The organism is Quadrisphaera sp. INWT6 (genome assembly GCF_015390235.1).
In the GTDB taxonomy this organism is placed as follows: domain Bacteria; phylum Actinomycetota; class Actinomycetes; order Actinomycetales; family Quadrisphaeraceae; genus Quadrisphaera.
This window is the reverse complement of record NZ_VUOH01000005.1, coordinates 1-230686: the sequence shown is the minus strand read 5'-3', so window position 1 is coordinate 230686 and position 230686 is coordinate 1. Positions and strand designations below refer to the sequence as shown.

The following is a 230686-nucleotide window of genomic DNA, read 5'->3' as shown; positions in this document are numbered from 1 at the left end:
CCCGCGGCCTCATGCAGATCATGCCGGGCACCGCGCGCGAGCTGGGCGTGGACCCGAGCGACCCGGCGCAGGCCGTCGACGGCGCCGCGCGCCTGCTGTCCAAGCACCTCGACAGGTTCGGGTCGCTGCCGCTGGCGCTCGCCGCGTACAACGCGGGCCCGGGCAACGTGTCGAAGTACGGCGGCGTGCCGCCCTTCACCGAGACCCAGAACTACGTGCGCCGCGTCTCGGCTGCGATGTCGTAGCCCGAAGGGCTCCAGCACTGGGCCGTTCGTGTCGATCACCACCCCAGGAGGCGTCCCGCTACCGCCTCGGGCCCGCAGGTCTTGGCGATCAGTGGCCCGTGGGGGTCTCCAGACCCACTGATCGCCAAGATCCGTACCGCGCAACACCCCTGCACCGACCGCGCACGTCCGTCCAGACCAGGAGCAGACCCGTCATGGCGCTCAGCAACGTCACTGCCGCCACCACCCTCACCGCCGCGCCCGCGGCGCCGGCTGCTGCTCCGGCGCCCGCGCAGGAGGGCGACGGCGGCTTCGCCGACGTGCTCGCGCGGCAGACCGCTGCTGACGACCAGGGCGCCACGAGCCAGCGCGACGCGGTGCGCGCCCCTCGTGACGCGGCGGGGGAGCGCCCCGCAGGCCGCGCCGACGGCGCGCGCGTCGAGGCTGCGGCCTCCGGCACCACGGACGGCTCCGCCGTCGACGGCTCGGCTCCTCCCACCGGCTCGACGGACGCCGCCGAGCCCGCCGAGGGCGAGGACGCCGCCGCTCCTGGGACGCAGGTCGCCACCTCGTCACCGCTGCTCGCCGTGCCGGTGCCGTTCACCCAGCCCGTGGTCCCCGTCGCGGCTCCCGCTGCGGTGCCGGCCGAGGTGACCGGGGCCCCCGCCGTCGACGGCGTGGGGGCCGCTGGCGGCCCGACCTCAGCGGCAGCGCTGGCGACCGTCCCCACGGCGCCGGTCAGCGCCGAGACCTCGCTCGCCGGCGCCCCCAGCGCCAGCGCGGACGGGACTGGCGCTGCGCAGCCGCCGGTGCCCGCTGCGCAGCTCCCCACGACCAGCACGAGCGCCACCGACACCACGTCCGCGGTGACCGCCACCCCGGTCCTCGGCGCGCCCGGCACCACGCCTGCCACTGACGCCCCGGCGGACACCACGACCGACGCCGTGCCCGCTCCCATGACCGCGGGGGACCAGACCGCCGCCACCACCACCACCGGCGCCCCTGCGGCAGCCGCGGGTGGTAGCGCCAACGGCGGGTCGTCCGCGCAGCAGGGCCCGCCCCAGGACGGCGGCCGGCCCTCGACCGGGGCCGCCCCCGAGCGCGCCACCACTGACGCCACCGCCGACGCCTCCGCGGTCGTTCCGGCACCTGTCGACCCGGGTGCGGCTTCGGCGCAGTCCGCCGCCTCGTCCGCCGCTGCGGTGGCGCAGCCCTCCGACCCGTCGTCGTCCAGCGGCGCCGGAACGCCCCAGGTCAGTGCCGTGAGCGCCCAGAACCCGAGCGCACCGGCTGCCGCGCAGGCGCCCACACCGGCGGCTCCCGCCGCGCCGCCGGTGCTGGTGGCGCAGCCCGCGCACGTCGCCGCGCAGCTGTCACCGCAGCTGGTCGCGCTGACGGGGCGCTCCGAGGGCACCCACCGGCTCTCCCTCGTCGTCGAGCCCGAGGCCATCGGCCAGGTGACCGTCGTCGCGCACATCCGCCCCGAGGGCACCCGCATCGAGCTCGTGGGGGCCACCCCCGCGGCCCGCGACGCCCTGCAGGCGTCCCTGGACGACCTGCGCCGCGACCTGACCGCCACCGGCTCCGGCGCCACGCTCGACGTCAGCACCTCCAGTGGCGGCAGCGGCGCTGCCGCGCGCCAGGAGCGCCCGACCGCCCGCAGCCTCTTCGCGGGTGGCGAGGACGAGCAGGTGGTCGACGTGACCGCGCCCGGGCTCAAGGTCGGGCCCGGACGTGTCGATGTCCTTGCATGAGGGGCGCGTCCGCGCTCCTCGTGGCTGAGGGACCTCGAGAGGGTCTCTGACTCACCAGGAGGTCGGATGGCAGACGTCACCGGCACCACGGCCACCAGCGCTGCGCTGGGAACCCGCTACGCGATGAACTCGGGCGGCAAGGTCTCCGAGGACAAGACGAGCCTGAAGAACCAGGACTTCCTGCAGCTGCTCATCAAGCAGCTCCAGAACCAGGACCCGTCCTCTCCGATGGACTCCAACGCGATCATGCAGCAGACGGCGACCCTGTCGTCGACGCAGACCATGCAGCAGATGATCTCGGTCCAGCAGGAGCAGTTCTCGCTCATGTCGCGCATGAGCGCGTCGAGCTTCGTCGGGCAGACCGTCAACTACACCGACGTCGCCGGCAAGACCCAGACCGGGCTCGTCTCCGCCGCCGCCTTCAGCGGCACCGGCACCCCGACGCTGACCATCGGCAACGCGTCGGTGTCGCTCAGCAACGTCAGCGGCATCACCGCTCACACGGGCACCTCGTCCAGCTGACGAGCCCCACCACCCACAACCGAACACCAACTGAAGACGCGGCCCCGACGGCCGCACCCCGACGGAACGCCCCATGGCCACGGACGGCACACGGCACCGCGCCAGCACTCCGCTGCGCGCCCCTTCCCAGGAGGCCCCTGTGCTCCGTTCCCTCTACACCGGCATCAGCGGCATGCGCTCGATGCAGACCATGATGGACGTCACCGGCAACAACATCGCCAACGTCAACACCACCGGCTACAAGTCGGCCAACACCATCTTCGAGGACACGCTCTCGCAGACCCTGGGCAACGCCGCGGCGGCCCAGGGCGCCAAGGGCGGCCAGAACCCCGCGCAGGTGGGCCTCGGCGTCCGCGTCTCGGGCATCACCACCAACTTCACCCAGGGCGCCACGCAGACCACCGGCCGCAACAGCGACATGCTGATCGACGGCGACGGCTTCTTCGTGGTCAACAACAACGGCGCGATGCAGTACACCCGCAACGGCGCCTTCAACGTCGACGGCTCGGGCACGCTGGTCAGCCTCGCCGGTGCGAAGGTCCAGGGCTGGATGGCGGACGCCAAGGGCGTCACCAACTCGGCCGGCACGCCCGGCAACATCTCGATCCCGACGACGCAGTCGATCCCGGCGTCCGCGACGGCGAGCGTCACGATGTCGGGTCGCCTGGACAACACCGTCGACGTCGTCAACACCACGACGCCGCCGGCGACCCCCATCTACAACGCCACCGGGGCGAGCACCCAGACCTTCAGCTACAACCTCGTCGACAAGAACGGCGTCAGCGTCCCCGTCAACGTGAAGATCGAGCCGAAGAACCCGGTGACGAGCACCGACGGCAAGACCGGCCTGGTCTCCGGCTGGTCGATGACCGTCAGCCAGAAGCAGGGCGGCGCCGACGTCGTCGTCGGCAAGGTCGACTTCGACGGTTCCGGCGCCGTGGCGGTGGCCGCCACCACGCCCACGGGCACGGTCGACGCCGCCAACGAGAAGCTGACGCTCGTCGGCCTGAAGGACGCGGGCGGCACCAACAACTTCACCACCCAGCCCACGTTCGACCTGTCGAAGATCGCCGTCGCGAACCGCTCGGACATCTCCATGTCCGACGTCACGGTCTCGGCGCAGGACGGCTACGCCGCCGGCAGCCTCACCAGCTGGAAGGTCAGCCCCGACGGCTCCATCGTCGGCTCCTTCGACAACGGCCGCTCCCAGGAGCTGGGCCGCATCGCGGTCGCCACCTTCGACAACCCGGCCGGTCTCGACAAGCAGGGCGGCTCGACGTACATGGCGACGTCGAACTCCGGCCTGCCGAACGTCGGCGTCGCCGGCGACGGCGCGCACGGCTCCCTGGTCTCCGGGGCGCTGGAGATGTCCAACGTCGACCTGGCGCAGGAGTTCACCAACCTGATCGTCAGCCAGCGCGGCTTCCAGGCCTCCAGCCGCGTCATCACCACCTCGGACTCCATGCTCGAGGAGCTCGTGAACCTCAAGCGCTGATGCGCTGACCGGGGGCCTCCTGGCCCCCAGGGCCATCCGGGTGGCGGTGCTCGGCACCACCGACACCGCCACCCGGACCCCTCACCCCGGGGCCGCCAGCGCCGATGGAACAGGTGGCGGCGCCCACGGAAGGGTGCTGCGGCAGAGCTTCAAGGACGGTCGCCATGATCCTCGTCACCCGCTTGACCGGGACTGCGTTCGCGGTGAACCCGGACCTGCTGGAGCGCGTCGAGTCGACGCCCGACACCGTGCTCACCCTCATCGACGGCACCAAGTACTTGGTCAGCGAGTCGGTCACCGAGGTCATCGGCCTGGTCCGCGACTACCGCTCCAGCATCGTGGCCGGCGCCCGCGCCCTGCGCGAGCCCGTGCCCGCCCCCGAGCCGCCGGCCCCGCTGCCGCTCGACGAGAGCGGGCGCCCCGGTCTGCACGTCGTCCCCGACCCGCACGTGGTCACCCCGCTGCGCCGCACCGACCACCCCGTGCTGGCCAAGACCCCCGAGGAGGTGTGATGGATCCCGCGACCCTCATCGGGCTGGGCCTCGCGATCGGCGGCATCCTGCTGGCGATCATCCTCGAGGGCTCCAGCCCCATGTCCGTCATCCTGATCCCCGCGATGACCCTGGTCATCGTCGGCACGATCGGCGCGACCCTGGCCGGCTCCCGCATGGCCGACATCCCCTTCATCATCCAGGGCACCGTCAAGGCGCTCACGGGCAAGGCGACCAACCCCACCAAGACCATCGAGACGCTGGTCAAGCTGGCCGAGACCGCGCGCCGCGAGGGCCTGCTGGCCCTGGAGGACGCCGCGAAGGACGTCGACGACCCCTTCCTCAAGGACGGGCTGCAGTCGGCGATCGACGGCGCCGACCCCGAGGACCTCCGGGAGATGCTCGAGGCGAAGATCGCCACGAAGAAGTCGACCGACAAGATCGCCGCCGGCTTCTGGGCCACCGCGGGCGGCTTCGCGCCGACCGTCGGCATCATCGGCACGGTCGTGTCGCTGGTGCACGTGCTCGAGAACCTGGCCGACCCGACCAAGCTCGGCCACATGATCGCTGCGGCGCTGGTCGCGACCTTCTGGGGCCTGCTCTCCGCCAACATCATCGCGCTGCCCCTGGCCGCCCGGCTCAAGCGCCTCTCCGAGACCGAGTGCGCGCAGATGGAGCTGATCGTCGAGGGCCTCATGGCCGTGCAGGCCGGGGCCAACCCGCGCCTGGTGGCGCAGCGCCTGCGCAGCCTCGTCCCCGAGACGAAGGCCAAGGAGAAGGAAGCCGCCTGATGTCAGGACACGGAGGCAAGCGCGGCAAGAAGCACGAGGAGCACGAGGAGCACGAGAACCACGAGCGCTGGGCCGTGTCCTACGCCGACATGATGACCGTGCTCATGGCGCTCTTCCTGGTGCTGTTCGCCATGAGCAACGTCGACCAGAAGAAGTACCTCGAGCTGAAGACGTCGCTCGCGGAGGGGTTCGGCAAGGAGACGATGCCGAGCGACGGCGGCAGCGGCATCGTCGACGGCTCCACGAACTCCGTGGTCGACGTGGGCAACGGACCGAACTCCGGTACCGGGACGACCCCCAGCACCACCACGAAGGCGACCGCCCAGCAGGCGGCCTCCCAGGAGGTCAGCTCGCTGCAGGAGCTGCAGCAGCGCGTCGAGGAGAAGCTCGAGGCGCAGGGCCTGCAGGACCAGGTCACCACCACCATCACCGAGCGCGGCCTGGTGATCAGCGTGGCCGCCAACAACATCTTCTTCGCCAACGGCAGCGCGAGGATCGAGGCCGGCGGGCTGTCGGTGCTCGACACCATCGCGCCGCTGCTGCTCTCTGAGGCCGAGCCGATCGCCGTCGAGGGGCACGCCAACAACCTCGCGATGTCGAGCGGGAGCCAGTACGCCAACAACTGGGACCTGTCGTCGGCGCGCGCCTCGTCGGTGCTCCTGCGCCTGCTGGACGACGGCGTGGACAAGAGCCGCCTGAAGGCCGTCGGCTACGGCGACGCCCACCCGCTCTTCCCCGACGGCGACCCGCGCGCCGTCGAGGGCAACCGGCGCGTCGACATCGTGCTGGAGTCCAGCTCGCCCGAGGACGTCAAGGCCCTCCTCCCGGAGACCGCCGAGGCCGCGAAGGGCGGCGCGGCACCGGCCGCGCCGAGCATCGAGACCGGCGCCGTGCCCGAGATCGGCGCCGACGCGGCGCCCACCACGCACTGACCCGCACCCCGCACCGCACCCCGACCCGCACCTGAGCCCGAGAGAGGACGACGACCATGGCCACCGCCACCGCGACCCCCGCCGAGACCGACGCCAAGAAGAAGAAGGGGCCGAGCAAGATCGTCCTCGCCCTCGTGGCGATCATCGTGCTCCTCGCCGGAGGCGGCGGCGCGTACTTCTTCCTGCTGGCGCCGAAGCCGGCGCCCTCCGCCGAGGAGGTCGCCAAGGAGAAGGAGGCGGCGGAGAAGGCCAAGCTCGGTGCCGTCACCACGATCGACCCGATCAGCGTGAACCTCGCCGACGGCCACTTCCTCAAGATCGGCATCGCTCTGCAGCAGTCGGCCGAGGTGGCCGAGGCCGTCGACGGCAGCAAGGCCCTCGACACGGTCATCGAGCTGTACAGCGGCAAGACCATGGAGGAGATCGGCTCCGCCGAGGGCCGCGACGCCACCAAGGCCGAGCTGGTGAAGGAGATCGAGGAGGCCTACCCCGACGAGGTCCTCGACGTGTACTTCACCCAGTACGTCATGCAGTGACGCCCGCCGTGCGACCGTGATCGCGGGCGTCCGCCGCCTCGGGGTGGCGGAGGTCCATGATCACGGAAGTCGGGGAGAACTCGTTCCCCCGAAAGGCTCAACCCGTTCACCCGTCCTGCCGACAACCTGTCTGTGACCGTCGAGAGCCCCACCGCAGCGCCGGGGCGCCGCAAGAGGCGCCGCGGCGTGGTGACCGAGTACGACTTCACCCGCCCCACCGCGCTCGCCCGCGAGCACTCCCGCGCGCTGGAGGTCTCCTTCGAGGCCTTCGCCCGCCAGTTCTCCACCACGCTGCTCACCCGGCTGCGCCAGACCTGCACCGTGGTCAGCACCGGCGTCGGCGCCCGCAGCTTCGAGGACCACCTCGCCCTGCAGCCGCCGCTGGGCGTCTTCCTGACCTTCCGCACCGAGGCCGGCGGCGCCACCGGGCTGGTCGCGCTGACCACCACCACGGTGATGACGGCGCTGGACTTCCTGCTCGGCGGGCACGGCGACGTCGAGGGCGTCGTCGTGGAGGGCGTCGAGCGCGAGCTGTCCGACATCGACAGCCGTCTCGTGGAGAGCCTGTCGGCCCGCCTGCTCGCCGACCTCGCGTCGGCGTTCGCCGGCGTCGTGCCGATGGCTCCCGTGCTGGCCGACGTCGACCAGTCCTCCCAGTTCCTCACGATGGCGGCCCCGGCCGACGTCGTCCTGGTCGCCGACTTCACGGTGGCCCTCGGCGAGGAGGCCGAGGCGCTCCCGTTCTCGGTCATGCTGCCCCTGAACCCCGTGCTCGCCCGGCTCGTGGAGACCCGCGGCACGGCCGAGAGCAGCGAGGAGCAGCGCCGCACGGCCGAGTCGGCCGCCGACGTGCTCTCGCGCACCGTCCCCGAGCTGCCCGTCGACGTGTGCGCCCGCATGACGCCGATGGCCCTCTCGGTCCAGGCGGTCACCGCCCTGTCCGTGGGCGACGTGCTGCACCTGCCGCACCCCACCGCCCGCCCCCTGGACGTCGTCACCAACGACGTCGTCCTGACCCGCGCCGTCCCCGGCACCAGCGGGACCCGCCTTGCCTGCCTCGTGGTGAACCCTGATGAGGAGACGCGATGACCACGCCGACCACCCAGAGCGCGGCCCACGCCGCCCTCCTCGCCGCCGCCGCTGCCGCCGCTGCGCAGCTGCCCGCCGGAGCCACGCTCGCCGTGGGCCCCTCCGACGGCTCCCTGGCCCCCACCGCCGACGGCTCCGGCGTGGCCGCCGCCTTCACCGGCGCGGTGTCGGGCAGCCTGGTCGTCATCGTCGACCCCTCCCTGGAGGAGGCGCTCGCCGGTGCCGAGGGCGGTCCGCTGCCGATCGTCGACGCCGTGGCCCCCGCGCTGCGCGCCGCCGTCGCCGCGATGGGCCCCTCGGTGCCCGGCGCCGTCACCGCCACCGACGTGGCCGCCGCGGTCGCCGACCCCGACGCCCTGTGGGTGCCGCTGGTCGACGCCAACTCCGAGGCGCAGGAGGTGGTCGTCTGGATGGGTCTGCTCATCGCGCAGGCCTCCGTGCCCTCCGGCACCCCCAGCGGCCCGGCCATCCCCACCCAGGCCACCGCCGGCCGCGCCGGCATGGCGCTGCTGCGCGGCGTCGAGATGGTCGTCACCGTCGAGCTCGGCCGCACCCGGATGTCGGTGAAGGACCTGCTGGCCCTGACCCCCGGCTCCGTGGTCGAGCTGGACCGCGCCGCCGGCGCCCCCGCCGACCTGCTGGTCAACGGACGCCTCCTCGCCCGCGGCGAGGTCGTCGTGGTCGACGAGGACTACGGGCTGCGCATCACCGAGATCGTCGAGCCCGGCACGGAAGACTGAGCGGCCGAGCCGTGGAGATCCTGCCCCTGGTCGCCCGCGTGGCGGTGGCCCTGGCCGCCGTCGTCGGCCTGATCCTGCTCATGCAGCGCGCGGCCCGCCGCCGCGGCGCCGGCCGCACGGTCGACGCCTCCCGCTTCACCGTGGTGGCCCGCCAGGCGCTGTCGCGCTCCTCGGGCGTCACCGTCCTGCGGGTCGGCGACGAGGCCCTGGTCCTCGGCGTCACCGACACCCAGGTGCAGCTGCTGGCCCGCATGCCGCTCGACGCCATCACCGGGGAGGCCCCCGCCGACGTCGTCCTCGACGTCGACGCCGCCCCGGCGGTGGAGGTCCGCTCCGAGGTCCAGCTCCCGAGCTTCACCCCGGCCGCCGCGCCCCGCCGCGCCGTCGCCACGGTGCTGTCGACCACCAGCCCCACCCCCCAGCGCACGGCCCTCGCGGGCTCCGCGCTCTCCCCGGCCACCTGGACCTCCGCCCTCGAGGTCCTGCGCGAGAGGACCACCCGCCGATGATCACCGCCCTGCTGACGGCAGGGGCCGCAGCAGGGCCGACCGGTCCCGCTGGCCCCGCCGCGCCCGCCGGTCCCGGCGGCAGCCTGTCCCTGGCCGTCAACGGCCTCGACGGGACGCCGAGCACCTCGATCGTCCTGATCCTCGCGATCACCGCGCTGTCCGTCGCCCCGGCCCTGCTGCTGATGATGACGGCGTTCACCAAGATCATGGTCGTCCTGAGCATCACCCGGAACGCCCTCGGGCTGCAGGGCGTGCCGCCCAACCAGGTGCTCGCCGGCCTCTCGCTCTTCCTGACGCTCTTCGTGATGGCCCCGGTCATCCACGAGATCAACGAGACCGCGATCCAGCCCTTCCTCGCGGGGGGCATCAGCCAGACCGACATGTTCACCCTCGCCAGCGAGCCGCTGAAGCACTTCATGCTGGCTCAGACCCGCGACGAGGACCTGGCGCTGATCACCCGCGCCGCCGACCGCGCCAACCCCGCCAGCCCCGACGCCGTGCCGATGATGACGCTCATCCCGGCGTTCCTGCTCTCCGAGCTGCGCGCGGCCTTCATCATCGGCTTCGTCATCTACGTACCGTTCCTGGTGATCGACATCGTCGTCTCCTCCGGTCTGATGGCGCTCGGCATGATGATGCTGCCGCCGGTGACCGTGTCGCTCCCGTTCAAGCTGCTGCTGTTCGTCCTGGTCAACGGATGGGGCCTGATCATCACGGCCCTGGTGGGGAGCTACGCGTAGCCATGGACGACGCCGCCGTCATCGACATCGCCGTGCAGGCCATGCTCGTCGCCGCCAAGCTCTCCGCGCCGATGCTGCTCGTGGCCCTCTGCATCGGGTTCATCGTCTCGCTGTTCCAGTCGGTCACCCAGATCCAGGAGCCGACCCTGAGCTTCGTCCCCAAGGCCCTCGGCGTGGCGGTGGTGCTCGTGCTCTCCGGCAGCTGGATGCTGGCCGAGATGACCGAGTTCACCACCGGGCTCTTCGACCGGATCCCCGACCTCCTCGCGATGGGCTGAGGACGACGTCGTGGAGCTCCCCTCGATCGCCCTGACCACCGTGGTCGGCCACCTCCTGGTCCTGGTGCGCGTCACCACCTGGATGGCCGTCGCCCCGCCCTTCTCGCACAAGGCGATCCCCGGCAAGGTCAAGACGCTGCTCGCGCTCGGCATCACGCTCGCGATCGGCTCGACGATGGACTTCTCCGCGCTGTCGCTCTCCACGCCGCAGCTGGTCTCCGCCGCGGTGCAGCAGGCGCTGGTCGGCGCCGCGCTGGGCTTCCTCTGCTACCTCGTCTTCGCCGCCGTCCAGGCCGCGGGCAACCTGATCGACATGTTCGGCGGCTTCCAGGCGGCCACCACGTACGACCCGCAGATGGAGGCCGGCGCCGCGGTCTTCGGCCGGCTGTACCAGATGACGACCGTGGTGCTGCTGTTCGCCTCCGACGGCTACCTCGTGGTCTTCCACGGCCTGGTCAAGACCTTCGACGTGCTCGGCCTGCAGGAGGACGTCAGCTCCGCCCTCGTGGCCCGCGTGGTGACCGAGGGCGCGCAGACGCTGATGGTGTCCGCGCTGCAGATCGCCGGCCCGCTGCTCGCCGTCCTGTTCCTGACCGACGTCGGCCTGGGCCTGCTGACCCGCGCCGCCCCCGCCCTGCAGGCGTTCTCCCTCGGCTTCCCGCTGAAGATCATGATCACCCTGTCGGTGGCCGCGATGACGGTGGCGGCGCTGCCGTCCGTCGTCGACGCGATGGCCGACGAGGCCGGCTCCCAGGTGGTCGCCACCGCGACCGCCGGTGACGACGCCGACACGGCCGCCGCGGCGTCCGCCTTCCTGCTGCCCGCCGCGGACGACGCGCCCGGCGACGGCGTGCTCCTCCCGTGAGCGCCGGGGGAGGCGGGGGGGAGAAGACCGAGAAGCCGACACCGAAACGGCTCTCAGAGGCCCGCAAGAAGGGCCAGGTCGCCAAGACCCCCGATCTCGGGGCGTGGCTGGGGCTCGGCGCGGTCGTCGCCGTCATCCCGATGGTCATCGGGCCCACGCGTGTGCGCCTCGAGGTGCTCCTCGGGTCGCTGAGCGACGTCGCTGCCGACCCGGAGCCGGCCCGGATGCTGGCCGCGCTGGCCCAGGGCGGGGCCGCGATCCTGCCCGCCATCGCCCCGCTGCTGGCGGTGTCGGTGGTCGTGGCCGTCGTCAGCTCCGTGGCGCAGGGCGGCTTCGTGCTCGCCACCAAGGCCCTGAAGCCCAACTGGCAGCGCCTCGACGTGCTCAAGGGCGTCAAGCAGCTGTTCAGCGCGGTCAACCTGTGGCAGCTCGTGAAGTCGCTGATGAAGACCGCACTGATCGGCGGGGTCCTGTGGATGACGGTGCAGGGCCTCGTGCCGGCGCTGCTCAGCGGCGGTGGCCTCACCCTCGCCGGCGTGCTGGCGGCCACCACCGACGGCACCGCCTCGCTCGTCAAGATCGCCGTCGCCGCCGGCGTCGTGCTCGCCGCGGTCGACTTCGCCGTCCAGAAGGCGAAGACGGCCAAGGACCTGCGGATGACCAAGCAGGAGATCAAGGACGAGCACAAGAACAGCGAGGGCAACCCCGAGGTCAAGGCGGCGATCAAGGGCAAGCAGCGCGCGATGAGCCGCAACCGGATGATGGCCGCCGTCGGCGAGGCCGACGTCGTGCTCGTCAACCCGACGCACGTCGCCGTCGCCCTGAAGTACGAGGCCGGCCGCGGCGCCCCCCGGGTGGTCGCCAAGGGCTCCGGCCACGTCGCCGCCCGCATCCGCGAGCGCGCCACCGAGACCGGCGTCCCGATGGTCAGCGACGTGCCGCTCGCCCGCGCCCTGTTCGCGGCCTGCGAGGTGGAGCAGGAGGTGCCGATGCACCTCTACGTGGCCGTCGCCCAGGTCCTCGCGTTCGTCATGGCCCTGAAGAAGCGCGGCGCGGTCCTCGGCCTGCACGCCAACCCCGCCCCGACCGCCGTCGAGGTCCCCGACCACCCCGCCCTGCGCGGCCTGCCCCCGGTGTCCTCCGCCAGCTGAGCTCCTGGCCGCCCCCGTCGTCATCGCTGCAGGTCTTGGCGATCGGTGGGTCGGCAGGGCCTCTGCGACCCACCGATCGCCAAGATCCGCAGGTGATGGCGCGTCGCCCACAGGCGTCCGGCCGCGCGCCGTCGTCCACAGGCCGGCTCGTGCCGGGTCGGGACGGCTCGCAGCGGCGGCAGCCTGCCGGGCGTGCACCTCCTGCTCGACGCGTCGCTCCCGAAGCAGCTCACCGCACAGGCCCTGGCCCAGCGCGGCGTGCTGACGACCCACCAGCTCGTGGACGCCGGCCTCAGCCGCTCCCGCATCCACGACATCGGGCGCCGCGACGGCTGGCGCGAGCTGCTGCAGGGCACCCGGCAGGTCGCGGTCCACGACGGCGAGGGCGCGGCCGAGGAGGCCATGCGCGGCTGGAACCAGGCTGCCGTGCTCGTGCTGCCGCACGCGGTCCTGGCCTTCGACAGCGCAGCGGTCGAGCTCCGCCTCGCCGGGGTCCCGCGCCGAGACGGGGTGAGCGTCATCGTCCCGCCCGGTCGCGAGCTGCGAGGGCGCCCGGGCCTGTCGCCGCACGTCCGGGTGCTCGGGCCGGACGAGGTCAGCACCGACCGCGGCCTGCGCCGCACCACGCTGGCGCGCACCCTCGCCGACCTGGTGCCCCGGCTCGACCGTCCGACGGCGCTGTCGGTGCTCGACTCCGCGCGCCGCCGCGGCTCTCCGCAGTCGGTCCTGGACGAGGCTCAGCGGCTGGCGACCGGGAAGGCCGGCGCCGGCGCCGTCGTCGACCTCTGGACGCTCGCCGACCCCGATGCCGAGTCACCGCTGGAGAGCCGGGTCCGGCTGCGGATGATCGACGGTCGCCTGGCGCCCGACCGCCTGCACCAGCGGCTCCGCGACGCCTCGGGGCGGGTCTGCGCCCGGCCGGACATGACCATCGACGCCGAGCGCCGGCGGCGCCGGCACCGCGGTCCGCTCTGCGTCGAGGCGGACGGGCGCAAGCCCCACAGCAGCCCGACGGCGGCGTTCCGGGACCGGGAGAGGTCGAGCGAGATCCTGGGGGACGACGGTGACGTGGAGCGCTTCACCTGGGACGACACCTTCGACCCGATGAAGATCCCCTGGCGCCTGCGACGGGCGCTGTGAGGGCTGGGGTCGCGCGCCGTCACCTGCGGATCTTGGCGATCGGTGGGTCGCAGAGGCCCTGCCGACCCACCGATCGCCAAGATCTGCGACGAGGTGGCAGGTGGGCGTCCGGCGGTGTCCGACGCGCCGGCCAGCCTCGCCGCTGGGCCGGACGGGGGTCACCCGATCGGCTCAAGGCGGGGGCGCGGTCTGCCGATGCAGCACCCGTGGACCTCCGCCGGCTGAGCACCCTCGCCCTCCCGCTGGGCGTCATCGGCATCATCCTGCTGCTGGTCGTGCCGCTGCCCCCGCTGCTGCTCGACTTCCTCATCGCGCTGAACATCGCGATCGGGCTGCTGGTGCTGATGACGGCGATGTACGTGAAGCGGCCGCTGGACTTCGCCATCTTCCCGAGCGTGCTGCTCGTGGCGACGCTGTTCCGCCTGGGCCTCAACGTGGCCAGCACCCGCCTGATCCTGCGCGACGGCCACGCCGGTGACGTGATCCACGGCTTCGGCACGTTCGTGGTCGGCGGGTCGCTCGTCATCGGGCTCGTGATCTTCACGATCCTCGTGGTCATCCAGTTCATGGTCATCACCAAGGGCGCCGAGCGCGTCGCCGAGGTCGGGGCCCGGTTCACCCTCGAGGCGATGCCCGGCAAGCAGATGGCGATCGACGCCGACCTGGCCGCCGGCCTCATCGACGAGGACACCGCGCGCACCCGCCGCGCCGACGTCACCGCCGAGGCCGACTTCTACGGAGCCATGGACGGTGGTGCGAAGTTCGTCAAGGGCGACGCGATCGCCGGCATCATCATCGTCATCATCAACCTGGTCGGCGGCTTCGCCATCGGCATGCTGCAGGACGGCCTCAGCGCCTCCGAGGCCCTGCAGAAGTACTCGACCCTGAGCGTGGGTGACGGCCTGGTCACCCAGGTCCCGGCGCTGCTCATGTCCATCGCCACCGGCCTCATCGTGACCCGGGCGACCTCGACGTCCGACCTGGGCACCGACGCCGCCGCCCAGCTGCTCCGCAACAAGACCGCGCTGCGCATCGCCGGCGGTGGCGCGCTCACCCTCGCCGTCATCCCGGGTCTGCCCAAGCTGCCCTTCCTCGTGGTCGGTGGCGGCCTGCTGCTCCTGGCCCAGCGCATCAAGCCCGAGGTCGAGGAGGCCGACGCCGCGGACCTCGACGGCGCCGTCGTCGACCCCGCGACGGCCGAGACCCCCGAGCAGCTCATGCAGCAGATGCGGGTCGACCCGCTCGAGATCGTGCTGGCCCCCGACCTGGTGGACATGGTCGACACCGCCTCCGGCGGCGACCTGCTCGACAGGGTCCGCGCGCTGCGCCGCAAGATCGCCCTGGAGCTCGGCATCGTCCTGCCCCCGGTGCGCACCCGCGACTCCCTCGACCTGCCGATGTCGACGTACGCCGTCCGCATCTCCGGGGTGGAGGTCGGCGTAGGCCAGGCGCCCCCCGGCAAGGTGCTCGCCCTCGGTGACGACCTCGACGCCCTGCCCGGCGCCGTCACGGTGGAGCCCGTCTTCGGCCTCCAGGGCAAGTGGGTCCCGGCGGAGATGCGCCACCAGGCCGAGCTCACCGGCGCCACCGTGGTCGACCGCGCCTCCGTGCTCGTCACCCACCTCGCCGAGATCGTCCGCAAGAACGCCCCGCGCCTGATCTCCCGCGAGGACGTCAAGACCCTGACGACGTCGCTGAAGAGCACCGACGCCGCCGTCGTCGACGAGCTGGTGCCCAACCTGCTCTCGCTGGGCGAGGTGCAGCGCGTGCTGCAGTCGCTGCTGGAGGAGGGCGTCGCCGTCCGCGACCTCGGCCGCATCTACGAGGGCCTGTCGCTGCGGGCGAAGGGCGGCGCCAGCCACACCGACCTCGTCGAGGCCGCCCGCGCGGCGCTCGGCCCGGCGGTGGCCTCGCCCCACGCCCAGGACGGCGTCCTGCGCGTGCTCACCCTCGACCCGCTGCTGGAGCACCAGTTCGTCGAGACCCTGCGCCCGACGGAGTCCGGGCCGCAGCTCGCGATGGACCCTGCGCGTGTCGAGCGCGTCGTGGACGAGGTGAGCCGTAAGGTCCGTGCTGTCGAGGACGCCGGGTGGTCTCCCGTCCTGGTGTGCGCCCCGGCGCTGCGGGCTCCGCTGCGCCGCGTCGTGTCGCTGACCACCCCGGGCGTCGCGGTCCTGTCCTACTCCGAGGTGTCGGGCCCCGGGTTGGTCGTCGAGACGGTGGGAGTGGTGAGTGGCGCCGAAGCGGTTGCTGCTTGAGGGCCCTGCCATCGAGCCGCTCCTCGAGAAGGTCTGGGCCGAGCACGGCCCGGACGTGACGATCGTCAAGGCCGAGCGCGTCCGCGTCGGCGGTGTCGCGGGCTTCTTCGCCCGCGAGCAGTTCGAGGTGACCGTCGAGGTCCCCGACACCGCCGTCGCCGCGACGCCGGCGCCGCCCACGGCTCGCGCGGCGGCCGGACCCGCGGCCCGCACCGCGGCGCCCCGCGGCCCCGCCGCCGCCCCGGCCGCACCGCCGGCCGCTCCGGCACCGACCGGGATCGAGGCGCTCCTCGCCGCCGCCGAGCGGGAGGACGCCGACCGCGCCCCCCGCGGCGCGGGAGCCCCCGGTGCGGACCGGCACGCCGAGTTCGACGCGATCTTCGGCCGCGCGGCCGCGCTGGCCACGACCGCCACGACCACCCCCGTGACGACCGCACCGCCGGCAGCGCTCCCGGCTCGCGCCGCCCGCCCGGCGGTGGTCGACCTCACCGACGACGCGGACGACCCCTGGGTCGACGCCCCCGTCCCCGCCCCCTCGCGCCAGCCGGCGCCGCCCTCGGACCTCGCCGAGCGCCTGGCCGCGGCCTGGGCCGCGCAGGCGGCCCAGGCCGCGCAGGCCGAGCAGGCGCTGGAGCCGCACCACGAGCCCGCGGCCCCGGCGGCCCCGGCGGCCCACGCCTACGACGACGACGGCTACGACCACGCGTTCGAGCTGCCGCTGGCGGCGCCGTCCGCCCCGGCGTCGTCGGCCTCGTGGGCCCCTGACCTCGACGACGCCTTCGAGCCCCTCGACGCGGCCCCCGAGCTCCAGCTGCCGCTGCCCCAGCCGGTGGCGTGGAGCGCCCCGCCGTCGCCGTCGCCGGAGGCCGCCGCGGCGGACGTCGACGACCTGCTCGCCGGGCTCGCCCACGGCCTCCTGGCGGACGGTGGGGCTCCCCAGCCCTACCAGCCGCAGCACCTGCCTCCGCCCCGCGCCGCCCTCGGCGAGCCGGCCCTCGGTGACCCCGCCACCCACGACCCCGCCCTCGCCGGCCTCGCGGACCCGTCGCTGCTGGCCCCGCCACCCGCGCCCCTCCCGGCGCGGCGCGCGGGGAGGTCCTTCGCGCCGCTGCCCGACGCCCGGGGGAGCGCGCAGGGCTACGCGCTGCAGCGCAGCGCCGTGCTGGGCGCCCCCGAGGCCCCCCACGCGCCGGACCAGCCCGTCGGCCACTTCGCCGACCACCGCCTGCCCGACCGCCTGGCCGCCCTCGGGGTGCCCGTCGCCTGGCTGTGGGAGCTGCCCCTGGAGCGCTCCGCCGCGCTGCGCGAGCTGTCGGTGCGCCTGGCGTCGGCTGCGGCGGCCCGGCCCTCGCGGCGCGCGCACCTGGCGGTGGCGGCCGAGCCCGTCGTCGTCGTGCTGGCCGACCTCGAGGACGCCCTGCCCGTGGCCGACCAGCTCGCCACCGGGATGGGCCTGGACGCCGACGACGTCGTCGTCATGGGCCGCCGCCTGCGCGGCACGGGCTCCCAGCGGTGCCTCCCCTCCCGCCAGGAGCTGCACGACGCCGTCGCCGGGGCCCGCGCCGCCCGCCGCTCGCTGGTCGTGGTGCTGCCGGCACCGGTGGGTGCTGCCCCGCCGGTGCGCGCCGCCGTGGCCGACACCCTCGACCAGCTCGCCCCCGACGAGGTGTGGGCCGTGGTCGACGCCACCCGCCGCCTCGACGACAGCGCCGCCTGGCTCACCGCCGTCGGCGGCGACCGCGGCGTCGACGCCCTCGCCGTGGTGAACACCGAGGTGACCTCGGCGCCCGCCGCCGCGCTCGCCCTGCAGGCCCCCGTGGTGCTCGTCGGCGACCGGCACGCCACCCCCGAGGCGTGGGTCTCCCTGCTGGCCGCCCGGCTGGCCGAGCAGGACCTGCGGTGACGCGCCGCCCCCGCCACGACGGCACCTGGCCGGCCCTCGGCGCGCGGGCGCTGGTCGGCGCCCCCGGCGAGGCCCCCCGCGCGACGCGCGTGGAGGACGTGGACGACGACGGCGGCGCGGTCGCCGTCGCGGTGCCCCGCGCGCTGGCGGGCGAGCTGGAGCCGCCCCAGCCCGGCGACGCCTTCGAGCTCAGCTGGCCCGGTCCCCGGGGCCTGGTGGTGGTGCCCGTGGTGCTGCGGGAGCGCGTGCGCGACGGCATCCCCCTGTGGTGGCTGGAGCCGAGCGGCCCCACCGCCGTCGACCAGCGCCGCAGCTACGTCCGCGCCGAGGTCAGCGCCCCGTTCCCGGTGCGCGTGGCCCTGGACTGGGAGCTGCCCGAGCGCGGTGCGGCCGCCGGTGAGCTGCAGGACCTGTCCGAGGGCGGCCTGCGGGTGCACCTGCGCGGCGCCGGCGCCGACGACTGCCCCGAGGGCGCGGGCGTCGGCGTCCGCCTGACGGTCGTCGACGTGGTCGCGGGCGACGGCACCTCGGCGAGCGCGGCCGGTGCGGACTCGCCCGGCGCCGCGGTCGACGTCGACGAGCACGAGCTCTTCGGCACGGTGCTGCGCTCCGGACGGCTCGCGGACTCCCCCGACGTCGTCGAGGCCGTCGTGCAGCTGCACGAGGGCCCTGCCGGGTCCCGCCAGGGAGACGCGCTGCGGCGCCTCGTCTTCGCCTGGCAGCGGCGCGCCCGCCAGCGCTGACGCGTCCGAGGTCCCTGCTGCTCGTTCCGGCGTTTCCCCCCGTGCGGGACGTACCGGACGGCTAGCCTGGGCCGATGCTGGTCCTCACGCGACGCGCCGGTGAGAGCGTCATGATCGGCTCCGACGTCACCGTCAGGGTCCTGGAGATCCGGGGCGACGTGGTCAGGGTCGGTGTCGACGCCCCTCGTGACGTGCAGGTGCACCGCGAGGAGGTCTTCCACGCGGTCCGCGCTGCGAACCTGGAGGCCGCCTCCGCGGCGGCGCCCTCCCCGTCGGTGCTGGCGGGCCTGCGGCGCCGTCCGGTGCCGGCGCCGAGCCAGCCCAGCGACCCGGCAGCCGCCGAGACCGGCCCCGGGGTCAGCCCTCCCGCAGCTCGCTGACCAGCGAGGCCACCACGGCCCGCAGGTCACCGCCGGTCGCGGCCGCCACCTCGCGCTGGCGCTGGTAGCTGGCGCCCCGCGCCGGGATCTGCGCCACCGCCGCCAGCTCGTCGCTGCAGCCGAGCCGCCGGGCCACGGGCTCCAGGCGCGTGAGCAGGTCGTCGAGGTCCTCGGTGACCAGGCGCTCGTCACCGGCGGCGCTGGTGATGACGATGGCGTCGAGCCCGTAGCGGGCAGCCCGCCACTTGTTCTCCTGCACGTGCCACGGCGGCAGGACGGGCAGCTGCTCGCCGTCCTCCAGCCGGGTGTCGAGGTCGACCACCAGGCAGTGCACCAGCGCCGTCAGCGCGGCCAGCTCCTCGACCGACGGCACGCCGTCGCAGACGCGCACCTCCAGCGTGCCGATGGAGGGGGAGGGGCGGATGTCCCAGCGGACGTCCTTGAAGGAGTCGATGACACCGGTGTGCAGCTGGTCGCCGACGAAGGCCTCGAGCTCCTCCCAGCGGGCGAACTGGAACGGCAGCCCCGCGGTGGGCAGCTGCTGGAACATCAGCGCGCGGTTGCTGGCGTAGCCGGTGTCGACCCCGCCCCAGAACGGCGACGACGCCGAGAGGGCCTGCAGGTGCGGCGCGTGCACCAGCATCGCGTCGAGCACGGGGAGCACCTTGTGCACGCTCGACATGCCCACGTGCACGTGCACGCCCCAGATGAGCATCTGGCGGCCCCAGTACTGCGTGCGCTCGATCAGCTCGGCGTACCGCGGGCCCTCGGTGAGCTGCTGCGACGACCACTGCGCGAAGGGGTGGGTGCCGCTGCACAGGAGGTCCAGGCCCATCGGGTCGGTGATGCCCCGCACGCGGTCGAGCGTCGTGCGCAGGTCGTCCATGGCGCTGCCGACGGTCTCGTGGACACCGGAGATAATCTCGACGGTGTTGGCGAGGAGCTCGTGCGCGGTGCGCTGGTAGCCGTCGGGGTGGGGCGGCTGCCGCTCCAGCTGCTCCAGCACCTCGTCGGCGCGGCAGGCGAGGTCACCCGTCTCGGCGTCGACCAGCGCGACCTCCCACTCGACCCCGAGGGTCGGCCGGGGGGAGGGGCGGAACGGGAGCGCTCCGCGGCCGGCGTGCGGCCCGAGGGACGGCGTGGTCACGCCGCAACCCCACCACACCGCGCCCGCCCCTGTCACAGCGCTGGGGAGATCGGTGCGCCCGGGGAGGTCGCAGCCGGCGCACCGGGCCGGACCTCCCCTGAGCGGCCCCCGGACTAGAGGCGAGCCGCGAAGAACGCCAGCGCCGCCGCCACGACGAGGACCACCAGCACGATCGGGATCACGAGGTTCAGGCGCCGCCCAGGCACCTTCGGCTCCGGGGCCGACAGGCCCGACGTCCCGGCCTCCGAGGGCGGGGTGTCGCCGGGAGCGACGCCGCCGCCCGGCTCCAGGCCGGGGGTGGTCGCCGGGTCCGGGTCGGGGACCTCGCTGGCGCTGCCCGGGCGCTCGCGGTCGGCTCCCCGGTCGCCGCGGGCGCCGTCGGGCCCCTCGCCCATCGGCGCGCCGGGGCCGCCCCCCAGGGGGGTGCTCACGCGCTCGTCCGGGCGGTCGCCGCGGCGAACTGCTCGACCACGGCCGCGCAGAACGCGGGGATGTCGTCGGGGTTGCGGCTGGAGACGATGCCGCCGTCGACCACGACCTCCTGGTCGACCCAGGTGGCCCCGGCGTTCTCCAGGTCGGTGCGCAGGCTCGGCCACGACGTGAGGGTGCGCCCGCGGACGACGCCGGCGGTCACCAGCGTCCAGGGGCCGTGGCAGATGACGCCCACGGGCTTGCCGGCGTCGACGAACGCCTTCGCGAAGGCGACGGCCCCCTCGTCCACCCTCAGGGCGTCGGGGTTGGTGGTGCCGCCGGGCAGGATCAGCCCGTCGAAGTCGGCGGGGTCGACGTCGCCGACCACCGCGTCGACGTCGAAGGTGTCCTTCGGCTCGACGTCGTTCTCGTAGGCCTGGATGGTGCCGGCCTCCAGGGACACGAGGACGACCTCGGCCCCCGCCTCCTTGACGGCCTTCACGGGCTCGGTGAGCTCGACCTGCTCGACGCCGTCGGTGGCGAGCACGGCGATCTTCCGTCCCTGCAGCTGCGTGGTCATGATCCACCCGTACCCCGGCGGGTCAGGAACATGCGGCCGGACGCCGCGAGGCCCGCACCCCGTGGTGGGGTGCGGGCCTCGCGCGGGCGGTGGCGGTCAGCAGGTGGTGGTCGGGTCGACCGCCTGGTCGGCGCTGGCCGTGGCGCTGGGGCTCGGCGCGGGCGCCGGGGTCACCGAGGTGGTCGCGGTGACCGCCGCGGTGGCGGCCGGCGCCGGGGCGATGGCGTCGGCCACGAGCTGGCGCAGCGCCGCGTAGTCCGGGTTCCCGGTGGAGATGTTGTCCTTGGTGAAGGACAGCGCCCGCAGGTCGCCGCCCTTGACGCGCTGGCCCAGGTCCACGAAGGCGCTGAGCTCGCCGTAGGGGATGTCCGTCTGGATGTTCTGCTCGGCAGCGCTCGCCAGGGCGGGGAACTTCGCGGCGAGCTGGGCGACGTCGTACTGCTGCACCGCGGCCGAGATCACGCACTGCTGGCGGCGCATGCGGTCGTCGTTGTCGGAGCCCTCGCGCGAGCGGGCGAACCACAGCGCGTGGTACCCGTCCAGCTTCTGGTCCGGGCCCTCCTCGATCCACCCGGTGATCTTGTACTTGCCGCCGGTCTCGAGGTTGGTGCCGCCGCCGATGGGGATGTCGCGGGGCACGTTGAGGGTGATGCCGCCCATCGCGTCGACCAGCTGCTGGAAGCCCTCGAGGTCGACCTTGACCTCGTAGGAGATCGGCAGCCCGGTGGCCTCGGCCACGGCCTGCTTGGTGGCCTCGATGCCGGGGTCGTTGCCGTTCGCGGTGCCGCCGAACAGGTCCGGGTGGAGGCTGCCGAAGAGGTAGACGGCGTTGAGCATGCAGCCGCCGGTGCCGTCCTCCTTGCACGCCGTCGGCCACAGGGCCTGGGCCTTGCTGCCCTCGGGGAAGGGCACGTCCTCGAGCTGGCGGGGCAGGCTCAGCAGGGTGCTGCTGCCGGTCTTCGTGTCGATGCTCGCCACGATGATCGTGTCGGGGCGGGTGCCCACGCGGTCGGAGCCGGTGTCGGCGCCCAGCAGCAGCACGTTGACGCGGGGCACGTCCGCCCACGGGTCCGCGGCGGCGGTGTTGGGGCCGGTCCCGCCGTCGGAGTCGTGGCCGAAGACGTTCATCAGCAGGGAGCGGTTGGCCATCGCGTAGCGGGCGGCCGTGGCCGAGGGCGCGGCGACGACGGCCACCAGCGCGGTCACCAGCAGCAGGGACGCCAGGCGCTGGGCGCGGGTCAGGCCGCCGCGGGTCACCTCCGAGCGCAGGCTCGCGTGGCTCGTGACGATGACGAGCGCCCACACCGCCGCGAGCGCCAGCGCGCCGACGGCGACCACGAGCATCGCCTGGGGGTCGAAGACCACCCGCTGCGCCAGCGGCACGAGCCGGCCGGTGCCGACGACGGCGAGCAGCGCCCCGACCGCGGCCAGCACGGGCAGCAGCACGAGCCAGCCCGACACGCGCCGTCCTGCCGCGATGAGGCCGGTGCCGGGCACGGCTGCGCCGAGGACGGTCAGCAGCACCAGGCGGGTGAAGCCCTCGCCCGCGCCGCTGGCGTGGCGGCCGCGCGGGTCGTCACCGGCGTGGATCAGGCTCACGTCTCCTGCGCCCTCCGTCGGACCGGCGGCCGGGCCCCGGGTGGTGCCGGTGCCCTCGGCGCCGTCGACGGGCCGGCGGGGCGCGGGCGTGCGCACGGCGGTGGCGGTCGCGCCCCGGGGGGCGTCAGCGGCGGCGGGGCGCGCGGGGCGCCCGCCCGGCGAGGTGCGGGCGTCGCGCACGTCGCGCCGACGCGGGTAGCTCCCCGGTTCCGTCACGGTCACAGCACCCCTTCGAGCCCGTGCGACTCGGACGCGCACGGCGGAGTGCCATCACACCACCGGAGATCCCCGGCCACGCCGGTTTCGGCACCTGACGCGCCGGGGGAGACCCGTGTGGTAGTGCGGGCGGTGGTGGAGGGGCCTCAAGGGCAGACGCTGTCGGCGGCGACGGCCTCGCCGCTCGGCACCGACTCCGTGGGCGACGGGGTCGCCCCACCGGTCGGCTCGTCGGTCGGGCTCGGCGACGGCGTCGCCGTCGCCGGGCTCGGGCTGGGGGAGGACGGCGCGGGGGCGGGCGGCACCAGGGCCGCCTGCACGAGGGCGTGGATCTGGTCGTAGTCGGGCGAGCCCGTGCTGATGAGCGGCTCGTTGAAGGACAGGGTGCGCAGCGGCGCCTCCTTGACCTTCTGCCCCAGCTCGACGAAGGCGCTGAGCCTGCCGGCCGGGATGTCGGTGCTGACGTCCTGCTCGGCGGAGGCGGCCAGCTGCGGGAAGGCCCGCGCCAGGTCGAAGACGCTGTACTGCTTGACCGCGGCGTTCACCAGGCAGCGCTGCCGGTTCATGCGGTCGTTGTTGTCGGACTGCCAGCGCGACCGGGCGTACCACTCCGCGTGGTAGCCGTCGAGCAGCTGGTCGACGCCGGGCTCGACGTACCCCGTCACCGGGTAGGTGCCGACGACCCGGCCGGTGCTGCTGAGGCGCTCACCGCCGCCGATCGGGATCCGCCGCTCGACCGTCAGGCGGATGCCGCCCATCGCGTCGATGAGGTCCTCGAACCCGTCGAGGTTGACCATCGCCGTGTACTGGATCGGCAGGTCGACGACGGCGCTCGCGGCCTGGCGGGTGGCGGCCAGGCCCGGGTCCTTGGCGCCGGGGAACAGCTCGGGGTGCTGCACGCCGAACAGGTAGGTGGCGTTCAGCCAGCAGCCGCCGGTGCCGTTGGCCGCGCAGGCCTCCGGCCACAGCTCCGCTGCCGCCGTGCCCTCGGGGAAGGGGACGTCGGACAGCTGGCGCGGCAGCCCGAAGACGACGGTGTCTCCGGTGCTCGTGTTGATGCTGGCGACCATCATCGTGTCGGGCCGGGTGCCGATGTGGCCCTGGCTCGAGTCCGCTCCCACGAGCAGCACGTTGACCCGGGGGACACCCTTCCAGGGGTCCTCGTCGTCGTCCGCGGCGGTGAGGTCGGCGTTGGTGGTCGCGTCGCCGCCGAAGACGTTGACCAGCAGGGAGTGCTGCGCGAGGGCGTAGCGCACGCCCGTGGCCGCGGGGGCCACCACCAGGGCCGCCAGCACGACCACCAGGAGCGAGGACGCCAGCCGGTGCCCGCGCACCCCGCGGTGGCGGCGCTGCGCCAGGTGCGTGGTGACCACGACGGCGCACCAGGCCAGGCCGACGGCCCCGACGGCGACGGCGGCGCCGAGCACCACCGACGGGTCGACGGCCCACTGCAGGGCCGTCTCGACCGCGCGCCCGGAGGCCCACAGCACGACAGCGGCCCCCAGCGCCGCGAGGAAGACGAGCAGCACCAGCAGCCCCGACCAGCGCCGGCCGGCGTTGAGCAGGCCGCTGCCGGGCACGGCGGTGCCGAGCACCGTCCAGCCGGCAGCGCGGCCGAAGCCGCCCCGCCCGTCTCCGGTGCCGCCGTCGTGGCGCTCGCGGCCCTCCGCCGCGTGCGCGCCCGTGGTCCCGTCCAGCTCGTCGACCTCCGTCTGCGGTGTGGCAGGTCGGTCGACCCGCGCGGCCCGTCGCCGCTCCCGGCGGCCAGTGGAACACGTCGACCTGGGGATCGGCGCACGCGAGCGACGCAGACAGCGTAGGGTGGCTCCGCGCTCACGGGTGCGCTGCGCCGGCGGAAGCCGGCTCCGCGCCGCTGTGCAGCGAGGAGGTGTCGCCTAGTCCGGTCTATGGCGCCCGCCTGCTAAGCGGGTTTGGGTGTTAAAGCCCATCGCGGGTTCAAATCCCGCCACCTCCGCCCTCGAGGGCCCCGGTCACCAGACCGGGGCCCTCAGCGCGTCACTGGTAGCTGACGAACACCGGCACCGGCTGCTCCGCCACCGTCTCCGCGGGGGTGGACGTCGGGGAGTCCTCGTCGTAGAAGTTCTTCCAGCCCCACTGGACGCCCGCCGGCGCGTCCGCGGTCAGCGCCGCGTACGTGGCGCGCTTGTCGCCCGGCGCTCCCGCACCGTCCGCGTGCACCACGAACGCCAGCTCGTCGTGGCTGGTGTCGAGCGACGCGCGGTCGGTGACCATCGACGTCCGGAACTGGTGCAGCAGGAACACCTTCTGCGGCAGCGCCCGGTCGCGCACCAGCTGGGCCAGCCACGCCGAGGTCTCATCGACCTCGGCGGCGCTGACCCGCCCGATCTGCGCGAGGTGCTGCTGGCCGGGGGCGAGCCGCCACTCCGGGTCGAGCGCGAGGCCCACCCCCGGCAGGGCCAGCAGCTCCTCGTACTCGCGGGCCTGCTCCAGGAACGGCGACCGCCCGGGCTGCAGGTCGAGCACCACCTGCACGCCGTCGTCCAGCGCCGCCCGCACCAGGGGCGCCAGCTCGGCCACCGGGACCTCGGTCGAGTAGTCGCCGTCGGCACCCGGGCTGCTGCTGGCCACCGTGGCGATGACCTCCAGCGCGGGGGCGGAGGGGCGGTCGTCGAGGCCGTCGTAGGTGGCGGCCACCTCCTGGGCGCGCTGCAGGGTCGCCTCGACGTCCTGCTCGCCGAGGACGCCCAGGCTCGGGGTGCCGGGGTGGCCGTAGAGGGCCACCAGGCGCCGACCCGCCAGGGGGAGCTGTCCGCCGAGCCCGTCGGGGCCCGGCACCTGCACGCCCGTGCGGACGGCGCGGAGGCGGGCGTCGAGGCGGTCGCCCGGTCCGAAGGCGTCTCCGAGGGCGACCACGGGAACCTGCTGGGACGCGCCGAGCCGGGTGACCAGGTCGCCGTCGGCGCGCGGGTCACCGCTCGGGACGGTGACCACGGCGGCGCCCGCGGCCTGCGCCGTGGCAGCGGCGAGCGCCGCCTCGGGCGTCCCGGTGCTGAGGACCACGGCGGTGGGAGTGGCCTGCGCCGCCCCACCGGTGGAGCCCTGGGCGTCGGCGCTCGCGAGCAGCTCCTCGGCGTCCTCGGCGGGGGAGAGGCCCACGGCGCTGGTCCAGGTCTGCGCCTGCTCACCCACGGGCACCACCTCGGCGCCCAGGCGCCCCACCTCGGCCGCTCCGGCGTCGCCCGTGACGAGCGCCGGGACGCCCAGGCGCTCCGCCGCGCCGGCCGCGCGCTGCTGGGCGGGCGCGTCGTCGGCGCCGGCCACCACGGCCCGGGTCGCGCTGGTGAAGAGCGCGGCACTGGCGCCGGCGGCCAGCTGGTCGGCGCTGGCGCCGGCCACGAGGGTGCTCGCCTGCGCGGGGACCGCCCCGGCCGCCAGGCCCTCGCCGTCGCCGGGTGCCGGGGCGGAGGTCGACGACGAGGGTGCGGGGGTGGGCTCGTCAGCGCCGGCGGTGCAGCTGGCCAGCAGGAGCGCCGACGCGAGGGCTGCCGAGGCGGTCGCGAGCAGCGGGGACTGTGGGCGTCGTCGCACGTCATGAGCCTCGCCCAGGAGCCCGCCGAGGGCCACGTGAGCCCGTCGGGGGTACCGGTTCGTCAAGAACGGCGGGCCTCAGGTAGTGTCTTCCCCGCACCACAGGCGCCCGTAGCTCAACGGATAGAGCATCTGACTACGGATCAGAAGGTTGCAGGTTCGAGTCCTGCCGGGCGCGCTCGTTGAGACAGCGACGCAGAGGCCCCTGACCAGCCGTAAGGCTGGCGGGGGCCTTCTGCGTGGAAGGCGTCGGTTGCGGCTGGTCATGCTGTTCGGGGCCTCCGCGCTAGGAACGGGCTAGGAACTGCTGGGCGCATCAGGATCCGGTGGTCCCGTGCCAGGCGGCCTCGGTGGCGCGCCGGGGGAGTCGAGGACGCCAGCGATGCGGCGTGCGGCATCGCGGGAGACCTGCTCCTCGACGTGCGTGTAGAGGTCCGCGGTGATCGCCGTCTGCGAGTGACCGAGCCGCTCGGAGACCACCTTGAGCGGGACGCCGGCCCGCAGGGCGAGGCTGGCACTCGTGTGGCGGAGGTCGTGGAGACGGATGACGGGCAGACCCGCCTGCTCCGCGAGGGCCTGGAAGCGGCGGGTGACGAACTCCGGCCGTAGCGCCGACCCGTTCTCGCGGGTGAAGACGAGTCCCGTGCCCTCCCAGGCATCGCCCCAGACGCGTTGTTCCTCGGCTTGGCGCGCCGCGTGGTGGCGGAGTGCTGCGACGGTCGCCCTGTCGAGGCTGACGAGTCGGCTGCTGCGCCGGGTCTTCGGGGCGCCCACGACGGAGCGGCCGCGCACCTCGGTGATCTGCTGGACGACGACGAGGACCGCGCTGTCGAGGTCGACGTCCTCCCACCGCAGCCCGATCGCCTCGCCGCGGCGCATGCCGGTGGCGATGAGCAGCCGGTACAGCGCACTGAGGCGGTCGTCGCTCACGTGGGCCAGGAAGCGACGGCTCTGGTCGGCGGTCCACGGCCGCGGGCGCTTCGGGTTCTCCGGGGCGAGCTCGATGTGGTCGGCCGGGTTGTAGGGGATGAGTCTGCGCTTCACCGCGGTGTTGAGCGCCGAGCGCAGGACGGCGTGGATGCGGCGGATCGTGCTCGGGCTCAGCGGAGTGCCGCGTCGGCCGACCGTCGTGGCGGCGTAGAAGCGGTCGAGGTGGTGGGCGCGCAGGTCGAGGAGGCGCACAGTCCCGAGGCCCGGCACGAGGTAGTGGCGGATCACGTCTTCGTAGAGCGCCATCGTCTTCGGCCGGAGGGCGTGCTTTCCGGTGAGCCAGGTCGAGAGGTAGTCGGCGACGGTCACGCCCGTCACGTGGACGTCCGTCATGAGGACGTGGGCGACCTCCTGCAGCGCCTTCTGCGCCGCTGCGCGGGTCGGGAAGCCGCCCTTGGTGGTTTGAAGGCGCTTGCCGTTGCTGTCGCGGCCGTGCTCCAGGGCGTAGGCCCACGACCCGCGGCAGCGGTGCGCTGGTCGCTCGCCGTCGACAGCTGGTGGGCAAGTCCGGGAGTGCCGCTGGTAGACGGAGCCGTGCTTCACCGGTCGACTCCGACCAGGTCGAGCAGGGGACCGCTCGGCACGCGGATGAGCTTGCCCAGGCGCAGGACTGGCGTGGGCCAGGTGCCGGTGCGGATGTGCTCGTAGGCCGAGGCGCGGCTGATCCCGAGCACGGCGGCGGCCGTCGGTACGTCCACCACGACGGGGAGGGCCAGCAGCTCGTGGGTCAGCAGGGCGGTGCTCATCTCAGCCTCCGGTCGGCGGGTGCGGGTGGTCGGCGTGGTCGACGGTGGCCGGACGAGCGGCCGCTCACGGGAGCACCGACACGTGGACGTGGTCGTAGTGGCCGCCGACCGGGCTGGTGGGGTCGTAGACGCCACCCCCGGTGTACGTGCGCCAGCCCTCGCCGGCACGAGCGGTCGACCAGATCTGCCCCTGCCAGATGACGTAGGAGACGTGCAGCGCCTTCGCGTTCGAGACGAGCCACATCGCGAACACCCAGCCCGCAGCCTTGTCGGACTCCCCCGGGAAGCGACCCGCCGTTCCGAAGGTGACGTCGCAGCCACGGCCCTTGGGGTGGTCCGAGGTCGGGTTCCAGGCGTGGGCGTCCCAGCAGCTGGTGGGCTGTTGGCCGAAGCGGGCCCCGGCCTGCTGCAGCAGCCAAGCGGTCGCAGGGGTGACGCAGCCGCCGGTTCCGGTGGGGTCGAAGATCGTGCAGCCGCCGCCCGCGCCTGTGAAGGGGGTGGCGTCTCTGGTGTCGGAGAGGGTGCCGGCGGGCGGGCCGCCGGGGGTGACGTCGAGGCTGATTGCCCCGCCGACCAGCACGACGACGCTGACCAGTCCCAGGACGGCGGCGGCGCCCCACGTGGTCGCGGGCGAGGTCGCTGTGCTCACTTTGCGTCACCCCCATGCGGCTAGCCTTCAGGTGTCGCCCTCGACGCGTGTGCGCCGAGGCGGCAGTGTGGACGGATCGATGTCCGCGGACGTCTCGTCGGCGGGTGTGGATGCGGGAGCGGCGGCGCGAGTCGGCGCTCCAGGTTGGTGTCCGGCTCTCGCCTATTTACATCAGTTGTGATGGCGCTCCAGATGCTATGCCCACATGAACGACTGTCAAGACGCAGGGCCGGAAGGGGCAGCACGTGGCCGAGGACGCCGCCGACACCGAGGTCGACGTGGCTGCCGATGCCGCTGCTCCGAACGGTGGAACCGGTCGGACCCTCGCGGAGAAGGTCGACCACCTGTTCACAACCGTCCGCTCCTCGCGCGGTGAGTACACCTACGAGCAGGTCGCCAGTGAGATCCGTGACGCTGGGGGACCGACCATCAGCGCTGCGTACGTCTGGATGCTCCGCAACGGCAAGCGGGACAACCCGACGATGAAGCACCTCGAAGCGCTGGCGTCGTTCTTCGGCGTCCCGGCGGCCTACTTCTTCGACGACGAGGTGTCGAAGGCCGTCAACGAGCAGCTCGCTGTGGTTGCGGCCATGCGCGACGCCGGGGTACGCAAGATCGCCATGCGGGCGTCCGGGCTCTCCTCGGAGAGTCTCGGAACCATCGTGGACATGATCGAACGGGTGCGTGCCCTCGAGGGCCTCCCCGACGGTGCGGACGGCTTGGACGCCGGGTCAGCACCTGCGGGTCGGGCGAAGGGGAGCCGCACCCCCGAGTGAGGAGGTAGCCGGGTGCGGCCGAGTGGCGTGCGCGATCGCTGTGCCCGGGTGCTGGCTGACCTCGGCATCGACGGCCCCACCAGCGTCGACCGGCTCGCCGAGCAGCTCAGCCAGCAGCGAGGCCGTCCCATCCGCCTGATGGCGCATCCGCGTCTCGGGGAGATGTCGGGGTTCTGGATCGGCCTGGACGACGTCGACACCGTCTTCTACGACGAGGCGCTGACGGGACTGCACCTTGAGCACGTCATCGCCCACGAGCTCGCCCACATCGCCTTCGGCCACGGGTACGACGAGGTGATGGCTCCCGAGGTCCTCGCCACCTTGTTCCCTCTCCTGGACCCGTCGATGGTGCGGCGGTCGTTGGCGCGCAAGGAGTACAGCGAGGCCGAGGAGCGCGAGGCCGAGGTCTTCGCCTCCATGCTGCTGCAGCTGTCTGCCGACCCGACGGCACGCCATCTCGCAGGGTTGCCTGCCGACACCCGTCGGCGGGCCGCAGACCTCGCGGCCACCTTCGGCTCCCGCCGTCGAGACGCCCGGTGAGCCTGGCCGACGTCGTCTCGACGTACGCCATCCCTGTGGTTGCTGCCTTCGTAGGCCTCGCGGCGCTGCTTCGCGCACGAGACCTGTGGCCCGGGAGTCGGCGAGACCGCCAGGGCCTTGCCCTGGCGCTGGCCGGGCTCGCAGTGGGAGCGACCTCCCTGGTCTCACCCGTCTACGCGGCACTGACGCGACTGACGGGTGTGGCGAACATCGGCGAGCCGATCGCCCGCTCCGCCCTGATGGCCTGCGCCGTCGGGATCCTCGGGATGGTCGCTCACTTCGCCGTCCGTGCCGGCGCCTCAGCAGATGGCTCAACCGCCCGGCGAGGACAGGCGGGATGGCTCCGACGGCGCCGGACGTGGCTGGCGGCCGCCGTCGTCGTCCTTTGGGCCTGCTTCGTCTTCGGCCCGCACGGACGGCAGGTCCAGTCGTACATGGTGACTTTCGCCGGTGAGCCTGCGGTGCGGGTCTACTCGCTGGTCTTCGTCGTCTTCGTCGGCGGCGCATTCGCCGAGCTGCTGCGGCTCGGATGGCGGATGCGGAAGACCATGACCGGTCAGTTGGCGTTCAGCGGCTCGCTGATCACTCTCGGCGCTGCGGCGGGCTGTTCGTTCGTGGTGGTGCGCGTCGTGGGGCTCGGGGCAGTCATCGCTGACCGTCCCCGCGTACTGGAGGCGCTGGCGTGGCCAGGCGCGATCCTCGCCGCGACCGCCAGCATCCTGCTGGTCGCGGGGACCCTGTGGCTGGCGGCGGTGGCCCGCGCACGGGCGACCTCGGACGGATTGACGGCCCACGCCACGAGCGTCCGCCTCTACCCGCTGTGGAGGGACCTCGTGCGCCTGCGTCCCTCTGTTGCGCTGGACCCGGACCCGGGGCCCGTGCGGGAGGTCATGAGCATCCGCACCGGTGCGTGGCGGCTCTACCGACGCGTCATCGAGCTCCTCGACGCCGTACGGATCATGGGTGGCCGTTCCGTGACCGTCAGACAGGTGGCGCCCGCTGCGCTGGCTTCACCGAAGGTCTCTGACGTCGAGGCCGATCGAGCGGCAACGGCGCTGGCCAAGGTCGTCGTGGCCGAGTCTGAGGGCGCGCCGATGCCGAGGGAGACCATCCCGGTACCTCCGACGGCAGCGACCGTCGAGCAGGAAGTGGCGTGGTGGTCCAAGGTGGCCCACCGGTACCGGGTGCGCCGCAGGCAGGCGCGCCGACACGTCAGGAGTCAGCGGAAGGGGGCCACGCCGTGACCGAGCAGGTGGACGTCGAGGCGAAGACCTCCGACGGCGAGGGCGGCGGCCTGCGCCTTCGGCTGGCAAGGGTGTTCACCGAGCTGCTGGCCCCTTCAGTCGTCGGCGTGGTCTGTCCCGTGGCCGTTGGGGCGCTCAGCGACTCGAACGCGTGGCGCGGCGCGGTTCTGGGCCTGCTGGGTGCTGTGTTCGCCATCGGGCTGCCCTACGCGTACATCGCCTACCTGATCCGTACCGGTGGTGCGACGGATCGACACGTGTCTCGGCGGGAGGACCGCCCCAAGGTCCTTATAGCCGTTCTGCTGTGCTTGGCGGTTGGCATCTCGGTGCTCGTGTTCCTGGGAGCACCGCCGCTGCTGGTCTGGCTGCTAGTCGGCGAGGTGCTGCTCGTTCTCGCTTGTCTGGTGATCTCGAAGTTCTGGAAGATCTCGATGCACTCCGCGGTGGCGGCCGGGACGGTGGCGGCCCTCGTCGTCGTCCTTGGTCCCTGGGCGCTACTGGCCGGCCTAGCGGTGGTGCTGGTCTCGTGGGGACGCATCGTCCTGCGGGACCACACCCCGGCTCAGGTCACAGTTGGAGCTGGTCTCGGCGCTGCTGTGCTGTCGCTCCTCGGGTTCGTCTCATGAGAAGGAATCCGCGCATCGCCTGAGTGCCGCCCAGCCCGCTGCTTCAACGACAACCGGGCCGGGACATGGCCTACGGCCCGCCGCGGACCGTGTGGTCAACCGGCTGTTGTCGGCCTGAGCCCTCGACTTTCCAGCATCGTTTCAATCGTAGGTAGAGCGTCGCTCAGTCGGCGAAACACAGACGTATTCCGATGGAGTCGCTTGATGCCCGTGTTGAGCGATGCCCCCATCGAGTTCTCGCAGACGACGACGTCGGCGTAACCGGCGGCCATCGAGAGGTAGATCATGTCCGTCAGATCGCTGGGGCGCCATGTCAGTCCGACTTTCAGATGCCGGTCTTGCATCATCTCGCGGTACAGGCCGAGCCCCGGCGTCAGCGCGATGCTCTTGCCGCCGTTCTCCATCCAGACGCGCACCTGATCTATCGTGAGGCCGCCCTTGAGGGCCTCCTCGGCAATCTCCGTTACGAGGTCGTTCATGAGGAAGGCATCGATGGAGTTCCGCTTTTGGTTGGAGTCCAAAGGCTGGGTGTCGAGCCAGTCGGAGAACGCCTGGTTTGCGGCGGTCCATCTAGTCGGCGCCTGAGCCGGGATATGCTCCATGTCGAGCATCACGTCGATCAGCGCCGACGCAGACACCAGTGCGCGGTGCAGGGTCGCCATGTCGGGTGGAAAGTCCGGGGGCACCTCTATGGCTCGGCCACCCCGGACCTCGCCGTGAATCACATCCGGAGACAGGGTGATGGTGTCGCTACCGACCGGCGGAGGGCCGCCGAAGAGAGCATGCTGGAAAGAACGACTGATCTCGTCCCTGCGAACCTGCAGCGGATCCCGCAGTTGCCAACCGTGACTGTGTTGGAGGATCGACAGCCCCAACCGGTAGCGACTGGCGTCGTGGGTCCACTTGGTGGTCTCGTAGTAATGCGCTGAGGAGGCTGGCAACACAAACCATGCGCTCGTTGACAAGCTCGATCAAGCGTCGTGCCGCTGAGAGATCCGCCTCGGCCACGCGCGATGCGGATTCGCTCGCCTCACTCAGCGCTCGCCACTGGTTCTGGTCTAGGTAGACGGTGAGGCGATCCATCAGTTGATCGGGCTCGTCGATCCGCGGTAGCTCGAACACGACAGGATCACCAGAGCTCGTGGTCGCGAGAAGCGCCTTCCCGGTAAGTTCGAGCTCCCCCAGAGCTACGTGGAGGCTCGCCAGTTGGCTCGTCTTCGAGAACATGGGGCTTGTCAGTGGAAAGCGAGCCTCTTTGCCGTCTTCGCGCAGGAACGTGATGGTTGAGTCACCTCGACTGATTGACATCATCACGATCTTCAGGTGGGAGGTGGCATCGCGCACGTCTGAGTATCTCCCTCTGGCGTCAGTTCTGTAGCAGGGGCGGAAAATGATCCATCCTTGCGCGATACCCGGTAAGCGGTGACAGGGAACAGCATCTCAAGCGCTTGATCTTTGAGGCTGCTGTCGGTGATGGTCCCAACGCGCACTTCTGCCGAATCACGATTGGTGATCAGGGGGCGCTTTCGCGTGCGCAACCGGGGAACGCGTCGCGGGCATAGGTGACGTAGTGCTTCATGTCGGGCCGCCGGGGTGCCGGGCGGCGGTGGCCCGTGGCCATCCTCATTCGGTTCGCGGCACGTTGACGGTCGCCACATGACGACTGCCCGTCCTCGGCCAGCTCCACTCTCGAGGCGCATTCCGCTGAACCGCGCTCTTCGCAGCAGGCGGCCCACTCGGGTTCCGACGGTGATACCGCGGTGAAGGATCGTCAGGGTGGTGCTGCCGCATGACCACTGCTGACCGGTGAGTGTCTCGTGACCAACGCTCAGCGGACACTGCTGGACGTCGTGCGCCGGCGCCATGCAGACCGCGGCGAGTCGCCGACAGAGTCCTCGTCCGGTTCACAGCGACGGGCGACCGAGGTGAGTAGCAGGCCACACCTGACCCGCACTCCGCAACGCAAGTCCGCTCATAGATCGACTGGTTTACCGCGAGGTGAGGCCGCTACCCACCCTGGATGTTCACGCTCCCGACTTCCACCAGACCCCCCGCGTGCCCCGCACAGGCGCCGGCGGCACGCAGGTTCGCCAGGCGACCGCGCAGCGGTTGCCGAACCCGCTCTGGAGAGGTCTCATGCGCCTGACCGCCCGCCTGGCCACCCTGCTCGCCGCCGGTGCCCTGATCGCCCCGCTGGCCGCCTGCGCCCCGCCCACCGCGGAGGCCGGTGCCACCTCGACCGCCTCCGACGGCACCGCCTGGGGCACCACCACCTCCGCCGAGGCCGGTGGCGGCAGGGACTCCCTGGTCGCCGCCGCCAAAGCCGAGGGCGAGCTCAACGTCATCGCGCTGCCGCCGGACTGGGCCAACTACGGCGCGATCATCGACGCCTTCGAGCAGGAGTACGGGATCACCGTCAACTCCGACCAGCCCGACGCCGCCAGCCAGGACGAGATCGACACCGCCAAGCGCCTCGCGGGCCAGGACGGTGCTCCTGACGTGTTCGACCTCGGCCAGTCCGTCACCCTGGCCAACACCGACCAGTTCGCCTCCTACCAGGTGGCCACGTGGGACGACGTCCCCGCGGCCAACAAGGAGGAGACGGGGCTGTGGGTCAACGACTACGGCGGCTACATGTCCATCGGCTACGACTCGGCCAAGGTCCCCGCGCCCAGCACCGTCGCCGACCTGCTCAAGCCCGAGTACAAGGGCGCGGTCGCCCTCAACGGTGACCCCACGCAGGCCGGAGCCGCCTTCAGCGGCGTCGTCATGGCAGCCCTCGGCAGCGGCGGCTCCGCTGACGACCTCACCCCCGGCGTCAGCTTCTTCTCCCAGCTCAACGACGCCGGCAACTTCCTCCCCGTGGACCCGACGGCGGCCACGATCACCTCGGGCCAGACCCCCGTCGTCATCGACTGGGACTACCTCAACGCGGCCATCACCAAGGACCTGCCGACCTGGAAGGTCGTGGTCCCCACCGGCGCGGTGACCTCCCAGTACTACAACCAGGCGATCAACAAGGACGCACCCCACCCCGCGGCCGCGCGCCTGTGGCAGGAGTTCCTCTACTCCGACGAGGGCCAGAACCTGTGGCTGGCCGGCGGGGCCCGCCCCATCCGCGCCGACGCGATGGTCACCGCAGGCACGATCGACCAGACCGAGTACGCCAAGCTCCCGGCGGTCTCGGGCACGCCGGTGGCGCTGACCGCCGAGCAGACCGCGGCCGGGGCCCAGCAGCTGGCCAGCACCTGGGCGGCCGCGGTCTCGTGACCTCCCTGGTAGCGGGCCGGCGCACGGCCTCCCGCAGCAGCGGACGCCTCGCCTCGGAGGTCACGGCCGCCGCCGGTCTGCTGCCCTTCGGGGCCCTGGTGATCCTGTTCCTGCTCATCCCGCTCGGCGTCGTCTTCGCCGGTGCGCTGCTGGACTCCTCCGGACGTCCCACGCTCGGGGCCTGGCGGCCCTGGGCGACCCGGTCGTGCGGTCGGCGTTCGCGCGCAGCTTCGAGCTGTCGGCGGTCACGGCCGCCGTCGGAGCGGTGCTCGGCGCCGCCGTCGCGGCCGTGGTCGCCGGGTCCTCACCCACCTCGGTACTGCGGCGGGTGGTCGTGGCGGCCTGCGGGGTGCTCTCCCAGTTCGCAGGGGTGCCACTGGCCTTCGCCCTGGTGGCCACCATCGGCCTGTCGGGGGTGGTCACCCAGCTGCTGAGCGGTGTCGGGGTGGACCTGTACGCCTCCGGGGTCTGGCTGTTCGACACCCCCGGGCTGGTGCTCGCCTACACCTGCTTCCAGGTGCCGCTCATGGTCATCGTCTTCCTGCCCGCGCTGGATGGGGTGCGCCCCGCCTGGCGCGAGGCGAGCCTGACCCTGGGCGGGACCCACTGGCAGCACTTCCGCCTCGTGTCGGTGCCCGTCCTCGCCCCGGCCTTCACCGGTGCGCTGCTGCTGCTGTTCGCCAACGCGCTGTCCGCGTACGCCACTGCCGCCGCGCTCGTGAGCCAGGGCTCCTCCATCGTGCCGCTGCAGATCCGACGGGCCCTGTCCAGCGACGTGCTGGTCGGCCAGCAGGACCTGGCCAGCACCCTCGCGGTGGGCATGGTCCTGGTGGTCGCCGTGGTCATGGGGGCCCAGGCCCTGGTGCAGCGCCGCACCGCGCGGTGGCTGCGATGAGCCGGCAGCCGACGGGCACTGACAAGGGCACGAGCAAGGGTGCGGGCCCGCGTACGGCCGTCGTCGTCCGGTGGGTCGTGCTGGGTGTCGCCGCTGCGGCGGCCCTGGTCCCGCTGCTGGCGATGCTGGACTTCAGCACCCGCACGCCCACCGGGGGCCGCTCGGGTGGAGCGTGGTCGTCACTGACCACCGACCCCGACCTGTCCGCAGCGATCCTGGTCTCCCTGCAGCTGGCGCTGCTGACGGCGGTCGTGGTGGTAGCTCTGCTGCTGCCGACGATGCTGCTGGTGGCGCTGCGCCTGCCGTGGGCGCGCCAGCCCCTGGAGCTGGTGTGCCTGTTGCCGCTGGCGGTTCCCGCCGTGGTCGTGGTGGTGGGCGTCGCCCCGGTCTACGCCTGGGTGGTCTACCTGCTCGGCGGCTCCCCGCTGAACCTCGTCTTCGTCTACGCGGTGCTGTCCCTGCCCTACGCCCACCGCGCACTCGCCGCGGGCCTGGGGGGCCTGGACCTGCGCACCCTGGTGGAAGCCGCGCGCAGCCTGGGGGCCCGCTGGCCCGACGTTGTTCTCAAGGTCGTGCTGCCCAACCTCACCGGCGCCGTCGCGAGCACGGTGGTGCTGGTGGTCGCCGTGGTGCTGGGGGAGTTCACGGTGGCCTCCCTGCTGGGCTACGACACCCTCCCGGTGGCCATCAACCTGGTCGGCAAGCGCGACGCCGAGCTGTCGGTCGCGGCCTCGCTCGCCTCGCTGCTGCTGGCCTTCGTCCTGCTGCTCGGACTGTCACTGCTGCCCGTGGGGCGACGGCGTCGAGCCGCACCGGCCGCTGCCGTCCTCTCACCCACCCCTGCCGCGCCCCCTGGAACCGGAGCACCGTCGTGAGCACCGCCACCCGTCAGAGCACCACCGGCGCTGCCGGCCTCGGCACGCCCGGGGGCGTGGAGGTCCGTCTAGAGGGGCTGCGCCGCAGTTTCGGGGAGGTGGCCGCCCTGAACGGTCTTGACCTGACCATCGGCCCGGGGGAGCTGGTGGCGCTGCTGGGACCGTCCGGGTGCGGCAAGACCACCGCGCTGCGGGTGCTGGCAGGGCTGGAGCGGGCCGATGCCGGGACGGTCGTCGTCGGCGGACGCGACCTGGCTCGGGTGCCCGCGCACCGGCGGGGGATGGGCATGGTGTTCCAGGCCTACAGCTTGCTGCCGCACCTGGACGCCCTGGACAACGTCGCGTTCGGCCTGCGGCTGCGCGGGGTGAGCGCAGCCGAGCGGCGGCGGCGCGCAGGGGAGGCCCTGGAACTGGTGGGCCTGAGCGCGCAGGCCCACCGGTTCGCACCGCAGATGTCGGGCGGACAGCAGCAGCGGGTGGCCCTGGCCCGGGCGCTGGCGGTGGAGCCCTCGGTGCTGCTGCTGGACGAGCCGTTCTCGGCGCTGGATGCCAAGGTGCGCGAGCAGCTGCGCGAGGAGGTGCGCCGGATCCAGCGAGAGGTCGGGACGACGACGCTCCTGGTCACCCACGACCAGGAGGAGGCGCTGTCGGTCGCTGACCGCGTCGGGGTCGTGCGTGCCGGGCGCCTGGAGCAGGTGGCCGCTCCGCAAGAGCTCTACCGCCGCCCGGCGACGCCCTTCGTGGCGGAGTTCGTGGGGCAGGTCAACCGCGTCGCCTGCGAGGTGGGGGCAGGCGGGGCGGAGGTGCTGGGGCGGCGGCTGCCGCTGCTGCCGGGGTCGACCACCACGTCGGGTCCGGGCACGGCGCTGCTGCGACCTGAGGACATCGAGGTGGCCCCGGAGGCGGGAGGCTCTTCGGGGGGCGCTCCGGGGGGCGCAGGGGCGCGTGGCACCGTCGTCCAGCTGGTCTTCCTGGGCGCCGCCACTCGGGCCGTCGTCCAGCTCGACGGCGGTGGGGAGCCCCTGGTGGTGCACCTGGCAGCGCGTACGGGAGAGCACACCGCACCTGGCGCCCGTGTGGTGGTGCGTGCAGCGCAGGTGCCGGTCCTGGTCCGCTGACCGCCACGCGTGAGCGCGCTCTTACGCCGCGGCGAGCAAGACCGATGCCGCGCTTACCTGGCGCAGCGGCAGGACCCACAGCCCCTCGTGCGGGTCCACGGCCTTGGCGAGTTGCCAGGGGCACCTTGCAGGATCCTGCACAGTCCACAACTGCGCCTGGCCGTCTGCCGCCGGGTCGAGGACGTAGATCCAATACCGGTTACCCAGCGCACGTGCAACAGCCAGGTCACGGTGACGCGCCTGCACCACGGGATGGTCCCCGCAGGCCAGCTGCACCTCCACCAGCCGCTGCGGCGCCCCGCTCGCGCTGAAGCTGAGGTAGCGCCGCCGCCTCCAGAACTGCGTGCCGCCGGGCAACGACACACCCCAGCTATCACGAGCCATGACCAGGGCCTCGCTGTCCAGGTCATCCCAGCCGGCCAATGACGGGTCCACCAGGCGACGCCCCTGGGAGGCTTCCCACCGGCGCACCACCGCCAGAGGGTCCACGCCCTTCACCAGCGCGCCGGCTCCAGTGCCCATGGCGCCATCGTGCGGCACATGTGGGACCAACAGCGGTCTGGCCCACAAGAGTTCATCGAGCCGCAACCCCCTTGAAGCGAGGCGGCGCGGGTGCCCGTCGCGTGCATGGCAGACGAACACCGTCGACTGCGGCGCGTGAGATCCGCGGTGCCGGGCAGGTGAGCGCCATGTCGATGAGCGCCCCCTTCTCTCCCGTTCCCGATGACCAGGACGGCACCATCCCCGCGGCCGATGCCGGCGCAGGAGCCCCCGAGGCGTCCCCGGGAACGGGAGTGGCCGCAGAGGAGCCGAACCGCTCCGCGAACAACGACGCGACCAGCCCCACGGACAACGCTGCGGAGAACCGCGGCGCCTCTGATGGCTCTGATGGCGATGCCGACACCCAGCTGGACACCGCGCTACAGGGGCGAAAGGATCCCTTGTTCCGCACCCCGGCCCCTTGAGGACGGCGTCCTAAGTCATCGGCACACCAGACCCCCGCGGTGCATCCGAGCGATGGGCACGATGGGCCCGCTGCGCCAAACCCGGCTTCTGGTCAGTGGGAACGTCGACGTGCTGGGGCTTTAGCTACTGCTGGTCCCAGCGGCGCGTGCAAGGAGCAGCCGGTCCTCGGTGGCGTTCACCGCGTTGATCAGGGCGGGGCCGCGCTGAGGGTGGCAGCGAGCCTGGGGACTGTCAGCACCGTGGCGGCTGAGCACCTCGGCGATGCGTTCGTGCACGCTGACGCGATTCCCGTCGGGGCCGGTGGTCTGGTCAGCCCAGGTCAGGGCATCAGCCACCGGGCCTGACCAGTGCCCCACCCGCTCGAACGGAATCATGTGGTGCTGCACCTCGCGCACCGCCGCTACGAACCGCGAGCCTGAGTGGTGGGCCACCAGGCCCACCACGGCTGGTGGCCACAGCTGTTGCTGCAGGTGCATCGCCCCGTCCACCGGGTGAAAGCCGGTCCGAGCCAGTGCTGGCGCGTAGCCGATGTCGTGCAGCCACGCGGCGCTGATCAGGAGGTTGACCTGCTGGGGTGCTACTGCTGCTGACCCTTCGCGGGCTCGGGCGGCCACCGCCTGGGTGTGCCGCCAGCGGCGGCCGGCATCGTCCACTGTGGCTAGCAGCTCTCGGGCGACCCGTCGTGCCTGGTCCACCAGCGCGCCATCCAGGGCGGTGAGGTTCTCAGGCGCGTCGAGCAGGTCAATGCGGCATCTGGCGGGTGCGGCGTGCTGCAGGCGGTCTGCGGTCGAGTGAAGTGGTGACCACCGGGTGAACGCGACTGGACGCTGGCCTGACACGACGGTCACCGTACGTCTACGGCTCCACCGTGCAGCGGAGTGATAGTGATCAACGTGTCAGTCTGCCGGTGGGTGGGCTCGGTCATCTTGGCGCGCCGTCGGCCGTCCACGTCTGCTGCCAGAGGCTCGAGCGTGGCGGTGGACACCGAGCGTTCACCCCCTGGTGTCTCTATCGGCGCTGCGGCCCGCCGATACCAGGAAGGTGAGCGTGAACCTGCACCACGCGCTCGGGCAGCACCACACCGCCCCCGGCGATGTCGCACCCTTGACGCGTCCAGCCCGCATCGTCGCCCCTGACACGGCGTGCGACCTCATCGACGAAGCGTTCCGCACCGACACAGACCTGACGTGCCTGGCGGTGAGGCCGCGTCCGGAGGATGAAAAGCGCCGCTGGGGGCTGATCTCACGTGGCCCGTTCATGTCAGCGATGGCTGGACGGCTGGGTTATGGACGCTCGGTGCACGCCCGCCGTCCTGTCAGCGTCCTCACCGACTGGGACGCCCTGTCCCTTGGGTCGGAGACCTCGGTGGCCCAGGCTGCTCAACAGATCCTGACTCGTGATCGCGCCAGCCGGTACAGCGAGATCTTGGTTACCGACGTCCGTGGGACCGATGAGGTGCCAGCCGCCGGGTCGGAGCGTGATGGCGCCTGCCACGAAGTCGTGTCGTTCTTGGAGGTTGAGGACGTCCTGCGGGCACTGGCCGCAGAGCTCACCCACAAAGCCCTGACCGACCCGTTGACCCAGCTGGCCAACCGCGAGCACTTCCTGCAGCAGCTGCACAGCGCCTGTGTGCCCACCGCTGGTCCGAGCAGTCATGTGGTGGTGGTCTACATCGACATCGACAACTTCAAGGCGATCAACGACGGCTATGGGCACAGCACCGGCGACCTCGTCCTGCAGCAGGTGGCTCAGCGCCTGCGAACAGCGGTACGCCCGGAGGACCTCGTGGCCCGCCTGGGTGGGGATGAGTTCGCAGTCCTGGCTCAGATGCCGGTCTCGTCGCACCAGCCTGTCGCGGCCTGGGCCCATGACATCGCACAGCGACTCCTGATGCACCTGAGCGAACCGATGCACGTGGCGGGGCGGACCCTGCCGGGACAGGCCAGCATCGGGGTGGCCATCGGCGCAGCCGCCATCGGCGTTGACCGACCGCTGGAGGCGTCGGTGCTGCTGCACGAGGCGGACCTGGCGATGTACGGCGCCAAAGCAGCTGGGGGTGCGCGTTGCGCTGTGGTCGATGGAACGGCAGCACCGGCGGTGACCACGGCGCTTGCACCTGACCGCAGCGAGCTGCAGGACGCTCTCGACGATGGCCAGTTCGAGCTGCACTTCCAGCCCATCGTGGATGTTCTGACCGGACGCCTGAGCAGTACTGAGGCCCTGGTGCGATGGAACCACCCCGCCCGAGGCCTGCTCAGTCCGGTGGCCTTCTTGGGTGATGTCGCCGCGGTCGGCTTCGCAGCGAACCTGGACGTACATGTCCTGCATCTGGCCTTGACCCAGCACGCGCGCTGGCGAGCTGAGTACGGCTCCGGGGCCCCCCTGCACATCAACGTCAACCTCTCGGTGCCTGGTCTGTTGCATCCGGACCTGGCGTCGATGGTCTTGGCCGAGCTTGCGTGCGTGGGATTGGCGCCCTACGTGCTGCGCTTGGAGCTGCCTGAGGTGGCCACCACCGCCCACATCGCTGCGGCTGCTGAGTCGTTGGCCAGGCTGCGAGGTGCTGGGGTGGGGCTGACGTTGGATGACGTGGGGTCAGGCGCTGCGGGACTGGCGCATCTGCGTGACCTGCACCTGGACGGAATCAAGATCGACCGACGGTTCGTTGCGGGCATGCTCAGTGACGAACGCGATCTGGCGGTGGTGCGGATGCTGGTGCAGATGGGATGCGAGCTGGGGGTTGCTGTGACCGCCGAGGGCGCTGAGACACAGGCGCACTTGGATGCGCTGCGGCAGCTGGCCAGCCTCGGGCCGGGGCCCGGCCTGCACGTGCAGGGGTACGCCATCGCAAGGCCGGCTCCAGCTGGCCAGGTCGGCGCGTCGTGGTTGGCACGAGCATCGTGAGCGAGGTGTCTCGCCGGCTTCCTACCAGTGCTGGTCAGCGGTTACAGCCGTCTCATGTTGAGGGGGGCTACCTCGGCCTACCCAGCGATGGCTCAGCAGGTTCAGCTGCCTGAGGTGAGTTGGGCACCGTGTGAGGCTTTGTTGCGCAACAGTCAGCACATGCATGGGCAGGAGCGTCCCGAGGTCAGGGTCCTGGCGCTGGTCTACGCCCTTGGTGGCCTGCTGTGCCTGGTCTCGGCGCGCTGGCCTCTGACGGCACAGTCCCCTGTGGCGTTGATGGCTGCCCTTGGCGGGACCGGCCTCGTCGTGGCCGTTGCGGTGCTGCTGGTGGGTCGACGCTGGCCGGTAGGTGTGGTCCACGTCGGCTTCGTCGTCTTGAGTGCCTTGGTGGCCCTCGCAGCAGCGGCATCTGTGACTGCGGTGGGCGTCGTGGGTCTCGGGCCGATGCTGATCGCTGGGTGTTTGTACGCCGCGCAGTCCTTCTCCGCCGCAGCTGCTCGCGCCTATGGGGTGTGTCTCTTGGCCATGGCCACTGCTGGTGCTGTGCTCAGTACCGCGGACGGTCTCGTGCTGCCGTGGGTGGTTGTCCTGGTCACCGCCGTAGTGGTGCTGGAGGTCCACGGGCGCATGGTGAGGACCCTGCGGGACACGGCTGCCCTGGACCCGTTGACGGGGGTGGCCAACCGGCGCGCGTGGCTGGCGGCGGCGGAGCGTGACCTGGCCCAGGCCCGACGATCGGGGCGCCCGTACACCGTGGTGGTCATCGACTTGGATGGGTTCAAGGCGGTCAACGACTCTCGCGGGCACGCTGCCGGAGATGCTCTGCTGCGCGAGCTGAGTGCGTCGTGGAGCCGGCAGCTGCGCCGCGGGGACTTGCTGGGTCGTCTCGGTGGGGATGAGTTTGTGCTCAGCTTGCCGGGTACCTCTGAGGTTCAGGCGGGGGCACTGGTCGAGCGGCTGCGCGAAGTTCACGCCATGGCCTGGTCGGCGGGTATGGCCTCAAGTGACGGCAGCGCCCGCATCGAGGTGCTGCTTGCTCGTGCCGATGGGCGGTTGTACGCGCAGAAGCGGGCGGGTGCTGGCACCCACGAGCGGTCCCGGGTCGACCAGATCCAAGATCATTGAGCGTCCGATGGGAGGTCTTGGCCCGGAGGTTCCAGCAAGGGTCAGGCATCAGCGGGGCTGGATGCTCACCCGAGGCCGGAAGCCGTCGCGAGACCGCTGACCCTGACGGCTCCCTGGCCGGACACCGCTGCCCCGCAACGGACTCAGCAGGGTGGCTCAGCCGAGACGGCCGATGAGGTCCTCCACGCGAGCAGCGATGTCATCGCGCACCAGGCGCATGCGCTCCATCCCCTCGATGCCCCGGGTGGAAGGCTCATCGGTCTCCCACACCTCCACGGGGGTGCCCTCGGCCGGTTCCACCCGGGCTTCCCCGCCCAGCACGACCACCAGGTCAGCGGCGCGCACGTCGTCCGCAGTCAGCTGGTGGGTGCGGGCGGTGGAGATGTCGACGCCGATCTCGGCCAGGCTCTCCACCGACTGGGCGTTCAGCTTCGTACCCGCCTCGGTGCCGGCGGAGGAGATCTGCACCGCCAGGCCGTGCTGGGCGGCGGCGTGGCGCATCAGGCCGGCGGCCATCTGGGACTTGCCGCCGTTGCGCACGCACACGAATAGCACCCGCGGACCCTCGGCAGGGCTTGCAGAGCTGGCAGCAGGGCTGACGGCGGGACTGACGGTGGGGGTGGTCGGCTGGGTCATGAGGTGCTCCGGGTGGTCGTCGTCCCTGCGGCGTCTAGAGCAGCACGGGCGGCGGGGACGGTGGGGTCGTTCGAGAAGAAGCGGTGCCCGGCCCACAGGGCGACGTAGACCAGCGCCACCAGCACGGGCACCTCGATCAGCGGGCCCACCACCCCGGCCAGGGCCTGGCCGGAGGTGACCCCGAAGGTGCCGATCGCCACGGCGATGGCGAGCTCGAAGTTGTTGCCGGCCGCGGTGAAGGACAGCGTGGTGGTGCGGGCGTAGTCCAGGCCGATCACGCGACCCAGCACGAAGGAGCCGACGAACATCAGGATGAAGTAGGCCAGCAGCGGCAGTGCGATCCGCGCGACGTCACCAGGGGCGGAGATGATCGCGTCCCCCTGCAGGGCGAAGAGCAGCACGATGGTGAACAGCAGGCCGTACAGGGCCCAGGGGCCGAGGCGCGGCAGGAAGCGCCGCTCGTACCAGTCCCGTCCCTTGGCCCGCTCCCCGATCGTGCGGGTCAGGTAGCCGGCGAGCAGCGGGATGCCGAGGAAGACCAGCACGCTGACCACGATGGCCGCGACGGAGAAGTCCGCGCTGGTGGTCGGCAGGCCCAGCCACGCAGGGAGCACCTGCAGGTAGAACCAGCCGAGGGCTGCGAAGGCGAGGATCTGGAAGACGGAGTTGATCGCCACCAGGACGGCGGCGGCCTCGCGGTCCCCGCAGGCCAGGTCGTTCCAGATCAGGACCATGGCGATGCAGCGGGCCAGGCCGACGATGACCAGGCCGGTGCGGAACTCGGGCTGGTCAGGCAGCAGGAGCCAGGCCAGGGCGAACATCAGCGCCGGCCCGAGCACCCAGTTCAGGACCAGTGAGGCGGCCAGCATGCGGCGGCCGGCGGCGTCGGAGCTGACGCGGCCGAGCTGGGTGTAGCGGACCTTGGCCAGCACCGGGTACATCATCACCAGCAGGCCAAGGGCGATCGGCAGGCTCACCGAGCCGACCTCGAGCGCTGAGAGGGCGTCGTCGAGGCCGGGGACCAGGCGGTCGAGGGTCAGGCCGAGGGCCATCGCGGCGACGATCCAGACCGGCAGGAACCGGTCCAGGGTCGACAGGCGCGCCACGACCGGGCCCTCAAGGGTGCTGGTGGGGCTCATGACCGCCTTCCCGCCCCGCCGCAGCAGGGATCGATGTTTGTCGATGGACCGTCGCACGGCGGTCGCCTTCCGTCAACATCGATGCCTGTCGATGTCGTGTGCCACCCTGTCACCGTGGCCCGCGTCGCTCAGCCCGTCGCCCAGGGCCCTGGCGTCGACCCGTCGGCCGGGGGCGGCGCCGGGTCGGTGGCGTGCTGCGCCCCCCTGGTGCGCGAGCCCCTTCGCGCCGAGGACGCCGCCGCACTAGCCCGGACCCTGAAGGCAATCGCCGACCCTGCGCGGCTGCGGCTGCTGAGCATGGTCGCCGCCCACGAGGGCGGGGAGGCGTGCGTGTGTGATCTGACCGAGCCTCTGGGCCTGTCCCAGCCCACGGTGAGCCACCACTTAAAGGTGCTCGTGCAGGCGGGTCTGCTGATGCGGGACAAGCGGGGAGTGTGGGCCTACTACGCCCTGGTCCCTGGGGCGTTGGACGCCCTGGCGGGGGTGCTAACCACCGGCTGAGGCTGTGCGCAGACGGACCGCTGGACGGACGCCTGCTCCCCCGTGAGCGGCGATGACGGACACAGCTCGCCGTCTCGGAGGGGTTGGCTAAGCGCAACGCTCAGGTCTGATGAAGGTGGACCCAGACGACCACCAGGACGCTGGCCGACCAGGCGCCTACAGCGACAAGGATCGACGTAGTTGGCCGTCCGCCGAAGACGACACCGAGGTAGGCCAACGCGGCAAAGAAGACAGCCAATAGCACCACACGCAGCCATATCAACCTGGAGCCAGTCATCACTGTTGCTCCCCGTCTTGGTTGCTGGATGCCGCGTCCTGCTGGCGTCAGTCCAGCGAGGACTGATCTGGCCCGTCAGGTCCGTATCGCATCTTGGACCACCGCTGCCCGGTCGGCGTCTCGCTGACCACCGCTGACCGGCCGCCTCGGTGCACGTCGCGGTGCCCTGACGCCCGGGGCCACCGACCGTCGGAGATGGGCTTCCTGTCCGACCTACCTGTCTCCCGCTGACGTCGTCGGAAGGCGCTTCCTACGGAGGCGGGTAGGCGGCCAGCAACACCTCGGCGGGGCACTCCGGGTCATCGTCTGTGGCATGTGCAGATGCCAGCGACGACTCGCTCGGCAGTTGGTCGCGCTCGATGACGACCACGGTGCGGTAGACGTTGCGGTCCCTGCTGCAGGCATTGCCGATGCCACTGTCGAGCTCCTCGGTGACGACGACATGGCTGGTCTCGGCCCGGCGCACCTGCGAGAGCCACCCCGGGCAGCTGCCGGACTGACCGCCGGACCACAAGGCCACCGCCTGCCCGCCGAAGTCGACATCGGCCAGATCTCCGTAGAGCCCGAAGCGCGTCGGGTCACCTCCCCGCGCAGGGAGCCCGGGTGGAACGTTCTCCTGCCACATCCGCTGGGCTGTCTCAGGGTCGTAAGCGACCTCTAGAGCGGAAAACACCTGCGGCGGGGTAGCCAGGTCAGCGCGCCACCCGTCGATCTTGGCGAGGGTGCGGACATCGGCGGTGGCCGCGCGGGGCAGTGCCGCGCAGCCGCTCAGCACAAGGGCACCGAGCGCAGCCGATGCTGCTGCGAGGACGCGCCGTCCGGGCGGTGTCATCGCCTGTCCTCCTGCGTGGACCTCATAGAGCAAGGACGCGGTGCAGTTCTGACGAGTTGCAGATGGACTTCATCCAGGTAAGCCCGTCCTTGAGGCCGTGTTCGCGCCGGTGCTGGCCTGGTCCGCACCGCGGCATCGACCAGGCCGTCCATGACCGGGTTGCCGGGAGCATGAGTCGCCAGTGGGTCGTACGACGGTCGGTGTCTCGCTGACGACCGGTGACCGGGCGGATCAGGTGTCCTGTCGCTCCTCAGCGGCGCGGGCAGGGATTTGTCTCACAACGGATTCCCATCCGAACACCGCGGAAAGCCATGGACACGATCGCCTTGGCCTGAGCACAGTCAGCCAGGTGGAGCTGCGCCTGCCTGAGCACGTGTCCACCGAGCACCGTGACCTGCTTCGGGAGGTAGCCCAGCGCAATGAGGTCGCGCACGGCGACGGTCTCCTGGGGCTCGTGCTGTCGGGTTCTGCTGGCAGAGGCCTGGCGGCCAGCCGCTCCGACGTCGATGTCTACGTCGTGCTCACCGACATTGCCGCTGCCCAGCGCACGGCGGACCGCTCTGACGAGGTAGATGAGCTACCCGTCGCGATGAGCGAGCTGCAAGCGGTGCCTTCCTTCGGGACGCCGGGCTGGTGGTTCCGCTGGTCCTTCGCCTGGGCCCCTGTCCTCCTGGACCGCACTGAGGGGGCGATTACGAAAGCTGTGCGTCGGCAGGCAACGCTTACGCCAGATGAGATCGACGCCGTCCTGCTGGACGCCAGCCGCCTGGACGGCTGGCTGAACTACACCTACCGCGCCCTGAAATCCGACCGCGATGACAGGCCCCTGGAGCGGCGGCTCGACGCCGCCGAGTCGATGCCGTGGCTGCTCGACGTCGTGTTCGCCTTGGCGGGACGTGTTAGGCCGTATCACAAGTACCTGCCATGGGAGCTGCGCGAGCAACCTGTACGGGGATGGCCGGCTGAGGACTTCTTGCCGCTGCTGGCGAGCCTGCTTGATGGTGAGCCGCGGGCACTGCGAGAGGTGTTCGCGCGGGTGGAGGCCCAGTGCGCTGCGCATGATGTTGCGCGGGGCCACCGCCGCACTGAGGAGGTCATCGCGGGCTGGGGTGAGGGGTTGGCCCTGTTACGAGGGGTTCATGGGGCCGACTGACGCAACCGAGGACCGCTGACCGTGCGCTCCAGGCGCCCTGTCGCTCCTTCGCGACGCGGGCGTCGATCCGTCTCACAACGGATCCCCGACCGGGCGGCCACCCTGACTTGAAAGAGATCGTTTGAATGAGGTCCAGACGGGGACGGGAGCCTCGTGTGCTCCACCACCCCGGACGCGTCGATGCAGCTGCCCGTCGACGATCGTGCTCCCTCCAGGGCGAGGCACTTCCTGTCCTCCTCCACCTGCCCGGCTCACTCCCACGGCGAGACCGAGGTGGCCCAGCTCCTCGTGACCGAGCTGGTCACCAACGCCCTGCGGCATGGATCCCCGCCCATCACCACCGAGGTGTCCTGCCAGGCACCAGCGGGCCTGCGGGTCCGCGTCAGCGACGCCGCCGCCGGTGCGCCGATGGTGCGCCACGTCGACGCGGATGCCGAGAGCGGCCGCGGGATGCTGCTCATCGACCAGCTCGCCGCCGAGTGGGGTGTGGAGCCGGGCCCAGCCGGCAAAGCCGTCTGGTTCCGCGTCAACAACGACCCCGAGGTGACGCTTCGACCGTCTCACCGCTGAGGCGTCCGCGTGCACCGGGAGCTCGGCCCGCTCTCGACCAGTCTGAGCCCGTTCTCGGGCGAACAGGGCTGCGGTGCACGGCGCTCATGTCCGAGGGCTGGCGCGGTGGACCTCGGCCCCGGACGTCGTGCGGCGGTCCCGGCCGTGGTTCCCGTGCCAGTCCAGCACCATCACCGTCGCGTCGTCCGCCAGCTCACCGCCGCACGCTCGGACCACCGCGTCAGCCAGCGCTCGGGTCGCCTCCCGCGGGTGCAGGTGCCGCGAGACCCGGATGAGAGCAGCGAGGTCCACCGCCTCGGCGTTGCGCTCCAGCATCCCGTCGGTGACGAACACGACCCGGTCTCCGGGGAGGAGATCCACCGCGGCCCACCCGTGCTCCAGCTCGGAGAACAGGCCCAGCGGCAGACCGGGGTCCACCCGGACCGGCTCGACGCGGTCCCCGCGCGCCAGGTAGGGGTGGGCGTGACCGGCGTTGAGCAGGCTCAGCCTGCCGGTGGGCAGGTCCACCCTGCCCAGCACCCCGGTCACGAAGCCCTCCTGCCCCTCACCGGTCAGGTGCTCGTGCAGCGCGCTGTTCGCCGAGGCCGCCTGCTCCACCAGCGAGACGCCTCGGCGGCGGCTGTTGCGCAGCGCCCCCAGGCACAGCGTCGCCATCAGGGCGCTGGCGACGCCGTGTCCCATCGCATCGCTCATCGACAGGTGCAGCTCGTCACGGGCCAGGACGTAGTCGAAGGTGTCCCCGGCGATCTCAGCCGCCGGCTCCAGCCAGGCCGACAGGGTGAACGCCCCCGCCTCGCAGGTCAGCGCCGCGGGCAGCAGGCGCCGCTGGATCTCCGCGGACAGGGAGTAGGGCACGCTGCGCTGGCCCCACTCGAACAGGTCGGTGTGCCGGCGGCTGGCGATGAGGACGTAGGCGAGCACGAAGGCGGTGCGGGCGACCTCCGCCTGCTGGGCAGGGCTCGGTCGGGTGGGCATGGTCAGCTCCACCAGGCCGATCGCCTCGCCGCGTTCGGTGACGGGTGCCAGGACCACCCATCCCCGGTCACCGGTCTCGACGACCTGGACCTGCTGGGTGCGGACCGCCTGCTCGGCCGGACCGCCGTCGAAGGAGACCGCCTTCGCCGACTCCCGCTCCTGGAGGCGCTCCACCCCTGCAGGACCTGCCTCCCGCACCTGGGCGGTGTGACCACCTGCAGCCGCTCTGACATCGGCTCCCAGGGGGGTGTGGGTCAGGCGGATGAGCGCTCGTCCTGACAGGTCAGCGATGAGGAAGGAGACCGCCGTCGCGCCCAGGGCCTTGCCCAGCTCGCGGGTGACCGCCTCGACGGCGTCCACCGGGGAGGCGTCCTGTGCGGCATCGAGCACGTCGTGCAGTGCCTGACCTGTCGTGCTCACCGGGCAACCTTAAAGAAGGCTGACGTCCACACGGGGGACACGGCGACGCGGCACCGGCGCTGAGGGCCACGCCGGCTCCCGTGCAGCGCCCGGTGGTGCTCGTCGACGGCGGTGCAACGAGCCTGCCTTGCTGCGGCCGGAGCCCGGTTCGCGTCGCTGCGGGGCGCCTGCTGCAGATGGGCCGCTCTCGAGGGAGGTCGCCGTCCCCAGCTCATCGGAGGGTCGCGGTGGGCCAGGCGGACCGGCGCAGCAGCCGCAGGCCGTTCAGCGCCACGATGACGGTCGACCCCTCATGGCCCGCCACCGCCAGCGGCAGCGGCAGGCTGCCCACCAGGTCCCAGGTCACCAGCACCACGATGAACGTCGCCGCGATCGCCAGGTTGGCCACCACGATCCGATGAGCACGCCGAGACATCGCCACCACCGCCGGAACCGCCGCCAGCTCGTCGCGGATGATGACCAGGTCAGCCGTCTCCAGCGCCAGGTCCGAGCCGTGGCGCCCCATCGCGGCCCCGGTGCTGGCGGCCGCCAGTGCGGGGGCGTCGTTGACGCCGTCCCCGACCACCATGACTGCCACCCCACCCGCCTCGAGGTCGGTGACGAGCTGGGCCTTGTCGGCGGGCAGCAGGTGGGCGTGGACGGCGGTGATGCCGGTGCGGGCGGCGATGTCGGTCGCGGTGGCGTCGTTGTCGCCGGTGAGCAGGTGCACCGGTCGCTCGGTGAGCTGCTCGGCGTGGGCGACCGCCTGTGCAGCGTCGGCGCGCAGCGCGTCGTGCAGCACCACGGTTCCGGCGATGTCGCCGTCCACCAGGACGTGCACGACGGTGCCGACGACGGTCCGTCCGGTCGCGGGGGCCTGCAGCACCGACACGGTGCGCCCGCCCACGACGCCTTCGACCCCACGACCGGGCAGGGCGCGGAAGTCCGCCGCACTGGGCAGGGCCTCGTCGCCGGGCCCGGCGTCCTGCCCGGCGTCCTGAACGGCTGCACGCACGATGGCCTGTCCCAACGGGTGCTCGCTGTGCCGCTCCACCGCCGCCGCCAGCCCCAGCACCTCAGCGCGGGTGCGGCCGGCCGCCGGCGACACGTCCACCACCTCGGGGGCGCCTTGGGTCAAGGTGCCGGTCTTGTCGAAGGCGACCAGCTGGGTGCGCCCCAGGCGCTCCATGACGGTGGCGGACTTCACCAGCACCCCGTGGCGACCGGCATTGGCGATCGCAGCCAGCAGCGGCGGCATCGTGGACAGCACCACCGCGCACGGTGAGGCCACGATCATGAAGGTGATGGCGCGCAGCAGCGCCGCCTGGAACTCCTGTCCAAGAGCCAGGGGCAGGCAGAAGACCACCAGCGTGGCGATGACGACGCCGAGCGAGTAGCGCTGCTCGACCTTCTCGATGAACAGCTGGCGGGCTGCCTTGGTCTCCGAGGCCTCCCGCACCAGGGTCACGACGCGGGCGATGACGGAGTCGCTGGCAGCTCGGGTGATGCGCACCGTGAGGGCGCCGGTGCCGTTGACGGTGCCCGAGAGCACCTCGTCGTCGACCTCGCGGCGCACGGGGACGGACTCACCGGTGACGGCGGCCTGGTCGACCTCGCTGACGCCGTGGATGACGACGCCGTCACCGCCGATGCGTTCGCCGGGGCGGATCAGGATGACGTCACCGATGACCAGGTCAGCGGTGTCCACCTCGCGCTCGTGCAGGCCTAGGCCATGACCGACTACGAGGGTGGCGCGCTCTGGGGCCAGGGTCAGCAGGCTGGAGACGGAGTCTGCGGTGCGCTGGGTGACCAGGGCCTCCAGGGCGCCGCTGGTGGCGAAGATGACGATGAGCAGGGCGCCGTCGAAGACCTGGCCGATGCTGGCGGCGGCGATGGCCGCGACGATCATCAGCAGGTCGACGTCGAGGGTCTTCTCCCGCAGGGCGGTGATGCCCGCCCACGCCGGTTCCCAGCCACCGGCGAGGTAGCAGGCCAAGTACAGCCCCCACCACAGAGGTGCGGGGGCTCCGGCCAGCTGCAGCGGCCACGCGACCAGGAAGAGCAGGAGGGCCAGGGCAGCCCAGCGGACCTCGGGCAAGCGGATACCGGTGGAGATCAGCGATGGCGGCTTGGCCAGGACGCGGCCGCCGGGGCGCGCCTCTAGGGAAGCTGGGCCGCTGAGGGTGCTGGTCATCGGGGTGCCTTCTCCGCCGTTGCCGAGGCGGTGGTGACCGCGCTGCCTGGGGTGGCCTGGGCGTCCTCTGCGTCCTCGCGGGGCATCTGCGCGGACTCCTGCGGACGGTGGTGGTGGCGCGGGGTACCGCCCAGGGAGTGCTCGGCCTGGAAGATCGCGTCGGTGACCAGCTGAGGAACGTGCTCGTTGGCCAGGCGGTAGAAGACACGCACCCCATCACCGCGGGTGGTCACGATGCGGGCCAGGCGCAGCTTGGCCAGGTGCTGGGACACCGAGGCTGGGGAACGGTCGACGACCTCGGCGAGGTGGTTGACCGAGAGCTCACCGGCGTCCTTGAGGGCCAGCAGGATCCGGACCCTGGTGGCGTCGGCGAGCATCGCGAAGACCTCGACGGCCAGCTCGACGTAGTCGCTGTCCGGCAGGCGTCCGCATGTCCGCTTATCTTCGAGCACGCGCAGATAATGGCAGACATCGTTCTCGACACTTCCTTGGAGAGCTCCTTGCCCAAGCGCAGCGCAGGTCGCCGGCGCCCACCTCGCCTCCAACCGCTGGAGCCACAGGGGACGCTGGTGGTGGTGTGCCGGGGTGGGGAGTGCGGCAACAGGAGCAAGCACCCCGGCTTCGACCACGCCGAGCAGTTGCGCGTCCTGAGCCAGGGCATCGACGCTGGCACCACCTCGGTGGCGATCGGCAAGTGCCTGGACGCCTGCGAGCACTCGAACGTGGTGGTCGTCGTCCCTGGGGCTGATCAGCGCGATGCGGGCGTGACTCCGGTCTGGCTGGGCGGGGTGCTGACTCCGGAGGCGACCGACGACGTCGTGGGCTGGATCAGCGCGGGAGGGCCGGGCAGTGAGCCACCGCCACTGGTGGACATCTTGACCTTCGCGCCGACGCGGATGAGCCGGCGCGAGCTAGAGGAGCCAGGAACTCTGTCTGGCCGTGGGGGTCGAGGGGATGACCGGGCTGCAGCTAGGGCGTGTCTGAGCGATCACGCTGCGTTCGGGGTACTACCCCCACATGGCAGCTGACCGCCACGACCTCCCCGACGCCCAGTGGCACCTGCTCGAACCGCTGCTACCCGACCGCACCCCACGCCGCGGCGGCCGCTGGGCCGACCACCGGCCCGTCATCGACGGGGTCATCTGGCGGGTCCGCACCGGCTCACCATGGCGAGACCTACCGGCGGCCTACGGTCCCTGGCAGCGTTGTCGACTCCGTCTACGACCGCCATCGACGCTGGTCAGCTGACGGCACATGGGAGAAGGTCCTGGACGCGCTGCGCACCGAGTGCGACCTGGACCTCACTGCGCAGGAGGGTGAGTGGGTGGTGTCCATCGACTCCTCGATCATGCGCGCTCACCACGACGCCGCCGGCGCCAGAGGTGAACCACCACGCGACGTGCCGCCCGAGCGCCTGGCCGCGCAGGTCCCACCCAGCCCCCGGGAACGGGGGCGTTCGGGGGGTCAACACCGGACACCTCGACCCGGAAGCCGCCAGGCGCCAGGCCAGCCGTGAGCGAGAGGGCCTGGGGCGGTCCCGCGGTGGCCTGAGCAGCAAGGTGCACCTGCTCGCCGACGCCCGCTGCCGTCCCCTGGTGTGCGCGGTCAGCCCCGGCCAGCGCGGGGACACGTTGGCCTACCCGGTCCTGATGGGCCGGCTTCGCATCCCTCGAAGCGGGTGCGGGCGCCCGCGCACCCGACCGGACCGGGTGATGGGTGACAAGGCCTACTCCAGTCGTCCAGTGCGCGCTGACCTGCGCCGTCGTCACATCACCGCGACGATCCCGGTGCCAGATGACCAGGCCGGTCACCGGCGCAAGCGCGGGTCGCGCGGGGGTCGTCCGTACGCCTTCGACGCGGAGGCCTACAAGGGCCGCAACGTCGTGGAGCGGACGTTCGCCAAGCTCAAGGACAACCGGGCGTTCGCGATGCGTACCGACAAGCGGGGGTACATCTTCGCCGGGACGGTGGCGGTGGCGGCGCTGCGGATCTGGCTGCGGGACCTCACTCGGCGAGATCCGTCAGACACGCCCTAGGTGACGGCGGAACTGGTTCTCCCTCTGCTGCTGAGATGGGGCCTGCCCCGTCAGGGGTCGGGGATCCGCGAGTGAAACGGCTGGTGTCGTCATCGGTTGGCCGTCGCGGAGCCCTCCGCAGGCCTGGTCGCAGGTCCTGAGCGGCCGCAACCAGATGCCCTGGCCAGAGGCCGTTGCCACCCGCCGAGCAGCAGTCACTCCCCGCGCCAGTCAGGCCGAAGGTGCCCCTGGCCTGATCGCAGCCGTGGATGAGTGGTGTCCCCGGCGCAGGGTCAGGAACAGGCGGTGGCCGGTGATGACCACCCCCAGCCACGCCAGACCCAGCACCCAAGCCACGAGGACGTCGGTGAACCAGTGGTGGCCCAAGAAGATGCGGCTCACCCCGATCGTGAGGGGAAAGAGCACCGCCACGACGACGGTGAGTCGGCGCGCCCACGCCGCGTGCAGCCGCCGCAGGAGCAGGTAGGCCACGACTCCGGCGAAGGCAGTGGCATTGAGCGTATGTCCGCTGGGGAAGCTGAAGCTGTGCTCATAGGGGGGCACTGCATCGGCCAGGGGAGGCCTGGCCCGGCCGATGCTGGCCTTGCCGGCCACGGTGAGCGCCAGGGAGCCCAGCATCGTGGTGACCACCAGGGTCAGCGGTGTCCAGCGCCGCCAGAGCAGCGCGAGCAGGGCGGCGGTGGTGGCGGCCATCACCGGCATCCCGATCGGGCCGGCGATGTCGGTGTAGGCGGTGACGGCGGCGTCCAGACCTGGCGAGCGGTGGGCCATGGCCAGGCGCAGGGCGGGTTGGTCCAGACCGGTGACGCCGTCGCTTTCGACGACGGAGTCGTAGACGCCAGCGGCCGCGGCGGTGAACAGCCCGGTCAGGACCAGCCCGATGAGGAGGGTCAGGGCCCAGACCTGGGGGGGCAGGAGCCACCGCCGCGCCTGGAGCGCGACGGCGTGCAGGGCGCGCCCGGCGGCGCTGGGCCAGTGGGTCAGGTCACGCCCGCCGACGAAGTCGCCTTCTCGCCCGTCATCGAGCAGCTGGGCTGCGGGTGTCGCCCCCGGGTCAGGGGTGGGACGGGCCCCTCGGGGTGGGGTGGGCTCGTCACTGCGGGGGCCGACTGCGCTCACGAGGGTCTCCTCCGGTGGACCGCTGGCTCGGCCGGAGGTGCCCCGGGCTCGGTGCACCTGGCCTGTCGCCAGCGTCCGGGGTGGTCGAGTGTTGGCCCTCCTGCGCTGCCGCGCGCCCGGAGGTCGTCCTGGCGGTTGACCGGGCTTCGGTGAGGTGCTCAACGGTGGGTCGTTGCGGGAGTCAGGTGACTGCTGAGCACGAGGTGCTGCCTCGCGCTTGAGCCCGGGCCCAGAAGCAAGGGCCCGGTCAGCTCACGACGTCATCGGCGGTCCAGCCTCTGCCAGCGCGGGAGCGGTGAGGTCCTCGGAATCGACCTGGCGAGGCGCTGGTGCACTCAGCCAGGTCCGCTCAGCGTGCGCCAGCAAGAACAGCAAGGCGCCCATGCCCATCACGACGGCGGCGATGAGCTCCAAGACCTGGTCCACATCGGTGGTCACGACGCATCTCCTACCGTCGGGGTCGTAGCGGGACGAGCCTGCCGCTGAGTGCGGATCCCGCATCCTGACTGGCGTCCGGTCGAGGTGGGAGGAACCTGGATCCCGGTGCGCGGGTCGCCACCTGGCGGCCAAACGGCCCAAGGATTCGCCGGCCTCGAGAACCCGTCCGTCAGAGGGGTAGCGCACGCGGGCGATCTCCCAGCACTCCTCAGGGTGCAGCTCCTGGCGACCGCAGCCGTCGCCGGTAGCCGAGCTGGCTGCGTCGACCAGCGGCCTCGACCTGAGGCGACCACGCCAGCGCCGACCGTCTCTGCGCGCTTGCGACGCCGAGCACGACACGCAGGCGATCAGCTTCCGCCCGCATCGCCTCCACCGCTTGTTCGATGCTCATCGCCGCTGCAGCCCCGGTATGCCGGGCGACTGCGGGCGAGAAGTGCGACGCCTGGCCGCGATGCAGCCGTCCTCGAGCAGCAGAACCTCGGGTTGCGGGCGTCCTACCCAAGGAGGACAGTCCCGCCGTCTGGAGTGATCCAGAGATTGTTCACAACGGAGGTGCACACGTGATCGTTCTGGGTCTCATCCTGCTGCTGCTGGGCATCTTCCTGCCCCAGAGCCTGCTGGTGACCATCGGCATCGTGCTGATCATCGTGGGCCTGGTGCTGAACCTGGTCCCGATCGGCGGTTCGCGTCGACGGGTGTTCTGACACCGCACCACCCGGAGCAGGGTCCCGCGACCGACGTCGATCGCGGGACCCTGCTCACGGTCGTGGTGCAACTGGACCCCGCGCCTACCTCCACTCGACGGCACTTCCTGCCGGATGGGTGTGCCGGGCACGACGATGCGCTACTCATGACAGATGCCTCAGCAAAGCGATGACAACGACCTGACCATCACCACGGTCAGTGCGGGCGCCGTTGCCAGCGTCATCGTGGCCGGTGAGGTCGACATCACCAACGCCGCCCAGCTCAGCGGGGCCGGCCGCAGCGCACTGGAGTCCAACCCGGCTGAGCTGGTCTTCGACCTGACCGCAGTGACGTTCATGGACTCCTCCGGCCTGGGGCACCTGGTCCGGGTGCTGCACGCCGCCCGGCCCGTACCGGTGCGGGTGCTAGTCACCCACCCGTCACTGCTAAGGCTGTTCGACATCACCGGGCTGCTCGGCGCCTTCGACGTCCAGCACGTCACCGCAGCCCCCTCAACCCCATGACGGCCGCCACCGGCGGCACTGATGCGAGGTTGGTCCAGCGCTCCGCTCGCTGAACGCCGGGGAGTCCTGGCGCCGGTGGGGCGGGTGACTACTGGCTCAGGGACGCAGGGGCAGCAGCCTGGCGTCGCCTCATCCGCAGCTGGACGATCAACAGGGCCAGGGCAAGCACCTGGCAGGCAGCCAGGCAGATGACCAGGACCACGAGGGAGCGTTCGTAGAGCAGTCCGGCCAGCGCTCCACCCGCCAGCGCGGCAGCCCCCTGGATCGCGGCGAAGACGCCGTAGGCGCTGGCCCGGCGCCCAGCCGGCACCAGGTCGGCGACCAGGGCCTTGACGGTGGAATCCTGCACTCCGCCGGCCGCTCCCCACAGCAGGGCTCCTGCCACCAGTGCTCCGGCGCTGGTGGAGAACGCCAGCGCCGGCACCGCGGCGCCCAGGAGCGGCAGCGCCAGCAGCACCCGGGCGTGCCAGCGGTCGAAGAGCCATCCGCTGGCCAGCGCGGACACCGCCGCCGCGGCCATCGCCGCCGCGTACACCAGAGGAACACTCGACAGGGTCAGCAGGCCGGTTCGGGTGGCGTGGTAGGAGATCATCCCGAAGGTGGCCAGCCCTGCGGTGGCCGCAGCGGCTGCGGCAGCGAACAAGAAGAACCGGCCCGGCAGGTCCAGCCCCAGCCAACCGCGGATGCCTCGCGCGGGACGGCTCGCAGTAGGAGCCCGTGGCGCTGCCGGCGGAGTGTCGGCGCGGTGGGCATCGCCGGCGGAGCTCGAGGCGGGAGCCTTCGCCGGATCGAGGTCCAGCGCCGGCATGCGGCGGCGCACGACGACCAGGACGACGATCGCCGCGGCCCCGGGCAGTGCCAGCAGCGCCAAGGCCGGCCACACCACGCCCGTCGCCGCGATCAGCCCAGCGACGAGCAGCGGGCCGCTGAAGGCACCGACCTGGTCCAACGCCTTGTGCACGGCGAACCCGCGCCCGAGGCCGGTGCCGGTGGCCGCTTGAGCGAGCAGCGCTGACTTCGCGGGGCTGCGCACGGCCTTGCCGGCGCGCTCCGCGAGGATCAGGGCCGCCGCCACACCCAGTCCCGCTGCCCCGAGGAACGGGGTGAGGGCCAGCAGGGGGACGCACACGGCGGTCAGGGTGTACCCGAGCAGGGTCAGGCTCCAGTAGCGCCGGGTGCGGTCAGCCAGTGGCCCGAAGGCCAGGCGCAGCAGTAGCGCGGCAGCCTCCCCCGCGCCGACGACCAGACCCACGACCAGGGCAGAGGCGCCGAGCGTCCCCAGCAGAGGCCCGGTGATGGATCGGGCCCCTTCGTAGACCATGTCTGCGGACAGGCTGACGACGCCGAACCCGACGACCAGTCGCCAGGGCGACCACGGGACTGCTGCCCCGGCTGAGCGGGCCTGGCGCTCTTGGCGACCTGGCTGCTCGGCAGCATCGGCGCTCGGGGCCACAGGGGGCTGGGTCACGACTCCTCCAGGGGCTGCGGGACCCAGCGGTCTTTCGAGTGGATCCGTGTCACTCGCCAGGATGTCACGACTGTGACATCGCTTGGCGGAGCATCCTGGTGCCATGCAGACGTGGGTGATGCTGCTGGCGCGGATGCCGGCTGAGCCGGCGCGGTTCCGGATGGCGCTGTGGCGCGAGCTGCGCCGTACCGGTGCGGTCCCGGTGGGGCAGAGCGCGTGGTGCCTGCCGCGCTCAGCGGTGGTCGACGCCCTCGTGACCCGGGCGCAGGAGCTGGCCGATGCTGCGGGTGGTGAGCTGGTGGTGCTGGATGTGAGCGGTCACCGCGAGGGCGACGCCTTCGCGCTGCAGTCCCGCTACCGCGCTCAGCGCGAGCAGGAGTGGGAGGAGTTCGCCGCGGATGCGGACAAGTACCTGGCCGAGCTGGACCACGAGGAGGTGATCGGCAAGTACACCCTCGCCGAGCTGGAGGAGGAGGAGCAGAGCCTGGAGCGGCTGCGGCGCTGGTACCGCGACCTGCGCTCTCGCGATCTGCTCGGGACCGAGGCCGGGAACGAGGCCGGCGCGCACCTCAAGCGCTGCGAAGCACGCCTGGAGGTCTATGCCGAGCACGTCTACGAGGCGGTGCGCGGCGGCTAGGCCCCCTGCCGCTCTCGACTAGTACTCAACGCGGCCGCTGCCGCCGTGGAGCGTCATCTGAGCGTCAGGAGACCTTCCTAGCGTCCCTCGCATGACAGACGCACCAGCGGCCCCACCAGCGGTCCGGGCCCGCGGCCTGACCAAGCGGTTCGGGCAGCGCGCCGCCGTCGACGACCTTGACCTCGACGTCGCCGAGGGCACCGTCTACGGGCTCCTCGGTCCCAACGGGGCCGGCAAGACCACGTTCATGCGGATGCTGTTCGGTCTGGTGGGCGCCGACGCCGGCACCCTGGAAGTCTTTGGTCGCACCTGGGCCCACGACGGCGTGGCCACCCTCGCCCCGGTGGCCGGGTTCATCGAGAGCCCCCGCTTCTACCCCTACCTGACTGGCCGCGCCAACCTGCGCCTGCTGGCCACCCTGGACCGTGTCGACCGACGCGGCGATGACGCCGACGCGCGCATCGGCGGGGTCCTCGACACCGTTGACCTGCTCGACCGGGCAGATGAGAAGGTGTCGGGTTACTCCTACGGCATGCGCCAGCGCCTCGGGGTGGCCGCTGCCCTGCTGCGCGAGCCGCGGCTGCTGGTGCTGGACGAGCCCGCCAACGGCCTGGACCCCGCCGGCATCCGCGACATGCGCGCCCTGGTGACGCGCCTGGCCCGCAGCGGGCTGACGGTGCTGCTGTCCAGCCATGACATGGACGAGGTCGAGCAGATCTGCGACCACGTCACGATCATGAGCAAGGGACGGGTCGCCTTCACCGGCTCCCTGCACCGGCTGCGGGCCCTGGCGCCCGCGCCGACGCATCTGATCACCACCAGTGACGACCTGGCGGCGCTACGGGTCCTCAGCAAGGCCGCCTCCCGCCTGGATGACGTCAGCGTCACCACCACCCACGGAGCGCTCGCCCTGCGCGGCCCACAGGCCGCCATCGACAGGTGCGTCATCACCCTGGCCGACGCCGGAGTCGCCGTCCGGACGCTGGTGCCCGGCACCTCGCCGCTGGAGGCCGTCTTCTTCTCCCTGACCGAACCGGAGGACGTGGTGCCCACGCACAGCCACCAGCCTGAGCCCGGCGCGGCCATGAGCACGAGGACGAGCACGGCTCCGAAGGCTGCCGGCGCCCCAGCAGCTGCCGCCACCTCCAGGAGCCCCCGGTGAGCGCCCCCTTGACATCGGGCGCGGCGCAGGCACCCGCCACCGGAGTCCTGGCGCGCGCCCCGCGTGCTGTCCCGACGCGCGGCGGCTTTCCCGCGGCCCTGCGTGCGGAGGCCACCAAGCTGACTGCGCAGCTGCGCGCCAAGCTCCTGCTCGCCGCCTGCCTCGTCGTGCCGCCCGTCGTCGTGGCGGGCCTGGCCGGGCAGCGCCCGCCCTCGGACACGATCTACGGACGCTGGGTCCACGAGAGCGGCTACGCCGACTCCCTGCTCCTGCTCGGCTTCGCCGCCCAGTGGGTGCTGCCCCTGGTCGCCAGCCTGGTGGCCGGGGACACCTTCGCCGGGGAGGAGGCGCACGGCACGTGGAAGACGCTGCTGACCCGCTCGGTGAGCCGCTCGCACGTGTTCTGGGCCAAGTGCGTGCTGTCCGCGGTGGTCAGTCTGCTCGCACTGCTCCTGATGGCCGTCAGCGCCACGGTCGCAGGAATGCTGCTCGTGGGGACGCAGCCGCTGGTGGGGCTGTCGGGGCAGACCGTCGGCTCCACGGCCGCGCTCGAGCTGGTGGCAGCCAGCTGGGCGCTGGCCGCGGCTCCGCTGCTGGCGATGACCGCCATCGCGCTGCTGCTGTCCGCGCGGGTGCGCAACCCCGCCGTCGGCGTCGTCGGCCCCGTCGTGATCGGTCTGCTGATGACCCTGCTGGGCGCCGTCGGCGGCACCCACCTGCTGCGCCGGGCCCTGCCCACCACCGCGTTCGAGTCCTGGCACGGGTTGTTCGCCGCGCCGGCCTTCACCGGCCCGGTCTGGCAGGGGCTGCTGACCTGCGCGGTGTGGACCGTGGTGTGCCTGTTGCTGGCCCGCGTGCACCTGGTGCGCCGCGACATCACCGGAGGATGAGGATGACGATGATCACGAAGACCGCCTCGCGTTCGACGGCCGCCGGGGGCCCGGGCACTGGCTGGGTTAAGCGCGCCGACAAAGCCACACGTCGTCGGCGGTGGCAGGGGCTGAGGCCCTCGGCGGGAGCCGCAGTCACCGGGGTGATCGTTCTTGCCGGCGCCGCGGTGCTCAGCGTCTCCGGCGGCCAGGACGTCACCCAGGTGAAGGTGCAGGACTCCCTGCAGACCTCGTTCGCGAACCTGTGGGCGCTGCAGCAGACCGAGACCGGCCACCCGATGAGGCCCACGCAGGTGCACCCCGCAGCCACGTGCGACAAGGGCGGTCCCGACGTGCCCGACGTCGGCCCCGGTGGTGACTGGATCTGTCAGATGACCTGGACCGGTCAGACTGAGCCGGGCAAGTTCGAGCTGAACGTGCACGCCAACAGCTGCTACACCGCCAGTGGCCCCGGCAGCAAGGTCGGGTCCTTCACCGTGACCGACACTGATGGGCGTGAGGTGACCAACCCCGTGTACGCCTTCGACGTGTGCATGGATGCCGACGCCAGCGCCTGAGAGCGTGACGCCTGCGCGAGAACTTACGGGGGTCGCCTGCCGATGCCTGTTGAGCAGGCTGCACGGTCAGGCGAGTGCGCTGGATGAGGGAGTCCGCATGCGGGTGCTGGTGATCGAGGACGAGCGGCGCCTGGCGGCGCTCCTGGTGCAGGTCTTGACCGAGGAGGGCTGGACCGCGACCGCCGCTCACGACGGCGCGAGCGGCCTGGACGCGCTGCGGACGGGTGGCGTCGACGTCGTGGTCCTGGACTGGATGCTGCCCGACCTCGCAGGCCCCACCGTCCTCCAGGCGCTGCGCGCCGAAGGCCACGCGGTTCCCGTACTGATGCTCACCGCACGGACCGCACTGGAAGACCGCGTCACTGCCCTGGACGTCGGCGCCGACGACCACCTCGCCAAGCCCTTCGAGGTGGCCGAGCTGCTCGCGCGGCTGCGCGCACTGCACCGCCGCGCCAACCCGACGGTGGTGGCAGCCCACCGCGCCGGGGATCTCGTGGTGGACCCCCAGACCCGCCGCGTCTTCCGCGGCCCCACCGAGGTGATGCTCACCGCGCGGGAGTTCGACATCCTCGCCCTGCTCATGGACGAGGCCGGACACGCCGTGAGCCGGTATCGGATCCTGGAGGAGGTCTGGGACGGCGACACCGACATCTCCAGCAACGTCATCGACGTCCACATGGGGCGACTGCGCGGAAAGATCGACGGACCGTTCGGCCGCAACGCCATCCAGACGCTGCGCGGCGCCGGCTACCGCCTGGACCCCGCCGGTGGTTGAACCCGCCGAGGAAGGACTGCGCCCACATCGAGGACACCGGTTGGCAGACCTCCTGCCGCACCCCCTGCACCAGCGCCTGCACCAGCGCCTGCACCAGCGCCTGCACCAGCGCCTGCGCAGGCTGCCGTTGCGGACGCGGCTGGTGGTCGGCTTCGCCGTGGTGATGGCGCTGGTTCTGGCTGCCGGCGGCGCGTTCATCTTTTGGCGCGTCGACTACGCCCTGGACCGCCGCGTCAACAGCGACCTGCGGGCGGCCTCGGCCCAGCTGCTGCCGCTGGTGCAGCCCGACGGTTCCCTACCCGGCGATGAAGCTTCCGATGGTGCGGCGATCTCCCAGCACCAGGTCCTGGACGCCTCCGGACGGGTCCTCACCTCCGGGGCAGCCGTCGGCAGCGCACCCCTGTTGCCATCTCGCGTCGTGCAGGCGGCCCTGGCGGGTCCGGTGTACTTCGATGTCGGCTCCCCTCTGCCGGTGAACGACAGGCCGCTGCGCCTGTACGCAGTGCCCTTGGACGGCTCTTCGGGCTCGGCGGCCGTCCTCGTGGTCGCCACGAGCCGAGCGGCCAGCGACGAGGCGCTGCGCGAGCTGCTCGCCCAGCTAGCCCTGGTCGGACTGGCCACGCTGGTGCTCACCACCGTGGTCGGTGACCGGCTCGCTGTGGCCGCACTGCGCCCCGTGGAGCGCTACCGCACCCAGGCCCTCGCAGTAGCTGCCGGTGAGCTCGACGTGCGTCTGGACGTGCCGGCCGGCCGTGACGACGAGGTCACGCGCCTGGGCCACACCCTCAACGACATGCTCACCGCACTGGACGCGGCGATGACGCGCGAACGGCGCTTCGTGCAGGACGCCAGCCATGAGCTGCGCACCCCCCTGACGCTGCTGCGCACCCGCGTGGAGCTCGCCCGGCGGCGCCCGCGCACCCGTGAAGAGCTGGAAGCCGTGCTGGCCGAGCTTGATGTCGACCTCACCGAGCTGCAGGCCCTCGCGCAGCAGCTGCTCCACCTCAGCGTCACCCCTGCGCCGCTGTCCACGTCCACGGACCTCGCGGCGGTGGTGGATGACGTCGCAACGCTGTCGGACAGTGGCGCCGACGGGCTGCCGCCCACCTGGGAGACCACCATCGAGGACGATGCGCGGCTGTCCCTCGTCCTGGTAGGCGAGCGAGCGTTGCGGCAAGTGCTCTTCAACCTCCTGGGCAACGCCGCCCGGCACGGCGGTCCACACGTGCAGATGCACCTCGCTGCCGTCGGCCCCGGGGTCGTAGCCCTGTCTGTCAGCGATGACGGCGCTGGGATGCCCGAGCAGTTCCTGCCCACTGCGCTGCTGCGCTTCGCCCGCGCCGCGGAAGCGCGCGATCGGCCCGGCTCCGGGCTCGGGCTGTCAGTGGTGGATCAGTTGGTCAGCGCCAGCGGTGGAGAGCTGCGGCTGTGCTCGCGCGGCGCCCACCACCGAGCGGTGGAGCGCTTCGCCGTGCCGTGCGTGCATCACGAGCAGGGCACCGTCGTCACGGTGCTCCTCCCACTCGCCGCCTGTTCCTGACCCTTTCGCGGACGCGCCACAGTGCACGGTGAGCAGGTGGCCAGCCGACTCGCTCGAGCGTCATGTGTACGTCAGGCAGCCCTCCTAGCCTCTTCGCTGACGGTGCCCCGCCCCCCTGGGGCACCGTCCCCCCGTGGTGGTGTTCGTCCTAGCCCCAACCCGCCCACTGCTGGCTCGCTGACCGTCACTCACGCACCCGCACTCGACAAGGCGCAAGCCGCCTCACCCCCTGGAGTCCCCCGTGCCCCCGCCACCGACCGCTTCACCGAAGCGCGCCGCGCGACCCGCCATCGGCTGGAGCACCAGCTGGACCGCGGCCCGTGCCGCCAAAGTGCCCGAGATCACCGCGGTCTTGTGGCTGATCAAGGTGCTGACCACCGGCATGGGTGAGGCCGCCTCGGACTGGCTCGGGGAGACCAGCCTCGTCCTCGGCGGCCTGGTGGGCGTCGGCTCGCTCGTGGCGGCCCTGTGGTGGCAGCTGCGCGCACGGGAGTACTCCGCCGTGCGGTACTGGACGGCCGTGAGCGCCGTGGCGGTGTTCGGCACCATGACCGCCGACATCACCCATGTCGTCACCGGCTTGTCCTACGCGGTGACGACCGCCGCGTGGGCCGTCGTCGTCGCCGTCTTGTTCACCGCCTGGTGGAAGGTGGAGGGGACGCTGAGCATCCACGACGTCGACTCCACCCGCCGCGAGCTCTTCTACTGGGCCACCGTGCTGGCGACCTTCGCCCTCGGCACCGCCGCCGGAGACCTCACGGGCCTGGCGCTGGGCTGGGGCTTCCTGCCGTCCGGGCTGCTGTTCGGCGCGGCGATGCTCGTGCCGCTCGTGGCGTGGCGCCTTGGGCTGAGCCCGGTGGTGGCGTTCTGGAGCGCGTACGTGCTGACCCGCCCGTTCGGGGCCTCCTTCGCGGACTGGCTCGGCAAGCCCGCGCACGTCGGCGGCGGCGTGGGGCTGGGCGACGGGTTGGTGACCGTGGTGGCGCTCGTGGCGATCGCCGCGCTGGTGGGGCTGCTGGCCGTCACGCGCGCCGACGTCCAGCGCTCGAGCGCCCGGCCGGCAGCAGAGCGGGCCGACCGCGTGCCGGCGGGGGAGGGCGCGGCGTGAGCCTCCTGGACCCGCAGCACCTGCTCTCCTCCTTCGGGGCCGTGGGGCTGTTCGTCATCCTCTTCGCCGAGACCGGCCTGCTCATCGGCTTCTTCCTGCCCGGTGACTCCCTGCTGTTCACCGCCGGGCTGCTGGCGGCAACCTCGGCGTCCAGCGCCGCGCACCTGCCGCTGGGCCAGGTGCTCGTCGCGGGTGCGTCGGGGGCGCTGCTGGGCGCGCAGGTCGGCTACCTCATCGGGCGCCGCGTGGGCCCGGCGCTGCTGGACCGCCCCGACCGCCCGAAGTTGCAGGCCGGCGTGCGCCGCGCGCAGCAGGTGCTGGACCGCTACGGCCACGGCCGCGCGGTGGTGCTGGCGCGGTTCATCCCCGTGGTCCGCACGCTGATGAACCCGCTCGCCGGCACGGTCGGGGTGCCCCCGGGGCGCTTCGCGCTGTGGCAGGTGGTCGGCGGGCTCGTGTGGAGCCTGGGCGTGACCCTGGCCGGGTACGTGCTGGGCACGCGCATCCCCGGCATCGACGCGTACCTGCTGCCGATCATCGCGGTGGTCGTGGTGGTGTCGCTGATCCCCGTGGCCGTGGAGCTGGTCAAGGCCCGCCGGGAGGCCGGCCGGTCCTGAGCCTCAGCGCCGGTCAGCGGCGGCCGGCAGCACCTCCGGAGCCCCGAGCAGCGTGGTGACCAGCACGGCCACCACGCTGCCGGCGCAGATGAGCCCGGCCAGCACGATGAGCTGGAACCGCGCCGCGTCCACCGGGCTGGCCCCGCCGAGCAGCGCGCCGATGAACGCCCCCGGCAGCGTGACCAGCCCGGTGGTGCGGGTCTGGTCGAGGACGGGCACGAGGGACTCGCGCACCGCCGCGCGCGCCACGTCGAGCACCGCCCGCCGCGGTGGCGCGCCGAGGGCCAGCCACCCCTCCACCTCCTCGCGGCGGGCCAGCAGCCCTGCCAGCAGGTGGCGCCCGGCGAGCGTGGCGGAGGTCATGGTGCCGCCCAGCACGATGCCCCCGAGCGCGACGACGTAGCGCGCCGAGAACGGCAGCACCCCGACGGCGAAGACCACCCCGAGGACGACGACGGCGCCGGCCGAGCACGCCACCGCCACCGCGCGCCGTGCGGCGGCCAGCCCCTGCAGCGGGGCCAGGCGGCGCGAGGCGGTCCAGACCGCGGTGGTGAGCATCACCGCGAGCACGGCTGCGGCCAGGGCGGGCACGTGGTCGAGCACGCCGCGCAGCACCAGGCCGATGGCGGCCAGCTGCAGCCCGCCGCGCACCACGGCCGTCAGCGGCGCCGTTCCGCGGGGGCCCACGGTCACGCCCGCGGCGCGCAGCACCACCAGTGCGACGGCGAGAAGCGCTGCCACGCCCAGCAGCAGGCGCACCAGCTGGTCAGCGGTCACGCCCCAGCATGTCCTGGCACGGAGGGATGTCGCGTAGCCGCCCGTACGAGGACCGTCCACCGGGCACCCTGTGACGGTGCGTCACGAGATGCGGACCTCTGACCTGCAGGTGCACGGATACCCTGCCCGGTGGTCGGTCTCATCCAGCGGGCGCTCTACGAAACAGCGCGGAGCGCCTGGGCCGCCCTCGTGACGGTATGGCGCGGGCAGGAACGCGCCGCGGGATGCCAATCGCGACCGACCGCCGTCCCGCCCATCCTCAGGGCCGCTCTTCGATGACGGACCACCGCCGGTGCGCCGCCTCGACCGTCGTCGGGACGCGCCTCGGGTGTCGCGCGGTGAGCCGATGCACTAGCCGGCCGACGACGCAGGAGGCGCCGGTCCCTCGTGCGGATCGGCGCCTCCTGCGTCGTCATCACGATGTCGGTGGACTCGGCGCTGACACCTCGTACGGCAGCAGCTGCTCGGCATCGAGCCACTGCTGCATCAGCTCGTGCCGCGGTGAGGTGTAGGCGACGTAGATCTGCCAGCCGGCACCGACGCGGCGCCTGTCGACGACGATCCCCGGGTAGTCAGCCTCCGAGCCGACCACCCACACGAACGGGTTGCCCGCTGGGCGCCGCTGGCGCATCGCCTCCTCTGCAGCCAGTCGTCTCTCCGTGTTGGCGGCGACGAGCCACGCGGGCAGCGGTGCACCCTTCTTCGCCATCCCTCCGGCCATGGGCGCGATGCTCGCCCCGGCCTCTGACACCCGGGATGGTCGCGGGAGTCGTCAGTTCGGTTCGAGGCGCTCCAGTAGCGCGTCCAGCCGAGCCAGGAGCTCGTCGACGTCGGCCTGCGAGGCGGGAGCGCCCGCGTCCTCCGTCGGCTGGTTCGGCTTGGCGGTCGCGTTGGGTGTCGCGGTCGGAGTGGGCGCCGGTTGCAACTTCTCGTCCTGCACCGCGTCTGACGCGCCCGACGGTGAGGGGGCTTCGGTGATGCGGTCTGCCTCGGTCGAGGCGACGGCGTCCACGTAGGCCTGCGCCGAGGCGGGCATCCTCGTGTCTTCGGAGAAGAGCTGGAAGTTGCCGTCGTCCTGCGGGGCGTTGAAGAGGATCTCGTAAGCCAGCTGCCCCGGTCCGTCCCCGGCGTTCGCGGCGAACCAGTCGACCATCCCGGTCACGTACGCGCTCTCGTCACCCATCTCGGCGCGGCCTGACCACTCCGGTACCGCCAGCGGCACGCCCCACGCGGCGGCCTGCTCGCTGTAGGCGTCCAGCCCGATGGGGATGCCGTCGTCACCGCGGGCGTCGAGCTGGGCGTCGAACTCGGCCGGGGTGCTGATGGTGGGCCAGCCGTTGTAGGTGTCCACGCCGAGGACGTCTGCCTGTCCCTCCCCAGGCCACGTGGTGCGCCAGTCCAGGTCGGTGCCCGAGCTGGTGACGTTCACGCCGTAGACGAGTCGCGCCTCGGGGAAGACCTCCTGCTGGATGGCGCGGTAGCGCGCCCAGGCGGCCTTGAATTTCTCGGCGTCACCGGGGCTGACCGACCAGTCCCACCCGCCGAGGTTGAACTCGTGGAAGGGCCGCACGTAGGTGGTCCCGCGCCCCTGGCGCAGCTCGGCCATGCGGGTTAGGGACTCCCGCCAGCGATCGTCGTAGGCGCCGTCGGCGGCGGCGGCCCAGGTGTCGCCGTCGAGCAGGCCGCCGGGGGCGATGTCGATGGCGCCGTCGAAGTCGGCGACCTCCCCGCCGGGGGCGATGGAGTACAGCTGGGTCTGGTTGTCGCCTTGGTCGGCCCAGGTGCCGACGATGTCGACGGGGTCGCCGCGCCACTGGCCCAGTGCGCCGTCGGCGGCGCCGTCGCCGGAGGCGCCGGACAGCCACGTCAGGCCGTCGCTGACGGGCGCTACCGCGGTGCTCGGCTCGCCAGGCTCGGTGGCCGCGGGGTCGCTCGTCGCCGCGGCGGTGGGCCGTTTGGTCGGGTCGGGCGTCGCCGAGGCGGTCGCCGTCGTCGTGACTGACGGCGTCGGTGACTCGGCGGACGTCGGGTTCGTGGCGGCCAGTGCGGCGCCGGTGGCGGTGCACAGGAGCGTGAGCGTTCCGATGGACACGAACGCGGGGCGCGCTCGGCGTGTGACCGGAGTGGGCTGGCGGTGCTTGGGCATGACGAGGAGTCCCCTTCACGGGTTCGATGGGCGGGAGCCTGCGGTCAGCGGCCTGGCAATCAGGCCAGGGCGTGCGAGCGGGTGGCGGTCTGCGCCATCGCGGGCTGCGGCGCTGACATCGCGGCGAGGACGGCTGGCCGGGTGAGCAGGTCGAGCGCGGTCTCACCGAGGGCGACGAGCGGGTAGACGCGCTCGTGGTCGAGCCGGTCGACCTTGTGCCAGCTCTGCTGGGTCTCGTCCTGGTTCCAGTGCGCCGCCAGCCAGCGCCGGCCGTCGACCTGGCTGCGAACGCAGGAGCCGACTGCCTCGACGCTGTAGAGCAGCGTGGTGGTCTGGTCGATGGCGAGGTCGACACGCTGCTGGGTGCCGCGCCCCCCTTCAGGGATGGAGAAGCCGAGCGCCCGTAGACACTCGTTGAGCTGCAGCAACGGCCGGGGATCGGCTGGCTCGATGGTGCCGACGTCCTTGCGCAGCGCTGAGTTCGTTCTCTGCAGGGACAGGCGGAGCTCGGTGAGGCGCCGTCCGGCGTCGAAGACGTTCGGATCAGCCGTCTTGCGCCAGAGGGCGGCGCAGTCCTGGTGCAGGGCGCTGGCGATGCGCTCCTGCCCGCGCAGCACCAGGTACAGGTGCCGAGGGTCGACGTTCGTCCCGGCATCGAGCAGCGACATCAGGCGCGCTAGTCCGCGGGGAACGTCGGTGGGACTCCGCATGGGCATGACGTCGAGCCGGGGGCGTCGGAGGGAGACTTCGGCGCGCCAGACTGGGAGGTCTTCCCGGGCCAGGTGGCGCAGCGTGGCCTCGGCGCTCGTACGCAGGCCGTGGACCGCTTCTGAAGTGAGGGCCTTGGCCACGTCGGGGCGGCCGCTGGCGGCCGCGGTGGTCGCCAGTCGCTGGTCGAGATGGCTGACGCTGAGCGCGAGGGCCGTCGCGTCGGCGAGGACGGTCTTTACCGCCGGGCCGATCGGCCGGGCGGAAGGGCTGGCATCCCACTGCATCTGCGCGAGAGTCGCCTGCGTGGCGGTGCGTTCCCAGCGCTCGGCGGCCGAGCCTGGGGTCGCGAGGGCGGCGACGTCCATCGGTGACCGGTTGGCTTCTGGGATGGGATGTCGAGCGAGGTGCCAGGCCAGACCGTTGGCGGGCTTGGTCTCCTGGTTGACCAGCGTGGGGCGGGTGCCCTCGCGCAGCCGGGTTCCCCAGAACAGCAGCTCCCGCGTCAAAGAGATGACGGCGGAGCGGCCGTGCAACGCGGCGTCGACGTCGAGGTCGTTCGCCACGGTCGGGCCGCGCTGGGCGTAGAGCTGCGCCAGCTGGCCGGTGAGGTCGCCGAGGGTATCGGCGACGTTCACGGCTGACCGGAGGGCACGTCACGCGGCATGTCGAGGCAAGAGGTGATGACCTCCAGCGCCCTCAGCCCGCGGGCGCGCGTCTGTGCCTCCTCGGCGGTGTGGACGACGGCGACGACGGCGCTGATGGCCTCGTCGACGAGGACGGCGCCGCGGGCGTCGACGCCGTCACCGCTGGCAGGTGCGGGCAGCGGCCACGTGTCATCGAGGTGGGCGAGCGCGACCTCGGCGCGGGCCTGCTCGCCCTCGGCGCGGGCGTGCTCGATGAGCGCGGCGAGGACACCTCGCGCGGACCGGAGGGCTTCGTCCGCGGATGGGCTCTCGGTGAGCTCGGGGGTCTGGGAGGTGATGGGGGTCGTCATGGCGGACCTCGACTTTCCACAGGGTGTTTCCACAGGTGGGCAGGGCGGAGCGCGCCGTCCACAGGTCGCGGTGATCGCTGTCCGGGGCGGCTCAGGGCGCGTGACATCGCCGTAGTGGCGTTGTAGCGTCCGGCCATCAACTCATGTGAATGAGGTGTCTGTCCAGTGACAACCACAGTGATGACGACCGCGGCTCCCGACGCCCCGGCGCCACCCACCCCCACGCCCGCCGACGGCTCCACAGCCCGCCCTCTGATCGGTCCAGCGCCGACCTCGTCGGCCTCCCCGACGACCGACGTCGTGCTGGTCAGCGCCCACGGCGGCAGCGGCGCCAGCACCCTGGCGGCCCACCTGCCCGAGACCTACCGCGAGGTCGACCTCACCCCCGTCGCGGTGCATGGCACCGCGGACTGCGTCGTCGTCGCGGCTGCGACCGTGGACGGCGTCATCGCCGCCACCCACGCCGTGCGGCGCCTGACCAGCGTCTCCTCAGCGCCCGCGATCCACCTCGCCCTGGTGCGGGACGGGCGAGGCCAGGAACCGCTCGGCGCACGGGCCCGGGTGCGCGCGCTCAGCGTCTTCGTCGCCTCGATCACCGAAGTTCCGCACGTCCAGCGCTGGCGCTACGAGGCCCACGACCAGCGCGGCCCCTCCACCGCCTACGCCAAGGCCGTCACGCGGCTCGTGACCGCCGTCGAACCTGCCCCCGTCGCCACGAGCCGAGCTCAGCGACGCCAGCAGAAGGGAGCCACCTCGTGAGCTGGCTGCTGACCGCCACCATCCCGAACCCCGCGCCCGTCGCCCCACCAGGCCTCGGCGAGGCGGTCAACACCCTGCTCGGCTGGCTGAAGTGGGGTGGTCTCGTCGCCGGGGTCGCCGGCCTCCTCGTCTGCGCGATCATGATGATGATCGGCCGGCGCAACCGCTCCGCCGTCGCCGCCGACGGCGCAGCTGGCATCCCCTGGGTGCTCGGCGGCCTGACCGTCATCGCCTTCTCCGCCGCCATCGTCGGGGCGGTGGTCTGAGTGCCCACCCCGCTCGTGCCACCACCACGGCGCACCCCCGGGGCCCACCGACACCGCTCGGTGACCTACGCCCGCGCCCACGACCCGGCCCGGCTGCAGAACCGCCGACGCCGCAGGCAGATGGTCGTCCTCGCTGTCATCGCGGTGGTCTTCCCGGCCACGGCCCTATCGGCCTGGAACGTCCTGCGCGACGGCGAGAACGCAGGTGGCGCCCCTCCGACCGCCGAGCAGAGTGCAGCGCCGGACGGGGCCAGCCAGTCCCCGGCGCCGTCCTCGACGAGCGACCTCACCTGGGTCGACCACCAGGGCACCCCGCTGCCCGCCTCTGCCGCCGCCGGTCCGGCGAGCCAGGACGGCCCGCTCGACGTCGGGTACGCCGACACCGACCTCGGCGCCGTGCTCGCCGCCGTCCACATCTCCTACGCCGCGGGCCCCTCGGCAGGCTCGACGACCTTCCGTGCGGCCTTGGAGAACCAGGTCACCGGTCCCGCGCAGCAGGCGCTGAGCGTCGCCGTCGAGAAGGACTACGCCGAGGCCCGCGTCGCCGTCGATCTGCGTGACGGGCAGCCCCTGCCCCCGGGCGACGCCACGCTGCTCGGCTACACCGTCGAGCAGCTGCCGCAGGGCAACCGGCACGTGCAGCTGGTCCTGACGTCAGCCGCCGCCGACGGCTCGCCTCAGGTGTTCAGCGTCGACGTCGTCATGATCCGCCAGGACGACGACTGGTGCCTGCTCGCACCCAGCGCCGGCACCTGGAACAGCATCGTGACCCAGCTGCCCGACGTCCCCATGGACCTCACGCGCTTCGACCCCGCCCAGCCTCCGACGGGCGGCGGCGACTGATGCCGTGCGACGTCTTGGACCCCGCCAGCTGCGTCGTCGGCGCCGTGGCGGACGCCGCCACCGCCAGCCTCGGCAACTCCTTCGCCGACGCCATGCGCGAAGGCGCCACCTGGGTCATCAAGACCACCATCGGCTGGTGGGTCGAGGTGCCCGCCATCGACGTCACCACCTCACCCGCCCTGGCCATCCGCGACGACGTCTGGTGGCTTTCACTGGTCATCGCTGCCGCTGGCGTGACGTGGCAGGGCCTGCGCATGGCGATCACCCACCGCCTGGACCCGCTCCTCGACATCGGGCGCGGGCTCGTCACCCTTGCGCTGTGGGCCGCCGTCGGCATCACCGGCTCCGCCCTGGCGCTGCGCGCCGGAGACGACTTCTCCTCCTGGGTGCTGGACCGCGCCGCCAGCGGGCAGGTCGTCGAGCGACTCGTGGCCCTGGCCGGGCTGCAGGGCATCAACTCTGCCGGCGCCGCCATCGTCATCGGGCTGCTCGTCATGCTCGCCGGGCTCGTTCAGGCGGTGCTGATGATGTTCCGCGAGGGCGCCGTCGTCGTCCTGGCCGGGCTGCTCGTGCTGGCCGCCGCCGGGAACGTCACCGGCTACGGACGCCCCTGGCTGGGCAAGGTGCTCGCCTGGATGCTGGCGCTGATTGCCTACAAGCCCGTCGCGGCCCTCGTGTACGCCGTCGCGCTGCGCATGACCGCGGGTCCGGAGGGGACGATCGCGAACGGCGGGGACCCGCGGACCGTCATCGTGGGGCTGTCGATGATCGTCATGAGCGTCGTCGCGCTGCCCGTGCTCATGCGGTTCTTCAGCTGGGCCACCGGCGACAGCGGCGGCCCGAGCCGCGGCCTGTCGACGACGCTGTCGTTGGCCGCCGCCGGCGCGCAGGGCATCTCGGCGCTGCGCGGTGCGGGCTCGGGTGGGGGTGACGCGGGTGCGCACGCCACGCAGATGAAGTCCGACCTCGGCCCGGCAGCGACGTCGGCCTACGCGGCACCTGGCAGCTCTGGCGGTGGGGCGGGTGGTGCGGCCAGCGGCGCTGCCTCGACCACCGCTGCGTCGTCGACGGCGTCGGGTGCCAGCGCTGGTGCTGCGTCCACGGCGGCGAGCGGCTCGTCGGCAGGTGCTGCCGCGGGAGCCGGTGCTGCAGGGGGTGTCGCCGGTGCCGGTGTCGCGGCCGCCAAGGGCGCCTACGACGCGACCGTCGCCGCGAGCCACACCGCTGGCGGCGCCATGACCACCACGTCTTCAGGAGAGAACCGATGAGCACGAGCACCGCGACGCGTCCGCACGCCACGTCCTCGATGTCGATGTCGTCGGCGCAGCCACCACGGACCTACGGCGGCTGGCGCCGCACCCGCGGCATCGGCCTGTTCGGCCTCGGCGCCGTGGCCACCGCCGTCGTCCTGGCCTGCATCGTGCTGCCGCTGCTGGCGCTGAGCACGTCTGTGCGTGCCGGGCTCGTCGTCGCGCTGCCGTGCGGGCTCGTGGCCGTGCTGACGGTGGCGCGCTTCGATGGGGCCCCGCTGACCGACGTCGTTCTGCGGCGCGGGCAGTTCACCTGGGCCCGGATGCGCGGGTACACCAGCCTGCGCGCCGGGGTCGTCGTCGAGCACCCCTCCGCCTGGCAGCTCCCCGGGGCCCTGGCCACCACGCGGCTGCTGTCCGTGGCCGACGGCCGTGGCGGGGCGTTCGGCCTGGTGCAGGACGAGCGCTCGGGGATGCTCACGGCCACGCTGCGCTGCGCGTCGTCCTCGACGTGGCTCGTGGACAGCGACGCCGCCGACGGCTGGGTCGCTTCCTGGCACTCCTGGCTGGCCTCGCGCGGCTTCGACCCGCTGGTGGCCTGGGTCGCCGTCACCGTGGACACCGCACCCGAGCCGGGCTCGACGCTGGCCCGCAACGTCGCCTCCCGCCTGCACCCGGAGGCACCCGCCGACGTCCTGGCCCTGCTGCGCGAGCTGATCCTGCGCTCACCCGCGGCGGCCGCCGACGTCGACACCCGCGTCTCCATCACCTTCGACCCCTCCCGCGCCGGAGAGCGTCTGCCCGACCTCGCCGACCGCACCGCCGAGGTCGCCCGCGCCCTGACCGGCATGGAGGCCGCGCTCGGGGAGTGCGGCGTCACCGTCTTGGGACGGGCCACCGCCGCCGAGCTCGCCGGCACCGTGCGCACCGCCTTCGACCCCGCCAGCCGCGGCGACGTCAACACCCTGCTCGACGACGCCCTGCCCTCCTCCTCCGGCGCCGGCACCTGCCCGCTGCTCGCCTGGGGTGAGGCCGGCCCGGTGGCCGCCGAGGACAGCTGGGGCACCTACCGCCACGACTCCGGCACCTCGGTCTCCTGGGCCTGGCACGAAGCACCCCGTCAGCAGGTCACCGCCAACGTGCTCACCCGGCTGCTCTCCCCGGGGCGGTTTCCCCGCCGGGTGACGCTCCTGTTCCGCCCACTGCCCGCAGGCGCCGCGGCCCGGGTGCTGGAGAGCCAGGTGAACGCCGCTGCCTTCCGGGACGCGTACCGGCGCAGCCAGGGCCGAGACGCGACGGCCCGCGACATCGCCGACCGGGAGCGCGCCGTGGCCGCGGCGCGTGAGGAGGCCCTCGGAGCGGGGGTCGTGCTGATGAGCCTGTACGTCACGACCACGGTGCTGGACGGCGACGACGACACCGCGCTGGCCGCCGCGATCGCCGACACCGAAGCCCGCGCCGACCAGTCCAAGGTCCGCCTGCGCCGGCTGTGGGGCTCGCAGGCCCTCGGCTTCGCCACCACGCTGCCCGCGGGGCTGCACCCTGCGCATGTCGCCGGGCGCGTGCTCGCATGAGCCGCACCGTTCGTCGAGAGAGCCGGACGACGACGAGGGTGGCCCGCGCCGTGGCACAGCCGGAGCTGCCCGACGTCATCGCCCCCGCCTGGGGGTGGCGTGACCGCGGCGCCGGACGCCTCGCCCACTCCGGAGTCGCCCCGGAGTACCAGGCCACCACCGTGCAGGCCTGCGGCCTGTTCCCCTTCGTCGCGGGCTCCGGGGCGCCGTCCGTCGGGGTGCCGTTCGGGCGCCACATGATGTGGGGCGAGGTCGTCTGCCTGGACCCCTTTGCCTGGCTCGAGGCCGGTCTGATCACCAACCGCGGGCTGACCCTGCTCGGTCAGCCCGGCACCGGCAAGTCCGCCGCCCTGAAGCGCCTGGCCCGCGGGCTCATGGCCTTCGGCGTGCGGCCCCTGTTCCTGGGGGACCTCAAGCCGGACTACTCCGCCGTCGTCGAAGCCGCCGGCGGGCAGGTCATCCGCGTAGGACGTGGTCTGGACCGCATCAACCCCCTGGACGCCGGACCGCTCGGCTCTGCCCTGAGCCAGCTCAGCGGGGAAGCCGCTGACCGGCTGCGCATGGAGGTCCGCGGGCGGCGCCTGTCGGCGACCCTCGCGCTGTGCTCCCTGGTCCGCCGTCACGGCGGGATGACCAACGGCGAGGAGGTGGTTCTCGGCGCCGCCGTCGACCTGCTCACCGACCGCAAGCCCCGCGGCCGCCTCCCCGCGGGGATGACCGCCGCGCAGCGCCGGGAGCTCTCCCCGACCATCCCCGAAGTGCTCAAGGTGGTCCGCGAAGGCCCGGACCGGCTCGTCGCCGCCTCCGAGCTCGACGACCACGACGCCTACCGCGCCGAGACCAAGGAGCTGCGCCAGACGTTGGCGCTGCTATGTGAGGGCTCGCTGAAGGGCGTCTTCGACGGCCCGACGACGCAGCCCATCGACCTGGAGGCACCGGCGGTCAGCGTCGACATCTCCGCGGTCGCCGCATCCGGGGACACTCTGGTGGCCGCGGCAATGCTGTCCACCTGGTCCTACGGCTTCGCCGTCATCGACGCCTCCACCGCCCTGGCCGAGGCCGGCCTTGCGCCGCGGCGCAAGTACTTCGCCGTCATGGACGAGCTGTGGCGCGCGCTCCGAGGAGCGCCCGGCCTGGTTGACCACGCCGACGCCCTCACCCGGGTCTACCGCGGCCGCGACGTCGCGCACGCGATGGCGACGCATTCCCTGGACGACCTGTCGGCGCTGCCGACCGAGGAGGACCGCGCCAAGGCCCGTGGGTTCGTCGAGCGCAACGCCGTCACCGTGCTGGCAGGGCTGCCGCCGCGGGAGCTGGACGCGGTCTCGGCGGTGGTGCCGCTGTCGGACAAGGAGCGTGCAATGGTCGCGTCCTGGTCAGCGCCGGAGTCCTGGCAGGCCGGTGCCCGCCACCCCGGGCGGGGGAAGTACCTCATCAAGACCGGACAGCGGGTCGGCATCCCCGTGGAGCTGGAGTTCGTCGGCGACGAGGCACGGCTGTACGACACCGACAGCGCCGTCCGCCCCACCGGCCGCCCGACGTCGGTCGACGAGCCGGCGCTCTTCGAGTGAGCCGCTGATGGCCCGGGTGCTGGAACCCCGTGGTGCGGCGGCACCCGGGCTCGGACTGCCGATGGCGCTGCTGGGTGTGGTGTGGGGCGTCGTCGGGCTGGCCTGGGTGGTGCGGCTGGCCGGGACGACGGCGTCCTGGCTCGCCGGGCACGGGTGGGCCTCGCCGCGGTTCGGTGTCGACTTCATGCGTCGCCTGGTCGGCGACGGCGTCGAGGCCGTGTGGCCGGGGACGCCGACTTGGGCCGTCATCGTCCTGGCGCTCCTGCTCGTTGCCGTCATAACGACCGCGGGGTGCACGCTGATCGTCCTGGGACGGCGGCTACTCGCGCCGGTCCACGGGCTCGCGAAGGCAGACGAGGTGGCGCCGCTCACCCCGGCCCCCGCGAAGAAGCGGGCTCGACGTCTGCGCCGGTCGCTGGCAGAGCAACTCGACCGCGACGTGGCTGCCGAGGACGTCGGTCTGGCGCTGGGGGTCCTGATGCCGCGCGGTCCGCGGCTGCGGGCGTCATGGGAGGACGTGCTGCTGGCGGTGATGGCGCCCCGAGCCGGCAAGACGACGACGCTGACGGTGCCGATCGTGCGCAACGCCCCCGGCCCGGTGCTGGCGACCTCGATCAAGCCCGACCTGTGGGAGGCCACCGCCGCCGAGCGCGCCGCCTCTACCCATGAGCGGGTGTGGGTCTTCGACCCACAAGGGGTGACCGGTCAGGAGCAGGCGATGTGGTGGGACCCGCTGCGCGCAGTGACCACGGTGGAGGAGGCGTCGCGGCTGGCCGGGCACTTCATCACCGAGATCCGGGGCGACAAGGACGGGCGCGACTTCTGGTCCAGCGCCGCCCACGACCTGCTCGCCAACCTCCTGCTGGCCGCCGCGCTGGCGGAGCGGTCGCTGCCGGAGGTCTACGAGTGGCTCACCGAGCCCGCGGTCCCGACGGCGGCGAACCTGCTGCGCGCACATGGCCACGACGCTGCGGCCGCTGCGGTCGTCGGGCGGCAGAACGGGGCCGTCGAGACCCGCGACGGCGTCTACGAGACGGCACGCACCGCGGCCTCGGCGCTGCGGGACCCGGTCATCATGCGGTGGCTGGTGTCGCCGCGGATCAGCGGCGCCACGGGGTGCGCCGAGCTCGACACCGCGGCGTTTGTGTCGTCGCAACAGACGCTGCACCTGCTGTCCAAGAACGGCGCTGGGACCGCTGCCCCGTTGGTCGCAGCTTTGGTGGACCGGCTGATGCACGACGGCATCCGCGCGGCGGAGCGCTCGCCCGGCGCGAGACTGGATCCACCGCTGGTCGTTGTGCTGGACGAGGCGGCCAACATTTGCAAGATCTTCGACCTGCCTGACCTGTACTCCCACCTGGGGTCGCGCGGCGTCGTCCCGCTGACGGTGCTGCAGTCCTACCGCCAGGGCGTCCGGGTGTGGGGCGAGGCCGGCATGGACGCGCTGTGGTCAGCGGCCACGGTGAAGCTGGTGGGTGCGGGGATCGACGATGCCAAGTTCGCCGAGGACGTCAGCCGTCTCGTGGGCGAGCACGACGTCACCGTCCGCTCCTACGCCGATGGCAGTGGGGACGGAAGCCAGCGCGCGTCGCGGTCGGTGACGACCTCCCTCCGGCGGCAGCGGCTCCTGCCGCCCGAAGACCTCCGGGCGATGGCGAAGGGGACGGCTCTGGTGCTCGCCACCGGGCTGCGGGTCGCGCATGTGCGCCTTGAGCCGTACTACGAAGAGCCGGCTTGGCGGGGGAAGCGTTGACCGGTGTGGGTAACGAGCGGTGGGCGGCCGAGGTCGACTCCCGACTGGCGCGGCTGGAACTGCTGGCTGACGAGGCCGAACTCGCCGACGCACATCTCGGGTCCCGTCCGGGCGCTGCGGTAACAGACGAAAAGGCCTACCCCGACCTGGACAGCTGGGTCCGGGACTACTTCTGCACGACCTTCGTCCGCCCGCTAGGTGGCGAGTACCGTTGGTGCGTGCGGTGGCCCGAGCACCGAGAGGCCGTCCTCCGGTTAGACGCGCTCTGGTCTTCCTGGAATGCCTTGACGCGCGATCCTCATCTCGGCATGTCGACGTGGCTCCACCAGTTTCTTGATCCACAATTGACGATCCTGCTTGCTCCCCGAGGACCCTTCGTAAGCTGCTCCGCGCGACGATATGAAGACACGCCGGTGTCGCTAAGTGGCTTGGGTTGACCCCTCCGTGCGCGATGCTGGGCTGCTCAAGGCGTTCGTCGCCGGGCCAAGAGCACTCCGGGAGGGCGTCAGCATGGCCAAGCAAGCTCGGCTCCGCTTCAACTGCTATCTGCTCAAGTCCGGAGAAACCGCGAGGACCGCACTTCGCCCAATGTATCGAAAAGGTGGGGATGCGGAACTTGAGGAGATCCCCGCGCAGGGAGATGCCCCAGCTGGGACGCTGGCGATGTTCGGTAGTGACTTACAAGATGCTCCCAAATGGGCGGCCTCACTGGGGAGCGTATTTCCGGGCCTCGATGCCGCGACTCGAGCAACGAACCGCCTTATTATCTTTCTGCCCGTGAATGATAGGCTTTTTGCGATTTGCTTTGGGTATGGAAGTAGTGCTTTGCAGTGGGATGCCATCGAGCACAACTTTGGCCTTAAATATGCTGCTCGCTCGATGCGCCCAGACCGCGTCAAGGAGCTGCGGAGCCATCGTATCGACTCGTTGGCACGGAGTCAGCAGGTGCAGTTGCGCTCAGGGGCGGCTTTGCGCGAGTTCGATGTAGCGCTCGAAGGCGAGTTCGTTCGGCGACTTGTTGGAGAGATAGAGCATCGCGAAGCCGCCGATGGGACGCTGGGAGGCGTCATTGCCAGTGACTCCGTGAGCTTCCGTGCAAACGTTGATTTAGCCTCTTTGGCGTTAGAACTCCGAGAGATGTTAAGTCAAAGCGAGGGGGGCGCTCAGAGTGACTTCGAGTTTCTTGACGCATTGCAGCCCGTGCCTCTGACTGAGGAAGCAGTTCAAGTCGCTGAGAGTGCGATAGTTCAGTCGCTGCTGGGCGCCACTGGATCCGACGTCCCGGGTTTAGAGATCTCATTGTTAGAGATGCTCGTTCCCGACTTTGTGCCGATAGAGGATCTAGGCGCTGTACGCGTCACATATAAGAACAAGGAGCAAGTGCTTGAAGAGGTCTCAACCTCGGAGCTATCTAAGGTCCTCCAGGTTCTTGGCGTCAAAGCAATTCGTGAGTCTCTGACGCAGGTCAGGTTGGAAGCTTTCGATGACGAGGGCACGCCGGTAACTAAACTTGTACCGTTGCGGAGCTGGCTTATTGCAGAGCTCTCTGACTCGGTCGGACGACTCATCTTGACTCTTGGTCGTTGGTACCGACTCGACGGTGCCTTCGCTCGCCAGCTCGACGCCGACTTGGGGCGTCTACCCGACGCCTCCCGGGCCCTTGCCCTCCCTGACTGGTCGTCAAAGACGCCTGGAGAGGGCGACTACAACGCCTTCTGTGCTGGCGTGAGCGAAGAGTTCGTCCTGTTGGACAAAGTTGACCTCCGGTCAGACGGTGATGAAGTTGAGGCATGCGACCTGTTCCATGTTACGGGCAGATTAGTTCACGTGAAGAAGTACGCGGGTAGTCAGTTAATGAGCCATCAACTTTCGCAGGGTTTGGTTTCCGTCGAAGTGCTTCGTGGCGATTCCGCTTATAAGCAGGCCTTTGAGGATCATGTGCATGCGTGTAGCGCCACCCACTCGGCGGCGGCCGCAAAGGCGCCAGAAGAAGTGACCTACGCCATCGGCGTAAAGGGCGATCGCCGCATCCCCGAGAGTCTCCCCACCTTCAGCAAGGTCAATCTTCGTGACTTTTCGCGACGTCTCCGCCGAGCGGGAGTTAAGGTTTCGCTAGCGCGGATACAAATGAACTAGGTAATCATCGTGAGTGGGTGCCGATTGGGTTCAAACGTCTCGCGTAGTGCGAGTCGTTGCTCGTGTCCGCAAAGTACCTGATCTAATGTTTTTCGGACGCCTTCGCATGACCGCCGATAACTTGAGTCGTTGCTTTCGACGTGGCCGGACGCGGGCGAGCGACCATCGAGCACTTTTGTGTCGAGTTTAAATTTGGTCGTCATGAATACTCTGAGCAAGAAAGGGCGATATGTTCGGAACGATCATAACTGAGACGTATGGCTTGAATGATCGCCGAGCGGTCCGGGCGGCTATTCTAGATCTTTGTGGCCCTGAATCTGGCTGGGGATGGGCTAGCAATGGAATCTATGCATACTTCGACCCTAGGCGAACGCCTGGCGCGAAGATAGACGGATCAAACATCTTCTACGTGGGGCTTGCGACCGATCTGGCTCAGCGATTTGCCCAACACAACGGCCTCAGCGGCCCGGCCAGTAGATCGAACAAGTGGGGAAAGATCGAGCCGTGGCTGCGGGGTCATGCCGAGATTGGGTTGTCATTGTGGGTTCAGTCACCGTTGGCGCAATCAGACAACGCCTCCTATAGACGGTACATGGGCCCGGCATTCGCAGACGCCATCGAGCAAGTTTACTCCGAGCAGCAATCCCAGAGTGTGATGGCTAGTGTCGCCCATGTCGAAGGGCTTCTAATTGAGGCGGCCAGACTGACATACGGAACGAGGCCAAAATGGAATCGCGTCGGTGGTCGTCGTCGCGGAGCTGCGCGAGCACAAGCGGCCGGCGATGACTTGCTCAGGCTGATGTCCAACGACCCTCGAAGCCTGTTTGTGGCGCGGCGTTCCCTGCGCGAATTATCGGCCAACCCAACTTGGGTAATCTATGAGACAGCGCTTCATGCCGCCCGCTCGCACGCCCTTATGGCCAGCGCCTTCTCGGCCAAATCTTCGGTTGGCAATGGCGAGATAGTGGGCGCAATACACTTGCTCAACCGGGCAATGAAGTCACTTAGTGCGCATGGCGGCGACTATCAAACTGATTATGACCGAATACTGAGTGATGGGTATGTCTAGTTGGGGTGCACTGCTTGCGCATTGACCGGCAAGTGGGAAAAACTTATGAATATGGAAATTGAATGCGGCGTAGGTCGTGTTTCATCATGAAGTGACAGCCTTCTGGTGGCAAACAAGGATGCTGGTACTTGGTCGACCCTTTGCGATCGCCTCCATCGATCATCGAGCGCGTGATCTTGCCCTTTTCGCAAAGGCAGCTACTGCAACCGTGGAGGCCCCAGCTACATCTCCACTCTCCACTCGACTGGCAATTGAAGACATGTGCAAAAGAGATGCCGTTGCTCGCGACAGCGTCCGACTCGCGGGAGCACGCGTTTGCATAGAATTCGAAGCGCGACCATGAGCCCATGTGGAGTCAAGCCTCGGCAATGTCAACTGCGGCGCTAGCTTGCCCCCACCGAACCACACGAGTGCACCGTCCGCTGTGCAGTTCCCGGGGCTGGCGACTGCGTAACCAGTTACGACGGTCGGATCCAGCTGGCTGCGGCGGAGGCGCACTTTGACGCCAGCGGCCTCCAAGTGCTCGATGAAGCCGGCAAGGTCAGCGCTCAGAACGGCAGCGCGGCGCACTTGGCGGCGCAACTGCTGGCGAGGCGTCTCTCGGGCGCCTTGGCGTACCGCTTTTTCGCTCTCGGCCCGCGTCGGGCGTTTGGGTGCCGTCCGGTCTCGCGCCGGAGTGACCGTCAGGCCGTACCGCAGTTCCACAGTGCGGCACGCCGCGCCGAGCTTGGCGTAGTCGTGCGAGTCGCGAGCACGACGTCCGTCCTGCCGGGCGAGCGTGACCGCCAGGTGAATGTGGTCGTCGGCGTGCCGGACGGCCACCCAGCGGCACGCAGAGGCGTCGCCGCGAGGGGCCAGGCCAGTCTGGTGCAGCACCTCGACAGCTATGTCAGCCCACTCCGCGTCCGTCAGTCCTCGATCTCCCGGGGCCGTTCGCAGCGGGCAGTGCCACACCGCCTGTGAGGGTCGGTTGTCGAGCGCGGCCAGCGGCTGCTCCAGTAGGGCCGTCAGGTGCTTGAGTCGCGGGTCGCCTCCGGGGGTGTGGGCGGCGACCACTCCGTCGTCCCAGGCCGCGACGAAGTGGGGGTCGGTGTGCTCGTTTGCCCGGCCTGGACCGAACAGGTAGCGCAGCAGTCCGCCGATGTCATTGCCTCGGACGACCTTGCCGATCATGTCCCCTCCCTCGCGGTCAGCGTCAGCGGGGGAGCGGCCGCCGATCGCTGAGAGCGTCTCGCGGCCTGGACTAGCTCGGCGGCCGCGCCGTCGAGGCGCTCGACTGCGCGGTCGGTGATGGCGACCGCGGTGGCCAGCCACTCAGGCGCCTCTCCCGAAGCGTTCAGCGCCCTGACCGCTTGGTTGACGTTCACCGCGAACCGGCGCACCTGCGTACGGGCCGCCATGAGTTCCACCAGCGCCTCGCGGACCGGTGTGAGCGACGGCGCCCGCACACCCCGGGCAGCCGCCAGCGCTGCTTCGGCGGCGTATCCCGACGGGGTCAACCCGGCGGAGCGGGCAGCCTCGGCCAGCAGCTCGTACTCCTCGGCCGTGGCGCGGAACTTGACCTGGCGGTCACGGGCGCGGGTGTACCGACGTGCCCGGCCGGGGCGCGGTCCGACGGCGCTCACTGCGCCCGCCTGCCCGACCAGACGCCAGCCCATGACGACGACCGCGCCCGGTCGACGTCGCCCCCGCTGGGGCCTGCGATGCGCAGCGAGCGGAACCCGGCGCGGCAGCGACGGCGCATCTGGGTACCAGATGCATATCTTGCTCCCGCCCTTCCGACCCCAGGATGAGCCGCCAGCCGCGGTCGGCACGGCAGGGCCACGAGCACCGCGAAGGCGCTCACGAGGCTTCCCGCCGGTCGAGGATCTCGCAGGCCCTCCGCAGCACCGTGGTGCGCGTCAGCGGCATGTTCTCCGCCGTCAGCTCGGCGCGGGCCTGCTGCTGCAGCGCCATCCGGCCACCGTCGAGCGCCTGCAGCCGGGCCTCGAGGGCGTCGACGTCTTCGGCGCTGAGACCTGAGGCGTGCTCAGGCTTGGAGGCCTCGTCCCACCACGGTCCGGCTTCGGCCAGGCGCATCGGGGAGCGGGTGGCGGGGTCGGCTGCGACCTTCAGCAGCGCTGTGGCGGCGAAGCGCGCCGGCCAGAGCCGCCGTCGTACGGCGAGCTCCAGGGCAGCCAGCAGGTGCGGGGCCTGCCAGCACGCGGTCCCGAGGCCGTGGGCGGCGCGGGACGCCGCGCACATCTCGACGATCACCTCCAGTCCGCCATGAGGGTCGATGTTGAGGCTGCGGAGGAACTCCACCTCCTCCTCCCGCGCAGCGCGCTGGGAGGCGCTCGGTGCGGGGGACGGAGGGGGAGGAGGAGAACTTCTCTGGGTAAAGATCTCTGGGTCGGGCCGCACATCTACGGCCACCCCTGCCGCAGATCCGCGGCCAGTAGCCGCAGAAGTGCGGCCACCCCCTGCTGCCACCGGCAGGTTCTGCTGCGGGCGAGCAGCCTGATCACCAGACGTGCTGGGAGCGGTGGCCGCAGAAGTGCGGCCACCCCCGTCGTCGTCCGGCCCGTCGCCGGCAGCAGGGCGAACCGTTCGCAGGTAGTAGAGGTTGGACAGGTTCACCCCGCCGCGGCGACGCCGCTCGATGACGACGAGGCCCTTCTCCTCGAGGTTGCGCAGCGCGCGGTCGACGGCGTCCGTGGAGCGGTGCAGCCGCTCGGCGAGGGTGGCGCGGGAGGGCATGCGGACGCCGCTGCCGTTGCCGTAGCGGAGTAGCAGGGCGTAGAGGCGAAAGGCGGGGTCGCTGATGCCGGACTCGATCACCCACTCCGGGACGATCGAGAAGAGCTGGTCCTCAACGACGAGTGCGTCGGGGATGGTCGGTGCCGGTGGTGGCGTGGCGGGGTCGAGCACGGGGTCCTCCTGCTGGATGCGTCCGGGCAGGCGTCGTCGCCGCGCAGCCGGTGAGAAGGGGCTGCGCGTCGGGGACGCGCTAGGAACCGCGTCGGGACCAGCTGTACGCGACCGCACGGGTCGGACGGGCTGGACGTGGACGCGGGAACGAAGCGGCAGGTCAGGGGCCTGAGCGGCGCAAGGTGTTACACGACGGACGCGCCGCATGATCCCTACGGATCAGAAGGTTGCAGGTTCGAGTCCTGCCGGGCGCGCTCGTTGAGACAGCGACGCACGGAGCCCCTGAACAACGGAAACGTTGTGAGGGGGCTTCTTGCGTGGTGGAGCCCGATCGCCCCTGAGGGGGCTGGCGCGTGTCCTGCGCTCACATCTCGCCCGCGTCCGCCGTGTGCCTGTCGGCGAGCAGGGCCTCGGTGCGGTGAGCGCCGTCGTCGCAGACGTGGCTGCGGAGGTTCGCAGCGACCGTGGTGGAGCGGCCGAGGCGGTCGGAGGTGACCTCTGGGGGATGCCGGTCTCCAGCGCAGGGCCGGCGCCGGTGTGCCGGGGTCGTGCAGTCGGACCAGGCGCATGCCCGTGCTGCGGATGAGGGCACCGAAGTGCTCGGTCACCCACTCCGGGCGGTAGGAGGTGCCGTCCTCGCGGGTGCAGGTGCGTCCACGGGGGCCGGGGCCAGCTGCTCCTCGCGGTGCCTGCGGGGCATCTGCGCTGTCGCCACGGCGAAGGGGTCTCGTACCTGCTGATGGGCTGGCGCCAGGCGGTCCGCGCGTCAGCAGGTGCCGTTCGTCGGCCATCGCCAGGTGACCCGCCGGACAGCACCGACGCGTCACTGCAGCAGACGCGGCTCCGCGTGCGGACGCGCGGTCGGGGAACCCGACGGGGCCGCGACCGCGACACCCGCCGCACCGGTGCGAGCCCCCGTTCGGATGATCTTGCCGTCTCGGGGTTACAGGAACGCTGAGTGATCGCTCACTCTCACTGCGTGACTACTTGTCGAGCCGCGCGCTCCACCCTCCGGTGGCGGCGCCGGGCACTGGCCGCCTCAGCGACGGCCTCCGTGCTCGCCACCGCCCTCCTCGTGCCCACCGCCGCCCCCGCCACCGCAGCCACCTCACCCGTGGGCACCGGCACGACCTGGGGCGACTCCCTCTTCGACGACGTCTCACGCAGCGCGCTCAGCGGGCGGTACGACGACAGCCGCGACCCGGGCTCGCTGTCGACCACCACCTCCGTGATCGGGGCCCGTGACGCCTGGAAGAGCCAGGACTCCAAGGGCCGGGCCATCACCGGCCAGGGCGTGACCGTCGCCGTCCTCGACAGCGGCGTCGCCGCGGTGCCAGGACTGACCCGCGTGGTCCAGGGGCCCGACCTGTCCATCGAGGCCAACAGCCCCACGACGCTGTCCACGGACAGCTACGGCCACGGCACCCACATGGCCGGGATCATCGGTGCGTCCGACGCCCAGACCCTGTCGAACGGCACCCCTGTGATCCGCAGCGGTGACCAGCTCGGTGTCGCCCCCGGCGCGGGCCTGCTCGCCCTCAAGCTCGCCAACACCGACGGCAGCACCGACGTCAGCCAGGTCATCGCCGGCATCGACTGGGTGGTCGAGCACCGCAACGACAACGGCATGAACGTCCGCGTCATCAACCTCTCCTACGGCACCGACAGCACCCAGGACTACCGCACGGACCCCCTCGCGGCGGCCGTCGAGCGCGCCTGGCAGGCCGGCATCGTCGTCGTCGTCTCGGGCGGCAACACCGGCAAGAACGCCGGAACGCTGACCGACCCCGCGGTCGACCCCTACGTCATCGCCGTGGGGGCCAGCAGCCCCGACAGGTCTCGGATCGGCCGTCTGGTGGGCTCCGTGGCGAACGGTCAGCTCCCGTGGGGCAACCCCTCCACGGCCGACTTCTCCGCCCGCGGCACGGCGGCCCGCCACGTCGACGTCGTCGCCCCGGGCACCTCGGTCACCTCCCTGCGGGCCCCCGGCTCGAACGTGGACACCACCCACCCCGAGGGCCGCGTCGCCAACGACGCCAGCAACCGCCTCTTCCGCGGCAGCGGCACCTCGCAGGCCGCTGCCGTGGTCAGCGGGACGGCCGCCCTCCTCCTGCAGGCCAACCCCGGCCTGACCCCCGACGGCCTCAAGGCCGCCCTGATGGCCACCGCGGACCGCGTCCCCGGAGCCAGCGCCGTCGACGCCGGTGCCGGCCAGATCGACGTGACCGCCGCGCTGCAGGTGGTGCGCAAGGCCGCCGCCGGCGACCGGTCGGCCAAGACCACCGTGTCCAGCAAGCAGACCTGGCCCGTGTCGAGCGGGCTCGGCAGCCTGGAGCGGGCCCGTGGCTCGGCCCACCTGGTCGACCCGGCCTCCGGCCGGGTCCTGTCCGGCGAGGTCGACGTGCGGGGCAGCGCCTGGAGCGGTCAGGCGCGCAAGGACGCGGCGTCGCGCGGAGCGACGTGGTCCGGCGGTTCCTACCTCGGCACCCCCTGGACCGGCAGCGGCTGGACCACCAGCGGCTGGCAGCGCTCGCGCTGGAGCGACGAGGTCTGGCAGCGCTCGCGCTGGTCGGGGGCCGGGTGGGAGGCCTCCCAGTGGAGCCGCTCGCGGTGGAGCTCCGACAACTACTCCGCCAGCCGCTGGAGCTGAGACCCCCGGCGCGAGTCCTCCCACCCCCTCTCCGACGGGGTGGGAGGACTCGCGCCGTCCGCGGAGCTCCTCTCCGAGCCCCGGACCTGGTCGAGCGCCTCGGAGCAGCGGGGCGACCTGCGGCCTGACCGCCTCAAGTCCTGCTGTCCCTCGACCGAAGGACCGGGGGACGCGGTGCACCGCGCCACGCGCAGAGAGGGGAACGAGGTGGACCTGGCAGCAGCGGCGCGCACCGCGTCGGGAGCCGTCCGCCGCCTGAGCGGTCCCGGGCCGGTGACCGCGGCCCTGATCGTCGCGGTCGCTGCGGGCGGCGTGGTCGCCGCCCTGCACCTGCCCCCTGTGCCGCTGGTGACCGAGGCCCCGCTCCCGGGCTGGGTGGGCCTGGTCGTGCTGTGCGCTGCGTTCGTGGTCGCCGAGGTCGGCCAGATCCACGTCGAGATCCGCCGGCAGGCCTACAGCTTCTCCTTGACCGGCGTGCCGCTGCTGCTCGGCGCCCTCTACTGCCCGCCCGACGTCCTCGTGGTCGCTCGCCTGGCGTCAGCCGCAGCGGTCTTCGCCGCGCAGCGGCTCTCCCCGGTGAAGTCGGCCTTCAACCTCTCCGCCTACCTGCTCGACACGGCCCTGGTCGTCCTGGTCGCGCACCAGCTGGTCCAGCCCTCCGACGGGATCGAGGTCGCCACGGGAGTGGCCGCCTACGCCGCGATGGCCGTCTCGGACGTGGTGACCTGCGCACTCATCCTCGCCGTCATCCAGGCCAACACGCGGTCCGTCTCTCGCGCCGACGTCGTGGAGATCTTCCTCACCGCAGCACCCGCCGTCGTCGTGAGCACGCACGCCGGTCTCCTGCTGGCTCTGCTCGCGAGCACCGGGTCGCTGGGCTGGGGTCTGGCGGCGCTCACCACCGTCACCGTCGTCACCGTCCACCAGCTGCACACGGTGCTGCGGCGCCGCCACGCGTCCCTGCAGCTGGTCAAGGACTTCGTGGAGATCGAGGTCGACGGCCCGGAGCAGCCCTCCGCGGCCGGCGACAGGACCTGCGCCCTGCTCCAGCACGTGCGGACCGTGCTGCGGGCCGAGCACGCGCAGCTGCTGGTCCCGGCTGCCGACGGCGACGGGTGGACGGTGCTCCGCCAGGCCCACGAGGACCCTGACTCGGTCGAGGCCACCTCGGACGCCCCCGTCACCGGGCGCCGGGCGGCGGAGGGGCCCCTGCTCCAGGCCGCGGCGCGCGGACCCGTCCTCGTGGGGAGCGGCACCCGGCACGACGAACAGCGCGCGTGGCTCGCGACCGTCGGTGCCCGGGACGCCCTGGCCTGCCCGCTCAGCAACCAGGCCGACGAGGGGGTGCTGCTCCTGCGGGACCGGCTCGGCGACACCGCCACCTTCACCCGTGACGACCTGGCGATGCTGCAGACCCTCGCCGGGCACCTGGCCGTCAAGCTGCGGGCCGCGCGCCTCGTGGAGCAGCTGCGCCACGACGCCACCCACGACCCGCTGACGGGGCTGCCCAACCGCTCCGCGCTCGAGCACCGTGCCGCGGCAGCGCTGGCGGCGCAGGCCGGTGGCGGGCCGGCGCCGGCGGTGCTGGCTCTGCACCTGTCGAAGATCGACGAGGTCAACGCCGTCCTCGGTCACCGGGTCGGCGACGAGCTGGTCGTGGCGGTGGCCGCTCGTCTGGTGCAGGCGCTCCCGGGCGCCGTGGTGGCGCACCTGGCGGGCCACGACTTCGCCGTCCTGCTCGCCGCGGGGCCGCTCGACCCCTTCGCGGCCTCGCGGGCTGTGGCTCACGCCCTCCAGGAGCCGGTGCAGCTGTCCGGCACGGCGGTCTCGGTGGGGGCCAGCACCGGCATCGCCGTCGCCGTCGCCGGAGAGGACCCTGCCGACCTGCTGCGCCGCGCCGGGACCGCTGAGTCCTCGGCCCGCGCCGCGCGCAGCGGACCGGTGCTGCACACCGCGGCGCTCGACGAGGGGCGCGCCGAGCGCGTGGGCCTGCTCGCCGACCTGCACCAGGCCCTGGAGGAGGACCAGCTCGCACTGCACTTCCAGCCCAAGCTGGACCTCGCTCTGGGCGTGGTGACCTCCGTGGAGTCGCTGGTCCGCTGGGACCACCCCCGCCTGGGACGGCTCTCGCCCGACGTCTTCGTGCCGCTGGCGGAGTCGACGGCGCTGGTCGACCCGTTCTCCCACCACGTGCTGGGCAAGGCGCTGCGCCAGGCGCGCCGCTGGCACGACGGGAACGTGGACCTGTCCGTGGCCGTGAACCTGTCCGCGCACAACCTGCACGACCCGCACCTGGTGGAGCGCGTCGCGGCGGCGCTGGCGACCGCGGGGGTGCCTGCGTCGCGCCTGACGCTGGAGCTCACGGAGAGCTCGCTGGTCGACGACCCCCGGCACACGGCCGAGGTCCTGGAGCACCTGGCATCGATCGGTGTGACCATCTCGCTGGACGACTTCGGCACCGGCTACTCCAGCCTGTCGTACCTGCAGCGCCTGCCCGTGCGCGAGCTCAAGATCGACAAGAGCTTCGTGCGGGGGCTGGAGTCCACGGCCAGCCCCGAGGCCGCGGCGGTCAGCGCCGCCCTCATCCGCAGCATCACCTCGCTGAAGGACGTGCTGGGCCTGCGCGTCGTCGCGGAGGGGGTGGAGGACTTCGTGGTCCTGGAGAGGCTCCGCGACCTCGGCTGCGACATCATCCAGGGGTACGTCATCAGCCGGCCGCTGCCGGCCGACGAGCTCGACCTGTCGCTGCTGCGGTGGACGGCACAGGACCGGGGTCCTCAGCGCCTCGTGTGAAGACCGCGCAGCGCCTCCCTCGGCCGGGGACCGATCGCGGCGAGACCGTCGCCGTCGCCTCCGACGGTCCCGCGGGTCGGGGCGTCGCTCGCGCACGCGACCTGCCCGGCGGGCGCCGTGCTCACCGGTGGGGGTGGCGGCTCCAGCGCAGGCTCCTCGAGCGACTCCGGCCAGATCGCGGTGAGCACGAGGTACCCGTCCGCCCGCGACGGGTGGCGCTCCCGGGTCGTGAACACCGGGTCCGCCGCGGTGACCGTCACCACCACCGCCTACGCGGTCTGCGCCTCCTGAGGCGCACCCCGGAGGTTCAGTCCGCTGCGTCGACCAGGGCCGCTGTGGAGGGCTGCGCGCGCAGCGCGTCGCGGCGGGCGGCCGTGGTGCCCGGCTCCCACTCGGGGTGGCCGTCCACCAGCTGGTACCCGTCGTGCACCCCGCCGTCGGGGCAGACCCAGCGGACCTGCGGGTCGTCGGCGGTCTCGTGGACGAAGAACGCCCCGTCGACGAACGCGTCGGGCGTGGCCAGGAGCGGGGTGCTCACCGGCACCTTGAAGCGGAGCCGCACCGCCTCGACCGCGGCGGTGTACCGGGTGCGGGCGCGCCGGACCTCGGGGTTGCGGCCGACGGCGGGGTCGTCGGTGGTGGTGGCGATCACCTCGCCGGCCATGCCGACCCAGTAGCGGGGGTGGGTGGCCGAGCGGGAGTCGCGCACGTCGACGACGTTGGCCCCGGGCACCTTCGCGTCGGGGTGGGGGTCGACCACCGCGTCGGCCGGCACCCCCTCGAGGGCGTGCACCCGGCGGACCGCGTCACCGGCCATGCGTGCGGAGAGCTCGCGCGCTCCCTCCGGGGAGGTCGGGACCCCCAGGGTGGTGGCGGAGTCCGGCGAGAGGTCCTGGGGATCGCTCACGTCGTCACGCTAGGGACGGCGGGGAGGTGCCGGTAAGGGCTCCGCCGTCCCCCTCCCGAGGGGGGTCGGCGCGCCGTCCGGCGTGGCGGGTCCTCGCTCAGATCTTGACTCGTTCAGGAAGAGGGGCCAGGATCGAGGGGTGCGAGACGACGCAGCCGGAGCGCGCGCGCTGCGCGCCGTCGGCCTCCGCGTCACCCAGCCCCGCCTCGCGGTGCTGGGAGCGGTGCGCGCCCACGCGCACGCCACCACGGACGAGCTCATCGTCGCCGCGCGCACGCACCTGGCGCCGCTGTCGCACCAGGCCGTGTACGACGTGCTCCGGGTGCTCACCGAGAGCGGCCTCGTGCGCCGCATCCAGCCGCAGGGGTCCGTCGCGCGCTACGAGGCGCGCGTCGGCGACAACCACCACCACCTGGTGTGCCGCGGCTGCGGAGGCATCACCGACGTCGACTGCGCCGTCGGCGCGGCGCCGTGCCTCGCGCCCGGCCACCCGGTCGACGGCACCGGCTTCGTCGTCGACGAGGCTGAGATCACCTTCTGGGGGCTGTGCGCGGCGTGCGCCGCCGCAGCCCACCCCTCTGACACTCCACCCGTCCCCACCAGAGAGGCAGACCGTTGACCGACATCGCGCAGGAGAAGGCGAACAGCGCCAGCACCAGCGAGAGCGAGAACCCGGCCATCCAGCCGCCCTCGCCGGTGACCGACCACCCCCGCTCGCTGCAGGACTGGTGGCCCAACCAGGTCGACCTGACCGTCCTCAACCGGACCTCCCGCGAGTCCGACCCGCTGGGCGAGGACTTCGACTACGCCGCCGAGGTCGCGACCCTCGACGTCGCCGCCGTCAAGCGCGACCTGGCCGAGCTCATGAAGACCTCCCAGGACTGGTGGCCGGCCGACTGGGGCCACTACGGCCCGCTCTTCATCCGCATGTCGTGGCACGCGGCCGGCACCTACCGCATCGCCGACGGGCGCGGCGGCGGCGGCCAGGGCGCGCAGCGCTTCGCCCCGCTGAACAGCTGGCCCGACAACGCCAACCTCGACAAGGCGCGCCGCCTGCTGCTGCCGGTCAAGCAGAAGTACGGCCGCAAGCTGTCCTGGGCCGACCTGCTCGTGCTCGCCGGCAACGTCGCCCACGACGACATGGGCCTGCCCACCTTCGGCTTCGCCTTCGGCCGCGCCGACACCTGGCAGCCCGAGGAGGTCTTCTGGGGCCCCGAGGACTCCTTCCTCACCGACGACCGCTACGCCGGCCCCGACACCCCGCTCGACCTCGAGCAGGGCAACCTGGCCGCCGTGACCATGGGCCTGATCTACGTCAACCCCGAGGGCCCGCAGGGCCGGCCCGACCCGCTCGGCTCCGCCCACGACATCCGCGTCACCTTCGGCCGCATGGGCATGAACGACGTCGAGACCGTCGCCCTCATCGCCGGCGGCCACACCTTCGGCAAGGTGCACGGCGCCGGTGACGCCTCGCTCGTGGGCAAGGAGCCCGAGGGCTGCCCGGTGCACGGCAACGGCCTCGGCTGGAAGAACCAGCACGGCACCGGCAAGGGCGCCGACACCACCACCAGCGGCCTCGAGGGCGCCTGGACCCCCACGCCCACCGCGTGGGACAGCTCCTACCTCGACACGATGTTCGAGCACGAGTGGGAGCTGACCACCAGCCCCGCCGGCGCCAAGCAGTGGAAGCCCAAGGACGGCGCCGCCGCGGACCTCGTGCCCGACGCGCACATCCCGGGCAAGAAGAACAACCCGATCATGCTGACCAGCGACCTCGCGCTGCTCGCCGACCCGGCGTACCACCAGATCATGGTGGAGTTCCGCGACGACCACGCGTACTTCGCCGACCAGTACGCCCGCGCCTGGTTCAAGCTGCTGCACCGCGACATGGGCCCGCGCGAGCGCTACCTCGGCCCGGACGTCCCGTCCGAGGTGCTCATCTGGCAGGACCCGACCCCCGCCGTCGACCACGAGCTGGTCACCGAGGCGCAGGTCGCCGACCTGAAGGCCCGCCTGCTCGACTCCGGGCTCACGGTCCCCCAGCTGGTGCACACCGCCTGGTCGGCCGCGGCCTCCTACCGCGACACCGACAAGCGCGGCGGCGCCAACGGCGCCCGCATCCGCCTGGAGCCGCAGATCGGGTGGGCCGTCAACGAGGGCGTGCGCGACGTGCTGCCCGTGCTGGAGCGCGTGCGCGACGAGTTCCAGCAGGCCAGCGGCGCGAGGGTCTCGCTGGCCGACGTCATCGTCCTCGGCGGCACCGCCGCGGTGGAGAAGGCCGCGGCCGACGCCGGGGCGCCGGTCTCCGTCGGGTTCACCCCCGGCCGCACGGACGCCTCCCAGGAGCAGACGGACGTCGAGAACTTCCGCTGGCTCGAGCCGAAGGCCGACGGCTTCCGCTCGTGGGTCGACCCGCGCACCAAGGTGCACGCCGAGACGCTGCTGGTCGACAAGGCCTACACGCTGGGCCTGACCGCCAAGGAGCTGACCGTCCTCGTCGGCGGTCTGCGCGTGCTCGGTGCCAACACCGGCGGCGCGGTGCACGGCGTCTTCACCGACCGCGTCGGCGTCCTCTCGCAGGACTTCTTCCGCACCCTGCTCGACCTGGGCGTGGAGTGGCGCACCTCGAAGGACGCCGAGGGCGTCTTCGAGGGCGTCGGCGCCGACGGCTCCGTGGTGCGCACCGCGACCGCGGCCGACCTGGTGCTCAACTCGCACTCGGTGCTCCGCGGCATGGTCGAGGTCTACTCCTCCGACGACGCGGCCGAGCTGTTCACCCGCGACTTCGCGAAGGCGTGGCAGCGGGTCATGGAGCTCGACAGGTTCGACCTGCACCGCTGACCCGCAGGTCAGAGCGCGCCCCGTCCCCGTCACCGGGGGCGGGGCGCGCGGTGCGTCCGGACGGTCTCCGTCACGGGGGCGCGGTTTCGACCTGACGCGGGCCCGCGTCGTGGGTGAGGATCGGGAGGTGGCCCCCGACGACGTGGTCGCCGACGGCGACGACCACCCCCAGCAGCGCCCCCAGCACCGCGCCCGGCCCCGACCCGAGGACGAGTACGGCGACGTGCTCGCGAGCCTCGACGAGGCGGGCCTGCCCGGGGCCTGCTTCCCCGTGCCCGACGGGGTCGCCATCCGGGTGCCCCTCGACGACGCCCAGGTGCTGCACATCGCGCAGGTCGCGGGTCCGCTGCCGGACGACCGCGCCGACCTGACGGGCTGGGGCGTCAGCGTCATCGCCCGCGAGGCGGGGGAGGAGCCGCGGCTGGTCGCCTGGGACGGCGCGGCCCGCACCGACGTACCGGGTCTGCTGGCGCTGGTGAGCGCGGTGCTGCTCGACACCATGCGCGGCCCGTCGAACGCCGCCTGAGCCCTTCCGCCGGGGGCGCTCAGCCGAGCGCGGTGCCGACGGCGAGCCCGACGGCCGCCGCCGCCACCGACCCGCCGAGCATCGTGACCGCGTGGAGCGCCGCCGCCCCGCGCCGGCGGTCGCGCAGCAGGGCCACGACCTCGACGGAGGCGGTGCTGAAGGTCGTGTAGCCACCGAGCAGCCCGGTGCCGAGCACCGCCTGCGCCGTCTCGGTCGCGGGGGTGGCGTGCGCCTGTGCCAGCCCGACCAGGAGCCCGAGCGCGAACGAGCCCGTCGTGTTGATGACCGTGGTGGCCACCGGGAGCGACGCGGCCCAGCGGGCGCGGAGCGCGCCGTCGACCACGAACCTGAGGCCCGCGCCGAGCCCGCCGGCGACCACGGCGAGCAGGACGACGACGGCGGTCACGGCCGGGCCCCCGCGCTGCGCGACCACGAGGCGGCTGCCGCCACACCCGCGGCCGCGGCGACGAGGCCGAGGAGCACGGTGAGCAGGGCGTAGCCGACCCCGGCCAGCAGGTGCCCGGCCAGCAGCAGGTCGACCTCGACGGCGAAGGTGCTGTACGTCGTCAGCCCCCCGCAGAAGCCCGTGCCGACGAGCAGCCGGACGATGCGGCGTCGTCCGGCGTCGGGCCCGCGGCGGGCGAGGCCCTCCAGCAGCGCTCCCAGCACCAGGGCGCCCACGAGGTTCACGAGCAGGGTGGGCAGTGGAAGGTCCGCCGGCCGGGGCAGCTGCCCCTCGGCGGCGACGCGCACCGCCGTGCCCGCGGCGCCGCCCAGCACCACCCAGGCGACGAGCGCCGGCTGCCGGTGCGGCGGGTGGGGGGCGCTCACAGCCGTCGACCGTAGCGCGACGCCTGGTGGCCTGGGGGAACGAAGATCAAGTACGGCCGACGGATGCCGATCACAGGAGGGAACGTCCCCCGCGCTTCCCCCGCCTCTCGGAAGGACCCGTCGTGTTCCGTCGTCTCGCCGATCTGAAGATCGCTCACAAGCTCTACGCCGGCTTCGCCGTCGTCTGCCTGCTCCTGCTCGTGGTGGCCGGCATCGGTGCCACCCGGCTGAGCAGCGCGCAGGACAACCTGGACTACCTGTCCACCAGCGGGCTCGCGTCCGTCGCCACCATCGACCAGGTCAACCAGACGTTCCAGGACGTCCGCCTCGACGCCCTCGGCGCCGTCCTGGCCGTGGACGCCCAGAGCGCCCAGAGCGCCCTGCAGACGCTCGCGGACGACCAGCAGAAGGTGGAGGCCGACTGGGCCACCTATGCGGGCTCCGACCCGTCGGCGACCGCCGCGCAGCAGAAGGACGCCGAGGAGGCCATCCAGGCGTACAACGCCCTCCTCGCCGAGGCGCAGCCCATGATCGCCAGCGGTGACCGGGACGGCTTCGTGGCCTTCCGCGCTGACAAGATGATCCCGCAGGCCAAGGTCGCCAACGACGCGCTCGACGCGGTCCTCGAGGCTGAGAAGCAGGCTGCCGTGGACATCGCTGACTCGGGCGAGGCCGCGTACCACTCCGCCCTCGCGCTGCTCATCGGATGCGTGGTGGTGGCGCTGGGCCTGGCGGTGGCGATCGCGGTGGTGGTCTCCCGTTCGGTGACCGGGCCGCTGGCCAAGGTCGTGGACGTGATGGGTGCGATGGCCCAGGGCCAGCTGGACCGCCGTGTGGGTCTGAGCTCCAAGGACGAGGTGGGCCAGCTGGCGGTGGCTGCTGACACCTCCCTGGACGCGCTGTCGGCGGCGATGCGCGACATCCGCTCCGAGGCCGACGGGATGGCGTCCTCCTCCACGACGCTGTCCAGCGTGTCCACCCAGCTCTCGACCCAGGCCGAGGACGCCGCGGCCCAGACCCAGGTGGTCTCGGCGGCTTCGGAGCAGGTCAACGCGTCGATCTCGACGGTGGCTGCTGCGGGTGAGGAGATGACGGCGGCGATCGGTCAGATCGCGACGGCGACCGCTGACGCCTCCTCGATGGCGACCACGGCGGTGGGTGCTGCTGAGCGGGCCGGGGACATCATCACGCGGCTGGGGTCGTCCAGCCGTGAGATCGGTGACGTGGTCGCGCTGATCACCTCGATCGCTGAGCAGACCAACCTGCTGGCGCTGAACGCGACCATCGAGGCCGCGCGCGCTGGTGAGCTGGGCAAGGGCTTCGCGGTGGTGGCTGGTGAGGTCAAGGAGCTGGCGCGCCAGACCGCTCGTGCCACCGACGAGATCGTGGCCAAGGTGGCTGCGACCCAGGGTGATGCTGCCTCGGCGGCGACGGCGGTGACGGAGATCGCTGATGTGATCAGCCGGATCGACGCGTTGCAGGCGACGGTGTCGGCGGCGGTGGAGGAGCAGTCGGCGACGACCTCGGAGATGGTGCGCAACATCACCGAGATCTCCACGGGGTCCTCGGAGATCGCCACGAACATCTCCAGCATCGCCTCGGGCACGGAGCAGAACCGGGAGTCGGCGGGTCACACCGCCTCGACCGCTGGTGACGTGGCTTCGGCGGCGGGGCGTCTGCAGACGCTGGTGGGTCGCTTCACCGTCTGAGCCCGGGGGTCCGGTGGGCCCTGCGCCGGCGGCCCGGTCCACCTGCTGGTGGGCCGGGCCGCCGTCGTGTCAGCTGGACGGCTGGGGCCACCCGCGGCGGGCGGCGACCTTCGCGAGGGCCGCGCGGAGCAGCCCGTCGAGCTCATGCCCCGCGGGGTCGGAGGCCACCAGGGCGGCCAGCTCGCGCAGCTTCACGTTGCGGTCCTGGCTCACCGCGCTGAGGGCCTCGAAGGCGTGCTCGGTGGAGCAGCCCAGGTGGGCCGCCACCACGCCCTTCGCCTGCTCGATGGCGGCGCGGGAGCGCATCGCCACCTGGAGGTTCTCCGCCAGGGAGCGCAGCTCGGCCATCTGCTGCCGCGCGCCGAGGAGCACCGAGGCGGCCTCGCCCACCAGGTCGAGGCGCGCGGGGTCCGACTCGGCCTCGATGCCGCCGGGGACGTCGCTGTAGACGGTCAGGACGCCGAGCACCCGCTCTCCGGAGCGCAGGGGCAGTGCGAGGGCGCCGCGCACCTCGCCGCCGGCGGCCAGCTCGGCCAGCCGTGGCCAGCGCGGGTCGGCGGTGAGGTCTGCGGTCACCACCGGGGTGGCCGTGCGGTGCGCGTCGGCGGCCGGCCCCTCGTCGGCGCGCCACTGCAGCCCGTCGGCCGCCTGGGCCTGCGCGGAGTCCGCCGCGGAGGCGGCGGGCTGGGCGGGGTCACCCACACCGGTGCTCGCCCACCGGGCTCCGGGGACGGCGTGCAGGGCCAGCTCCACGACGGCGGTGAGCAGCTGCTGCTCCGAGGTCTCGCCGTCCAGCGGTGCCGGGTCGTGCGGGGGGTGCTGGGGGCCGTGAGGCACGCGGCCCTCCTGGTCCGTGGCGGTCACGAGCGCACCGATGCTTGATGCGAGGCAACCATCATGCCAGCGGTGCCTCGCGCTCCGCCTGCCGATGAATCGTGCGCGGACTGCCCATGACTCGTGGGCCCGCTGCCCTCAGGGCAGTTCACTCCAGCACCGACCTCAGAGGAGACGACCGGCACCGGCCGGCCGTCGGGCCGGGGCGAGGAGACGACGTGGTCGGGCGAGGTCGGGTGCAGGCGGTGGCGGAGCAGCCGCGCGACGTGGAGGCCCTCGAGGCGGTCCTGCAGGCGCTGGAGGAGCCCGTCGTCGACGAGCTCGAGGCGCAGCTGCGCATCTCCACGACCCTGCGAGACCGGTTGGGCTGCTCCTTCGCCGGCGTCTGGATGCCTGACGCGAGCGGCGAGTTCGTGCTCCGGGCCGTCAACGGCGAGCTCGCGCAGCTCCCCGTCGGCGGGGAGGTGGGCCTGCGGGCCTCGGCCTTCGCCGGTGCCGAGCACCGGAGCGCCTTCGAGGTGCGCGAGCCGGTGCGGCTGCCCCTGGCCCCCGGCACGAGCCGCGCCGCCGAGCGGTGCCAGGCGTTCCTCTCCGCGGGCGCCCTGCACGGCGGTCTCATGCCGATCGTCCTGGACGGTCGCACCACCGCCGTGCACGAGCTGCGGTCGCGCGCGCCGCTGCCGTTCTTCGACGGCCGCGAGGGCAAGTGGGCCGCCATCTCCCGCATCGCCGCCCAGGTGGCGCGGGTGGCCCGCAGCACCGCGGCGGTGGCCCAGGTGCTGGAGGACCGCGAGGCCGTGACCGAGGTGGTGACCCGCGTGGTCGCCGCCGGCACCCGCGACGCGGCGATCCGCTCGACGCTGGAGACCGTCAGGTCCGCCTTCGGCTGGGCCTACGGGTCGTTCTGGGAGATGGACCCCTCGGGCCGGCAGCTGCGCTTCGCGCTGGAGTCCGGGTCCGCCGGGGAGGAGTTCCGCCGGGTGACCCTCGCCGCGTCCTTCGCCGAGGGCGTCGGCCTGTCCGGGCGGGCCTGGCGCGCCCGCGACCTGGTCGCCGTGGAGGACCTGGGCCAGCTCACCGACTGCGTGCGCGCCCCCGCCGCCCAGCGCGCGGGCGTCCGCTCCGGAGTCTGCTTCCCGGTGGTGGTCGGCGGCCGGGTGGTCGGCACGATGGACTTCTTCACCACCACGACGACCGTGCTCAGCGAGTCGCGGGCCGCCGCCCTGCGCCAGGTGGCCCAGCTGGTCACCCAGCGCCTGGAGGTGCTGGCCCGGGCCGAGGCCGACGCCGAGTCCGCCCGCGCGCTGCTGGACACCGTCACCCGGCTCCGCGCCGCGTCGACCGACGCCGCGGAGGTCGGCGCGGGCAGCGCCCAGCGGGCCCGGGCCGTCGAGGCCGACGTCGAGGCGCTGGCCGCGGCCTCGACGTCCATCGGCGACATCATCAAGGTGATCTCCGCGATCGCGTCGCAGACCAACCTCCTCGCGCTGAACGCCACCATCGAGGCGGCCCGGGCGGGCCAGGCCGGCAAGGGCTTCGCGGTGGTGGCGGGGGAGGTCAAGGAGCTGGCGCGCGCCACCGCGGAGGCCACCGGCCAGGTGGCCCAGCGGATCGCCGACATCCAGAGCTCCTCGGCCGCGGTGGCGGCGGGCATCTCGGCCACCGCCGAGACGATCGGCCGCCTGGACGCGGTCAACGCCCGGACCGCCGACGTGCTGTCCGAGCAGGAGGCGATGGCGAGCGCCTTCGGCGCCGCGCACGCCCGGGGCTGACCCCCGCGGGGCACCCGGCCCACCCGCCTAGCCTGTCCCCGTGCTCACCCCGGACCGCGGCGCCCTGCGCCTGCTGCGGTCCGGGGTGCTGGCCGCGTGCGCCCTGGGGCTGTCGGCGGGGGCGCACGCCCTGGCGGGGGGCCACCTGCCGGGCGCCGCGCCGCTGGCGGCCCTGGCCGCCGCCACCTGGACCGCGTGCTGGGTGGCGGTCCGCTGGCGCCTGCCGGCCCCGGCGGTCGTCGCGCTGCTGGGAGCCGGTCAGGTGGGCTTCCACGCCGCCCTGAGCGCGCTCGAGCCCGCGGCGGTGGGCGGCCACGGCGCCGCCCGAGCCGTCCCCGCGGGTCTCGAGGCCCTCGCGGCCACCGGGAACGGCCACGCCCACGCGACGACCCAGGCGACCAGCCACCTCGCCGGCCACGCCAGCGCCCTGTGGCTCGGAGGCCCGACCAGCGCCGACGCGGCGATGCTCCTGGCCCACACCGCGGCGGCCGCCGCCGTGGGCCTCGTGGTCGCCCGCGGCGAGGCCGCCCTGTGGGACCTGTGCGCCTGGCTCGCGCCCCTGGCCCCTTCCCTGCTGCTGGCCCTGCTCCTGCTCGTCGCGCCGCCCGGAACGGCCGTGCGCCGGCGCCCCGCTGCCGGCTGCCTCGACCGCCCCCGGCTCCGCCGCGAGCTGTCCCGCCTGCACCGCCGCCGCGGCCCGCCCGGGCTCCTGGCGGCCTGACCACCCCTCCGGCCGCCAGCGCGCCACCGGCCCCGCGCGGGCCGGCCCGCCAGCCACCGCCGGCCACCCCGCCGCCGCGTCGCCGTCCCCCGAGGCGGCGGGCGGCGCCGCCGCGCGCCGTCCGCAGGACGACGCCGGTGCGCCGCGGTGCCCCCACCGACGCCAGGAGACCCGCTGTGCCCACCACCCGCCCCACCCGCCCGACGACCCGGTCGACCCACCGCCCGGCCCCCCGGCTGCGCCCGGCCGCCGCCACCGCCCTGGCGGCCGCCCTCGTGCTGCTGCCCGCGGCCGCCGCCTCGGCGCACGTGCGCGTCGTCCCCGACAGCACCGCTGCGGGGGGCTACGCCCTGCTGACCTTCCGCGTGCCGAACGAGTCCAGCACCGCCAGCACCACCCGCGTCCAGGTCACCCTCCCCACCGACCACCCGCTCACCTACGCCGCGGTGCAGCCCGTGCCGGGGTGGACGGCCCAGGTCGCCGAGGCGGCCCTGCCCGCCCCCGTCGACGTGGGCGGAGCCACGATCACCACCGCTCCCCGCACGGTCACCTGGACCGCCGAGGCGGGCTCCGGCATCGCCCCCGGGCAGTTCCAGCAGTTCCCCCTGTCGGTCGGCCCGCTGCCCGACGCCGGGACCACCGTGCTGCTCCCGGCCGTGCAGACCTACTCCGACGGCACCGAGGTCTCCTGGGACGAGCCGGTCCCCGCCAGCGGCGAGGAGCCCGAGCACCCCGCCCCCGAGCTGGTCACCACCGCCGCTGCCGCGGAGGAGCACGCCGGGCACGACGGTTCGGCGTCGGCGTCCTCCGCCGCCGCCTCCGGCGAGGAGGAGGAGGCGGCGACGGGCTGGGGCGCCGGCGGCTGGCTCGGCCTCACCGGTGCCGTGCTGGGCGCCGCTGGGCTCGTCGTGGCCCTCCTGGGCCGCCGGCGGACGGCCTGATGTCCCAAACCGGCCGCCTCGGGCGCCTCGCCGCAGCGACCGCCGCCGGCGCCGCGCTCCTGCTCGCCAGCGCCGCGCCGGCGTCGGCGCACAACCAGCTCGAGTCGACGCTCCCCGCCGACGGCGCGGGGCTCGACGCGCCACCGGCGTCGGTCGTCCTGACCTTCGACCAGCCGGTGCTCGCCCTCGGCACCCAGGTGGTGGTGCTGGGGCCCGACGGCGCGGTGGTCTCGGCCGGTGAGCCCCGGCTCGTGGACGACGACGTGACGCAGGACCTCGCCGGGGCGCTGCCCGCGGGCGGCTACCGCGTCGAGTGGCGGGCCACCTCCGCCGACGGCCACCCGGTCTCCGGGGAGCTGGGCTTCACCGCCAGCGGACCCGGCACCGGAGCTGTCGCGGCGACCGGGGCCGCGAGCACCGGCGCTGCCCCCGACCCGTCGACCACCGCTGCGGCGCCGGCCGCCGTGGTCCCGTCGCGAGAGCCCAGCGCGAGCGGCGCGGAGCAGGACGGCGGGGGTGGCTCATCCACGGCGGCCGCCCTCGCCCTGGCGGCCGTCGCCGCGGTGGCGGCGGCTGTCACGGTGCTCGTGCGCCGCCGCCGGACCGGTCCGCCGCTGGGCCGTCCGGGTGGTGGCGGGCCGGGCTCGCCGGAGCGCTGAGCGCACCTCGTGCACCGACCTGCGCCCCGGGTCCCCCGGGGCGCGGGTCGGGACGAGACGATGTGCCCATGACCACCAGGCTCGACGCCGACTCCCCGCCCGTCAGCGCCCCCGGAGGGGGCGCCGAGGCGCTGCGCCGCGACATCCGCCTGGTCACGACGATGCTGGGCGAGACCCTCGCCCGCGCCGAGGGCGAGGAGCTGCTGGCCCTCGTCGAGCAGGTCCGCGCTCACGCCAAGGACGACACGCTCGGCGAGCTGCCGGACTTCGACCTCGACACCGTGACCACGCTGGTGCGCGCCTTCACGGCGTACTTCCACCTCGCCAACACCACCGAGCAGGTCCACCGCGGCCTGGCGATCCGCGGTGAGCAGGAGGCCGAGGGCGGCTGGGTGCAGCAGGCGCTCGCCCGGATCACCGACGCCGGCGTCGACGCCGCCGAGCTCAGCGGGCTCATGGGCCAGGTGGCGGTGCGCCCGGTGTTCACCGCGCACCCCACCGAGGTGGCCCGCCGCTCCACCATCGACAAGCTCCGCCGGGTCGCCGCCCTGCTTGCCGAGCCCGACGGGCCGCGCCGCACCCGGCGGCTGCGCGAGGCCGTCGAGCTGCTCTGGCTGACCGACGAGCTGCGCGTGGAGGCGCCCACGCCCGTCGACGAGGCCCGCAACGTCATCTACTACCTCGAGGGCCTCTCGCGCGCCGCGCTGCCCGACGTGCTGGAGGAGCTGCGCGACGGCCTCGCCGCCGTCGGCGTCGACCTGCCCGTCGACGTCTCGCCGCTGCGGTTCGGCACCTGGGTGGGCGGTGACCGCGACGGCAACCCCTTCGTCACGCCGCAGACCACCCGCGAGGTGCTCTCCCTGCAGGCCGTGCACGGCATCCGGGTGCTGCGCACCAAGGTCGACGGGCTGCGCCGCGACCTGTCCGTCAGCGACCGCGTCAGCCCCGTCTCCCCCGAGCTCGCGGCCCGCACCGAGGAGCTGCTCGCGGCGCTGCCCGAGGTGGAGCCCCGCTACCGCCGCCTCAACGTGCAGGAGCCCTACCGGCTCTTCCTCACCTGCGTGCACGTGCGCCTGGGCCTGACCGAGGAGCGCGTCTCCAGCGGGGCGCCCCACGTCGAGGGCCGCGACTACGCCGACGACGACGAGCTCCTCGCCGACCTGGTGCTCCTTCACTCCTCCGTGCTGGCCCACCAGGGCCCGCTGGTGGCGGCCGGGGAGGCGGAGCGGCTGGTCCGCACGGTGGCCGCCACGGGGCTGACCCTGGCGACCCTCGACGTCCGTGAGCACTCCGCCAAGCACCACGCCGCGGTCGGGGCGCTGCTCGACAGGCTCGGCGAGCTCGACGGCCCCTACGCCGCCCTCGACCGCGAGGGCCGGCTGCGGGTGCTGTCCGCGGAGCTGGCGTCGGCGCGGCCGCTCGCCCGGTCGCCGCTGCCGCTGGAGGGCGAGGCGGCCACCACGGCGGGCGCCTTCGACGCCATCGCCTGGGCGCAGGGGGCGCTCGGCCGCCGCGTGGTCGAGAGCTACATCATCTCGATGACGCACGACGCCGACGACGTCTTCGCCGCCGTCGTCCTGGCCCGCGAGGCGGGCCTGGTCGACCTCGCCGCCGGGGTCGCCCACCTCGACTTCGTGCCGCTCCTCGAGACGGTCGTCGAGCTCGAGCAGACCGAGCGGATCCTCACCTCGCTGCTGTCCGACCCGTCGTACCGCGAGCTGGTGCGCCTGCGCGGTGACGTCCAGGAGCTGATGCTCGGGTACTCCGACTCCAACAAGGCCGGCGGCATCACGACGTCGCAGTGGCAGATCCAGCTGGCCCAGCGCCGGGCCCGCGACGTGGCCCGCCGCTTCGGGGTCAAGCTGCGCTTCTTCCACGGCAGGGGCGGCTCGGTGGGGCGCGGCGGCGGCCCCACCTACGACGCGATCATGGCGCTGCCCTCGGGCACCGTCGACGGCGAGGTCAAGATCACCGAGCAGGGCGAGGTGATCAGCGACAAGTACGCCCTGCCGCAGCTCGCCCGGCAGAACCTCGAGCTCACCCTCGCGGCGACCATCGAGGCCAGCGTGCTGCACCGCACCGACCGGCGGACCCCTGAGCAGGGGACGCGCTGGGACGCGCTCATGGACCGCTTCTCCGACGCGGCGCACGCGCGCTACCGCGCGCTGGTGGAGACCGACGGCGTCACGGAGTACTTCCTCACCGCCACCCCGGTCGACCTGCTCGGTGCCCTGAACGTCGGCTCCCGCCCGTCCAAGCGGCCCGGTGGCGGCGGCATCGAGGACCTGCGCGCCATCCCGTGGGTCTTCGGGTGGACGCAGTCGCGCCAGATCGTGCCGGGCTGGTTCGGCGTCGGCTCCGGCCTGGCGGCGGTGGCCTCCGAGCCCGGCGCGGCCGAGGTGCTGCGCGAGATGCACGCCGAGTGGCGCTTCTTCCGCACCTTCCTCGGCAACGTGTCGATGACGCTGGCCAAGACCGACCTCGACATCGCCAGGGAGTACGTCGACCTGGCGCCCGAGCCGCTGCGGGCCCTCCTGGACGACGTGCGCGCGGAGTTCGCGCTCACGGTCGAGCAGGTGCTCGCCGTGACCGGCGGCACGGCGCTGCTGGAGCGCGAGCCGGCGCTGCGCACCACGCTGGAGGTGCGCGAGAACTACCTCGAGCCCCTCCACCACCTCCAGGTCGGCCTCCTCGGGCGCCACCGGCGCGGTGAGGAGGACCCGCGCCTCAAGCGCGCGCTCCTGCTGACCATCAACGGCATCGCCGCGGGGATGCGCAACACCGGCTGACGGCGCCGGGTGACGCCCGACCCCTCCACGGGGCGGCCGGCGGGACCTGCGCCTAGCCTGCGCAGGTGCCCGCCGACCGCAACGCCGTGCACGGCTGGGCGAGGGCGTGGGCCGTCAGCAGCGGCACCGCCGACGCCGTGCTGGAGCACGCCGAGCAGGGTCCCGCCTTCCCCCCGTTCACGGGGCTGCCCCCGGAGGCGCGCGGTGAGCTCGGGCGCCTGCCGCTGGGTGCCCTCGCGCAGCTGCGCGAGCTGACCGACGCCGAGCCGGCGAGCACCCGCCCTCCGGCGGGGCGGACCGCCGGGCGGGCCCCCACCTCGCCGTGGGCGGTCCTGGACGCCGTCGAGCAGGCCGTGTGCGTGGCCGACGTCCGCGCCCCGGACGCGCCGCTGGTCTACGTCAACCCGGCCTTCACCCGCACCACCGGGTACTCCGAGCGCGAGGTCCTCGGGCGCAACTGCCGCTTCCTGCACGCCGGCCTCGACGTCGCCGGCGCCGACGCCGAGCTCGAGGCCCTGGGCAGCTCAGGGGCCGAGGTGGCCGCCGCCGTCCAGCGCATCCGCGAGCTGCTGGCGGCGGGGGAGGGCGGTGACGCCGTGCTGGTCAACCGCCGTGCCGACGGCGGGCTGTTCGTCAACGAGCTCGCCCTGTCACCGGTCAACGGCCCCGACGGCGCCCCCGTGCACTACGTGGCGGTCCAGCGCGACGTGACCCCGCTCGCCGTGGCCCGGCGGACGGCGTCCCTGCTGGAGGCCGAGCTCGAGGAGACCGCGCGGGCCGTCCAGGCGACGCTCGTGCCAGCGGCGCTGCCCGAGCTGCCGGGCTGGGAGCTCGCCGCCGGGTACTCCCCGGCCACGCGCTCCGACGGCGGCCGGGGCGCCGTCAGCGGCGACTTCTACGACGTCTTCCCCGGCGCCGGCACTACCGGCGCAGCCGGCGGCTCGGGAGGCTCGGCGCCGTCGTGGGTCGCCGCGATCGGTGACGTGTCGGGCCGCGGTCCGCGGGCGGCGGCGGCCACCAGCGCCCTGCGCTGGGCCCTGCGCGGGGCCGCCACCACCCGCAGCGCACCCGCAGCGCTGCTCACGGCCGTGGCGGACGCCGTCCACGACGCCCTCGACGACAGGTTCGCCACCCTCGCGGTCCTCGCGCTGCCGCAGCTCCCCGCGCCGAGCGCCGCGCCGGCAGCGGTGCGGCTCGCGCTGGCCGGGCACCCGCAGCCGGTGCTGCTCCCGGCCTCCGGGGCGCCCCGGCTGGTGGGCGTGCCGGGCACGCTGGTGGGGCCGTTCGCCGACGTCGAGGTCGCCGAGGTGGAGGTCGCCCTGGCCCCGGGCGACCAGCTGGTCCTGTACACCGACGGGGTCGTCGAGGCCTTCGACCCCGGCGGCGCCCAGCTGGGCGAGGAGGGGCTGCTGGCGGCGCTCGCCGCGCTCCCCGAGGCCGAGCGGCGAGGGCCCGGGGCTGCGGCGCGGACGGCGGCCGCAGTGGGGGCGGCCGTGGCCGGGCACGTCGGCGGCGGGGCCGTCGACGACCTGACCCTCCTGGTCGTGGTGCGCACCTGAGGCACGGCCGGTCCGGGGGCGCCCGGGTACCGTGCGCGGGTGCCCGGCACGACCTTCACCAGCGCTGCGTCCCTGGAGCCGGCGTACCGGGCCGTCGCCTGGGAGCAGACCCCGCTGGGCCCGCCGCAGCTCTGGCCGCGCGAGCTGCGCACCGCGCTCGCCCTGGTGCTCGGGACCCGCTTCCCCGCGGCGCTCTTCTGGGGCCCGCAGCTCGTCACCCTCTACAACGAGGCCTTCGTCCCGCTCATCGGTGACAAGCACCCCGCGGCCCTGGGGGTGCCGGCGCAGGACGTCTTCCACGAGGCCTGGGACGTCGTCGGCCCCCAGCTCACCGCGGTCCTCGCAGGGGAGCGCCCCACCTGGGTCCAGGACGCCCTCATCCCGCTGGAGCGGGCGGCCGGGGTGCAGGACGCGTGGTTCTCCTACTCCTACTCGCCGGTCCGCGACGAGGCCGGTGCGGTCCTGGGCGTGCTCGACCTGGCCGTCGAGACCAGCGCCCAGGTGCTCGGGCTGCGGCGCCTGGAGGCCCTGCGCACCCTCGACGCCTCGCTCGCCTCCGCCGTCGACGCGGCGGACGTCGCGGAGCGCACCCGCGTGGCCCGCGCGGACGGCGACGCCGACCTCGCCCCCTCCTCCGGCGCCGTGTCCGCCGTGGTCGACCAGTTCCACCTCCTGGTCGAGGCGGCCGCGGCGGCGGCGACCGCCCGGGTCGACGCGTGGGCGGCGCGGCGGCGCAGCGAGGCGCGCACCCAGGGCGTGCTGGAGTCGATGCCGACGGCCTTCTGCGCCCTGGACCGGGCGTGGCGGTGCACCCAGGTGAACGCCCGCGCCGAGCAGCTGCTGGGCCGGCCCCGCGGGGAGCTGGTCGGCGAGCGCCTGTGGGACCTCTTCCCCGCTGCCGCCGACGGAGGCTCGGCGGCCGCCTTCCGGCGTGCGATGGACGAGGGCACCACCGCCGTCTTCGAGGAGCACGTCCCCGCGCCCGTCGACGCCTGGTTCGAGCTGACCGTGCAGGGCCGGGACGACGGCGTCGACGTCTACTTCACGGACATCACCGCCTACCGGCGCGCCCAGGAGCAGGCCGAGCGCGACGCGCGCCGCGCCGGTCTGCGGGAGGCGGTGGCCGCCGCCGTCGCCGGGGCCGACGGCGTGGTCGAGGCGCTGCAGCTGCTGCCGGGGCTGCTGGTCCCCGCCCTGGCCGACTGGGCCGTGGCCACCGCCGTCGACGACGCCGCCGCCGGTGAGCGCAGCGCGCGCCACGACTGGCGCGACGCCCTGCGCGACGTCGCCTCGGCGCACCGCGGCAGCGCCGCCGACCGCGAGCGCACCGAGCAGTTCCGGGCGCTGCGGCTCGACGCGCTGGTCGACCCGCCCTTCAGCCCCAGCGGCGTCCCGGGGCCCGGGCGGACGCCGGCCGGCGGGGGCGCCGGTGCGCCGACCGCCGACCAGCTGGCGCCGGGGCGGGCGCGGGAGCTGTTCGAGGAGCTGGCGCCGCAGGCGGTGCTGGTGCAGCCGCTGCGGGGGCGCGACGGGGTGCTCGGCGTCCTGACGCTCTTCCGGGGCGCGGGGTCGCCGCCCTTCGACGCCGACGACCTCGAGCTGCTCGCCGAGCTGGCGGACCAGGCGGGCGTGGCCCTCGACAACGCGCGGCTGCACGCCCAGCAGCGCGACCTGGCCCACGAGCTGCAGGCGAGCCTGCTGACCTCGCTGCCGGAGCCCGACCACCTGCAGGTGGTGGCCCGCTACCGCCCCGCGGCGCGCGGCGCGCAGGTGGGCGGCGACTGGTACGACGCCTACGTCACCGACGACGGCTGCACCCACCTGGTGGTGGGTGACGTGGCCGGCCACGACCGCAGCGCGGCCGTGGTGATGGCGCAGGTGCGCAACGTGCTGCGCGGGGTGGCGCAGGCCCTGGCCGCCCCGCCCGCCACGGTGCTGTCGGCGCTCGACCGCGCCGTGCAGCGCCTGGCCGTCGAGGGCCTGACCACCGCCGTCGTCGCCCGGGTCGAGCAGTCGGCCGCCGAGGCGGCCCGCGGCCAGCGGGTGCTGCGCTGGTCCAGCGCCGGCCACCCGCCGCCGCTGCTCATCACCCGGGACGGGAGGGCCCGCCTGCTGCAGGCCCCGGCGGACCTGCTGCTGGGCCTGGACCCCGACGCCGAGCGCCACGACCACACCGCGGTGCTCGAGCCGGGCTCGACGGTCCTGCTCTACACCGACGGGCTGGTGGAGCGCCGCGGCGAGGACCTCGACGCCGGGCTGGAGCGGCTCCGGGAGGCCGCCGGCCGCCTGGTCACCACCGGGCGCGCCCGCGACGTCGAGGCGCTGTGCGACGCGCTGCTCGCGGAGCTGGCCGCTGACGCGGAGGACGACGTCGCGCTCCTGGCCCTGCGGGCGCACCCCCAGGACCGGCCCCGCCCGGTCGCCGCGGGGGAGGAGGCGCTCCCGCCGGACCTGGACGTCCCCGGTGACGCGGCCCCCGGCGCCTACCAGCCCGACCTCGAGCTGCGCCAGCTGCTGCTGCCGCCGGAGCCGGCCTCGGCCTCCCGGGCCCGCGCGTTCGTGCGCGCCTGGTGCGCGCGGGCCGGTGTGGAGGAGGACGCCTGCGAGGCCGCGGTGCTCCTGACCAGCGAGGTCGTCACCAACGCCTTCCTCCACGGCCGCAGCGAGGCGCGCCTGAGCGTCACCGGCGGGCTGGTGGAGGGCTCGCCGACGGTGCACGTGGAGGTCGGTGACGAGAACTCCCGGCGCCCGACGCGCCTGCGCACGGGGACCGCCGAGCTCGACGGCCGCGGGCTGGGCATCGTCGAGGCGTGCTCGCTGGCGTGGGGCGTGGTCGACGCCCCGGTCGGCAAGGTCGTCTGGTTCGACGTCGCCCGCTGACCCTCCCCCGGGGTCCGGGGGAGGGGGGTCAGGTCTCGGGGGAGGTCTCGAGGCGCTCGAAGGGGTCGGCGCCCAGCTCCTCGCCCCAGGTCAGCGCCAGCTCCTCGCCGGTGCCGCGCACCCGCCACCGCTGCGGGGTGGACGCGTCGAGGTGGTCGACGGGCTCCACGCCTCCCGGGTCGCCGCCGTCGAGGGCCAGGCGCAGCGCCGCGGCGAGGTCGGCCTCGACGGCGGCTCCCGGCGCGCCGAGGGTGGCCGGGTCGACGGACACGAACAGCGCCGTCCCCGAGCGCGCCACCAGGTCGAGCAGCTGGCGGTTGAGCGCCTACGGCGTCGACGGCGTGCTGGGGACGCAGTCGGCGTCGAGGTGGAAGAAGGCGCCGTGCTGCGCTCCCCGGAACGCGAGGGTGTTGACGCCCACCCGGCGGGTGCGGTCCCACCGCAGCCCGGAGGTGTCGTCGCCGGTGCGCTGGGCCTCCGCGAGCCCCGCGGCCAGGTGTCCGACGGTGTTGCAGCCGAGCACGACGACGTCGGCGGCGGCCTCCCGCACGGCGCGGTAGAGGCCCACGAGCGCCTCGGCGGTGGTGACCGACGGGTCGGCGAGGGCCCACCCGTCCCCGGCGGGGCTGGCGCCCATCGTCGGTCCCCACCGGCCGAGCAGGTCGTAGGTGGAGAAGTCGTGCTTGAGCAGCTCGAAGCCCCAGCCGCGGACGCGGGTGACGTCCTCGCGGACGAGGTCGAGCACCGCGGGGTGGCTCGGGTCGAGGGCCCAGCCGTCCTGGCGGCGCCCGCGGCCCGACCCCACCAGCGCCCCGGCCAGCGCGCCCCGAGGGGGCTCGCGGCGCAGCAGCGGGCGGTACCAGAGCCCCGGGCGCGCGCCCTGGGCCCTGATGGCCGCGGCGGCCTCGGCCATGTCGGGGAAGGTCTCCGGGCGGCCCTGGTCCCAGGGGCCGCCGGAGGCCTCGCGGCCGTCGGCCACGCCGCCGACCGACCACCCGTCGTCCACCACCCCGTAGGGCCGCACCGGGTGGTCCCCGGCCAGGTCGGAGACGGTGCGCGCGTCGCGGACGACGGCGTCCAGGCCGAACCCGCGGCCGTAGGCGTAGTACCAGTCGTTCGCCCCCACCAGCGGGGTCGGAGGCGCCAGCGGGTCGCGGCACTGCAGGCGCGCCAGGGTGCGCTGCACCTCCAGCGGGTCGCCCCCGGCGACCTCGCGGACCACCGCCGCGGCCACGGCGCGGTCGCCCGGCCGCACCGGCTCCCCGCCGCTGCGCAGGTCGAGCCACAGGGTCAGCCCGTCGGGGTCGGCGGTCCAGCACGCCAGCGCGGCGCCGCGCACCTCGGTGCCCAGCGCGCGGGTGGTGCCGCGCGCGGCGTCGTGCAGCAGCACCGTCCACGGCAGGGGGCGGTCGGGCACGAGCGGGGTCCAGCCCAGCTCGCCGTAGGAGCGCTCCCACGCGTCGCCGAGCACGCGGACGCCAGGTGGTGCGGGGGCGGCCCAGCGCAGCGCCACCCGGCTGACGCCGTCGCAGGCGGCCACCTCGACGCGCAGGCCGAGGCCGTCGGGCACCAGGTCGACGCGCACGCCCGCGGTGTGCGGGGGAGCCCACCGGTCGCGGGGGCCGACCTGGGCGCGCACGAGGTCGGGCGCCCCGACGGCGACCTCCCGCGCGCCGGCCCCGCTGCTCACGAGCCCTCGCCGAGCACGAACGTGCGGATGGCGGTGACGGCGGCGCCGCGGGCCCACTCCGCGAACCCGGTGACCTGGACCTCGACGTCCAGGGGCGCGGTGCCCGGGCTGCGGTGCTCGGCGAGCGCCGCCTCCACCGCCGCCGCGCCGACCTCGGCCAGCCGCACGCCCTCGCCGGAGATGATGACCTTGCGCGGGGCGACCACCGCGCCCACGGTCGCCACGAGGCGTCCCAGTGCGCGGGCGGAGTCGTCGACGACCCGCCGGCACACCGGGTCGCCGGCCTCGGCGAGGTCGTACACCTCGTCGCGGTGCAGCTGGCGCCGGTGCGCCACGGAGGCCCGGGTGGTGATCGACGCCGTGGACAGCATGGCGTCGGCGCAGCCGGCGTGGCCCTTGGGGCACAGCGGCCCCGACGGGTCGAGCGGCAGGTGCCCCACGGTGCCGGCGCCGGCGTCGGGGTGGTCGACCACCTGCCCGTGGACGGCGTAGGCGTACCCGACCCCCTCGCCGACGGTGACGAGGGCGAAGTGGTCGCAGCCGCGCGCCGCGCCGAACCACTGCTCGGCGCGGGCGAAGGAGAGCACGTCGTTGTCGAGCACCACCGGCAGGCCGAGCGCCTCCTGCAGCGCCGGGCCGAGGGGCACGTCGGACCACCCGAGGAAGCGGGCGTCGACCACGGACCCGGTGGCCGTGACGGACCCCCCGAGGCTGACGCCCACGGCGCGGACCGAGCCGGTCGCGCCGGCGCGGGCCACCGCGCTGCCGACCAGGGCGGCGACGGCCTCCACCACGCGCGCGGGCTCGGGGGAGAGCAGCAGGGCCTCGTCGGAGGCGAGCACGCGGGCGCGCAGGGTGGTGACCACCACGTGCGCGGTGTGCTGGGTGAGCTTGACGCCCACGAAGCGGTGGGCGGACTCGTCGACGTCGAGGGGGCGCGTGGGGTGCCCCGAGGGGGCGTGGGCCCCCTCGGTCTCGACCAGCAGGCCGGCGTCGAGCAGCGGGCGCGCCAGTCGCGTCAGGGTCCCGGCGGACAGGCCCAGCCGGCGGGCGATCTCGCTGCGCGGCAGCGGTCCCTCGAGGAGCACCGTCAGCGCGACGTCGTGGGCGGGGCCCGCGGCACGCGCCCAGGCGGGCACGGCGGCGCTGGCGTCGGTGGTCACGCCACGAGGCTACTTCTTTGCTCGCTGGAACTGAAGATCCGGATCCGGGTCATTGCCTCGCCCCCGAGGGGGGCCTTGACGGCCCACTTGCTTTCACCGTAGAAACGAGTCACCCCCCCCGTCGACCACACCGTCGTGGAGATGCCCGTGACGACCACCGCCAGCCCGCCCAGCGCGGCGAGCAGCGCGCCCTCGGGCCCCGCCCGCCCCGAGCGCAAGACCTCCCGCGACACCGCCGCCGCCCTCGGCTTCATCGCCCCGGCGCTGCTCGGGTTCGTCGCCTTCTACTTCTGGCCCACGCTGCGGGGCCTGTGGTTCTCGTTCCAGGAGTACGACTTCTTCAACCGCCCGCGGTTCGTCGGCCTCGACAACTACACGCGGATGCTCTCCGACGACACGTTCTGGAACGCGATGGAGGTGACGCTGCAGTACGTCGCCATCAACATCGTGGTGCAGACGGTGCTGGCGGTCCTCATCGCCGTCCTGCTGCAGCGGGTCACCCGCTCGGTGTTCGTGCGCAGCGTCGTCGTCCTGCCGTTCCTCATCTCCAACGTCGTCGTCGCGCTGCTCTTCTACTGGATGCTCGACGCGCAGATCGGCATCGTGAACGCCGCGATCACCGGCCTGGGGCTCGACGCCATCCCTTCTTCGGCGAGCAGGACTGGGTGGTGCCGACGATCGCCCTGGTCAACGTCTGGCGGCACATGGGCTACACGGCGCTGCTGGTCTTCGCCGGCCTCATGACGATCCCCGAGGGCCTCTACGAGGCGGGCCGGGTCGACGGCGCCAGCGAGTGGCGCATGTTCTGGTCCATCACCCTGCCGCTGCTGCGCCCGGTGCTCGCGCTGGTGCTGGTCATCACCGTGACCGGGTCGTTCCAGGTGTTCGACACCGTCGCCGTCACGACGTCCGGCGGGCCCGGAGACGCCAGCCGGGTGATCCAGTACTACATCTTCGACCTGGCCTTCCAGCGCCTCGAGTTCGGCTACGCGGCCGCGGTCTCCGTGGTGCTCTTCGCGATCCTCGCCGTGGTCGCCTTCGTCCAGCTGCGCCTGACCCGCGCCAACGAGTCCGACCTGGCCTGAGCCGGCCCGAGCGCCACGAGCAGAAGACCGAGGAGACCGCCCGATGTCCGTGCAGACCCCCGTCGAGCCCGCCGCCGCGGGCCCCGCCCGCGTCACCGCCGCACCCGTCCAGAAGGCCCCGAAGGACCGCCGCGCCGGCATCGGCCGCGTCGTGGCCTGGGCGACGCTCGTCCTGATCATGCTGGTGACGCTGTTCCCCTTCTACTGGATGCTGCGCACCGCGCTGTCCAACGGCACCCAGCTGGCCACCGACCCGTCCTCGCCGCTGCCGGTGGGGTTCACGTTCGGGGCCTTCGAGCGCGTGCTCGGCCTGTCGACCACCGCCGAGGCCCAGGCGCAGGGCGGCTCCGGCGCCGCCATCGACTTCTGGCTCTACCTGCTGAACTCGCTGCTGGTGGCCACGCTCATCACCGCGGGCCAGGTGTTCTTCGGGGCGATGGCGGCCTACGCCTTCGCGCGGCTGCGCTGGCCCGGGCGCGACGCCGTGTTCTTCGTCTTCCTCACCGCGCTCATGGTGCCGCCGATCTTCACGCAGCTGCCGAACTTCCTGCTCATGCGCGACCTCGGCCTGCTCAACACCTACGCCGCGATCGTGCTGCCGTTCTTCTTCATGACGCCGTTCGCGGTGTTCTTCCTGCGGCAGTTCTTCCTCAGCATCCCCAGGGAGGTCGAGGAGGCCGCCGTCCTCGACGGCGCCGGCACCGTCCGCCGGTTCTTCCGCGTCATCGCCCCCATGGCCTCCGGGCCGCTGATCACGCTGGCGATCCTGCAGTACATCCAGGCGTGGAACGAGTACTTCTGGCCGCTGCTCGTGGCCAGCGACCGCAGCGTCCGCGTCCTCACCGTGGGCCTGGGCATCTTCAGGTCGCAGACCCCCCAGGGCACCCCCGACTGGGCCGGCCTCATGGCCGCGACCCTCATGGCCGCCCTGCCCATCGTCGTCCTGTTCGCCGTCTTCAGCCGGCGGATCGTCGACTCCATCGGCTTCTCCGGGATCAAGTGAGGACCGGGTCATGACCACTCCCCAGACCGCTCCGAAGACCACCCGCCGCGCCCTGGCCGGTGCCACCGCCGCGCTGGCGCTCACCCTCACCGGGTGCGCCTCCTACGGCGTCGACCCCGGCGCCGAGGGCGAGACCGGCACCATCACCTACTGGATGTGGGACTCCGCCCAGCTGCCCGCCTACCAGCAGTGCGCCACCGACTTCGAGGCCGCCAACCCCGACGTCCAGGTCCAGATCGAGCAGTTCGGCTGGGACGACTACTGGAACAAGGTGTTCACCGGCTTCGTCGCCGGGTCCGCGCCCGACGTCTTCGTCGACCACACCTCCCGCTTCGGTGAGTTCGCCGCCCGCGGCCTCATCGAGCCCCTGGACGACCGGCTCGCCGGCTCCGACGTCGACCTCGACCAGTACGTGCCCGGCAGCGCCGAGCTGTGGGTCGGGCCCGACGGCAAGCGCTACGGCCTGCCGAAGGACTTCGACACCGTCGGGATGTTCTACGACGCTGCGAAGGCCACCGACGCGGGCCTGACCGCGGAGCAGATGAACGAGCTGACCTGGAACCGACCGACGGCGGCACGTTCGAGCAGGCCATCGCCGCGCTGACGGTCGACACCAACGGCGTCCGCGGGAACGAGCCCGGCTTCGACAAGGGCAGCATCGCCACCTACGGGCTCGGCCTGGAGAACTCCGGCGAGGCCTTCGGGCAGACGCAGTGGTCGTTCTTCACCCAGAGCACCGGGTGGTCGCCGATCGACGAGGCGTGGGGCACCGACTTCCACTACGACGACCCCCGCTTCCAGGAGTCGATCGCCTGGTGGACCGGGCTCGTCGACAAGGGCTACATGCCCCCGCTGTCGTACACGCAGGGCGGCTCGCTCGACCAGCAGCTGCAGGCGGGCAGGTACGCCCTCATCACCAACGGCTCGTGGAACATCGCCAACTACTCCAAGCTCGACGGCGTCGACCTGGCCGTGGCCAAGACGCCGGTCGGCCCCGAGGGGCGCCGCACCATGACCAACTCCCTCGGCGACTCCATCTCGACCACGTCGCAGAACAAGGGCGCGGCGTGGAAGTGGGTGCGGTACCTCGCCTCCACCGACTGCCAGGACGTGGTGGCCCGCGGCGGCATCGTCTTCCCGGCCATCGCCTCCACCACGCCCGCCGCCGTCGAGACGCTCTCGGCCACCGGCCTGGACGTCACCGCCTTCACCGACCCCATCGACGACGGCGAGACGTTCCCCTACCCGGAGATCCTCCAGGCCTCCGAGGTCCAGTCGATCATGGGCACCGCCATGGACCAGGTGGTCGGCGGCGACGCCGACGCGTCGTCCCTGACCGCGGTGAACGAGCGGGTGAACGCCGTCTTCGACTGACCGGCGGGCCCGCCACCCGGCCCCCCAGACCCACCACCCCCGACCACCACCCGACCCAGCACCAGACCCGGAGGTCCACCCCCGTGTTCTCGATCGGCTTCATCGGCGCCGGCCAGTTCGCCGGCTCGTTCACCGAGCTCTTCAAGCGCCACCCCGGCGTCTCCGACATCTTCGTCACCGACGTGCTGCCCGAGCGGGCCGAGGCGCTGGTGGCCGAGCAGGGCCTCGCCGGCACCCTCGGCTCGTTCGAGGAGGTCCTCGCCTCCGACGTCGACGCGGTGGCGATCTTCACCCAGCGCTGGATGCACGGTCCCCTCGTGGTGCAGGCGCTGCGCGCCGGCAAGCACGTGTACTCCGCCGTGCCCATGGCCATCACCGAGGACGAGATCGCCGCCATCGTCGAGGCCGTCCGCGAGACCGGCCTGACCTACATGATGGGCGAGACCAGCCACTACAACCCGGCCACGGTCTACGCCCGCTCCCACGTCGAGAAGGGCACCTTCGGGCGCGTCTTCTACGCCGAGGGCGACTACGTCCACGACATGGACCTGGGCTTCTACGACGCCTACCGGTACTCCGGCGGCGAGGGGTGGAGGGCCACGGCGTCCTACCCGCCGATGCTGTACCCGACCCACGCCCTCGGCGGCGTGCTCGGCGCTCTCGACACCGACGCCGCGCACGTGGTCTCGGTGAGCTGCCTGGGCGTGGCCGACCAGCGCGGCGACGGCGTCTTCGACAAGGACGTCTCGATGTTCGACAACGACGTCTCCAACGCGACGGCGCTGTTCGAGCTGTCCGACGGCGGCGTGGTGCGCACCAACGAGATGCGGCGCGTGGGCTACCCCTCGCACCTGCGCGAGTCGCGGTTCCGCTTCTTCGGCACGGACGCCAGCTTCGAGCAGCTCGCCACCGTCTCGTTCTTCCAGGACAAGCAGGGCGTGCAGGACGTCTCCGCCGACCTCGACTCCGAGGCCTCCGTCTCCGAGGACGACCCGTCGCTGGCGCACGTCGCGCCGGAGCTGCGCGCGGCCTTCGTGTCGGGGCACGCGCCCGTCCACGACGTCGCCCGCCTGCCGAAGGAGTTCGCCGGAGCGCCCAACGGGCACGAGGGCAGCCACCAGTTCCTCGTGGACGACTTCGTGACCGCGGTGAACACCCGCACGCTGCCGCCGGTCAACGCCTGGGTGGCGGCGCGCTACACGCTGCCGGGCGTCGTGGCGCACGAGTCGATGCGCCGCGGCGGGGAGCGCCTGCCCGTCCGCGACCTCGGGAACCCGCCCACCGCCTGACCCCCCCCGACCGTGATCATGGACGTCCGCCACCCTCCGGATCCGGAGGGTGGCGGACCTCCATGATCACGCGGGGGTGCGGGGGAGGGTGAGGCGCAGGACGGCGCCGGGCCCGCCCCCTGCCGTCGGTGCGCCGGGGTCGACCGCCACCAGGTCACCGCCGTGGGCGCGGGCGATGGCCCGCGAGATCGCCAGGCCCAGCCCGGAGCCGCCGGAGCGCCGGTCGCGCGCGGCGTCGAGCCGCACGAAGCGCTCGAAGACCCGCTCCCGGTCGGCCTCGGGAATGCCCGGACCCGTGTCGCGGACCTCGAGGACCACCCCGCTCGGACCCGGCGAGACCCGCACCTCGACGGCCCCACCTGATGGGGTGGCGCGCCGGGCGTTGTCGAGGAGGTTGGTGAGCACCTGACCGACGCGCACCCCGTCCGCGCGGACGACGGCGGCCGCGCCGTCGTCCACCACAGCGGTCCACGCCACCGACGGCGCGAGCAGCTCCTGCCGCTCCACCTCGTGGCGGGCCAGGACGGCGAGGTCGACCTCGCCCAGCTCGAGCTGCACGCCCTCGGCCAGCCGCGCCGCCGTCAGCAGGTCGGCCACCAGCCGCGACGCGCGGGTGCTCTCGCGCACCATCGCCGCCAGCGACCGCTCGCGGTCGAGGCGGCCCGGGTCGGCGCGGAGCAGGTTCTCGGCGCTCGCCTGCAGGCCCGCCAGCGGCGTCCGCAGCTCGTGGGAGGCGTCGGACAGGAACGCCCGCATCTGGTCCTGGGCGCGCTCGGCGGTGGCGACGGCGCTCTCGAGCTCGTCGAGCATCGCGTCGAACGCCTGGGCGTTGCGGCCCAGCTCGGTGTCGGGCCGGCCCGAGCCCAGGCGGCGGCCCCGGTCACCGCTGGCGATGCCGCGGGCGAGCGTCGTCATGTCGTCGAGGGGGCGGAGCGCGGCGCCGACGACGCGCCCGAGGGCGAACCACGCCAGAGCGAGCGCAGCGAGCCCGCCGACCACCTCCAGGACCACCAGGCGGGAGAGGGTGTCGCTGACCGTGCTGGCGTCGACCCGGAGCGTCAGGCGCTCACCGCCCTTGAGGTCGGCGACGAGGAACAGGCTGTCGCCGTAGGTGCGCAGCTGCTGGGACGCAGGCCCCTCCTGGTCGCCGGGCCGCTGCACCGCCGCCGGTGGTGACTGGGCCCCCGGCGGTGTCGGCCCCACCCGGGTGCTGGCGCAGTAGCCGGTGTCGCCGTCGCACACCTCGGCCAGCACGTCGTCGCCCTGGAGCTGCTGGACGAGCTGGTCGGGGTCGAGGCTGCCGGAGAGCTGCTCGGCCAGCGCCACCCTGTCGGTGAGCCGGGTGCGCAGGTCGGCGTCCAGCCGGGCCTTCAGCGCCACGTCGACGGCGACGAAGAGCAGCACCAGCAGCACCGCCAAGAGCCCGACGACGGCGAGGCGGACCCTCCCGCGCAGCGAGGCCGGGGCCAGCCGGGAGCGCGCCCCCGCCGCCGTCGTCTCCGTCGTCTCCGTCGTCTCCGTCACGGCCGCAGCACGTAGCCCAGGCCGCGGACCGTGTGGATCAGCCGCGGGCCGTGGGCCTCGGTCTTGCGCCGCAGCGCGCTGACGTGCACCTCGACGAGGTTGGGGTCGTAGTCCTCGTAGCCCCACACCTGCGTGAGGATCTGCGTCTTGCTCAGCGTCCGCCCGCGCTGCGCCACGAGGTAGGCCAGCAGGCGGTGCTCGGTGCCGGTGAGGTCGAGCGGCACGCTCGCGCGCGAGGCCGCCTGCGCCGCCTCGTCGAGCACCAGGTCGCCCACCTGCACCGCCGACGGCGCCCGGCCCAGGCGCTGCAGCAGCGCGTTGACCCGCGCGAGCAGCTCAGCGGTGACGTACGGCTTGAGCACGTAGTCGTCGGCGCCGGTGGAGAAGCCGCGCAGGCGGTCGTCGACGGCGTCGCGCGCGGTGAGGAACAGCAGCCCGGCGTCGCTGCGCCCCCGCAGGGCGCGTCCCAGCGCGAAGCCGTCGCGCGCCCCCGGGAGCATCACGTCGAGGACGACGACGTCGGGGCGGAACCCGTCGACGACGGCCTCGAACCCCTCGCCGTCGTCCACCGCCTCCACGACCTTGCCGTCGTCGCGCAGCGCCTGGGCGAGGGCCTCGCGCACGGCGGGGTCGTCCTCGACGACGAGCGCGCGGGGCGCGCCGGCACGGGGGGAGGAGGTGGGCACGGCACCATCCTGGCCAGCGGTGCTGAGGCGTTCCTGAAGAGGCCCCGCAGCCCCTCGCGCTTCAGGCCGGCTTCAGACCCGCTGCCCAGAGTCTTCTCCAGACGCCCGGTCGCACCGGCCGGGCCCTGAAGCAGGAGGCAGACGTGAACGACTCCACCACCGCCCAGGGCCAGACCACCGCCCAGCCCCGCTCCCACCGCGGGCGCCGCATCCTGATGGCGGTCGTCCTCGCCGGCGGCCTGGCCACCGGCGGCGCCGGCATCGCGATGGCCGCCTCGACGCCGGTCACCGCCGACGGGAACGCGTCGGTCTCGGCGCCCGCGGAGACCAGCACGGCTCCCGCGGCCCCGGGCCAGGACGGCCAGCAGGCCCCCGCGCCCCAGCCCCACCTCGACGGGACCGTCGTCTCCGTCTCGGACGGCTCCTTCACCATCAAGGACCGGGACGGCTTCACCCGCACGATCGCCACCACCGGCGACACCACCTACAGCTCCGCCCCCGCCGGCCCCGAGGGCGGCCCGGCGACCCCGCCCGCCCCGCCGACCGGTGACCAGGGCTCCGCCCCGGCCGCCCCCGCGGCCCCGGCTGCGCCGTCGGACGGCGCGAGCGCCCCCGCGGCTCCGGCGGCTCCGGCTGCTCCGGCCGCTCCCTCGGACGGCGCCAAGGACACCTCCGGTGGCCAGGCCGAGCAGGCGACCACCGCCTCCCGCGGTGACGTCCTCACCGAGGGCGCGCACGTCCACGCCACCGGGACGGTCGGCAGCGACGGCACCACGCTCGACGCGACGTCCGTGAGCCTCGCCCCCGAGCCGCCCGCCGGTGGCCCCGCGGGCGGCCCGGGCGCCGGCCCCGCGGCCGACGGGTCGGCCCCGGCAGCCCCCTCGGCCGACGGCTCGGCGACCGCTCCGGCAGCTCCCCAGGCCGAGGAGTCCGCTCCCACCGGTTCCTGACCGGCCACGGGGGCGGGGTCACGGCCCCGCTCCCGTGCTGGTGGCGTGCTGATCTTGGCGTTCCTTCCTCGAGTGAGCGTTCACACGGGGAAGGAACGCCAAGACCAGCGTCGAGCGGTCGGCGGACCCGCGTGAGACCTCCGTGCTCCTGGGGTCCTGACGAGCCGTCCCCCGAAGGGCGGGCTAGCCTCATCGGGCTCGTCGAGAGGTGGCGGGCGCACCACCCCCCAGCCTCGGGAGCCACTGCATGACGGTCGACGACGCCTACGCCGAGCTCGGAGCGATCCTGCTCGACCGCACCCCGCTGACCGCGGTGATGCAGCGCGTCGCCGACCTGGCGAGGCAGACGGTCCCGGGCGCCGACGAGGCGTCGGTCACCGTGGTGGAGGGCAAGCGCGCCCGCTCGGTCGCCTTCACCGGGTCGCTCGCGGTGCAGCTCGACGAGCGGCAGTACGCCGTGGGCTTCGGGCCCTGCATGGACGCCGCGCTCAGCGGCCAGGTCATCCGCATCGACGACACCGCGGCGGGCTCGGAGGCCTACCCCGGCTACTCGGAGGTGGCGCGGCGGGCGGGGGTCCGCTCGACGCTGTCGATCGGCCTGGCGGTGCCCCATCGCGCGGTGGGCGCCCTCAACCTCTACGACCTCGGCGGGGAGGCCTTCGACGCCACGTCGGTCGACGCGGCGCAGGTGCTCGCGGGGCACGCCGCGATCGCGCTGGCGAACTCCCTGGCCGTGGAGAGCACCCGCGAGCTGGCCGAGCAGCTGCAGCGCGCCATGGCGTCGCGGGCGGTCATCGAGCAGGCCAAGGGCGTCATCTCCGCGGTCCGCGGGGTCGACCCGGAGCAGGCGTTCACGCTGCTGTCGCGCCGCTCCCAGGACACCAACCGCAAGCTCGCCGAGCTGGCGGGCGAGGTCGTCAGGAGTGCCGGCGAGGGGCGCGACACCGGCTGGTGACGGCCGCCCGGCGGCGCGCGGGCGGCTCCCGCTCAGCGCCGTCGCGGAGGCGCCTCCACCAGCAGCTTGCGCTCGATGTGGTCGAGCACGAAGACCATGGCTGCGACGAAGGGCAGGAGTCCGAGGGCGAGAACCACACCCCCACGGTCCCCCAGGTGGGGGTCCTCCGCGGCGCGACACGCCGCAGACGCGCCGGGGCGGTGTGACAGGAGGGGCCGGTCCGGCGCCGCCGCGACCCGGTCAGCGGGGCTGGGGGACCCCGGCGCGGACCTGGCCGACGAGCTCCTCCAGCACGTCCTCCAGGGTGACCACGCCCAGCAGCGCGCCGTCGGCGCCCTCGACGCGCGCGAGGTGGGCCCCGGAGTCCTGCATCCGGCGCAGCACCGGCCGCAGCCCGTCGGTCTCGGCCACCGTGGTGAGCTCGCGGACGTAGCGGCTCGGCACCTGCGCCGCGCGGGCGCCCGCGTCGAGCGTGAGCACGTCCTTGACGTGCACGTACCCCAGCAGCCCCCCGTGCCCGTCGGCCACGGGGGAAGCGGGAGAAGCGGGTCCTGGCGGCGGCGTCCTGCACCTGCGCCACGGTGGCCTCGCGGGGCAGCGTGGTGAGCGTGTCGAGCGGGAGCAGGACGGCGGCCGCGGTCCGGTCGGCGAAGCCGAGGGCGGCGGTGGCGAGCTCCTCGACCTCCTCCTCCAGGAGCCCCTCGCGATGGGCCTCCGCGACGAGCCCGGCGACCTCCTCGCGGGTGAAGGCGCTGGCCACCTCGTCCTTCGGCTCCACCTTCACGAGCCTGAGGAACAGGTTGGCGAGCCAGTTGGTCACGGCGATCACCGGGCGCAGCACCATCGAGAGGAGCCGCAGCGGCGGCGCCAGCACCAGGGCCGCGCGGTCGGGCCCGGCCAGCGCGAGGTTCTTGGGCACGACCTCGCCCAGCACCACGTGCGCGGTGACGACGACGACGAGCGCGATCGCGAACGCCACGGGGTGCACCAGCGCCTCGGGCAGCCCGGCGGCCTCGAAGAGCGGCTCGATCTGGTGGGCCACGGCGGGCTCGCCGACGGCGCCCAGGCCCAGCGAGCACAGCGTGATGCCCAGCTGGGCGCACGAGAGCATGGAGGTGAGGTCCTCCATGGCCCGCAGCGTGGTGCGGGCGGCGCGGCTCCCCCCGGCTGCGAGCAGCTCCACCGAGGAGCGGCGCGCGGAGATGACCGCGAACTCCGCGCCGACGAAGAAGGCGTTCAGCGCCAGCAGCACCACCGCGAGCCCGATGGCCAGGCCGTCGCTCACCGGTCGCCCCGCTCGTCGTCGTCGCTGCCGCCGGGGTCGCCGGCCGGGCCGAGCAGCCGCAGGTGGAGCACCTCGATGCGCAGCCCGTCCATCCCGTCGACCCGCAGCTCGGCGCGCTGCTCGACGGGCAGGCCGTCGTCGTCGACCTCGTCGGTGGTGGCGGTGACGACCGCGGTGTCGCCGAGCTCGGGCAGGCGCCCGAGCTCGCGCAGCACCAGGCCCGCGACCGTCTCGTAGGAGGGGTGCTCGGGCAGCTGCACGCCGGTGCCCCCGGCCACCTCGTCGGGGCGCAGCAGGCCCGCCAGCACCCAGGCGCCCTCGCCGTCGGGGCGGGCGCGGCTGGTCTCGACGTCGTGCTCGTCGACCACCTCGCCCACCAGCTCCTCGACGAGGTCCTCGAAGGTGACCACGCCGGCGAAGCCGCCGTACTCGTCGACGACGACGGCCAGCTGCAGGGTGCTGTCCTTCAGCTGGTCGAGCAGGTCGTCGAGCTCGAGGGTCTCCGGCACCAGGGAGGCGGGCTCGAGCACGTCGCGCAGGCGCACGTCGTGGGCCCGCTCCGGCGGCGCCAGCAGCGCCTGGCGGGCGTGGACGACGCCGAGCACGTCGTCCTGGTCCTCCCCGGTGACGGGAAGCGCGAGCGGCCGGAGTCGTGCACGGCGTCGACCAGGTCGGTGAGCCGGTCGTCGGCCGCGAGGGTGCGCACCCGGATGCGGGGGGTCATGACGTCGACGGCGCGGCGGCCCGAGAAGGCCAGCGACCGCTGCACCAGGGCGGCGGTCTCCTCCTCGAGCGTGCCCTGCTCGGCCGACCGCCGGACCAGGCTCAGCAGCTCGTCGGCGGAGCGCGCCGAGGCGAGCTCCTCCTGGGGCTCGGTGCGGAACAGGCGCCGCAGGACCGCGTTGGCCATCGCGTTGAGCGCCCGGATCGGCCAGGCCATGCCGTGGGCGAAGCCGCGGCTGAACCCCTGCACGGCGTAGGCCGTGGCGTAGGGCAGCGAGATCGCGAGGTTCTTGGGCACCAGCTCGCCGAAGACCATGGTGACCAGCGTCGACAGCGCCAGGGCCACCGTCACGGACACCGCCGTGGCCGCGCCGCCGGTCAGCCCGGCGGACTCCAGCGGGCCCGCGAGGAGCCGTCCGATGGCGGGCTCGGCGAGGAAGCCGATGGCCAGGTTGGTGATGGTGATGCCGACCTGGGCGCCCGACAGCTGGGTCGACAGGTTCCGGAGCGCCTGGAGGGTGCCCGCGGCGCGGCGGTCACCGGCCTCGGCGGCGCGCTCGACGGTGGACCTGTCGACCGTCAGCAGCGAGAACTCGGCCGCGACGAACCCGCCGCAGGCCACGACGAGGGCGCCGGCCACGAGCAGGAGGAGGACCTCGCTCACCCCTGCGAGCCACCCGTCGGTGCGCAGGGGGTCACGGGTGCGGTGCGTTCTGGGTCGGCCGGGGCCACCGGGCGCGGGTCCTCTCGGGGGGTGTTGCCCTGCGGAGCGCGGAGCACGCCCAGGCTAGGCCAGCGCGACGACGACGGCGGCCCCGAGCGCCCGGTCGTGGACGGTGCTCGGCGCGAGGCCCCCCGCGCGGCAGGCCTCTGCGGTGCCCTCCGCCTGCCGGGCGCTCGTCTCCACGAGCAGCACCCCGCCGGGTGACAGCCACTCCCGGGCGCCCGCGGCCACGCGGCGGTGCACGTCGAGCCCGTCACCGCCGCCGTCGAGGGCGAGGAGCGGCTCGTGGTCGCGGGCCTCGGGGGGCATCAGCGCCACCTCGCCGCGCGGGACGTAGGGCGCGTTGGCCACCAGCACGTCGACGCGCCCGCGCAGGCCGCGCGGCAGGGCGTCGAACAGGTCGCCCGTGTGCACGCGTCCGCCCCCCACCGGCCTCGAGACCCCGCAGGTTGTGGGCGGCGCACCCCGTGGCCACGGGGTCGAGGTCGGCGGCGTGCACCTCGGCACCGGGCACGGCGGTCGCCACCACCAGGGCCAGGGCCCCGCTCCCGCAGCACAGGTCGACGACGACAGCCCGGCTCCCACCGGTGCGCGCCGCCTCCTGGGCCCGGGTCGCCCGGGCCGCGGCCTCGCGGGCCAGCAGCTCGCTGCGCCGCCGGGGCACGAAGACGCCCGGCGCCACGGCCACCCGCAGCCCGGCGAAGGCGGCCCAGCCGAGCACCTGCTCCAGCGGCTCGCCGGCGCACCGCCGGGCCGCGCGGACCTCCAGCACGGCGTCGGAGGGGGCGTCCTCCAGCAGGAGGGCGGCCTCCTCCTCGGCGAAGACGCACCCCGCCCGCCGCAGGCGCACCACGAGCCCGTCCGAGCGGTGGTCCGAGCGGTGTTCCGAGGGGCCCGGCACGCGAGGCCTCAGAGGGAGGTGGCGGTCTCGGGCTGCGCGGCGGGCGCCGGGCGGCGCCGCGTCCACCCGCGGCGGCTGCGCCGGTCTCCCAGCAGCCGGCACGCCACGTAGATCGCGAAGGAGATCGTGGTGACGTAGGGGCTGATCGGCACGGACCCGCCGAGGGCCAGCAGGATGCCCCCCACCGCGGAGGCCGTGGCGAAGACCACCGACAGCACCGGGACCCACAGCGGCGACGCCGAGACCCGCACGGCCGCCGCAGCCGGGGTGATCAGCAGTGAGAGCACGAGCAGGGCGCCCACCACCTGGACGGCCATCGCGACCGACAGGCCCAGCACCACCATGAACACCAGCGACAGGCCGCGCACCGGCACGCCGCGGGCGGCGGCGCCGTCGGGGTCGACGCTCGCGAACAGCAGCGGGCGCCACACCACGGCCAGCACCGCCAGGACCACCGCCGAGGTGGCCAGCATGGTCACCAGGCGCGGGTCGTCGACGGCCACCACCTGGCCGGTGAGCAGGCCGAACTTGTTGGCCGAGCGCCCCGGGTACAGCGCCAGGAACAGCACGCCGAGCCCGAGCCCGAACGGCATCAGCACGCCGATGATCGAGTTCCGGTCGCGGGCCCGCACCCCAGCACGCCGATGAGCGCCGCGGCCAGCAGCGAGCCCACCACCGACCCCAGCACCACGTCGGCCGACAGCAGCAGCGCGGCCGCCGCGCCCGCGAAGCTCAGCTCGGCGATGCCGTGGACGGCGAAGGCCAGGTCGCGCGCGGCGACCAGCACCCCGACCAGGCCCCCGACCAGGCCGAGGGCCGCCGCGGCCCACAGCGAGTTGGCCACCAGCGGCAGCAGCCGCGAGTAGTCGCTGAAGTCGAACAGGCTCCCCAGGACCGCGTCCCAGCTCATGCCGGCTCCTCCGTCGGCTCGCAGTGGTGGTCGGCGTCGCCGCCCGTGGCGGCGATGAGCACCCGCCCGGCGTGGCGCAGCACCTCGACCCGCGTGCCGTACAGGTCGCTGAGGCTCTCGGAGGTGAGGACCTCTCCCGGCGTGCCCACGCGGTGCCCCGCGGGGGCCAGGTAGAGCACCCGGTCGACCACGTCGAGCACGGGGTTGATCTCGTGCGTCACGAACAGCACCGCGGCCCCGGCGCGGCGGCGCCCGTCGACCACGGACACCACCTCGCGTTGGTGGGCCAGGTCGAGGGAGAGCAGGGGCTCGTCGCACAGCAGCAGGGCCGGGTCGGTGGCCACGGCCTGCGCGATCCGCACCCGCTGCTGCTCGCCGCCCGACAGCAGCCCCACCGGCACGTCGCCGTAGGAGGTCGCCCCGACCGCGGCCAGCAGCTCGTCGACGCGCTCGCGGACGGCGCGTCGCGGCAGCGGCAGCCCCCAGCGGTGGCCGTCGATGCCCTGGCGCACCAGGTCGCGGGCCCGCAGCGGGGTCATCGGGTCGATGAGGCGCTGCTGGGGCACGTACCCGATGTCCGAGGAGCCCTGGCGCGGCGGGCGCCCCTGGACCTCGAGGCGGCCCTCGGTCAGGGGCTGGCGCCCCAGCACCGCCCTGACCAGGCTGGTCTTGCCCGAGCCGTTGGGCCCCAGCACGGCCACGAGCTCGCCGGGGCGCACCTCGAGGTCGAGGCCGGACCAGACCCGGTGGTCGCCGTAGCTGAGCCCGGCGCCGCGGAGCGAGAGGACGGAGCCGCTGCTCACAGCCCCACGGCCGCGCGGATGGCCTCGGTGTTGGAGCTCATCCACTGCGTGTAGTCCTGACCGTCCGGGAGCGTCTCGGTGACCGGGACCACCGGCACGCCGGCGGCCTGCGCGGCCTTGAGCACGGCGTCCGTCTCGGCGCCGGTGGTCTGCTCGTTGTACACCAGCGCCTTGACGGTCCCGTCGGTGAACAGCGCGGTGGTGTCGGCGAGCACGGACGGGGACACGTCCGTGCCCTCCTCGACGGCCTCGGAGAACTCCTCGGGGGTCTTCACGACCAGGCCCATGGCCTCGAGCATGTAGTCGGGGACGGGCTCGGTGATGGCGACGCCGGTGCCGGAGCTCTTCGCGGAGACCTCCGCCTCCTGGGCCTGCAGCGGGGCCAGGCCCTCGGTGAAGGCCTTCGCGTTCGCCTCGAAGGTGGCGGCCTGCTGCGGGTCGGCCTTCCCCAGCGCCTCGGCGACGGCCTCGGCGACCTTCCCGGCGGTGGCCAGGTCGTACCAGACGTGCTCGTTGAACTCGCCGTGGGCGTGGCCCTCGTCGGCGTGGTCACCGGAGCCCTCGGCGTGCTCGTCCCCGTGCTCGTCGGAGTGGCCCGCAGCGTCCTGCGAGCCCTCCAGGCCGGAGACCTCCACGGCGTCGACGACGGGCGCCTCGGTGCCCGACGCCTCGACGAGCTGCTCCATGAAGGGGTCGTACCCGCCGCCGTTCTGCACGACGACGTCGGCGTCCTGCACGAGGAGCTGGTCGCGGGTGGTGGCCTCGAACGAGTGCGGGTCCTGCGAGGGGTCGTCGATGATCGAGGTGACCTCGACGGCGTCACCGCCGACGGCGCTGGCGACGCTGCCCCAGACGTCGGTGGAGGCGACCACGGTGAGCGCGGCCGAGCCGCTGCCGGCCGACCCGCTGCCCGACGCGCTGGCCCCCGGGCTGCTGCCGCCTGCGCCGCAGGCGGTGAGCGCCAGGGCGGCGGTGAGGCCCCCGGCGAGCGCCAGGGAGGTGCGGGAGGTGCGGGACGGGAGCGCGGGGCGGGGCACGGGCCCTCCGGTGAGAGTCGTAGTGATAACTCTTCTCACTGTAGACCCGTCGAAGTGCTCCGGACGACCAGCGCTGGTCGTTCCGGGGTCAGCGGGTGGCGGCGCAGTCGGCGCAGGTGCCGAAGATCTCCACCACGTGGTCGACGTCGGTGAAGCCGTGCGCCGCGGCGGTCTTCTGCGCCCACGCCTCCACCGCGCTGCCCTCGACCTCCACGGCCTTGCCGCAGCGCCGGCAGACCAGGTGGTGGTGGTGCCGCGCGCTGCACCGGCGGTACACGGCCTCCGCGTCGTCGCCGGTGCGCAGGACGTCGACGTCGCCGTCCTCCACGAGCGTCTGGAGCGCGCGGTAGACGGTGGCGAGGCCGATGGGGTTGCCCTGCTCGCGCAGGCGCGCGTAGAGGTCCTGGGCGCTGGTGAAGCCGGGCTCGGAGTCGAGCAGGGCCGCCACCGCCGCCCGCTGGCGCCCGGAGCGGCGCTGCACGGGGCGTGCGGGGAGCTCGGCGTCCGTCGCGGTGGCGGTCTGCTCGCTCATCGGTCCCATCCTCCCACGGCGGCGCGGCGGGACCGCTGCGTCACAGCCCGGTCACGATGTCGCCCGAGCGGCCCGTGACCCCCGTCTCGAGATGCCGGGCGCGGCCGACGGGCCTAGCGTCTCCACCGCCAGAAAGACGCACTCTCACCTGCGGGGACACCATGCTCGGAACCATCATCGGCCTCATCGTCATCGCATCGTGGCGGGCTACCTCGCCCGGCTGATCGTCCCCGGCCGCTCCGGCCTCGGCGTCGGCGGGACGATCCTGCTCGGCGTGATCGGCTCGTTCGTCGGGGGCTTCCTGGCCTACCTGCTCTTCGACGGCGGCACGAGCTTCGTCCAGCCCTCCAGCTGGATCGGCTCCATCATCGGCGCGATCATCGTGCTGGCCATCTACCAGGCCACCCGCGGCCGCAGCCACAGCCGCGCCTGACGCACCCCGCCGGCGGTCGCCGGCCCGGCGCTGACCGCAGTGCGCCGGGCCGCGGCCCCGGCCCCGAGGAGCCCCACCCGCCAGCCGGGTGGGGCTCCTCGCGCGTCCGGGCGACGTCCGCGCGGCAGCGCTGATCACCTCCACCCGAGGGGGTGGGGTGCCGATGGATAGCGTGTCGGACCACCGGGGCAGGCCCGGGGAGGACGCTCGGGTCGTCCGCGGCCGTCAGGGAGGACGGGGTGCACGAGGTGGCAGCAGGTCAGGTGCCGGTCGGCAGCGGGCTCACGGGGACCGGGGCCCTCCCGGGCCTGCTCGACGGCGTCGACGACGTCCTCGCGGACCTCTCGCCCGAGCGCCGCGAGCTGTTCGCCCTGCGCGTCGAGCGCTGGTGGCCCGACCTGAGGGCCGGGCTCGCCGCCGTCCACGACCCCGCGACCGCCGCCGCGCTGGAGCAGCGCCTGCTGCGCGCCGCCGCCACCGCGTACGCCGAGCGCGAGCCCGAGCTGCACCGCCTCGACCAGGCCCGCACGCTGCGGCCCGACTGGTTCCAGGAGCCGGGCATGCTCGGCTACGCCGCCTACACCGAGCGCTACGCCGGCACCCTGCAGGGCGTCCACGGGCGCCTCGACCACCTGCGCGAGCTCGGCGTCACCTACCTCCACCTCATGCCGGTGCTGCAGCCCCGCGAGGGCGACAGCGACGGCGGCTACGCCGTGGCCGACTACCGCGCCGTCCGCTCCGACCTGGGCGACGTCGAGGACCTGCGCGAGCTCGCCCGCGCGCTGCGCGCCCAGGGCACCTCCCTCGTGCTCGACCTGGTGCTCAACCACGTGGCCCGCGAGCACGAGTGGGCCCGGAGGGCGCGCGAGGGCGACCCGCGCTACCGCGCCTACTTCCACGTGCACCCCGACCGCGAGCGGCCCGACGCCTACGAGCGCACGCTGCCCGAGGTCTTCCCCGACTTCGCCCCCGGGAACTTCACCTGGGACGACGAGCTGGGCGGCTGGGTCTGGACGACCTTCAACAGCTTCCAGTGGGACGTCGACTGGTCGAACCCCGACGTCCTGGTCGAGTACGCCGAGGTGGTGCTGTTCCTGGCCAACCTCGGCGTCGAGGTGCTGCGGCTGGACGCCATCGCCTTCATCTGGAAGCGGCTGGGCACCGACTGCCAGAACCAGCCCGAGGTGCACAGCCTCACCCAGGTGCTGCGCGCGCTCGCCCGCGTCGCCTGCCCGGCGGTGCTGCTCAAGGCCGAGGCGATCGTCTCGCCGCACCAGCTGGTGCAGTACCTCGGCCAGGGCGAGCACCACGGCCGCGTCTCCGACCTGGCCTACCACAACACGCTCATGGTGCAGTTCTGGTCGATGGTCGCCTCCCAGGACGTGCGCCTGGCCGCCCAGGCCCTCGGCGCCCTGCCCGCCGCCCCGAGCAGCGCCGCGTGGATCACGTACGTGCGCTGCCACGACGACATCGGCTGGGCCATCACCGACGAGGACGCGGCCGCCGTCGGGCTGGACGGCTACCAGCACCGCGCCTTCCTGTCCGACTGGTTCTCCGGCTCCTTCCCGGGCTCGCCCGCCCGGGGCCTGGTGTTCCAGGAGAACCCCGCCACCGGCGACCGCCGCATCTCCGGCTCCGCCGCCGCGCTGACCGGCCTGGTCGCCGCGCAGGACGACGGCGCGGGGGTGGGTGACCCCCGGGTCGACGCCGCGGTGGCGCGCGTCCTCCTCGGCCACGCCCTCGTCATGGGCTGGGGCGGCGTCCCCGTCCTGTGGATGGGCGACGAGCTCGGGCTGCCCGGCGACGACGCGTGGGCCGACGAGCCGGGCCACGGGTCCGACAACCGCTGGGCCCACCGCCCGTGGATGGACGAGGCAGCCCTGGGCGCCCGCCACGACGGCACCACCGTGCCCGGCCGCCTCTTCGCCGGGGTGCGGCACCTCGCGGGCGTCCGCGCGTCGCTCCCGCACCTGCACGCGTCGGTGGCGTCCGAGGTGCTGGAGGTGCACGACCCGGGCGTCCTGGCCGTGCTCCGCCGCCACCCGGTCGGTGACCTGCTCGCCCTGTACAACGCCACGCAGGAGTGGCGCTCCTACCCGGGGTGGCGCCTGGAGGAGCTCGGGCTCGGCGGAGCCCACGACGCGCTCACCGGTGCGCCCGTGCACCGCGGGGACGACGGGAACGTGTGGCTCGCCCCCTGGTCAGCGGCGTGGCTGCGCCTGCTCTGACCGGCTGAGGCCCGACACTGGCCACCATGGGCGGCCGAGGAGAGGGGCTGGCGCTCGCGCTGCTGCGCGTGGCGCTGGGCCTGCTGTGGCTGCAGGACCTCGTCCTGCCGCGCGCCGCGGCCCAGAGCTGGCTCGTGGGCGCGCTCGGCCTGCCCGGCACGTCCGGGTGGGTGGTGCCCGCGCTCGAGCTGGCGCTCGTCGTGACGCTGCTCACCGGGTTCCTCGTGCGGCCCGCCGCCGCGGTCGGAGCCGCGCTCGGCGTCGCGGGCGTCGTCCACCTGGCCGCGCCGAGCGGCGGGGTCGGCTCCGCCGACGCCACCGGGGCCTGGGCCGTGGTGCTCCTCGCGCTCGTCCACCTCGTGCTCCTCGTCGGGGGTGGGGGCAGCTGGGCCGCGCTGGACGCCGTCCGCCGCAGCGGCGACCCGGTCCGCGCCGTCCGCCTCGGTCGCGGCTGGGGCCTGCTCGCGCTGGCGGCCGGCACCGCCGGCGTCGTGGTGGCCAGCGGCGGTCAGCCCCGCTGGAGCGCCGAGCACACCCTGGTCCTGCGCGAGGGCCTCGCCTCGGTGGGCACCTGGGACCTGCCGGGGGCCCTGGCCGCGGGCGTCGCCGGGCTGGTGCTGCTGCTGGGGACCCTGCCGCGGATGTCGCCGATGGCGCTGGTGGCCCTGCTGGTGGCGGGTGCCGGAGCGGTCATGGTCGCCCTGGGCGTCCTGGCCGGGGGCACGGCGACCGCGTCGCTGCTGGCCGCCCTGGCCGTGGTGGCCGCCGTCGTGGCGCCCCACCTGCGGGGCGACGGCGGCGGCGGGGGCGGCCCCGACCCCGAGGAGGCCTGACCTGAGGGTGGCCAGCGCCCGTGATCATGGGCGCTGGCCACCCTCAGCGGTCGGTGGCGTCCTCGCCGTCGAGCTCGGAGAGCGGCAGCACCAGCTGGGGGCCCTCGTTGCGGACGCTGCCCACCGCGCGGCCGACCTCGCGCGGCACCAGCCGGGGCGGGGGCACGGCGTCGAGCACCTGGCGCACCAGGTCGAGGTCGGTGAGCGCGGGGTCGAGCCAGTCGCCCTGGAAGTCCGCGGGCAGCACCAGGGGGCTGCGGTCGTGGATGCGCCCCGCGGCGTCGGTCGCCTGCGTGGTGATGACGGTCGTCGTCCACCGCCACGGGTCCTCGCCCTCGGGGGCCGCCGGGTCCTTCCAGAGCTCGTAGAGCCCCGCGAAGGTGAGCGGCGCGCCGCCGGGGTCGTGCAGGAAGTGGGGGACCTTCACCACCTTCGTGCCGCGGGCGCCGGGCACCTCGCGCTGCTCCCACTCGAAGTAGCCGTCGGCCGGCAGCAGGCAGCGGCGCCGGGCCGCCGCGCGGCGGTAGGCCGGCTTCTCCGTCACCGTCTCGACCCGGGCGTTGATCATCCGGCTGCCCACGGACGGGTCCTTGGCCCACGACGGCACCAGGCCCCACCGCACCGTGCGCAGCTGCCGCTGGGCCTGCGCGCCCCCGTCGTCGCCCCCGTCGTCGCCCCCGGGGTCGGGCTCGCGCTCGACCACCACGCGCACCGGCTGGGTGGGGGCCACGTTCCACGACGGGCGGAGCTCCTCACCCACCACGGCGTCGACCGCGTAGGCCTCCACGAGCTCCGCGTCGGATCGGCTGCTGGCGTAGCGACCGCACATCCCGCCATCCTCCTGCGCTGCTCTCCGGTCGCACCCGGGCACCGCCCGTCACAGACTGGCACCGCTCGAGACCAGCGGGCAGCAGCGGTGCAGGTGGTGGAGGTCCCGGTGGCAGCCGAGGGTGTGACGCAGCAGAGGCCGTCGGAGCAGGCGAGGGCGATGCCCGCGCCGGACGACCCGCGCAAGCCCGACGACCCCACCGACCTCACCAAGAGGTCGTGGGCCTACGTGCTGCGCAAGACGGTGCGCGAGTTCTCCAGCGACGGCTGCCTCGACCTCGCGGCGGCGCTGGTCTACTTCGGCGTCCTGGCGCTCTTCCCGGGCCTGGTGGCGATCATCTCGCTCGTCGGGGTGCTGGGGCAGGGGCCGCAGACCACGCAGACGCTGACCGAGGTCATCGGCGGCTTCGCCCCCCGGGACGTCACGGACCAGATCTCCGGCGTCATCAGCGACCTGCAGGAGAGCCAGGCCGCGGGCATCGGGCTCGTCGTGGGCCTGCTGGGCGCCCTGTGGTCCGCGAGCGGCTACGTCGGCGCCTTCTCGCGCGCCATGAACCGCATCTACGGCACCACCGAGGGGCGCCCGGTGTGGAAGCTGCGCCCGATGCAGCTGCTCGTCACCGTGATCGCGGTCGTGCTGGTCGTGGCGGCTCTCGTCATCCTCGTGGTGTCCGGCCCGGTGGCGGAGTCGATCGGCGACGTCGTCGGGCTCGGCTCCACCGCGGTGACCGTCTGGAGCATCGCCAAGTGGCCGGTGCTGGCGCTCATCGTCGTCGTGGTGGTGGCGGTGCTGTACCAGCTCACCCCCAACGTCCGGCGCCCGAAGTGGACCTGGACCAGCGTCGGAGCTGTTGTCGCCATCCTCGTGTGGGCGCTCGCCTCGGCCGGGTTCGGCTTCTACGTGTCCGGCTTCAGCAACTACAACAAGACCTACGGCAGTTTCGCCGCAGTGATCGTCTTCCTGCTCTGGCTGTGGATCACGAACCTGGCCCTGCTCTTCGGTGCCGAGCTCGACGCCGAGCTGGAGCGCGGCCGCCAGCTGCAGGCCGGCATCGCCGCCGAGGAGCAGCTGCAGCTGCCGCCCCGCGACACGCGCAAGAGCGACAAGGCCGCCGCCAAGCACGCCGAGGACGTCGAGGCGGGCCGCGAGCTGCGCCTGGCCCACGGCGCCCCCGAGCCGTCCGAGGGCGACGACGGGGCGCGCCACGGCGGTGGCGGCGGCTCCCACGGGCGCGACGGCTCGAAGCCGACGGACCGCCTGGCCGAGCGCGACGCGGCCGTGCGGCGCGCTGGCGGCACCCCCGTCTGACAGGTCCGCGACACGCGCTCGCGGTGCTGGCGCCGCTACCTCTGCTGCCTCTAACTTCTCTCAAGTCACACGAGTCACAGAAGTTTCAGCAGCACCATCCAGCACCACGAGCCCCGCACCGGCGGGGTGGCGGACCCCTCAGATCGGAGCCAGCCCGTGTCTGCTTCACCGGTCGTCGACCTCGACTCCTGGCGCGAGCGCGCCCGCGTGGTGCGCTCCGCCGAGGCGCCCGCCGCAGCCCCCGCTGAGACCGCTGCGACGGCCTCGACGGGCACCGACGACGCCAGCGTGGTCCGCATGCCCGCCCCGGCGGGCCCCCTCAGCGTCTTCGGGCCCGTGATGGCCTTCGGCCTCGTGCGCCGCAGCACCCCGTCGGCCGGTCAGCCCCGCGCCGTGCACGCCCCCCACCTCGACGCCCTGCGCGCCTCCGGTGGCGAGGGGCCCGACGCCGCGAGACGCACGGCCCCGGCCGGGCCGCCCGAGCTGCGCCTGGTGCCCGCGCTGTCCGAGGAGCCGGCGGTCACCTCGGCGCCGGCACCGCGCCTGCACGTCGTCCCCGACACCCGCGGGTCCTCGCGGGGGCCCCGCCGCTGAGGACGCTCTCCGGCGCCGTCCTCCCAGGTCCGGTGCCCGCGGGCCCCTCCGTGCAGCACACTGCTCCCACCGCGCTCGTCGCGGGCCGGGGCGGGGGGCGCTCCGGGCACCAGGAGGAGGACGTGGACGTCGTGGCGCGCCAGGCGGGGACGACCCCCACCGACGGAGCCGGGAGCGGCCCCGCAGGCGCGCACCGCCCGGTCGACGCGACCGGGCTGGAGCGCCTGGCCGACCTGGCCGCGAGGCTGGTCGGGGCGCCCTCGGCGCAGGTCGTCCTCGTGCACGACGACGTGCACGAGGTGGTCGCCGCGGTCGGCCTGCCCCCGGGCGTCGAGCAGCACCGGTTCGAGGTGCCCGAGGACACCCTCTGCCACCTCGCCGCCTCCGAGGAGAGGGCCCTGGTGGTCCGCGACGCCGCCCGCGACCCGCGGTCGGCGCGCTTCCCCGAGGCGGAGCGCGGCGAGCTCGGCAGCTACCTCGGCGTCCCGCTGCGCGAGGGGGAGCGGACCGTCGGCGTCCTGTGCGTCTACGGGCCCGAGCCGCGCGACTGGAGCGACCACGACGTCGCCTCGCTGCAGCAGCTGGGGGCCAGCGCGCTGGCCGAGCTCGACCTCGCCCGGGTCGCCGACGAGGTCGAGCGCACCCGGCTGCGCATCGGGCTCGCCATCGACGCCGCGGGCGTCGGCGGCTGGGACTGGGACCTCGCCACGGGCGAGCTCGACTGGGACGACCGCCTGCTCGACATCTTCGGCGTCGAGCGCGAGGACTTCGGCCGGAGCATCGACGCCTTCTCCTCCTACCTGCACCCCGACGACGTCGACCGGGTCGGCGCGGCGCTGCAGCGCGCGATCGACACCGGCGGCACCTACGAGGCCGAGTTCCGCGTGCTGCGGCCCGACGGCCACGAGCGCTGGGTCCAGGGCCGTGGGCGGGCGCTGTGCGACGCCGAGGGCCGCACCACCCGCATGATCGGCGCGGCCTTCGACACCACCGACGTCCGCGACGGCGACGCCCGCGTCGCCCGCGTGCTGGAGAGCATGTCGGCGGCCTTCTACGCGCTCGACCGCGACTTCCGCTTCACCTACGTCAACGCCGAGGCCGAGCGGCTCCTGGGGCGTCCCCGCGACGAGCTGCTCGGCGGCTCGGTGTGGGAGCTCTTCCCCGCCACGGCGGGCAGCACCTTCGAGGAGCACTACCGGGCGGCGGTGGCCACCGGCGAGCAGGTCGCCTTCGAGGCGCACTACCCGCCGCCGCTCGACGGCTGGTACGAGGTGCGGGCCTGGCCCGTGCCCGACGGGCTGTCGGTCTACTTCCTCGAGATCTCCCAGCGCCGGCAGGCGCAGGCGCAGGTGCTCGCCGCCGCCGCGCGCCTGGAGCTGCTGTCGCGCACCACCCACCAGCTCACCGAGGTGCTCGACGCGCGCACCGCCGTCGCCCGCCTGGCCGCCACCGTGGTCCCCGACCTGGCCGACTGGTCCGTGGTCACCCTGGTCGAGCCCGACGGCGGCCTGCGCGACGTCGGGTGGGCCCACCGCGACCCCGAGCGGACCCGGCTGGTGGAGCGGTACGCGGCGCGGCGCTTCGTGGACCTCGCGCCGAGCGCACCGGTGCTGGAGGCGCTGCGCACGGGGGAGCCCGCGGGGCTCGCCCGGGACGCCGCCGCCCTCCTGGACCGGACCCTGGGCGACGCCGAGGCCCGCCGCCTGGCCGCGGAGCTGGCCCCCGAGGCCCTGGAGGTGCTCCCGCTGCGCGCGCACGGCCGCACCCTCGGCATGCTCACCCTGTTCTGGGGGCCCGAGCGCGGAGCCCCCACCCCGAGGACCTCGCCACCGCGCGGGAGATCGCCGCCCGCGCCGGGTCGGCCCTCGACAACGCCCGGCTCTACGAGGAGCAGCGCGACCTCGCCGCGGCCCTCCAGCGCAGCCTGCTGACCGAGCCGCCCGAGCCCGACCACGCCGAGCTCGTCGTCCGCTACCTGCCGGCCGCCGCGGCGGCCCAGGTCGGGGGTGACTGGTACGACTCCTTCCTCCAGGAGGACGGCGCCACGGTGCTCGTCATCGGCGACGTCGTCGGCCACGACACCGCCGCCGCCGCCGCGATGGGGCAGGTGCGCGGCCTGCTGCGGGGCATCGCCTTCACCACGGGGGCGGGTCCCGCGGAGGTGCTGTCGCGCCTCGACGCGGCGCTGTCCGGGCTGCTCGTCACCACCACGGCCACCGCCGTCGTCCTGCGCCTGGAGCAGACGGCGGCCGAGCGCGCGGCGGGCACCACCCGGCTGCGCTGGTCGAGCGCCGGGCACCCCGCCGCCGATGGTCCTGCACGCCGACGGACGGGTCGACCTCCTGGAGGTCGACGCCCCCGACCTCCTCCTCGGCTACGACCCCGCGTCGCGGCGCCAGGAGGCGGTGGTCGTCGTCGAGCGCGGCGCCACCGTGCTGCTCTACACCGACGGCCTGGTGGAGCAGCGCGCCCAGTCGCTGGACACCGGGCTCGGGCGCCTGCGCGCGCTGCTGTCCGAGCTCGGGTCGCGCCCGCTGCCGGAGCTGTGCGACGCCCTGCTGGAGCAGCTGGTGCCCAGCCGCCCCGAGGACGACGTCGCCCTCGTCGCCGTCCGGCTGCACCCCCAGGACGGGCCCCGGCCGGCGGGCGCCGCGCCGGCGCTCGTGCCGCCCGGGGTGCCGCCCGAGCCCGCCGCGACCCCCTGAGGGTCAGGCCGCCGGCGAGGCGTCGAGGGAGAGCACCACCCGGAACAGGGCGCGGGGGTCCTGCAGGACGGCGGGCCGCTCGACGGCGGCCCGGGGCACGACGTCGAGCCAGCGCACCGCCCGGCGGTGCGGCACCAGCGCCTGCACGCCCGCGAAGACGTACTCGCCGGTGACCTCGCCCACCAGGAGGGCCCGGTCGCCCTGGACGGGGACGGCGACCTCGTCACCGACGGCCACCTCGCCCACCAGGGCCTCCAGCTGGCGCAGCGCCTTGCCCGCGCGCCGGCGGGGCGCGCCCGCCGCGGCCGCCCGCTCGGCAAGGAGCGCCCGCAGCCCGCTGCCCGCGGCGGCGCCGGGCTCGTCGGCGAGGTCGGCCGGCACGTCGATGCCGCTGCTGGTGTCCAGGCCCACCACCCCCTGCCCCACCAGCACGCCCAGCGTGGTGGCGTCGGGGGCCCGCACCACCCACAGCGCCCGGCCCGGGGTCGCGGCGCGCGGGGGCACGTCGTCGGCCCCCGGCCAGACGTACTCCAGGTCGTCGGGCAGCCCCCGCTCGAAGCGCGGCGCGTAGTGCTCCGGGTCCTTGCGCAGCAGGTTCGACCGGTGCGAGCGGTGGAGGTCCTCGCGACCCACCCAGCTCGGCAGCGCGCCCGCGGCGGCGAGGTCGGCCTGGGTGGCGCCGACCACCTCGGGGGCGAACTCGGCGATCTGCTCGGCGGTCGAGTCGGCGTGGCCGCGGTCCGTCCACGCGGTCACGCAGTCGAGGCCGTACCGCACCAGGGCCGGGGTGCGCCCGCGCCACATGGCGGCGGCCGGGTGGTTCCCCCACCCGTACTCGGGCAGCTCCAGGGCCCGCAGCACCTGCAGCACCTCCACCCGCTGCTTGCCGAGCCGGGGGGAGTCGAGCACCTCCGCGCTGGCGGAGAAGCTCGGGAAGGGGAGGAACGTCTGCACCTGGAGATCCTCCGCCGGTGCGCCCCGGCTGGCACCTCGCCGCCCGGCGGCCTAGGCATGACCCGTGAGCACACGACGCCACTGGGTCCCCGTCGGGCCGGAGCTCGTCTGGGAGGTGCTGTGCGACGCCTGGAACTACCCCGTCTTCGTCGTCGGCACCGCGCACATGCGGGCCGTCGAGGGTGACTGGCCCACCGCGGGGGCGGTGCTGCACCACTCCTTCGGCGCCTGGCCGCTGATGCGGCGCGGCACGTCCACCTGCGACGCCGTCGACCCAGGCCGCCGCATCCAGCTCACCGCGAAGGGCTGGCCGCTGGGCGAGGCCCGCGTGGTCATCACCCTGCTCGGGCGCGGCGACGGCACGGTGGTGACCATCGAGGAGGACGCCGTGCACGGGCCCGGCAGCTGGGTGCCCCGCCCGCTGCGCGCCGTCGCCATCGGCCTGCGCAACCGCGAGCTGCTCGCGCGCCTGGAGGACCTCGCCGTGGGCCGGCTCGACGCCACCCCCGAGGAGGAGCGGCGCGCGGGCGAGGTCTCCGAGACCGCCGGGTAGCGGCGGCGGGTGCACACGCGCAGGGCCCGCACCCCCGGGGGGAGCGGGCCCTGCGCGGACGGGCGGGACCGCTGCGGACTACTGCGGGTCGACGCCCGAGGGCTCCTCCTCGGCCGGGCCGGTGAGGCGCCCGGTCGAGTCCATCACCTGGCGGGTCTCGTCGGGGGTGCTGGAGCTGACGCGCACGCCGTCGGGCACGGAGTTCACGCCCATCGCGGCCTCGATGTCGGCCTCCGTCACCGGCGGCAGGCCCGCGGTCGGGTCCTCGTCGGTCCCGGTGCCCAGGCCCTCGTGCTTCTCGCTCATCGTGACTCCTCGGTCTGCTGCTCGGACTCCTGCCGGGTCTCCTCGAGCTCGTTGTCGATGCCCAGCTCGCGGTCGACCACCACGTGGCGCCCCTGGCTGATCTCGGCAGCGGTGTCGTCGACCCACTTCTGGGGCTGCTCGGGGAAGCCGTGCTCCGCGATCGCCCCCGACAGCGCGTCGCGGACGACGTCGACGTCGCCGCCGCTGTGGTCGGCGATCACCTGCGCGGTGATGCGCTGCAGCAGCTGCTGGCGCTCGTGCTGGTCCTGGGGGGCGTCCTCGGGCATGGGGACTTGCTACCACCGGGCCCAGCACCCTGCACCTCGCCGCGGACCCGCCGGAGGCACGTACCCGGTCGCCGTTGAACCACTCCTGGCTCGGCTTGCCGGGGTGGTTGCCCGGTGTTGTGCTGGGCGGGCCCGGGCGGAGCCCGGGGGTGGAGGCCGTCCGCGCTGCGCTGGCACCACCGTCCGAGACAGACCGCGAGACCAGGAGCTCGGATGCCCGTCGACGCCGGTGCCGCCGTGGCGCCGCCCTCCCTCGAAGGCGTGCCCGCGCCCCAGGAGGCCCCCGCCGAGCGGCCCTCCAGCGCCCGCGAGCAGGCCACCGAGGACCTCCTCGAGCGCGCCAGCGCCGCCTCCGAGCCGGAGCGCTCCCGCCTGCTCGACGAGGTCGTCGTCCTCAACCTGCCCGTCGCCAAGGCCCTCGCGGCCCGGTTCCGCGACCGCGGCGAGCAGCTCGACGACCTGGTGCAGGTGGCCTCCCTGGCCCTGGTCAAGGCGGCCCAGGGCTACCAGCCGGGCAAGGGCCGCGGGTTCCTGCCCTACGCGGTGCCCACCATCACCGGCGAGCTGCGCCGCCACTTCCGCGACCGGCAGTGGGGCGTGCGGCCCCCGCGCCGCCTGCAGGAGCTGCGCCTGTCGCTGGGCGCCGCCGCCGCCGAGCTGACCCAGCGGATCGGGCGCTCGCCGACGGTCGCCCAGCTGGCCGAGCACCTCCGCGTGGAGCAGGAGGAGGTCATCGAGGCGCTCGCCGCCGCGCAGGACTACCACCTGGCCTCCCTCGACGCCCCGATGGACGGCGAGGCCGACGGCACCCCGCTGTCCGCCACCCTGGGCGGCGACGACGGCGCCATCGACCGCCTCGTCGACCACGTCAGCGTCGCGCCGCTGCTGGCGTCGCTGCCCGAGCGCGACCGCCGGATCCTGTCGCTGCGGTTCTTCAAGGGGTGGACCCAGAGCCAGATCGCCGCCGACATCGGCGTCACCCAGATGCAGGTGTCGCGCCTGCTCTCGCGGACCCTGGAGCGGCTGCGGGTGCAGCTGGAGGACGCCGAGGCCGCCTGAGGCCCGGCGGCGGCGGCGCCGAGGCCGCTGGGGCGGTCAGACGACGCCGTAGAGGCGGTCTCCCGCGTCTCCCAGGCCCGGGACGATGTAGCCGTTCTCGTCGAGCCGCTCGTCGACGGCGGCCGTCACCACGGTGATCGGGGCGTCGGCGCCGAAGGAGGAGGTCACGACCTCCAGGCCCTCGGGGGCCGCCAGCAGGCAGACGGCGGTGACGTCGTCGGCGCCGATGTCGAAGAGGTACTGGATGGCGGCGACGAGCGTGCCGCCGGTGGCGAGCATCGGGTCGAGCACGTAGCACTGGCGGCCGGACAGGTCGTCGGGAAGGCGGTGCGCGTACGTGCTGGCCTGCAGCGTCTCCTCGTCGCGGACCATGCCGAGGAAGCCGACCTCGGCCGTGGGCAGCAGGCGGGTCATCCCGTCGAGCATCCCCAGGCCCGCGCGCAGGATCGGGACCACGAGCGGCTTGGGGCTGGCCAGCTTCACTCCGGTCGTCTCCGACACCGGGGTGGTGATCCGCAGCTCGTCGACGCGGACGCCCCGCGTGGCCTCGTAGGCCAGGAGCGTCACCAGCTCGTCGGCGAGGCGCCGGAAGGTCGGGGAGTCCGTGCGCGCGTCGCGCAGGACCGTGAGCTTGTGGGCCACCAGCGGGTGGTCGATGACCTGCACGCGCATGGTCCACGACCCTACCCAGCGGCGGCGCGCCCGCGGACCGGCCCCGGACCCTCGTCTCGACGGGCCCCGTGCGCCACGATGGGGCGATGTCGTACTTCACCGCGGTCCTGGCCTCCGACGGAGAGGGCTGGCGCCCCGTGGACCTCGAGGTCGAGGAGGTCGCCGACGTCGACGAGCTCGCCGACGAGGTGCGCTCCGCCGTCGACGGCTCCGACCTCGACGGCGCCGGGCCCCTCCTCGTCGTCATCGAGCGGGAGGACGACTGGTTCGCCCTCGTCCGCGTCGACGGCGAGGAGCCCCGCGCCTTCGTCTCCGACCTCGGCGCCGCCACCGCCAGCCGCTACGCGGACCTGCTCAGCGTCACCGCCGACGCCCCCGCGCCCCAGCCCGCGCCGCAGGACGACGAGGAGGAGGACAGCGCCGCCCGCGTCGCCGCCCCCACCTGGGCCGGCGACGCCGAGCTCCTCGCCGACCTCGAGCTGCCCGGCTCGGAGCTGACCGAGACCGCCGAGTCGCGCGACCCGGCCGGCGCCCTCGTGGCCGTCGGCGAGCGCCTCGGCTTCGTCGACCTGCTCGAGGCCCTGCGCTGACGCAGGGGCTCGGGCCGGCGCCCCGGCGCGACGACGAGCGCCTGGTCGCCCTGGCGCTGGCGCAGGCCGCGCGGTGCGCCACCGGCCCTCGGGCGCCGGCGACGTGCCGATCGGCGCCGTCGTCGTCGACGCCTCCGGCCTCGTGCTCGGGGTCGGCGCGAACGAGCGCGAGGCCACCGGCGACCCGACCGCCCACGCCGAGGTGCTGGCGCTGCGCCGCGCCGCGGCCGCGAGCGGCTCCTGGCGGCTGGAGGGCGCCACCCTCGCGGTGACGCTGGAGCCCTGCACGATGTGCGCCGGAGCCCTGGTGCTGGCGCGGGTGGCCAGGGTCGTCTTCGGCGCCTGGGACCCCAAGGGCGGGGCGGTGGGCTCCCTGTGGGACGCCGTCCGCGACCCCCGGCTGAACCACCGCCCGGAGGCCGTCGGCGGGGTCCTGGAGGGCCCCTGCGCCACGCTGCTGAGGGGGTTCTTCGAGGAGCGGCGCGCGAGCGGGTAGTGTCTTCCGCGGGTGGCGTGTCCGAGCGGCCTAAGGAGCACGCCTCGAAAGCGTGTGAGGGTGAGAGCTCTCCGTGGGTTCAAATCCCACCGCCACCGCCCACGAAGGGGCCCGGTCAGCGCAGCAGCGCTGACCGGGCCCCTTCGCCGTTCCGGCGATCATGACGTCGTGGGTAGGTTAGCCTCACCTGCGCTGCGGGCCGTGTGCTCGCCCGCCCCGCCTCCGCTCTGGACCACCAGGAGCCCCCTCGTGCGCACCACCCCCCGCCGCGCCCTGCCCGGCGCGACCTCCGCGGCGCTCGCCGCCCTCCTCGCCGTCGTCCTCACGGGCTGCGGGGCCTCCGAGCCCGTCGACGTCGAGCCCACCGCGGCCGCCGGCGCGGAGGGGCGCACCGAGTACCCCCTCGTGCTGGAGAACTGCGGCCAGCAGGTCACCGTCGAGGCGCCGCCCCAGCGGGCGGTCTCCCTCGACCAGGGGTCCACCGAGATCCTGCTGTCGCTGGGCCTGGAGGACCGCGTGGTCGGCACCGCGTCGTGGACCGACCCGGTGCTGGAACCCCTGGCCGCCGCGAACGAGCAGGTGCCCCGGCTGGCGGACAACGCCCCCAGCTACGAGGTGCTCGTGGGCGCCGAGCCCGACTTCGTCAGCGCCAGCTTCGGGCGGCACTTCGCCCAGGGCGGCGTGGTCACCCGCGAGCGGCTCGCCGAGACCGGCACCCCCTCCTACCTCTCGCCGACCGACTGCGACGCCGGCACCAGCATCAACGCCGGCGGCGTGCGCAGCCGGCCGGTCACCGCCGACGACGTCTACCGCGAGGTCCGCGAGCTGGCGGAGGTCTTCGACGTCTCCAGCCGGGGCGAGGCGCTCGTGGCGCAGCTGCAGCAGCGCGCCGCGGCCGCCACCGACGGCGTCGACCTGGGCGGCCGCACCGTCGCGTTCTGGTTCGCCGACACCACCGCGCCCTACGTCGCCGGCGGTCCGGGCGCCCCCGGGTTCCTCGCGCAGCAGACCGGCATGGTCAACGCCTTCGGCGACCTCCCGCAGGACTGGTCCGCCGTCGGCTGGGAGAGCGTCGTGGCCGCCGACCCGGACGTCCTGGTCCTGGGCGACCTCCAGCGCGACAGGTTCCCCGGCGACCGGCTCGACGCCAAGGAGGCGTTCCTGGCCGGCGACCCGCTGACGCAGGGGATGGACGTCGTGCAGCACCAGCGCTACGTGGTGCTGCACGGGGCCGAGATGAACCCCTCCATCCGCTTCGTCGACGGGCTGGAGAAGATCCGGGCCTGGTACGACGCGAACCGGGACCAGCTCTGAGCTCGGACCTGCGGGCGCCGCGGGCCCCCGCGTCCGCCGCCGGCCGCCGGCGCGCGCCCCGGGCGCTCGCGGGCGCTGCCCTCGGTGCGGGCGCCCTGGTGCTGCTCGTGTGGTCGGTCGGTGCGGCCACCGCGCTGGGACCCGCCGACGTCTCGCTCGTCAACGTCCGCGACGTCCTGCTGAACCACCTGACGGGCGCCGGCATCCCGGTGCGCGTCTCCGACGACGCCATCGTCTGGCAGGAGCGCCTGCCCCGGGCCCTGGTCGCCGCCGCGTGCGGCGCCGGCCTGGGGCTGTGCGGCGTCGTCCTGCAGTCGCTGCTGCGCAACCCCCTGGCCGATCCGTTCGTGCTCGGGGTCTCCTCGGGGGCCTCCACCGGCGCCGTCGTCATCGGGGTCCTCGGCGTGGGGGGCGGCGTGCTGGGGCTGTCCGGCGGGGCCTTCGTGGGGGCGCTGGCCGCCTTCGGCGTCGTCCTGCTGCTCTCCAGGCTCGCGCACGGCGGCACCGCCGTGGTGGTGCTCGCCGGGGTCGCCAGCACGCAGCTGTTCTCCGCGGCCACCTCGCTGGTGGTGTTCGCCGTCGCCGACTCCGACGAGGCGCGCGGGGTCATGTTCTGGCTCCTGGGCTCCCTCGAGGGGATGCGGTGGGACGACGTCGTGCTCACCGGCGCCGTCGTCGCCGTGGGCCTCGCGGTCTGCCTGGTGGCCGCCCGCTCCCTGGACGCCCTGGCCTTCGGCGACGACCTCGCCGCCTCCCTGGGGGTGCGCGTCGCCTGGGTGCGCGGCTCGCTGCTGGTCATGACGGCGCTGCTGACGGCGGCGCTCGTGAGCGTCGCCGGGGCCGTCGGCTTCGTGGGGCTCGTGCTGCCGCACGCCGCGCGCATGCTGGTGGGCCGATCCCACCTCAGGGTGGTCCCGGTGACGGCCCTGCTCGGGGCGGTGTTCCTGGTCTGGGTCGACGCGCTCTCGCGGGTGGCCTTCGCCCCCGTGCCGCTGCCCGTGGGCGTGGGCACGGCCCTGGTGGGCGTCCCGGTGTTCATGGTGCTGCTCGTGCGGCGGCGCCGGCTCGCCTGAGCGGGTCAGTCGGGGAGCACGAGCACCCGGGCGTGCAGCACGTTGCGCTGCTGCCAGAGCGGTGCGCAGCGCCCGGTGCAGGCCGTCCTCGAGGTAGAGCGCGCCCCGCCACTGCACCACGTGGGCGAACAGGTCGCCGTAGAAGGTGGAGTCCTCCGAGAGGAGGCTGCCCAGGTCGAGCGTGCGCTTGGTGGTGACGAGCTCGTCGAGGCGCACCTGCCGCGGGGCCACCGCCGCCCACTGCCGCGGGGTGGTGAGGCCGTGGTCCGGGTAGGGCCTCGAGTCACCGACGCGAGCGAAGATCACCCGGACCACCCTACGTCGGGGGACCCGCCGAGGGGTCGGGGGCAGGACGCCGGAGGGCCCGGACGACGGTGGTCGTCCGGGCCCTCGAGGGCGGAGGATGCGGGATTTGAACCCGCGAGGGCGTTAACCCAACCCGCGTTCCAGGCGAGCGCCATAGGCCACTAGGCGAATCCTCCGTGGGAGACCCTACCGGACGCCCGGCGCCGCTCGCGGGCGCTCCGCACCTCCGGGCCGCACGGCGGGCGCTACAGTGGTGTCCGGCCCCTCGTGCGGCGCCACCCTGCTGAACTCCCCCAGGGCCGGAAGGCAGCAAGGGCAGGTGGGCTCTGGCGGGTGCGCGAGGGGTCCTTCCCTTCCCGCTCGTGCCCGCACAGCAGCCGCCGTCCACAGGTGCGGCCGGCGCGGGCCCGGACCGTCGGACCCAGCCGGGAGGATGCAGGCGTGGCCACCGCCCTCTACCGCCGCTACCGGCCGGAGACCTTCGCCGAGGTCATCGGGCAGGAGCACGTCACCGACCCGCTGCGCGCGGCGCTGCGCTCCGGCAGGGTCGGCCAGGCCTACCTCTTCTCCGGCCCCCGCGGCTGCGGCAAGACCACGTCGGCGCGGATCCTGGCCCGCTGCCTGAACTGCGCGCAGGGCCCCACCGACACCCCCTGCGGCACCTGCGACAGCTGCGTCGAGCTGGCGCGCGGGGGCCCGGGCAGCCTCGACGTCGTCGAGATCGACGCCGCCAGCCACGGCGGCGTCGACGACGCCCGCGAGCTGCGCGAGCGCGCCACCTTCGCCCCCGCGCGCGACCGGCTCAAGATCTTCATCATCGACGAGGCCCACATGGTGAGCTCGCAGGGCTTCAACGCCCTGCTGAAGATCGTGGAGGAGCCCCCGCCCCACATCGTCTTCCTCTTCGCCACCACCGAGCCCGACAAGGTGCTGGGCACCATCCGCTCCCGCACCCACCACTACCCGTTCCGCCTCGTGCCCCCGCAGGTGCTGCAGGCCCACCTCCAGCAGGTCTGCGACGCCGAGGGCGTCGCCGTCGGCACCGGCGTCCTGCCGCTCGTGGTGCGCGCCGGCGCCGGGTCCGTGCGCGACTCGCTGTCCGTGCTCGACCAGCTGGCCGCCGGCGCCGGCGACGGCGGCATCGACTACGAGGGCGCCGTCTCCCTGCTCGGGTACACCCACGCGACCCTCCTGGACGACGTCACCGCTGCCTTCGCCGCGGGCGACGGCGCCACCGTCTTCCACGTGGTCGACCGCGTCATCTCCTCCGGCCAGGACCCGCGCCGCTTCGTCGACGACCTGCTCCAGCGCCTGCGCGACCTGGTCGTGGTGCTGGCGCTCGGAGACCGCGCCCGGGAGGTCTTCCCCGGGCTGCCGTCCGACCAGCTCGAGCGGATGGCGCTGCAGGCCGCGGGCTTCGGGGCCGCACAGCTCTCGCGCGCGGCCGACCTCGCCAACGCCGCCTCGACGGAGATGACGGGCGCCACCTCGCCGCGGCTGCACCTCGAGCTGCTCTGCGCCCGGATCCTGCTGCCCGCCGCCGACGACGCCGAGCGCGGCCTGGCCGCCCGGCTCGACAGGGTCGAGCGCCGCCTGTCGGTGCCCGGCCAGGTGCCGGCCGCGGGGGAGGTCCCCTTCGCCCAGCGCGCCGAGCGGCCCGCGCCGCTGCCCGGCGCCGCGGCCGCCGGGGTCGAGCAGGGCGCCCCCGCCTCAGCGGCGGAGGGTGAGTCGCGCGGCGCGCAGCACGTCCGCGAGGCGATGGCCCGCCGCCGCGACCCGTCGGCGCCCGCCGAGGCGGTCGGCGCCCCCGCCGCACCGCCCCCCGCGCCTGCTCCCGCCACCGACACCCGCCGAGGCGCCCGCTGCGGCCCCGGTGGCTCCTCGGGAGCCCGAGGCGTCCGCCGCCCGGGAGCGGCCGACCGCGGCTGCCGCCCCGCCCCCGGGGGACGTCGGACCGCAGGACCCGCCGGCAGGCGCCCCCGCCGAGCAGGAGGGCCGGGACGAGCCGAGCACGCCGGCGCGCGCCGAGGAGCGCCCCCAGCAGGCGCCGTCGACCCCGCCGACCCCGTCTCGGCCCGAGGCCGGCCCCGCCGACGCCGACGACTGGGGCGACCGCCCCAGCACGCCGAGCCCCGAGGCCCGCGACGACGCACCGCCGGTCACGGTCCCCGTGTCGCCCGACCCGGTCGGCGGCCCGCCCGCGCAGGACCCGGGCGGCCTCGAGACCACCGAGGCGGTCCGCCGGATGTGGCCCGACGTCCTCGAGCACCTGGCCACGGTCAAGCGCCGAACCTGGACGCGCGTCAGCCAGGACGCCCAGGTCGCGCACGTCGACGAGCAGCGGCTGGTCCTGCAGTTCGCGCGCCCGAACACCCTCCAGGCCTTCAGCATCGGCCCCCACGCTGACTTCGTCCGCGAGTCGCTCATCGCCGTCCTCGGCCTCGACCGCGTCGTCGTCGCCGTCAACGCGGGCGCGCCGCTGCCGCAGGGAGCTGCTGGCACCCCCGCCCGGCCCGCCCCGCAGCCCGCCCCGCAGCCGTCGCAGCAGCCCGCCCCGCAGCCGTCGCAGCAGCAGCGACCGGAGCAGGCCCCCCGGAGCCGGGCGGAGGCGCCCAGCGCGCCCGCCGAGCAGCCCGGCCGGGAGCGGCCCGTCCGCGAGGAGGGCCGTGAGCCCTCCGGCCCCACGGGCACCGGTGCGGCCGCGGGCGACCCCGCAGCACCCGCGGCCGAGCCGGCGGAGACCCCCCGGCGCCCCGAGTCCCGGGAGGCACCGGCGGCGCGCTCGGCGGGCGCTCCCGCCCCGCGCGGGGGCGAGGACGCCGGCAGAGGGGCCCTCGCCCGCCAGCGCACCCGCCAGCGCGGAGCGACCCCGCCCCCGTGGGACGACGTCCCCCCGCCGGAGCCCCCGGACGACGGCGAGCCCCCGCCGCCGGAGTTCGACGACCCGTGGACCGCCGAGGGCCCCTCGCGGTCCTCTCGACCTGCGGCGCCTCCAGCAGCGGCGGCGCAGGCGGCCCCGGTCGCGCGCCAGGCCGCGCCTCCGGCGGACCAGCCGGCCGCGAGGTCCGCTGAGCCGGTGCAGCGCCCCGCCGCACCGGCCGCACCGGCCGCACCAGCTGCCCCGGCCCAGGCGGCCACCAGCGCGCCCGCCGAGCGGCCCGCGCCAGCGCCCCACAGCGGACCCCTGCGCGGTGCTGACCTCGCGCGGTCGGCCATGCGTGCGCGAGCGGTCGGCGGCGGGGGTGCCGGTGGAGCCGACGGCCCGGCGCCCGGCGCCCCGCGGCCGGACGACGAGATCAGCCGCGACGACCCCGACGCCGAGGGCTCGGGCCAGGTCGGCCTCGCCGTCGTCGAGCGGGTGCTGGGCGGACGCGTCCTGTCGGTCGACGAGCGGAGCTGACCGCCTCCGTCGGAGGTGGCACGTAGGCTCGACGCGTGTACGAAGGCGCGGTCCAGGACCTCATCGACGAGCTCGGGCGGCTGCCCGGCGTCGGGCCCAAGAGCGCCCAGCGGCTGGCGTTCCACCTGCTCGCGGCCGACGAGGACGAGGTCGGCCGCCTGGTGACGGCGCTCACCGAGGTCAAGCGCCGCGTCCGCTTCTGCACCGTCTGCGGCAACGTCGCCCAGGACGAGCAGTGCCGCATCTGCCGCGACCCCCGCCGCGACACGACCGCGCTGTGCGTCGTCGAGGAGCCGAAGGACGTCGTCGCCATCGAGCGCACCCGCGAGTACCGCGGCCGCTACCACGTGCTCGGTGGCGCCATCAGCCCCATCGAGGGCGTCGGCCCGGACGACCTGCGCGTCCGCGAGCTGCTGACGCGCCTGGCGTCGGGTGAGGTCACCGAGGTCATCATCGCGACCGACCCGAACCTCGAGGGCGAGGCCACCGCCACCTACCTGGCGCGCATGCTGCGCCCCATGGGCCTGCGCGTGACGCGCCTGGCCTCGGGCCTGCCCGTCGGCGGTGACCTGGAGTACGCCGACGAGGTCACCCTCGGGCGCGCGTTCGAGGGCCGCCGCCTGCTCGACGTCTGAGCAGCACCCCGACCCGGCCACCCGGCCCGCTCCGACCCCGCTGGGGCGGTCTGCGCCACTCCCGGAGTGGCGCAGGGTGGCCCCCGCACCACTCCTGCTGGCGCAGGGCCACCCCGCGCCATCGGCGGGGGCTCGTGGTGGAGAGGCGGAGCCCCGGGCGGCGGCTGAGCGGGTGGTCTCGTGCCCGCTGGGTGACTTCCTGCCCGGGATGAGGGCCTCGAGCCGGGCATCACCCCACCCAGTGGGAGCCAGACCACCCAGTCGACCGCCGAGACCTCCACGGACCGGGACCGCAGGCCGAGGAGTGGGGTGATCTGCGCCATCCCCGGAATGGCACGGGGTGGCCCTGCGCCACTCCTGCTGGCGCAGGGCCACCCCGCGCCAGAAAGGGGGAACCAGCACGCCCGGGCTCGGCGTCTCGGAAGCGGCCGGCCCCGGACGCGCCGGAGGGCGCCCCGCCGCAGCGGGACGCCCTCCGGTGTGGAGCTGTGGTGCTGAGCTGGTGGGCTCAGTCGCCGATGCGCTGCCCGTCCTTCGAGGAGAACAGGTGGATGTGGTTCGCCTTGGGGACCACGCGCACCGTGGCGCCGGCCTGGGGAGGACGGCGGCCGTCGACGCGGGCGATGATCTGCTGCTCGGTCGAGCCCAGCTTGGCGCGGCCGTACAGGTACGCGTCGGCGCCGAGCTCCTCGACGACGTCGACCTCGACGGGCAGGCCGTCGTCAGCGAGGTCGAGGTCCTCGGGGCGAACACCCAGGGTCACGTTCGAGCCGGTCTCCTGGAGGGTGTCGCGGGGGACCGGCACCGTGGTGGAGCCGAACTTCACGCCGCCGTCGACGACGTCCAGGTTCAGCAGGTTCATGGCGGGGGAGCCGATGAAGCCGGCGACGAAGACGTTGTTCGGGTGGTCGTACATGCGGCGGGGGCTGTCGACCTGCATGAGCAGGCCGTCCTTGAGGACCGCCACGCGGTCACCCATCGTCATGGCCTCGACCTGGTCGTGGGTCACGTAGACAGTGGTGACGCCGAGGCGGCGCTGCAGCTGGGCGATCTGCGTGCGGGTCTGCACGCGCAGCTTGGCGTCCAGGTTCGACAGCGGCTCGTCCATGAGGAAGACCTGCGGCTGGCGCACGATGGCGCGGCCCATGGCCACGCGCTGGCGCTGACCGCCCGAGAGGGCCTTCGGCTTGCGCTCGAGGTACTGGGTGAGGTCGAGGATCTTCGCGGCCTCGGCGACGCGGGTCTTGATCTCGTCCTTCTTGACACCGGCGATCTTCAGGGCGAAGCCCATGTTGTCGGCGACGGTCATGTGCGGGTACAGCGCGTAGTTCTGGAACACCATCGCGATGTCGCGGTCCTTGGGCTGCACGTCGGTGACGTCGCGGTCACCGATGAGGATGCGGCCGGAGTTCACGTCCTCCAGGCCGGCCAGCATGCGCAGCGAGGTCGACTTGCCGCAGCCCGAGGGGCCGACGAGGACGAGGAACTCGCCGTCCGCGACCTCGAGGTTCAGCTTGTCGACCGCGGGGCGCTCGCCACCGGGGTACAGACGGGTCGCGTTGTCGTAGACCACAGATGCCATGAGAAGGCGTCCTCCCACCGGCAGGAACGTGCCGGACGATCCGAGTGAGGGACTCCCCGCGGCCAACGGCGGCCACGTGGAGGGCTACCGGCGACCAGCTGCGGACGCCGGTGTCCGAGCGACATCTTGCACCACGGGAAGCGTTCTCGAAACCCCCCTAGCCCCGACTTGTCAGGACATCCGCGAGGAGGCGCTGCAGCAGGGCCGTCACGTCCTCGGGGGTGCCGACGCGGAAGCCCGCCGCCGTGGCGCCGTCGCCGACCTTCACGCCCACGTCCCCGGCGCCCGGCTCCAGGGCCCGGAAGCCGTTCTCGTCGGTCACGTCGTCACCGACGAAGAGCACCGCGGGACGCGCACCGGAGGAGCCCGCGAGCCGGTCGCGCAGGGCCACGAGGGCGCGGCCCTTGTCGGCGTCGACGACGCTGAGCTCGACGACCTCCTTGCCCTCGAGGGCCTTCACGCCGTCCCGGCGCGCCGGGCCGTCGAGCACCGCCCGCGCGGAGGCCGCCGCGGCGTCGCGGGGGGCGCGGCGCGTGTGCAGCACCACGCCGGCGGGCTTGTGCTCCACCTCGGTGCCCGGGTGGGCCTCGACCACGGCCGTCACCTCGCCGACCAGCCGCTCCAGGAGGGAGGCCTGCTCGGGCGTCAGGTCGGTGGGGACGCCGTCGCCCTCGGCGCCGTGGCTGGCGACCAGCAGGGCCCCGGCCGGAGGGCCGCTGACCTCGCGCAGCGAGGCCATGGACCGGCCGCTGACCAGCGCCACCGCCACCCGGTCGGCGCGCGCCAGGGCCTCGACCGCCTCGGCCGAGGCGGGCAGCGCGCGGGCCGCGCCGGCCTTCTCGACGATGGGCGCGACGACGCCGTCGAAGTCGAGCGCCACCAGCAGCGACCCCCGCCCCGGCCAGCCGGTTCAGCGCCTCGGCCAGGTCGTCGGGCAGGCCGGTGGGCAGGTCGCCGGGGGCAGCGCCGCTCACGACTGCCCCGCCGTCGCCTGCGCGTGCTCGGAGACGGTGGTGCCCGAGCCGTGACCGGTCTCCAGCGCCGCGAGGAACTGCTCCGCCCAGCGGGTCACGTCGTGGGTGCGGACCCGTCGCCGCAGCTGGCGCATCCGGCGGGCCTGCTCCTTCTCGTCCATCTGCAGCGCCTGGGCGACGGTGCGCTTCAGGCCGGAGATGTCGTGGGGGTTGACCAGCAGCGAGCCGTTCAGCTCGTCGGCGGCCCCGGTGAACTCGCTGAGCACCAGCACGCCGCGCTCGTCGAGCCGGGAGGCCGCGTACTCCTTGGCCACGAGGTTCATGCCGTCGCGCAGCGCCGTCACGAGCATCACGTCGGCGGCCTGGTACAGCGCCGACATCTCCTCGCGCGGCTGGTTGTGGTGCAGGTAGTGCACGGCCGCGCGGCCGATGGTGCCGTGCTCGCCGTTGATGCGCCCGACCGCCAGCTCGATCTCGTCGCGCAGCTGCCGGTAGCTGTCGACCCGCTCGCGGCTGGGGGTGGCCACCTGCACGAAGACGGTGTCCTCGGGGTCGACGACGCCGTCGTCCAGCAGCTCCCCGTACGCCTTGAGGCGGTGCATGATCCCCTTGGTGTAGTCGAGCCTGTCGACGCCGAGGAGCAGCTTGCGGGGCGCCCCGAGCTCGAAGCGCACCTCCGTCACCCGAGACTGCACCGACTCGCGACCGGCGAGCTCCTCGAACGCGGGGGTGTCGATCGAGATCGGGAACGCCGCGGCGTGCACCTCGCGCTGCGCGCCGCCCTCGTCCGTGACGGTGATGCGGTGGCGGCGGCTGTCGATGCCCAGCAGTCGGCGGCACACCCGCAGGAAGTTGTTCGCGTCGGACTGCCGCTGGAAGCCCAGCAGGTCGGCGCCGAGCAGGCCCTCGACCACCTGGCGGCGCCACGGCATCTGCGCGAACAGCTCGTACGGCGGGAAGGGGATGTGGTTGAAGAAGCCGATCTTCAGGTCGGGGCGCAGCTCGCGCAGCGCCGCCGGGACCAGCTGCAGCTGGTAGTCCTGCACCCACACCGTGGCCCCCTGGGCGGCCTGCGCCGCCGCGGCCTCGGCGAAGCGCCGGTTGACCCGCACGTACGCGTCCCACCAGGCGCGGTGGTAGGTCGGGACGGCGATGACGTCGTGGTAGAGCGGCCACAGGGTGTCGTTGGAGAAGCCCTCGTAGTAGGTCGAGACCTCCTCCTCCGACAGCGGCACCGGGACCAGGCGCATCTCGTCGGTGTCGAAGGGCTCCGGAGCCTCGCCGGCGTCCCCGCTCCAGCCGACCCAGGCGCCGTCGGCCTGCCGCATCACGGGTTCCAGCGCCGTCACCAGGCCGCCGGGGGAGGTCCGCCAGGTCACCTCGCCGTCGTCGGCGACCACGCGGTCGACGGGAAGGCGGTTGGCCACCACCACGAAGTCGTACTCGCCAGCGCCCTCGGTCACGCGCCGCCATCTCCTCGAGCTCCGGCGACCGACCCGACCAGACCTGGGCCGACCGTCCGGGTCGACCCTAGGCGGGGCCCCGGCCGCCCGCGATCTCGCGGTGTCCCCCGCGCCGGTCCACCACCTCCCCGGCACTCCTCAGCGACGCCTCAGCCGCCGCGGCGCGCGCGGAGCGACGCGGGAGCCCGCTGCCGCGTACCGTGGCCGGGTGGACGCCACGACCTCTGCGGGGACCCCTCCGCAGGCAGCGCCCGCCACCCCCTCCGTCGTCGGCCGCCTCGGCCCCTACCGCCTGCTCCAGGTCATCGGCGGCGGCGGCATGGGCGTGGTGCACCTCGGCCTGGACCCCGCCGGCCGCGCCGTGGCCATCAAGGTGCTGCGGCCCCACGTCGCCGCCGACCCGTCGGCGCGCAGCCGCCTGGCCCGCGAGGTCGACGCCCTCCAGCGGGTCCGCTCGCCCCGCGTCGCCGAGGTGCTCGACGCCGACCCGAGCGCCGAGCAGCCCTACGTCGTCACCGAGTTCGTGCCCGCGCCCCCGCTCGACGTCCTGGTCGAGCGGGAGGGTCCCCTCACCGGGCGCGCGCTGGGCCGCATCGGCCTGGCCTGGGCGACGCGCTCGCGGCGATCCACGCCGCCGGCGTCGTCCACCGCGACCTCAAGCCCGGCAACGTGCTCGTCTCCGACGGCGAGCCCGTCGTCATCGACTTCGGGATCGCGCAGGTCGCCGACGACGTCCGCCTCACCAGCGCCGGCCTGGTCATGGGCACCCCCGGCTACCTCTCCCCGGAGGTGCTCGACGGCGCGTCCGTGGCCACGTCGGGCGACTGGTGGGGGTGGGCCGCGACGCTGGCCTTCGCCGCCACCGGCCGCCCGCCCTTCGGCCGCGGCCCCACCGAGGCCGTGCTCTCGCGCGTCCGGCGCGGCGCCGCCGACCTGACCGGCGCCCCCGAGCCCCTCGTCGAGCTGCTCGCCGCGGCGCTGTCGGCGGACCCGGCCCTGCGGCCGCCGCCGCGCCGGCTGCGCCAGGCCGTGCAGGCCCTCGCCGACGGGGCCGCCGACGGCGCCTGGCCGGTGCCGGGCACGCCGACCTCCAGCGCGCGGACCACGGCGCTCCCCGCGCGCACCGCCGCCCCGCAGGGGGCGCCGCACGCCGCGCCGCCGCCGACCGGGCTGCACCACCGCCCCGCGGAGGGCACCGTCCAGCTGCCCGAGGCCGCGGCCCCGCTGGCGGGCGCCCCGCCCGAGGCGGCACCCGTGCCGTGGCCCGAGCCCTCCGGAGCGACGACGCCGGACGCGGCCCCCACGGCGGCGCTCGCGGCGGCGCCGGTGGAGCGCACCCGGGCCCTGCCCTCCGAGGAGCCGCGCGAGAGCGCCGGCCAGCGGCACGCAGGGCACCCGGCGGACCGCTCCCACGACCGCACGCAGGCGTTCGGCCCGACCGCCGCCGCGCCCCCCACCGAGCTGCACGAGCCCCGCTCCCACGACCGCACGCAGGCGTTCGGCCCGACCGCCGCCGCGCCCCCCACCGAGCTGCACGAGCCCCGCTCCCCGTACGAGCAGCCCCGCCCCGTGACCCGGCGCCCCGAGCCCGCCACCGAGCAGCTGCGCCCCGCCGGCCGCGAGCTCCACCTCGACCCCTCGCACGACCAGCACCACGAGCTCGACCGCCACCACGACCAGCGCCGGGCGCCCGAGCCCCCGTCGCCGTACGCGCCGATCGGCGACCACGACGCGGTCCGGGCCGACCGCGGGCGCCCCGCCACCAGCGCCGTCCTGCTGCTCCTGCTGCTCGTGGCGGTGGCCCTCGGCGCCGTCGCCCCGCTGGTGGCGGCGATGGGGGTCGCGGTGGCCGCCGTGCTCGGCCGCACCGTCGACCGCGCCGTGGCCGCCTCGGTGCGGCGCCGGTACGAGCGCGGTCCGCGCCGGTCCGACGGCGCCGTCGTCGCGTTCGCCCTGCCCGGCCAGCTGCTGCTCGCCGCGCTGGCGTCGGTGCCCGCCCTGCTCCTGCCGGCGGCGATGGCGCTGAGCACGGCGTTCCTCGTCGGCTGGGCCATCGCCCCTCAGAGCACGCCGGTGCCGGGGCAGGCGCTGCCGCTGGCCGCCGCCGTGCTCGTGGGCACGGTCACCGCCTGGTGGGGCCCCGGCAGCCGGTCGCTGCGCCGCGGCACCCGCACCGCGGCGCGCGGCGCGCTCCCGGGACGCACGTCGAGCCTGGTCGCGGTGGCCGTGCTGGCCCTGCTGCTGCTCGCGTGCGTGCTCGTGGTGGTCTCGGCCGGCGGCCAGCCCGACTGGGCCCCCCTGGTGCAGGCGCCGTTCGGGCTGGGCTGACCGGACGGCTGGGAGCGGCCTGCGAAGCCGGTCACACACCGGTCACGACGGCCGGGGGCGGCGCAGAGCGGCGCTTACCCTGGTGGTCGCCCTGATCCCTGGAGGACCCCCCGTGCCCGACCGGCCCAGCACCAAGGACGCCCGCCGCGAGGCGGCCCGTGAGAAGTCGCGCCAGATGCGCGAGCTCGAGGCCCGCAAGAAGCGCCGCAACCGCGTGCTCGCCATCAGCGCCGGCGTCGTCGCCGTCGTGCTCGTCATCGGGTTCGTGGCGCTCGCCATCACCCGCAGCGGCGGCAGCGCCGACGCCAGCGCCACCCCGCCGGGCGTCACCGCCGACGGCGGCATCGAGGTGGGCCAGGCGAGCGCGCCGCACACCGTGACGATCTTCCAGGACTACCAGTGCCCGGTCTGCAAGCAGTACGAGGCGGCCGTCGGCCCGTGGCTCGACGAGCAGGTGCAGGCCGGCACGGTGAAGCTCGACTACCGACCGCTGAACTTCCTGGACCAGCGGCTCCGGCAGGACTACTCCACCCGCGCCGCCAACGCCGCGTACTGCGTGGCGGGGGAGGTGCCGAACGGCGCTGACTTCTACAAGTTCAACACCGCGATGTACCTGGAGCAGCCGGAGGAGGGGCCGGCGGCCTCACCGACAGCAGGCTCATCTCCATCGCGCAGTCGGCGGGCGCCGACGTCGGCCCCTGCATCGCCAGCCGGCCGTACGAGGACTTCGTGCAGCAGAAGAACGACGCCGCGTTCGACCTCACGGACGCCTCCGGCACCCGGACGGTCGGTGGCACGCCCACCGTGCTCGTCGACGGGAAGCTGCTCACCGGCGCTGACGGCGCGACCGTCAACGCCCCCTCGCAGGACCAGCTCGCCACCGCCCTCGGCGTGAGCGCCTGATGGCCACGGGCAGCCTGAGGCCGCCGGCGCCCCCCGCGCCGAACGGTGGCGCCGCGGGCGAGCGGACGATCTCCGCCGACCCGGTGCCGCAGCGCCGCCTCGGGCTGCTCCTGGTCGTCGGCGGGGTGATCGGCTTCCTCGCCGCCTTCACCCTGACCGTCGAGCGCATCAAGCTCGCGGGAGACCCCACCGCCGCGCTCTCGTGCGACATCAACCCGTTCATCTCCTGCGGGTCGGTCATGACCACGTGGCAGGCGCGGCTGTTCGGCTTCCCGAACCCGCTCATCGGCATCGCCGCGTTCACGGTCGCCACGACGCTGGGCGTGCTGCTGCTCTCGCGCACGCCGCTGCCGCGCTGGGTGCGGCTGGGCTGGCAGGTGGGCATCACCCTGGGCTTCGTGTTCATCGCCTGGCTGATCAGCCAGAGCCTGTACGTCATCGGCGCCCTGTGCCCGTACTGCATGGTCGCCTGGGCGGTGGTGATCCCGATGTTCTGGACCACGACCGTCGACAGCCTCGACCGGGGTGTGGTCCCGGTGCCCGAGGGGGCCCGCCGGCTGGTGGCGGGACTCGTCGAGTACCGCCTGCTCCTGACGGTGGTCTCGTACGCCGTCGTCGTCCTGCTCATCGGGCAGGCGTTCTGGAGCCAGTGGGTCGCGCTCGTCTGACCGGTCTCCGAGGGCCCGGCCCGCCGAGCGGGCTAGGCGCCGAGCGTCGAGGCGCGCAGCACCAGCCGCGACGGCACCACCGTGCGCTCCGGCACGGGGCGGCCCTCCACGGCGTCCAGGAGCAGCCGCGCCGCGGTGCGTCCCACCTCCTGCAGCCGCAGGTCGACCGTGGTCAGCGGCGGGCGGCTGGCCAGGGCCATGACCTCCCAGTCGTCGACACCGGTGACCGCCACGTCACCGGGCACCGAGCGCCCCAGCTCGCGCAGGCGGTCGCAGACCCCGCGCGCCACCTGGTCGCTGCCGCAGGTGATGCCGTCGAGGTCGGGGTGGCGGGCCAGCAGCACGTCGACCGCCTGGCGCCCCCACTGCTCGGTCCACTCCCCGAAGAGGGGCTCCCCGGCCAGCACCCCTGCACCGGGCCCCCCGAGGGCCTCGACCACCGCGGAGGCCCGGGCGCTGGCGCTGTGGTGCTCGCGCCACCCGGTCACGTGCGCGATGCGCCGCCGGCCCAGGTCGAGCAGGTGGCGGGCGGCCTCGGCGGCGCCGCCCGCGTCGTCGACGACGACGCTGGTGTCGCCCGGGCGCGCCGACGGCTGGAAGGCGTGGACGACCGGCACTCCGGGGGCCAGCGGCCCCAGCGGCGGCCGGGGGTCGGTGCGCCGTCCCGTCACGAGGATCCCGTCGACCCGGCGGGCCGCGAGCTTGCGCAGGTGGTGCTGCTCGCGCACCGGGTCGTCGCGGGTGTCGCACAGGAGCAGCGCCATGTCACCGGCGCCGAGCGCGTCCTCGGCGCCGAGCAGCACGGGCAGGGTGAACCTGCCGACGCTGTCGGTGGTGATGACCCCGACGATGAAGCTGCGCCCCGAGCGCAGGGTGCGCCCCGCGCCGTCGGGGGTGAAGCCCAGCTGGTCTGCGGCTGCCCGCACGCGGTCGACGGTCTGCTGGCGCAGCTGCCCGGTGCCGTTGAGGGCCTTCGACGCGGTGCCGGGCGAGACGCCCGCGAGGGCGGCGACGTCGACGATGCGCGGCGCGCCGCGTGACGCTCCGCCGCCCGGTCCTGCTGCCACGCCGACCTCCTCCGCACGCCACCAGCGGCGTTCCGAGTTTTCCGGAACCTACCAAGCGCTGAGGTCCCGAGACCAGTTGTGACCATGCGCTCTTGCGGTCTACGGTTCAGGAAATCGTGTTCCTCCCGCACCGCCGCGACCGATGGAGCCCCCCATGACGAGCACCACCTCCGCCCCCGCCGCGCAGGCCGCGCCGACCGCCGGCCCGGCCGCCCCGACGCCCGGCACCACGCCCCTGCGCCCGCTGGCCCCGGGGGCCGCGCGCATCACCGGCGGCTGGTGGGCCGACCGCCAGCGCGCCAACCGCGAGAACGCCATCCCCACCGGCCGCGAGCGCCTCGAGAGCGCCGGCAACCTCACCAACCTGCGCATCGCCGCGGGCAGCGCCCCCGAGGGGGCAGCGATCACCGGTCCGATCTTCATGGACTCCGACGTCTACAAGTGGCTCGAGGCCGCCGCGTGGGAGTTCGGCCGCGAGCCCAGCGACCAGCTGCTCGGGTGGATCCGCGAGCTGACCGCCGAGGTGGCGGCCGCCCAGGCCGAGGACGGCTACCTCGACTCGGTGGTGCAGGAGCAGGACGGGTCCCTCGGGCCCCGCGGCCGGTACTCCGACCTGCCGTGGAGCCACGAGATGTACTGCGCTGGCCACCTCTTCCAGGCCGCCGTCGCCGTCTCCCGCGCCACCGGCGAGAAGGGCCTGCTCGAGGTCGCCGTGAAGCTGGCCGACCACCTCGACGCCACCTTCGGCGACGGCGAGGGCCAGCGCCGCGACGTCGACGGCCACCCCGTGGTCGAGATGGGCCTGGTCGAGCTGTTCCGCGAGACCGGCGAGCGCCGCTACCTCGAGCTGGCCAGCTGGATGGTGGAGGCCCGCGGCACGGGCATCATCGAGGGCCACGGCAAGGAGCCCACGTACTTCTCCGACCGCGTGCGGGTCCGCGAGGCGACCACGGTCGAGGGCCACGCCGTGCGCGCCGTCTACCTGACCGCGGGCGCGGCCGACGTCGCCACCGAGACCGGCGACGCCGAGCTCCTCGCCGCCCTGGGCCGGCAGTTCGACCACATGCTGGCCACCAAGACCTACATCACCGGCGGGCTCGGCTCGCGCTGGGACATGGAGGCCTTCGGCGACCCCTACGAGCTGCCCAGCGACCGCGCCTACGCCGAGACCTGCGCCGCCATCGGCGGGATCCAGTGGGCGTGGCGGATGCTGCTGGCCACCGGTGAGACCAAGTACGCCGACGTCGCCGAGCGCATGCTGCACAACGGGTTCCCCGCCGGTGTCTCGCTGAGCGGTGACGAGTACTTCTACGTCAACCCGCTGCAGTTCCGCGACGGGTCGCACGCCAACGAGAACCGCAGCCCCGCCCACGGGCGCCGCGGCTGGTTCCTCTGCGCCTGCTGCCCCCCCAACATCATGCGGACCTGGTCGAGCCTCGACGGCTACCTGGCCACGTCCGACGACGACGGCGTCCAGCTCCACCTGTACGCGCCCAGCACGGTCAGCGCCGAGGTGCGCGGCGCCCGGGTCCGCCTCGAGGTCGAGACCGACTACCCCCGCGAGGGGTCGGTGCGCGTGCGCGTCGCCGAGGTCGACGGCGAGGCGGGGGAGTGGACCCTGTCGCTGCGCGTCCCGGGGTGGGCCCGGGGCGCGTCCCTGACCGTCGCCGGTGAGCAGCACGAGGCGCCCGCCGGTGCCTACGCCCGCGCCGCCCGCACCTGGGCGGTCGGTGACGTGGTCGAGCTCGAGCTGCCGATGGCGGTCCGCCTCTCGCGGGCCGACCGCCGGGTCGACGACGCCCGCGGCGCCGTGGCCCTGGAGCGCGGCCCGCTCGTCTACGCCCTCGAGCAGGCCGACCAGCCCGAGGGGGTCGTGGTCGACGACGTCGTCGTCGACACCGGCGCGCCCGTCACCGAGGAGCGCACCGACGCCCTGGGCGGCGTGGTGCTGCTGCACCTGCGCGGGCGCTCCGGCGGCCACGAGGCCGGCGGCGCCACCTGGCTGCCCGCGGGCGACGCGCAGCCCGCCGCGGGGGAGGACGTCGAGCTCACGGCCGTGCCCTACGCGGTCTGGGCGAACCGCGGCGTCGGCCCGATGCGGGTCTGGCTGCCGACCAGCTGAAGGACCACCCGCGGGGGGCGCGGGTGGACGACGGACGGGGAGGGGGCGCGACGGTGCGCTCGAGACGGGAGTTCCTGGCCCTGGCGGGCCTCGCGGGGGTGGCCCCGCTGCTGGCGAGCTGCGGCAGCGGGGTGCTCCCGGCGCCCGACACCGCCGCGGCGGGCTTCGGGGAGGAGGCCACGGGCGTGCTGCGCCTGTGGGCCCGCTCCGACACCCAGACCGGCACGCAGGCGGTGGTCGACGCCTTCCACGCCAGCCAGGACCGCATCCGGGTCGAGCTGACGCCGGTGCTCGGCACGCAGTACGTCACCAAGCTGGCGACGGCGATCCGCGCCCGCGCGGTGCCCGACCTGCTGGCGATGAACGACATCGACACGATCCTGTTCATCGTCCGCGACGTCTTCACCGACCTGACGGACCTGGTGGCCCAGCTGCCCGGGCGCGAGCGCCTCAGCCCCGGCCAGCTGGACCTGTCGACCCTGGACGACCGCGTCTACGGGCTGCCGTTCCTCGCCGACAACTCCGTGCTCTGGCACAACGCCGAGCTCATGGACCGCGCCGGCGTCGACCCGGCCACCGCGCTGACCACCCTGCCCGGGTGCCTCGACGCCGCCCGCGCCGTCCGGGAGCTGGGCGCCGACACCTACGGCTGGTCGCTGGCCGCGAACGCCTCGGGGATCATCGGCTTCGTCACCCAGCCGCACACCTGGGCCGCCGGCACCGACGTGATCACCGGCGAGGTGGGGTCGCAGCGCGGCGCCGTGGAGGGCAACCAGGCCCTGCGGGCCGTCCTAGACCACCACCGCACGATGTGGGCGGAGGGCCTCATGCCGCCGGGGAACTTCTCCGACACCGGCACCAGCTGGGGGTCCGACTTCACCGCCGGCACCGTCGGCCTGCTGCCCGGCAACTACTTCGCCGCGGTCATGGGCCAGGATGAGGCCGTCACCTCCCGCACCGGCGTCTCGCTGCTCCCGGGCCCGACCGGCGGCTCGGCCTTCTTCACCGGCGGCGACAACCTCTGCATCCCCCGCGGCGCGCAGAACGCCTCGGCGGCGTGGGAGTTCACGAAGTTCGCCCTCGAGGTGGAGCAGCAGTCGAAGCTCCCGGCCGGCGGGTACTTCCCCGTGCGGTCCGACGCCGCCACCGACGAGTACCGGGCCACCTACCCGCTGGCCGTGGCCCCGCTGGAGCAGATCGACACCGGCTACGCCCCGCGGACGCTGTCGTACAACCTGCTCTACAACCAGCCCGACAGCCCCTACTTCGAGATGTTCCGCCGGGCGGTCTTCGACGGCGACGTCGACGGGGCGATGGCCTCCGCGCAGGCCCGCTACGACCGCGTCCTCGAGCAGGCCCAGCGATGAGCGCCACGACCCCTCGCGCCGGGACCCCCTCGGCCACCCGGGCCAGCCGCCGCTACGGCACCATCACGCACCGCTCGTCGACGGGCCTGCTGCTGGTGCTGCCGGCGCTCGCGTTCATCGTCGTCTTCGTGCTGGTGCCGTTCGTCTTCGCGATCGGCATCTCCTTCACCAACTGGCCCCTGGTCGGCGCCTTCCGCTTCATCGGGCTGGAGAACTTCGCGGCCATCCCCGGCGACACCGCGTTCTGGAAGGCCGTCGGCTACACGCTCCTCTACACGGCGATCGTCACCGGGCCGATCCTGCTGGTCGGCTACCTGATGGCGGTGGTGGTGCGGGCGAACCGCCGCGGCTCGACGGTGCTGCGCACCCTGTTCTTCCTCCCCTACGTCATCGGGCTCTCGACGCTCAGCTTCCTGCTGGTGCTCGAGGCGCAGCCCGGCAGCGGCGCGGTGAACCTGGTGCTCCAGGGCCTCGGGATCACCGACGGGCAGACCGCGTGGTTCACCTCCGGACCCCTGGCCACCGTGCTGATCAGCCTGCTGGTGGTGTGGGGCGTCTCGGGGCTGACCATGGTGCTGCTGCTGGCCGGCATGCAGGCCGTGCCGCGGGAGGTCCACGAGTCGGCGGAGGTCGACGGCGCCACGTGGTGGCAGCGCGAGCGCAGCATCACCCTGCCCATGCTGCGGCGGCCGATCGCGATGAGCCTGATCCTCTCGGTGATCGGCTCGTTCCTGGCCTTCTCGCAGTTCTTCATCCTCACCCAGGGCGGGCCCGGGACCGACACCACGCCGGTGGTGCTCGCCATCTACAACCGCGCGTTCGTGCAGCTCCAGGTCGGGTCGGCGACGGCGCTGTCCCTGGTGCTGGTGCTGGTGGTCGCCCTCGTGACCGCCGCCCAGTTCTGGCTGCTCCGCGAGAAGGACTGAGGCCCACCATGGCGACCGCCACCCCCGCGCCCGCCCGCCCCTCCGGCACCGACCCGGACGACCGCCGCAGCGCGACGACGGCGAGCGCGGCCGGTCACGCCGAGCCGCGCACCAAGGTCCTGCTGTACGTGCTGGCCGGGGTCCTCACGGTGCTGGTCTTCGCCGCGCCGCTGCTCTGGGCGCTGCTGCGGGCGTTCCAGACGAACGACGTCATCACCGCCGCGCCGTCGGCGTCGACCTTCTTCGACCTGACGGCGGCCAACTTCGCCGCCGTCGGCGGCACCGCCGGTCTCGGCCGGGCCACGCTCAACAGCCTGCTCGTGGCCGGGGCCACGGCGGTGCTGACGGCCGTGGTCGCGACGATGGCGGGGTACGGCTTCGGGCGCTTCAGGTTCCGGTTCTCGGGCGTGGCGTTCGGCGCCGTGGTGCTGACGCTGATGATCCCGTTCCAGGCGATCATCACGCCGCTGTTCATGCAGCTCAACGCCATGCGCCTCACCGACAGCCTGCTCGGGCTGGTGCTCTTCTACACGACGGTGAACCTGCCGTTCGGCGTCTTCGTCATGCGCAACTCCTTCGCCGGCGTGCCGCCGGAGCTGGAGGAGGCCGCGTTCGTCGACGGCGCCGGCACCGGGCGCACCTTCTTCTCGGTGCTCCGCCCGCTGGTCACCCCCGGCATCGCGACGACGGCGCTGTACGCGTTCCTCGCCTCGTGGACGGAGTTCCTCGGCGCCCTGACCTTCCTCACCCAGCAGCAGCTGTACACGCTGCCGGTGGCGCTGCTGAACCTGCAGCAGGGGGCCTACGGCGCCGTCGACTACGGGCTGCTCGCCGCGGGGGCGGTGATCGCGATGGTCCCGTGCGTCGTGCTGTACGTGGCGCTGCAGCGCTACTACGTCGCGGGCCTGGCCAGCGGCTCCCTGAAGGGCTGACCCTCCCCGGACCACCGCGGTGCCAGCGGGGTCGGTGCGCATCCAGCTGCGCACGGACCCCGCTGGCGCCGCGGTCAGGGGCTCGGGAACCGCAAGGAGGCGCTCGGTTGCGGTCCGGGGGGGCTCGGGAACCGCAGCGAGGCGCTCGGTTGCGGTCCGGGGGGGCTCGGGAACCGCAGCGAGGCGCTCGGTTGCGGTTCGGAGGGGCTCGGGAACCGCAGCGAGGCGCTCGGTTGCGGTCCGGGGGTGCTCGGGAACCGCAAGGAGGCGCTCGGTTGCGGTCCGGGGAGCCCCGGGTGGGGTCAGGGGGTGGCGGCGCCGGAGCCGGCGCCGCGGGAGTGCTCGAAGATCACGCTGGTCTGGGTCGAGGCCACCTCGGCGTGCGAGGAGAGCTGGTCGACCACGAAGTCGCGCAGCGCGCCCGCGTCACCCACCGCCACGTGTACGAGGAAGTCCTCCGCGCCGCCCACGAAGAAGACGCTCACCACCTCCGGGCGCCGGCGCATCCGCGCGGTGAAGTCGGGGAGCTGGTGGCGCGCCCCGGCCCGCAGGCGCACCGCGACCATCGCCTGGAGCGCGGCGCCGAGCGCCTCGAGGTCGACGTCGGCGTGGTAGCCCGTGATCACCCCGTCGCGCTCCAGCGCCCGCATCCGCACCGAGCAGGTCGACGGCGCGATCCCGGCCTGCCGCGCCACTTCCTGGTTGGGCGTGCGGGCGTCACGGCGCAGCACCTCGACGATCGCGAGGTCGACCTCGGTCAGCTCCCGCGCCCGTCGCGGTCCGCGAACGTCGTTCACGTCAGGGCCCTCCCACCTCGTCTGCGCGCAGGAGCTCCGGCTCCTGGGCCGCTCCCCGCTGTTCCTTCGGCACCTGCTGCGGCAGCCCGAAGCGGCTCCTAGCCTCGGGCCCCACCAGCCGCTGCGTCCAGAGGAGAGAGTGCGATGCCGCTCGTCGTCGGAGTCCCGTCGGAGATCAAGGACAACGAGAACCGCGTGGCGCTGCAGCCCGACGGCGCCGCCGAGCTGGTGCACCACGGCCACCGGGTGCTCGTGCAGGCCGGCGCGGGCGCTGGGTCGCGCTTCAGCGACGAGGAGTTCGCGGCCGCCGGCGCGGAGGTCGTCGACGGCGCGGACGCCGTCTTCGCCGCCGCGGACCTGGTCGTCAAGGTGAAGGAGCCCGTCGCGGAGGAGTACCACCGCTTCCGCCCGGGCCAGCAGCTGTTCACCTACCTGCACGCTGCCGCCGACAGGTCGCTCACCGACTTCCTGCTCGAGCGGCGCATCGACTCCATCGCCTACGAGACCGTCCAGACCCCCGACGGCCGCCTGCCGCTGCTCACCCCCATGAGCGAGGTCGCCGGCCGCATGGCCGTGCAGGCCGCCGCCCACCACCTGGAGAGCCCCGCCGGCGGGTCCGGGGTGCTCTTGGGGGGCGTCCCCGGCACCCCCGCCGCCAAGGTCACCATCATCGGCGGAGGCATCTCCGGCACCGAGGCCGCCAAGATCGCCGTCGGCATGCGCGCCATCGTGCGGGTCTTCGACACCAACCCCTCCCGGCTCGCGTACCTCTCCGACGTCTTCGAGGGCCGCCTCGACCTGGTCACCCCCAACCGCGCGCGGCTGGCCCAGTACGTGGCCGAGTCCGACGTGCTGATCGGCGCCGTGCTCGTGCCGGGCGCCAAGGCCCCGAAGCTGGTGAGCCGCGAGATGATCGCGTCGATGCGGCCCGGCAGCGTCGCCGTCGACATCGCCATCGACCAGGGCGGCTGCTTCGAGACCAGCCGCCCCACCACGCACGCCCACCCGACGTACGTGGAGGAGGGCGTCGTGCACTACTGCGTCGCGAACATCCCCGGCGCGGTGGCGCGCACCTCGACGCTGGCGCTGACGTCGGCCACGCTGCCGCACCTGGTGCGGGTCGCCGACCTCGGCGTGCGCGGCGCCGCCTCCGCCGTCCCGGCGCTGGCCAAGGGCCTGACCACCCTGGGCGGCCAGCTGGTCAGCGCTCCCGTGGCCGCGGCGCACGACCTGCCGCTCGCCGACCCGACCGCTCTCCTCGCCTGACGCCCTCCGCGGCGGTCGAGGAGGTCCGGCACCGGGAGCGTGCCGGACGTCCTCGACCGCCACGGGGCCGGCCCTCGCGGCGAGGTCAGGCGTCGGCGAGGGCCTTCGCGTAGACGGCGTCGATCTGGGCCGTGTCCTCGGCGCGCAGGTTGAACATCGTGAAGTGGCCCCACACCGAGCCGACCTCCTTGTAGTCCGCACCCGGGATGAGCGCGGCGTCGGCGCGCACGTCCTCGGGCGGGAAGAACAGGTCGCCCCGTGAACGCGACGTCGGTGACCTTCGCGGTGATGCGCGCCGCGGCGGCGGCCAGGTCGCCGTCGTGCTCGAGCGCGACGTCGCTGGAGCGCCACTTGCCGGCCTGGCAGAGCAGGTCGTTGGGATCCATCGGCAGGAAGTACGCCTGCAGGAACCCCTGCACGAAGCCGTCGCGCGAGGTGAAGCCCAGCTCGCGCCACGCCTCGGCCCGGTACATGTGCGACGAGGCGCCCATCAGCGCGAACGCCTGTGCGTGCCGACGCAGCCCCACGTGAACGTCCGAGGAGCGCTCGTAGAACCCGCCGTTCCAGGCGGGGTCGCTGCGGAGGGCGTCGGTGTGGAGGTCGCAGAACACGGTGCAGTGGTCAGGGTTGCGCAGCGTCGCAGCGAAGGGAACGGCGCGCTCGACGACCTCCGGGTACCGCACCGCCCACTCCAGCGTCTGCTGCCCGCCCATCGACCACCCGCTGACCATCACGAGCCGTTCGACACCGAGGTGCTCGGTGACCAGGCGGTGCTGGGCGCGCACGTCGTCGCTGATGGCGACCGCGGGGAAGGAGGCGCGGTCGTACGGCGGCGGGGTGTTGCTGGGCGACGACGACGTGCCGCTCCCCAGCTGGGCGGGCAGCACGAAGAAGTACCGCGACGGGTCGAGGGGCCGGCCCTCGCCGATGAAGCTGTGCATGAAGTCGGCGGTGCCGCTGTACATGTGCGGGAGCAGGACGGCGTTGTCCTTCGCCGCGTTCAAGGTGCCGGCGGTCTGGTACGCCAGCCGCGCCTCGGGCAGGACGTGCCCGCTGGCCAAGGGGAAGGCGCCGAGGTCCAGGTACTGGTTCGGGTCTGCTGCGCTCACCGCTGCCTCCTCGTCGAGGTGTGTGTCGCGCACGATCCAACCGCGCGCCGGTGGCAGCCCGCAAGAGCCACCGCCGGCGCGGGACGGGTCAGAAGCGGCGTGCGGGGTTGGTGCAGCCGAGGGCGTCACCGATGAGGCGCTCCAGCCCGGGCTGGTGGGCCCACAGCACGCCGTTGGCCAGCACCTTCCGCACCTCGGGGTGGTGGTAGACCGGGTACTCCTGGTCGCCGGGGGAGAAGTAGAAGACCTTCCCCTGCCCGCGGCGGTAGGTGACCCCCGAGCGGAACACCTCGCCGCCCGCGAAGGTGGAGAGGAAGACCACCTCGTCGGGGTTCGGGATGCCGAAGGGCTCCCCGTACATCTCCTGCTTGTCGATGACGATCGGGTTGGCCACCCCCCGCGCGATCGGGTGCGACGGGTCGGTGGCCCACACCAGCTCGCGCTCGCCCTCGTTGCGCCACGCCAGCGAGCACGTGGTGCCCAGGAGACGGGTGAAGATCTTGGAGTAGTGCGCCGAGTGCAGCCCGATGAACCCCATGCCGCCGAGCACGTGGCGGTGGACGCGCTCCACCACGGCGTCGTCGACCTGCTCGTGGGCGGCGTGGCCCCACCACAGCAGCACGTCGGTGTCGGCGAGCACCTCCTCGGTGAGCCCGTGGTCGGGCGTCGAGGCGAGCGTGGCCGTGCGCACCCGGGCCTGCGGCAGGTGCTCGGCCAGGCCCTCGGCGATGGCGCCGTGCAGGCCCGCCGGGTAGATGTCGCGGATCCACTCCGGGTGGTTGCGCTCCTCGTGCACGCCCTCGTTCCAGACGGTGACCCTGACCGCAGCGTCCGAGCTCACAGCGCGACCTCCCTGCCCTCGCGCGCCGACAGGTAGCACGCGTCGATGATCCGGGCGCGCTCCAGAGCGAGCGTGCCGTCGTGGTCCTTCCACACCTGCGGGCCGCCGCGCACGACGTCCACGAACTGCTCCACCACCGCGCGGTGCCCGAGCCCGGGCTCGGCGACGACGTCGCGGTCACCGGCCTCGGTGAAGACGCGCAGGTCTCCGACCGGGTCGGGGTTGCCGGTGGCGACCAGCTCGGCGCCTCCGTCGGTGCCGCGCACGGTCATGCCGATCTCGTCGGCCGGGTCGCGGTAGACGGCCCAGGACGTCTCCAGCTGGAGCAGCCCGCCGCCCTCCAGGCGCAGGAAGGCGCTGGCCAGGTCCTCGACCTCGTACGCCGAGGCCTCGCCGGCCAGCGTCTTGCGGGCGCCGACGGCGCCGCCGCGCCCCTGCGGACCCAGCTCGGAGGCGGTGGCGGCGCTGACGGCGACGACGCGCGGCTCGCCCAGCACGTGCAGCGCCCAGTCGAGGGCGTGGACGCCGATGTCGACCAGGGGGCCGCCGCCGGAGGCCGCGGCGTTGGTGAACCAGCTGCCCAGGGTGGGGATGCCCTGGCGGCGCAGCCACCAGGTGCGTGCCGAGTACGGCCGGCCCAGCTCGCCGCTGGAGACCAGCTGGCGCAGGGCCTGGACGTCACCGCGCTGGCGGTGGTTGAAGACCACCTCGAGCACCCGCCCCGCGGCGCGGGCCGCGTCGACCATCGTCGACGCCTCGGCGCCGTCGCGGGCCATCGGCTTCTCCGAGAGCACGTGCAGACCTCGGCCCAGCGCGGCCACCGCGATCGGGGCGTGCAGGAAGGTCGGGACGGCGATGCTCACGGCGTCGAGCCCCTCGACGTCGAGCAGGTCCTCCCACCGCGCGCTGCGGTGCGGGATGCCGTGGGCGTCGGCGAGGGCCGCCAGCTGCTCCGCCTCCATGCCCGCCAGGGCCACCACCTCGACCCCGTCGAGAGCGGCGAAGGCTTCCAGGTGCTGCTGGCCCGCCCACCCCAGCCCGACCACGCCGACTCTCAGGACACCGGTGTCTGACACGCACTCCGGTCTACCAGGGGGCGGACCGGCCCGGCGAGGCGGCACCCGCGCGGGCGGCGAGCCCTAGGCTGTGCGGACGCACCGGCGCTCCCGCGGCGGCGCGGGCCAGCATGGCGCAACTGGTAGCGCACCCGACTTGTAATCGGGCGGTTGCGGGTTCGAGTCCCGCTGCTGGCTCCGTAGGCTCCCCGGCATGGGTCGTGTCGTCGTCCTCGGGTCCCTCAACCAGGACCTCCACCTGCACGTCGAGCGCCACCCGCGCACCGGCGAGACCGTGATGGCCTCCGACCTGGAGCGCCGCTCCGGCGGCAAGGGCGGCAACCAGGCCGTGGCCGCGGCGCGCGCCGGAGCCGCGACGGCGCTCGTGGGGGCCGTCGGCGACGACGCCGCGGGCCGCGAGTACGTCGAGCGGCTCACGGCCTTCGGGGTGGACGTCTCCGGCGTCAGGACCGTCGAGGGCGTCAGCACCGGCACCGCCGTGGTCTGCAACGACGCCGACGGCGACAACCTCATCCTCGTCTCGCCCGGTGCGAACCACCGCGTGACCGCTGACGACCTCGCCCCCCTCGACGCGCTGGAGCCCGGTGACGTGCTCCTCGCCCAGCTGGAGCTCCCGCTCGACGTCGTCGCGGACGGCGTCCGCCGCGCCGCCGCCCGCGGCGCGCGCGTGGTGCTGAACCTCGCGCCGTACGCAGACCTCGACGCCGACGTGCTGGCGCTGTGCGACCCCGTGGTGGTCAACGAGCACGAGGGCGCGCAGCTGGCCGCGGCGGGCCTCGGGGCGCCGTCGCTGCTGGTGACCCTGGGCGCCGAGGGCTCGCGCTGGGGCGACGTCGAGGTCGAGGGGACGCGCGTCGACGACGTCGTCGACACCACCGGCGCCGGTGACTCCTACTGCGGCGTGCTGGCTGCGCACCTCGCGCGCGGCGCGACCCCCCGCGAGGCGGTCGAGGCGGCGAGCGCCGCGGCCGCCCTGACGGTCCAGCACGAAGGGGCCCAGCCCGGCCTGCCTGGCTAGGCTCGCGGCCGTGTCGACAGCGCAGACGACCCGGCTCGAGCACGACCTCCTCGGAGACCGCGAGGTCCCCGCTGACGCCTACTACGGCGTCCACACGCTGCGGGCGCTGGAGAACTTCCCGATCTCGGGCAGCCCCATCAGCACCCACCCCGACCTCGTGGTGGCCCTGGCGTGCGTGAAGGAGGCCGCGGCGCAGGCCAACGCCGAGCTGGGCCTGCTCACCCCCGAGGTCGCCGGGGCGATCCGGGCGGCCTGCGAGGAGGTGCGCGCGGGTGAGCTGCACGAGCAGTTCGTCGTCGACGTCATCCAGGGCGGCGCGGGCACCTCGACCAACATGAACGCCAACGAGGTGATCGCCAACCGCGCCATCGAGATCCTCGGTGGCACCAAGGGCGACTACGCCCGCGTGCACCCCCTCGACCACGTCAACCGCAGCCAGTCGACCAACGACGTCTACCCGACGGCGGTGAAGGTGGCGGTGCACTTCGCCATCGAGCGCCTCCACACGGCGATGAAGAGCCTGGCGGCGGCCTTCGCGGCGAAGTCGGAGGAGTTCTCCGGGGTGCTGAAGATGGGGCGCACCCAGCTGCAGGACGCCGTGCCGATGACCCTCGGCCAGGAGTTCGCCACCTACGCGGTGATGGTCACCGAGGACGCCGACCGCCTCGCCGAGGCCGCGGCCCTCATCCGCGAGATCAACCTGGGGGGCACCGCCATCGGCACCGGGCTGAACGCCCCGCGGCGCTACGCCGAGCTGGCGGTGGCGCACCTGGCCGAGCTCAGCGGGGTGCGGGTGGTCCTGGCGCTGGACCTGGTGGAGGCCACCCAGGACGTCGGCTCGTTCGTGCAGCTGTCCGGGGTGCTGAAGCGGACCGCGGTGAAGCTGTCGAAGATCTGCAACGACCTGCGGCTGCTGTCGTCGGGGCCGCGGGCGGGCTTCTCGGAGATCAACCTGCCGCCGGTGCAGGCCGGCTCCTCGATCATGCCGGGCAAGGTGAACCCGGTGATCCCCGAGGTGGTCAACCAGGTGGCCTTCGAGGTGGTCGGCAACGACGTCTCGATCTCGATGGCCGCCGAGGGCGGACAGCTGCAGCTGAACGCCTTCGAGCCGATCATCGCGCACAACCTCTTCGAGTCCGTGACGCACCTGACGTCGGCGTGCCGGGTGCTGGAGCAGAAGTGCGTGGTGGGCATCACCGCGAACACCGAGCACCTGCGCGGGGTGGTGGAGCGCTCCATCGGCATCGTCACCGCGCTGAACCCGCACCTGGGCTACGCGGCGGCCACCGAGGTGGCCGCGGAGGCGCTGGCCACCGGCCGCAGCGTGCCCGAGCTGGTGGTCGAGCGCGGGCTGATGACCGCTGAGCAGGTCGAGGCGGTCATGCAGCCGGAGGTGCTGATCCCGGCCCTGCAGAAGCGGGCCACCCCCGTCCGCGACGTCTGAGCCGACGTCTGAGCCGACGCCTGCGCCGCCGTCAGGGCCGGGGCGCCACGACCAGGTCCTCGTAGCCGGGGTGCCCCTCCACCCAGCGCCGCACGTACGGGCACAGGGCCACCACCTGCAGCCCGTCGGCGCGGGTGGTGGTCATCGCGGCGCGCACCAGCACGCTCGCCAGGCCGCGCCCGGTGAACGGCTGGCCGACCTCGGTGTGCACGAACGCCCGCCGTCCGTCGGCCTCGAAGTACTCCGTGAACCCCGCGCGCCGCGCACCGACGTGCAGGACGAACCGCCGCTGCGCGGGCAGGTGCTCGACCCGCACCAGGTCGGCGGGGCGGGGGGGCCGCAGGGATGCGGGGCTCGCGGGGCCGGGGCTCGTGGAGACGGGCTGGTCGAGGAGGGCCATGGGAGATCGTCGGCCGCGCCGCAGCGCCGTGGGGCCGCCGAAACGCACTCGTCACACGCCGTAGCGTCGAGGGGTGGAGCCCCTGGTGACGCCCGACGGCCGCTACCTCGTGGTCCGCGGCCGGCTGTGGCGCCGCAGCGACCCCTCGCTCGACCCCGAGGAGCGCCAGCGCCTCGTCGACGAGCTGATGTCGGCGCGCAGCGCCAAGGGGGCGGCGATGCGCGCGGGGGACGACGCCGCGCGCGAGGCCGCCCGTGCCCGGGTCCAGGCGGCCAAGGAGGCGCTCGGCGAGCGGGGCCCCGTCTGGTGGGACGACGGCGCGCCCGACCTCACCCGGCACCTGGCCCGCACCGGGCCCTACGCCGCCTGGTGGGCGGAGCAGGGCCCCGGCGACGGGGCGGGCGACGAGAGCGGTGAGCCGGTCAGCCGTTCGTGAGCCGCGCCATGTGCTCGGGGTAGCGCTCGCCCTGGACCTCGACCTGCGCGTACGCCCCGTCGATGGCGGCGACGTCGTCGGCGGTCAGCTCGAGGTCGGCGGCGGCGAGGTTCTCCTCGAGGCGGCTCAGGCGGCGGGTGCCGGGGATCGGCACCACCCACGGCTGCTGCGCGAGCAGCCACGCCAGGGCGATCTGCCCGGTGGTCGCGCCCCTGGCGGTGGCGATCCCGCCGAGCAGGTCGAGCAGCGCCTGGTTGGCGGCGAGCGCCTCGGGCGTGAAGCGGGGGAGCCCGGCGCGGATGTCGCCCTCGCCGAAGGTGCTCTGCGCGCTGACGCCGCCGGTCAGGAAGCCACGCCCCAGCGGGCTGAACGGCACCAGCCCGATGCCGAGCTCGGCGAGGGTCGGCAGCACCTCGGCCTCGACGTCGCGGAACCAGATCGAGTACTCGCTCTGCAGCGCGGTGACGGGCTGCACGGCGTGGGCGCGGCGGATCGTGGCGGCGCTGGCCTCCGAGAGCCCGAAGTGCTTGACCTTGCCCTCGGTGATGAGCTCGCCGACCACCCCCGCCACGTCCTCGACCGGGACGGCCGGGTCGACGCGGTGCTGGTAGAGCAGGTCGATGCTGTCGGTGCGCAGCCGGCGCAGGCTCGCCTCGACGACCTCGCGGACGTGCTCCGGGCGGCTGTCCGTGCCGTTCGGTCCGCCGTGCTGCTTCGAGGTCTCGTCGATGGCGAAGCCGAACTTGGTGGCGATGACCACCTGGTCGCGGACGGGCTCCAGCGCCTCGCCCACCAGCTCCTCGTTGACGAAGGGCCCGTAGACCTCGGCGGTGTCGAACAGGGTCACGCCGCGGTCGACCGCGCCGCGGATGACGGCCACCATCTCCTCGCGGGAGCCGGGGTTGGGGCCGAACGACTGGCTGAACCCCATGCAGCCCAGGCCGAGCGCGGAGACCTCCAGCGCGGGTGCCGTTGCGGTCGCTTCCGAGGGTGCGCGTGCTCACCTCCCCGAGGCTAGGCGCGGCGGGGCGCTCCCGCGTGTCGCCGCCGTCGACGCGCTCCTGCGCAGCACACTGGGGCGATGGCTGGTGACGCAGGCTCTGCCCCCCGCGGCGCGCTCAGCGCGGACCGCCCCCTCGTCCGGCGGGTGTTCAGCGCGTGGTCGCTGGTCGGCGCCTCGGTCGTGGTGAGCGCCGAGGCGGCGCTCTTCCTGGCCGTCGCGGCCGTGCCGGTGGCCGTGGGCGCCGCCGTCCTCGGTGCCGCCGCGCTGTGCGGGGCCGTCGGCGTGGTGCGCATCGTGCTCGACCGCCGCGCTGCGGCCCGCCGCGACGCCGAGGCGCTGGCCGCCGCCGCGCGCCCGGTCATCCCGCGCCCCGCCGCGCGCGTGGAGCCGGCCTTCGTGGTCGACCTGCCCGAGACCGCTGGCGCCCTGCCCGCCAGCGCCGCTCGTACGAGGACACCAGCACCGGCCCGATGTCGGTCGTCTGACCCGTCGATGAGCTCGGACGTCGTCAGCAGGCAGGAGCGCGCTGACGCGGCCCGCGCCTGGCGGGCGGTGCCGCACCGGCGCCGCCTCGAGGTGCTCCGCGCCGCGAAGCGCGGTGAGCGCCACCGCGACGAGGCCGCCGTGGTGGCCGCGGTCGCGTTCACCCGGGTGGGCCTCGCTCCCCGGGGACCCCGCTGGTACCAGCGGAGCGCTCCCGCGGCCGTGGCGTGGTGCTACCTGGGGCTGGGGGTGTTCGCACTGGTGGGGGCGCTGGCCCTGCTGGCCCCCACCGGCTGGGAGGACCCCGTGCTCTGGGGGGTGGCGGTCATGGGGGTGCTGTGCCTCGCGTGGGGCGCCTTCCTGCTGGACTGGGTCCGCGACGCCCGGTACCTGACCGCGCTCGACCGGGGCTAGGCGCCCGCGGCGCCCCGGTCCAGCCAGGTGCGCCAGGTCGCGTCGTCGAAGGGGGCGGCCCGCTCCTCGACGTCCACCAGCAGCGCGTCGGCCGAGGCCCGCGCCGCCGCCACGACGTGCGGCGGGTAGGCCAGCGACACCGTCCTCTCGGCGAACTCGTCCTCGTCGTCGACGAACGCCGCTCCGCCGAGGGGCCGCACGACGTCGAGGTCCAGGTCGACCACGTGCGCCACGGAGCGCCGGGCGCCGTCGCCGTCGTCCTCCACCGCCCACGTCGCCGGGGTGGCCACGTCGACGTAGACCTCCACCCGGCCGGGGGTGTAGGCGTCGTAGAAGGTGGCGACCCACCAGGCGTCACGGGGGACGCACACCACCGAGGCGCGGCGGTGGCGGAACCCCGCTCCGGGGCGCCACGTGCGCCGACCGGGGGCGACGTGCAGCCAGGTGCCGTGCTCGTCCTCGCCGAGCCGCTCGGCCGGCACGTGCCAGTGCTCGGCACCGTCCCACTTGGTGAACCTGACCTCGACGGGCGGATCGGTGGCCACGCCACGCACCGTAGCCGCGCCGTCCCACCCCTCGGGCAGAGTGTCCGGGTGCAGGACGACGCGCAGGCCACCGCCACCGAGTGGCACGACCGCGGGGTCGACGCCGCCGCGGCCGGCCGCTACGACGACGCCGCGGCCGCCTTCCAGCGGGCCGCGGACCTCGGCGAGCGCGACGCGCTGCTGGGCCTCGGCAACGCCCGCCTCGAGCTCGGCGACCCGGCCGGAGCCGCTGACGCCTACCGCCGCGCCGTCGAGGCCGGTGACGAGATGGCCGTCCTCAACTGGGGCCTGGCCCTGGAGGACCTGGAGGACTGGGGCGGCGCCGAGCGCGCCTACCTGCGGGCACGAGAGCTCGGCGACCCCCGCGCGGTGCGCTGGCTCGCCGAGCTGTGGCGCTTCCACGGCGAGCGGTCCGAGCTGGCCCGCAGCGCCGAGGAGGCCCGCGACCTCCTGCGCGACGCCGTCGCCGCCGGAGACGCCGAGGCCGCAGCAGCACTGGGCTCCTGGCTCTTCGCCGACCTCGCGGGCCCGTCGCCCGAGCACGAGGAGCGCCTGCGCGACCTGCCGCCCGGCTCCGAGGTCGAGCACCTGCTGCGCCGCGGCGCCGCCGACGACGTCGACGCCCGTTCCGACCTGGGCTGGCTGCTGCGCTGCCGCGGGGCCCTCGACGAGGCCGAGCCCCTGCTGCGCTCCGGCTGGGCCGACGGCGACACCACCAGCGCCATCCGGCTCGCCCTCCTGCTGCAGGACGACCGCCGCGACCTCGACGGCGCCGAGTCCGTGCTGCGGGCGCTCGCGGAGGGCGGCGAGCCCCGCGCCTGGAACAACCTCGGTCTGCTGCTGGAGCGGCGCGGGCGCGTCGTCGAGGCCCGCCGGATGCTCTCCCGCGGGGTGCGCGCCGGAGACCCGGTGGCCGCCAAGAACCTGCGCACGTTCCTGTCGCGGCACCACCCGGCGCAGGTCGCCGAGGGCACCGCCCCCCTCTGACGGCCTGCCCGTCCGTCGATCGCGGGGTTCCGGGAGCTGGCTCCGGGGCGACGCCTCCAGAACCCCGTGACCGCGACCCGGGAGTCCGTGATCACCATCGACGGGCGCGGTCAGGCGCGCGCGAGGGCGCGGTGGCGGCGATCGAGCGCCCGCGGACGGCGACGTCGTGCGCGGGCACCTCCAGCAGCACCACCTCGAGGTCCGCGGCTGCGATGCCGAGCGCGGCCGCGCCGTCGTACAGCCGCCGGTAGAACTCCTCCTTGGCCGCCACGGACCTGCCCTGGACCAGCACCGCCTCCACCACGGTGTACCGCGCGCTGCGGCCGGGCGGGATCGGGAAGTCCTGCGCGTCGAGGGGCACGAACCGCTGGTAGCGCCCCGGCGGCGCGTCGAGGGCCGCGGTCGCGGCGTCGTGCAGCAGGTCGGACAGGTCGGCGCGCACGGCGCCGAGGACGTGGCGCTGGCCGTAGGTGGTGAAGAGGACCACGGGAGGCTCCTGGGAGGTCGGCCGGCTGGGCCGTCTCCGCCTCTCGCGCGGGGTCCGTCAGCCGGAGGGGGCTGGGGACCGTGCCGGCGCGGGGGTGCGCGTGCGGGAGTCGCCGCCCTAGGAGGGCAGCCACCACCAGCAGCGGGTCGCGCAGGTCACGACGGCGACGGTAGCCGCCCCCGTGCGCGCCGCGCCAGGGGTGCGGGAGGCTCGGTGCATGAGCACTCTGCGACTCGCGCACGTCGGGCTGGGCGGCTGGGGATCGGACTGGGAGCGCAACGCGGTGCCGCGGGTGCCCGAGGTCGACCGGGTCGGCGTCGTCGAGCCGAACGCGGCGGTGCTGGAGGCGTTCCGCGCCGAGAACGACCTGCCGGACGCCGCGTGCGCGCCGTCGCTCGCGCAGCTGCTCGGCCAGCTCCGCGGCGACCGGGCCCCCGAGGCCGTGCTCATCACCGCGCCGGTCGGCTTCCACGTGCCGCTGGCGCTGGAGGCGCTGGAGGCGGGGCTGCACGTGCTGGTGGAGAAGCCGTTCGCGCCGACCGTCGCCGAGGCGCTCACCGCGGTGGAGCGCGCCGAGCAGCTGGGCCTGGTCCTGCAGGTCAGCCAGAACTACCGTCACTACCCGGCGCCGCGAGCGGTGCGCCGCCTGCTCGACGAGGGCGCGCTGGGCGAGGTGACCGGCATCGACGTCGACTTCCGCCAGTGGGCCAACGACGCGCCCGCCGCCACGCACCCCCACTACCGGTTCCCGCAGCCGCTGCTGTTCGACATGGCGATCCACCACTTCGACCTGCTGCGCCTGGTCACCGGGCAGGACGTCGTGCGCGTGCACGCCGTCACCTCGCAGCCGCCCTTCAGCAAGTTCACCGAGGCGCCCGTCGGCGTCCTGACGATGGAGACGAGCGGCGGTCTGGTGGTCAGCTACCGGGGCAGCTGGCTCTCGCGCGGCACCCCGACGCCCTGGGCGGGTGAGTGGCGCGTCAGCGGCGAGCGCGGCGAGCTGGCCTTCACCAGCCGCACCCACGGCCAGGCGGTGCCGCCGACCACCGACTCCGTGGTGGTGCGCGACGCCGACGGCGCGACGACGGCGGTCGCGCTGGAGGTGCCCGACCTGTGGGGCCGCGCCGCGGGCCTGCGGCAGTTCGCCCGCGCCGTCGCGGGCGGGCTCGCTCCCGAGACCAGCGGCCGGGACAACCTGGCGAGCCTCGCGATCGCGGAGGCCGCGGCGCGGTCGGCGGCGTCGGGGCGCGTGGAGGAGGTCGTCGTCCCGCGCTGACCGGGGTGCTCCGCGCCCCCGGCGCCCTCCAGCGGGTGGACCTGCACCACTGCCGGACTGGCGCAGGGCCACCCCGTGCCACTCCTACTGGCACGGGGTGGCCCTGCGCCATCGAGCGGAGGGGTGTCACCGCTCCGCGAGGTGGCGGACGCCCATGATCACGGGCGAGAGGGTGGCGGTGCCGCCCAACGGCGTCTTCTCCCCGCACCTCACGCCCCTTCCGCGCACTTGACGCCCCTTCCGCGCAGCTGACACCCCTTCCGCGACCCCGAAGGGGCGTCGACTGCGGCGAAGGGGCGTGAACGCGCCCCAGCCGGGCAGTCGACGCCGCTGCCGGCGCGCTCGGCCCCTCGCCGCGGGTACCCCCCGGGGGTACCCTGGACGACATGCGCACCGACGGCGGCACCTCCACGGCGCCCGCGACCGGGCTCGACCCGGTCTGCGGCATGACCGTCGACCCCGACGGGCCGATCACCGCTGAGCGCGACGGGCAGCGGTACGCCTTCTGCTCCGAGCACTGCCGCCACCGCTTCGTCGACGGAGCCGGTGGCCACGCCGGCCACGGCGGCGGCCGCGCGGAGGAGGACCCGACCGCCACCCACACCTGCCCGATGCACCCCGAGGTCCGCCAGCAGGGCCCGGGCAGCTGCCCGCAGTGCGGCATGGCCCTGGAGCCGCTCGAGGTCACGGCCGAGGCGGGCCCGAACCACGAGCTCGACGACATGACCCGCCGCCTGCGGGTCGCGGCCCTGCTGGCGGCGCCCGTCGTCGTCCTGGAGATGGGGAGCCACCTCGTGCCTGCGGTGCACGACGTCGTGCCGCCGGCGGTGTCGGCGTGGCTGCAGCTGGCCCTCGCGACGCCGGTGGTGCTGTGGGCGGGGTGGCCGTTCCTGCAGCGCGGGTGGGCCTCGGTGCACCCGTTCCGCCGGGGGGCGAACCTCAACATGTTCACGCTCATCGCCCTGGGGGTCGGCGTCGCGTGGCTCTACAGCGTCGTCGCCACCGTCGCGCCGGGAGCCTTCCCGCCCGCGCTGCGCGGCGACCACGGCACGCCGGACACCTACTTCGAGCCCGCCGCGGTGGTCGTCGCGCTGGTGCTCGTCGGCCAGGTGCTCGAGCTGCGGGCGCGGGAGCGCACCTCGGGCGCCGTGCGCGCCCTGCTGGGCCTCGCGCCGCCCACCGCGCTGCGCGTCAGCCCCCGCACGGCGTGCGGTCACTCCCCGTCGGCTGGTGACGAGGTCGAGGTCCCCCTCGACCAGGTGGCCGTCGGCGACCTGCTGCGCGTGCGCCCGGGGGAGCGGGTCCCCGTCGACGGCGTCGTGGTCGAGGGGCGCGCCAGCGTCGACCAGTCGATGGTCACCGGCGAGCCGATGCCCGTCACCAAGGGCGAGGGCGACGCCGTGGTCGGCGGCACCACCGCCTCCGGCGGCGGGTTCGTCATGCGTGCCGAGGGGGTGGGCCGCGACACCGTGCTCGCCAGGATCGTCGCCTCGGTCTCCGCGGCGCAGCGCTCCAAGGCCCCCGTGCAGCGCGTGGCCGACCGCGTCTCGTCGGTCTTCGTGCCGGTGGTCGTGGCCGTCGCCCTCGCCGCGTTCCTCGTGTGGGCGCTCGCGGGGCCCGAGCCGAGGCTGCCGCACGCCCTCGTCGTGGCGGTGTCCGTGCTGATCATCGCCTGCCCGTGCGCCCTCGGGCTGGCCACGCCGATGTCGATCGGCGTGGGCGTCGGCCGCGGGGCGGGGCTGGGGGTGCTCGTGCGCGACGCCGAGGCCCTGGAGCTGCTGGAGCGGGTCGACGTCGTCGTGCTCGACAAGACCGGCACCCTCACGCAGGGCGCTCCGCGCGCCGAGCTGGTCGCGACGACCGGCGGGGCCGGGGGTGACGACGTGCTCCGCTGGGCCGCCGCGGCCGAGCGCGGCAGCGAGCACCCCCTCGCGCGCGCCGTCGAGGCGGCCGCCGCGGAGCGCGGGCTCGCGGTCCCGGCGGCCAGCGACTTCGAGGCGCCCGCGGGACGCGGCGTGAGCGCGGTCGTGGAGGGGCGGCGCGTCCTCGTGGGCAGCCCCGCCTTCCTCGCCGGGAGCGGCGCGCGCGGTGCCGGCGCCTTCGACGCGGAGGTGGACGCGCTGCGCGCCGAGGGGGGCACGGCGGTGCTCGTCGCGGTCGACGGGGCGGCGGTGGGCCTCCTCGCGGTCACGGACCCGGTGCGCGAGAGCACGCCCGCCGCCCTGGACGCCCTGCGGGCGCAGGGCCTCGAGCTCGTGGTGCTCACCGGCGACGCGCGGGCCACCGCCGAGGCCGTCGCCGGGCGCCTCGGCATCGAGCGCGTCGAGGCCGAGGTGCGCCCCGAGGACAAGGCCCGCGTGGTCGCCGACCTGCGCGCGCAGGGCCGCGTGGTGGCGATGGTCGGCGACGGCGTCAACGACGCTCCCGCGCTCGCGGCCGCCGACGTCGGGGTGGCGATGGGGTCGGGCACCGACGTCGCGGTCGAGGGCGCCGGCGTGGTGCTGCTGCACAGCGACCTGCAGGCGCTCGTGCGGGTGCGGGCGCTGTCGCGGGCCACGATGCGCAACGTGCGGCAGAACCTCTGGTTCGCGTTCGCCTACAACGGCCTGGGCATCCCCCTGGCCGCCGGGGTGCTGTACCCGGTGGTGGGCGTGCTGCTCTCGCCGGTGGTCGCGGCCGCCGCGATGGCGCTGAGCTCCGTCAGCGTCATCGGCAACGCCCTGCGCCTGCGGCGCACCCCCCTCTGACACCCGGCCCGGTGACGGTCATGCACGTGAGCGCCACACCGCCGGCGGCTGCGAGGCGGTGGTGGCGCTCAGGCGCGTGATCGTCGCGGGGAGGGGGTGGGGTCAGTGGGCGCTGAGGTGGCCCGCGAGGCGGCCGTGCATGTCGGCGCTGGCCTCGTTGAGCCCCTCGATGCGCAGCCGCTTGCCGCGCGAGGCGTACTTGGCCTCCACGGCGTCGAGCGCGGCCACGGTGGACGCGTCCCACACGTGCGAGCCCGACAGGTCGACGACGACGTCGGCCGGGTCGTCGCCGTAGGAGAACTGCGAGACGAGGTCGTTGCTGGACGCGAAGAACAGCGCCCCCTCCACCCGGTACCGGGCCGTGCGCCCGTCGTCCTCCAGCGCGCGGGTCACCGTCACCAGGTGGGCCACGCGGCGGGCGAAGAGCAGCGCCGCGACCACGACGCCCACGAGGACGCCGATCGCGAGGTTGTGCGTGGCCACCACGACGGCGACGGTCACGACCATCACCGCCGTCTCGGAGCGGGGCATGCGGCGCAGGGTCGAGGGGCGCACCGAGCGCCAGTCGAAGGTGGCCACCGAGACCATCACCATCACGGCGGCCAGCACCGCCATCGGGATGGTGGCGACCACGTCGCCCAGCCCCACCACGAGGACCAGGAGCAGGGCGCCGGCGAGGAACGTCGACAGCCGGGTGCGGGCCCCGGAGCGGACGTTGATCATCGTCTGGCCGATCATCGCGCAGCCGCCCATGCCGCCGAAGGCGCCGGTGACGAGGTTCGCGACACCCTGGCCCCACGCCTCGCGGCCCTTGCGGGAGGGGGTGTCGGTGATCTCGTCGACCAGCTTGGCGGTCATCAGCGACTCGAGCAGGCCGACCATGGCGATGCCGAGGGCGTAGGGGGCGATGATCCGCAGGGTGTCCCAGGTGGCGGGGACGTCGGGCCAGAACAGCGACGGGAGGCTCTCGGGCAGGGCGCCCTGGTCGCCGACGTCGGGCAGGGCCAGGCTCGCCAGCGCCGTCGCCGCGGTCAGGACCACGATGGCGACGAGCGGTGCGGGCACCGCCGTGGTCACGCGGGGCAGGAGGACCATGATGAGGATCGCGACGGCGGCCGTGGGGTAGACCGCCCACGGCACGCCCACGAAGTACGGCACCTGCGCGACGAAGATGAGGATCGCGAGCGCGTTGACGAAGCCCGTCATCACGCTGCGCGGCACGAAGCGCATCAGCCTCGCCACGCCCAGCACGCCGAGCACCACCTGCACGGCACCCCCGAGCAGCACCGCGGCGACCAGGTGGTCGTACCCGTGCTCGCGGACCAGGGGGGCGACGACGAGCGCGACCGCCCCGGTGGCCGCGCTGATCATCGCGGGACGGCCGCCGACGACCGCGATGGTGACGGCCATCGTGAAGGCGGAGAACAGCCCGACCCGCGGGTCGACCCCGGCGATGATCGAGAAGGAGATCGCCTCGGGGATCAGTGCCAGGGCCACCACCAGGCCCGCCAGGACCTCCGTGCGGAGCACGCGCGGCGACAGCCAGGCCGGCCGACGGGTCCTGCGCGGCGCACGACCCGTCGCGTCGCCGGGCCGGGCGAGGGTGGAGGAGCTCACGAGCACGAGATCCTACCTTGACGTTGCGTAAACCCTGAACGCCTCAGGTCGCGGTCAGCCGGCGTCCTGCGCCGCGATGGCCCCGTCGAGCAGCTCGCGGAAGTGCGCCTCGTCGAGGGGGCGCACCAGCTCGCCGTCCAGGAAGTACGTGGGCGTGCCGGCGACGCCGAGCGCCACGCCGTCCTCGAAGTCCTTGCGCACCCGGGCCTCGGTGGCCGGGTCGGCGACGGCGGCGTCGTAGGCGGCGAGGTCGAGGCCCAGGTCGGCGGCGAAGGCGCGGAACAGCGCCGTCTGCGGCTCCTTCGAGCCGCCCCACTGGTCGTGGGTGCTCCACAGGAGGTCGGCCATCTCCTCGAAGGCGCCCTGCTGGGCGGCGGCCTCGACGGCGATCGCGGCGTGCGTCGAGCTGACGTGCCCCGGCAGCGGGAAGTACCGCACCACGAAGTCGACCTGGCCGGCGTAGTCGCGGCGCAGCTGCTCGACGAAGGGGTGGGCACCGCGGCAGCGGCTGCACTCGAAGTCGACGAACTCCACCAGCTGCACGGTCTCGGCCGCGGCCGTGCTGGCCCCGAACCCGGTGGCGGTCCCCCCGACGGCGTCGGGCGCCGGGGTGAGGCGGTGGCTGTCCCAGCGCACCAGCACCGGGGCGCCCGTGGCGAGGGTCGACCCGCCGACGAAGGCGACCGAGAGGACGCTCGCGACGGTGGTGCTCGCCACGAGGAGCCCGAGCTTGCTCGAGCGGGACAGGGGCCTGCGTCTGGTCATGCGTGCACCCCGTGCTCGTGGTCTGCGTGGCTGGCGGGCTCCACCTGGAAGGTGGAGTGGGTGATGCTGACGGGGAAGTGCCCGCGGACGCAGGCCTGGAGCTGGTCGAGGACCTCGGGGACGTGCCCGTCCACGAAGCAGGAGTCGTCGAGCACCACGTGCGCCGTGAGCACCGGCAGGCCGCTGGTGATCTGCGTGGCGTGGAGGTCGTGGACGGCGAGGACGTGCGGCTGCTCCAGCAGGTGCTCGCGCACGGCCGTGAGGTCGAGGCCCTTCGGCACCGACTCCAGCAGCACGTCGGTGGCCTCGCGCAGCAGCAGCAGGGTGCGCGGCACGATCAGCACCCCGATGAGCAGGGACACGACGGCGTCGGCGCGGGTCCACCCGGTCAGCGCGATGACGCCGGCCGCCACGAGCACCGCGACCGAGCCGAGCGCGTCGTTGACCACCTCGAGGACGGCGGCGCGGCGGTTCATCCCCATCGGCGCGGGGGCGTGCTCGGCGTCGTCGTGGGCGCCGTGCTCGTCGTGGTCGGCGTGCTGGTGCGCCCGCGGGCGCTCGGGGCGCGTGAGCACCCACAGGGCCAGCGCGTTGCCGACGAGGCCGACGGCGCCGAACACCAGCATCCCCGAGGAGGCCACGTCGGGCGGGTCGAGCAGGCGCCGCACCCCCTCGACGGCGATGAGGACGCCGACGGCGAGCAGCAGCGCCGCCTGCAGCACCGCGGCGAGGACCTCGGCGCGCCCGAGGCCCCAGGTCCGGGCGGCGGTGGCGGGGCGCAGGGCCAGGCTGCTGGCGAGCAGCGCCACCCCGAGGCCGGCGGCGTCGGTGAGCATGTGGCCGGCGTCGGCCAGGAGCGCCAGCGAGCCGGTGACGAGGCCGCCGACCACGCCGCTGACGAGCACCACGAGGGTGATGCCCAGAGCGAGCGCCAGCCGGCGCCGGTCGCCGCCGGCGCCGTGGGAGTGCCCGTGCCCGTGGCTCACGAGCCCACCGCCTGCAGCAGGTCGTCCAGGGCGTGGCCCACGGCCTCGTCGGCCAGCTCGTAGCGCACGCGGCGGCCCTCGGGCGCGGTGGTGACCAGGCCGCAGCCCCGCAGGCACGCGAGGTGGTTCGACAGGTTCTGCCGCGTGGTGCCGAGCCGGTCGGCCAGGTCCGCCGGGTACCCGGGGGCGTCGCGCAGCGCCAGCAGCAGCCGGGCGCGCGTCGGGTCGGACAGGGCGTGGCCGAAGCGGGCGAGCGCCTCCGCGGAGGTGGCGGTGGCGGCGGCTGCGGGCACACCAGGACCATACAGCCACGGGTGAACCGTCGGCACCCTCCGCAGGTCCGGGGCGTCGGATCGGCCCCCGCACCTGGCGGCCCGCGGGCGCGCCTGACAGCCTGGCGGCAGACACCCGGCAGACCAGGCCGGGAGCCGCAGACGGAGGAACGACGCAGTGACGCACGCCACCCCGCCCGCCACCACCGACCAGGGCCAGGCGCCCGTCGCCGGGGTCCCCGACCGCAACCTCGCGCTGGAGCTCGTCCGCGCGACCGAGGCCGCCGCCATCCGCGCGGTCCCCTTCATCGGCAAGGGCGACAAGATCGCCGTCGACAGGGCCGCGGTCGACGCGATGCGCGCCTTCCTCGCCACCGTCTCCTTCGACGGCGTCGTCGTCATCGGCGAGGGCGAGAAGGACGAGGCGCCGATGCTCTTCAACGGCGAGAAGGTCGGCAACGGCGAGGGGCCCGCGTGCGACGTCGCGGTCGACCCCGTCGACGGCACCTCGATGGCCGCCGCCGGCCGCCAGAACGCGCTGTCGGTCATCGCCGTCTCCGACCGCGGCGCCATGCTCGACGCCTCGTCCGTCTTCTACATGGACAAGCTCGTCACCGGGCCCGAGGGCCGCGGCGTCGTCGACATCCGCAAGCCCGTCGGCGAGAACATCCGCGCCCTGGCCGGAGCGCTGGGCAAGCAGCCGGAGGAGGTCGTCGTGGCCATCCTCGACCGGCCCCGCCACGAGGACCTGGTCCGGCAGATCCGCGAGGCCGGCGCCGGGACGCGCCTGCTGCTCGACGGCGACGTCGCCGGCGGCATCAACGCCGCGCGCCCCGGCACCCGCATCGACATGTGCGTCGGCATCGGCGGCAGCCCCGAGGGCGTCACCACCGCGTGCGCCGTCAAGGCCCTCGGCGGGTTCATGCAGGGCGTGCTCGCCCCGAAGGACGACGCCGAGCGCGAGCGCGGCCTGGCCGCCGGCCTGCGCATGGACCACGTCTACGAGGTCGACGACCTGGTGGCCGGCGAGAACGCCTTCTTCGTGGCCACCGGCGTCACCGACAGCGGTCTGCTCGAGGGCGTCCGCCACATCGACGGCATCATCCGCACCGAGTCGATCGTGCTGCGCACCAAGTCGGGCACGGTGCGCCGCGTCATCGCCGAGCACCCCGCGTCGAAGTGGCTCTGACCGCCTGAGGCCGCCCGGCCGCCGCGGGGCCGCCGCGTCCCCCTCGAACCGCACGCTCCGCGGAGGGTGCGGTTCGGGAGGGGGGGCCGGAGCGCACTCTCCGCGGGAAGTGCGCTCGGAGGGGGTGTCACGGGCCCGCCGGCTCCGAGGTCCGAGGAGCGGCTCCGGGCAGGGCGAGCTCGAGCGCGTGCTCGTGCACGTGGTCGAGCGCCTGCTGCGCCGCCCCCAGCGCCACCGCGTCGGGTCCCAGCAGCGACGTCGCCACGCGCGGCACGGGGGCGTCGAGCATGAGCGGCAGCTGCTGCTCTACCACCGAGACGACCGGCCCCAGGTCGGGGGCGAGCTGCCCGGTGAGCACCACCAGCTCGGGGTCGAGCAGGCCGCCGGCGGTCGCGACGATGCGCGCCAGGTGCCTCCCCGCCCGCGCGGTGATGGCGGTGGCCGCCGCGCCGCCGGTCGCAGCGCTCCGCAGCACCGCTCGCGCCGCGGCGAGGTCGGCCTCGGGGTCGCCGCTGCCGGGCTCGGCGTCGGCGGCGGGGTCTCCCGGCGGCGGGGCGTCGACGCCGTGGCTGGCCCAGTGGGCCAGGAGCGGCGCGAGACCGACGGGTGCCCCCACGTCGGAGACGAGGTCGAGCCAGCGCATCTCGCCGCCGCGGCCGTAGCGGCCGCGCACGAGCGCCCCGCCGGAGACCACGCCGGCGCCGAAGCCGCCGTCGACCAGGAGGCTGATGTGGTCGCTGCTGCCGGCGGCGGCCCCCCGGCGGCCCTCGGCGAGGGCGGCGAGGTCGGCGTCGTTGGCGATGGCGACGGGGCAGCCGAGCAGGCCGTGGAGGTGCCCCGCCAGCCCCGCGTCCATGGCCAGCCAGAACCGGTTGCTGGTCACCTCCATGCGGCCCGAGGCCGCCACGGGGGCGGGCAGGGCCGCCGTGCAGGCGAGCACCTCGCCGGGAGCGGCCTCGGCGACGGCGAGCGCGGCCTCCACGACGCGCGCCGCGACCGACCGCCGGTGCTCCGCGGTGCGCCGCACCGGCGCCTCGGCGCGGCCCAGCACCTGGCCGCGCAGGTCGGTGACCAGCGCGGTGACGCGCGCGGTGCCGGCGTCGACGCCGACGACCACCGCAGCCCGGGCGCGCAGGCCGTAGCGCCGGGCGGGGCGACCCCGCTCGTAGCTGCCGTGGGCGCGCTGGTCGGCCAGCTCCTCGACCCACCCGGCGGCGATCAGGTCGGCGCAGACGTCGTGGACGGTCGCGCGGGTCAGCCCGGTGGTGGCGATGAGGTCGCTGCCGGTGACCGGCTCCCCGGCCCAGACGGCCTCGAGCACCGCCGTGGTGGAGGCGCGGCGCAGCGCCCTCGTCGAGGTCACGGGCTGTGACCTCGGCCGGCCGACGCGCACGGCCCTTGACTCTACGGCGGTCACGGTGCCACTCTCTCCCGACTTCCTATAGATCGTCAATCAAATACCCCCGACCCGGGGGCCAGGCACGAAGGGGTGCTCGTGGACGGACCTCCCCGCGGCGGCATCAGCCGCCGCTCGCTGCTCAAGATCGCCGGTCTGGGGGCGGCGGCCGGCGCGCTGCCGCTGTCGCTGTCCGGCTGCGCCGGGGCCGGCGGCTCGAGCGGGACGACGTCGCTGCGGTGGCTCGCCAACAAGCCCGAGGTGCTGGCGGCTTTCGACGAGCTCGCGGCCCAGTACAACGCCAGCCAGAGCGCGGTGACGATCGCTCACGACGGCACCCAGGCGTCGATCGTGCCCCAGTTCGTGCGCGGGGCCCCGCCGGACGTCGCCTGCTACAACTACAACCTCGAGACGTCGAACTACGTGCGCGGCGGCGTCCTGGAGGACCTCGCGCCGCTGCCCGAGGCCAAGACGATCAACCCCGCCTACCAGGACCTGGTCACCCAGTACGCGGACTTCGAGGGGCAGACCAGCGTGCTCCCGTGGTCGGTCACCGCGGCGGGTGTCATCTACAACGTGGAGCTCTTCGCCGACAACGGCGTCGAGGTGCCCACCACCTACGCCGAGCTGACCGCCGCGTGCCAGAAGTTCCAGGCCGCCGGGGTGACGCCGATCTACACGACGGCGGCCGCCACGTGGAGCCTGCTCCAGGGCATCTGGGACTACGCGACCGGCAGCGGCGCGGACGTGCCGGCGTTCTTCGAGGAGAAGCTCGCCGCGGATGCCGGCCAGGGCCCGACCTTCCTGGAGACGTTCTCGAAGCCGTGGAGCGACGCCATCGCCCTGCGCACCTACTTCAACCCCGACTTCCCCTCCCGCCAGTACGCGGACGGGAACCTCGCGATGGGTCAGGGCAAGGTCGCCATGTACCTGCAGGGCCCGTGGGCCCTGGGGGAGATCGCCAAGACGGACCCCGATCTCGAGCTGGGCACCTTCTCCCTGCCCATGACGGAGGACCCCGACGACCGCGCGGTGCGCGTCAACCTCGACCTCGCGCTCTGGGTGCCCACCGCCAGCCGGAGCGTCGGCGACGCGAAGGCCTTCGTCCAGTGGCTCATGCAGCCCGACATCTGCAACGGCTACAACCAGCAGAACCTCGCCTTCTCGCCCATCCAGGGAGCAACCGGAACCACCGATCCGCGCACCGCGGGCCTGGCGCCGTACCTCGAGGCCGGAGCGATCTACCAGGGAGCAGGGACCTTCGTGCCGAACACCATCCCGCTGGCCAACTACATCCAGGGCGCACTGGTCGACGGCGACGCTGAGGGGATGCTCCGCACCCTCGACGCCGACTGGGACCGCCTCGCCAAGCGGTCGGCCCTCTCATGAGCGCTGACGCCCCGGTGCGCACCGGGACCACCCCACCCGCCGCGCCGCCGCCCACGCGCCGGTCGAAGAGCCGGGTCGACACGGCCTTCTACGTGATGCTCCTGCCGGCGCTGGCGCTGTTCACGGTGCTCATCGTCGGACCGGCTCTCGCCGGCATGTTCTTCTCGGTGACGAACTACGTCGGCTACGGCGAGTACTCGTTCATCGGGCTGAACAACTTCCTGGTGCTCTTCACCGACCCGCGGATCCTCACCTCGTACGGCTTCACGATCGGCTTCTCGATCGTGACCGTGCTGCTGGTGAACGCGCTCGGCCTGCTCCTGGCGGTCGGCCTGAACGCGAAGATCCGCTTCAAGACGGCGCTGCGCGGCGTGTTCTTCGTGCCGATGGTCGTGTCCGGCATCGTCATCGCCTACGTCTTCAACTACATCTTCTCGAACTCGCTGCCGGCGGTCTTCACCTCGCTCGGCATCGACGCGTGGGGCACGAGCATCCTGGCGAACCCCAGCTGGGCGTGGGTCGGCGTCGTCATCGTCACCGCGTGGCAGGCGATCCCGTCGGCGCTGATCATCTACCTCGCCGGACTCCTGGCCATCCCCGAGGAGGTCTACGAGGCCTCCTCGCTCGACGGGGCCAGCCCGTGGCGCCAGTTCACGGCGATCACGCTGCCGCTGGTGGCGGGCTACGTCGTGATCAACACCGTGCTCGGCTTCAAGAACTTCCTCAACGCCTACGACATCATCGTCGGCCTGACCGACGGCGGGCCCGGGACGTCGACGTACTCGGTGGCCATGACCATCTTCACCGGCTTCCAGACCGGTGACTACGCGTACCAGATGGCGAACGCCGTCGTCTTCTTCGTCATCACCGTGCTCATCTCGCTCGCGCAGCTGCGCCTCATCAACGGCAGGGGGGTGTCGCTCTGATGGCCGTCTCACTCGACCCGGCGACCGCGGAGGCTGCGGCGCGAGGAGCGCGCCGCAGCGGTCAGCGCCACGACGCGGTGGGGTCCGGCGAGTCCCGCCGTGCCCGCCGCCGCAGCTGGCTGGTCACGGGGGGGCTTCTCCTGTGCGGCCTGTCCGTGCTCCTGCCGCTCTACCTCACCGTGGTGATGGCCTTCAAGACGCCGACGCAGTCGGTGGACGGCAACGGCTTCTCCCTGCCCGCGCCGTTCAACCCCGGCAGCTTCGCCCAGGCCTGGAACCTCGTGGGCTTCCCCCGCGCGTTCGTCATCTCCCTGCTGATCGCGGTGGTCAGCGTCGCCGGGGCGATCGTCCTGTCCTCACTGGCCTCGTACGCGATCATGCGCAACTGGGACCGCAAGCTCTTCCGGTACAGCTACTTCTACCTGCTCGGGGCGATGTTCATCCCCTTCCCGGTGATCGCGCTGCCGCAGGTCAAGCTGACCGCGTCGCTGGGGATCGACAACCCCGTGGGCGTCGCGGTGCTCCACGTCATGTTCCAGCTGTCGTTCAGCGTGCTCCTCTACACCGCGTTCCTGCGCTCCATCCCCGGCGAGCTGGAGGAGAGCGCCCGGATCGACGGCGCCACCACGTGGCAGGTGTTCTGGAAGCTGATCTTCCCGCTGCTGGCGCCCATGAACGCGACGGTCGGCATCTTCGCCTTCCTCGCAGCCTGGAACGACTACATGATGCCGGCGCTCATCACCTCTGACGCGAGCATGCAGACGATCCCCGTCGTCCAGAAGCTGTTCCAGACCTCGTTCTCCACCGACTACAACGTCGCGTTCGCGAGCTACCTCATGGCGATGGCGCCGACGATCATCGTGTACGTCCTCGCCCAGCGGTGGGTCATGTCCGGCGTCACGCGGGGTGCCATCAAGTGACCTCCCCGCGCCACCGCTCCACCGCTCGTCACGACGGGCACCCTGGCGCCACCACCCCGTGGTGGCGCCAGGCCGTCGTCTACCAGGTCTACCCCCGGTCCTTCGCGGACGCGGACGGTGACGGCCTGGGCGACCTGCGCGGCGTCACGTCCCGGGTGTCCTACCTCGCCGACCTGGGCGTCGACGCCGTGTGGCTGTCGCCGTTCTACCCCTCGGCGCTGGCCGACGGCGGGTACGACGTCGACGACCACCGCGACGTCGACCCGAAGCTCGGCACCCTGGCCGACTTCGACGAGATGACGGCGGCGCTGCACGCCGCGGGCCTCCGAGTCGTCGTCGACATCGTCCCGAACCACACCTCCGACCGGCACCGCTGGTTCCGCGAGGCGCTCGCCTCCCCCCGGGGCTCGGCCGCCCGCGGGCGCTACGTCTTCCGCGACGGGCGCGACGGCCCGGCCGGGCCCATGAGCGAGCCGCCGTCGTCCTGGAGGTCGCTGTTCGGCGGCTCGGCGTGGGAGCCCGTCGGCGACGGCCAGTGGTACCTGCACGCGTTCGCCCGGGAGCAGCCCGACCTGGAGTGGTCGAACCGCGAGGTCCGCGACGACTTCCTCCAGACGCTGGGGTTCTGGGCCGACCGCGGCGTCGACGGCTTCCGCGTCGACGTCGCCCACGGGCTCGTGCGCGACGTCGACAACAACCTCCACGTCGACTTCGCCACCACGCACACGGGGGCGGTGGACGACGGCAGCCACCCGCTGTGGGACCGCGACGAGCTGGTGGACGTCTACCGGGAGTGGCGCCAGCTCTTCGACACCTACGACCCGCCGCTCGCCGCGGTGGCCGAGGCCTCGGTGCACCCCTCCCGGCGCTGGCGCTACTCCGACCCGTCCTCGCTGGGACAGGCCTTCACGTTCGACCTCTTCGAGGCCGCGTGGGACGCCGCCGAGCTGCGCCGCGGCGTCGAGCTGGGCCTGGAGCAGCTCGAGGTGGGCGCCTCGTGCACCTGGACGCTCGCCAACCACGACTGCGTGCGCGCCGCCAGCCGCTACGGCCTGCCGCCCGACCACGAGCAGCGCTCCCACCCGGCCTCCAAGGCGTGGGTGACCCGCCACGGCGCCAGCCCCGAGCTGGACGCCCCGCTGGGCCTGGCCCGCGCCCGCGCGGGGGTGCTGCTGGAGCTGGCCCTGCCCGGCTCGACCTACCTCTACCAGGGTGAGGAGCTGGGCCTGCGGGAGGTGCCCGACCTGCCCCCCGAGGTGCTCCAGGACCCGATGGCGTTCCGGTCCGAGGGGGCGGAGAAGGGTCGTGACGGCTGCCGGGTGCCGCTGCCCTGGACGCCCACGGGCCCGTCGTTCGGCTTCGGCCCCGACGACCTCGAGGGCGGCGCTGCACCGTCACCGCCGCACCTGCCCCAGCCGGCCTGGTTCGCCGGGGCGTCGGTGGCGGTCCAGGAGGCCGACCCCACCTCGGCGCTGCACCTGCACCGGCACGCCCTGCGCGTGCGGCGCGACGTGCTCGGCCCGGAGGAGCTGACCTGGGAGGAGGCCCCCGAGGGGGTGCTCCACTGGTCGCGCCCCGCCGGCCCGCCGCAGGGCGGCGGCGGAGGCGAGGAGGGCGGCCGGTGGCACTGCGTCGTCAACGCCGGTGGCGCCGACGGGTCCGGAGCCGTGGTGCCCCTGCCGGCCGGCCGGCTCCTGCTGACGAGCGGGCCGCTCGACGACGCCGGCCACCTGCCGCCCTCGACCACCGCCTGGGTGCTCGTCCCCTGACCCCCCGCGGGGGTGTCAGGGGGCCGGGGGCCGGCGGGCCCAGCGGGGTGCGCGCTCGGGGCGCGCCCCGACCCCCACCGCGTACGCCGGCACCACCGCCAGCCACGGCAGCCGTCGCAGCAGGGCGACGACGGCGCGCGGCGGGCCCGCCCGCCGCCCGGCGAGCACCGGCGCGAGCACCCGCTGGTGCGCCGCGTGCTGGGCCACCTGCACCAGCGCCGCGGGGAGGGCCCGCCGCCGCTGCACCCGCGCGAGGTGGGCCCGCCGCACGCGCCCCTCGCGCAGCGGGCGCGCCAGCACGCGGGCGGCTGCGACGGCGTCCTGCACCGCCAGGTTGATGCCCACGCCGCCCACCGGTGACATCGCGTGGGCGGCGTCGCCGAGGCACAGCAGGCCCTCGCGGTGCCACAGCGGCAGGCGCGAGAGCCGCACGTCGAGCACGGAGACGTCGTCCATCGACCGGATCGCGCCCGGGTCGAGCGCCGTGCCGGCCCTGTCGGGCAGCAGCTCGGCGACGTCGCGGCGGAACGCCTCGACGCCCCGGGCCCTCAGCGCCGCGTCCGCGCCCTTCGGGCCCAGGTAGGCGATCTGCAGGTACCGGCCCTCGTCGGTGCGGCGGGGGATGACGACGAGCGCCCTCCCCGGCGCGGTGACGGGCAGGAGGCGCGCGTCGGCGTCGTCGTCGGGCAACGGCAGGCGGAACCACCACACGTCGAAGGGGACCGGCCGCTCCCGGAGGGCGAGCTCGGCCGCGCCCCGCGCCGTCGACCAGCGCCCGTCGCACGCGACCACCAGGTCGGCCTCCAGCTCACCGGTGGCCCCGCTGCCGTCGGTGCTGGTCCAGCGCACGCCGGTGACGCGGCTGCCGGTGGGCGTCTCGCGGGCCGGGCCGGTGAGCAGCCCGGTGACCCGGGTGCTGCGGCGCAGGGTGAAGGTCGGCTCCTCCTGCGCCGCGGTGGCCAGCAGGTCGAGCAGGTCCCACTGGGGCACCAGGGCGATGCGGGGGTGGCGCAGCACCGGCAGCACCCCGCCGAGCAGCCGCCCGAGCCGGTCGAGGTCGGCGACGACGACGTCGTCCGCACCGACCAGCTCGACGGTGCGCACCGCGGTCTGGGGGAGGGCGTCGAACCGCTCGCAGAGGCCCAGGTCGTCGAGGAGGGCCAGCGTGCTGGGGTGCACCGTGTCGCCGCGGAAGTCGCGGCGGAAGTCGGCGTGCGCCTCGAGCACGGTGACCTCGACGCCCGCCCTCGCGAGCAGCAGGCCGAGCACCACGCCCGCCGGTCCGCCCCCGACGACGGCGCAGGTGGTCCGCTCCGCAGCGCTCACCGCGCCAGGGTGGCCTCCCGGGGCGCCCGGGGTCCAGCGCTGTTCGGGAAGCCCAAGATCACGGGGGGTCGGGGGTCAGTGCCGGGGGGACGTCACCGAGTCGGCGGCGATCGTGAGCACCAGGCGGGTCCGCCGCCGTCGAACCGCGGGTAGGGGCGCCCGAGGTACTTCATCGAGAGCGCGTCGATGCCCTCCTCGCCGCCCTCGTGCGTGGCCCGCACCACCCGGCCGCGGACCTGGAAGAAGCTGAAGACGTCGTCGGGGTCGACCACGTTCACGGCCACGCGGGGGTCGCGCGCCACGTTGCGGGCCTTCTGCATGCCGTCGACGACGTTGATGACGACGTTCTCGCCGTCGGTGTCGACCCAGGTCTCGGTGAGCTGGGGGGACCCGTCGGGCATCAGCGTGGCCACGAAGCACGGCGCCGGACGGCGCAGCAGGTCGATCAGGGCCGGGGGGAGCGGGGTCGGCACCGGCCATCGTGCGCCGCCGGCGCCGCGGGCGCCCGCCGTGGTGCAGGGTGGTGGCGGAGACCGGGAGGATCACGTGGTAGACGGATCGCGCACGACGGATATTCTCGGCGACATGCCCATCAAGCAGACCGTGCCGTTCGTCGTCGACGCCGAGGGGACCGGCGTCGCCCAGCGCCTCGTGGCCGCCGGCGAGCACGAGCACGTCTTCTCCACCGACAGCCTCCCCTCCTTCGGCGGCGAGGACGCCGCCCCCAGCCCGCTGAGCTACCTGCTGGGCGCGCTGACCAGCTGCAACCAGGTCACCGGGAGCCTCGTGGCCTCCGGCCTGGGCATCGAGGTCGGCCGCTGGTCGTTCCACATCCAGGGCGACCTCGACCCGTCGGTCATCGCCGGCGGCGCCGAGGGCAACGCCAACTTCGACAAGGTGGCCGTGCAGGTCTCGGTCGAGACCGACGCCACCGAGGAGCAGTTCGCCACCTTCTCCTCCGAGACCGAGCGCCGCTGCCCCGTGACGCAGATGTTCAAGCGCAGCGGCCTGGCCTACACCAGCGACTGGAAGCGCCTGCCCCTGTCCTGACCGCGCCGAGCCGGTGGGGGCGCGCGGGCACGCCGACCTTGACGGTGTGATCGCGCGCCCCCTACCGTCACCTCCACCATCCAGAGCGGCCGAGAGACGTGGCTCGTCGACGCCGCAGCAACCAGCGCTCCCTCGCGGGCAGCGCCAGGTGCTTCCGCCACGCCGATGGAGGAGCACCGTGAACCGCCGCCCGGACCCCGCCCTGCCTCGCCTCGTGCGACGCCTCCACATCGACCTCGCCCTCGCGGCCACCGGTGGCTGTCGGCGCTGACCAGCGCCCCGCCCACCCCGCCACCCCGCGCCCCCTCCAGCACCGCAGCGCCGCTGCGGTCACCCGGGCGCACCCCCGAGAGGTCTCCCCGTGGTCGACTCCACCCTCGCCCTGCCCCGCCCCTCCCACGCCGTGCGACCGGTGCAGCCCGCGCTGCCCGGTCCCGCCCCGCACCCCGCGGCGCGCGCGGCAGCCGGTCCGCACCGGGGCTTCAGCACCCAGCAGGTGCACGGCGGTGACGACCCCCGCGACGCCCGCGACCACGGCCACGGCGCCCGCGTGGCCCCGCTGCACCTGAGCGCGGGCTTCCGGTTCGACGACGCCGAGGACGCCGCGGCGCGCTTCTCCGGCGACGGCGGCGGGTACGTCTACTCGCGCGTCGGCAACCCGACCACCGCGGCGCTCGAGCGGCGCCTCGCGGTGCTGGAGGGCGGCACGGAGGCGGTCGTCGTCGGGTCGGGGCAGGCGGCGGTCACCACCGCGCTGCTCGGGCTGCTGCGGGCCGGAGACCACCTCCTCGCCTCGGCGAACCTCTACGAGGGGTCCCGCGGCCTGTTCCGGGAGAACTTCGCCGCGCTCGGCATCGACGTCGACTTCGTGGACGACGCCGCCGACCCGCGCGCCTGGCGCGCGCTGCTGCGGCCGACGACGCGCGCGCTCTTCGCCGAGAGCATCTCGAACCCCCTCAACGAGGTGCTGGACATCGCCTCGGTCGCGGCGGTCGCCCACCGCAGGGGCCTGCCGCTGGTGGTCGACAACACCCTGGCCACCCCGTACCTCCTGCGGCCGCTGGAGCACGGCGCCGACGTCGTCGTCCACTCGGCCAGCAAGTTCCTCGCCGGTCACGGCACCGCCCTGGGAGGGGTCGTCGTCGTGGGAGAGGGCTTCGAGCCCGGCCTCGGGCCGTGGGGTGGCTCGACCACGGGCGAGTCGCTGTTCCCGCTGCTCACCGACCCCTCCGACCTGCTGGGCGGCCGCAGCTGGCACGACGTCCACGGCGCCCGGGCCTACGTCGAGCGCACCCGGCACGTCGTCGCCGCCCGCTTCGGTCCGGTGCTGTCGCCCTTCAGCGCCTTCCTCGTCACGCAGGGCGTCGAGACGCTGTCGCTGCGGATGGCGCAGCACTGCCGGTCCGCCGCGCTGCTCGCCGGCTGGCTGGAGCGGCAGCCGGAGGTGGCGCAGGTGCACCACGCGAGCCTGGCCTCCAGCCCGTCCGCGGAGCGCGCCCGCCGCTACCTGCCGCGCGGCTCCGGCGCGGTGGTCGCGGTGACCCTGCACGGGGGCTGGCCCGCCGCGAAGGCGCTCATCGAGGAGCTCGAGGTGTTCACGCACATGACGCACCTGGGCGACGTGCGCTCCCTGGTGGTGCACCCCGCGTCGACCACGCACGCGCACCGCGACCCCGCCGACCTCGACCGCTCCGGCATCACCGCCGGCACCGTGCGCCTCAGCGTCGGCATCGAGGACGTCGAGGACCTGCAGGCCGACCTGGCCCGCGGCCTCGCCGCCGCCGCGCTGGCGACCGCCGCGGCAGCCGCGACCTCGGCGACCGCGGCGACCGGCGCCAGGGCGGAGGGCGCCGCGTGAGCCGCCAGCAGCACGTCGGGTACTTCTTCTCCCGCGGCTTCGGGCCGCAGGGCTGGGGGCGCCCCGACCACCGCTGGGGCTGGGACTGGCGCCGCCCGGAGGTCTACCAGCAGGCGGTCCGCGAGCTGGAGCAGGCGGGCGTCGACCTGCTCGTCGTCGAGGACGCGGTCTCCCTGGGCAGCCCGGAGACCCTCGACCTGCGCGTGCGCGGCGCCTACGGCGGCCCCAAGCTCGACCCGCTCCTGCTCGCGCCGTACCTGTTCGCCGCCACCCGGCGCCTCGCCGTCGTCCCCACCGTGAACGCCGGGATCACGCCGCCCTACCTCGCGGCGCGCCAGGCGGCCACGCTCCAGCACCTCTCCGGCGGGCGGTTCGGCCTCAACGTGGTCACCGACACCGGCAGCGCCAGGCACGTGAGCGGGGCTCCGCCGCTGGACCACGACGCCGCCTACGACCGCGCCGACGAGTGGACCTCGCTGCTGCGCGACCTGTGGCGCTCGTGGGATGACGGCGCCCTCCTCGCCACCGACGGCCACTCCCCGACGGGGCGCTACGCCGACGGCACGCGCATCTCCGCGCACCACCACCGGGGCACCTACTTCGACGTGACCGGACCGCTCAACGCGCCGCCGTTCGACGGCGGCCGCGACGGCGAGCCCCTCGTCGTCTCCCCGGGGGGCTCGCCGCGGGGGATCGCCTTCGCGGGCGCCCACTCGGACGTCCAGCTGGCCTACGCCCCGCTCGACGTCGCCAGCGTCCGCTCCTACCGCGAGAAGGTGCGCGCGGCAGCGGTCGCTGCGGGCCGCAGCCCCGACGCCGTCAAGGTGCTGTTCTGGGTCAAGGCCGAGGTGGTGGCCAGCCGCGAGGAGGCCGAGCGCGTGGTCGCCGCCTCGCGGCACCCCACCGACGCCGACCTGCTCGCCGTCGCCGCCGCGTGGTCGAGCGACCTCGAGACCGACCTGACCCTGCACGACCTCGACCGCCCGCTGCCCCCCGAGGCCTTCGGGCAGCACGTCTCCCGCGGCACCCTCAAGGGCCTGTTCGCGGGCGTCGGCGAGCCGGGCTCCACGCCGCTGCGCGAGGTGCTCACCCGGCGCTCCCGCAAGGGGCTCGTCTCGAAGGGCGAGGGCCTGGTCGGCACCGCCGAGCAGGTCGCCGACCTGGTCCAGGAGCTGGGCGACGACGCCGGCAGCGATGGGGTGCTGCTCTCGGGAGACCTGCACCCCGTGACGCTGCACCGCCTCCTCGACGACCTGGTCCCCGAGCTGCGGCGGCGCGGCGTGCTGCGCACCGACCCGGGCCCCGGCGCCGGCGACGGCGGGGCCCGCGCGAACCTCTTCGGCTCCTGACCGCGCCGCCCCACCCCGCGACGACCACGCACCTGCGCCCCACCCGCGACGACCACGCGCAGGTGCGTGGACGTCAGGGGGCGAGGGGTCAGGCGCGCTCGGCCAGGAAGGCCGCGCGGCTCTCGACGCCGGTGTCGGGGGCGTCGGTGAAGACGCCGTCGACCCCCGCGCGCCAGAAGGCCGCCAGCTCGGCGTCGGCCAGGCCGTGCGCCGCGGGGTCGGTCCCGAGGTCGAGCTCGGCCGGCAGGTACTCGTTCTCCGGGCGGAACGTGTAGGGCACCACCAGCAGGCCGACGGCGTGCGCGTCGGTGACCAGCGACGTCGGCTCGCCGAGCGTGGCGTCGGCGGCGAGGGGGATCACCTGCGCCTTGTCCGGGCCGAGCACGTCCGCGTACCCGGCGACGTCGGCCAGGCCGGCGGGGCTGACGACGTCGGCCCAGGTGCGCGGGTCGCCCGCGGCCACGAGGTCCGCGGGCGCCCCGGTGGGGGAGGTCAGCTGCACGAGGGGGACGTCGACCTCGCCGTCCAGCTCGCGCAGGTTCGCCGTCTCGAACGACTGCACCGCCGCCGGTGCGCCGGCGCCGTCGAGGCCGTGCTCGCGCAGCGCGGCGACCACGGCCTCCTCCATCGACAGGCCGAGGGAGTCGAAGTACGTGCCGTGCTTGATCTCGGGGATGACGCCGACCTCGCGCCCCAGCTCGGCCGAGAGGCGCTCGCGCAGCTGCAGCACCTCCTCGAAGGTCGGGACCTCGTAGGCGCCGTCGTAGGGGGTGTTGCGCTGGCGCAGCTCGGGCACGCGCTCCACGGCGCGCAGGGTCTTGAGCTCGGCGAGGGTGAGGTCCTCGGTGAACCACCCGGTGTAGGAGGTGCCGTCGATCGTCTTGGTGGTCTTCCGGTCGGCCAGCTCGGGGTGGTCGGCCACGTCGGTGGTGCCGGAGATCTCCGGCTCGTGCCGGTCGACCAGGACGCCGTCGGCGGTCATCACCAGGTCGGGCTCGATCATGTCCGCGCCCATCCGCGCGGCCAGCTCGTAGGCGGCGAGGGTGTGCTCGGGGCGGTAGGCGCTGGCGCCGCGGTGGCCGACGACCAGCAGCTCGTCGGTCAGCGCCGCGGGCGCTCCGGGCGCTCCCGGGGCTGCGGGCGCCGCGAGGGCCGCCGGGGCGGACGCCACGAGCGAGCCGGCGGTGAGGACGACGGCGGTGGCGGCTGCTGCGGTGCGGGGGAGGGGCACGGCTGCTCCTGTGCTCGGGGGGCCGGTGGGCCCGGTGGGCTCGCGGTCGACCGGGGTGTTCCCCGCCGGGGCCGGGTCCACGCCTGCGTCCGGGTGCACAGCGCGTGGCGCTCAGGTGACGGGCACCGCGTGCCGATGCTCCCGAGGAGTGAGCCAGCCCCCGCAGGAGGACCCGTGATCAGCGTCATCGTCGTCGAGGACGACGACGTGTCCCGCGAGCTCGTCGCCTCGCGGCTGCAGCGCGCCGGGCACGACGTCCGCGCCGCGCGCTCGGCGCCCGAGGCGCGGCGGATGATGGCCGACCTGGTCCCCGACGTGCTGGTCAGCGACATGTTCATGCCTGGCGGCAGCGGGCTGGGCCTCGTGGCCGACCTGCGCTCGGACCCTCCCACCGCCGACCTGCCGGTGGTCTTCCTCTCCGGGCGGGCGCTGCCCGCCGACGTCGAGGCGGGCCTCGCCCTCGGGTCGACGTACCTGCGCAAGCCCTTCGCCGTCAGCGCGCTGCTCGACGCCGTCTCCGAGGCCGCCGGCTCGCGGGGGTCGGCGCTGGAGGCCGCCGTGCGGCGGCGCCTGGCCGAGCTGGGCGACCTCGACGAGCCCGAGGAGCGCGCCCTGTTCGCCCAGCTGCTCACGAGCTTCGCCGAGCAGCTGCCCGCGGGCACCGGGACGCTGACGACCGCGGTCCGCACCCGCGACGCGGCCGAGGTCGAGGCCGTCGCCCACCGCCTGGCCGGAGGCGCCGCCAACCTGGGCGCCGCGCGCGTGTCGCTCCTGCTGCGCGAGCTGGAGGGCGCGGCCGCCCGCGGCCAGCGGCTCCGCGACGCCGACCTCCAGCCGCTGCGCGCCGAGGCGGCCCTCGTGACCGCCGTCCTGCTGCGGGTGGCGCGCGACCTGGCCTGACGACCGCCGCTCCGGGGGTGGCTCGGGGGACGGCGCCGGGTGCGGGACGATCGTCCGCGTGCCCGACCGCAGCCGCGACAGCGTGACCCCCGCCGCCGAGGACTACCTCAAGGCCGTGTGGTCGGCCCAGGAGTGGGACGACGCCCCGGTGACCACCACCGCGCTGGCCGCCCGCCTGGGCCTGGCCGCCTCGACCGTCTCCGAGCAGGTCAAGCGCCTCGTCGACGCCGGCCTGGTGGTCCCGGCGCCCTACCGCCCCGTGGAGCTGACCGACGCCGGGCGGGTCCACGCCCTGCGCGTGGTGCGCCGCCACCGGCTGCTGGAGACCTACCTGGTCGAGCACCTCGGGTACGGCTGGGACCAGGTGCACGAGGAGGCCGAGGTGCTCGAGCACGTGGTCTCCGACCTGTTCCTGGAGCGGGTCGACGCGCTGCTCGGCTCGCCCCGCCGCGACCCCCACGGCGACCCCATCCCCTCGGCGGACGGCGTCTACGAGCGCCCCGAGGCGGTGCTCCTCAGCGAGTGCCCCTCCGCCGGCGCGGTGCGGGTGGTGCGCATCTCCGACACCGACCCCGAGCTGCTGCGCCGCCTCGCCGACTCCGGCGTCGTGCTCGACGCCGCGCTGGTGGTGCGCGAGCCGTCGGTGGCGGCGGGGGCCGCCGGTGGTGGCACCGCGGTGCTGGTGGTCGAGGTCGTCGGCGCCGGCGTGCTGGAGCTGTCCGCCGCCGAGGCAGCGGCCGTGCGCGTCAGCGCTGCGCAGCCCGTGGGCGCCGCGTGAGCGCCCACGGGGTGCCGGAGGGGATGGCGGCCGGGGGCCGCGCCGCGGCCTGGGCCGGTCCGGGTGCGCTGGCCGCGTTCTTCGACGTCGACGGCACCACCACCGAGCACGAGCCCGCCGCGTCGCCGGCCGTGGCCGCGGGGTTCGCGCGCGCGGCGGCCGCGGGGGTGCGGCTGGGCTTCGCCACCGGCCGCCCGCCCCAGGGCGTGGCGCACCTGCGCGAGCAGCTCGGCTGGCCCGGTGGCGGTGCTGGTGGCGCTGGCGGCGCGGACGTCGTCGACGTCGTCCACAACGGCGCCGCCGTGGTCGGTCGCGACGGGGCCGTGGCCTCCTGGCCGCTGCCGCGCCCGGCCGCCGAGGCGCTGGCGCGCTGGTGCGCGGCCGAGGGCGTCTACGCCGAGCTCTACTGCGGCCGCCGCCTCTTCGTCACCGACCGGCGCGAGGCCGCGCGGGTCAGCTGGGACGAGGTCAGCGGCCCGCCCGACGGCGACAGCACCGACCTGCTCGCGGGGGCGGGGCGCGCGCTGGAGGTCGAGAAGGTGACCGTCAACTGCTTCGAGGTGGAGCGCACGGCCGAGGCGGTCGCCGTGTTCGAGGGCCTGGGCCTGCACGTCGAGCGCTCCTCGGCCCCGTTCTTCCCCGGCGTCCCGGTGCTCAACGCCACCGCGCCCGGGGTCACCAAGGGCGCGGCGCTGCGGTGGTGGTCGCGGCGCACCGGCGTCCCGCTCGCGCGGGTCCTGGCGCTGGGTGACGGCCTGAACGACCTCTCCATGCTCGACGCGGCCGGCACCGGGGTGGCGATGGGCCAGGCCCCCGAGCGCGTGCGCGCCGGTGCGCACCTGGTCACGAGGTCCGTCGAGCACGACGGAGCGGCTCTGGTGCTCGAGCACCTGGCGTCGGGAGCGCTCTGACAGCATCTGGCCCACGCGCGCGCCCCTCATCACCTACCGTGGGCACCTCCGGCCACCAGATGACCCCGAGGCAGGCAGAGCAGCAGATGGTCAGCGACCCGGGCGCCGTCGCGGCGTGGGAGCGTGAGGCGCACGTCGCCTCGCCGTCCTACCCCGCACAGCTGGAGTCGGTGCGCCTGGCGCGCCGCTTCGTGCTGTCGGTGGTCGAGGCGGTGGGTCTGGACGGCTGCGCCGACGACGCCGGCCTGCTGGTCTCCGAGCTGGCCGCCAACGCCGTGCTGCACGCCCGCAGCGGCTTCGCGGTGCACCTGCGCCCCACGCTGGAGGGCGGGGTGCGGGTCGAGGTGGCCGACGCCTCGCCCCTGCCGCCCGTGCGCACGCCGCACTCGGCCAGCGCGATGAGCGGCCGCGGCCTCGACCTGGTCGCCTGCACGGCGGTGCGCTGGGGCAGCCACCCGCACGGCGCGGGCAAGGTGGTGTGGTTCGAGGTCGAGAACGCCGAGGCGCTGGTCGCCCCCGACCTCGACACCGCCCAGCTGCTGGCCCTGTGGAGCGACGACGACGGGCCCGACATGCCGGTGGGCCACCCCTCGGCGCCGGTGCGCACCGCACCGCGGGCCTCCGCACCCCCGGTGGTCGACGTGCCCGCAGCGGGTGCGCACCCGCCCACCGCGGGGATCATCACCTCGTCGATGGTGGCCGTGGAGCCCACGCACGAGGTGCTGCTGCGCGACCTGCCCGTGGCCGAGCTGCTCGGCGCGGAGGAGTCCATGGACGACCTGCTCCGCGAGCTGCAGCTGCTGCTGCTGGCCACGCCCGCCGCGGGCATCAGCGCCGCCACGGGCGGGCTGTCGCTGCACCGCCGCGCCGACCCCGCCGGCCACGCTGCGGGGCTGGGGGTGGCCGCCCGCCTCGACGCGGCGGCGCGCTCCTTCGAGTCGGGGCGCCGCCAGGTCCGCGAGCAGGCGGCGCAGGCCGCGGCCTCCGGCGAGGCGGTGGTCACCCTGGTGCTGCAGCTGCCCGCGTCGGCCCGGCGCGCGGCGCAGGACTACCGCGAGGCCGCCGACGCCGCCGCCGACCTCGACCGCACCGGCCAGCTGCTCGTGGCGGTCGACGGCCAGCGCACCCACGCCGACGTCCGCCGCCGCTACCTCGACGAGGTCGTCCGCCAGCTCCCGGGCTGACCGCTCCAGCCGGGGGGCCCGGGTGCCGATGGGAGGAGACCCGTCGTGCACGCCTGGAGGTCCCGCAGTGAGCAGTGACGTCGTCGCCGGTCCGGTGAGGCGCACCGAGGAGCAGCGCCTGGTCGCGCTGCACCTGCTCGGGCTGCTCGACGCCCCCGCCGACGACGAGCTGCAGGCGGTGGTCCGGGTGGCCGCGGCCGTGGCCGGGGTGCCGTTCGCGACGCTCAACCTCATCGACGCCGACCGGCAGTGCCAGCTCACCTCCACCGGCTTCGAGGGCTCCACGAGCGCCCGCGCCGACTCGATGTGCGCCCTGCACTTCGAGGAGGGCCGCACGGTCCACCTCGCGGACGCCTCGCTGGACCCCCGCTACGCGCGCAACCCGTGGGTCGACGGTCGGTTCGCCACCGTGAGGCTCTACGCCTCGGTGCCCCTGGTGACCGCTGACGGCGACGCGCTGGGCAGCCTCTGCGTCTTCGACACCCGCCCCGGTGCGCTCACCGCCGACCAGCTGGAGCGCCTCGGCGACCTGGGTCGCGTGCTCCTCTCCCTCTTCGAGCGGCAGCGCCAGGTGCGCACCACCGAGGCCGCCCACGCCGAGGTGCAGCGGCAGCGCCGGGTGGCGAGCGCCGCGATGGAGGTGCTGGAGGAGCGCACCGAGCTGGTCGAGGCCGTGCTCGACACCATCGACGTGGCGGTCGTCGCCGCCGGGCCCGACGGGCGGCTCACCCTGTTCAACCGCAGCGCGCAGCGCTGGCACGAGGTGGACGCCGACCCGTCGGCCGCTCCGGAGGAGCACGCCGCGCGGTACGCGCTGGTGGAGGCCGACGGCGTGACCCCGATGACCGCCGAGCGCGTGCCGCTGCACCGGGCGCTGCACGAGGGCGAGGTGGTCAGCGAGGAGATGGTCATCGCCTCCCTCGGCCGCCAGCCGCGCACGGTGCTCGCCTCGGGCCGGGCCATGGCCCGCGCCGACGGCTCGCCGCTGGGCGCCGTGGTGGTCATGAGCGACGTCACCGCGGCGCGCGAGCACACCCGCGCGCTGGAGGAGCTGCACGCGGAGCTCGCCGACCGCGGGGCGGAGCTGGAGCGGTCGAACGCCGAGCTGGCGCGCTTCGCCGCGGTCGCCAGCCACGACCTGCGGGCGCCGCTGACCGTCGTCGACGGCTACCTGGAGCTGCTGGAGGACGAGCTGGCCGAGGGGCCCGCGCTCCAGGCCGGGTGGGTGGCCGCCGGGCGCCGCGGCGTGCGCCGGATGCAGCACCTGACCTCCTCGCTGCTCGACTACGCCGCGGCGGGCGCTCCCGCGCGGCCGCTGGAGCTCACCGACGTCGCAGCGCTGGCCCGCGAGGCCCTCAGCGACCTGGCGGCGGCGGTCGAGGAGGCCGGCGCCGTCGTGGAGGTGGAGCCGCTGCCGTCGGTGCCGTGCGACCCGGTCGCCGTCCGCCAGCTGCTGCAGAACCTCGTGGCGAACGCCGTGCACCACCGCCGTCCCGGGCGCAGCTGCCGCGTGGTCGTCTCGGCGCGCCCCGCGGCGGGCGGGGGCGGCGGGTGGGTCTTCTCGGTGGCCGACGACGGCCCCGGCGTCCTCCCCGAGGACCGGGCCCGCGTGTTCGAGGTGTTCACGTCGCTGGCGCCCGCGCCGGCCGACGGGTCAGCGCCCCAGCGCCGCAGCGGCCACGGCATCGGTCTGGCCACCTGCCAGCGCGTGGTCGAGCGCCACGGCGGCCGCGTCTGGCTCGAGGAGACCCCCGGCGGCGGCGCGACGGTGCTGTTCACCCTCGCCGGCGCGCCCGCCGCCTGACGCCCGCGACCGGTCAGCCGGTCAGCCCAGCCAGGTGCTGGTCTCCGAGCACTCCGCGGGCTCGGCCGGCGGTCTCGCGGTCTCGGGCGCGGCGGCGGCGGGGAGCCCGGGCGCACGGGACGGGGACGGCGCCGGAGGGAGGGTCACCGGGAGCACCCCCGTGCCGAGCGCCTTGGGCCGCAGGTCGAGCACGGCGGTGTCGCGCACGTCGACCTCGCGCACCGCGCTGAGCCAGCGCCGGTCCACGGGCGCCCGGGGGGAGGGCACGTCGCTCGCGGCGAGCGCGAGGGTCCCGTCGACCACCCGCGGGTCCCCGGCGTGCCAGTGGTCCTCGGGCAGCTCCAGCTCGACGCCGCTGCGGCGGGCTCGCGCGCGGAGCCTCACGAGGAACGAGGGGGACGGCACGGGGGAGGACGTCGTCGAGGTCACGGGCGCACCTGGCTCTCAGCAGGAGGGGACGGCGGGTGGTGCGGTGCTGCGGGCCACCGCGTCATCGGTGTGGCCCGTGTGACTCAAGTTATCCAAGGGGTTCGAGTGAACGGCGGCGACACGCCGAGGCGCCGCGGCGGAGACCGCTCAAGCGGTGATCCCCAGCGGCTGAAGCAGAGGGCGCACCCCTCCCGTCCCCGACCCACCTCCCTGGAGAGCCCGTGCTGCGTCGTCTGGCAGACCTGAAGATCGCCCTCAAGCTCGGTCTCGGCTTCGGAGTGGTGTGCCTGCTGCTGCTCACGGTCAGCGCGATCGGCCTCGTGCGCCTGCAGTCGGCGCAGGACGACCTCAACGACCTCGCCACCAGCGGCCTCGAGGCGGTCGACGCGTCCGGCAGCACCGTCTCCGCCTTCCTGAAGGTCCGCCTCGACCTGACCGCCCTCGCCGCGGTCCCCGACGCGGAGAGCAAGCAGAAGGTCCTGGCCACGACCGCCGCCGACCAGCAGGCCCTCGACGAGCAGTGGCAGGCGTACCTGGCGAGCGACCCGGCCAGCACCGCGGCCCCAGCAGGAGGCCTTCACCTCCGCCCTGGCCCAGTACCGCGCCGTCGTCGAGCAGCAGCTCAACCCGCTGGCCATGAGCAACGACCTGGCCGGCTGGGTCGCGGTGCGCGACGCCGACGTCGTCCCCGTCGCGGGCGTGGCGATCAAGGCGCTCGACGCGATCACCGTCACCGAGAAGGACGCCGCCCTGGCGGTGGCGGCGGAGTCCCGCGCGGCGCACCGCTCGGCGGTCGCGCTGCTGGTGGGCTGCTCGCTGCTGGCCGTCCTCGTCGCCGTCGCCATCGGGGTGGTCGTGGCCCGCTCGGTCACCCGGCCCTGAGCGCGGTGGTCTCCGTGATGGCCGACGTCGCCGCCGGCCGCCTGGACCGCCGCGTCGGGCTGACCCGCCAGGACGAGCTCGGCCAGCTGGCCAGCTCGACCGACGCCTCGCTGGACTCCCTGTCCACCGCGATGCGCGCGATCACCGAGGAGGCCCGCACCCTGGCCACCGCCTCGGCCGGGCTGTCCAGCACCTCCGCGCAGATGGCGTCCAGCGCCGAGGAGGCCGCCGCCCAGACCCAGGTCGTCTCCGCCGCCTCCGAGGAGGTCACGGCGAGCATCGCCACCGTCGCCGCCGCGGGGGAGGAGGTGACGGCCGCGATCGGGCAGATCGCCTCCGCCACGAGCGAGGCCTCCCAGATGGCCTCCAGCGCCGTCACCGCCGCCGGCTCGGCCGGCGGTGCCATCGAGCGCCTCGGCGGCTCCAGCCGGGAGATCGGCGACGTCGTGAAGCTGATCACCTCCATCGCCGAGCAGACCAACCTGCTGGCCCTGAACGCGACCATCGAGGCCGCCCGCGCCGGCGAGCTGGGCAAGGGCTTCGCCGTCGTCGCCGGCGAGGTCAAGGAGCTGGCGCGCCAGACGGCTCGTGCCACGGAGGAGATCGTCGAGAAGGTCTCGGCCACCCAGGGCGACGCCGCTGCCGCGGCTGCGGCGGTGACCGAGATCGCCGACGTGATCGCCAGGATCGACGCCGTGCAGTCGACCATCGCCGCCGCGGTGGAGGAGCAGTCGGCGACGACCTCGGAGATGGTCCGCAACGTCACCGAGATCTCCACCGGGTCCGAGCAGATCTCCGCGAACGTCTCGGACATGGCCCGGGGCACCGAGCAGAACCGCGAGGGCGCCGGCCAGACCGCGGCCACGGCCGGGTCCCTGGCCGCCTCCGCCGGCAGGCTGCAGGAGCTCACGGGGCGCTTCACCGTCTGAGTCCCGGACCGACCGGAGCGCTCACGAGAGCCACCGGCCGGCGCACCCCGCGCCGGCCGGTGGCCCTCGCCGTCGCGTCCAGAGGGCGGCGTGCGAGCGGCCGGGCTAGCGTCACCGCTGTGACCGACGCCGCTCGCGCCGCCCGCTCCGGCCGACCCCTCCCGACGTCAGCGCCCTCCGCGCAGGGGGTCGACGCCCGCGGCGTCCTCGGCCTCCTGGACGCGCTGGAGGCCCACCCGCTCGTCGACCCGCACGGCCTGGTGCTCGTGCGGCACGGCCGCGCGGTCGCCCAGGGCTGGTGGGCGCCGTTCACCCCCGAGCAGCCGCACCTCCTGTACTCGCTCAGCAAGTCGTTCACCTCGGCCGCGCTGGGGCTGGCGGTCGCGGACGGGCTGCTCTCCCTCGACGACCGGCTCGTCGACGTCCTCCCCGAGCTGGCGGACGCCGCCACCGGCGAGCGGGCGCGCTCGCTCCGGCTGCGCGACCTCGCCGCCATGAGCAGCGGCCACCTCGCCGAGACCTGGGACCGCGCCGTCGCCGCCGACCCCGGGGAGCCGCTGCGCGGGTTCCTCGGCATCGAGCCGGAGCGCGAGCCCGGCACCGCCTTCGCCTACAACCAGCCGTGCACCCACGCCGTCGCGGCCGCCGTGCAGCGCGCCACCGGGCAGACGCTGCTCGAGCACCTGCGCACCCGCCTCCTCGAGCCCCTCGGCGTCGCGGGGCTCGAGAGCACCGGGTGGCAGCAGCACCCCGCAGGCCGCGACCTCGGCTTCAGCGGGCTGCACGCCACCACCGACGCCGTCGTCAAGCTCGGGCTGCTCCACCTGCAGCGTGGCGAGTGGCAGGGCGAGCAGCTGCTGCCCGCGGCGTGGGTCGACGAGGCCGTGCGCCCGCACGTCACCACCCCGCACGAGGCGGAGCTCGACTGGCGCCAGGGCTACGGCTACCAGTTCTGGACCCAGCGCCACGGGTACCGCGGCGACGGCGCCTACGGCCAGTTCTGCGTGGTGCTCCCCGAGCACGACGCCGTGCTCGCGATCACCGCTGACACCCCCGACATGCAGGCGGTGCTCGACGCCGTCTGGACGCACCTGCTGCCCGCGATGACCGCCGCCCCGCTCGACGACGACGCGGCCCTCGCCGCCGACGCCGAGCTCGCGGAGCGGACGGCTCGCCTGGCGGCACCCCCGGCACCGGGCGAGGCCGCCCCTGCCGACCCCGCGGACTGGGACGGCGTGCTCTTCACCCCGACGCACCTGGCCCGCGCGGGCGACACCGCGGTGCGCGACGTCCGCGCCGAGCGCCGCGGGGAGGCCTGGCACCTGGTGCTGCGCGAGCCCGACGGCCCCGACGGCGCCGAGGGCTGGGTGCTCGACGCGCCCTTCACCGCCGGCACGTGGACGACCACCGAGGTCCCCGTCAGCGAGGGTGGCGCCGTGGTCCCGGTCTCCCTCAGCGGCGGCTGGGTCGGCGCCGCGGGCGCGGAGTCGCTGCGCGTCGAGGTGCGGTTTCCTCCAGACCCCCCACCGCCTGGTGGTCTCCGCCGAGCGCGAGGCGCTGAGCGCCCGCGCCCGCTGGGTCACCGCACCGCTGCACGGCGGGTCGCTCGCCGGGATGCGCAGCCCCGTCCCGACCACCTGACACCCGAGGGGTGGCGGACGCCCATGATCACGACTCGAAGACCGTGATCATGGGCGTCCGCCACCCTGGGGGGCTCAGGTGTAGAGCGTGAACTCCGGGTGGGTGCCGTTCAGGAAGTGGTCGCCCACCTCGCGGGCCTTGTACTGCACCGGGTCGTGCAGCGTGTGGGTGCGCACGTTGCGCCAGAACCGGTCCAGCCCCACGCGGTTGCTCGTGGCGCGGGCGCCGGTGACCTCGAACACCGCCGACGTCGCCTCGACCGCCAGGTCGGAGGAGACCACCTTCAGCGCCGCGATCAGCTCGGCCAGCTCCCCGCGCTCCTCCCAGGTCAGGGCGTCGCCGGCCTCGTCGGCGGCCACGAGGGCGACGCCGACCTGGTCGGCCAGCGCCTCGGCGGCGCGCAGCCGCGCGACCAGGCGGCCGTAGCTGGCCAGCACGTACGGGTCCTGCGCGGCGCTGGGGGAGTCCGACAGCAGCCACGCCCGCGACGTGGTACGCGTGTACTCGGCCGCGGTCTGCAGGGCCCCGCGCACGACGCCGACGTAGAAGTTGCCGAACACGGCCTGGATCGCCGGGGTCACCAGCGAGGCGCGCGGGGTGGCGGCCTCGCCGTCGAGGAACCCGAGCACGTTCTCGGCGGGCACCTCGACGTCGGTGAAGGTGACGCTGCCCGAGGCGGAGAGGCGCTGGCCCAGGTTGTCCCAGTCGCCGCCGGGCTGGACGCCCGCGGCCCCGCGCTCGACGACGACGAGCACCGAGCGACCGGAGCCGCTGTCGTGCCCGGAGACGACCGAGACGTCACCGCTGCTCACACCGGTGGCGAAGCTCTTGCGGCCGCTGAGGCGGTACCCGCCGTCACCCCGGGGCGTGAGCGCCAGGTCGGGGTCGACCGGGTTGACGGCGTCACCCCAGAGCCACTGCGGCGGGCCGGTCCGCTCCTGCCAGCGGCGGCGGGTCGGCTCGTCGGCCACCCACGCGAGGTTCGCCTGGTTGACGTAGTGGTAGCCGAGCAGCTGGGCGATGGACCCGTCGGCCACGGCCACCTCGCGGACGGCGCGCAGCGCGTCGGCCCAGGTGCCGCCACCCCCACCCACCTCGGCGGGCAGCAGCAGGCTCGGCAGGCCGTGATCGCGCAGCAGCTGCGCCTCGGCCAGCGGCTCGGCGTTGGCGCGGTCGCGCTCCAGCGCGTCGACGGCGAGCTTCGCGGCGGCGTCGCGGGCGGCGAGGGCCCAGTCGGTGGAGCTGGCGGTGGTCATCGGGGCGCGACCTCCTCGGTCGTGGTGGCGGTGGGGTCCTCGGCGGCGGCGCGCGCCGCGGCCTTCGCGTGCAGGGCGCGCCGGTGGACGGCGGCGGGGTGGTCGTCGGCGATGCGGCGGTGGCCGACGCCCTGGACGACCTCGCGCAGGGTCAGGCCGGCCGGCAGGGCGTCGCGCTGCTCCTGGGTGGGCACCAGGCCGCGCCGGCGCAGCTCGGGGACGACGTGCTCGACGACGTCCTCGAAGGTGCCCGGGGTGGTGGCGTAGGCGAGGTTGAAGCCGTCGACGTCGGCCTCGCGGACCCACCGCTCCAGCTCGTCGGCGACGGTCTGCGGACCGCCGACCACCACGACGCCCATCCCGCCCAGGCCCACCCAGGTGGCGATGTCGCGCGGGGTCCAGCGGCGGTCCGGGTCAGCGGTGGAGAAGGCGGCGACGGCCGACTGGATCGCCTGGGTGTCGGTGTGCTCCAGCGGCTCGTCCGGCGGGTAGGCCGACAGGTCGAGCCCGCTCCAGCCGGCGTACAGCGCCAGCGCGCCGTCGCAGGAGACGTACGACCTCAGGTCCTCGTACTTCGCCCACGCCTCCTCGTCGGTGGCGGCGGTGATGACCGTGAGCAGCGAGAACACCTTCACGGCGCGCGGGTCGCGGCCGTTCTTCGCGATCTCCGCGCGCAGCCTGTCCACCTGCGGGCGCATCACCTCGGTGCGCGTCGCGGTGTTGAAGACCGCCTCGGCGTGCTTGGCGGCGAACTCCACGCCCCGCTTCGACGCGCCGGCCTGGAAGACGAACGGCGTGCGCTGCGGGCTCGGCTCGGTGAGGGCGATGCCCGGCACGTCGAAGTACCGGCCGTGGTGCTCGACGGGGTGGACGCGCGCCGGGTCGGTGTAGACGCCGCGGGCGGCGTCGCGCACCACCGCGTCGTCCTCCCAGGAGCCCTCCCACAGCTGGTAGGTGACGTCCAGGAACTCCTCGGCCAGCTCGTACCGCTCGTCGTGGCCGACCTGCGTGTCGAGCCCGAGGTTGCGCGCCGCGCTCTCGAGGTAGGAGGTCACGACGTTCCAGCCGACCCGGCCGCGGGTGTAGTGGTCGAGCGTGGAGAAGTCGCGCGCCAGCGCGTACGGCTTCTCGTAGGTCAGCGAGACCGTCAGGGCGAACCCGAGGCGCTCGGTGACCGCGGCCATCGCCGAGGCCGCGAGCAGCGGGTCGCCCACCGGCACCTGCGTGCCCTCGGTCAGGGCCGTCTCGGGGCCGCCCTTGTAGACGTCGTAGACGCCGAGCACGTCGGCGATGAAGAGGACGTCGAACCCGCCGCCGTCGAGCAGCCTCGCGAGGTCGGTCCAGTACGCCAGGTCGTTGTAGCGGTGGGACTGGTCGCCCGGCACCCGCCACAGCCCCGGCGACTGGTGCGCGACGCACGTCATGTCGAAGGCGTTGAGGAAGATCCGGTCCTTGGGGACACCATGGCTCGTCACGACGCGTGGGGCTCCTCGCTCCATCGGTCCCGGCGGTAGCACCTGCGCCCACGACGGGTCGTGGGGTGGTTGCTGTGGCGTCAGCGAGCCGGGTCTCTCAGCCACTCTGGATGGTGGGCGGGACAGTAGCGCACCTGCGGGGGCGCGCCGGGCGGGTCGCCGAGGGCGCGCGCAGGTGCTTGACAGGGCATGTCAGCACCCCTAGTTTCCGGCCCCAGGTCATGAGTTCCAGCGACAAGCCCCGGCTCGCTGGACGGCAACCCTCCACGTCGTGGGGTGCTCCGGGTGATGACCCGACCTGAGGCGACCGCCCAGGTAAGGACGGACCCGAGGACCACGACCGTGCGCTGTCGTCACGCCCGCTGACCGCGTCAGCCCCGCCCCCGCACCTGCTGCGGGGACGCAGCACCGCCCGCCCCGCCGCCCCCGGGCCGCGGCGCGCCCGTGCGCGCCCGCCCGTCGACGACCCCTGGAGAACCTCCGTGAACCGCACCCCCCTCCGCCGCGCCCTCGCCCTGGCCGCTGCGCCCCTGGCCGCCGCCCTCGTGCTGTCCGGCTGCTCGCTGAAGACCGAGCAGGCGCAGCAGACCACCGCGGCGTCCGACGCCGCGCCCGTGGCCGCCACGGCTGCTGCTGACGTGCCGAGCCTGGCCGGCAAGCGCGTCGGCATCGCCGCGAAGGACGTGGTGCACGACATCAGCCGCGTCTTCTACGACTCGGTGCAGCAGCGGGTGGAGGACCTGGGGGGCGAGGTCATCGCCACGCAGGCCGAGGCCGACGACGAGAAGCACATCACCGACGTCGAGAACCTCATCGCGCAGGAGCCCGACGCGATCGTCGTCATCCTCGGTGACGCCACCACGCTGAGCGCCACGCTCGACAAGGTGAAGGCGGCGGGCATCCCGCTGTTCACCATCGACTTCCAGACGCCGGCCGCCGTCAACCAGGTGCAGTCCGACAACTGGCAGATCGGCTCCACGCTGGCCCGCAACCTCGCCGAGGAGATCGGCGGCAAGGGCAACGTGCTGGTCTTCAACGGGTTCCCGGGCGTCGCCCCGTGCCGCATCCGCTACAACGAGCTGAAGCTCGTGCTCGAGGACTACCCCGACATCACGATCGTTCAGCCCGAGCTCATCGAGCCCTACGAGGGCACCGTCGAGTTCGCCCGCTCGGCCACCAACGACATCCTCCAGCGCTACCCCGAGGGCCAGCTCTCGGCGGTCTGGGCCTGCTGGGACATCCCCGAGATCGGTGCCGCGCAGGCCATCGACGCGGCGGGCCGCAAGGACGTCAAGGTGTTCGGCGTCGACGCCGACCCGGGCGCGCTCGAGCTCATCTCCGACCCGGACAGCTCCTACACCGCGACCGTGGCGCAGCAGGGGAAGGCCATCGGCACGGCGTCGGCCGACAACGTCGCCCGCTACCTGGGCGGCCAGCAGGCCGACGTGCCGAAGACCACCTACCTGGAGCCGCGCTACATCGACAAGGACAACGTCGGCCAGGTCGTCTCCGAGCTCGGGCTGACCGTTGGCAGCTGAGGTCGCGCCGCGGGTCTCCCTCACCGGGGTCCGCAAGTCCTTCGGGGCCGTGCGCGTCCTGGACGACGTCTCCCTCGTGGTCGCCCCAGGCGAGGTCGTCGCCCTGGTGGGCGAGAACGGCGCCGGCAAGTCGACGCTCATCAAGGTGCTCACCGGGTTCCACCGCGCCGACACCGCCGTGCTGGAGGTCGACGGGCGCCCCGCGTCCGTCGCCTCCGCCCGCGACGCCGAGGCGCTCGGCATCCGCGTCGTCCACCAGGACCGCCACCTCGCCGGCCGCCTCAGCGTCGCCGAGCAGCTCTACCTCGGGCGCGACGAGGGCGGGCGCGGCGGCCTGGTGCACCGCCGCGAGCTGGTGCGCCGCGCCGAGCGCGACCTCGCCGCGAGCGTCGGGCTGCACGTCCGCGGTGACGCGCTCGTCGACGACCTGACCGTCGCCGAGCAGCAGCTGCTGCAGGTGGCGCGGGCCGTCCTGACCCGTCCCCGCGTGCTCGTGCTCGACGAGCCCACCGCGTCGCTGGCCGCGGCCGAGGCGGCGCTCCTGTTCGACGCCGTGCGCCGGCTCGCCGCCGAGGGCGTGGCGGTCGTCTACATCTCCCACTACCTGCAGGAGGTCGGCGACCTGGCCGACCGCGTGCTCGTGCTGCGCAACGGCCGCACCGCGGGCGAGGTCTCCCTGAGGTCCGCAGAGAGCGACGACGACGGCGGGCGCGTGGCGGGCGCCGAGCGCCACGCGCTGCTCGACCGCGTGGTCGAGCTGATGGTCGGCCACCAGGTCGCGGGCCTGGGCGAGCGCGAGCAGCGCCGCCCCGGGGGCGAGCCCCTGCTCGCCGTCGACGGCCTGACCGCCCCCGGCGCGTTCACCGACCTGTCGCTGCGGGTGCTGCCGGGCGAGGTGGTCGGGGTCACCGGCCTCATCGGCTCCGGCGTGGAGGCCCTCGCCGACGCCGTGACCACCGGCGGCACCGCCCGCGGGGCGGGCGGACGGGTCGGTCTCGGCGGTCGCCGGGTCCGCTCGCGCCGCTCGTTCGCGAGGGCCGGTGGCGCCCACGTCCCGGCGCAGCGCCGGCGCGACGGCATCGTCGTGCGCGCCACGGTCCGCGAGAACATCGGCCTGACCGCCACCGGCCAGGTGAGCCGGTGGGGCCTGCTGCTCCCGCGCCGCGAGCGCGCCGTGGCCGAGCGCTGGGTGGAGCGGACCGACGTCCGTCCCGCCGACCCCGAGGCGCTCGCGGGCTCCCTGTCCGGCGGCAACCAGCAGAAGGTCGTGCTGGCCAAGTGGCTGGCCCGGGGCTCGCGCCTGTTCGTGCTCGACCAGCCCACCGCCGGGGTCGACGTCGCCAGCCGCGAGCAGCTCTACGCGCGCATCGAGGAGCAGGTCGACGACGGCGCGGGCGTGCTCCTCATCACCACCGACCTGGAGGAGCTCGTCGGTCTCGCCGACCGGGTCCTCGTGCTGCACCGCGGCGCGCTGGTGGCCGAGCTGCCGCGCGCCGAGCTGGGCGTGGAGCGGCTGCTGGCCATCTCCTCCGGCCAGCGCGCCGGGCGACAGGGCCAGGAGGTCCCCGCATGACGCTCGTGACCGAGACCCCCGCCCCCTCGTCGGGCCCGTCGGCGGCGCCGGCGCAGGCCCGCCCCCGCCGGCGCGGTGCCCCGCCGTGGCTGGTCTGGGTCGGCTACGCCGCGCTCGCGGCCCAGCTGGTCGCCTTCTCCCTGCTGTCCCCGGTGTTCCCCACCGCGTCCAACGCCGTCACGGTCCTCACCCAGGGCGCGGTGCTCGCCATCGCCGGCTTCGGGATGGCGGTCGTGCTCATCACCGGGGGCGACGACGTGCTCCGCGGTGGCATCGACCTGTCGACCGGTGCCGTGGTGGGGCTGTCCGGCGTGGTCGCGGCGGTGCTCACCGCCGCGGGGACGTCCGCCGTGGTCGCCCTGCCGGTCGCGCTGCTCGTGGCGCTGGTGGTCGGGGCCGTGAACGCCGCCGCGGTGGTCCTCGGCGTTCGCCCCCTGCTGGCGACCCTGGCCTCCGGGGCCGTCGCCAGCAGCGTCACCCTCGTGCTCACGCAGAACGTCAAGGTCCCGGTGAGCGGCGGCGTCTTCGGCTGGCTGCGCGACGGCTCCGTGGTGGGGCTGCCCGCCTCCGTCGTCGTGCTGGCCGTGGTGTTCGCGGTCACGGCGACGGCGGTCGGCGCCACCCGGTGGGGCGTGCGCGCCTACGCCGCGGGGCAGAACCCCGTGGCCGCGGCCGTCGCCGGGGTGCCGGTGCAGCGCTACGTGGCCACCAGCTACCTGGTGTCGGCGCTCCTCGCGGGCCTCGCGGGCCTGCTGCTGACGGCGCGCCTGTCGGCGGGCGTGCCCGGCGTCGGCGACCAGCTGCTCCTCGACGTCATCCTCACCGCGTCGATGTCGGTGGTGTTCTCCCGCCGGCTGGTCGTCACCATCCCCGGGACGCTGGTCAGCGCCCTGTTCGTGGCCGCCCTCACCAACGGGTTCACCCTCGTGAACGTCGGCAGCCAGTGGGTCGGCGCGGTCAAGGGCGTGCTGATCCTGCTGGTGGTCGCCGTGGCCGCCGTCCGCGAGAGGAGCGTGCAGCGATGACCGCCACGACCGAGCGCCCGGCCGGCGGAGCGGCCCCCGCCGGGGCGCGCCCCGGCGCCGAGCGGCACCGCAAGCGCCTGCGCCCGGCGCAGCTGCTGGCGCCCCTGTCGCTGGCGGCCATCGTCGTCACCTTCGGGGTGCTCAGCGAGAACTTCCTCACCGGGTCCAACCTCCAGGTGGTGCTGGCGTCGTCGGCGCTGCTCGCGCTCGCGGCCGTCGCGATGACGGTCGTGGTGCGCGCCGGGGGCATCGACCTGTCCGTCGGCGTGGCCGTCGACCTGGGCGCCTACGGCGCGGCCGCGCTCGTCGCCGCGGGCTACGTCCCGTGGGTCGCGGTGGTCGGGGGCCTGCTGTGCGCGCTGGTGGTGGGGGCCGTCAACGCGGTCCTGGTCACCGTGGTCGGCATCCGGCCGTTCCTGGCCACGCTGGCGGTCTGGCTGATCGGCTCCAGCGCCCAGCAGCTGCTGACCGGCGGGGGAGCCCCGATCTACCTCTCCCGCGGGGAGACGCCGGACGGGTTCCGGGTGCTCGGCGGCGGGCAGGTCCTCGGGCTCGACGTGCCGGTCGCCGCGGCGCTGGTCGGCGCCCTGGTGGTGGCGGCCGTCCTCGGGGGCACCGTGTGGGGCCGCGTGCTCACCGCCGCGGGCGACCAGCCCAGCGCCACGCGGATCGCGGGCGGCGCCGCCGGCTCGACCGTCGCCAGCGCCTACCTGCTCGCCGCCCTCGTGGCGGGGCTAGCCGGGGTGCTGCTGGCGTCGAAGTCGTCGGGGTTCGTGCCCTTCAGCGGCCAGCTCTACGTGCTCGACGCCATCGGCGCGGTGTTCATCGGGGCGACCCTCAGCCGCACCGGGCGCACCAGCGTGGTCGGCTCGCTCGTCGGCGTGCTGATCTTCACGCTGCTGTCGAACGGCATGAACCTCGTCGCGCTGTCGGCGTTCTGGCAGGACCTCGCCCGCGGCCTGGTGCTGCTCGCGGTGCTGGTGGCGGCTGCGGTCCTCGCCCGTCGCGCCCGCTGACCGCTCCAGCTCCCCGGCCGCTGCCGGCCGCGCCGTCCACAGGCGGTGCGGCCAGCGGCGGACGGTGTCCGCACCTGCGCTCGACGGGCACCCCCTCGTCCGCGCCCGTCACCAGGACGGGTGGCCGGACCCCCCGGGAGCCCTCCCGGCGGACTGCGGACACCGTCCGCTGGGGCACCCCGGCCTGTGGACGGTTCAGAGGCGCTCGAGGGTGGCCGGGTCGCGCTCGCCGTCGTACCAGCGGTCGAGCACCGCGGCGAAGGACGGCTCCTCCGGGGCCGCCGCCTCGAAGAGGGTGGCGCACGAGCGCAGCTTCACCGCGTCGACGCTGCCGAGCACGCGCACCGGGTCGGGCTCGTCGAGGTCGAGCAGCGCGGCGAAGCACTCGCGCAGCCGGGCGCCGAGCACGGGGTGCGCCAGGTAGGCGCGCGCCTCGTCGGCGCCCGTGAGGCCGTAGTGCTGGCTCGCGGGGCTCAGGCCGAGGCCGCGCACCTGCGGCAGCACGAACCAGATCCAGTGGCCGCGCTTGCGGCCCGCGCGCAGCTCGGCGAGCGCGCCCTCGTAGGTGCCGCCGCCCTGGGCCTCGACGAAGCGCTGCAGTCCGCTGGAGTCCACACCCCCTCCTACCCCTGATCGCGGCGGAAGACCTCGCGCAGGGCGGTGAGCACGAGCGCCACGGCCTCGCGCTCGGCCGCGGTCGCCCGGGCCAGCGCCACCACGCGGCGCTGCAGGCCGCCGGAGGGGTCGGGCAGCGGCCGCACGTCGCACGACGTCGGGCGCAGCGCCCGCATGAGCGGGGTCGCCAGCGTGACGCCGGCTCCGGACTCCGCCAGCGCCAGGGCGACGGCCGTGTCGGTGACGGTGTGCCGCACCACGGGGGCCACGCCGGCGCGGCCGCAGGCCGTGCGCGCCGCGCGCCCGAAGGCCGTGTCGAGGGGCGGGAGCACCCAGTCGGCCTCGCCCAGGACCTCCCGCAGGCGGTCGGGGTCCGACGGCAGGGACCCGGCCCGGCCGACCACCGCGTACTCCTCGCGCAGCAGCTCGGTGACCACCACCCCGGCCACCGGGGGAGCGGGGGAGTCGGGGTGGTCCAGGCCGAGGACGACGTCGAGGCCCGCCACGGCGTCCAGCGCCCGCTCGACGTCGACCTCGACCGCGCGCACGTCGACCCACGGCGCCCGCGCGGCCAGCAGCGCCGCGGTGGGTCCGAAGCCCGCGCTGCCCGCGGACCCGAAGACGCCGAGGGTGACGACGGCGCGGCGGTCGGCCCGCGGCGCCGCGAGCGCGGAGCGGGCGCGCTCGTCGGCCGCCAGCACCTCGCGCGCGCCCGCGAGGAGGAGCAGCCCGTCGTCGGTGAGCTCCACCCGGCGGCCGACGCGCACGAGCAGGGGGCGCCCCGCGGCGGCGGCCAGCGCCGCCATCTGCTGGGACACCGCGCCCGGGGTGAAGCCCAGCTCGGCGGCGGCGGCCGCCATGGTGCCGCCGTCGGCGAGGGCGGCCAGCGTGCGCAGCTGTTCGAGCGTCCAACCCATCAGACCTCCTGACGACAGACCCCAGAGACCGTCGATGGTGCCTGATGGCTCTGCGGGTGCACAGTGGCGCGGTGGAACCCCTCCGGGAGGGGCCGACGCCGCCGTCGGCCCAGGTGGTCGTGGTCGGTGGCGGCGTCATGGGGCTCGCCGCCGCTGACGAGCTGGCGCGCGCCGGCGCCGACGTCCTCCTCCTGGAGCGCGACCGGCTCGGGCGCGGCTCCTCCGCCAAGCCCTTCGGCGGGGTGCGGGGCACCTTCTCCGACCCCGGCAACATCGCCCTCGGCCTGCGCGGCCTGGAGCGGTACGCCGCCCTGCACGAGGCGGTGCCCGGCGGCATCGGGCTCGCGCGCGTCGGCTACCTCTTCTGCGCCCGCACCCACGGGCAGGCCCTCGCCGTCGAGGCCAGCACGGCGCTCCAGCGCTCGATGGGGGCGGAGGTCGACGTCGTCAGCCCCGCCCGCGCGGCCGAGCTGAACCCCCACCTGGACCCGTCCGCGCTGGTGGCGGCCTCGTTCTCGCCCCGCGACGGGTACGCCGAGCCGGGCCGCGTGGTCGCCGCGTGGGCCGCCTCCGCCGCCGAGCGGGGCGCCCGCGTGGTGGAGGGCGCGGAGGTGACGGGCGTCGAGGTGCACGACGACGGCGCCGGCGCGCGCGTCACCGCCGTGAGGTACCGCGCGGGCGGCCCCGGCGGGCCCGAGTGCGAGGTGCGCTGCGAGCACCTGGTCGTCGCGACCGGGGCGTGGTCGGCCCGGGTCGGCGCCCTGGCCGGCGTCGACCTCCCCGTCGAGCCCGTGCGTCGTCAGATCGCCTTCGCGGACGCCCCCGGCGGTGCCCGGGGCTCCGTCGGCGCGGGCGGGCGGCCGCTGCCCTTCACCCTCGACCTGTCGACCACCTTCTACGTGCACGGCTCGCCCGACGGCCTCCTCCTCGGCATCTCCGACCCGGCCCAGGCGCCCGGCTTCGGCCGCGACTACGACGACTCCTGGGTCGCGGCCTTCGACGCCGCCGCAGCCGAGGTGGCGCCGGGCCTGGTCGGGCTGCCGCTGCGCCGTGGCTGGGCGGGCCTGTACGAGAACACCCCCGACCACAACGCCCTCATCGGCGCCTCGCGCGAGGTCGCGGGGCTGGTCTACGCCACCGGCTTCTCGGGCCACGGGTTCCTGCAGGCGCCCGCCGTCGGGGAGGTGGTGCGCGACCTGGTGCTCGGCCGGGAGCCCCTGGTCGACGTCGCCCCGTTCAGCGCGGAGCGCTTCGCGCCCCGGTCCGCAGCACCCCTGCTGCAGGAGGTGCACATCATCTGATGGGCTGGCTGACGGGTCAGGGGAGCGGCGGAGGGGGACGGCGATGACGGCGGTGCTGGTGCGCGCGACGGAGCTGCGCGCGCGCTTCGCGGTGGCGCTCGCGGAGATGTACGGCGCGGAGGTGCCGGCGTACACGACGCTCGTGGAGGTCAGCCGCGCGGTGAACGCCGACGTGGCCGCCGCGCTGTCGCAGCAGGGCGTGGAGGTGGGTCGCTACGGCTCGCTCGAGCGGGTGACGGCGGAGCGGCACGGCGCCATCCGCGTCGGCTCCGAGCGAGAGCTGGAGCAGGTGGGCCGGGTGTTCGCCGCCTTCGGCATGCACCCGGTGGGCTTCTACGACCTGCGCGACGCCTCAGCCTCCTCGGTGCCGGTGGTCTCCACCGCGTTCCGCCCCGCGGACCCGGCGGAGCTGGCCGCGAACCCGTTCCGGGTGTTCACGTCGGTGCTCGCCGTGGACGACGCGCGCTTCTTCGACGCCCCCACCCGCGAGCGCCTGGAGCGCTTCGTCGAGGAGCGGCGCCTCTTCGGCCCCGAGCTGCTGGCCCTGGCCGACCGCGCCGCCGCCGAGGGCGGGCTGCCGCAGGACGAGGCGGAGCAGCTGCTGCGGCTGGCCACCGACGCGTTCCGCCTGTCGACCGAGCCCGTCGACCGCGCCTGGTACGCCCACCTCGAGCGCATCTCGGCGGTCGCGGCCGACATCGGCGGGGTGCCTGCGACGCACATCAACCACCTGACGCCGCGCGTGCTCGACATCGACGACCTCTACCGCCGCATGTCCGAGCGCGGCATCGCGATGATCGACGAGGTGCAGGGCCCGCCCGCCTGGGAGGGCCCCGACGTCCTCCTGCGCCAGACCTCCTTCCGGGCCCTGGCCGAGGAGCGGACCTTCCGCGAGGCCGACGGCTCGGTGGTCACCGGCTCGCTGCGGGTGCGGTTCGGCGAGGTCGAGCAGCGGGGGGTCGCGCTGACCGCCGCCGGGCGCGACCTGTACGACCGGCTCACCGCCGAGGTCGACGCGCGCCGCGCCGCCGGAGACCCGCGCACCCGCGTCGACGTGGCCCGCGAGGTGTGGCGCGAGCACCTGCCGCGCACCGAGGCCGAGATGGTCGTCGCGGGCCTGGCCTGCGGCGAGGTGCGCCTGGTCGACCGGTCCCGCGCTGACGGCCTGACCTCGGTGGCGGAGCTGGTGGCGGCGGGCGCCGTCGTCGTCGACCCGGTGGTCTACGAGGACTTCCTGCCGCGCAGCGCGGCGGGGATCTTCCAGTCCAACCTCTCCGGCGCCGGCACCAAGGACGAGGACGCCGGAGGTGCCGCGTACGACGCCGAGCGGCTCTCGGCGGTCCTCGGGCGGCCCGTGCTCGACCCGGTCGCGCTGGCCACCGACCAGATGCAGCGCTCGCTGGACGCGCTGTCCGCCCAGCTGCGCACGCCCCTGACCCTGCACGCCCCTGACGACTCGAGGAACCCCGCATGACCGCTCTGACCGGAACCATCCCCGCCGCCGGCGCGCTCGCCGCCGACGTCGCCGCCGCCCTCGACGCGCTCGGCGTCGACCGCACCCTGCTCGAGGGCTCCCACGAGTGCCGCTCGCCGATCACCGGCGAGGTCCTCGCGAACACCCCCGAGCACACCGCCGCCGACGTCGACGCCGCGGTGGCCACCGCCGCCGCCGCCTTCCCGGCGTGGCGCGACGTGCCCGCCCCGGTGCGCGGCCAGCTGGTGAAGCGCTGGGGCGAGCTGCTGACCGAGCACAAGGAGCACCTGGCCACCCTGGTGCAGGCCGAGGTCGGCAAGATCCGCTCCGAGGCGCTCGGCGAGGTCCAGGAGATGATCGACATCTGCGACCTGGCCGTCGGCCAGAGCCGCCAGCTGTTCGGCAGGACCCTCCCCTCGGAGCGCCCGGGCCACCGCCTGGCCGAGACCTGGCACCCGCTCGGCGTCGTCGGCGTCATCAGCGCCTTCAACTTCCCGGTGGCCGTCTACGCCTGGAACACCGCCCTCGCGCTGGTCTGCGGCGACACCGTGGTGTGGAAGCCCGCCGAGACCGCCCACCTGTGCGCCCTCGGCACCGACGCCCTGCTGGCCCGCGCCGCGCGCGAGGTCGGGGCCCCCGAGGGGCTGCACGGCGTGGTCCTCGCCGACCGCACCGCAGGTCAGGCGCTGGTCGACGACGAGCGCGTCGCCCTCGTCTCCGCCACCGGCTCGGTGCGCATGGGTCGCGAGGTGGCCCCGCGCGTGGCCGCCCGCTTCGGCCGGGTGCTGCTGGAGCTGGGCGGCAACAACGCCGCCGTCGTGGCGCCCTCGGCGGACCTCGACCTGGCGCTGCGCGGCATCGTCTTCGCCGCCGCCGGCACCGCCGGGCAGCGCTGCACCACCCTGCGCCGGCTGGTCGTGCACCGCTCGATCGCCGACGACCTGGTCAAGCGGATCGCCGCCACCTACGAGGGCCTGCCGATCGGCAGCCCCACCGCCTCCGGCGTGCTCGTCGGCCCCCTGGTCTCGAAGGCCGCCTACGAGGCGCAGCAGGCGGCGCTGGAGCAGGCCGTGGCCGAGGGCGGCGAGGTCGTCGCGGGCGGGCGGCGCGTGCTCGCCGACGAGGCCCCGGGGGCCTACTACGTCGAGCCCGCCGTGGTGCGCATGCCCGCGCAGAGCGCCGTCGTGCAGGAGGAGACCTTCGCGCCGATCGTCTACGTGCTCACCTACGACGCCTTCGACGAGGCGGTCGCCCTCAACAACGGCGTGCGCCAGGGGCTGAGCAGCGCGGTGTTCACGCGCGACCTGGAGGAGGCCGAGCGCTTCCTGTCGGCCGGCGGCTCGGACTGCGGCATCGCCAACGTCAACATCGGGACGTCGGGCGCGGAGATCGGCGGCGCCTTCGGCGGCGAGAAGGAGACGGGCGGCGGGCGCGAGTCCGGGACCGACTCCTGGCAGGCCTACATGCGGCGCGCCACCAACACCGTCAACGCCTCCGGCCAGCTGCCCCTGGCGCAGGGCGTCGAGTTCGGCTGAGAACCCGCCCCCACCAGGTGGTGTGCAGCGAGCCCGATCGGTGTCACACTGGTGGGTGGCGCCGCCGGTACTACCAGCGCGCCGGATACGTACACGAAGATGACGGAGACTGTGGGATGCCCCAGGGCGTAGTGAAGTGGTTCAACGCGGAGAAGGGTTTCGGCTTCATCGAGCCGGACGACGGCGGGCCTGACCTGTTCGTCCACTTCACGGCGATCGCAAGCGGCGGGTTCCGCTCCCTCGACGAGGGCCAGCGGGTCGACTTCAACGAGGGCCGCGGCCAGCGCGGTCCCCAGGCCGAGGACGTGCAGCCCCTGGGCGGCGCCCCCGTGGCCCCCCGCGGTGGCGGCCGTGACGCCGGCCGCGGCGGCCGTGACGGCGGCTTCGGCGGCGGTCGCTCCGCCGCTCCGGCTCCCCAGCGCAGCGGCGGCGCCGCTGGCGAGGGCACCGTGAAGTGGTTCAACGCGGAGAAGGGCTTCGGCTTCATCGAGCCGTCCGACGGCGGCCCCGACGTCTTCGTGCACTTCTCGGCGATCGCCGACAACGGCGGCTACCGCGAGCTGGCCGAGGGCCAGCCCGTCGAGTTCGAGGCGAGCCCGGGCCAGCGCGGCCCCCAGGCCGACTGGGTGCAGGCCATCGGCGCTGCCCCGGCCCCGGCTGCCCGCGCCCCGCGCGAGCCCCGTGGCGGCGGCGAGCGCCCCCGCGGCGGCGGCGGCCCGATCGTGGCCGAGGGCCAGGCGACCGTGAAGTGGTTCAACGCCGAGAAGGGCTTCGGCTTCCTCGAGCCCGACGACGGCGGCCCGGACGTCTTCGTCCACTACTCGGCCATCGCCGAGCAGGGCGGCTACCGCGAGCTGACCGAGGGCCAGCGCGTGGAGTTCCAGGCCAGCCAGGGCCAGCGCGGCCCGCAGGCCGACACCGTCCAGGCCATCTGACCTGACGCACTGACGAGGCCCCGACCGCTCCGGCGGTCGGGGCCTCCGTCGTCCCACCGGTCGCCTGGTGCCGGCCGGGCCGCGTGCTGGCAGGGTGGGACCGTGGTGAGCGCACGAGCCCCCCAGGACGGTCCCGGCAACGGCCCCGCGGTCGGCGTCGTCGTCCGCCCCCAGCAGCCGCCGGAGGCGCTGCGCGAGCACGCCACCACCGCCGAGGAGGCTGGCGCGCACGAGCTGTGGCTCTGGGAGGACTGCTTCTGGGCCGGCGGGCTGACCTCGTCGGCGCTCGCCCTGGCATGGACCTCGCGGATCTCGGTGGGCCTGGGTCTCATGCCCGTGCCGCTGCGCAACGCCGCGCTGACGGCCATGGAGGTGGGTGCGCTCGCCCGCGCCTTCCCAGGGCGGTTCCTGCCCGGCGTCGGGCACGGGGTCCTCGACTGGATGGGGCAGGTCGGCGCCCGCGAGGCCTCGCCCATGACCCTGCTCCGCGAGCACCTCCAGGCGCTGCAGCCGCTGCTGCGCGGGGAGCGCGTCGACGTCGACGGCCGCTACGTGCACCTTGACGGGGTGCAGCTCGACCACCCGCCGCTGGTGGCGCCCCCGCTGCTGGTGGGCGCCCGGGGCCCGAAGACGCTGGCGCTGGCCGGTGAGCACGGTGACGGCGTCGTCCTCGACGCCGGACCGTCGCCGGAGGAGGTCGAGGCCTCGGTCGCCCACACGGGGCGGGGCGGTGACGCCTCCTTCCGCGTCGTCGTCTTCGTGCCGTCCGCCGTGGGTGAGGGGGCTCGCGAGCGCATCGACGTCGAGGCCGACGGGTGGGGCAACCACCGTCCCGCCACGCCCCTGGTGGGGGAGCCCGACGAGGTGACCGCGCTGGTGCGCGCCTACGGGGAGGCCGGAGCGACGTCCGTCGTCCTCCAGCCGGTCGGTGACGGGAGCGACGCCCTCGACGTCGTCAGGCTCGCCGGCGCGGTCGCCCGGATCGTCGAGCACCGCGGGTCAGACGTCTGACCCGGACAGGTGTGGATCTCCGGCGACGGGGTACTGGAGCAGTCGTGAGCGACACGACGCAGAAGACCACGCAGACGTCGACGGCCGTCCCGACGATCGCGCTGAACGACGGCCGGACCATCCCGCAGCTGGGGTTCGGCGTGTTCCAGGTGCCGCCGGAGGACACCGCCGAGGTGACCGGGCGCGCCATCGAGATCGGCTACCGCCACATCGACACCGCCGAGATGTACGGCAACGAGGAGGGCGTCGGCGAGGCCGTGCGCGCCTCCGGGATCGACCGCGACGAGTTCTTCATCACCAGCAAGCTCAACAACGGCTTCCACCGCCCCGACGACGCGCGGAAGGCCTTCGAGGAGACGCTGAGCAAGCTGGGGATGGAGCAGGTCGACCTGTTCCTCATCCACTGGCCGCTGCCGACGCTGTACGACGGCGACTTCCCCGCCACCTGGCGCGTGCTCGAGGAGTTCTACCGCGAGGGCCGCGCCCGCTCCATCGGCGTCTCCAACTTCACGCCGCACCAGCTGCGCCGCCTCGCCCGCGAGACCGAGGTCACCCCGGCCGTGAACCAGGTCGAGGTGCACCCCTACTTCACCAACTCCGAGGTCCGCGAGTACGGCGCCGAGCACCAGATCGCCACCGAGGCGTGGTCGCCGATCGCCCAGGGCAAGGTCCTGGACGACCCGACCATCTCCGAGGTCGCCGAGCGCGTCGGCAAGTCGACCGCGCAGGTCACGCTGCGCTGGCACGTCGAGCGCGGTGACATCGTCTTCCCGAAGTCGGTGACCACCGAGCGCATGCAGGCCAACTTCGAGATCTTCGACTTCGAGCTGGCCGACTCCGACATCGCCGCCATCTCCGCCCTCGACAAGGGCGAGGCCGGCCGCACGGGCCCGAACCCCGAGACCTTCGACTACGTCCCCAGCTGACGGGGCTCGACCGCTGACGAGGGCCGCTCCCACCGCGAGGTGGGGGCGGCCCTCGTCGCGTGCCGGTTCCCCCGTTGGCGCAGGGTGGCCCTGCACCAGGAGGAGTGGCGCAGGGCCACCCTGCGCCAGTCCCGGACTGGCGCAGATCCACCCACCTTGCGGGAGGGGGCGTCTCCTGCCCCGTTCGACCCCGGTCGCTGGAGCTGCCCCGCCGTGCGGGCGCTGGGCGGAACTGCGCCACCACGGAGGTGTCGCGGGGTGGCCCTGCACCAGTGGGAGTGGCGCGGGGCCACCCTGCGCCAGTCGAGGGGGGTCGAGGACGGAGCCCCCCGGTCCTGCCAGCCCGTCAGGCGGGGGAGAGGTCCAGCAGCTGCCAGGTGCGGGCGTGCTGCTCCGCAGCGGCGCCGCACGTCAGGCGCTGCGGGCTCTCGACGTGCCGCTGGTGCACCCGCACCGCCAGACGGCCGGCGCCAGCGCTGCCGGTGCTCCCGGTGCTGGAGGTGCTGCCGGCGCCGTCGAAGACCACCCGCCACGGCGCGTCGCCGTCCTCGCCCTCACGCGCCGCCGACACCGGCACCAGGTCCGCCGCCCCGGTGACGCCCAGCTCCTGGCGGGCCAGCACGTCCGCCGCCTGGACCACCATCGCGTCGCAGCTGCGACCGCGCAGCAGCGACGGCACCACCCGTCCTGCGGCGGTCTCCGCGACCACCGAGGCGGCGTCGTCGACGTCGACCCGGCCGTACGTCCAGCCCGTCGGCAGCGACAGCAGGTTGGCGGCGAACCGGTCTCCGCCCAGGTGGGAGCACTCCCACACCCGCTGGGGCGCGAGCTCGGCCAGCGCCGCGGCCAGCGGCCGGCCGCGGCGGGCGCAGCACCAGTCCTTGCGGCCGTGGGTGCACACGAGCAGCGGGCCGCCGTCGGAGGTGTCGAGGTCGTGCCACCCCTCGCGCGAGCGGGCGGTCTCGACGACGTCGGCGGCCGCACAGCTCCGCGCGAGCACCCGCTCGCGACCGCGCCGCACGGACACCCGCATGAGGACGCGCTGGTCGTCGAAGCCGGGGGCGTTCGACGGCCCGGCGCGCAGCACGCTCGTCCCGGGCCGGCGCACCAGCAGCAGCTTGGCGCCCATCCCCGTCGCGGCTTCCTTGAGCGCGGCGGTCGCTGCGTCGCCGAGCCGCGAGGTGGGCACGCCGCCGGGGCCCCACGGGCCGGGCTCCTCCACCAGCAGGTAGCCGCGGGTGGGGCTGGCGGTCCCCAGCACCGGCTCCGACCGCAGCTGCGACTCCGCGGCGCAGGAGTAGCGGCGGTCAGCGGGGGTGAGCCCCTCGGGCGCGTAGGACGTCGCGAGGAGCTCACCCGGCTGGTCGGACGTCAGCTCAGCCCCTCCGCGGAGCCGCTGGCGGGCACGAGCACCCGCTCGCGCAGCAGGCGCCGCAGCAGCACCTGCGCGTCGTCGAGGTCGATCGCGACACCCGAGCCCGCCACCGACGACGGCGAGGACGGGCCCGCCAGCGCCGCGCGGAGCGCGGGCTCCACCCACCCGGGGAAGCTCACGGTGCGCTGCCCGACGAGGAGCTCCACGCGCTCGCCGGCGGTCCGGACGCGCGTGTGCAGCCCGACCCGCGGGCGCACGGCCTCGTCGGCCCCCAGGGAACGGGCCGCCCGGTCCTGTGAGAGCGGGCCCACGGGCTCCAGCGGCACCGCCTGACGACGGCGCGCGGCGACCACGCGCTCGACGGCGGTGTCGTCGAGCTGCTCCAGCCACGCGAGCGCCGCGCGCCGGAAGGCGGCGACGTCGGTCTCCAGGCCCGTCGGCCCCTCGGCCTCCACGGGCAGCGGCAGGGCGCGGCGCAGCGCGAGGGAGTCCTCGCCACCGCCCTTCCCGGCACTGGTGAGGAGGTCCGTGAGGACGTCCTGCCAGGTGGTGGCCAGCAGGCCCACCGTGAGGTGGATGGAGCGGTCGTCGGTGGTCTGCGCCGAGTGCAGGTACCCGCGCGGCAGGTACAGCGCGTCGCCCGGCTCCAGCACCGTGTCGATGAGGGGCTCGCGCCCGCCCACCGGGTCGGGGCCCAGGTCCTTGCTCGGCTGGGTGCGCAGCGGCAGCTCGACCGCCGGCGGGTGGATGGTCCAGTGCTTGCGGCCGTCGACCTGCAGCACCAGCACGTCGTGGGTGTCGTGGTGGGGCTTGAAGCCCTGCGCGCCGGGCGGGGTGACGTAGACGTTGGTCTGCGTCTGGCAGCCCAGCTCGGCGGCGAGGTCGCGGCAGAAGACCCCCAGGGCCGGCCACACGCGGTGCAGCGCGTTGAGCACGATGGTCGCGCCCTCGGCGTGGTTCTTCGCGATGCCGTCGGGGTCGGGCATGTCGCCCAGGCGCTGGTTGCCCGCGTTGGCGGACCGCGTGTAGCTCGAGCGCGGCAGGCTGACGCCGTCCTTGACCATGGCGAAGAACGGCGTGCGCAGGCCGCGCGGGCCCAGCAGCGCGTCGACGTCGGCGGGGGAGAGGAGGTCGTCGAAGCCGCGCGCCGGTGACGACGCGCGGTCGGCGGCCCGCACCAGCAGCGGCGTGCGGTTCCACTGCTCGGCGGCGAAGCGCTCCGGCGTCGTCTCGAAGCAGCGGGCGAGCGGCGACGGGCCGGCCCCGGTCCCCGAGGGGACCGGGGCCGCCAGCTCGCGCTCGAGCTCAGCCGTCACGTCAGCTGTTCGCCGGGTCCACGCCGGCCGGGTCGGAGCCGGAGGGGTCGACCTGGGTGCTGTCGGAGTCGCCGGCGTCGGCGTCGCCGCCGGAGCCGCCGGCCGGGTCCACGCCGGCCGGGTCGGAGCCGGAGGGGTCGACCTGGGTGCTGTCGGAGTCGCCGGCGTCGGCGTCGCCGCCCGAGCCGCCGGCCGGGTCCACGCCCGCGGGGTCGGAGCCGGAGGGGTCGACCTGGGTGGCGTCGGAGTCGCCGGCGTCGGCGTCGCCGCCGGCACCCGCCGCACCCGTCGTCGTGGTGATGTCGTCGTCGCTGAGGGACATGGGGCCTCCTGCTCGCGGCCGGCCCGCACGGCGGGACCGGGGTCTGACGGACGGACGGACCCGGCGGAGCCGGACGCCCAGAGGTGCGCCGCCATCGTGCACGGCCCCGTCCGGCCCCGCGACCGCTGCCCCCGTGCCGTCCCGGGGGTGCCGCTCAGGACGTGCGCGCCGCCAGCAGCACCACGTCGTCCTCGGGCCGCTCGGGCAGGCACGCCGCCAGCACCGCGTCGAGCAGGTCCTCCAGCGGCGCGCTGGCGTGCTCGACCACCAGGGGGCCGAGGAGCGCCTGCAGGCGCTGCAGGCCCTGGTCGAGGTCGAGGTCGCGGCGCTCGACCAGGCCGTCGGTGTGCAGCAGCAGCACCGCCCCCGGGGGCACCGGCACGACGTGGTCGGAGCGCTCCGCGTGGTCCTCCACCCCGAGCAGCAGCTCAGGGGTGCGCGCCAGGGCGGTGGCCCGCCCGTCGGGCAGCACCAGCAGCGCCGGGGGGTGGCCGGCGTTCGACCATCGCCAGGCCCGCACCCCGTCGGGCCGCGGAGGGCTGAGGACGCCGACGACGGCGCTCGTGGGCGCCGACCGCCCCGGGCGCGCCATGACGGCGTCGACGGCGTGCAGGGTGCGCGAGGGCGGCCCGTCCACGGCGAGGAGGAACGAGCGGAGGCTCCCGCTGACGCGGCCCATGACCGCCGCCGCGGCGACGTCGTGCCCGGCGGCGTCGCCGACCACCAGGGCCAGGCGGCCGCCGTCGAGCGGGACGGCGTCGTGCCAGTCGCCACCCACGTGGTCACCGCGGGCCGCGGGCAGGTACCGGGCTGCCAGCTCGACCCCGGGGCAGCTGGGCAGCGGCTCCAGCAGCGCCCGCTGGAGCACCTCGGCCGCGCTGGTCCGGTCGGCGAGCAGCACCGCGCGCCGCACCGCCTGAGCCGTGTACGCGGCGAACGCCCTGACCACGTCGAGCTCGGGCTCGACGGGGTGCTCGGCGGCCCACCCCACCGTCAGCGACCCGACGACGGCGCCCTCGGCCACCAGCGGCACCACGGCGCCCGAGCGCAGCCCGGAGCGCTCCACGCGCTCAGCCACCTCCGGGAAGGCGGCGCGCACCGCGGTGAGGTCGTCGAAGACCAGCTCGCGCCCCGTGCGGCAGACCCACGGCGCCGGACCGGGGTGGTCCAGGGGCAGGTCGGCCCAGGCCTGCTCGACGTCGGGCCGCAGCTGGGCCCTGGCGATCGTGCGCACCCGCCGGGCCACCGGCTCGAGCACCGAGAGCCCGGCGTAGTCGGCCCCCAGGTGCTCGGTGGCCACCTCGACCACCGTCGCGGCGACCTCGTCGAGCGTGCGCGCCGCGGCCAGGGCGGTGGACACCTCCAGGAGGGTGCGGGTGCGCTCGAGCAGCGCCTCGCGCTCGGCGGCCGCGGCCCGGCGCCGGTCGGCGTCGCGGGCGATGACGAGCACGAGCCCGTCGACCGGCACCGCCTGCAGCTCGTACCAGCGCGGGCCGCCGATGCGCGCCTCCCAGGTGGAGGTCAGGCCGGTGCGCGCGGCGCGCAGCAGGGGCTCGCGGCTGGTCGAGGTGCCGGGCACCGCGTCCCACAGCACCAGCCCGAGCACGGCCTCGGCGTCGACACCGCTCGCGGTCGCGGCGGCGTCGCTGACCCAGAGCACCTCCCACCCCGGGCCCAGGACGGCGACCGGGTCGGGGTGCGCCGCGACGGCGCGCTGCCACCACTCCTCGGGGATGAGCGCCGGGCCCCCGCCGTCGCGGGCCCCGCGGCTCTGACGTGCCACCACGCAGCGATCGAACCACGGCGCGGGGACTCCCCGGGAGCACCCTGGGAGCTGTCCGGGTGCGTCCCTCCCGCTCCCCGGCGGCTCCCCGGCGGCTCCCCGGCGGCTCCCCGGCGGCTCCCCGGCGGCTCCCCGGTGGCTCCCCGGTGGCTGCCGGGCCGCGGGTCACAGGCCGAGCAGGCGCACCCCGGCGTACGCGAGGCCGGCCACGAGCACCCACGAGGTGAGCCCGAGCACGAGGGACCGCCCGCCCGTGCGCACCAGCACGCCCAGCCGGATGCCGGTGCCGAGCGCGTACAGCGCCGCCACCAGCAGCACGGTCTGCACGAGCTGCGCGGCCTCCAGCGCCCCGGCGGGCAGCACGCCCGCCGTCCTCACCCCAGCGGCCACGAGGAAGCCGACCACGAACAGCGGCAGCAGGGGCGTGCGCCGACCCGCGGCCGGGCCGGCGCCGGCGTCCCCGTCGTCCCCGTCGTCCCCGTCGGCACTGGAGCGCAGCGCGGCGCGGCGGGCCGCCAGCCCGACCACCGCCACCAGCGGCGCGAGCACCGCCACGCGCGCCAGCTTGACCACCACGGCGGTCTGCAGGGCGCCGTCGACGCGGCTGGCGGTCGCGACCACCTGCCCGACGTCGTGCACGCTCGCGCCCGTCCAGGCGCCGAACGCCACCGGGTCGAGCCCGAGGGGCCCGCGCAGCGGCGGGAGCACCAGGATCGCCAGGCTCCCGCACAGCGTCACGAGGGCGACGGCGGTGGACACGTCGTCCTTGCGCGCCTTCGACAGCGGCTCCACGGCCGCGATCGCCGACGCCCCGCAGATCGAGAAGCCGGTGGAGACCAGCAGCGACCGCGCGGGGGAGACGCCCAGGGCCCGGCCGAGCAGCAGCGTGCCCGCGAAGGTGGCGACGACGACGCCGACCACCACCGCCAGGCCCTCCCACCCGAGGGCGACTAGCGCCGACAGGGGCAGCTGCAGGCCCAGCAGCACGACGGCCGTCCGCAGCAGCCGCCGGCTCGCGAAGGCGGTGCCGGGGGCCAGCGCCGGGCGCTGGAGGCCGGCGTTCGCGACGAGCAGCCCCAGGACGACGGCGACCGTGGTCGGCCCCAGGCCCGGCACGAGGCGGGAGGCGGTGAAGGCGACGGCGGTGGCGACGGCGGCGGCGAGCAGGCCCGGAGCCAGGTGGCGGGCGGACGCGGCCGCGCCCCGCGCCGTCGGGGCGGTCACGCCCGCGGTCGGCGCCGGCTCAGCACCGAGAGCAGCAGCACGACGGCGAGGACAGCGCCCGCGGCGGCACCGGCCCACGCCGGGCCGGTGAGGAACGCGCCCCCGCCGCCCTTGGCGCCCAGGAAGTAGCCGGTGAAGGCCCCCGCGAAGGTGGCGACGACGCCGACGAGGACCGCGGTGGACGCGGCGGGACCGCGCCGGCCGCGGGCCAGCAGCAGCCCGGCGACCCCCGCGACGGCGCCCAGGACGACCAGCGACGCGACGCCGAGGAGCAGGGGGTGCACGCCGACACGCTAGACGCCCGCCCGGTGCCTCCGCGTTGACACGGGCCGCGCGCCGGGACACGATCGCCCCGACCATCCAGAGCGGCCGAGAGACCTGGCTCGTCGACGCCGCAGCAACCAGCCCCCGCACCGTCGGGACGGCAGGTGCTCCCGCCAGGACCGATGGAGGAGATGAGTTGTGACCGTGACCGCTGCGCGCCCCGCACCCGTCGTCGACCTGCCGGGGGCCTTCCGGACCGTGGCCTCGAGCGCCTGGGTGGTGACCACCCGCTCCCCGGAGCGCCCCGTGGGCTTCACCGCGATCTCGGTGGCCTCGGTGTCGGTGTGCCCGCCGCTGCTGTCGTTCAACGTCTCCCGCACCTCCTCCAGCCTTGACGCGCTGCTGCAGGAGGGCCGCGCCGCCGTGCACCTGCTCTCGGACTCGCAGGAGCACCTCGCGCGGCGCTTCGCGGCCCCGGCGGCCGGGCGCTTCCCCGACGACGGCTCCTGGGAGTGGGACGAGACCGGCCTCCCGCGCCTCCACGGCGCGGTGGCGCGGCTCGCCGGCCCGTTCCACGCCGTCGTCGACGCCGGTGACAGCGTGCTGCTCCTGGTGCGTCCCGAGGTGACCGACGTGGCCGGGGGCACCCCGCTGGTGCACCACGCCCGCGCGTACCCCCGCCTGGTGCAACGCGGAGTCCTGATCGTCAGCCGCCCCGGACCGCTCGAGCGGTCCGGGGCGGCTGACGGCGAGGGCGCTCAGGCCTGCTGCGCGGTGCGCTCCCGCTGCACGGTCTCCAGGTCGACGTCGAAGTCGCCGGTGCCGTCGTCCTCCAGGCCCGTCACCGGGACCGAGCCCGCCGGCGCGGACGACCCGCCGGACAGCGTGGCGAGCATCTGGCGCACGTTGGCCAGCTGGGCGTTGATGCTGTCGCGCCGGGCCGTGGCGGCGGCGAGCTCGCGGTCCGACTCCGCGCGCACCGCGGCGGCGCGGTCGCGGGCGTCCACCACCAGCTCGTCGGCCTCGCGGCGGGCGTCGGAGAGCACCTGCTCGGCCCGGGCCGCGGCCTCCGCGTCGGCGGCGTCGGCGCGGTCGCGGGCCTGCGCCACGAGCCGCTCCACGCGCTCCAGCTCCTCGGTGCGCTCGCGGTGCAGCTCCTGGGCCTCCACCTCCGTGCGGTGGCGACGGGTGGCCAGCGCGAGCTCGAAGTCGGTGGCGGCCTGGGCGGAGCGCGCCCGGGCGTCCTCCCAGGCTGCGGCCGACTCCTCGCGCAGCGCCGCGGCCTCGCGCTCGGCGGCGTCCACGAGGTCCTCGGCGCGCCGGCGCGCGTCCGCCAGGACCCGCTCGGCCTCGGCGCGGGCGTCCGAGCGCACCGCCTCGTCGTACCGGTCGGCGTCGGCGCGCACGAGCCTCGCGCGGGCGTCGGCCTCGCCGCGCAGCGCCTCGGCGTCGGCGTGCGCGCGGGCGAGGAGGTCGAGCGCCTCCTCCTCGGTCAGCGAGAGGATCTGCGCCACGCGGTGGCCGAGGTCGGCGTAGCTGGGGGCGGTCGCCTCCGGGCTGACCAGCTGCGCGGCGTCCTCGGCGGCCCGCTCGGCCAGGCTCTGCTCGAGGGCCCGGACCTGGAACGCGAGGTCCGCGGAGGCGGCGCGCTCCTCCTCCAGGGCGGCGGCCAGGTCGGTCACGTGGCGGTCGACCTGGGCGGGGTCGTACCCGCGCAGGACGGAGCGGAACGGTCCGGGGTCGGACATGGTGCCTCCGGTGGCGGCGGGCTCGCGGCCCGGTCGGCTGCGGTCGGCAGCAGTCTGGTGCACCGGGACGCGACCGCGCGCGGGCGGAGGGTCCCCGGCTCGGGGGACTTCCCACCCGCGCGAGCGGTCAGCGGGGCCGCGGACCGCCAGCGCCAGGACGGCGCCAGGACGGCCCCGGGGTGTCAGCGGGGGCGGCGCAGCCACTCGTCGTCGGAGCCGGCCAGGTCGTGCTGGCGCACACGGGTCGGGCCGCGGGGACGACCGGCGCCGTGGCCCGCACGCGGGAGGCGTCGACCGGCTGCAGGGGCTGCAGGGGCTGGCTGGTGGAGCGGCGACCGGGCACGGCCAGGGCGTCGACGATGCCCGACAGCTGCCCGAGCTCGGCGGCGGCGGCCTCGCGCTGGCGGGTCAGCTCGGCGACCTCCTGGGCGAGGCGGTCGCGCTCGGCGCGGGCCGCGGTCCGCTCGCGGTCGGCCTCGGCGCGGGCCTGCAGCAC

At 74.3% G+C, this 230686-nt stretch carries 206 protein-coding genes, 5 tRNA genes, 1 other RNA gene, 14 pseudogenes and 4 riboswitches (1 of these 230 cut by a window edge); of the genes and pseudogenes, 139 read left to right on the top strand and 87 right to left on the bottom strand.

The window, feature by feature from the left end:
* The 20 genes from F1641_RS15995 to csrA all read left to right on the top strand — a co-directional run.
* On the top strand, positions 1 to 245 hold the 3' end of the coding sequence (locus F1641_RS15995) for a transglycosylase SLT domain-containing protein (protein ID WP_194907243.1). Its footprint begins 811 nt before the window's first position; the window shows 245 of its 1056 coding nt (coding positions 812-1056); its start codon lies off the left edge, out of view; its stop codon occupies positions 243 to 245.
* Positions 246 to 439: 194 nt separating this feature from the next.
* The gene (locus F1641_RS22540) at positions 440 to 1978 is read left to right on the top strand and encodes a flagellar hook-length control protein FliK (protein ID WP_194907241.1); all 1539 of its coding nucleotides are present in this window, start codon (positions 440 to 442) and stop codon (positions 1976 to 1978) included.
* 66 nt (positions 1979 to 2044) lie between these two features.
* Positions 2045 to 2500 (top strand): flagellar hook capping FlgD N-terminal domain-containing protein, encoded by a 456-nt coding sequence (locus F1641_RS15985; protein WP_194907239.1) that lies wholly within the window; start codon positions 2045 to 2047, stop codon positions 2498 to 2500.
* A 139-nt stretch (positions 2501 to 2639) separates the two neighbouring features.
* Positions 2640 to 3995 (top strand): flagellar hook protein FlgE, encoded by a 1356-nt coding sequence (locus F1641_RS15980; RefSeq protein ID WP_194907237.1) that lies wholly within the window; start codon positions 2640 to 2642, stop codon positions 3993 to 3995.
* 164 nt (positions 3996 to 4159) lie between these two features.
* Complete coding sequence (locus tag F1641_RS15975; protein ID WP_194907236.1) at positions 4160 to 4507, top strand: flagellar FlbD family protein; 348 nt, start codon at positions 4160 to 4162, stop codon at positions 4505 to 4507.
* A complete protein-coding gene (locus F1641_RS15970) occupies positions 4507 to 5277 on the top strand; it encodes a motility protein A (RefSeq protein WP_194907235.1) in 771 nt (256 codons plus the stop codon). Before F1641_RS15975 ends, F1641_RS15970 begins: the two co-directional genes overlap by 1 nt.
* On the top strand, positions 5277 to 6209 hold the full coding sequence (locus F1641_RS15965) for a flagellar motor protein MotB (protein ID WP_194907234.1): 933 nt from the start codon (positions 5277 to 5279) through the stop codon (positions 6207 to 6209). The genes F1641_RS15970 and F1641_RS15965 overlap by 1 nt, the downstream gene beginning before the upstream one ends.
* 56 nt (positions 6210 to 6265) lie before the next feature.
* Entirely contained in the window at positions 6266 to 6745 is a 480-nt protein-coding gene (gene fliL / locus F1641_RS15960) for a flagellar basal body-associated protein FliL (RefSeq protein ID WP_194907233.1), read from the top strand.
* A gap of 132 nt (positions 6746 to 6877) precedes the next feature.
* Positions 6878 to 7834: a flagellar motor switch protein FliM gene (locus F1641_RS15955; protein ID WP_194907232.1), complete on the top strand. Its 957-nt coding sequence runs from the start codon at positions 6878 to 6880 to the stop codon at positions 7832 to 7834.
* Positions 7831 to 8574: a flagellar motor switch protein FliN gene (gene fliN / locus F1641_RS22000; RefSeq protein WP_194907231.1), complete on the top strand. Its 744-nt coding sequence runs from the start codon at positions 7831 to 7833 to the stop codon at positions 8572 to 8574. Before F1641_RS15955 ends, fliN begins: the two co-directional genes overlap by 4 nt.
* An 11-nt stretch (positions 8575 to 8585) precedes the next feature.
* Positions 8586 to 9083 (top strand): flagellar biosynthetic protein FliO, encoded by a 498-nt coding sequence (locus tag F1641_RS15945; protein WP_194907229.1) that lies wholly within the window; start codon positions 8586 to 8588, stop codon positions 9081 to 9083.
* A complete protein-coding gene (fliP, locus tag F1641_RS15940; protein ID WP_194907228.1) occupies positions 9080 to 9823 on the top strand; it encodes a flagellar type III secretion system pore protein FliP in 744 nt (247 codons plus the stop codon). Before F1641_RS15945 ends, fliP begins: the two co-directional genes overlap by 4 nt.
* Before the next feature lie 2 nt (positions 9824 to 9825).
* Complete coding sequence (gene fliQ / locus F1641_RS15935) at positions 9826 to 10101, top strand: flagellar biosynthesis protein FliQ (RefSeq protein WP_194907227.1); 276 nt, start codon at positions 9826 to 9828, stop codon at positions 10099 to 10101.
* A 10-nt stretch (positions 10102 to 10111) separates the two neighbouring features.
* On the top strand, positions 10112 to 10966 hold the full coding sequence (locus F1641_RS15930) for a flagellar biosynthetic protein FliR (RefSeq protein WP_206691318.1): 855 nt from the start codon (positions 10112 to 10114) through the stop codon (positions 10964 to 10966).
* Entirely contained in the window at positions 10963 to 12117 is a 1155-nt protein-coding gene (locus F1641_RS15925; RefSeq protein WP_194907226.1) for a flagellar biosynthesis protein FlhB, read from the top strand. Before F1641_RS15930 ends, F1641_RS15925 begins: the two co-directional genes overlap by 4 nt.
* 192 nt (positions 12118 to 12309) lie before the next feature.
* Complete coding sequence (locus F1641_RS15920) at positions 12310 to 13257, top strand: hypothetical protein (RefSeq protein ID WP_194907225.1); 948 nt, start codon at positions 12310 to 12312, stop codon at positions 13255 to 13257.
* Between the two features lie 206 nt (positions 13258 to 13463).
* Positions 13464 to 15515, top strand: coding sequence for a flagellar biosynthesis protein FlhA (locus F1641_RS15915; protein ID WP_194907224.1), 2052 nt, complete (start codon positions 13464 to 13466; stop codon positions 15513 to 15515).
* Between the two features lie 55 nt (positions 15516 to 15570).
* A complete protein-coding gene (locus F1641_RS15910; RefSeq protein WP_194907223.1) occupies positions 15571 to 17418 on the top strand; it encodes a hypothetical protein in 1848 nt (615 codons plus the stop codon).
* Entirely contained in the window at positions 17415 to 18161 is a 747-nt protein-coding gene (locus tag F1641_RS15905) for a PilZ domain-containing protein (protein ID WP_194907222.1), read from the top strand. Before F1641_RS15910 ends, F1641_RS15905 begins: the two co-directional genes overlap by 4 nt.
* A gap of 74 nt (positions 18162 to 18235) precedes the next feature.
* Complete coding sequence (gene csrA / locus F1641_RS15900) at positions 18236 to 18541, top strand: carbon storage regulator CsrA (protein WP_194907221.1); 306 nt, start codon at positions 18236 to 18238, stop codon at positions 18539 to 18541.
* Here csrA and F1641_RS15895 read toward each other — a convergent pair.
* From F1641_RS15895 to F1641_RS23430, 5 genes are all read right to left on the bottom strand, one after another.
* Positions 18519 to 19688 carry a glutamate--cysteine ligase gene (locus F1641_RS15895; RefSeq protein ID WP_194907220.1) on the bottom strand — a complete coding sequence of 390 codons (1170 nt, stop codon included), beginning with the start codon at positions 19686 to 19688 and terminating at the stop codon, positions 18519 to 18521. The genes csrA and F1641_RS15895 overlap by 23 nt on opposite strands.
* Positions 19689 to 19801: 113 nt before the next feature.
* Entirely contained in the window at positions 19802 to 20119 is a 318-nt protein-coding gene (locus F1641_RS15890; protein ID WP_194907656.1) for a DUF6480 family protein, read from the bottom strand.
* Complete coding sequence (locus tag F1641_RS15885; RefSeq protein WP_194907218.1) at positions 20116 to 20679, bottom strand: type 1 glutamine amidotransferase domain-containing protein; 564 nt, start codon at positions 20677 to 20679, stop codon at positions 20116 to 20118. The genes F1641_RS15890 and F1641_RS15885 overlap by 4 nt, the downstream gene beginning before the upstream one ends.
* A 96-nt stretch (positions 20680 to 20775) precedes the next feature.
* Positions 20776 to 22500 carry an LCP family protein gene (locus F1641_RS23435; RefSeq protein WP_194907216.1) on the bottom strand — a complete coding sequence of 575 codons (1725 nt, stop codon included), beginning with the start codon at positions 22498 to 22500 and terminating at the stop codon, positions 20776 to 20778.
* Between the two features lie 140 nt (positions 22501 to 22640).
* Positions 22641 to 24089 carry an LCP family protein gene (locus tag F1641_RS23430; protein ID WP_194907213.1) on the bottom strand — a complete coding sequence of 483 codons (1449 nt, stop codon included), beginning with the start codon at positions 24087 to 24089 and terminating at the stop codon, positions 22641 to 22643.
* Positions 24090 to 24378: 289 nt separating this feature from the next.
* Between F1641_RS23430 and F1641_RS15870 the strand changes: the two genes are divergently transcribed.
* Positions 24379 to 24469: transfer RNA gene (locus F1641_RS15870), tRNA-Ser, on the top strand.
* Between the two features lie 41 nt (positions 24470 to 24510).
* Here F1641_RS15870 and F1641_RS15865 read toward each other — a convergent pair.
* A complete protein-coding gene (locus tag F1641_RS15865) occupies positions 24511 to 26064 on the bottom strand; it encodes a hypothetical protein (RefSeq protein ID WP_194907211.1) in 1554 nt (517 codons plus the stop codon).
* A gap of 105 nt (positions 26065 to 26169) precedes the next feature.
* Between F1641_RS15865 and F1641_RS15860 the strand changes: the two genes are divergently transcribed.
* A tRNA-Arg gene (locus tag F1641_RS15860) sits at positions 26170 to 26242 on the top strand.
* Between the two features lie 119 nt (positions 26243 to 26361).
* On the opposite strand, the gene F1641_RS15855 is transcribed toward F1641_RS15860, so the two are convergent.
* The 3 genes from F1641_RS15855 to F1641_RS15845 form a co-directional block, all read right to left on the bottom strand.
* Positions 26362 to 27597, bottom strand: a complete 1236-nt coding sequence (locus tag F1641_RS15855) for a tyrosine-type recombinase/integrase (RefSeq protein WP_194907209.1) — start codon at positions 27595 to 27597, stop codon at positions 26362 to 26364.
* Complete coding sequence (locus tag F1641_RS15850; protein WP_194907207.1) at positions 27594 to 27800, bottom strand: AlpA family transcriptional regulator; 207 nt, start codon at positions 27798 to 27800, stop codon at positions 27594 to 27596. The genes F1641_RS15855 and F1641_RS15850 overlap by 4 nt, the downstream gene beginning before the upstream one ends.
* A 64-nt stretch (positions 27801 to 27864) precedes the next feature.
* A complete protein-coding gene (locus tag F1641_RS15845) occupies positions 27865 to 28449 on the bottom strand; it encodes a hypothetical protein (RefSeq protein WP_194907205.1) in 585 nt (194 codons plus the stop codon).
* Between the two features lie 278 nt (positions 28450 to 28727).
* On the opposite strand from F1641_RS15845, the gene F1641_RS15840 reads away from it, so the two are divergent.
* Genes F1641_RS15840 through F1641_RS15825 form a run of 4 tightly spaced genes read left to right on the top strand, consistent with a single transcriptional unit; the run spans position 28728 to position 31635 of the window.
* Positions 28728 to 29225, top strand: a complete 498-nt coding sequence (locus tag F1641_RS15840; protein ID WP_194907587.1) for a helix-turn-helix domain-containing protein — start codon at positions 28728 to 28730, stop codon at positions 29223 to 29225.
* Positions 29226 to 29273: 48 nt separating this feature from the next.
* On the top strand, positions 29274 to 29765 hold the full coding sequence (locus tag F1641_RS15835) for a hypothetical protein (protein WP_194907203.1): 492 nt from the start codon (positions 29274 to 29276) through the stop codon (positions 29763 to 29765).
* Positions 29762 to 31009, top strand: a complete 1248-nt coding sequence (locus F1641_RS15830; RefSeq protein ID WP_194907201.1) for an MAB_1171c family putative transporter — start codon at positions 29762 to 29764, stop codon at positions 31007 to 31009. Before F1641_RS15835 ends, F1641_RS15830 begins: the two co-directional genes overlap by 4 nt.
* Positions 31006 to 31635 (top strand): phosphoesterase PA-phosphatase, encoded by a 630-nt coding sequence (locus F1641_RS15825; RefSeq protein WP_194907199.1) that lies wholly within the window; start codon positions 31006 to 31008, stop codon positions 31633 to 31635. Before F1641_RS15830 ends, F1641_RS15825 begins: the two co-directional genes overlap by 4 nt.
* A gap of 95 nt (positions 31636 to 31730) precedes the next feature.
* Here F1641_RS15825 and F1641_RS15820 read toward each other — a convergent pair whose 3' ends face one another.
* On the bottom strand, positions 31731 to 32579 hold the full coding sequence (locus F1641_RS15820) for a hypothetical protein (RefSeq protein ID WP_194907197.1): 849 nt from the start codon (positions 32577 to 32579) through the stop codon (positions 31731 to 31733).
* Positions 32580 to 33771: 1192 nt separating this feature from the next.
* On the opposite strand from F1641_RS15820, the gene F1641_RS15815 reads away from it, so the two are divergent.
* The 4 genes from F1641_RS15815 (at position 33772) to F1641_RS15800 (ending at position 37793) form a co-directional block, all read left to right on the top strand.
* Complete coding sequence (locus F1641_RS15815; protein WP_194907195.1) at positions 33772 to 34905, top strand: ABC transporter substrate-binding protein; 1134 nt, start codon at positions 33772 to 33774, stop codon at positions 34903 to 34905.
* Positions 34906 to 35110: 205 nt separating this feature from the next.
* Positions 35111 to 35800 carry an ABC transporter permease subunit gene (locus tag F1641_RS15810; RefSeq protein WP_206691316.1) on the top strand — a complete coding sequence of 230 codons (690 nt, stop codon included), beginning with the start codon at positions 35111 to 35113 and terminating at the stop codon, positions 35798 to 35800.
* Positions 35797 to 36675 carry an ABC transporter permease gene (locus F1641_RS15805; protein ID WP_194907193.1) on the top strand — a complete coding sequence of 293 codons (879 nt, stop codon included), beginning with the start codon at positions 35797 to 35799 and terminating at the stop codon, positions 36673 to 36675. Before F1641_RS15810 ends, F1641_RS15805 begins: the two co-directional genes overlap by 4 nt.
* Positions 36672 to 37793, top strand: a complete 1122-nt coding sequence (locus F1641_RS15800; protein ID WP_194907192.1) for an ABC transporter ATP-binding protein — start codon at positions 36672 to 36674, stop codon at positions 37791 to 37793. Before F1641_RS15805 ends, F1641_RS15800 begins: the two co-directional genes overlap by 4 nt.
* A gap of 21 nt (positions 37794 to 37814) precedes the next feature.
* On the opposite strand, the gene F1641_RS15795 is transcribed toward F1641_RS15800, so the two are convergent.
* Positions 37815 to 38315, bottom strand: a complete 501-nt coding sequence (locus F1641_RS15795) for a hypothetical protein (protein ID WP_194907190.1) — start codon at positions 38313 to 38315, stop codon at positions 37815 to 37817.
* A 563-nt stretch (positions 38316 to 38878) separates the two neighbouring features.
* Positions 38879 to 39598 carry an HD domain-containing protein gene (locus F1641_RS15790; RefSeq protein WP_194907188.1) on the bottom strand — a complete coding sequence of 240 codons (720 nt, stop codon included), beginning with the start codon at positions 39596 to 39598 and terminating at the stop codon, positions 38879 to 38881.
* A gap of 202 nt (positions 39599 to 39800) precedes the next feature.
* Between F1641_RS15790 and F1641_RS15785 the strand changes: the two genes are divergently transcribed.
* The gene (locus F1641_RS15785) at positions 39801 to 41663 is read left to right on the top strand and encodes a bifunctional diguanylate cyclase/phosphodiesterase (RefSeq protein WP_194907187.1); all 1863 of its coding nucleotides are present in this window, start codon (positions 39801 to 39803) and stop codon (positions 41661 to 41663) included.
* A gap of 114 nt (positions 41664 to 41777) precedes the next feature.
* On the top strand, positions 41778 to 42788 hold the full coding sequence (locus F1641_RS23425; protein ID WP_194907184.1) for a GGDEF domain-containing protein: 1011 nt from the start codon (positions 41778 to 41780) through the stop codon (positions 42786 to 42788).
* 156 nt (positions 42789 to 42944) lie between these two features.
* Here the strand turns inward: F1641_RS23425 and F1641_RS15775 are convergent, their stop codons facing one another.
* Complete coding sequence (locus F1641_RS15775) at positions 42945 to 43343, bottom strand: low molecular weight phosphatase family protein (RefSeq protein ID WP_309225651.1); 399 nt, start codon at positions 43341 to 43343, stop codon at positions 42945 to 42947.
* 77 nt (positions 43344 to 43420) lie between these two features.
* Entirely contained in the window at positions 43421 to 44563 is a 1143-nt protein-coding gene (gene arsB, locus F1641_RS15770) for an ACR3 family arsenite efflux transporter (protein WP_206691315.1), read from the bottom strand.
* Between the two features lie 114 nt (positions 44564 to 44677).
* Here arsB and F1641_RS15765 point away from each other — a divergent pair, with 114 nt between their 5' ends.
* Positions 44678 to 45064: a metalloregulator ArsR/SmtB family transcription factor gene (locus tag F1641_RS15765; RefSeq protein ID WP_309225650.1), complete on the top strand. Its 387-nt coding sequence runs from the start codon at positions 44678 to 44680 to the stop codon at positions 45062 to 45064.
* A gap of 527 nt (positions 45065 to 45591) precedes the next feature.
* Here the strand turns inward: F1641_RS15765 and F1641_RS15760 are convergent.
* Positions 45592 to 46173, bottom strand: a complete 582-nt coding sequence (locus F1641_RS15760; RefSeq protein ID WP_194907179.1) for a hypothetical protein — start codon at positions 46171 to 46173, stop codon at positions 45592 to 45594.
* Positions 46174 to 46522: 349 nt separating this feature from the next.
* Between F1641_RS15760 and F1641_RS15755 the strand changes: the two genes are divergently transcribed.
* Together F1641_RS15755 and F1641_RS15750 are read left to right on the top strand one after the other, a co-directional pair.
* Positions 46523 to 47326 carry a hypothetical protein gene (locus tag F1641_RS15755; protein ID WP_194907178.1) on the top strand — a complete coding sequence of 268 codons (804 nt, stop codon included), beginning with the start codon at positions 46523 to 46525 and terminating at the stop codon, positions 47324 to 47326.
* 153 nt (positions 47327 to 47479) lie between these two features.
* Positions 47480 to 47896 carry an ATP-binding protein gene (locus F1641_RS15750; protein ID WP_309225649.1) on the top strand — a complete coding sequence of 139 codons (417 nt, stop codon included), beginning with the start codon at positions 47480 to 47482 and terminating at the stop codon, positions 47894 to 47896.
* 84 nt (positions 47897 to 47980) lie between these two features.
* Here F1641_RS15750 and F1641_RS15745 read toward each other — a convergent pair whose 3' ends face one another.
* From F1641_RS15745 to F1641_RS24015, 3 genes are all read right to left on the bottom strand, one after another.
* Positions 47981 to 49291: a PP2C family protein-serine/threonine phosphatase gene (locus F1641_RS15745; protein ID WP_194907176.1), complete on the bottom strand. Its 1311-nt coding sequence runs from the start codon at positions 49289 to 49291 to the stop codon at positions 47981 to 47983.
* A gap of 211 nt (positions 49292 to 49502) precedes the next feature.
* Positions 49503 to 51464 carry a heavy metal translocating P-type ATPase gene (locus tag F1641_RS15740; RefSeq protein ID WP_194907175.1) on the bottom strand — a complete coding sequence of 654 codons (1962 nt, stop codon included), beginning with the start codon at positions 51462 to 51464 and terminating at the stop codon, positions 49503 to 49505.
* The gene (locus F1641_RS24015; RefSeq protein WP_375541506.1) at positions 51461 to 51916 is read right to left on the bottom strand and encodes an ArsR/SmtB family transcription factor; all 456 of its coding nucleotides are present in this window, start codon (positions 51914 to 51916) and stop codon (positions 51461 to 51463) included. The genes F1641_RS15740 and F1641_RS24015 overlap by 4 nt, the downstream gene beginning before the upstream one ends.
* 565 nt (positions 51917 to 52481) lie before the next feature.
* On the opposite strand from F1641_RS24015, the pseudogene F1641_RS15730 reads away from it, so the two are divergent.
* Positions 52482 to 53500: pseudogene (locus tag F1641_RS15730) on the top strand (IS5 family transposase).
* A 210-nt stretch (positions 53501 to 53710) separates the two neighbouring features.
* On the opposite strand, the gene F1641_RS23420 reads toward F1641_RS15730, so the two are convergent.
* The gene (locus F1641_RS23420) at positions 53711 to 54619 is read right to left on the bottom strand and encodes a phosphatase PAP2 family protein (protein WP_206691314.1); all 909 of its coding nucleotides are present in this window, start codon (positions 54617 to 54619) and stop codon (positions 53711 to 53713) included.
* Between the two features lie 252 nt (positions 54620 to 54871).
* A complete protein-coding gene (locus F1641_RS15720; RefSeq protein ID WP_194907174.1) occupies positions 54872 to 55057 on the bottom strand; it encodes a hypothetical protein in 186 nt (61 codons plus the stop codon).
* A 560-nt stretch (positions 55058 to 55617) separates the two neighbouring features.
* On the opposite strand from F1641_RS15720, the gene F1641_RS15715 reads away from it, so the two are divergent.
* Positions 55618 to 55761 carry a hypothetical protein gene (locus tag F1641_RS15715; RefSeq protein ID WP_194907173.1) on the top strand — a complete coding sequence of 48 codons (144 nt, stop codon included), beginning with the start codon at positions 55618 to 55620 and terminating at the stop codon, positions 55759 to 55761.
* A gap of 153 nt (positions 55762 to 55914) precedes the next feature.
* Entirely contained in the window at positions 55915 to 56265 is a 351-nt protein-coding gene (locus F1641_RS15710) for an STAS domain-containing protein (protein WP_194907172.1), read from the top strand.
* An 88-nt stretch (positions 56266 to 56353) separates the two neighbouring features.
* Here F1641_RS15710 and F1641_RS15705 read toward each other — a convergent pair whose 3' ends face one another.
* Entirely contained in the window at positions 56354 to 57586 is a 1233-nt protein-coding gene (locus tag F1641_RS15705; protein ID WP_194907171.1) for an MFS transporter, read from the bottom strand.
* Positions 57587 to 57836: 250 nt separating this feature from the next.
* Between F1641_RS15705 and F1641_RS15700 the strand changes: the two genes are divergently transcribed.
* The 8 genes from F1641_RS15700 to F1641_RS15665 all read left to right on the top strand — a co-directional run bounded on the left by F1641_RS15700 (position 57837) and on the right by F1641_RS15665 (position 65019).
* Positions 57837 to 58370 (top strand): Chromate resistance protein ChrB, encoded by a 534-nt coding sequence (locus tag F1641_RS15700; RefSeq protein ID WP_194907170.1) that lies wholly within the window; start codon positions 57837 to 57839, stop codon positions 58368 to 58370.
* A 91-nt stretch (positions 58371 to 58461) separates the two neighbouring features.
* A complete protein-coding gene (locus tag F1641_RS15695; RefSeq protein WP_194907169.1) occupies positions 58462 to 59532 on the top strand; it encodes an ABC transporter ATP-binding protein in 1071 nt (356 codons plus the stop codon).
* Entirely contained in the window at positions 59529 to 60422 is an 894-nt protein-coding gene (locus F1641_RS15690; RefSeq protein WP_194907167.1) for an ABC transporter permease, read from the top strand. Before F1641_RS15695 ends, F1641_RS15690 begins: the two co-directional genes overlap by 4 nt.
* A gap of 8 nt (positions 60423 to 60430) precedes the next feature.
* Positions 60431 to 60979: a hypothetical protein gene (locus tag F1641_RS15685; RefSeq protein WP_194907166.1), complete on the top strand. Its 549-nt coding sequence runs from the start codon at positions 60431 to 60433 to the stop codon at positions 60977 to 60979.
* A gap of 97 nt (positions 60980 to 61076) precedes the next feature.
* Entirely contained in the window at positions 61077 to 61754 is a 678-nt protein-coding gene (locus tag F1641_RS15680) for a response regulator transcription factor (RefSeq protein ID WP_194907164.1), read from the top strand.
* Between the two features lie 40 nt (positions 61755 to 61794).
* Positions 61795 to 63294: a HAMP domain-containing sensor histidine kinase gene (locus F1641_RS15675; RefSeq protein ID WP_194907162.1), complete on the top strand. Its 1500-nt coding sequence runs from the start codon at positions 61795 to 61797 to the stop codon at positions 63292 to 63294.
* Positions 63295 to 63625: 331 nt separating this feature from the next.
* Entirely contained in the window at positions 63626 to 64402 is a 777-nt protein-coding gene (locus F1641_RS15670; RefSeq protein ID WP_206691313.1) for a hypothetical protein, read from the top strand.
* Positions 64399 to 65019: a DedA family protein gene (locus F1641_RS15665; RefSeq protein WP_194907160.1), complete on the top strand. Its 621-nt coding sequence runs from the start codon at positions 64399 to 64401 to the stop codon at positions 65017 to 65019. The genes F1641_RS15670 and F1641_RS15665 overlap by 4 nt, the downstream gene beginning before the upstream one ends.
* A 3-nt stretch (positions 65020 to 65022) precedes the next feature.
* Here the strand turns inward: F1641_RS15665 and F1641_RS15660 are convergent, their stop codons facing one another.
* From F1641_RS15660 to F1641_RS15640, 5 genes are all read right to left on the bottom strand, one after another.
* Positions 65023 to 65796: an ABC transporter permease gene (locus tag F1641_RS15660; protein WP_194907158.1), complete on the bottom strand. Its 774-nt coding sequence runs from the start codon at positions 65794 to 65796 to the stop codon at positions 65023 to 65025.
* Between the two features lie 415 nt (positions 65797 to 66211).
* Positions 66212 to 66517, bottom strand: a complete 306-nt coding sequence (locus F1641_RS15655) for a hypothetical protein (protein ID WP_194907156.1) — start codon at positions 66515 to 66517, stop codon at positions 66212 to 66214.
* Between the two features lie 51 nt (positions 66518 to 66568).
* On the bottom strand, positions 66569 to 67888 hold the full coding sequence (locus tag F1641_RS15650; protein WP_194907155.1) for a hypothetical protein: 1320 nt from the start codon (positions 67886 to 67888) through the stop codon (positions 66569 to 66571).
* 113 nt (positions 67889 to 68001) lie between these two features.
* Positions 68002 to 69288: a hypothetical protein gene (locus F1641_RS15645; protein WP_194907154.1), complete on the bottom strand. Its 1287-nt coding sequence runs from the start codon at positions 69286 to 69288 to the stop codon at positions 68002 to 68004.
* Positions 69285 to 69647, bottom strand: coding sequence for a hypothetical protein (locus F1641_RS15640; protein WP_194907153.1), 363 nt, complete (start codon positions 69645 to 69647; stop codon positions 69285 to 69287). The genes F1641_RS15645 and F1641_RS15640 overlap by 4 nt, the downstream gene beginning before the upstream one ends.
* A 180-nt stretch (positions 69648 to 69827) precedes the next feature.
* On the opposite strand from F1641_RS15640, the gene F1641_RS15635 reads away from it, so the two are divergent.
* The 10 genes from F1641_RS15635 (at position 69828) to F1641_RS15590 (ending at position 80868) form a co-directional block, all read left to right on the top strand.
* Positions 69828 to 70406: a hypothetical protein gene (locus F1641_RS15635; protein WP_194907152.1), complete on the top strand. Its 579-nt coding sequence runs from the start codon at positions 69828 to 69830 to the stop codon at positions 70404 to 70406.
* Entirely contained in the window at positions 70403 to 70672 is a 270-nt protein-coding gene (locus F1641_RS15630) for a hypothetical protein (RefSeq protein WP_206691312.1), read from the top strand. Before F1641_RS15635 ends, F1641_RS15630 begins: the two co-directional genes overlap by 4 nt.
* Positions 70673 to 71515 (top strand): hypothetical protein, encoded by an 843-nt coding sequence (locus F1641_RS15625; RefSeq protein WP_194907151.1) that lies wholly within the window; start codon positions 70673 to 70675, stop codon positions 71513 to 71515.
* A 14-nt stretch (positions 71516 to 71529) separates the two neighbouring features.
* On the top strand, positions 71530 to 72783 hold the full coding sequence (locus F1641_RS15620; RefSeq protein WP_194907150.1) for a hypothetical protein: 1254 nt from the start codon (positions 71530 to 71532) through the stop codon (positions 72781 to 72783).
* A complete protein-coding gene (locus F1641_RS15615) occupies positions 72780 to 74339 on the top strand; it encodes an SCO6880 family protein (protein WP_206691311.1) in 1560 nt (519 codons plus the stop codon). Before F1641_RS15620 ends, F1641_RS15615 begins: the two co-directional genes overlap by 4 nt.
* Positions 74336 to 75910, top strand: a complete 1575-nt coding sequence (locus tag F1641_RS15610) for a hypothetical protein (protein WP_206691310.1) — start codon at positions 74336 to 74338, stop codon at positions 75908 to 75910. The genes F1641_RS15615 and F1641_RS15610 overlap by 4 nt, the downstream gene beginning before the upstream one ends.
* Before the next feature lie 217 nt (positions 75911 to 76127).
* Positions 76128 to 77663, top strand: a complete 1536-nt coding sequence (locus F1641_RS15605; protein ID WP_194907149.1) for a type IV secretory system conjugative DNA transfer family protein — start codon at positions 76128 to 76130, stop codon at positions 77661 to 77663.
* Positions 77664 to 77668: 5 nt separating this feature from the next.
* Positions 77669 to 78100 carry a DUF4913 domain-containing protein gene (locus tag F1641_RS24010; RefSeq protein ID WP_375541505.1) on the top strand — a complete coding sequence of 144 codons (432 nt, stop codon included), beginning with the start codon at positions 77669 to 77671 and terminating at the stop codon, positions 78098 to 78100.
* Positions 78101 to 78173: 73 nt separating this feature from the next.
* Positions 78174 to 79799: a DUF6119 family protein gene (locus tag F1641_RS15595; RefSeq protein ID WP_194907147.1), complete on the top strand. Its 1626-nt coding sequence runs from the start codon at positions 78174 to 78176 to the stop codon at positions 79797 to 79799.
* Positions 79800 to 80391: 592 nt separating this feature from the next.
* Complete coding sequence (locus tag F1641_RS15590) at positions 80392 to 80868, top strand: hypothetical protein (RefSeq protein WP_194907146.1); 477 nt, start codon at positions 80392 to 80394, stop codon at positions 80866 to 80868.
* 159 nt (positions 80869 to 81027) lie between these two features.
* Here the strand turns inward: F1641_RS15590 and F1641_RS24005 are convergent, their stop codons facing one another.
* The 3 genes from F1641_RS24005 to F1641_RS15575 all read right to left on the bottom strand — a co-directional run bounded on the left by F1641_RS24005 (position 81028) and on the right by F1641_RS15575 (position 83778).
* Entirely contained in the window at positions 81028 to 82041 is a 1014-nt protein-coding gene (locus F1641_RS24005) for a relaxase/mobilization nuclease domain-containing protein (protein WP_194907145.1), read from the bottom strand.
* Positions 82038 to 82493 (bottom strand): hypothetical protein, encoded by a 456-nt coding sequence (locus F1641_RS15580; protein WP_194907144.1) that lies wholly within the window; start codon positions 82491 to 82493, stop codon positions 82038 to 82040. Before F1641_RS15580 ends, F1641_RS24005 begins: the two co-directional genes overlap by 4 nt.
* A gap of 217 nt (positions 82494 to 82710) precedes the next feature.
* Entirely contained in the window at positions 82711 to 83778 is a 1068-nt protein-coding gene (locus F1641_RS15575) for a helix-turn-helix domain-containing protein (protein WP_194907143.1), read from the bottom strand.
* A gap of 1054 nt (positions 83779 to 84832) precedes the next feature.
* Here F1641_RS15575 and F1641_RS15570 point away from each other — a divergent pair.
* Together F1641_RS15570 and F1641_RS15565 are read left to right on the top strand one after the other, a co-directional pair.
* Entirely contained in the window at positions 84833 to 86428 is a 1596-nt protein-coding gene (locus F1641_RS15570) for a S8 family serine peptidase (protein ID WP_194907142.1), read from the top strand.
* Positions 86429 to 86635: 207 nt separating this feature from the next.
* The gene (locus F1641_RS15565) at positions 86636 to 89221 is read left to right on the top strand and encodes a bifunctional diguanylate cyclase/phosphodiesterase (protein ID WP_194907141.1); all 2586 of its coding nucleotides are present in this window, start codon (positions 86636 to 86638) and stop codon (positions 89219 to 89221) included.
* 307 nt (positions 89222 to 89528) lie between these two features.
* On the opposite strand, the gene F1641_RS15560 is transcribed toward F1641_RS15565, so the two are convergent.
* Positions 89529 to 90128 (bottom strand): hypothetical protein, encoded by a 600-nt coding sequence (locus F1641_RS15560; RefSeq protein ID WP_194907140.1) that lies wholly within the window; start codon positions 90126 to 90128, stop codon positions 89529 to 89531.
* Positions 90129 to 90267: 139 nt separating this feature from the next.
* On the opposite strand from F1641_RS15560, the gene F1641_RS15555 reads away from it, so the two are divergent.
* The 3 genes from F1641_RS15555 to F1641_RS15545 all read left to right on the top strand — a co-directional run bounded on the left by F1641_RS15555 (position 90268) and on the right by F1641_RS15545 (position 93495).
* On the top strand, positions 90268 to 90747 hold the full coding sequence (locus tag F1641_RS15555) for a Fur family transcriptional regulator (protein WP_194907139.1): 480 nt from the start codon (positions 90268 to 90270) through the stop codon (positions 90745 to 90747).
* Positions 90744 to 92969 (top strand): catalase/peroxidase HPI, encoded by a 2226-nt coding sequence (gene katG, locus F1641_RS15550; RefSeq protein ID WP_194907138.1) that lies wholly within the window; start codon positions 90744 to 90746, stop codon positions 92967 to 92969. The genes F1641_RS15555 and katG overlap by 4 nt, the downstream gene beginning before the upstream one ends.
* Positions 92970 to 93096: 127 nt before the next feature.
* A complete protein-coding gene (locus tag F1641_RS15545) occupies positions 93097 to 93495 on the top strand; it encodes a hypothetical protein (protein ID WP_194907137.1) in 399 nt (132 codons plus the stop codon).
* A gap of 19 nt (positions 93496 to 93514) precedes the next feature.
* Here F1641_RS15545 and F1641_RS15540 read toward each other — a convergent pair whose 3' ends face one another.
* Both F1641_RS15540 and F1641_RS15535 read right to left on the bottom strand, forming a co-directional pair.
* Positions 93515 to 93901, bottom strand: a complete 387-nt coding sequence (locus tag F1641_RS15540; RefSeq protein ID WP_194907136.1) for a CrcB family protein — start codon at positions 93899 to 93901, stop codon at positions 93515 to 93517.
* Positions 93898 to 94326 carry a CrcB family protein gene (locus F1641_RS15535; RefSeq protein WP_194907135.1) on the bottom strand — a complete coding sequence of 143 codons (429 nt, stop codon included), beginning with the start codon at positions 94324 to 94326 and terminating at the stop codon, positions 93898 to 93900. The genes F1641_RS15540 and F1641_RS15535 overlap by 4 nt, the downstream gene beginning before the upstream one ends.
* Before the next feature lie 122 nt (positions 94327 to 94448).
* Between F1641_RS15535 and F1641_RS15530 the strand changes: the two genes are divergently transcribed.
* Positions 94449 to 96035 (top strand): methyl-accepting chemotaxis protein, encoded by a 1587-nt coding sequence (locus F1641_RS15530; RefSeq protein ID WP_194907134.1) that lies wholly within the window; start codon positions 94449 to 94451, stop codon positions 96033 to 96035.
* Between the two features lie 69 nt (positions 96036 to 96104).
* Here the strand turns inward: F1641_RS15530 and F1641_RS15525 are convergent, their stop codons facing one another.
* Positions 96105 to 96872, bottom strand: a complete 768-nt coding sequence (locus F1641_RS15525) for a GAF and ANTAR domain-containing protein (protein WP_194907133.1) — start codon at positions 96870 to 96872, stop codon at positions 96105 to 96107.
* A 215-nt stretch (positions 96873 to 97087) separates the two neighbouring features.
* Here F1641_RS15525 and F1641_RS22535 point away from each other — a divergent pair, with 215 nt between their 5' ends.
* The 7 genes from F1641_RS22535 to F1641_RS15490 all read left to right on the top strand — a co-directional run bounded on the left by F1641_RS22535 (position 97088) and on the right by F1641_RS15490 (position 108190).
* The gene (locus F1641_RS22535; protein ID WP_309225647.1) at positions 97088 to 98641 is read left to right on the top strand and encodes a methyl-accepting chemotaxis protein; all 1554 of its coding nucleotides are present in this window, start codon (positions 97088 to 97090) and stop codon (positions 98639 to 98641) included.
* A gap of 40 nt (positions 98642 to 98681) precedes the next feature.
* Positions 98682 to 99362 (top strand): hypothetical protein, encoded by a 681-nt coding sequence (locus tag F1641_RS15515; protein WP_194907131.1) that lies wholly within the window; start codon positions 98682 to 98684, stop codon positions 99360 to 99362.
* A 176-nt stretch (positions 99363 to 99538) separates the two neighbouring features.
* Positions 99539 to 100303 carry a YcnI family protein gene (locus F1641_RS15510; RefSeq protein ID WP_206691308.1) on the top strand — a complete coding sequence of 255 codons (765 nt, stop codon included), beginning with the start codon at positions 99539 to 99541 and terminating at the stop codon, positions 100301 to 100303.
* Positions 100303 to 100962, top strand: coding sequence for a copper resistance CopC family protein (locus F1641_RS15505; protein WP_194907130.1), 660 nt, complete (start codon positions 100303 to 100305; stop codon positions 100960 to 100962). The genes F1641_RS15510 and F1641_RS15505 overlap by 1 nt, the downstream gene beginning before the upstream one ends.
* 68 nt (positions 100963 to 101030) lie before the next feature.
* On the top strand, positions 101031 to 103751 hold the full coding sequence (ppc, locus tag F1641_RS15500; RefSeq protein ID WP_194907129.1) for a phosphoenolpyruvate carboxylase: 2721 nt from the start codon (positions 101031 to 101033) through the stop codon (positions 103749 to 103751).
* Between the two features lie 65 nt (positions 103752 to 103816).
* Positions 103817 to 105310 carry a SpoIIE family protein phosphatase gene (locus F1641_RS15495; RefSeq protein WP_194907128.1) on the top strand — a complete coding sequence of 498 codons (1494 nt, stop codon included), beginning with the start codon at positions 103817 to 103819 and terminating at the stop codon, positions 105308 to 105310.
* A gap of 39 nt (positions 105311 to 105349) precedes the next feature.
* Entirely contained in the window at positions 105350 to 108190 is a 2841-nt protein-coding gene (locus F1641_RS15490) for a SpoIIE family protein phosphatase (RefSeq protein ID WP_194907127.1), read from the top strand.
* A gap of 28 nt (positions 108191 to 108218) precedes the next feature.
* Here F1641_RS15490 and F1641_RS20170 read toward each other — a convergent pair whose 3' ends face one another.
* Genes F1641_RS20170 through F1641_RS15480 form a run of 3 tightly spaced genes read right to left on the bottom strand, consistent with a single transcriptional unit; the run spans position 108219 to position 111043 of the window.
* A complete protein-coding gene (locus F1641_RS20170; protein WP_206691307.1) occupies positions 108219 to 108488 on the bottom strand; it encodes a hypothetical protein in 270 nt (89 codons plus the stop codon).
* 27 nt (positions 108489 to 108515) lie between these two features.
* Positions 108516 to 109880, bottom strand: coding sequence for a hypothetical protein (locus F1641_RS15485; RefSeq protein WP_206691306.1), 1365 nt, complete (start codon positions 109878 to 109880; stop codon positions 108516 to 108518).
* Complete coding sequence (locus F1641_RS15480) at positions 109877 to 111043, bottom strand: ROK family transcriptional regulator (protein WP_309225646.1); 1167 nt, start codon at positions 111041 to 111043, stop codon at positions 109877 to 109879. The genes F1641_RS15485 and F1641_RS15480 overlap by 4 nt, the downstream gene beginning before the upstream one ends.
* A gap of 141 nt (positions 111044 to 111184) precedes the next feature.
* Here F1641_RS15480 and F1641_RS24000 point away from each other — a divergent pair.
* From F1641_RS24000 to F1641_RS15460, 5 genes and pseudogenes are all read left to right on the top strand, one after another.
* Positions 111185 to 112128, top strand: a pseudogene (locus F1641_RS24000) (carbohydrate ABC transporter permease).
* 43 nt (positions 112129 to 112171) lie between these two features.
* Entirely contained in the window at positions 112172 to 113131 is a 960-nt protein-coding gene (locus F1641_RS15470; RefSeq protein ID WP_194907126.1) for a carbohydrate ABC transporter permease, read from the top strand.
* 10 nt (positions 113132 to 113141) lie between these two features.
* On the top strand, positions 113142 to 113735 hold the full coding sequence (locus F1641_RS21965; RefSeq protein WP_255514884.1) for an ABC transporter substrate-binding protein: 594 nt from the start codon (positions 113142 to 113144) through the stop codon (positions 113733 to 113735).
* A complete protein-coding gene (locus F1641_RS15465; RefSeq protein WP_309225687.1) occupies positions 113687 to 114505 on the top strand; it encodes an extracellular solute-binding protein in 819 nt (272 codons plus the stop codon). Before F1641_RS21965 ends, F1641_RS15465 begins: the two co-directional genes overlap by 49 nt.
* 83 nt (positions 114506 to 114588) lie before the next feature.
* Complete coding sequence (locus tag F1641_RS15460; protein ID WP_194907123.1) at positions 114589 to 115794, top strand: Gfo/Idh/MocA family protein; 1206 nt, start codon at positions 114589 to 114591, stop codon at positions 115792 to 115794.
* Between the two features lie 66 nt (positions 115795 to 115860).
* Here F1641_RS15460 and F1641_RS15455 read toward each other — a convergent pair whose 3' ends face one another.
* Together F1641_RS15455 and F1641_RS23415 are read right to left on the bottom strand one after the other, a co-directional pair.
* Positions 115861 to 117318 carry a cell wall metabolism sensor histidine kinase WalK gene (locus F1641_RS15455; protein WP_194907121.1) on the bottom strand — a complete coding sequence of 486 codons (1458 nt, stop codon included), beginning with the start codon at positions 117316 to 117318 and terminating at the stop codon, positions 115861 to 115863.
* Positions 117315 to 118004: a response regulator transcription factor gene (locus F1641_RS23415; RefSeq protein WP_194907119.1), complete on the bottom strand. Its 690-nt coding sequence runs from the start codon at positions 118002 to 118004 to the stop codon at positions 117315 to 117317. The genes F1641_RS15455 and F1641_RS23415 overlap by 4 nt, the downstream gene beginning before the upstream one ends.
* Positions 118005 to 118147: 143 nt before the next feature.
* On the opposite strand from F1641_RS23415, the gene F1641_RS15445 reads away from it, so the two are divergent.
* The gene (locus F1641_RS15445; RefSeq protein ID WP_194907117.1) at positions 118148 to 118954 is read left to right on the top strand and encodes a hypothetical protein; all 807 of its coding nucleotides are present in this window, start codon (positions 118148 to 118150) and stop codon (positions 118952 to 118954) included.
* Between the two features lie 247 nt (positions 118955 to 119201).
* Positions 119202 to 119909: a GAF and ANTAR domain-containing protein gene (locus F1641_RS15440; protein WP_194907115.1), complete on the top strand. Its 708-nt coding sequence runs from the start codon at positions 119202 to 119204 to the stop codon at positions 119907 to 119909.
* 240 nt (positions 119910 to 120149) lie between these two features.
* Here the strand turns inward: F1641_RS15440 and F1641_RS23410 are convergent, their stop codons facing one another.
* The 9 genes and pseudogenes from F1641_RS23410 to F1641_RS15405 form a co-directional block, all read right to left on the bottom strand.
* Positions 120150 to 120437 carry a CBS domain-containing protein gene (locus F1641_RS23410; RefSeq protein WP_309225644.1) on the bottom strand — a complete coding sequence of 96 codons (288 nt, stop codon included), beginning with the start codon at positions 120435 to 120437 and terminating at the stop codon, positions 120150 to 120152.
* A 214-nt stretch (positions 120438 to 120651) separates the two neighbouring features.
* Positions 120652 to 121161, bottom strand: a pseudogene (locus F1641_RS23995) (CNNM domain-containing protein); the annotation flags it as partial.
* 29 nt (positions 121162 to 121190) lie between these two features.
* The gene (locus tag F1641_RS20155; RefSeq protein WP_206691301.1) at positions 121191 to 121724 is read right to left on the bottom strand and encodes a transporter associated domain-containing protein; all 534 of its coding nucleotides are present in this window, start codon (positions 121722 to 121724) and stop codon (positions 121191 to 121193) included.
* A complete protein-coding gene (locus F1641_RS15430) occupies positions 121661 to 122581 on the bottom strand; it encodes a CNNM domain-containing protein (protein ID WP_206691300.1) in 921 nt (306 codons plus the stop codon). Before F1641_RS15430 ends, F1641_RS20155 begins: the two co-directional genes overlap by 64 nt.
* A gap of 123 nt (positions 122582 to 122704) precedes the next feature.
* Positions 122705 to 123542, bottom strand: a pseudogene (locus F1641_RS23990) (putative protein N(5)-glutamine methyltransferase).
* A gap of 8 nt (positions 123543 to 123550) precedes the next feature.
* Positions 123551 to 124452 (bottom strand): annotated as a pseudogene (locus F1641_RS23985) (metal ABC transporter permease).
* A complete protein-coding gene (locus F1641_RS15415) occupies positions 124449 to 125255 on the bottom strand; it encodes an ABC transporter ATP-binding protein (RefSeq protein ID WP_309225643.1) in 807 nt (268 codons plus the stop codon). Before F1641_RS15415 ends, F1641_RS23985 begins: the two are co-directional and overlap by 4 nt.
* Positions 125252 to 126292 (bottom strand): metal ABC transporter solute-binding protein, Zn/Mn family, encoded by a 1041-nt coding sequence (locus tag F1641_RS15410; protein ID WP_309225642.1) that lies wholly within the window; start codon positions 126290 to 126292, stop codon positions 125252 to 125254. Before F1641_RS15410 ends, F1641_RS15415 begins: the two co-directional genes overlap by 4 nt.
* A gap of 88 nt (positions 126293 to 126380) precedes the next feature.
* The gene (locus tag F1641_RS15405; protein ID WP_194907112.1) at positions 126381 to 126824 is read right to left on the bottom strand and encodes a Fur family transcriptional regulator; all 444 of its coding nucleotides are present in this window, start codon (positions 126822 to 126824) and stop codon (positions 126381 to 126383) included.
* A 161-nt stretch (positions 126825 to 126985) separates the two neighbouring features.
* Between F1641_RS15405 and F1641_RS15400 the strand changes: the two are divergent.
* The 3 genes and pseudogenes from F1641_RS15400 to F1641_RS15390 all read left to right on the top strand — a co-directional run bounded on the left by F1641_RS15400 (position 126986) and on the right by F1641_RS15390 (position 130318).
* Positions 126986 to 127257, top strand: a pseudogene (locus F1641_RS15400) (GlsB/YeaQ/YmgE family stress response membrane protein).
* 248 nt (positions 127258 to 127505) lie between these two features.
* A complete protein-coding gene (locus F1641_RS15395; protein ID WP_206691296.1) occupies positions 127506 to 129485 on the top strand; it encodes an alpha-amylase family protein in 1980 nt (659 codons plus the stop codon).
* 26 nt (positions 129486 to 129511) lie between these two features.
* Entirely contained in the window at positions 129512 to 130318 is an 807-nt protein-coding gene (locus tag F1641_RS15390) for a hypothetical protein (RefSeq protein WP_194907110.1), read from the top strand.
* 43 nt (positions 130319 to 130361) lie between these two features.
* Here the strand turns inward: F1641_RS15390 and F1641_RS15385 are convergent, their stop codons facing one another.
* A complete protein-coding gene (locus F1641_RS15385) occupies positions 130362 to 131147 on the bottom strand; it encodes an SOS response-associated peptidase (protein ID WP_194907107.1) in 786 nt (261 codons plus the stop codon).
* A 159-nt stretch (positions 131148 to 131306) separates the two neighbouring features.
* Between F1641_RS15385 and F1641_RS15380 the strand changes: the two genes are divergently transcribed.
* The 5 genes and pseudogenes from F1641_RS15380 to F1641_RS20135 all read left to right on the top strand — a co-directional run bounded on the left by F1641_RS15380 (position 131307) and on the right by F1641_RS20135 (position 135754).
* Complete coding sequence (locus tag F1641_RS15380; protein WP_194907106.1) at positions 131307 to 132455, top strand: YihY/virulence factor BrkB family protein; 1149 nt, start codon at positions 131307 to 131309, stop codon at positions 132453 to 132455.
* A gap of 156 nt (positions 132456 to 132611) precedes the next feature.
* Positions 132612 to 133049, top strand: coding sequence for a hypothetical protein (locus tag F1641_RS15375; protein WP_194907104.1), 438 nt, complete (start codon positions 132612 to 132614; stop codon positions 133047 to 133049).
* Positions 133050 to 133171: 122 nt separating this feature from the next.
* Positions 133172 to 134980 carry a PAS domain-containing protein gene (locus F1641_RS15370; protein WP_206691295.1) on the top strand — a complete coding sequence of 603 codons (1809 nt, stop codon included), beginning with the start codon at positions 133172 to 133174 and terminating at the stop codon, positions 134978 to 134980.
* 116 nt (positions 134981 to 135096) lie between these two features.
* Positions 135097 to 135294: pseudogene (locus tag F1641_RS20140) on the top strand (SpoIIE family protein phosphatase); the annotation flags it as partial.
* A gap of 64 nt (positions 135295 to 135358) precedes the next feature.
* Positions 135359 to 135754, top strand: a complete 396-nt coding sequence (locus F1641_RS20135) for a SpoIIE family protein phosphatase (protein WP_206691294.1) — start codon at positions 135359 to 135361, stop codon at positions 135752 to 135754.
* Between the two features lie 3 nt (positions 135755 to 135757).
* Here the strand turns inward: F1641_RS20135 and F1641_RS15365 are convergent, their stop codons facing one another.
* The gene (locus F1641_RS15365; protein WP_194907102.1) at positions 135758 to 136708 is read right to left on the bottom strand and encodes an MSMEG_6728 family protein; all 951 of its coding nucleotides are present in this window, start codon (positions 136706 to 136708) and stop codon (positions 135758 to 135760) included.
* A gap of 64 nt (positions 136709 to 136772) precedes the next feature.
* On the opposite strand from F1641_RS15365, the gene F1641_RS15360 reads away from it, so the two are divergent.
* On the top strand, positions 136773 to 137261 hold the full coding sequence (locus F1641_RS15360) for an SRPBCC family protein (RefSeq protein WP_194907101.1): 489 nt from the start codon (positions 136773 to 136775) through the stop codon (positions 137259 to 137261).
* Positions 137262 to 137339: 78 nt separating this feature from the next.
* Here F1641_RS15360 and F1641_RS15355 read toward each other — a convergent pair whose 3' ends face one another.
* Together F1641_RS15355 and F1641_RS15350 are read right to left on the bottom strand one after the other, a co-directional pair.
* A complete protein-coding gene (locus tag F1641_RS15355; RefSeq protein ID WP_194907099.1) occupies positions 137340 to 137567 on the bottom strand; it encodes a hypothetical protein in 228 nt (75 codons plus the stop codon).
* A complete protein-coding gene (locus F1641_RS15350; RefSeq protein ID WP_194907097.1) occupies positions 137564 to 137854 on the bottom strand; it encodes a hypothetical protein in 291 nt (96 codons plus the stop codon). Before F1641_RS15350 ends, F1641_RS15355 begins: the two co-directional genes overlap by 4 nt.
* A 213-nt stretch (positions 137855 to 138067) precedes the next feature.
* Here F1641_RS15350 and F1641_RS15345 point away from each other — a divergent pair, with 213 nt between their 5' ends.
* Positions 138068 to 138913, top strand: coding sequence for a SigB/SigF/SigG family RNA polymerase sigma factor (locus tag F1641_RS15345; protein ID WP_194907095.1), 846 nt, complete (start codon positions 138068 to 138070; stop codon positions 138911 to 138913).
* 36 nt (positions 138914 to 138949) lie between these two features.
* Here the strand turns inward: F1641_RS15345 and upp are convergent, their stop codons facing one another.
* Positions 138950 to 139585, bottom strand: coding sequence for a uracil phosphoribosyltransferase (gene upp / locus F1641_RS15340; protein WP_194907093.1), 636 nt, complete (start codon positions 139583 to 139585; stop codon positions 138950 to 138952).
* 86 nt (positions 139586 to 139671) lie between these two features.
* Between upp and F1641_RS15335 the strand changes: the two genes are divergently transcribed.
* The 5 genes from F1641_RS15335 to F1641_RS15315 all read left to right on the top strand — a co-directional run bounded on the left by F1641_RS15335 (position 139672) and on the right by F1641_RS15315 (position 143058).
* Positions 139672 to 140175: a hypothetical protein gene (locus F1641_RS15335; protein ID WP_194907091.1), complete on the top strand. Its 504-nt coding sequence runs from the start codon at positions 139672 to 139674 to the stop codon at positions 140173 to 140175.
* A 73-nt stretch (positions 140176 to 140248) separates the two neighbouring features.
* Positions 140249 to 140671 carry a nucleoside deaminase gene (locus tag F1641_RS15330; protein ID WP_309225641.1) on the top strand — a complete coding sequence of 141 codons (423 nt, stop codon included), beginning with the start codon at positions 140249 to 140251 and terminating at the stop codon, positions 140669 to 140671.
* An 11-nt stretch (positions 140672 to 140682) separates the two neighbouring features.
* Positions 140683 to 140769 (top strand) — tRNA-Ser (locus F1641_RS15325).
* A gap of 151 nt (positions 140770 to 140920) precedes the next feature.
* On the top strand, positions 140921 to 141985 hold the full coding sequence (locus tag F1641_RS15320) for an ABC transporter substrate-binding protein (RefSeq protein WP_194907089.1): 1065 nt from the start codon (positions 140921 to 140923) through the stop codon (positions 141983 to 141985).
* A gap of 107 nt (positions 141986 to 142092) precedes the next feature.
* Positions 142093 to 143058, top strand: coding sequence for a FecCD family ABC transporter permease (locus F1641_RS15315; RefSeq protein WP_375541504.1), 966 nt, complete (start codon positions 142093 to 142095; stop codon positions 143056 to 143058).
* A 5-nt stretch (positions 143059 to 143063) separates the two neighbouring features.
* On the opposite strand, the pseudogene F1641_RS20130 reads toward F1641_RS15315, so the two are convergent.
* Both F1641_RS20130 and F1641_RS15310 read right to left on the bottom strand, forming a co-directional pair.
* Positions 143064 to 143364, bottom strand: a pseudogene (locus F1641_RS20130) (type II toxin-antitoxin system VapB family antitoxin).
* A 91-nt stretch (positions 143365 to 143455) separates the two neighbouring features.
* Positions 143456 to 143540, bottom strand: a tRNA-Ser gene (locus F1641_RS15310).
* Between the two features lie 80 nt (positions 143541 to 143620).
* On the opposite strand from F1641_RS15310, the gene ffs reads away from it, so the two are divergent.
* The 3 genes from ffs to recR all read left to right on the top strand — a co-directional run bounded on the left by ffs (position 143621) and on the right by recR (position 147399).
* Positions 143621 to 143717: signal recognition particle sRNA small type (gene ffs / locus F1641_RS15305), an RNA gene on the top strand.
* Between the two features lie 88 nt (positions 143718 to 143805).
* The gene (locus F1641_RS15300) at positions 143806 to 145770 is read left to right on the top strand and encodes a DNA polymerase III subunit gamma and tau (RefSeq protein WP_206691293.1); all 1965 of its coding nucleotides are present in this window, start codon (positions 143806 to 143808) and stop codon (positions 145768 to 145770) included.
* 1029 nt (positions 145771 to 146799) lie between these two features.
* A complete protein-coding gene (recR, locus tag F1641_RS15295) occupies positions 146800 to 147399 on the top strand; it encodes a recombination mediator RecR (RefSeq protein ID WP_194907087.1) in 600 nt (199 codons plus the stop codon).
* Between the two features lie 508 nt (positions 147400 to 147907).
* On the opposite strand, the gene F1641_RS15290 is transcribed toward recR, so the two are convergent.
* From F1641_RS15290 to otsA, 3 genes are all read right to left on the bottom strand, one after another.
* On the bottom strand, positions 147908 to 148981 hold the full coding sequence (locus F1641_RS15290; protein WP_194907084.1) for an ABC transporter ATP-binding protein: 1074 nt from the start codon (positions 148979 to 148981) through the stop codon (positions 147908 to 147910).
* 157 nt (positions 148982 to 149138) lie between these two features.
* On the bottom strand, positions 149139 to 149861 hold the full coding sequence (otsB, locus tag F1641_RS15285; protein ID WP_206691292.1) for a trehalose-phosphatase: 723 nt from the start codon (positions 149859 to 149861) through the stop codon (positions 149139 to 149141).
* A gap of 90 nt (positions 149862 to 149951) precedes the next feature.
* Positions 149952 to 151418, bottom strand: coding sequence for an alpha,alpha-trehalose-phosphate synthase (UDP-forming) (gene otsA, locus F1641_RS15280; protein ID WP_194907082.1), 1467 nt, complete (start codon positions 151416 to 151418; stop codon positions 149952 to 149954).
* Between the two features lie 100 nt (positions 151419 to 151518).
* On the opposite strand from otsA, the pseudogene F1641_RS23980 reads away from it, so the two are divergent.
* The 4 genes and pseudogenes from F1641_RS23980 to F1641_RS15265 form a co-directional block, all read left to right on the top strand.
* Positions 151519 to 151992, top strand: a pseudogene (locus F1641_RS23980) (protein kinase); the annotation flags it as partial.
* 29 nt (positions 151993 to 152021) lie between these two features.
* Positions 152022 to 153746 carry a serine/threonine-protein kinase gene (locus tag F1641_RS15275; protein ID WP_255514916.1) on the top strand — a complete coding sequence of 575 codons (1725 nt, stop codon included), beginning with the start codon at positions 152022 to 152024 and terminating at the stop codon, positions 153744 to 153746.
* A gap of 112 nt (positions 153747 to 153858) precedes the next feature.
* The gene (locus F1641_RS15270) at positions 153859 to 154641 is read left to right on the top strand and encodes a thioredoxin domain-containing protein (RefSeq protein ID WP_194907080.1); all 783 of its coding nucleotides are present in this window, start codon (positions 153859 to 153861) and stop codon (positions 154639 to 154641) included.
* A gap of 7 nt (positions 154642 to 154648) precedes the next feature.
* Positions 154649 to 155317, top strand: coding sequence for a vitamin K epoxide reductase family protein (locus F1641_RS15265; RefSeq protein ID WP_194907078.1), 669 nt, complete (start codon positions 154649 to 154651; stop codon positions 155315 to 155317).
* A gap of 32 nt (positions 155318 to 155349) precedes the next feature.
* On the opposite strand, the gene F1641_RS15260 is transcribed toward F1641_RS15265, so the two are convergent.
* Complete coding sequence (locus F1641_RS15260) at positions 155350 to 156384, bottom strand: LacI family DNA-binding transcriptional regulator (RefSeq protein ID WP_194907076.1); 1035 nt, start codon at positions 156382 to 156384, stop codon at positions 155350 to 155352.
* Positions 156385 to 156538: 154 nt separating this feature from the next.
* Here F1641_RS15260 and F1641_RS15255 point away from each other — a divergent pair, with 154 nt between their 5' ends.
* The 4 genes from F1641_RS15255 to F1641_RS15240 are packed head-to-tail and all read left to right on the top strand — an operon-like array spanning position 156539 to position 161731.
* Positions 156539 to 158506, top strand: a complete 1968-nt coding sequence (locus F1641_RS15255; protein ID WP_194907074.1) for a glycoside hydrolase family 127 protein — start codon at positions 156539 to 156541, stop codon at positions 158504 to 158506.
* Between the two features lie 53 nt (positions 158507 to 158559).
* Positions 158560 to 159873, top strand: a complete 1314-nt coding sequence (locus F1641_RS15250; protein ID WP_194907072.1) for an extracellular solute-binding protein — start codon at positions 158560 to 158562, stop codon at positions 159871 to 159873.
* Positions 159870 to 160799, top strand: a complete 930-nt coding sequence (locus tag F1641_RS15245) for a carbohydrate ABC transporter permease (protein WP_194907070.1) — start codon at positions 159870 to 159872, stop codon at positions 160797 to 160799. The genes F1641_RS15250 and F1641_RS15245 overlap by 4 nt, the downstream gene beginning before the upstream one ends.
* Positions 160800 to 160807: 8 nt before the next feature.
* On the top strand, positions 160808 to 161731 hold the full coding sequence (locus F1641_RS15240; RefSeq protein ID WP_194907068.1) for a carbohydrate ABC transporter permease: 924 nt from the start codon (positions 160808 to 160810) through the stop codon (positions 161729 to 161731).
* 302 nt (positions 161732 to 162033) lie between these two features.
* Here F1641_RS15240 and F1641_RS15235 read toward each other — a convergent pair whose 3' ends face one another.
* On the bottom strand, positions 162034 to 162528 hold the full coding sequence (locus F1641_RS15235) for an Lrp/AsnC family transcriptional regulator (RefSeq protein ID WP_206691291.1): 495 nt from the start codon (positions 162526 to 162528) through the stop codon (positions 162034 to 162036).
* A gap of 144 nt (positions 162529 to 162672) precedes the next feature.
* Here F1641_RS15235 and ald point away from each other — a divergent pair, with 144 nt between their 5' ends.
* On the top strand, positions 162673 to 163794 hold the full coding sequence (gene ald, locus F1641_RS15230) for an alanine dehydrogenase (RefSeq protein ID WP_194907067.1): 1122 nt from the start codon (positions 162673 to 162675) through the stop codon (positions 163792 to 163794).
* 332 nt (positions 163795 to 164126) lie between these two features.
* Here the strand turns inward: ald and F1641_RS21935 are convergent.
* The 3 genes and pseudogenes from F1641_RS21935 to F1641_RS15215 all read right to left on the bottom strand — a co-directional run.
* A pseudogene (locus F1641_RS21935) lies at positions 164127 to 164903 on the bottom strand (alpha/beta fold hydrolase); the annotation flags it as partial.
* An 88-nt stretch (positions 164904 to 164991) separates the two neighbouring features.
* Entirely contained in the window at positions 164992 to 165744 is a 753-nt protein-coding gene (locus tag F1641_RS15220; RefSeq protein WP_194907064.1) for a ThuA domain-containing protein, read from the bottom strand.
* A complete protein-coding gene (locus F1641_RS15215) occupies positions 165741 to 166820 on the bottom strand; it encodes a Gfo/Idh/MocA family protein (RefSeq protein WP_194907062.1) in 1080 nt (359 codons plus the stop codon). Before F1641_RS15215 ends, F1641_RS15220 begins: the two co-directional genes overlap by 4 nt.
* A gap of 104 nt (positions 166821 to 166924) precedes the next feature.
* Between F1641_RS15215 and F1641_RS15210 the strand changes: the two genes are divergently transcribed.
* The 3 genes from F1641_RS15210 to F1641_RS15200 all read left to right on the top strand — a co-directional run bounded on the left by F1641_RS15210 (position 166925) and on the right by F1641_RS15200 (position 169282).
* Positions 166925 to 166997, top strand: a tRNA-Thr gene (locus F1641_RS15210).
* A 16-nt stretch (positions 166998 to 167013) separates the two neighbouring features.
* Positions 167014 to 167838 carry a ribokinase gene (locus tag F1641_RS15205; RefSeq protein ID WP_194907061.1) on the top strand — a complete coding sequence of 275 codons (825 nt, stop codon included), beginning with the start codon at positions 167014 to 167016 and terminating at the stop codon, positions 167836 to 167838.
* 10 nt (positions 167839 to 167848) lie between these two features.
* On the top strand, positions 167849 to 169282 hold the full coding sequence (locus tag F1641_RS15200; protein WP_194907059.1) for an aspartate ammonia-lyase: 1434 nt from the start codon (positions 167849 to 167851) through the stop codon (positions 169280 to 169282).
* A 31-nt stretch (positions 169283 to 169313) separates the two neighbouring features.
* Here the strand turns inward: F1641_RS15200 and F1641_RS15195 are convergent, their stop codons facing one another.
* Positions 169314 to 169682 carry a GNAT family N-acetyltransferase gene (locus F1641_RS15195; protein WP_194907058.1) on the bottom strand — a complete coding sequence of 123 codons (369 nt, stop codon included), beginning with the start codon at positions 169680 to 169682 and terminating at the stop codon, positions 169314 to 169316.
* 73 nt (positions 169683 to 169755) lie between these two features.
* Between F1641_RS15195 and F1641_RS15190 the strand changes: the two genes are divergently transcribed.
* On the top strand, positions 169756 to 170118 hold the full coding sequence (locus tag F1641_RS15190) for a hypothetical protein (RefSeq protein ID WP_309225638.1): 363 nt from the start codon (positions 169756 to 169758) through the stop codon (positions 170116 to 170118).
* Here F1641_RS15190 and F1641_RS15185 read toward each other — a convergent pair.
* The gene (locus F1641_RS15185) at positions 170105 to 171079 is read right to left on the bottom strand and encodes an aldo/keto reductase (RefSeq protein ID WP_305079865.1); all 975 of its coding nucleotides are present in this window, start codon (positions 171077 to 171079) and stop codon (positions 170105 to 170107) included. The two genes, F1641_RS15190 and F1641_RS15185, sit on opposite strands and share 14 nt — an antisense overlap.
* A gap of 120 nt (positions 171080 to 171199) precedes the next feature.
* On the opposite strand from F1641_RS15185, the gene F1641_RS15180 reads away from it, so the two are divergent.
* Positions 171200 to 172018 (top strand): hypothetical protein, encoded by an 819-nt coding sequence (locus tag F1641_RS15180; RefSeq protein ID WP_194907056.1) that lies wholly within the window; start codon positions 171200 to 171202, stop codon positions 172016 to 172018.
* Here the strand turns inward: F1641_RS15180 and F1641_RS15175 are convergent.
* The gene (locus tag F1641_RS15175; protein ID WP_194907055.1) at positions 172015 to 172563 is read right to left on the bottom strand and encodes a DUF402 domain-containing protein; all 549 of its coding nucleotides are present in this window, start codon (positions 172561 to 172563) and stop codon (positions 172015 to 172017) included. The two genes, F1641_RS15180 and F1641_RS15175, sit on opposite strands and share 4 nt — an antisense overlap.
* A 48-nt stretch (positions 172564 to 172611) precedes the next feature.
* Between F1641_RS15175 and F1641_RS15170 the strand changes: the two genes are divergently transcribed.
* The gene (locus F1641_RS15170) at positions 172612 to 173550 is read left to right on the top strand and encodes a tetratricopeptide repeat protein (RefSeq protein ID WP_194907054.1); all 939 of its coding nucleotides are present in this window, start codon (positions 172612 to 172614) and stop codon (positions 173548 to 173550) included.
* 91 nt (positions 173551 to 173641) lie between these two features.
* Here the strand turns inward: F1641_RS15170 and F1641_RS15165 are convergent, their stop codons facing one another.
* Positions 173642 to 174037 carry a tautomerase family protein gene (locus F1641_RS15165; RefSeq protein WP_194907053.1) on the bottom strand — a complete coding sequence of 132 codons (396 nt, stop codon included), beginning with the start codon at positions 174035 to 174037 and terminating at the stop codon, positions 173642 to 173644.
* Positions 174038 to 174254: 217 nt separating this feature from the next.
* On the opposite strand from F1641_RS15165, the gene F1641_RS15160 reads away from it, so the two are divergent.
* Positions 174255 to 175313 (top strand): Gfo/Idh/MocA family protein, encoded by a 1059-nt coding sequence (locus F1641_RS15160; protein ID WP_194907052.1) that lies wholly within the window; start codon positions 174255 to 174257, stop codon positions 175311 to 175313.
* 386 nt (positions 175314 to 175699) lie between these two features.
* Positions 175700 to 178060: a heavy metal translocating P-type ATPase gene (locus F1641_RS15155; protein WP_194907050.1), complete on the top strand. Its 2361-nt coding sequence runs from the start codon at positions 175700 to 175702 to the stop codon at positions 178058 to 178060.
* 102 nt (positions 178061 to 178162) lie between these two features.
* Here the strand turns inward: F1641_RS15155 and F1641_RS15150 are convergent, their stop codons facing one another.
* Genes F1641_RS15150 through F1641_RS23405 form a run of 4 tightly spaced genes read right to left on the bottom strand, consistent with a single transcriptional unit; the run spans position 178163 to position 181721 of the window.
* The gene (locus tag F1641_RS15150) at positions 178163 to 179677 is read right to left on the bottom strand and encodes a SulP family inorganic anion transporter (protein ID WP_194907047.1); all 1515 of its coding nucleotides are present in this window, start codon (positions 179675 to 179677) and stop codon (positions 178163 to 178165) included.
* A gap of 54 nt (positions 179678 to 179731) precedes the next feature.
* Positions 179732 to 180442, bottom strand: coding sequence for a thioredoxin domain-containing protein (locus F1641_RS15145; RefSeq protein WP_194907045.1), 711 nt, complete (start codon positions 180440 to 180442; stop codon positions 179732 to 179734).
* Complete coding sequence (locus tag F1641_RS15140; protein ID WP_194907043.1) at positions 180439 to 181428, bottom strand: cation diffusion facilitator family transporter; 990 nt, start codon at positions 181426 to 181428, stop codon at positions 180439 to 180441. Before F1641_RS15140 ends, F1641_RS15145 begins: the two co-directional genes overlap by 4 nt.
* A complete protein-coding gene (locus F1641_RS23405) occupies positions 181425 to 181721 on the bottom strand; it encodes a helix-turn-helix transcriptional regulator (RefSeq protein ID WP_194907041.1) in 297 nt (98 codons plus the stop codon). Before F1641_RS23405 ends, F1641_RS15140 begins: the two co-directional genes overlap by 4 nt.
* 157 nt (positions 181722 to 181878) lie before the next feature.
* Here F1641_RS23405 and glpX point away from each other — a divergent pair, with 157 nt between their 5' ends.
* Complete coding sequence (gene glpX / locus F1641_RS15130) at positions 181879 to 182889, top strand: class II fructose-bisphosphatase (RefSeq protein WP_194907039.1); 1011 nt, start codon at positions 181879 to 181881, stop codon at positions 182887 to 182889.
* A gap of 127 nt (positions 182890 to 183016) precedes the next feature.
* On the opposite strand, the gene F1641_RS15125 is transcribed toward glpX, so the two are convergent.
* A complete protein-coding gene (locus F1641_RS15125) occupies positions 183017 to 184252 on the bottom strand; it encodes an ROK family transcriptional regulator (protein ID WP_194907037.1) in 1236 nt (411 codons plus the stop codon).
* Positions 184253 to 184384: 132 nt separating this feature from the next.
* On the opposite strand from F1641_RS15125, the gene F1641_RS15120 reads away from it, so the two are divergent.
* Genes F1641_RS15120 through F1641_RS15105 form a run of 4 tightly spaced genes read left to right on the top strand, consistent with a single transcriptional unit; the run spans position 184385 to position 189289 of the window.
* Positions 184385 to 185674, top strand: a complete 1290-nt coding sequence (locus tag F1641_RS15120) for an extracellular solute-binding protein (RefSeq protein ID WP_206691289.1) — start codon at positions 184385 to 184387, stop codon at positions 185672 to 185674.
* On the top strand, positions 185671 to 186600 hold the full coding sequence (locus F1641_RS15115; protein WP_194907034.1) for a carbohydrate ABC transporter permease: 930 nt from the start codon (positions 185671 to 185673) through the stop codon (positions 186598 to 186600). The genes F1641_RS15120 and F1641_RS15115 overlap by 4 nt, the downstream gene beginning before the upstream one ends.
* The gene (locus F1641_RS15110; protein ID WP_194907032.1) at positions 186600 to 187520 is read left to right on the top strand and encodes a carbohydrate ABC transporter permease; all 921 of its coding nucleotides are present in this window, start codon (positions 186600 to 186602) and stop codon (positions 187518 to 187520) included. The genes F1641_RS15115 and F1641_RS15110 overlap by 1 nt, the downstream gene beginning before the upstream one ends.
* Complete coding sequence (locus tag F1641_RS15105; protein ID WP_194907031.1) at positions 187517 to 189289, top strand: glycoside hydrolase family 13 protein; 1773 nt, start codon at positions 187517 to 187519, stop codon at positions 189287 to 189289. Before F1641_RS15110 ends, F1641_RS15105 begins: the two co-directional genes overlap by 4 nt.
* Before the next feature lie 15 nt (positions 189290 to 189304).
* Here the strand turns inward: F1641_RS15105 and F1641_RS15100 are convergent, their stop codons facing one another.
* Both F1641_RS15100 and F1641_RS15095 read right to left on the bottom strand, forming a co-directional pair.
* Positions 189305 to 190615 (bottom strand): FAD-dependent oxidoreductase, encoded by a 1311-nt coding sequence (locus F1641_RS15100; protein ID WP_194907029.1) that lies wholly within the window; start codon positions 190613 to 190615, stop codon positions 189305 to 189307.
* A 75-nt stretch (positions 190616 to 190690) separates the two neighbouring features.
* A pseudogene (locus F1641_RS15095) lies at positions 190691 to 191088 on the bottom strand (TIGR03618 family F420-dependent PPOX class oxidoreductase).
* 73 nt (positions 191089 to 191161) lie between these two features.
* Between F1641_RS15095 and F1641_RS15090 the strand changes: the two are divergent.
* The 3 genes from F1641_RS15090 to F1641_RS15080 all read left to right on the top strand — a co-directional run bounded on the left by F1641_RS15090 (position 191162) and on the right by F1641_RS15080 (position 194872).
* Positions 191162 to 191665: an OsmC family protein gene (locus F1641_RS15090; RefSeq protein ID WP_309225637.1), complete on the top strand. Its 504-nt coding sequence runs from the start codon at positions 191162 to 191164 to the stop codon at positions 191663 to 191665.
* 73 nt (positions 191666 to 191738) lie between these two features.
* Positions 191739 to 191837, top strand: a riboswitch (SAM riboswitch).
* Between the two features lie 189 nt (positions 191838 to 192026).
* The gene (locus tag F1641_RS15085; protein ID WP_309225636.1) at positions 192027 to 193523 is read left to right on the top strand and encodes an aminotransferase class I/II-fold pyridoxal phosphate-dependent enzyme; all 1497 of its coding nucleotides are present in this window, start codon (positions 192027 to 192029) and stop codon (positions 193521 to 193523) included.
* On the top strand, positions 193520 to 194872 hold the full coding sequence (locus tag F1641_RS15080) for an LLM class flavin-dependent oxidoreductase (RefSeq protein WP_194907027.1): 1353 nt from the start codon (positions 193520 to 193522) through the stop codon (positions 194870 to 194872). The genes F1641_RS15085 and F1641_RS15080 overlap by 4 nt, the downstream gene beginning before the upstream one ends.
* Positions 194873 to 194960: 88 nt before the next feature.
* On the opposite strand, the gene F1641_RS15075 is transcribed toward F1641_RS15080, so the two are convergent.
* Positions 194961 to 196103 (bottom strand): glycerophosphodiester phosphodiesterase, encoded by a 1143-nt coding sequence (locus F1641_RS15075; RefSeq protein ID WP_194907024.1) that lies wholly within the window; start codon positions 196101 to 196103, stop codon positions 194961 to 194963.
* A gap of 174 nt (positions 196104 to 196277) precedes the next feature.
* Here F1641_RS15075 and F1641_RS15070 point away from each other — a divergent pair, with 174 nt between their 5' ends.
* The 5 genes from F1641_RS15070 to F1641_RS15050 all read left to right on the top strand — a co-directional run bounded on the left by F1641_RS15070 (position 196278) and on the right by F1641_RS15050 (position 201680).
* Positions 196278 to 197003, top strand: coding sequence for a response regulator (locus F1641_RS15070; RefSeq protein WP_194907022.1), 726 nt, complete (start codon positions 196278 to 196280; stop codon positions 197001 to 197003).
* A gap of 58 nt (positions 197004 to 197061) precedes the next feature.
* A complete protein-coding gene (locus tag F1641_RS15065; RefSeq protein WP_194907021.1) occupies positions 197062 to 197781 on the top strand; it encodes a metal-dependent transcriptional regulator in 720 nt (239 codons plus the stop codon).
* Positions 197778 to 198692 (top strand): HAD family hydrolase, encoded by a 915-nt coding sequence (locus F1641_RS15060; RefSeq protein ID WP_194907019.1) that lies wholly within the window; start codon positions 197778 to 197780, stop codon positions 198690 to 198692. Before F1641_RS15065 ends, F1641_RS15060 begins: the two co-directional genes overlap by 4 nt.
* A gap of 59 nt (positions 198693 to 198751) precedes the next feature.
* Positions 198752 to 199876 carry an ATP-binding protein gene (locus F1641_RS15055; RefSeq protein ID WP_194907017.1) on the top strand — a complete coding sequence of 375 codons (1125 nt, stop codon included), beginning with the start codon at positions 198752 to 198754 and terminating at the stop codon, positions 199874 to 199876.
* Between the two features lie 67 nt (positions 199877 to 199943).
* Positions 199944 to 201680: an ATP-binding protein gene (locus F1641_RS15050; RefSeq protein WP_206691287.1), complete on the top strand. Its 1737-nt coding sequence runs from the start codon at positions 199944 to 199946 to the stop codon at positions 201678 to 201680.
* A gap of 21 nt (positions 201681 to 201701) precedes the next feature.
* Here the strand turns inward: F1641_RS15050 and F1641_RS15045 are convergent, their stop codons facing one another.
* Positions 201702 to 202109: a hypothetical protein gene (locus tag F1641_RS15045; RefSeq protein ID WP_194907015.1), complete on the bottom strand. Its 408-nt coding sequence runs from the start codon at positions 202107 to 202109 to the stop codon at positions 201702 to 201704.
* 221 nt (positions 202110 to 202330) lie between these two features.
* Here F1641_RS15045 and F1641_RS21915 point away from each other — a divergent pair.
* The 4 genes and pseudogenes from F1641_RS21915 to F1641_RS15035 all read left to right on the top strand — a co-directional run.
* Positions 202331 to 202642: pseudogene (locus F1641_RS21915) on the top strand (Tar ligand binding domain-containing protein); the annotation flags it as partial.
* A gap of 103 nt (positions 202643 to 202745) precedes the next feature.
* Positions 202746 to 202991, top strand: a complete 246-nt coding sequence (locus F1641_RS21910) for a hypothetical protein (protein WP_255515042.1) — start codon at positions 202746 to 202748, stop codon at positions 202989 to 202991.
* A gap of 5 nt (positions 202992 to 202996) precedes the next feature.
* Positions 202997 to 203920 carry a methyl-accepting chemotaxis protein gene (locus F1641_RS21905; protein ID WP_309225686.1) on the top strand — a complete coding sequence of 308 codons (924 nt, stop codon included), beginning with the start codon at positions 202997 to 202999 and terminating at the stop codon, positions 203918 to 203920.
* Between the two features lie 119 nt (positions 203921 to 204039).
* The gene (locus F1641_RS15035) at positions 204040 to 205608 is read left to right on the top strand and encodes a serine hydrolase (protein ID WP_206691286.1); all 1569 of its coding nucleotides are present in this window, start codon (positions 204040 to 204042) and stop codon (positions 205606 to 205608) included.
* A 27-nt stretch (positions 205609 to 205635) separates the two neighbouring features.
* Here the strand turns inward: F1641_RS15035 and F1641_RS15030 are convergent, their stop codons facing one another.
* Both F1641_RS15030 and F1641_RS15025 read right to left on the bottom strand, forming a co-directional pair.
* The gene (locus F1641_RS15030; RefSeq protein WP_194907014.1) at positions 205636 to 206817 is read right to left on the bottom strand and encodes an acyl-CoA dehydrogenase family protein; all 1182 of its coding nucleotides are present in this window, start codon (positions 206815 to 206817) and stop codon (positions 205636 to 205638) included.
* Positions 206814 to 208241 (bottom strand): LLM class flavin-dependent oxidoreductase, encoded by a 1428-nt coding sequence (locus F1641_RS15025; RefSeq protein ID WP_375541503.1) that lies wholly within the window; start codon positions 208239 to 208241, stop codon positions 206814 to 206816. Before F1641_RS15025 ends, F1641_RS15030 begins: the two co-directional genes overlap by 4 nt.
* Positions 208242 to 208309: 68 nt before the next feature.
* A riboswitch (SAM riboswitch) is annotated at positions 208310 to 208409 on the bottom strand.
* A gap of 100 nt (positions 208410 to 208509) precedes the next feature.
* A riboswitch (SAM riboswitch) is annotated at positions 208510 to 208620 on the top strand.
* Positions 208621 to 208774: 154 nt separating this feature from the next.
* Between F1641_RS15025 and F1641_RS15020 the strand changes: the two genes are divergently transcribed.
* From F1641_RS15020 to F1641_RS15005, 4 genes are read left to right on the top strand one after another with little or no spacing between them, the layout of a single operon-like run.
* Entirely contained in the window at positions 208775 to 209830 is a 1056-nt protein-coding gene (locus tag F1641_RS15020; protein ID WP_194907010.1) for a substrate-binding domain-containing protein, read from the top strand.
* The gene (locus F1641_RS15015; protein ID WP_194907009.1) at positions 209820 to 211403 is read left to right on the top strand and encodes a sugar ABC transporter ATP-binding protein; all 1584 of its coding nucleotides are present in this window, start codon (positions 209820 to 209822) and stop codon (positions 211401 to 211403) included. Before F1641_RS15020 ends, F1641_RS15015 begins: the two co-directional genes overlap by 11 nt.
* Complete coding sequence (locus F1641_RS15010; protein ID WP_194907007.1) at positions 211400 to 212428, top strand: ABC transporter permease; 1029 nt, start codon at positions 211400 to 211402, stop codon at positions 212426 to 212428. The genes F1641_RS15015 and F1641_RS15010 overlap by 4 nt, the downstream gene beginning before the upstream one ends.
* Complete coding sequence (locus tag F1641_RS15005) at positions 212425 to 213444, top strand: ABC transporter permease (protein WP_194907005.1); 1020 nt, start codon at positions 212425 to 212427, stop codon at positions 213442 to 213444. The genes F1641_RS15010 and F1641_RS15005 overlap by 4 nt, the downstream gene beginning before the upstream one ends.
* 195 nt (positions 213445 to 213639) lie before the next feature.
* Here F1641_RS15005 and F1641_RS15000 read toward each other — a convergent pair whose 3' ends face one another.
* Entirely contained in the window at positions 213640 to 214059 is a 420-nt protein-coding gene (locus F1641_RS15000; RefSeq protein ID WP_194907003.1) for a DUF1810 domain-containing protein, read from the bottom strand.
* Between the two features lie 8 nt (positions 214060 to 214067).
* Positions 214068 to 214976 carry a LysR family transcriptional regulator gene (locus tag F1641_RS14995; protein WP_194907001.1) on the bottom strand — a complete coding sequence of 303 codons (909 nt, stop codon included), beginning with the start codon at positions 214974 to 214976 and terminating at the stop codon, positions 214068 to 214070.
* Positions 214977 to 215047: 71 nt separating this feature from the next.
* On the opposite strand from F1641_RS14995, the gene F1641_RS14990 reads away from it, so the two are divergent.
* From F1641_RS14990 to F1641_RS14965, 6 genes are all read left to right on the top strand, one after another.
* Positions 215048 to 216277, top strand: coding sequence for an FAD-binding oxidoreductase (locus F1641_RS14990; RefSeq protein WP_309225634.1), 1230 nt, complete (start codon positions 215048 to 215050; stop codon positions 216275 to 216277).
* Between the two features lie 43 nt (positions 216278 to 216320).
* Positions 216321 to 217751, top strand: coding sequence for a VOC family protein (locus F1641_RS14985; protein ID WP_194906997.1), 1431 nt, complete (start codon positions 216321 to 216323; stop codon positions 217749 to 217751).
* Positions 217748 to 219286 (top strand): aldehyde dehydrogenase family protein, encoded by a 1539-nt coding sequence (locus F1641_RS14980; protein WP_194906995.1) that lies wholly within the window; start codon positions 217748 to 217750, stop codon positions 219284 to 219286. The genes F1641_RS14985 and F1641_RS14980 overlap by 4 nt, the downstream gene beginning before the upstream one ends.
* 116 nt (positions 219287 to 219402) lie before the next feature.
* Positions 219403 to 220221, top strand: coding sequence for a cold shock domain-containing protein (locus F1641_RS23975; RefSeq protein ID WP_194906992.1), 819 nt, complete (start codon positions 219403 to 219405; stop codon positions 220219 to 220221).
* A gap of 105 nt (positions 220222 to 220326) precedes the next feature.
* The gene (locus F1641_RS14970) at positions 220327 to 221232 is read left to right on the top strand and encodes an LLM class flavin-dependent oxidoreductase (RefSeq protein ID WP_194906990.1); all 906 of its coding nucleotides are present in this window, start codon (positions 220327 to 220329) and stop codon (positions 221230 to 221232) included.
* A 44-nt stretch (positions 221233 to 221276) separates the two neighbouring features.
* On the top strand, positions 221277 to 222158 hold the full coding sequence (locus F1641_RS14965) for an aldo/keto reductase (RefSeq protein WP_194906989.1): 882 nt from the start codon (positions 221277 to 221279) through the stop codon (positions 222156 to 222158).
* 346 nt (positions 222159 to 222504) lie between these two features.
* On the opposite strand, the gene F1641_RS14960 is transcribed toward F1641_RS14965, so the two are convergent.
* From F1641_RS14960 to F1641_RS21880, 6 genes are all read right to left on the bottom strand, one after another.
* Entirely contained in the window at positions 222505 to 223419 is a 915-nt protein-coding gene (locus F1641_RS14960) for a sucrase ferredoxin (protein WP_194906988.1), read from the bottom strand.
* Positions 223420 to 223529: 110 nt separating this feature from the next.
* Entirely contained in the window at positions 223530 to 224849 is a 1320-nt protein-coding gene (locus F1641_RS14955) for a JmjC domain-containing protein (RefSeq protein ID WP_194906986.1), read from the bottom strand.
* A gap of 1 nt (position 224850) precedes the next feature.
* Positions 224851 to 225171, bottom strand: a complete 321-nt coding sequence (locus tag F1641_RS14950; protein WP_194906984.1) for a BatC protein — start codon at positions 225169 to 225171, stop codon at positions 224851 to 224853.
* Positions 225172 to 225325: 154 nt separating this feature from the next.
* Entirely contained in the window at positions 225326 to 226957 is a 1632-nt protein-coding gene (locus tag F1641_RS23400; protein WP_194906983.1) for a SpoIIE family protein phosphatase, read from the bottom strand.
* Between the two features lie 162 nt (positions 226958 to 227119).
* Entirely contained in the window at positions 227120 to 228178 is a 1059-nt protein-coding gene (locus F1641_RS14940) for a putative sulfate exporter family transporter (protein WP_309225633.1), read from the bottom strand.
* Positions 228175 to 228462, bottom strand: a complete 288-nt coding sequence (locus F1641_RS21880) for a hypothetical protein (RefSeq protein ID WP_255514879.1) — start codon at positions 228460 to 228462, stop codon at positions 228175 to 228177. Before F1641_RS21880 ends, F1641_RS14940 begins: the two co-directional genes overlap by 4 nt.
* Before the next feature lie 69 nt (positions 228463 to 228531).
* A riboswitch (SAM riboswitch) is annotated at positions 228532 to 228631 on the top strand.
* A gap of 9 nt (positions 228632 to 228640) precedes the next feature.
* Between F1641_RS21880 and F1641_RS23970 the strand changes: the two are divergent.
* A pseudogene (locus F1641_RS23970) lies at positions 228641 to 229111 on the top strand (flavin reductase family protein); the annotation flags it as partial.
* An 89-nt stretch (positions 229112 to 229200) separates the two neighbouring features.
* Here the strand turns inward: F1641_RS23970 and F1641_RS21875 are convergent.
* Positions 229201 to 230190, bottom strand: coding sequence for a hypothetical protein (locus F1641_RS21875; protein WP_255514878.1), 990 nt, complete (start codon positions 230188 to 230190; stop codon positions 229201 to 229203).
* 127 nt (positions 230191 to 230317) lie between these two features.
* Positions 230318 to 230686: pseudogene (locus F1641_RS14930) on the bottom strand (hypothetical protein); the annotation flags it as partial.

Excerpts from the sequence above, each read along its gene's own strand:
- F1641_RS22540 (WP_194907241.1), top strand. The coding sequence starts at position 440 with ATGGCGCTCAGCAACGTCACTGCCGCCACCACCCTCACCGCCGCGCCC.
- F1641_RS15985 (WP_194907239.1), top strand. The coding sequence starts at position 2,045 with ATGGCAGACGTCACCGGCACCACGGCCACCAGCGCTGCGCTGGGAACC.
- F1641_RS15975 (WP_194907236.1), top strand. The coding sequence starts at position 4,160 with ATGATCCTCGTCACCCGCTTGACCGGGACTGCGTTCGCGGTGAACCCG.
- F1641_RS15970 (WP_194907235.1), top strand. The coding sequence starts at position 4,507 with ATGGATCCCGCGACCCTCATCGGGCTGGGCCTCGCGATCGGCGGCATC.
- F1641_RS15965 (WP_194907234.1), top strand. The coding sequence starts at position 5,277 with ATGTCAGGACACGGAGGCAAGCGCGGCAAGAAGCACGAGGAGCACGAG.
- fliL (WP_194907233.1), top strand. The coding sequence starts at position 6,266 with ATGGCCACCGCCACCGCGACCCCCGCCGAGACCGACGCCAAGAAGAAG.
- fliN (WP_194907231.1), top strand. The coding sequence starts at position 7,831 with ATGACCACGCCGACCACCCAGAGCGCGGCCCACGCCGCCCTCCTCGCC.
- fliP (WP_194907228.1), top strand. The coding sequence starts at position 9,080 with ATGATCACCGCCCTGCTGACGGCAGGGGCCGCAGCAGGGCCGACCGGT.
- fliQ (WP_194907227.1), top strand. The coding sequence starts at position 9,826 with ATGGACGACGCCGCCGTCATCGACATCGCCGTGCAGGCCATGCTCGTC.
- csrA (WP_194907221.1), top strand. The coding sequence starts at position 18,236 with ATGCTGGTCCTCACGCGACGCGCCGGTGAGAGCGTCATGATCGGCTCC.
- F1641_RS15885 (WP_194907218.1), bottom strand. The coding sequence starts at position 20,679 with ATGACCACGCAGCTGCAGGGACGGAAGATCGCCGTGCTCGCCACCGAC.
- F1641_RS15850 (WP_194907207.1), bottom strand. The coding sequence starts at position 27,800 with ATGAGCACCGCCCTGCTGACCCACGAGCTGCTGGCCCTCCCCGTCGTG.
- F1641_RS15815 (WP_194907195.1), top strand. The coding sequence starts at position 33,772 with ATGCGCCTGACCGCCCGCCTGGCCACCCTGCTCGCCGCCGGTGCCCTG.
- F1641_RS15805 (WP_194907193.1), top strand. The coding sequence starts at position 35,797 with ATGAGCCGGCAGCCGACGGGCACTGACAAGGGCACGAGCAAGGGTGCG.
- F1641_RS15795 (WP_194907190.1), bottom strand. The coding sequence starts at position 38,315 with ATGGGCACTGGAGCCGGCGCGCTGGTGAAGGGCGTGGACCCTCTGGCG.
- arsB (WP_206691315.1), bottom strand. The coding sequence starts at position 44,563 with ATGAGCCCCACCAGCACCCTTGAGGGCCCGGTCGTGGCGCGCCTGTCG.
- F1641_RS15760 (WP_194907179.1), bottom strand. The coding sequence starts at position 46,173 with ATGACACCGCCCGGACGGCGCGTCCTCGCAGCAGCATCGGCTGCGCTC.
- F1641_RS15740 (WP_194907175.1), bottom strand. The coding sequence starts at position 51,464 with ATGACCAGCACCCTCAGCGGCCCAGCTTCCCTAGAGGCGCGCCCCGGC.
- F1641_RS15710 (WP_194907172.1), top strand. The coding sequence starts at position 55,915 with ATGCCTCAGCAAAGCGATGACAACGACCTGACCATCACCACGGTCAGT.
- F1641_RS15705 (WP_194907171.1), bottom strand. The coding sequence starts at position 57,586 with ATGGTCTACGAAGGGGCCCGATCCATCACCGGGCCTCTGCTGGGGACG.
- F1641_RS15700 (WP_194907170.1), top strand. The coding sequence starts at position 57,837 with ATGCAGACGTGGGTGATGCTGCTGGCGCGGATGCCGGCTGAGCCGGCG.
- F1641_RS15695 (WP_194907169.1), top strand. The coding sequence starts at position 58,462 with ATGACAGACGCACCAGCGGCCCCACCAGCGGTCCGGGCCCGCGGCCTG.
- F1641_RS15685 (WP_194907166.1), top strand. The coding sequence starts at position 60,431 with ATGATCACGAAGACCGCCTCGCGTTCGACGGCCGCCGGGGGCCCGGGC.
- F1641_RS15680 (WP_194907164.1), top strand. The coding sequence starts at position 61,077 with ATGCGGGTGCTGGTGATCGAGGACGAGCGGCGCCTGGCGGCGCTCCTG.
- F1641_RS15655 (WP_194907156.1), bottom strand. The coding sequence starts at position 66,517 with ATGGCCGGAGGGATGGCGAAGAAGGGTGCACCGCTGCCCGCGTGGCTC.
- F1641_RS15640 (WP_194907153.1), bottom strand. The coding sequence starts at position 69,647 with ATGACGACCCCCATCACCTCCCAGACCCCCGAGCTCACCGAGAGCCCA.
- F1641_RS15635 (WP_194907152.1), top strand. The coding sequence starts at position 69,828 with ATGACGACCGCGGCTCCCGACGCCCCGGCGCCACCCACCCCCACGCCC.
- F1641_RS15615 (WP_206691311.1), top strand. The coding sequence starts at position 72,780 with ATGAGCACGAGCACCGCGACGCGTCCGCACGCCACGTCCTCGATGTCG.
- F1641_RS15610 (WP_206691310.1), top strand. The coding sequence starts at position 74,336 with ATGAGCCGCACCGTTCGTCGAGAGAGCCGGACGACGACGAGGGTGGCC.
- F1641_RS15595 (WP_194907147.1), top strand. The coding sequence starts at position 78,174 with ATGGCCAAGCAAGCTCGGCTCCGCTTCAACTGCTATCTGCTCAAGTCC.
- F1641_RS15590 (WP_194907146.1), top strand. The coding sequence starts at position 80,392 with ATGGGCCCGGCATTCGCAGACGCCATCGAGCAAGTTTACTCCGAGCAG.
- F1641_RS24005 (WP_194907145.1), bottom strand. The coding sequence starts at position 82,041 with ATGATCGGCAAGGTCGTCCGAGGCAATGACATCGGCGGACTGCTGCGC.
- F1641_RS15505 (WP_194907130.1), top strand. The coding sequence starts at position 100,303 with ATGTCCCAAACCGGCCGCCTCGGGCGCCTCGCCGCAGCGACCGCCGCC.
- ppc (WP_194907129.1), top strand. The coding sequence starts at position 101,031 with ATGACCACCAGGCTCGACGCCGACTCCCCGCCCGTCAGCGCCCCCGGA.
- F1641_RS15470 (WP_194907126.1), top strand. The coding sequence starts at position 112,172 with ATGTCCGTGCAGACCCCCGTCGAGCCCGCCGCCGCGGGCCCCGCCCGC.
- F1641_RS21965 (WP_255514884.1), top strand. The coding sequence starts at position 113,142 with ATGACCACTCCCCAGACCGCTCCGAAGACCACCCGCCGCGCCCTGGCC.
- F1641_RS15440 (WP_194907115.1), top strand. The coding sequence starts at position 119,202 with ATGACGGTCGACGACGCCTACGCCGAGCTCGGAGCGATCCTGCTCGAC.
- F1641_RS15405 (WP_194907112.1), bottom strand. The coding sequence starts at position 126,824 with ATGAGCGAGCAGACCGCCACCGCGACGGACGCCGAGCTCCCCGCACGC.
- F1641_RS15390 (WP_194907110.1), top strand. The coding sequence starts at position 129,512 with ATGGGCGGCCGAGGAGAGGGGCTGGCGCTCGCGCTGCTGCGCGTGGCG.
- F1641_RS15385 (WP_194907107.1), bottom strand. The coding sequence starts at position 131,147 with ATGTGCGGTCGCTACGCCAGCAGCCGATCCGACGCGGAGCTCGTGGAG.
- F1641_RS15380 (WP_194907106.1), top strand. The coding sequence starts at position 131,307 with ATGCCCGCGCCGGACGACCCGCGCAAGCCCGACGACCCCACCGACCTC.
- F1641_RS20135 (WP_206691294.1), top strand. The coding sequence starts at position 135,359 with ATGGTCCTGCACGCCGACGGACGGGTCGACCTCCTGGAGGTCGACGCC.
- F1641_RS15355 (WP_194907099.1), bottom strand. The coding sequence starts at position 137,567 with ATGAGCGAGAAGCACGAGGGCCTGGGCACCGGGACCGACGAGGACCCG.
- F1641_RS15350 (WP_194907097.1), bottom strand. The coding sequence starts at position 137,854 with ATGCCCGAGGACGCCCCCCAGGACCAGCACGAGCGCCAGCAGCTGCTG.
- F1641_RS15345 (WP_194907095.1), top strand. The coding sequence starts at position 138,068 with ATGCCCGTCGACGCCGGTGCCGCCGTGGCGCCGCCCTCCCTCGAAGGC.
- upp (WP_194907093.1), bottom strand. The coding sequence starts at position 139,585 with ATGCGCGTGCAGGTCATCGACCACCCGCTGGTGGCCCACAAGCTCACG.
- F1641_RS15335 (WP_194907091.1), top strand. The coding sequence starts at position 139,672 with ATGTCGTACTTCACCGCGGTCCTGGCCTCCGACGGAGAGGGCTGGCGC.
- F1641_RS15290 (WP_194907084.1), bottom strand. The coding sequence starts at position 148,981 with ATGGCATCTGTGGTCTACGACAACGCGACCCGTCTGTACCCCGGTGGC.
- F1641_RS15265 (WP_194907078.1), top strand. The coding sequence starts at position 154,649 with ATGGCCACGGGCAGCCTGAGGCCGCCGGCGCCCCCCGCGCCGAACGGT.
- F1641_RS15255 (WP_194907074.1), top strand. The coding sequence starts at position 156,539 with ATGACGAGCACCACCTCCGCCCCCGCCGCGCAGGCCGCGCCGACCGCC.
- F1641_RS15245 (WP_194907070.1), top strand. The coding sequence starts at position 159,870 with ATGAGCGCCACGACCCCTCGCGCCGGGACCCCCTCGGCCACCCGGGCC.
- F1641_RS15240 (WP_194907068.1), top strand. The coding sequence starts at position 160,808 with ATGGCGACCGCCACCCCCGCGCCCGCCCGCCCCTCCGGCACCGACCCG.
- ald (WP_194907067.1), top strand. The coding sequence starts at position 162,673 with ATGCCGCTCGTCGTCGGAGTCCCGTCGGAGATCAAGGACAACGAGAAC.
- F1641_RS15205 (WP_194907061.1), top strand. The coding sequence starts at position 167,014 with ATGGGTCGTGTCGTCGTCCTCGGGTCCCTCAACCAGGACCTCCACCTG.
- F1641_RS15195 (WP_194907058.1), bottom strand. The coding sequence starts at position 169,682 with ATGGCCCTCCTCGACCAGCCCGTCTCCACGAGCCCCGGCCCCGCGAGC.
- F1641_RS15180 (WP_194907056.1), top strand. The coding sequence starts at position 171,200 with ATGGCTGGTGACGCAGGCTCTGCCCCCCGCGGCGCGCTCAGCGCGGAC.
- F1641_RS15160 (WP_194907052.1), top strand. The coding sequence starts at position 174,255 with ATGAGCACTCTGCGACTCGCGCACGTCGGGCTGGGCGGCTGGGGATCG.
- F1641_RS15155 (WP_194907050.1), top strand. The coding sequence starts at position 175,700 with ATGCGCACCGACGGCGGCACCTCCACGGCGCCCGCGACCGGGCTCGAC.
- F1641_RS15145 (WP_194907045.1), bottom strand. The coding sequence starts at position 180,442 with ATGACCAGACGCAGGCCCCTGTCCCGCTCGAGCAAGCTCGGGCTCCTC.
- F1641_RS15115 (WP_194907034.1), top strand. The coding sequence starts at position 185,671 with ATGAGCGCTGACGCCCCGGTGCGCACCGGGACCACCCCACCCGCCGCG.
- F1641_RS15110 (WP_194907032.1), top strand. The coding sequence starts at position 186,600 with ATGGCCGTCTCACTCGACCCGGCGACCGCGGAGGCTGCGGCGCGAGGA.
- F1641_RS15055 (WP_194907017.1), top strand. The coding sequence starts at position 198,752 with ATGACCCCGAGGCAGGCAGAGCAGCAGATGGTCAGCGACCCGGGCGCC.
- F1641_RS21910 (WP_255515042.1), top strand. The coding sequence starts at position 202,746 with ATGAGCAACGACCTGGCCGGCTGGGTCGCGGTGCGCGACGCCGACGTC.
- F1641_RS15030 (WP_194907014.1), bottom strand. The coding sequence starts at position 206,817 with ATGACCACCGCCAGCTCCACCGACTGGGCCCTCGCCGCCCGCGACGCC.
- F1641_RS15025 (WP_375541503.1), bottom strand. The coding sequence starts at position 208,241 with ATGACGTGCGTCGCGCACCAGTCGCCGGGGCTGTGGCGGGTGCCGGGC.
- F1641_RS15010 (WP_194907007.1), top strand. The coding sequence starts at position 211,400 with ATGACGCTCGTGACCGAGACCCCCGCCCCCTCGTCGGGCCCGTCGGCG.
- F1641_RS15005 (WP_194907005.1), top strand. The coding sequence starts at position 212,425 with ATGACCGCCACGACCGAGCGCCCGGCCGGCGGAGCGGCCCCCGCCGGG.
- F1641_RS14995 (WP_194907001.1), bottom strand. The coding sequence starts at position 214,976 with ATGGGTTGGACGCTCGAACAGCTGCGCACGCTGGCCGCCCTCGCCGAC.
- F1641_RS14985 (WP_194906997.1), top strand. The coding sequence starts at position 216,321 with ATGACGGCGGTGCTGGTGCGCGCGACGGAGCTGCGCGCGCGCTTCGCG.
- F1641_RS14980 (WP_194906995.1), top strand. The coding sequence starts at position 217,748 with ATGACCGCTCTGACCGGAACCATCCCCGCCGCCGGCGCGCTCGCCGCC.
- F1641_RS23975 (WP_194906992.1), top strand. The coding sequence starts at position 219,403 with ATGCCCCAGGGCGTAGTGAAGTGGTTCAACGCGGAGAAGGGTTTCGGC.
- F1641_RS14950 (WP_194906984.1), bottom strand. The coding sequence starts at position 225,171 with ATGTCCCTCAGCGACGACGACATCACCACGACGACGGGTGCGGCGGGT.
- F1641_RS21875 (WP_255514878.1), bottom strand. The coding sequence starts at position 230,190 with ATGTCCGACCCCGGACCGTTCCGCTCCGTCCTGCGCGGGTACGACCCC.